Origin of the sequence: Pantoea sp. paga (assembly GCF_007558755.1) — a bacterium.
Taxonomy (GTDB): domain Bacteria; phylum Pseudomonadota; class Gammaproteobacteria; order Enterobacterales; family Enterobacteriaceae; genus Pantoea; species Pantoea agglomerans.
In genome coordinates, this window is sequence record NZ_VLTF01000002.1 from 55,722 (window position 1) to 280,152 (window position 224,431).

General features: G+C 55.8%; 222 protein-coding genes, 1 tRNA gene, 1 other RNA gene, 4 pseudogenes and 1 other annotated feature (2 of these 229 only partly in view). Of the genes and pseudogenes, 121 read left to right on the forward strand and 107 right to left on the reverse strand.

Annotation, left to right across the window (positions count from 1 at the left end):
- The 3 genes from FOV68_RS05820 to FOV68_RS05825 form a co-directional block, all read right to left on the reverse strand.
- Positions 1–513: the 5' end (the start) of a methyl-accepting chemotaxis protein gene (locus tag FOV68_RS05820; RefSeq protein ID WP_031590364.1), read on the reverse strand. Its footprint begins 1,065 nt before the window's first position; 513 of the gene's 1,578 nt are visible here — the first part of the coding sequence; the start codon lies at positions 511–513; the stop codon falls past the left edge of the window.
- Positions 514–811: 298 nt separating this feature from the next.
- Positions 812–961, reverse strand: coding sequence for a hypothetical protein (locus tag FOV68_RS23990; protein ID WP_167861870.1), 150 nt, complete (start codon positions 959–961; stop codon positions 812–814).
- An 81-nt stretch (positions 962–1,042) separates the two neighbouring features.
- Positions 1,043–2,005, reverse strand: a complete 963-nt coding sequence (locus FOV68_RS05825) for a chemotaxis protein (protein WP_010255217.1) — start codon at positions 2,003–2,005, stop codon at positions 1,043–1,045.
- 167 nt (positions 2,006–2,172) lie between these two features.
- On the opposite strand from FOV68_RS05825, the gene FOV68_RS05830 reads away from it, so the two are divergent.
- Positions 2,173–2,565 (forward strand): YgiW/YdeI family stress tolerance OB fold protein, encoded by a 393-nt coding sequence (locus tag FOV68_RS05830; protein ID WP_031590363.1) that lies wholly within the window; start codon positions 2,173–2,175, stop codon positions 2,563–2,565.
- A gap of 35 nt (positions 2,566–2,600) precedes the next feature.
- Here FOV68_RS05830 and dbpA read toward each other — a convergent pair whose 3' ends face one another.
- The 3 genes from dbpA to FOV68_RS05850 all read right to left on the reverse strand — a co-directional run bounded on the left by dbpA (position 2,601) and on the right by FOV68_RS05850 (position 7,334).
- Positions 2,601–3,983: an ATP-dependent RNA helicase DbpA gene (gene dbpA / locus FOV68_RS05835; RefSeq protein WP_010255222.1), complete on the reverse strand. Its 1,383-nt coding sequence runs from the start codon at positions 3,981–3,983 to the stop codon at positions 2,601–2,603.
- 1,011 nt (positions 3,984–4,994) lie between these two features.
- Positions 4,995–6,383 carry an amidohydrolase gene (locus FOV68_RS05845; protein ID WP_143990485.1) on the reverse strand — a complete coding sequence of 463 codons (1,389 nt, stop codon included), beginning with the start codon at positions 6,381–6,383 and terminating at the stop codon, positions 4,995–4,997.
- A 90-nt stretch (positions 6,384–6,473) separates the two neighbouring features.
- Positions 6,474–7,334, reverse strand: a complete 861-nt coding sequence (locus FOV68_RS05850; RefSeq protein WP_031590361.1) for a LysR family transcriptional regulator — start codon at positions 7,332–7,334, stop codon at positions 6,474–6,476.
- 87 nt (positions 7,335–7,421) lie between these two features.
- On the opposite strand from FOV68_RS05850, the gene FOV68_RS05855 reads away from it, so the two are divergent.
- The 6 genes from FOV68_RS05855 to yniD all read left to right on the forward strand — a co-directional run bounded on the left by FOV68_RS05855 (position 7,422) and on the right by yniD (position 13,125).
- A complete protein-coding gene (locus FOV68_RS05855; RefSeq protein ID WP_143990486.1) occupies positions 7,422–8,591 on the forward strand; it encodes a cyanate transporter in 1,170 nt (389 codons plus the stop codon).
- Positions 8,592–8,796: 205 nt separating this feature from the next.
- Complete coding sequence (lldP, locus tag FOV68_RS05860) at positions 8,797–10,452, forward strand: L-lactate permease (protein ID WP_143990487.1); 1,656 nt, start codon at positions 8,797–8,799, stop codon at positions 10,450–10,452.
- A complete protein-coding gene (gene lldR, locus FOV68_RS05865) occupies positions 10,449–11,222 on the forward strand; it encodes a transcriptional regulator LldR (protein ID WP_031590358.1) in 774 nt (257 codons plus the stop codon). Before lldP ends, lldR begins: the two co-directional genes overlap by 4 nt.
- Positions 11,222–12,409, forward strand: coding sequence for an FMN-dependent L-lactate dehydrogenase LldD (gene lldD / locus FOV68_RS05870; RefSeq protein ID WP_022625165.1), 1,188 nt, complete (start codon positions 11,222–11,224; stop codon positions 12,407–12,409). Before lldR ends, lldD begins: the two co-directional genes overlap by 1 nt.
- A 58-nt stretch (positions 12,410–12,467) precedes the next feature.
- The gene (locus tag FOV68_RS05875; protein WP_010255233.1) at positions 12,468–12,896 is read left to right on the forward strand and encodes an OsmC family protein; all 429 of its coding nucleotides are present in this window, start codon (positions 12,468–12,470) and stop codon (positions 12,894–12,896) included.
- A gap of 121 nt (positions 12,897–13,017) precedes the next feature.
- A complete protein-coding gene (gene yniD, locus FOV68_RS24305; protein ID WP_022625163.1) occupies positions 13,018–13,125 on the forward strand; it encodes a small membrane protein YniD in 108 nt (35 codons plus the stop codon).
- A 115-nt stretch (positions 13,126–13,240) separates the two neighbouring features.
- On the opposite strand, the gene FOV68_RS05880 is transcribed toward yniD, so the two are convergent.
- The 3 genes from FOV68_RS05880 to FOV68_RS05885 form a co-directional block, all read right to left on the reverse strand.
- Positions 13,241–13,471 carry a hypothetical protein gene (locus FOV68_RS05880; RefSeq protein ID WP_029519422.1) on the reverse strand — a complete coding sequence of 77 codons (231 nt, stop codon included), beginning with the start codon at positions 13,469–13,471 and terminating at the stop codon, positions 13,241–13,243.
- 99 nt (positions 13,472–13,570) lie between these two features.
- On the reverse strand, positions 13,571–13,741 hold the full coding sequence (locus FOV68_RS23995) for a hypothetical protein (protein WP_003850083.1): 171 nt from the start codon (positions 13,739–13,741) through the stop codon (positions 13,571–13,573).
- A 172-nt stretch (positions 13,742–13,913) separates the two neighbouring features.
- Complete coding sequence (locus FOV68_RS05885; RefSeq protein WP_010255238.1) at positions 13,914–14,564, reverse strand: CPBP family intramembrane glutamic endopeptidase; 651 nt, start codon at positions 14,562–14,564, stop codon at positions 13,914–13,916.
- A gap of 213 nt (positions 14,565–14,777) precedes the next feature.
- Here FOV68_RS05885 and FOV68_RS05890 point away from each other — a divergent pair, with 213 nt between their 5' ends.
- The 3 genes from FOV68_RS05890 to FOV68_RS05900 all read left to right on the forward strand — a co-directional run bounded on the left by FOV68_RS05890 (position 14,778) and on the right by FOV68_RS05900 (position 18,426).
- Complete coding sequence (locus FOV68_RS05890; protein ID WP_143990488.1) at positions 14,778–17,381, forward strand: EAL domain-containing protein; 2,604 nt, start codon at positions 14,778–14,780, stop codon at positions 17,379–17,381.
- A gap of 272 nt (positions 17,382–17,653) precedes the next feature.
- Positions 17,654–17,950, forward strand: a complete 297-nt coding sequence (locus FOV68_RS05895) for an I78 family peptidase inhibitor (RefSeq protein WP_031590356.1) — start codon at positions 17,654–17,656, stop codon at positions 17,948–17,950.
- A gap of 155 nt (positions 17,951–18,105) precedes the next feature.
- Positions 18,106–18,426 carry a hypothetical protein gene (locus FOV68_RS05900; RefSeq protein WP_143990489.1) on the forward strand — a complete coding sequence of 107 codons (321 nt, stop codon included), beginning with the start codon at positions 18,106–18,108 and terminating at the stop codon, positions 18,424–18,426.
- Between the two features lie 9 nt (positions 18,427–18,435).
- Here FOV68_RS05900 and FOV68_RS05905 read toward each other — a convergent pair whose 3' ends face one another.
- On the reverse strand, positions 18,436–18,687 hold the full coding sequence (locus FOV68_RS05905) for a biofilm development regulator YmgB/AriR family protein (RefSeq protein ID WP_031590354.1): 252 nt from the start codon (positions 18,685–18,687) through the stop codon (positions 18,436–18,438).
- A gap of 434 nt (positions 18,688–19,121) precedes the next feature.
- On the opposite strand from FOV68_RS05905, the gene FOV68_RS05910 reads away from it, so the two are divergent.
- Positions 19,122–20,396 carry a multidrug efflux MFS transporter gene (locus tag FOV68_RS05910; RefSeq protein ID WP_072006690.1) on the forward strand — a complete coding sequence of 425 codons (1,275 nt, stop codon included), beginning with the start codon at positions 19,122–19,124 and terminating at the stop codon, positions 20,394–20,396.
- Here FOV68_RS05910 and FOV68_RS05915 read toward each other — a convergent pair.
- Positions 20,278–23,415 carry a beta-galactosidase gene (locus FOV68_RS05915; protein ID WP_143990490.1) on the reverse strand — a complete coding sequence of 1,046 codons (3,138 nt, stop codon included), beginning with the start codon at positions 23,413–23,415 and terminating at the stop codon, positions 20,278–20,280. The genes FOV68_RS05910 and FOV68_RS05915 overlap by 119 nt on opposite strands.
- Positions 23,416–24,017: 602 nt before the next feature.
- Between FOV68_RS05915 and iraP the strand changes: the two genes are divergently transcribed.
- From iraP to FOV68_RS05930, 3 genes are all read left to right on the forward strand, one after another.
- The gene (iraP, locus tag FOV68_RS05920; RefSeq protein ID WP_031590350.1) at positions 24,018–24,269 is read left to right on the forward strand and encodes an anti-adapter protein IraP; all 252 of its coding nucleotides are present in this window, start codon (positions 24,018–24,020) and stop codon (positions 24,267–24,269) included.
- A gap of 115 nt (positions 24,270–24,384) precedes the next feature.
- A complete protein-coding gene (locus FOV68_RS05925) occupies positions 24,385–24,687 on the forward strand; it encodes a PsiF family protein (RefSeq protein WP_039391578.1) in 303 nt (100 codons plus the stop codon).
- 205 nt (positions 24,688–24,892) lie between these two features.
- A complete protein-coding gene (locus tag FOV68_RS05930) occupies positions 24,893–26,419 on the forward strand; it encodes an FAD-dependent oxidoreductase (RefSeq protein WP_143990491.1) in 1,527 nt (508 codons plus the stop codon).
- 67 nt (positions 26,420–26,486) lie between these two features.
- Here FOV68_RS05930 and proC read toward each other — a convergent pair whose 3' ends face one another.
- Positions 26,487–27,299, reverse strand: coding sequence for a pyrroline-5-carboxylate reductase (gene proC, locus FOV68_RS05935; RefSeq protein WP_031590347.1), 813 nt, complete (start codon positions 27,297–27,299; stop codon positions 26,487–26,489).
- 168 nt (positions 27,300–27,467) lie between these two features.
- On the opposite strand from proC, the gene FOV68_RS05940 reads away from it, so the two are divergent.
- Positions 27,468–27,917 (forward strand): YaiI/YqxD family protein, encoded by a 450-nt coding sequence (locus tag FOV68_RS05940; protein WP_010255266.1) that lies wholly within the window; start codon positions 27,468–27,470, stop codon positions 27,915–27,917.
- 2 nt (positions 27,918–27,919) lie between these two features.
- Here FOV68_RS05940 and FOV68_RS05945 read toward each other — a convergent pair whose 3' ends face one another.
- Positions 27,920–28,642: a DUF2076 domain-containing protein gene (locus FOV68_RS05945; protein ID WP_069025874.1), complete on the reverse strand. Its 723-nt coding sequence runs from the start codon at positions 28,640–28,642 to the stop codon at positions 27,920–27,922.
- A gap of 315 nt (positions 28,643–28,957) precedes the next feature.
- Here FOV68_RS05945 and aroL point away from each other — a divergent pair, with 315 nt between their 5' ends.
- The 7 genes from aroL (at position 28,958) to ppnP (ending at position 34,744) form a co-directional block, all read left to right on the forward strand.
- The gene (gene aroL / locus FOV68_RS05950) at positions 28,958–29,482 is read left to right on the forward strand and encodes a shikimate kinase AroL (protein WP_039391580.1); all 525 of its coding nucleotides are present in this window, start codon (positions 28,958–28,960) and stop codon (positions 29,480–29,482) included.
- A gap of 111 nt (positions 29,483–29,593) precedes the next feature.
- Positions 29,594–29,785, forward strand: coding sequence for a YaiA family protein (locus FOV68_RS05955; RefSeq protein WP_010255272.1), 192 nt, complete (start codon positions 29,594–29,596; stop codon positions 29,783–29,785).
- Positions 29,786–30,134: 349 nt separating this feature from the next.
- Positions 30,135–30,887, forward strand: a complete 753-nt coding sequence (locus FOV68_RS05960) for an IclR family transcriptional regulator (protein WP_022625155.1) — start codon at positions 30,135–30,137, stop codon at positions 30,885–30,887.
- A gap of 288 nt (positions 30,888–31,175) precedes the next feature.
- On the forward strand, positions 31,176–32,735 hold the full coding sequence (locus tag FOV68_RS05965) for an OPT/YSL family transporter (protein WP_010671176.1): 1,560 nt from the start codon (positions 31,176–31,178) through the stop codon (positions 32,733–32,735).
- 11 nt (positions 32,736–32,746) lie between these two features.
- Positions 32,747–33,679: a DUF1177 domain-containing protein gene (locus tag FOV68_RS05970; RefSeq protein ID WP_010671177.1), complete on the forward strand. Its 933-nt coding sequence runs from the start codon at positions 32,747–32,749 to the stop codon at positions 33,677–33,679.
- Between the two features lies 1 nt (position 33,680).
- Positions 33,681–34,358, forward strand: a complete 678-nt coding sequence (locus tag FOV68_RS05975; protein WP_039391582.1) for an AroM family protein — start codon at positions 33,681–33,683, stop codon at positions 34,356–34,358.
- A 95-nt stretch (positions 34,359–34,453) separates the two neighbouring features.
- Positions 34,454–34,744, forward strand: a complete 291-nt coding sequence (ppnP, locus tag FOV68_RS05980) for a pyrimidine/purine nucleoside phosphorylase (protein ID WP_009091800.1) — start codon at positions 34,454–34,456, stop codon at positions 34,742–34,744.
- Positions 34,745–35,389: 645 nt separating this feature from the next.
- On the opposite strand, the gene rdgC is transcribed toward ppnP, so the two are convergent.
- Positions 35,390–36,301: a recombination-associated protein RdgC gene (gene rdgC / locus FOV68_RS05990; protein ID WP_060679557.1), complete on the reverse strand. Its 912-nt coding sequence runs from the start codon at positions 36,299–36,301 to the stop codon at positions 35,390–35,392.
- 146 nt (positions 36,302–36,447) lie between these two features.
- Here rdgC and mak point away from each other — a divergent pair, with 146 nt between their 5' ends.
- Entirely contained in the window at positions 36,448–37,359 is a 912-nt protein-coding gene (gene mak / locus FOV68_RS05995) for a fructokinase (protein WP_031593982.1), read from the forward strand.
- 86 nt (positions 37,360–37,445) lie between these two features.
- Here mak and eat read toward each other — a convergent pair whose 3' ends face one another.
- Positions 37,446–38,810 carry an ethanolamine permease gene (gene eat / locus FOV68_RS06000; RefSeq protein ID WP_064704584.1) on the reverse strand — a complete coding sequence of 455 codons (1,365 nt, stop codon included), beginning with the start codon at positions 38,808–38,810 and terminating at the stop codon, positions 37,446–37,448.
- Positions 38,811–39,059: 249 nt separating this feature from the next.
- Between eat and FOV68_RS06005 the strand changes: the two genes are divergently transcribed.
- The gene (locus tag FOV68_RS06005; protein ID WP_143990492.1) at positions 39,060–40,064 is read left to right on the forward strand and encodes a phosphotransferase enzyme family protein; all 1,005 of its coding nucleotides are present in this window, start codon (positions 39,060–39,062) and stop codon (positions 40,062–40,064) included.
- 162 nt (positions 40,065–40,226) lie between these two features.
- Positions 40,227–41,294, forward strand: coding sequence for an AraC family transcriptional regulator (locus FOV68_RS06010; protein ID WP_039388260.1), 1,068 nt, complete (start codon positions 40,227–40,229; stop codon positions 41,292–41,294).
- Here FOV68_RS06010 and FOV68_RS06015 read toward each other — a convergent pair.
- Positions 41,291–41,683, reverse strand: a complete 393-nt coding sequence (locus tag FOV68_RS06015; RefSeq protein WP_143990493.1) for a cell envelope integrity TolA C-terminal domain-containing protein — start codon at positions 41,681–41,683, stop codon at positions 41,291–41,293. The genes FOV68_RS06010 and FOV68_RS06015 overlap by 4 nt on opposite strands.
- A 153-nt stretch (positions 41,684–41,836) precedes the next feature.
- Between FOV68_RS06015 and FOV68_RS06020 the strand changes: the two genes are divergently transcribed.
- Genes FOV68_RS06020 through FOV68_RS06030 form a run of 3 tightly spaced genes read left to right on the forward strand, consistent with a single transcriptional unit; the run spans position 41,837 to position 43,535 of the window.
- Complete coding sequence (locus FOV68_RS06020; RefSeq protein ID WP_031593977.1) at positions 41,837–42,514, forward strand: CsgG/HfaB family protein; 678 nt, start codon at positions 41,837–41,839, stop codon at positions 42,512–42,514.
- 11 nt (positions 42,515–42,525) lie between these two features.
- Positions 42,526–42,885, forward strand: coding sequence for a DUF4810 domain-containing protein (locus FOV68_RS06025; RefSeq protein WP_031593976.1), 360 nt, complete (start codon positions 42,526–42,528; stop codon positions 42,883–42,885).
- A complete protein-coding gene (locus FOV68_RS06030) occupies positions 42,882–43,535 on the forward strand; it encodes a DUF799 domain-containing protein (RefSeq protein ID WP_031593975.1) in 654 nt (217 codons plus the stop codon). Before FOV68_RS06025 ends, FOV68_RS06030 begins: the two co-directional genes overlap by 4 nt.
- A 29-nt stretch (positions 43,536–43,564) precedes the next feature.
- Here FOV68_RS06030 and FOV68_RS06035 read toward each other — a convergent pair whose 3' ends face one another.
- Both FOV68_RS06035 and sbcD read right to left on the reverse strand, forming a co-directional pair.
- Positions 43,565–47,239, reverse strand: coding sequence for an AAA family ATPase (locus FOV68_RS06035; RefSeq protein ID WP_143990494.1), 3,675 nt, complete (start codon positions 47,237–47,239; stop codon positions 43,565–43,567).
- Complete coding sequence (gene sbcD / locus FOV68_RS06040) at positions 47,236–48,435, reverse strand: exonuclease subunit SbcD (RefSeq protein ID WP_033779671.1); 1,200 nt, start codon at positions 48,433–48,435, stop codon at positions 47,236–47,238. Before sbcD ends, FOV68_RS06035 begins: the two co-directional genes overlap by 4 nt.
- 197 nt (positions 48,436–48,632) lie before the next feature.
- Between sbcD and phoB the strand changes: the two genes are divergently transcribed.
- The 6 genes from phoB (at position 48,633) to proY (ending at position 55,996) form a co-directional block, all read left to right on the forward strand.
- Entirely contained in the window at positions 48,633–49,322 is a 690-nt protein-coding gene (gene phoB, locus FOV68_RS06045; RefSeq protein ID WP_003852491.1) for a phosphate response regulator transcription factor PhoB, read from the forward strand.
- Between the two features lie 14 nt (positions 49,323–49,336).
- Positions 49,337–50,650, forward strand: coding sequence for a phosphate regulon sensor histidine kinase PhoR (gene phoR / locus FOV68_RS06050; protein ID WP_010255313.1), 1,314 nt, complete (start codon positions 49,337–49,339; stop codon positions 50,648–50,650).
- 19 nt (positions 50,651–50,669) lie between these two features.
- Positions 50,670–51,590, forward strand: a complete 921-nt coding sequence (locus tag FOV68_RS06055) for a PstS family phosphate ABC transporter substrate-binding protein (RefSeq protein ID WP_064704588.1) — start codon at positions 50,670–50,672, stop codon at positions 51,588–51,590.
- A gap of 165 nt (positions 51,591–51,755) precedes the next feature.
- Positions 51,756–52,862 carry a cobalamin-independent methionine synthase II family protein gene (locus FOV68_RS06060; protein WP_031593971.1) on the forward strand — a complete coding sequence of 369 codons (1,107 nt, stop codon included), beginning with the start codon at positions 51,756–51,758 and terminating at the stop codon, positions 52,860–52,862.
- A 391-nt stretch (positions 52,863–53,253) separates the two neighbouring features.
- Positions 53,254–54,573 carry a branched-chain amino acid transporter carrier protein BrnQ gene (gene brnQ, locus FOV68_RS06065; protein WP_033771063.1) on the forward strand — a complete coding sequence of 440 codons (1,320 nt, stop codon included), beginning with the start codon at positions 53,254–53,256 and terminating at the stop codon, positions 54,571–54,573.
- A gap of 70 nt (positions 54,574–54,643) precedes the next feature.
- Positions 54,644–55,996, forward strand: coding sequence for a proline-specific permease ProY (gene proY, locus FOV68_RS06070; protein ID WP_031593969.1), 1,353 nt, complete (start codon positions 54,644–54,646; stop codon positions 55,994–55,996).
- Positions 55,997–56,509: 513 nt separating this feature from the next.
- On the opposite strand, the gene FOV68_RS06075 is transcribed toward proY, so the two are convergent.
- The 3 genes from FOV68_RS06075 to FOV68_RS06085 all read right to left on the reverse strand — a co-directional run bounded on the left by FOV68_RS06075 (position 56,510) and on the right by FOV68_RS06085 (position 59,367).
- Positions 56,510–57,766: a histidine-type phosphatase gene (locus FOV68_RS06075; RefSeq protein WP_115764438.1), complete on the reverse strand. Its 1,257-nt coding sequence runs from the start codon at positions 57,764–57,766 to the stop codon at positions 56,510–56,512.
- Positions 57,767–58,579 (reverse strand): inositol monophosphatase, encoded by an 813-nt coding sequence (locus tag FOV68_RS06080; protein WP_022626128.1) that lies wholly within the window; start codon positions 58,577–58,579, stop codon positions 57,767–57,769.
- Between the two features lie 206 nt (positions 58,580–58,785).
- Positions 58,786–59,367 carry an ACP phosphodiesterase gene (locus tag FOV68_RS06085; protein ID WP_022626127.1) on the reverse strand — a complete coding sequence of 194 codons (582 nt, stop codon included), beginning with the start codon at positions 59,365–59,367 and terminating at the stop codon, positions 58,786–58,788.
- A gap of 103 nt (positions 59,368–59,470) precedes the next feature.
- On the opposite strand from FOV68_RS06085, the gene queA reads away from it, so the two are divergent.
- The 5 genes from queA to secF all read left to right on the forward strand — a co-directional run bounded on the left by queA (position 59,471) and on the right by secF (position 64,952).
- The gene (queA, locus tag FOV68_RS06090; protein ID WP_143990495.1) at positions 59,471–60,541 is read left to right on the forward strand and encodes a tRNA preQ1(34) S-adenosylmethionine ribosyltransferase-isomerase QueA; all 1,071 of its coding nucleotides are present in this window, start codon (positions 59,471–59,473) and stop codon (positions 60,539–60,541) included.
- A 78-nt stretch (positions 60,542–60,619) separates the two neighbouring features.
- Complete coding sequence (gene tgt / locus FOV68_RS06095; RefSeq protein ID WP_010255351.1) at positions 60,620–61,768, forward strand: tRNA guanosine(34) transglycosylase Tgt; 1,149 nt, start codon at positions 60,620–60,622, stop codon at positions 61,766–61,768.
- Entirely contained in the window at positions 61,768–62,100 is a 333-nt protein-coding gene (gene yajC, locus FOV68_RS06100; RefSeq protein WP_010255353.1) for a preprotein translocase subunit YajC, read from the forward strand. Before tgt ends, yajC begins: the two co-directional genes overlap by 1 nt.
- A gap of 25 nt (positions 62,101–62,125) precedes the next feature.
- Positions 62,126–63,973 (forward strand): protein translocase subunit SecD, encoded by a 1,848-nt coding sequence (gene secD, locus FOV68_RS06105; protein ID WP_010671195.1) that lies wholly within the window; start codon positions 62,126–62,128, stop codon positions 63,971–63,973.
- Between the two features lie 10 nt (positions 63,974–63,983).
- Positions 63,984–64,952 carry a protein translocase subunit SecF gene (gene secF / locus FOV68_RS06110; RefSeq protein ID WP_010255357.1) on the forward strand — a complete coding sequence of 323 codons (969 nt, stop codon included), beginning with the start codon at positions 63,984–63,986 and terminating at the stop codon, positions 64,950–64,952.
- 60 nt (positions 64,953–65,012) lie between these two features.
- Here the strand turns inward: secF and FOV68_RS06115 are convergent, their stop codons facing one another.
- Both FOV68_RS06115 and lysM read right to left on the reverse strand, forming a co-directional pair.
- On the reverse strand, positions 65,013–65,582 hold the full coding sequence (locus tag FOV68_RS06115; protein WP_115387849.1) for a DUF3251 domain-containing protein: 570 nt from the start codon (positions 65,580–65,582) through the stop codon (positions 65,013–65,015).
- 16 nt (positions 65,583–65,598) lie between these two features.
- A complete protein-coding gene (lysM, locus tag FOV68_RS06120; RefSeq protein WP_010671197.1) occupies positions 65,599–66,036 on the reverse strand; it encodes a peptidoglycan-binding protein LysM in 438 nt (145 codons plus the stop codon).
- 188 nt (positions 66,037–66,224) lie between these two features.
- Here lysM and nrdR point away from each other — a divergent pair, with 188 nt between their 5' ends.
- The 6 genes from nrdR to pgpA all read left to right on the forward strand — a co-directional run bounded on the left by nrdR (position 66,225) and on the right by pgpA (position 70,295).
- Positions 66,225–66,674, forward strand: coding sequence for a transcriptional regulator NrdR (gene nrdR / locus FOV68_RS06125; RefSeq protein ID WP_009091750.1), 450 nt, complete (start codon positions 66,225–66,227; stop codon positions 66,672–66,674).
- 3 nt (positions 66,675–66,677) lie between these two features.
- Positions 66,678–67,778, forward strand: coding sequence for a bifunctional diaminohydroxyphosphoribosylaminopyrimidine deaminase/5-amino-6-(5-phosphoribosylamino)uracil reductase RibD (gene ribD / locus FOV68_RS06130; RefSeq protein WP_031592195.1), 1,101 nt, complete (start codon positions 66,678–66,680; stop codon positions 67,776–67,778).
- A 90-nt stretch (positions 67,779–67,868) separates the two neighbouring features.
- Positions 67,869–68,339 carry a 6,7-dimethyl-8-ribityllumazine synthase gene (gene ribE, locus FOV68_RS06135; RefSeq protein WP_010255369.1) on the forward strand — a complete coding sequence of 157 codons (471 nt, stop codon included), beginning with the start codon at positions 67,869–67,871 and terminating at the stop codon, positions 68,337–68,339.
- Positions 68,340–68,358: 19 nt separating this feature from the next.
- A complete protein-coding gene (nusB, locus tag FOV68_RS06140; protein ID WP_010255372.1) occupies positions 68,359–68,778 on the forward strand; it encodes a transcription antitermination factor NusB in 420 nt (139 codons plus the stop codon).
- Positions 68,779–68,833: 55 nt separating this feature from the next.
- Complete coding sequence (gene thiL, locus FOV68_RS06145; protein ID WP_010255374.1) at positions 68,834–69,811, forward strand: thiamine-phosphate kinase; 978 nt, start codon at positions 68,834–68,836, stop codon at positions 69,809–69,811.
- On the forward strand, positions 69,801–70,295 hold the full coding sequence (gene pgpA / locus FOV68_RS06150; protein WP_031293112.1) for a phosphatidylglycerophosphatase A: 495 nt from the start codon (positions 69,801–69,803) through the stop codon (positions 70,293–70,295). Before thiL ends, pgpA begins: the two co-directional genes overlap by 11 nt.
- A 65-nt stretch (positions 70,296–70,360) precedes the next feature.
- On the opposite strand, the gene FOV68_RS06155 is transcribed toward pgpA, so the two are convergent.
- The 4 genes from FOV68_RS06155 to xseB all read right to left on the reverse strand — a co-directional run bounded on the left by FOV68_RS06155 (position 70,361) and on the right by xseB (position 74,444).
- Positions 70,361–71,335 carry an aldo/keto reductase gene (locus FOV68_RS06155; protein ID WP_031592194.1) on the reverse strand — a complete coding sequence of 325 codons (975 nt, stop codon included), beginning with the start codon at positions 71,333–71,335 and terminating at the stop codon, positions 70,361–70,363.
- A gap of 82 nt (positions 71,336–71,417) precedes the next feature.
- A complete protein-coding gene (gene dxs / locus FOV68_RS06160) occupies positions 71,418–73,283 on the reverse strand; it encodes a 1-deoxy-D-xylulose-5-phosphate synthase (RefSeq protein WP_010671199.1) in 1,866 nt (621 codons plus the stop codon).
- 19 nt (positions 73,284–73,302) lie between these two features.
- The gene (ispA, locus tag FOV68_RS06165) at positions 73,303–74,202 is read right to left on the reverse strand and encodes a (2E,6E)-farnesyl diphosphate synthase (RefSeq protein WP_031592192.1); all 900 of its coding nucleotides are present in this window, start codon (positions 74,200–74,202) and stop codon (positions 73,303–73,305) included.
- Positions 74,202–74,444, reverse strand: coding sequence for an exodeoxyribonuclease VII small subunit (gene xseB / locus FOV68_RS06170; protein ID WP_010255382.1), 243 nt, complete (start codon positions 74,442–74,444; stop codon positions 74,202–74,204). Before xseB ends, ispA begins: the two co-directional genes overlap by 1 nt.
- Positions 74,445–74,679: 235 nt before the next feature.
- Here xseB and thiI point away from each other — a divergent pair, with 235 nt between their 5' ends.
- A complete protein-coding gene (thiI, locus tag FOV68_RS06175; RefSeq protein WP_143990496.1) occupies positions 74,680–76,128 on the forward strand; it encodes a tRNA uracil 4-sulfurtransferase ThiI in 1,449 nt (482 codons plus the stop codon).
- An 80-nt stretch (positions 76,129–76,208) separates the two neighbouring features.
- Here thiI and yajL read toward each other — a convergent pair whose 3' ends face one another.
- Positions 76,209–76,805, reverse strand: a complete 597-nt coding sequence (gene yajL / locus FOV68_RS06180; protein ID WP_031592188.1) for a protein deglycase YajL — start codon at positions 76,803–76,805, stop codon at positions 76,209–76,211.
- Complete coding sequence (gene panE, locus FOV68_RS06185; protein WP_033756769.1) at positions 76,759–77,679, reverse strand: 2-dehydropantoate 2-reductase; 921 nt, start codon at positions 77,677–77,679, stop codon at positions 76,759–76,761. The genes yajL and panE overlap by 47 nt, the downstream gene beginning before the upstream one ends.
- A 135-nt stretch (positions 77,680–77,814) precedes the next feature.
- Between panE and FOV68_RS06190 the strand changes: the two genes are divergently transcribed.
- Entirely contained in the window at positions 77,815–78,306 is a 492-nt protein-coding gene (locus FOV68_RS06190; RefSeq protein ID WP_003852530.1) for a YajQ family cyclic di-GMP-binding protein, read from the forward strand.
- 690 nt (positions 78,307–78,996) lie between these two features.
- Here the strand turns inward: FOV68_RS06190 and FOV68_RS06200 are convergent.
- The 8 genes and pseudogenes from FOV68_RS06200 to FOV68_RS06235 all read right to left on the reverse strand — a co-directional run bounded on the left by FOV68_RS06200 (position 78,997) and on the right by FOV68_RS06235 (position 87,824).
- The gene (locus FOV68_RS06200) at positions 78,997–80,361 is read right to left on the reverse strand and encodes an MFS transporter (protein WP_010255391.1); all 1,365 of its coding nucleotides are present in this window, start codon (positions 80,359–80,361) and stop codon (positions 78,997–78,999) included.
- 132 nt (positions 80,362–80,493) lie between these two features.
- Complete coding sequence (cyoE, locus tag FOV68_RS06205) at positions 80,494–81,381, reverse strand: heme o synthase (RefSeq protein ID WP_010255394.1); 888 nt, start codon at positions 81,379–81,381, stop codon at positions 80,494–80,496.
- Positions 81,382–81,394: 13 nt separating this feature from the next.
- Positions 81,395–81,724: a cytochrome o ubiquinol oxidase subunit IV gene (locus tag FOV68_RS06210; RefSeq protein ID WP_008924889.1), complete on the reverse strand. Its 330-nt coding sequence runs from the start codon at positions 81,722–81,724 to the stop codon at positions 81,395–81,397.
- Complete coding sequence (locus FOV68_RS06215) at positions 81,724–82,341, reverse strand: cytochrome o ubiquinol oxidase subunit III (protein ID WP_009091720.1); 618 nt, start codon at positions 82,339–82,341, stop codon at positions 81,724–81,726. Before FOV68_RS06215 ends, FOV68_RS06210 begins: the two co-directional genes overlap by 1 nt.
- A pseudogene (gene cyoB, locus FOV68_RS06220) lies at positions 82,341–84,322 on the reverse strand (cytochrome o ubiquinol oxidase subunit I). Before cyoB ends, FOV68_RS06215 begins: the two are co-directional and overlap by 1 nt.
- 4 nt (positions 84,323–84,326) lie before the next feature.
- Positions 84,327–85,253, reverse strand: a complete 927-nt coding sequence (gene cyoA / locus FOV68_RS06225; RefSeq protein WP_010255402.1) for a cytochrome o ubiquinol oxidase subunit II — start codon at positions 85,251–85,253, stop codon at positions 84,327–84,329.
- A 444-nt stretch (positions 85,254–85,697) separates the two neighbouring features.
- Entirely contained in the window at positions 85,698–87,188 is a 1,491-nt protein-coding gene (ampG, locus tag FOV68_RS06230; RefSeq protein ID WP_143990498.1) for a muropeptide MFS transporter AmpG, read from the reverse strand.
- Positions 87,189–87,245: 57 nt separating this feature from the next.
- Positions 87,246–87,824, reverse strand: a complete 579-nt coding sequence (locus FOV68_RS06235; RefSeq protein WP_143990499.1) for a lipoprotein — start codon at positions 87,822–87,824, stop codon at positions 87,246–87,248.
- Positions 87,825–88,110: 286 nt separating this feature from the next.
- Here FOV68_RS06235 and bolA point away from each other — a divergent pair, with 286 nt between their 5' ends.
- The 9 genes from bolA (at position 88,111) to FOV68_RS06280 (ending at position 98,525) form a co-directional block, all read left to right on the forward strand.
- Positions 88,111–88,425: a transcriptional regulator BolA gene (gene bolA / locus FOV68_RS06240; protein WP_008924895.1), complete on the forward strand. Its 315-nt coding sequence runs from the start codon at positions 88,111–88,113 to the stop codon at positions 88,423–88,425.
- Between the two features lie 292 nt (positions 88,426–88,717).
- Positions 88,718–90,022, forward strand: a complete 1,305-nt coding sequence (gene tig / locus FOV68_RS06245) for a trigger factor (protein WP_143990500.1) — start codon at positions 88,718–88,720, stop codon at positions 90,020–90,022.
- 336 nt (positions 90,023–90,358) lie between these two features.
- Positions 90,359–90,982 (forward strand): ATP-dependent Clp endopeptidase proteolytic subunit ClpP, encoded by a 624-nt coding sequence (clpP, locus tag FOV68_RS06250; protein WP_010255410.1) that lies wholly within the window; start codon positions 90,359–90,361, stop codon positions 90,980–90,982.
- A 134-nt stretch (positions 90,983–91,116) separates the two neighbouring features.
- Complete coding sequence (gene clpX / locus FOV68_RS06255) at positions 91,117–92,388, forward strand: ATP-dependent protease ATP-binding subunit ClpX (protein ID WP_010671205.1); 1,272 nt, start codon at positions 91,117–91,119, stop codon at positions 92,386–92,388.
- A 186-nt stretch (positions 92,389–92,574) separates the two neighbouring features.
- The gene (gene lon, locus FOV68_RS06260; protein ID WP_010255415.1) at positions 92,575–94,929 is read left to right on the forward strand and encodes an endopeptidase La; all 2,355 of its coding nucleotides are present in this window, start codon (positions 92,575–92,577) and stop codon (positions 94,927–94,929) included.
- 214 nt (positions 94,930–95,143) lie between these two features.
- Positions 95,144–95,416, forward strand: a complete 273-nt coding sequence (gene hupB, locus FOV68_RS06265; protein ID WP_009091701.1) for a nucleoid-associated protein HU-beta — start codon at positions 95,144–95,146, stop codon at positions 95,414–95,416.
- A gap of 247 nt (positions 95,417–95,663) precedes the next feature.
- Complete coding sequence (gene ppiD, locus FOV68_RS06270; protein WP_143990501.1) at positions 95,664–97,532, forward strand: peptidylprolyl isomerase; 1,869 nt, start codon at positions 95,664–95,666, stop codon at positions 97,530–97,532.
- 140 nt (positions 97,533–97,672) lie between these two features.
- Positions 97,673–98,026 (forward strand): helix-hairpin-helix domain-containing protein, encoded by a 354-nt coding sequence (locus tag FOV68_RS06275; RefSeq protein WP_064704598.1) that lies wholly within the window; start codon positions 97,673–97,675, stop codon positions 98,024–98,026.
- Between the two features lie 100 nt (positions 98,027–98,126).
- The gene (locus tag FOV68_RS06280; protein ID WP_010671209.1) at positions 98,127–98,525 is read left to right on the forward strand and encodes a YbgC/FadM family acyl-CoA thioesterase; all 399 of its coding nucleotides are present in this window, start codon (positions 98,127–98,129) and stop codon (positions 98,523–98,525) included.
- A gap of 50 nt (positions 98,526–98,575) precedes the next feature.
- Here the strand turns inward: FOV68_RS06280 and queC are convergent, their stop codons facing one another.
- The gene (gene queC / locus FOV68_RS06285) at positions 98,576–99,271 is read right to left on the reverse strand and encodes a 7-cyano-7-deazaguanine synthase QueC (protein WP_143990502.1); all 696 of its coding nucleotides are present in this window, start codon (positions 99,269–99,271) and stop codon (positions 98,576–98,578) included.
- 41 nt (positions 99,272–99,312) lie between these two features.
- Positions 99,313–101,031, reverse strand: a complete 1,719-nt coding sequence (locus FOV68_RS06290) for an SgrR family transcriptional regulator (protein ID WP_143990503.1) — start codon at positions 101,029–101,031, stop codon at positions 99,313–99,315.
- A gap of 92 nt (positions 101,032–101,123) precedes the next feature.
- Between FOV68_RS06290 and cof the strand changes: the two genes are divergently transcribed.
- Complete coding sequence (gene cof, locus FOV68_RS06295) at positions 101,124–101,945, forward strand: HMP-PP phosphatase (RefSeq protein ID WP_143990504.1); 822 nt, start codon at positions 101,124–101,126, stop codon at positions 101,943–101,945.
- A 34-nt stretch (positions 101,946–101,979) separates the two neighbouring features.
- Here cof and FOV68_RS06300 read toward each other — a convergent pair whose 3' ends face one another.
- Positions 101,980–103,014 carry a PLP-dependent cysteine synthase family protein gene (locus FOV68_RS06300; RefSeq protein WP_031592179.1) on the reverse strand — a complete coding sequence of 345 codons (1,035 nt, stop codon included), beginning with the start codon at positions 103,012–103,014 and terminating at the stop codon, positions 101,980–101,982.
- Between the two features lie 117 nt (positions 103,015–103,131).
- Between FOV68_RS06300 and FOV68_RS06305 the strand changes: the two genes are divergently transcribed.
- From FOV68_RS06305 to amtB, 5 genes are all read left to right on the forward strand, one after another.
- Positions 103,132–103,593 carry an Lrp/AsnC family transcriptional regulator gene (locus FOV68_RS06305; protein WP_031592177.1) on the forward strand — a complete coding sequence of 154 codons (462 nt, stop codon included), beginning with the start codon at positions 103,132–103,134 and terminating at the stop codon, positions 103,591–103,593.
- Positions 103,594–103,617: 24 nt separating this feature from the next.
- Entirely contained in the window at positions 103,618–105,387 is a 1,770-nt protein-coding gene (locus FOV68_RS06310) for a SmdA family multidrug ABC transporter permease/ATP-binding protein (RefSeq protein WP_031592176.1), read from the forward strand.
- On the forward strand, positions 105,380–107,155 hold the full coding sequence (locus FOV68_RS06315; protein ID WP_143990505.1) for a SmdB family multidrug efflux ABC transporter permease/ATP-binding protein: 1,776 nt from the start codon (positions 105,380–105,382) through the stop codon (positions 107,153–107,155). The genes FOV68_RS06310 and FOV68_RS06315 overlap by 8 nt, the downstream gene beginning before the upstream one ends.
- A 257-nt stretch (positions 107,156–107,412) precedes the next feature.
- On the forward strand, positions 107,413–107,751 hold the full coding sequence (gene glnK, locus FOV68_RS06320; RefSeq protein ID WP_003850469.1) for a P-II family nitrogen regulator: 339 nt from the start codon (positions 107,413–107,415) through the stop codon (positions 107,749–107,751).
- A gap of 34 nt (positions 107,752–107,785) precedes the next feature.
- On the forward strand, positions 107,786–109,072 hold the full coding sequence (amtB, locus tag FOV68_RS06325; RefSeq protein ID WP_010255877.1) for an ammonium transporter AmtB: 1,287 nt from the start codon (positions 107,786–107,788) through the stop codon (positions 109,070–109,072).
- A gap of 50 nt (positions 109,073–109,122) precedes the next feature.
- On the opposite strand, the gene tesB is transcribed toward amtB, so the two are convergent.
- A complete protein-coding gene (gene tesB / locus FOV68_RS06330) occupies positions 109,123–109,986 on the reverse strand; it encodes an acyl-CoA thioesterase II (protein ID WP_010255880.1) in 864 nt (287 codons plus the stop codon).
- 190 nt (positions 109,987–110,176) lie between these two features.
- Between tesB and FOV68_RS06335 the strand changes: the two genes are divergently transcribed.
- Positions 110,177–110,734: a YbaY family lipoprotein gene (locus FOV68_RS06335; protein ID WP_010255881.1), complete on the forward strand. Its 558-nt coding sequence runs from the start codon at positions 110,177–110,179 to the stop codon at positions 110,732–110,734.
- Positions 110,735–110,773: 39 nt separating this feature from the next.
- Here FOV68_RS06335 and FOV68_RS06340 read toward each other — a convergent pair whose 3' ends face one another.
- Complete coding sequence (locus FOV68_RS06340; RefSeq protein WP_031592174.1) at positions 110,774–111,085, reverse strand: MGMT family protein; 312 nt, start codon at positions 111,083–111,085, stop codon at positions 110,774–110,776.
- Positions 111,086–111,260: 175 nt separating this feature from the next.
- On the opposite strand from FOV68_RS06340, the gene ffs reads away from it, so the two are divergent.
- Positions 111,261–111,357, forward strand: an RNA gene (ffs, locus tag FOV68_RS06345) — signal recognition particle sRNA small type.
- Positions 111,358–111,491: 134 nt separating this feature from the next.
- Here ffs and FOV68_RS06350 read toward each other — a convergent pair.
- From FOV68_RS06350 to FOV68_RS06360, 3 genes are all read right to left on the reverse strand, one after another.
- The gene (locus tag FOV68_RS06350; RefSeq protein ID WP_003850458.1) at positions 111,492–111,707 is read right to left on the reverse strand and encodes an HHA domain-containing protein; all 216 of its coding nucleotides are present in this window, start codon (positions 111,705–111,707) and stop codon (positions 111,492–111,494) included.
- A gap of 24 nt (positions 111,708–111,731) precedes the next feature.
- The gene (tomB, locus tag FOV68_RS06355; protein WP_003850455.1) at positions 111,732–112,109 is read right to left on the reverse strand and encodes an Hha toxicity modulator TomB; all 378 of its coding nucleotides are present in this window, start codon (positions 112,107–112,109) and stop codon (positions 111,732–111,734) included.
- Positions 112,110–112,256: 147 nt separating this feature from the next.
- Positions 112,257–112,610: a hypothetical protein gene (locus tag FOV68_RS06360; protein WP_031592173.1), complete on the reverse strand. Its 354-nt coding sequence runs from the start codon at positions 112,608–112,610 to the stop codon at positions 112,257–112,259.
- 341 nt (positions 112,611–112,951) lie between these two features.
- On the opposite strand from FOV68_RS06360, the gene FOV68_RS06365 reads away from it, so the two are divergent.
- The 3 genes from FOV68_RS06365 to FOV68_RS06375 are packed head-to-tail and all read left to right on the forward strand — an operon-like array spanning position 112,952 to position 115,350.
- Positions 112,952–113,620 carry a metal ABC transporter ATP-binding protein gene (locus tag FOV68_RS06365; RefSeq protein WP_064704851.1) on the forward strand — a complete coding sequence of 223 codons (669 nt, stop codon included), beginning with the start codon at positions 112,952–112,954 and terminating at the stop codon, positions 113,618–113,620.
- Positions 113,617–114,456 carry a metal ABC transporter permease gene (locus FOV68_RS06370; protein ID WP_010255890.1) on the forward strand — a complete coding sequence of 280 codons (840 nt, stop codon included), beginning with the start codon at positions 113,617–113,619 and terminating at the stop codon, positions 114,454–114,456. Before FOV68_RS06365 ends, FOV68_RS06370 begins: the two co-directional genes overlap by 4 nt.
- A gap of 15 nt (positions 114,457–114,471) precedes the next feature.
- Positions 114,472–115,350, forward strand: coding sequence for a metal ABC transporter substrate-binding protein (locus FOV68_RS06375; protein ID WP_031592168.1), 879 nt, complete (start codon positions 114,472–114,474; stop codon positions 115,348–115,350).
- 45 nt (positions 115,351–115,395) lie between these two features.
- Here the strand turns inward: FOV68_RS06375 and ykgO are convergent, their stop codons facing one another.
- The 4 genes from ykgO to FOV68_RS06395 all read right to left on the reverse strand — a co-directional run bounded on the left by ykgO (position 115,396) and on the right by FOV68_RS06395 (position 120,330).
- Positions 115,396–115,536: a type B 50S ribosomal protein L36 gene (gene ykgO / locus FOV68_RS06380; RefSeq protein ID WP_010255896.1), complete on the reverse strand. Its 141-nt coding sequence runs from the start codon at positions 115,534–115,536 to the stop codon at positions 115,396–115,398.
- Between the two features lie 11 nt (positions 115,537–115,547).
- On the reverse strand, positions 115,548–115,802 hold the full coding sequence (locus FOV68_RS06385) for a type B 50S ribosomal protein L31 (RefSeq protein ID WP_010671219.1): 255 nt from the start codon (positions 115,800–115,802) through the stop codon (positions 115,548–115,550).
- A gap of 162 nt (positions 115,803–115,964) precedes the next feature.
- Complete coding sequence (locus FOV68_RS06390; RefSeq protein WP_031592166.1) at positions 115,965–119,120, reverse strand: multidrug efflux RND transporter permease subunit AcrB; 3,156 nt, start codon at positions 119,118–119,120, stop codon at positions 115,965–115,967.
- Positions 119,121–119,136: 16 nt separating this feature from the next.
- Positions 119,137–120,330 (reverse strand): efflux RND transporter periplasmic adaptor subunit, encoded by a 1,194-nt coding sequence (locus tag FOV68_RS06395; RefSeq protein WP_010255904.1) that lies wholly within the window; start codon positions 120,328–120,330, stop codon positions 119,137–119,139.
- Between the two features lie 142 nt (positions 120,331–120,472).
- On the opposite strand from FOV68_RS06395, the gene acrR reads away from it, so the two are divergent.
- Positions 120,473–121,111: a multidrug efflux transporter transcriptional repressor AcrR gene (gene acrR / locus FOV68_RS06400; protein ID WP_010255906.1), complete on the forward strand. Its 639-nt coding sequence runs from the start codon at positions 120,473–120,475 to the stop codon at positions 121,109–121,111.
- Here the strand turns inward: acrR and rsmS are convergent.
- The 3 genes from rsmS to priC are packed head-to-tail and all read right to left on the reverse strand — an operon-like array spanning position 121,108 to position 122,093.
- Complete coding sequence (gene rsmS / locus FOV68_RS06405; protein ID WP_010255907.1) at positions 121,108–121,260, reverse strand: pleiotropic regulatory protein RsmS; 153 nt, start codon at positions 121,258–121,260, stop codon at positions 121,108–121,110. The genes acrR and rsmS overlap by 4 nt on opposite strands.
- An 8-nt stretch (positions 121,261–121,268) precedes the next feature.
- The gene (locus tag FOV68_RS06410) at positions 121,269–121,514 is read right to left on the reverse strand and encodes a membrane protein (protein WP_039388332.1); all 246 of its coding nucleotides are present in this window, start codon (positions 121,512–121,514) and stop codon (positions 121,269–121,271) included.
- A 57-nt stretch (positions 121,515–121,571) separates the two neighbouring features.
- Positions 121,572–122,093 (reverse strand): primosomal replication protein PriC, encoded by a 522-nt coding sequence (priC, locus tag FOV68_RS06415; RefSeq protein WP_143990506.1) that lies wholly within the window; start codon positions 122,091–122,093, stop codon positions 121,572–121,574.
- 57 nt (positions 122,094–122,150) lie between these two features.
- Between priC and FOV68_RS06420 the strand changes: the two genes are divergently transcribed.
- The 6 genes from FOV68_RS06420 (at position 122,151) to htpG (ending at position 128,444) form a co-directional block, all read left to right on the forward strand.
- Positions 122,151–122,540 (forward strand): DUF454 family protein, encoded by a 390-nt coding sequence (locus FOV68_RS06420; RefSeq protein ID WP_137228510.1) that lies wholly within the window; start codon positions 122,151–122,153, stop codon positions 122,538–122,540.
- 144 nt (positions 122,541–122,684) lie between these two features.
- Positions 122,685–123,236, forward strand: a complete 552-nt coding sequence (gene apt, locus FOV68_RS06425) for an adenine phosphoribosyltransferase (RefSeq protein ID WP_010671221.1) — start codon at positions 122,685–122,687, stop codon at positions 123,234–123,236.
- Positions 123,237–123,394: 158 nt separating this feature from the next.
- Complete coding sequence (dnaX, locus tag FOV68_RS06430) at positions 123,395–125,479, forward strand: DNA polymerase III subunit gamma/tau (RefSeq protein ID WP_143990507.1); 2,085 nt, start codon at positions 123,395–123,397, stop codon at positions 125,477–125,479.
- Positions 124,821–124,882: a sequence feature (DnaX frameshifting element), on the forward strand. It overlaps the preceding gene by 62 nt.
- Positions 125,480–125,534: 55 nt before the next feature.
- The gene (locus tag FOV68_RS06435) at positions 125,535–125,867 is read left to right on the forward strand and encodes a YbaB/EbfC family nucleoid-associated protein (protein WP_031592161.1); all 333 of its coding nucleotides are present in this window, start codon (positions 125,535–125,537) and stop codon (positions 125,865–125,867) included.
- Positions 125,867–126,472: a recombination mediator RecR gene (gene recR / locus FOV68_RS06440; protein ID WP_003850420.1), complete on the forward strand. Its 606-nt coding sequence runs from the start codon at positions 125,867–125,869 to the stop codon at positions 126,470–126,472. Before FOV68_RS06435 ends, recR begins: the two co-directional genes overlap by 1 nt.
- A gap of 97 nt (positions 126,473–126,569) precedes the next feature.
- Positions 126,570–128,444, forward strand: a complete 1,875-nt coding sequence (htpG, locus tag FOV68_RS06445) for a molecular chaperone HtpG (RefSeq protein WP_143990508.1) — start codon at positions 126,570–126,572, stop codon at positions 128,442–128,444.
- A gap of 271 nt (positions 128,445–128,715) precedes the next feature.
- Here htpG and FOV68_RS06450 read toward each other — a convergent pair whose 3' ends face one another.
- On the reverse strand, positions 128,716–129,585 hold the full coding sequence (locus tag FOV68_RS06450) for a LysR substrate-binding domain-containing protein (protein WP_064704605.1): 870 nt from the start codon (positions 129,583–129,585) through the stop codon (positions 128,716–128,718).
- Positions 129,586–129,771: 186 nt separating this feature from the next.
- Here FOV68_RS06450 and FOV68_RS06455 point away from each other — a divergent pair, with 186 nt between their 5' ends.
- The 4 genes from FOV68_RS06455 (at position 129,772) to FOV68_RS06470 (ending at position 133,839) form a co-directional block, all read left to right on the forward strand.
- Positions 129,772–130,632: a DUF6024 family protein gene (locus tag FOV68_RS06455; protein WP_064704606.1), complete on the forward strand. Its 861-nt coding sequence runs from the start codon at positions 129,772–129,774 to the stop codon at positions 130,630–130,632.
- 129 nt (positions 130,633–130,761) lie between these two features.
- On the forward strand, positions 130,762–131,406 hold the full coding sequence (gene adk, locus FOV68_RS06460; protein ID WP_010671225.1) for an adenylate kinase: 645 nt from the start codon (positions 130,762–130,764) through the stop codon (positions 131,404–131,406).
- Positions 131,407–131,519: 113 nt separating this feature from the next.
- Positions 131,520–132,479 (forward strand): ferrochelatase, encoded by a 960-nt coding sequence (hemH, locus tag FOV68_RS06465; protein ID WP_031592157.1) that lies wholly within the window; start codon positions 131,520–131,522, stop codon positions 132,477–132,479.
- Positions 132,480–132,537: 58 nt separating this feature from the next.
- Positions 132,538–133,839 carry an inosine/guanosine kinase gene (locus FOV68_RS06470; protein WP_010255936.1) on the forward strand — a complete coding sequence of 434 codons (1,302 nt, stop codon included), beginning with the start codon at positions 132,538–132,540 and terminating at the stop codon, positions 133,837–133,839.
- A 590-nt stretch (positions 133,840–134,429) separates the two neighbouring features.
- Here the strand turns inward: FOV68_RS06470 and ybaL are convergent.
- Complete coding sequence (gene ybaL / locus FOV68_RS06475) at positions 134,430–136,124, reverse strand: YbaL family putative K(+) efflux transporter (protein WP_031592155.1); 1,695 nt, start codon at positions 136,122–136,124, stop codon at positions 134,430–134,432.
- A 582-nt stretch (positions 136,125–136,706) separates the two neighbouring features.
- Here ybaL and ushA point away from each other — a divergent pair.
- On the forward strand, positions 136,707–138,431 hold the full coding sequence (gene ushA / locus FOV68_RS06480) for a bifunctional UDP-sugar hydrolase/5'-nucleotidase UshA (protein ID WP_222104192.1): 1,725 nt from the start codon (positions 136,707–136,709) through the stop codon (positions 138,429–138,431).
- A 34-nt stretch (positions 138,432–138,465) separates the two neighbouring features.
- On the opposite strand, the gene FOV68_RS06485 is transcribed toward ushA, so the two are convergent.
- Positions 138,466–138,897 (reverse strand): multidrug/biocide efflux PACE transporter, encoded by a 432-nt coding sequence (locus FOV68_RS06485; RefSeq protein ID WP_022626100.1) that lies wholly within the window; start codon positions 138,895–138,897, stop codon positions 138,466–138,468.
- An 89-nt stretch (positions 138,898–138,986) separates the two neighbouring features.
- Here FOV68_RS06485 and FOV68_RS06490 point away from each other — a divergent pair, with 89 nt between their 5' ends.
- Complete coding sequence (locus FOV68_RS06490; RefSeq protein ID WP_010671230.1) at positions 138,987–139,856, forward strand: LysR family transcriptional regulator; 870 nt, start codon at positions 138,987–138,989, stop codon at positions 139,854–139,856.
- On the opposite strand, the gene ybaK is transcribed toward FOV68_RS06490, so the two are convergent.
- From ybaK to copA, 3 genes are all read right to left on the reverse strand, one after another.
- Positions 139,853–140,332, reverse strand: coding sequence for a Cys-tRNA(Pro)/Cys-tRNA(Cys) deacylase YbaK (gene ybaK, locus FOV68_RS06495; protein WP_022626098.1), 480 nt, complete (start codon positions 140,330–140,332; stop codon positions 139,853–139,855). The two genes, FOV68_RS06490 and ybaK, sit on opposite strands and share 4 nt — an antisense overlap.
- Positions 140,333–140,506: 174 nt before the next feature.
- Positions 140,507–141,310, reverse strand: coding sequence for a TraB/GumN family protein (locus FOV68_RS06500; protein WP_143990510.1), 804 nt, complete (start codon positions 141,308–141,310; stop codon positions 140,507–140,509).
- A gap of 71 nt (positions 141,311–141,381) precedes the next feature.
- Positions 141,382–143,895: a copper-exporting P-type ATPase CopA gene (gene copA / locus FOV68_RS06505; protein ID WP_143990511.1), complete on the reverse strand. Its 2,514-nt coding sequence runs from the start codon at positions 143,893–143,895 to the stop codon at positions 141,382–141,384.
- Positions 143,896–143,992: 97 nt separating this feature from the next.
- Here copA and cueR point away from each other — a divergent pair, with 97 nt between their 5' ends.
- The gene (gene cueR / locus FOV68_RS06510; protein ID WP_039388344.1) at positions 143,993–144,397 is read left to right on the forward strand and encodes a Cu(I)-responsive transcriptional regulator; all 405 of its coding nucleotides are present in this window, start codon (positions 143,993–143,995) and stop codon (positions 144,395–144,397) included.
- Here cueR and FOV68_RS06515 read toward each other — a convergent pair.
- The 7 genes from FOV68_RS06515 to tesA all read right to left on the reverse strand — a co-directional run bounded on the left by FOV68_RS06515 (position 144,385) and on the right by tesA (position 149,961).
- Positions 144,385–144,831 (reverse strand): NfeD family protein, encoded by a 447-nt coding sequence (locus tag FOV68_RS06515; protein ID WP_010671234.1) that lies wholly within the window; start codon positions 144,829–144,831, stop codon positions 144,385–144,387. The two genes, cueR and FOV68_RS06515, sit on opposite strands and share 13 nt — an antisense overlap.
- Positions 144,831–145,745, reverse strand: a complete 915-nt coding sequence (locus tag FOV68_RS06520; protein WP_010259065.1) for an SPFH domain-containing protein — start codon at positions 145,743–145,745, stop codon at positions 144,831–144,833. Before FOV68_RS06520 ends, FOV68_RS06515 begins: the two co-directional genes overlap by 1 nt.
- 58 nt (positions 145,746–145,803) lie before the next feature.
- Positions 145,804–146,661 carry a co-chaperone YbbN gene (locus FOV68_RS06525; RefSeq protein WP_022626096.1) on the reverse strand — a complete coding sequence of 286 codons (858 nt, stop codon included), beginning with the start codon at positions 146,659–146,661 and terminating at the stop codon, positions 145,804–145,806.
- Between the two features lie 79 nt (positions 146,662–146,740).
- On the reverse strand, positions 146,741–147,514 hold the full coding sequence (locus FOV68_RS06530; RefSeq protein WP_031592147.1) for an SDR family oxidoreductase: 774 nt from the start codon (positions 147,512–147,514) through the stop codon (positions 146,741–146,743).
- A 305-nt stretch (positions 147,515–147,819) separates the two neighbouring features.
- The gene (locus FOV68_RS06535; protein ID WP_255473639.1) at positions 147,820–148,149 is read right to left on the reverse strand and encodes a hypothetical protein; all 330 of its coding nucleotides are present in this window, start codon (positions 148,147–148,149) and stop codon (positions 147,820–147,822) included.
- A gap of 87 nt (positions 148,150–148,236) precedes the next feature.
- The gene (locus FOV68_RS06540; protein WP_143990512.1) at positions 148,237–149,067 is read right to left on the reverse strand and encodes a peptidoglycan-binding protein; all 831 of its coding nucleotides are present in this window, start codon (positions 149,065–149,067) and stop codon (positions 148,237–148,239) included.
- Positions 149,068–149,334: 267 nt separating this feature from the next.
- Positions 149,335–149,961 (reverse strand): multifunctional acyl-CoA thioesterase I/protease I/lysophospholipase L1, encoded by a 627-nt coding sequence (gene tesA, locus FOV68_RS06545; protein WP_181882718.1) that lies wholly within the window; start codon positions 149,959–149,961, stop codon positions 149,335–149,337.
- On the opposite strand from tesA, the gene ybbA reads away from it, so the two are divergent.
- Positions 149,929–150,615 (forward strand): putative ABC transporter ATP-binding protein YbbA, encoded by a 687-nt coding sequence (gene ybbA, locus FOV68_RS06550; protein ID WP_143990513.1) that lies wholly within the window; start codon positions 149,929–149,931, stop codon positions 150,613–150,615. The genes tesA and ybbA overlap by 33 nt on opposite strands.
- On the forward strand, positions 150,612–153,029 hold the full coding sequence (ybbP, locus tag FOV68_RS06555) for a putative ABC transporter permease subunit YbbP (protein ID WP_143990514.1): 2,418 nt from the start codon (positions 150,612–150,614) through the stop codon (positions 153,027–153,029). The genes ybbA and ybbP overlap by 4 nt, the downstream gene beginning before the upstream one ends.
- A gap of 171 nt (positions 153,030–153,200) precedes the next feature.
- Here ybbP and purK read toward each other — a convergent pair whose 3' ends face one another.
- The 4 genes from purK to ppiB form a co-directional block, all read right to left on the reverse strand.
- On the reverse strand, positions 153,201–154,265 hold the full coding sequence (gene purK / locus FOV68_RS06560) for a 5-(carboxyamino)imidazole ribonucleotide synthase (RefSeq protein WP_143990515.1): 1,065 nt from the start codon (positions 154,263–154,265) through the stop codon (positions 153,201–153,203).
- On the reverse strand, positions 154,262–154,768 hold the full coding sequence (gene purE, locus FOV68_RS06565) for a 5-(carboxyamino)imidazole ribonucleotide mutase (protein WP_010259054.1): 507 nt from the start codon (positions 154,766–154,768) through the stop codon (positions 154,262–154,264). Before purE ends, purK begins: the two co-directional genes overlap by 4 nt.
- Positions 154,769–154,899: 131 nt before the next feature.
- Positions 154,900–155,616 carry a UDP-2,3-diacylglucosamine diphosphatase gene (gene lpxH / locus FOV68_RS06570; RefSeq protein WP_031592136.1) on the reverse strand — a complete coding sequence of 239 codons (717 nt, stop codon included), beginning with the start codon at positions 155,614–155,616 and terminating at the stop codon, positions 154,900–154,902.
- On the reverse strand, positions 155,616–156,110 hold the full coding sequence (gene ppiB / locus FOV68_RS06575) for a peptidylprolyl isomerase B (RefSeq protein WP_010259052.1): 495 nt from the start codon (positions 156,108–156,110) through the stop codon (positions 155,616–155,618). The genes lpxH and ppiB overlap by 1 nt, the downstream gene beginning before the upstream one ends.
- A 212-nt stretch (positions 156,111–156,322) precedes the next feature.
- Here ppiB and cysS point away from each other — a divergent pair, with 212 nt between their 5' ends.
- Both cysS and FOV68_RS06585 read left to right on the forward strand, forming a co-directional pair.
- Positions 156,323–157,708 carry a cysteine--tRNA ligase gene (cysS, locus tag FOV68_RS06580; protein ID WP_010259051.1) on the forward strand — a complete coding sequence of 462 codons (1,386 nt, stop codon included), beginning with the start codon at positions 156,323–156,325 and terminating at the stop codon, positions 157,706–157,708.
- Between the two features lie 33 nt (positions 157,709–157,741).
- Positions 157,742–158,848, forward strand: coding sequence for an AAA family ATPase (locus FOV68_RS06585; protein ID WP_143990516.1), 1,107 nt, complete (start codon positions 157,742–157,744; stop codon positions 158,846–158,848).
- A 27-nt stretch (positions 158,849–158,875) separates the two neighbouring features.
- On the opposite strand, the gene ybcJ is transcribed toward FOV68_RS06585, so the two are convergent.
- On the reverse strand, positions 158,876–159,088 hold the full coding sequence (ybcJ, locus tag FOV68_RS06590; protein ID WP_143990517.1) for a ribosome-associated protein YbcJ: 213 nt from the start codon (positions 159,086–159,088) through the stop codon (positions 158,876–158,878).
- Positions 159,089–159,955: a bifunctional methylenetetrahydrofolate dehydrogenase/methenyltetrahydrofolate cyclohydrolase FolD gene (gene folD / locus FOV68_RS06595; protein WP_010671240.1), complete on the reverse strand. Its 867-nt coding sequence runs from the start codon at positions 159,953–159,955 to the stop codon at positions 159,089–159,091.
- Positions 159,956–160,128: 173 nt separating this feature from the next.
- On the opposite strand from folD, the gene FOV68_RS06600 reads away from it, so the two are divergent.
- The 3 genes and pseudogenes from FOV68_RS06600 to FOV68_RS06610 all read left to right on the forward strand — a co-directional run.
- Positions 160,129–160,632, forward strand: a complete 504-nt coding sequence (locus FOV68_RS06600; protein WP_115765147.1) for a DUF1198 family protein — start codon at positions 160,129–160,131, stop codon at positions 160,630–160,632.
- Positions 160,633–160,726: 94 nt separating this feature from the next.
- Positions 160,727–160,803, forward strand: a tRNA-Arg gene (locus FOV68_RS06605).
- 164 nt (positions 160,804–160,967) lie between these two features.
- Positions 160,968–161,120 (forward strand): annotated as a pseudogene (locus tag FOV68_RS06610) (Arm DNA-binding domain-containing protein); the annotation flags it as partial.
- A gap of 11 nt (positions 161,121–161,131) precedes the next feature.
- Here FOV68_RS06610 and FOV68_RS24310 read toward each other — a convergent pair.
- The 7 genes and pseudogenes from FOV68_RS24310 to FOV68_RS06640 form a co-directional block, all read right to left on the reverse strand.
- A pseudogene (locus FOV68_RS24310) lies at positions 161,132–161,308 on the reverse strand (integrase); the annotation flags it as partial.
- 585 nt (positions 161,309–161,893) lie between these two features.
- On the reverse strand, positions 161,894–162,340 hold the full coding sequence (locus FOV68_RS06620; protein WP_143990519.1) for a DUF943 family protein: 447 nt from the start codon (positions 162,338–162,340) through the stop codon (positions 161,894–161,896).
- Entirely contained in the window at positions 162,333–163,136 is an 804-nt protein-coding gene (locus tag FOV68_RS06625) for a DUF3289 family protein (RefSeq protein WP_143990520.1), read from the reverse strand. Before FOV68_RS06625 ends, FOV68_RS06620 begins: the two co-directional genes overlap by 8 nt.
- A gap of 360 nt (positions 163,137–163,496) precedes the next feature.
- Positions 163,497–163,643 (reverse strand): annotated as a pseudogene (locus FOV68_RS24315) (LexA family protein); the annotation flags it as partial.
- Positions 163,621–163,833, reverse strand: coding sequence for a hypothetical protein (locus FOV68_RS06630; RefSeq protein ID WP_115387821.1), 213 nt, complete (start codon positions 163,831–163,833; stop codon positions 163,621–163,623). The pseudogene FOV68_RS24315 and the gene FOV68_RS06630, both read right to left, overlap by 23 nt.
- 129 nt (positions 163,834–163,962) lie before the next feature.
- Positions 163,963–164,190, reverse strand: coding sequence for a DUF333 domain-containing protein (locus tag FOV68_RS06635; protein WP_064704620.1), 228 nt, complete (start codon positions 164,188–164,190; stop codon positions 163,963–163,965).
- 425 nt (positions 164,191–164,615) lie between these two features.
- The gene (locus FOV68_RS06640) at positions 164,616–164,942 is read right to left on the reverse strand and encodes a four-helix bundle copper-binding protein (protein WP_072036911.1); all 327 of its coding nucleotides are present in this window, start codon (positions 164,940–164,942) and stop codon (positions 164,616–164,618) included.
- 418 nt (positions 164,943–165,360) lie between these two features.
- Between FOV68_RS06640 and FOV68_RS06645 the strand changes: the two genes are divergently transcribed.
- Positions 165,361–165,684 (forward strand): hypothetical protein, encoded by a 324-nt coding sequence (locus FOV68_RS06645; RefSeq protein WP_143990521.1) that lies wholly within the window; start codon positions 165,361–165,363, stop codon positions 165,682–165,684.
- Positions 165,685–165,992: 308 nt separating this feature from the next.
- Here the strand turns inward: FOV68_RS06645 and FOV68_RS06650 are convergent, their stop codons facing one another.
- Entirely contained in the window at positions 165,993–166,325 is a 333-nt protein-coding gene (locus FOV68_RS06650) for a SymE family type I addiction module toxin (RefSeq protein WP_143990522.1), read from the reverse strand.
- Positions 166,326–166,627: 302 nt separating this feature from the next.
- A complete protein-coding gene (locus FOV68_RS06655) occupies positions 166,628–167,527 on the reverse strand; it encodes a LysR family transcriptional regulator (RefSeq protein WP_143990523.1) in 900 nt (299 codons plus the stop codon).
- A 142-nt stretch (positions 167,528–167,669) separates the two neighbouring features.
- Between FOV68_RS06655 and FOV68_RS06660 the strand changes: the two genes are divergently transcribed.
- From FOV68_RS06660 to FOV68_RS06675, 4 genes are all read left to right on the forward strand, one after another.
- A complete protein-coding gene (locus tag FOV68_RS06660) occupies positions 167,670–167,993 on the forward strand; it encodes a superoxide dismutase (protein WP_143990524.1) in 324 nt (107 codons plus the stop codon).
- Positions 167,994–168,212: 219 nt separating this feature from the next.
- On the forward strand, positions 168,213–168,776 hold the full coding sequence (locus FOV68_RS06665) for an NAD(P)H-dependent oxidoreductase (RefSeq protein ID WP_143990525.1): 564 nt from the start codon (positions 168,213–168,215) through the stop codon (positions 168,774–168,776).
- Between the two features lie 80 nt (positions 168,777–168,856).
- Positions 168,857–169,585: a putative quinol monooxygenase gene (locus tag FOV68_RS06670; protein WP_143990526.1), complete on the forward strand. Its 729-nt coding sequence runs from the start codon at positions 168,857–168,859 to the stop codon at positions 169,583–169,585.
- 25 nt (positions 169,586–169,610) lie between these two features.
- A complete protein-coding gene (locus FOV68_RS06675) occupies positions 169,611–170,414 on the forward strand; it encodes a carboxymuconolactone decarboxylase family protein (protein WP_122889115.1) in 804 nt (267 codons plus the stop codon).
- Positions 170,415–170,760: 346 nt separating this feature from the next.
- On the opposite strand, the gene FOV68_RS06680 is transcribed toward FOV68_RS06675, so the two are convergent.
- Positions 170,761–170,997: a DUF2171 domain-containing protein gene (locus FOV68_RS06680; RefSeq protein WP_003854080.1), complete on the reverse strand. Its 237-nt coding sequence runs from the start codon at positions 170,995–170,997 to the stop codon at positions 170,761–170,763.
- A gap of 355 nt (positions 170,998–171,352) precedes the next feature.
- On the opposite strand from FOV68_RS06680, the gene FOV68_RS06685 reads away from it, so the two are divergent.
- From FOV68_RS06685 to FOV68_RS06720, 8 genes are all read left to right on the forward strand, one after another.
- A complete protein-coding gene (locus FOV68_RS06685) occupies positions 171,353–171,949 on the forward strand; it encodes a DUF1349 domain-containing protein (protein ID WP_050498552.1) in 597 nt (198 codons plus the stop codon).
- Between the two features lie 104 nt (positions 171,950–172,053).
- A complete protein-coding gene (locus tag FOV68_RS06690; protein WP_031593247.1) occupies positions 172,054–173,073 on the forward strand; it encodes a DUF481 domain-containing protein in 1,020 nt (339 codons plus the stop codon).
- 103 nt (positions 173,074–173,176) lie between these two features.
- A complete protein-coding gene (locus tag FOV68_RS06695) occupies positions 173,177–174,142 on the forward strand; it encodes a magnesium and cobalt transport protein CorA (protein ID WP_010259025.1) in 966 nt (321 codons plus the stop codon).
- Between the two features lie 376 nt (positions 174,143–174,518).
- The gene (locus tag FOV68_RS06700) at positions 174,519–175,883 is read left to right on the forward strand and encodes a cytochrome ubiquinol oxidase subunit I (protein WP_143990527.1); all 1,365 of its coding nucleotides are present in this window, start codon (positions 174,519–174,521) and stop codon (positions 175,881–175,883) included.
- Positions 175,884–175,891: 8 nt separating this feature from the next.
- Positions 175,892–176,827 (forward strand): cytochrome d ubiquinol oxidase subunit II, encoded by a 936-nt coding sequence (locus FOV68_RS06705; RefSeq protein ID WP_050491356.1) that lies wholly within the window; start codon positions 175,892–175,894, stop codon positions 176,825–176,827.
- Between the two features lie 67 nt (positions 176,828–176,894).
- On the forward strand, positions 176,895–177,404 hold the full coding sequence (locus FOV68_RS06710; protein ID WP_039391242.1) for a hypothetical protein: 510 nt from the start codon (positions 176,895–176,897) through the stop codon (positions 177,402–177,404).
- A 12-nt stretch (positions 177,405–177,416) separates the two neighbouring features.
- A complete protein-coding gene (locus tag FOV68_RS06715) occupies positions 177,417–177,872 on the forward strand; it encodes a DUF421 domain-containing protein (RefSeq protein ID WP_031593243.1) in 456 nt (151 codons plus the stop codon).
- Positions 177,873–178,091: 219 nt separating this feature from the next.
- Positions 178,092–178,325, forward strand: coding sequence for a hypothetical protein (locus FOV68_RS06720; protein ID WP_031593242.1), 234 nt, complete (start codon positions 178,092–178,094; stop codon positions 178,323–178,325).
- Between the two features lie 4 nt (positions 178,326–178,329).
- Here FOV68_RS06720 and FOV68_RS06725 read toward each other — a convergent pair whose 3' ends face one another.
- Positions 178,330–179,259 (reverse strand): lipid kinase, encoded by a 930-nt coding sequence (locus FOV68_RS06725; protein ID WP_143990528.1) that lies wholly within the window; start codon positions 179,257–179,259, stop codon positions 178,330–178,332.
- A 171-nt stretch (positions 179,260–179,430) separates the two neighbouring features.
- Between FOV68_RS06725 and FOV68_RS06730 the strand changes: the two genes are divergently transcribed.
- The 3 genes from FOV68_RS06730 (at position 179,431) to FOV68_RS06740 (ending at position 180,597) form a co-directional block, all read left to right on the forward strand.
- A complete protein-coding gene (locus FOV68_RS06730) occupies positions 179,431–179,703 on the forward strand; it encodes a cupin domain-containing protein (protein WP_031593239.1) in 273 nt (90 codons plus the stop codon).
- Between the two features lie 12 nt (positions 179,704–179,715).
- A complete protein-coding gene (locus FOV68_RS06735) occupies positions 179,716–180,141 on the forward strand; it encodes a DUF4186 domain-containing protein (protein WP_115387812.1) in 426 nt (141 codons plus the stop codon).
- A gap of 138 nt (positions 180,142–180,279) precedes the next feature.
- Positions 180,280–180,597 (forward strand): hypothetical protein, encoded by a 318-nt coding sequence (locus tag FOV68_RS06740; protein ID WP_010259015.1) that lies wholly within the window; start codon positions 180,280–180,282, stop codon positions 180,595–180,597.
- A gap of 343 nt (positions 180,598–180,940) precedes the next feature.
- Here FOV68_RS06740 and FOV68_RS06745 read toward each other — a convergent pair whose 3' ends face one another.
- Positions 180,941–182,164 carry an AI-2E family transporter gene (locus FOV68_RS06745; protein ID WP_031593237.1) on the reverse strand — a complete coding sequence of 408 codons (1,224 nt, stop codon included), beginning with the start codon at positions 182,162–182,164 and terminating at the stop codon, positions 180,941–180,943.
- Positions 182,165–182,517: 353 nt separating this feature from the next.
- Between FOV68_RS06745 and FOV68_RS06750 the strand changes: the two genes are divergently transcribed.
- On the forward strand, positions 182,518–182,847 hold the full coding sequence (locus FOV68_RS06750; protein WP_010259013.1) for a hypothetical protein: 330 nt from the start codon (positions 182,518–182,520) through the stop codon (positions 182,845–182,847).
- 13 nt (positions 182,848–182,860) lie between these two features.
- Here FOV68_RS06750 and FOV68_RS06755 read toward each other — a convergent pair whose 3' ends face one another.
- Positions 182,861–186,622 carry an NAD(P)-binding protein gene (locus tag FOV68_RS06755; RefSeq protein WP_143990529.1) on the reverse strand — a complete coding sequence of 1,254 codons (3,762 nt, stop codon included), beginning with the start codon at positions 186,620–186,622 and terminating at the stop codon, positions 182,861–182,863.
- Between the two features lie 601 nt (positions 186,623–187,223).
- Between FOV68_RS06755 and FOV68_RS06765 the strand changes: the two genes are divergently transcribed.
- Complete coding sequence (locus FOV68_RS06765; RefSeq protein WP_039391253.1) at positions 187,224–187,916, forward strand: DUF421 domain-containing protein; 693 nt, start codon at positions 187,224–187,226, stop codon at positions 187,914–187,916.
- Here FOV68_RS06765 and FOV68_RS06770 read toward each other — a convergent pair.
- Positions 187,913–188,665, reverse strand: coding sequence for a GNAT family N-acetyltransferase (locus FOV68_RS06770; RefSeq protein ID WP_143990530.1), 753 nt, complete (start codon positions 188,663–188,665; stop codon positions 187,913–187,915). The genes FOV68_RS06765 and FOV68_RS06770 overlap by 4 nt on opposite strands.
- A 188-nt stretch (positions 188,666–188,853) precedes the next feature.
- Here FOV68_RS06770 and FOV68_RS06775 point away from each other — a divergent pair, with 188 nt between their 5' ends.
- The gene (locus FOV68_RS06775; protein ID WP_031593233.1) at positions 188,854–189,060 is read left to right on the forward strand and encodes a hypothetical protein; all 207 of its coding nucleotides are present in this window, start codon (positions 188,854–188,856) and stop codon (positions 189,058–189,060) included.
- 64 nt (positions 189,061–189,124) lie between these two features.
- Here FOV68_RS06775 and FOV68_RS06780 read toward each other — a convergent pair whose 3' ends face one another.
- Positions 189,125–190,318 (reverse strand): zinc-dependent alcohol dehydrogenase, encoded by a 1,194-nt coding sequence (locus FOV68_RS06780; RefSeq protein ID WP_010259005.1) that lies wholly within the window; start codon positions 190,316–190,318, stop codon positions 189,125–189,127.
- Positions 190,319–190,468: 150 nt separating this feature from the next.
- Positions 190,469–191,059 (reverse strand): hypothetical protein, encoded by a 591-nt coding sequence (locus FOV68_RS06785; RefSeq protein WP_109653454.1) that lies wholly within the window; start codon positions 191,057–191,059, stop codon positions 190,469–190,471.
- A 364-nt stretch (positions 191,060–191,423) separates the two neighbouring features.
- Here FOV68_RS06785 and FOV68_RS06790 point away from each other — a divergent pair, with 364 nt between their 5' ends.
- The 4 genes from FOV68_RS06790 to FOV68_RS06805 all read left to right on the forward strand — a co-directional run bounded on the left by FOV68_RS06790 (position 191,424) and on the right by FOV68_RS06805 (position 195,719).
- Positions 191,424–192,710: an HAAAP family serine/threonine permease gene (locus FOV68_RS06790; RefSeq protein ID WP_031593231.1), complete on the forward strand. Its 1,287-nt coding sequence runs from the start codon at positions 191,424–191,426 to the stop codon at positions 192,708–192,710.
- Between the two features lie 229 nt (positions 192,711–192,939).
- The gene (locus FOV68_RS06795) at positions 192,940–194,037 is read left to right on the forward strand and encodes an ABC transporter substrate-binding protein (protein WP_143990531.1); all 1,098 of its coding nucleotides are present in this window, start codon (positions 192,940–192,942) and stop codon (positions 194,035–194,037) included.
- A 278-nt stretch (positions 194,038–194,315) separates the two neighbouring features.
- Positions 194,316–194,780 (forward strand): RcnB family protein, encoded by a 465-nt coding sequence (locus FOV68_RS06800; protein ID WP_143990532.1) that lies wholly within the window; start codon positions 194,316–194,318, stop codon positions 194,778–194,780.
- Between the two features lie 102 nt (positions 194,781–194,882).
- On the forward strand, positions 194,883–195,719 hold the full coding sequence (locus tag FOV68_RS06805; RefSeq protein WP_143990533.1) for a Cof-type HAD-IIB family hydrolase: 837 nt from the start codon (positions 194,883–194,885) through the stop codon (positions 195,717–195,719).
- Between the two features lie 165 nt (positions 195,720–195,884).
- Here the strand turns inward: FOV68_RS06805 and FOV68_RS06810 are convergent, their stop codons facing one another.
- Positions 195,885–197,033 carry an iron-containing alcohol dehydrogenase gene (locus FOV68_RS06810; RefSeq protein ID WP_143990534.1) on the reverse strand — a complete coding sequence of 383 codons (1,149 nt, stop codon included), beginning with the start codon at positions 197,031–197,033 and terminating at the stop codon, positions 195,885–195,887.
- Positions 197,034–197,324: 291 nt separating this feature from the next.
- Between FOV68_RS06810 and gntT the strand changes: the two genes are divergently transcribed.
- Positions 197,325–198,641, forward strand: coding sequence for a gluconate transporter (gene gntT / locus FOV68_RS06815; RefSeq protein WP_010258995.1), 1,317 nt, complete (start codon positions 197,325–197,327; stop codon positions 198,639–198,641).
- 199 nt (positions 198,642–198,840) lie between these two features.
- Here gntT and FOV68_RS06820 read toward each other — a convergent pair whose 3' ends face one another.
- On the reverse strand, positions 198,841–199,086 hold the full coding sequence (locus FOV68_RS06820) for a hypothetical protein (protein ID WP_010258994.1): 246 nt from the start codon (positions 199,084–199,086) through the stop codon (positions 198,841–198,843).
- Between the two features lie 1,297 nt (positions 199,087–200,383).
- On the opposite strand from FOV68_RS06820, the gene cspE reads away from it, so the two are divergent.
- Complete coding sequence (gene cspE / locus FOV68_RS06830; protein WP_006118399.1) at positions 200,384–200,593, forward strand: transcription antiterminator/RNA stability regulator CspE; 210 nt, start codon at positions 200,384–200,386, stop codon at positions 200,591–200,593.
- A gap of 226 nt (positions 200,594–200,819) precedes the next feature.
- Positions 200,820–201,251: a GNAT family N-acetyltransferase gene (locus FOV68_RS06835; protein WP_143990535.1), complete on the forward strand. Its 432-nt coding sequence runs from the start codon at positions 200,820–200,822 to the stop codon at positions 201,249–201,251.
- Here the strand turns inward: FOV68_RS06835 and FOV68_RS06840 are convergent.
- On the reverse strand, positions 201,229–202,584 hold the full coding sequence (locus FOV68_RS06840) for a PLP-dependent aminotransferase family protein (protein ID WP_115387805.1): 1,356 nt from the start codon (positions 202,582–202,584) through the stop codon (positions 201,229–201,231). The two genes, FOV68_RS06835 and FOV68_RS06840, sit on opposite strands and share 23 nt — an antisense overlap.
- Before the next feature lie 120 nt (positions 202,585–202,704).
- Between FOV68_RS06840 and FOV68_RS06845 the strand changes: the two genes are divergently transcribed.
- The 6 genes from FOV68_RS06845 (at position 202,705) to tatE (ending at position 207,375) form a co-directional block, all read left to right on the forward strand.
- Entirely contained in the window at positions 202,705–203,673 is a 969-nt protein-coding gene (locus tag FOV68_RS06845; RefSeq protein ID WP_143990536.1) for a nitrate ABC transporter substrate-binding protein, read from the forward strand.
- Positions 203,673–204,461, forward strand: a complete 789-nt coding sequence (locus FOV68_RS06850; RefSeq protein WP_143990716.1) for a deaminated glutathione amidase — start codon at positions 203,673–203,675, stop codon at positions 204,459–204,461. The genes FOV68_RS06845 and FOV68_RS06850 overlap by 1 nt, the downstream gene beginning before the upstream one ends.
- A gap of 22 nt (positions 204,462–204,483) precedes the next feature.
- A complete protein-coding gene (locus FOV68_RS06855) occupies positions 204,484–205,371 on the forward strand; it encodes an ABC transporter substrate-binding protein (protein WP_064704640.1) in 888 nt (295 codons plus the stop codon).
- A complete protein-coding gene (locus tag FOV68_RS06860; RefSeq protein ID WP_143789274.1) occupies positions 205,368–206,312 on the forward strand; it encodes an amino acid ABC transporter permease in 945 nt (314 codons plus the stop codon). The genes FOV68_RS06855 and FOV68_RS06860 overlap by 4 nt, the downstream gene beginning before the upstream one ends.
- On the forward strand, positions 206,309–207,079 hold the full coding sequence (locus FOV68_RS06865; protein WP_064704642.1) for an amino acid ABC transporter ATP-binding protein: 771 nt from the start codon (positions 206,309–206,311) through the stop codon (positions 207,077–207,079). Before FOV68_RS06860 ends, FOV68_RS06865 begins: the two co-directional genes overlap by 4 nt.
- Before the next feature lie 92 nt (positions 207,080–207,171).
- Positions 207,172–207,375 (forward strand): twin-arginine translocase subunit TatE, encoded by a 204-nt coding sequence (gene tatE / locus FOV68_RS06870; RefSeq protein ID WP_143990537.1) that lies wholly within the window; start codon positions 207,172–207,174, stop codon positions 207,373–207,375.
- A 113-nt stretch (positions 207,376–207,488) separates the two neighbouring features.
- Here the strand turns inward: tatE and lipA are convergent, their stop codons facing one another.
- The 13 genes from lipA to leuS form a co-directional block, all read right to left on the reverse strand.
- Positions 207,489–208,454 (reverse strand): lipoyl synthase, encoded by a 966-nt coding sequence (gene lipA / locus FOV68_RS06875; RefSeq protein ID WP_010258979.1) that lies wholly within the window; start codon positions 208,452–208,454, stop codon positions 207,489–207,491.
- A 169-nt stretch (positions 208,455–208,623) separates the two neighbouring features.
- Positions 208,624–209,283 carry a lipoyl(octanoyl) transferase LipB gene (gene lipB / locus FOV68_RS06880; RefSeq protein ID WP_029519432.1) on the reverse strand — a complete coding sequence of 220 codons (660 nt, stop codon included), beginning with the start codon at positions 209,281–209,283 and terminating at the stop codon, positions 208,624–208,626.
- A gap of 80 nt (positions 209,284–209,363) precedes the next feature.
- Positions 209,364–209,627: a DUF493 family protein YbeD gene (gene ybeD, locus FOV68_RS06885; protein ID WP_003854030.1), complete on the reverse strand. Its 264-nt coding sequence runs from the start codon at positions 209,625–209,627 to the stop codon at positions 209,364–209,366.
- A 100-nt stretch (positions 209,628–209,727) separates the two neighbouring features.
- Positions 209,728–210,939 carry a D-alanyl-D-alanine carboxypeptidase DacA gene (gene dacA / locus FOV68_RS06890; protein WP_010258977.1) on the reverse strand — a complete coding sequence of 404 codons (1,212 nt, stop codon included), beginning with the start codon at positions 210,937–210,939 and terminating at the stop codon, positions 209,728–209,730.
- Between the two features lie 137 nt (positions 210,940–211,076).
- Positions 211,077–212,174, reverse strand: a complete 1,098-nt coding sequence (gene rlpA, locus FOV68_RS06895) for an endolytic peptidoglycan transglycosylase RlpA (RefSeq protein ID WP_069025939.1) — start codon at positions 212,172–212,174, stop codon at positions 211,077–211,079.
- 10 nt (positions 212,175–212,184) lie between these two features.
- Entirely contained in the window at positions 212,185–213,297 is a 1,113-nt protein-coding gene (gene mrdB, locus FOV68_RS06900) for a peptidoglycan glycosyltransferase MrdB (protein WP_031592234.1), read from the reverse strand.
- 8 nt (positions 213,298–213,305) lie between these two features.
- On the reverse strand, positions 213,306–215,210 hold the full coding sequence (gene mrdA / locus FOV68_RS06905; RefSeq protein ID WP_031592233.1) for a peptidoglycan DD-transpeptidase MrdA: 1,905 nt from the start codon (positions 215,208–215,210) through the stop codon (positions 213,306–213,308).
- A gap of 34 nt (positions 215,211–215,244) precedes the next feature.
- On the reverse strand, positions 215,245–215,715 hold the full coding sequence (gene rlmH, locus FOV68_RS06910; protein ID WP_064704644.1) for a 23S rRNA (pseudouridine(1915)-N(3))-methyltransferase RlmH: 471 nt from the start codon (positions 215,713–215,715) through the stop codon (positions 215,245–215,247).
- 3 nt (positions 215,716–215,718) lie between these two features.
- A complete protein-coding gene (gene rsfS / locus FOV68_RS06915) occupies positions 215,719–216,036 on the reverse strand; it encodes a ribosome silencing factor (protein WP_010258968.1) in 318 nt (105 codons plus the stop codon).
- 92 nt (positions 216,037–216,128) lie between these two features.
- Positions 216,129–216,773 (reverse strand): nicotinate-nucleotide adenylyltransferase, encoded by a 645-nt coding sequence (nadD, locus tag FOV68_RS06920; RefSeq protein WP_022626055.1) that lies wholly within the window; start codon positions 216,771–216,773, stop codon positions 216,129–216,131.
- Entirely contained in the window at positions 216,766–217,797 is a 1,032-nt protein-coding gene (gene holA / locus FOV68_RS06925) for a DNA polymerase III subunit delta (protein ID WP_010258966.1), read from the reverse strand. Before holA ends, nadD begins: the two co-directional genes overlap by 8 nt.
- A complete protein-coding gene (gene lptE / locus FOV68_RS06930) occupies positions 217,794–218,393 on the reverse strand; it encodes an LPS assembly lipoprotein LptE (RefSeq protein WP_031592230.1) in 600 nt (199 codons plus the stop codon). The genes holA and lptE overlap by 4 nt, the downstream gene beginning before the upstream one ends.
- Before the next feature lie 14 nt (positions 218,394–218,407).
- Positions 218,408–220,990 (reverse strand): leucine--tRNA ligase, encoded by a 2,583-nt coding sequence (leuS, locus tag FOV68_RS06935; protein ID WP_064704645.1) that lies wholly within the window; start codon positions 220,988–220,990, stop codon positions 218,408–218,410.
- Between the two features lie 222 nt (positions 220,991–221,212).
- Here leuS and FOV68_RS06940 point away from each other — a divergent pair, with 222 nt between their 5' ends.
- A complete protein-coding gene (locus FOV68_RS06940; protein WP_010258963.1) occupies positions 221,213–221,695 on the forward strand; it encodes a zinc ribbon-containing protein in 483 nt (160 codons plus the stop codon).
- 58 nt (positions 221,696–221,753) lie between these two features.
- On the opposite strand, the gene FOV68_RS06945 is transcribed toward FOV68_RS06940, so the two are convergent.
- From FOV68_RS06945 to FOV68_RS06960, 4 genes are all read right to left on the reverse strand, one after another.
- Positions 221,754–222,479: an amino acid ABC transporter ATP-binding protein gene (locus FOV68_RS06945; RefSeq protein WP_010258962.1), complete on the reverse strand. Its 726-nt coding sequence runs from the start codon at positions 222,477–222,479 to the stop codon at positions 221,754–221,756.
- Entirely contained in the window at positions 222,480–223,157 is a 678-nt protein-coding gene (gene gltK / locus FOV68_RS06950; protein WP_010258961.1) for a glutamate/aspartate ABC transporter permease GltK, read from the reverse strand.
- On the reverse strand, positions 223,157–223,897 hold the full coding sequence (locus tag FOV68_RS06955) for an amino acid ABC transporter permease (protein ID WP_010258960.1): 741 nt from the start codon (positions 223,895–223,897) through the stop codon (positions 223,157–223,159). Before FOV68_RS06955 ends, gltK begins: the two co-directional genes overlap by 1 nt.
- Positions 223,898–224,177: 280 nt before the next feature.
- On the reverse strand, positions 224,178–224,431 hold the end of the coding sequence (locus tag FOV68_RS06960) for an amino acid ABC transporter substrate-binding protein (RefSeq protein ID WP_010258958.1). 643 nt of this gene lie beyond the right edge of the window; the window shows 254 of its 897 coding nt (coding positions 644–897); its start codon lies off the right edge, out of view; the stop codon is at positions 224,178–224,180.

The window sequence follows — 224,431 nt, forward strand, 5'->3', positions numbered from 1 at the left end:
AGAGTTGGCAAAATCCACGGCATCCTGAAGGAATTTGTTCTGGGTGGCGGTCATCGATTTCAGGACATAGGTGCTGGCAGCCTCAAAATCACCCGCTTTCACCAGGGTGATCAGCTCTGCTTTAACCTTCTCAAAAGCCTGGGAAGAGGCCAGCAGACCGGCGATCTTTTTCTTGCCGACCGGCGTGACCTGAATATCTTCGATCTTTTTCATCGCACTGTTGGTGCGCTGCGTGGCTTCATCCAGCTGACCATAACGCTTCACATTCATTTCCGGACGTGTCGTGTCGATCACCATGCCGCGCAGGTATTTGATCTGATCGTTGACGCCATCGCGCACATCAAATGCCAGTCGTACTTTCACATAACGATCGTCAACGATCGAGGCGATCGCCGTATTAATGCTGTTAATCCTGGTTATGGATGTCACGCCAATCACTATCAGTAACGTCACAATAATACCGAAGGCTGCTGCGAGCCGCATTCCCACCTTCATATTCTTGATACTGAACATGTTCTCTTCCCCGTTTTATTATTAATCAATTTATTAGCAACACTCAGGTTTCCTGCTGTTGTGCGCAGTGCCTTGCTGATGTCTGTGGTCACAGCCGCAGGCAAAAAGGTGAGCTCGCGCATACTGTTATCGGAGCGCGATGTTGTAGCTTTAATAATTTTTAAGTAATAACGCCGGGTGAATAAATAGTCAGTAAAAAACATCAGAAAGGGTTAAGTAATAACCAGAGGAAATTCAGACAAAAAAAGGGCTGTCAGCAGTGATGCTGACAGCCCGATCCAGACAAGGATGAATGGATTCAGAAAACTAAGAAGTAGAGGCCTGTCCAGAACGCGACGCTTAACGTGACGGCGCTAATCCAGGCCAGCTGGCGTAAACGGCCACGCAGCAACTTTTGATGGGAAGGCGAAGCAGGTGCAGGCGTAACGGGTACAGTTTCAATGTGCATAGTCGGTTCCTGGTCAGGTCAGCCATTCCGCTGGCTAAAATGTAAAAGCGTGCCGGGGCATTCCTGGCGGCCCGCATTCGCTTAGCGGGCAGTATCCAGAACGTTGAAAATCACGTCTGACAGCTCATTCAACTCAAACTTCGCTACATAGCCGTCGGCACCCACTTTGCGCACGTGATCTTCGTTGGCGCTGCCAGAGAGTGAAGAGTGAATAACGACCGGCAGAGCCTTGAGGATCGGGTCACGCTTGATGTTGCGGGTCAGCGTAAAACCATCCATCTCTGGCATTTCCAGATCGGTCAGCACCAGGGCGATTTTGTCGTGAATCGATTCGCCGGCAGCCTGCGCTTCCTGGCTCATCAATTTAATTTTTTCCCATGCATCGAGACCGGTGTTAAACATCAGCGCCGGAATGCCCATACTCTTCAGGCCCTGCTCCAGCAGCTGACGCGCGACTTTGGAATCTTCTGCCACAATCGCCACTGCACCTGGGCGGTAGTTGAAGGCACGCGGTCTGGCCGCTTCCGGTTCGACGCCGCGCACTGATGGGATGATGTCATACAGGATTTGCTCAACGTCCAGCACCATCGCCAGCTCGTTGCTCTGCTTGTCACTGTCCAGGCAGGCGATGCTGGTAATGTTGCGGCCGCCGATACCGGCTTCGGCGGTATGCACCTGGCTCCAGTCGAGACGCACAATGTTCTCAACTGACTCCACGGCAAACGCCTGAGTGTTACGGGCATACTCGGTGACCAGCAGCAGGTTAAGACCGGTTTCCGGCACACAACCCGCCACGGCAGGCAGGTCGATGACCGGAATGAACTGGCCACGAATACTTGCCATACCCAGCAGCGGCGAACGCATGCCTGCGGCTTTGGTGATAGTGGGCATCGGCACAATTTCACGCAGCTTGAAGACGTTAATGCCAAACAGTTCAGACTTGCCTTTCAGCTGATCGGAACCTAAGCGAAACAGCAGCAGCTCAAACTTGTTCGATAACGCGAGGTTCGCTCTTTCATCGATCTCTTTCTGAAAATTATCCATGGTTGCCTCTGCATTAACGCAGCTGGTGAAATAGGGTGTGAACAGGTTATCGGCAGCAATCGAAAAAAGGTGAGAAGAGAAGGGTGAAATAAAACGGACGCCAATTAATGTGCCAGGATTAACCCTGAAGGTTCAACATGGACACCTTTCCAATAAAGGAGTGTGAAATGAAAAAAGTAATTTTGGCGTCGTTGCTGGTGATGATGAGTGCGGGTGTTTCGGCCGAAGAGGGTGGATACAAAGCAGGCGATACGCCGCCGCCGCAACACAAGCAGGATGCCGGCTATAAAGGTTCAGAAGATACCGGTCAGACGCACATTGATCAGATCCGCGATTTCCGTCAGGGCGGATATGTGACGCTGGAAGGTTACATCGTGAAGAAAGAGCAGGGCGAACGGTATCAGTTCCGTGACAACACCGGTACCTTACCGATTATCGCGCCGAAGAAGACCTTTGGTGGTAAAACCTACACCGCAGAAGACAAAGTACGCGTCAGTGGCAAGGTACAGGGTAAAGGGGATAAAACCACGCTGCATGTGACCCAAATCGAAGAGCCGTAACAAACCGGGCGAGGTAATTTCCTCGCCCGTTTTATTTAGTCCTTCAGCAGAATCGCCCGGCAGGTTTTGCCTTTGATTTTGCCCTGCTTGAGTTTCACCAGCGCATTTTTGGCCTGATTCGCTTCAATCGCCACGTAGGCGTGGGTCGGCGTCAGGACAATTTTGCCGATCTGCTCCGCGCGATAACCCGCTTCACCCGTCAGCGCGCCCAGAATATCTCCCGGACGTATCTTAGCTTTACGGCCACCATCAATGCACAAGGTCATCATAGCTGCAGGCAGCGGCTTGCTGCTGCCCTTTTTCAGCGTGCTGGCAGAGACCCACGGCAGCTTCTGCTGCAGGAAATCTTCCAGCGCATGCGCGCGAGCCATCTCATCGGCAGCAACCAGGCTGACCGCGACGCCATGTTCGCCCGCACGTGCCGTACGACCAATGCGGTGCAGGTGAATTTCAGGGTCCCAGGCGAGCTGATAGTTAACCACCATCGCCAGCGATTTGATGTCGAGTCCGCGTGCAGCGACATCGGTGGCGACCAGCACGCGACCACTACCGTTAGCGAAGCGGATCAGCACGCGTTCGCGATCGCGCTGCTCCAGATCGCCATGCAAGGGCAGGGCGCTGATATCACGCGCGTTAAGCGCCGCGGCGACATCATCACATTCACGTTTGGTGTTGCAGAAGACCACACAGGATGAGGGCTGGCGATCGCTGAGCAGGGCTATCAGCAGACCCAGTTTTTCATTGTGGCTGGCTTCGAAAAACTGCTGATCGATTGAAGGCAGTTCGCTGACATCTTCTGTCACCACGCTCAGCGCATCACGCTGAAAGCGGGTGCTGATAGCCGTAATGCCGTCTGGCCAGGTGGCGGAAAAGAGCAGCGTCTGGCGCGAGGCGGGTGTCGCCTCAATGATCGTTTCCATATCATTCAGGAAACCCATCTCCAGCATCCGATCGGCTTCATCCAGTACCAGCGTACTGAGCTGGTCCAGCTTGAGGTTTTCGCGGTTGATGTGGTCGAGGATACGACCCGGCGTGCCGACCACGATATGGGGTGGATGCACCAGCGAATCACGCTGTGCGCTCATCGGCTGTCCGCCACACAGAGTGAGAACTTTGATGTTGCGGGTGAAGCGCGCCAGCTGGCGCAGCACATTGCCTACCTGATCCGCCAGTTCACGGGTCGGACAGAGAATCAGTGCCTGGGTCTGAAAGCGGGCGCTGTCGATATGGTGCAGTAAACCAATACCAAAGGCAGCCGTTTTACCGCTGCCGGTTTTCGCCTGCGCGCGCACGTCGCGTCCCTGCAGAATGGCGGGCAGCGTGGCGGCCTGCACGGGCGTCATGCTGGTGTAGCCCATCTCGCGCAGGTTTTCGAGCTGGCTGTCGGGAAGCGAATTGAGGGTAGAAAAAGCGGTCACGGGCGCGGCCTCTGAGGCTGAAAGTGTAGGGCATTATTGCGGGGCAAGTCTGGCAGAAAGCACGCCTGACAGCAACGGGAACCTCGATGGTTAGCAGTATGAAACTATATCTGTCAGAGGGCTTAGGAATAGACTGAAGTTTACGGGAAAAAGGTGGTTTATTTTTATAGATTAACTCCGACTCCATGTGATTGTTCCAGGGTGACGATCTTTTGAGGCCAGTGATTATTTGATAAGTAGCCGTTTTTTAATATTTATTTCATTGTTAATCAGATAAATCCTTAACTACTACTCCAGTAATAGAATTAATCATTAAAAAATATCACCACTGGTGCCGATAAAAATCCTGAGCTAATTGCTTTATATTTAGCGCGCCATATTCCTGGTACAACGACCGGTAGAGGGTATTTGCATTGAGTAATCGCATCCAGGGACCACATGAAAATGTGCTTAAAATAGTAGGCCGCGCCGTACTGACACTGCATGTTCATGGAGAGAGCTTATCGGCTGATAAGATCGCTTCGATGATTGCGTGTTATGCGGAAGATGAGCCCTGTGATCAGGAAGATCGTCGCTTATACGCGCTGGCAATGGAACTAATGTCGAATGATAAATGGGCCAAAAGCGCGTAACCCGCACTCCGCTCAGGTAAATGCAGAGCCTCCCTTGTGGAGGCTCTGTTGTTTTTGGGGGGCGTATCAGGGGACAGGTTTGGGCAGTAAGGTCGCTTCTGGCAAATCCTGAGCAGGTATGCGTTAGCCGCAGAGCAGGCTTGAGGGAGCATACGCCCTCCGCAAAGACGCAAAACCGCCATCCCTGGCAGGCTCAGCGCGGGCGATTACGCACCTCGTCCCTGAGGTGCGCCCGTAGCCGGGCCAACGCTTTGCGTTGTTCAAAAACGCTCCCGGCGTTTTTAGTACGCACCTCATCCCTGAGGTGCGCCCGTAGCCGGGCCAACGCGTTGCGTTGTTCAAAAACGCTCCCGGCGTTTTTGTCCGCAGTCCTGCTGTTTCAGGCCGGGGCCAGCGCAAACACCGGTTTACCGCGCGAGAACGTCGCGACGACCGGCGAAATCCGTGCCACGGCTTCGGCGGAACAGCTCGCCGCTACCAGCATCATGCTCGCTTCATCGCCCGGTGCAGGCCACTGGCGTTCACCCTGGGCTGTCAGCGGCAGCCGATCGTCTGTGGCGATCGCCAGCGCCCGCGACAGCGAGAACTCATCCGATCCCCGATAGAGCTGCGCATAGAGGTTCGCTTTTTCCAGCATGCTGCCGGTGCCAAACGGTGACCAGTGATCGATAACGCTGTCGGTACCGGTCATCACCTTCACGCCCGCTGCCTGTAATTGCGGAATCGGCATGGTCAGCTTGCCGATCGGCAGCGTAGAGGCGACGCTGAACTGCTGCTCCGCCAGCCCTGCGATCATCTTATCCAGCGTACTGCCGGACAGGGTCGCCAGTGCAAAACCGTGGCTCAGCGTCACTTTGCCCTTCAGCGCCGGATTCTTTGCCACGGTGTCAATCATGTACTGAATCGCCGCCACGCCAGCAGGTGAGGTTTCATGCAGATGTATATCCACGCCGCGCTGGTAGTCGAGCGCAATCTGGAACATCGCATCCAGTGACTTCTCCATGGCACCATCGACATTGGTGGGGTCCAGGCTGCCGACATACTCAACGCCGTGCTGCATCGCCTCGCGCATCAGCCCATCGACCTGCGAGTGCAGCAGGCCATGCTGTGGAAAGGCAACAATCTCGCAGGGAAAGGCGGGGTGACGGGCTAATGCCGCCTGCAGATGCTCCAGACTTTGCAGGCCGCTGACCGGATCGATATTGCAATGGCTGCGGGCGCGGGTGGTGCCTTTGGCGTGCAGCAGGGCGATTAACCCTTCGGCGCGCGCCTGAGAGTGCGGCAGCAGTTGCGGAATCAGCACCTGTTCACGCGCAATCATGTCCATGATGGTTTTGCCCTGACGGGGACGCGGAGCCTGCCACGGGCCGCCGTAGAAGGTTTTATCAAGGTGGATATGCATATCCTGGGTGGCGGGCAGCAGCAGGGCATCCTGTGCATCCCACGACGGCAGGGTGCTGTCACCCTGGCCGGCGGGTGTCAGCTGGTCAATTTTACCGTCGCGCACGCTGATGTCGTAACGCCCGGTCCGGGTCGCAACGATCTCATCATCCTCACGGATAAAGCCCTCCTCCAGCCGCACATTGCGCAGCAGATAGTGATCCTGCCGGGGCAGGGCGGCGGGCTGGTCGGGATTGGTGGAGGACAAAGGTGATGGCGTGGCGGCACTCGGCTGGCCGAGACCGGCGGCCAGCAAGCCGCCTGCGGCGGTCCAGCGGACGATCTGGCCAAGGAAATCACGGCGGCTCGGCGAAGAGGAAATAGGCATCAGAGGCTCCTGCAAAGTGAACAAGGTCTTAATCTGACAAACGACGCTCCACCCTGCTGCGTTATTTTCCACTGACGACTATTCGATATCTCACTGCCAGCGCAGCTGGCTGAAGGTGGCCAGAGATTGCGCCAGCTCGCGCTGCAGCGGATCCTGCGGATCACGACAGAACAGCGCCAGTTCGAAGGTATCAATCACCGGCAGACCCTGTTCCGGGCCCAGTACCCGATGTTGCGGCAGGCGACAGCTGGCAGGCAGTAACGTCAGCCCCAGACCCTGCGCACTGGCGGCGGCCAGCGCGACAAGGCTGGCGCTGCTGTAACTAATGCGCCAGCTACGGCCCAGTGCATCGAGCGTCTGACATACCTCATCGCGATAGAGCCCCTGCTGGGGAAACAGCACCAGCGGTACCGGCGTCTGCTCAAAGCAGGGCCACTCTGCGCTATCGAGCCACAGCAGGGGTTCAGGACGCGATGCCAGCGGACGCTCGCCGTAGGGCTGCTTAATCAGCATGATGTCGAGCTCTTCACGCTGCCAGGCGCGCCGCAGCTCCACCTGCATGCCGCTCATCACGTCCAGCCGAAGTTGCGGATGGTCGCGACTGAAGTGTGCCAGCAGACCGGCCGTGGGCGCGGCGAAATCTTCCGGCACGCCAAGACGCAGCACGCCGTCGCGCCACTGGTCACTCAGCACATCGTGCGCTTCCCCATTCAGGGCGATAATCCGCCGGGCGTAGCCTAAGAGTTTCTCGCCCTCTTCGGTGATCTGCACCTGATGCGAGGAGCGGTTCAGCAGCTCTTTGCCGACCATCTCCTCCAGCCGCCGCACCTGCTGGCTGACGGTGGACTGCGACAGGTGCACCCGGTCGGCGGCGCGGGTAAAGCTGGCGGTTTCGCACACCGCGACAAAGCTGAGCAGCTGCTGCGGAGTAAACATCGGCTGACGATTCATATTTCCACTACCAGGCAGAGTAATATTTCATTTCCAGATAGTAACGACTGCTGCCAGGCTGGCAACTTTTAACTGTGTGGATCTCAGATGAAGAGAGAGAACAACCTGCTGCTGGCGGCGCTGGTGCTGGCCGGGCTCAATATGCGACCGCTGATGACCTCGGTCAGTCCGTTACTCGGCGAGCTGCGGCAGAGCATCGGTCTGTCGCCGCTGGCGGCCTCGCTGTTGCCTGCGGTGCCGATGATGATGATGGGTGCCATCGCGTTAGTCAGCGCCCCGCTGATGCAGCGCTTTGCGGTACGTAAACTGCTGCTGGGTGGCCTGTTACTGCTGTTGCTGGCGCTGGTGAGTCGGCTGTTTGTGGCTGATGGAGGCTGGCTGGTGCTGAGTACTGTGCCGGGAGGGGCGGGCATTGGCATTGTGCAGATGGCGATGCCGGGATTGATCCGTCAGCGCTTTGGCAGCCGCAGTGCCGGCGTGACCGGACTGTGGGCAGCGGCGCTGATGGGCGGCGGTGGGATTGGCGCGGCGATCTCGCCGTGGCTGAATGGGCAGCTTGGCTGGCAGGGCGCACTGAGCAGCTGGGCGCTGCCGGCGGTGCTGGCCATCCTGCTCTGGCTGTTTATCACCACCCCACGTGCAGCCCGGACGGAGGCCGCCGCTCTGCCTTCGCTGTGGCGGAAAACCCGCGCCTGGACGCTGGCGTTGAGCTTTGGTCTGGTGAACGGCGGATATGCCATCTGTGTCGCCTGGCTGCCCGATTTTTATCATCAACTCGGCTGGAGCGCGCAGGCGGGCGGTTCACTGCTTGGCATGATGATCGGCTGTCAGGTCACGGGTGCGCTGCTGCTGCCCTTGCTGGCGCGGGGCCGCGATCGCCGTCCGCTGCTGCTGCTGACACTGGCGATGCAGTTCAGCGGCATGCTCGGTTTCCTGTTTGCGCCACAACTGGCGCCGTGGCTCTGGGCGGGGATTGCGGGCTTCGGGCTGGGCGGGGCATTTCCGCTGGCGCTGGTGCTGGCGCTGGATCATCTGGAGCAGCCGCAGGCTGGCGCGCGGCTGGTGGCTTTTATGCAGGGCGTCGGCTTTATTATCGCGGGCAGCATGCCGTTTATCGCCGGGCAGTTGCATGCGCTCACCGGTCACTTCACCAGCGTCTGGTTATTGCAGGCGGCGGTCACGCTGCTGTTAATCGTGCTAAATCTGCGTTTCCATCCGCGCAGCTATCAGCACGCCTTTCCGGAGGTGAATCGCTGATTTTGGTCCGACCAATCCCGGCAATATTTTTCTCTGGTTCACACTCCGGGAAAATTCGCGCATCTTCTGTTGCCATAGGTTAACAATGCGTTAACTATCTGTTGCCATAAGCCCCGACATAACGGTTTGGTCTGACCAATCCGGGGCAGATGGCACCAGCGTTGCGGCTGCGTGCCACGTCACCTTTTCCTCTGGAGATACTGGCATGCAGATCTGGCAACAAAACTACGATCCGCTGGGTAATATCTGGCTTTCAAGCCTGATCGCACTGATCCCGATTCTCTTTTTCTTCTTTGCGCTGATTAAGCTGAAGATGAAAGGCTACCTGGCGGCCACCACCACCGTGGTGCTGGCACTGCTGGTGGCGCTGTTTCTCTATCAGATGCCGGTTGCACAGGCGCTGGCCGCTGTGGTGTATGGCTTTCTCTATGGCTTGTGGCCGATTGCCTGGATTATTGTCGCCGCGGTGTTCGTCTACAAGATCTCAGTCAAAACCGGCCAGTTCGACATTATCCGCGCCTCTATCCTGTCGATTACTCCCGATCAGCGTCTGCAGATGCTGATTGTTGGCTTCTCGTTCGGGGCGTTTCTGGAGGGGGCTGCGGGCTTTGGTGCGCCGGTGGCGATTACCGCCGCGCTGCTGGTGGGACTCGGCTTTAATCCGCTCTACGCCGCCGGGCTCTGCCTGATTGTGAACACCGCGCCAGTGGCCTTTGGCGCGATGGGCATCCCGATTATTGTGGCGGGGCAGGTGACCGGGCTGGACAGTTTTGCCATCGGCCAGATGGCCGGACGTCAGCTGCCGCTGCTCACCCTGATTGTGCTGTTCTGGATTATGGCGATCATGGATGGCTGGCGCGGAGTGAAAGAGACCTGGCCGGCGGTGGTGGTGGCAGGTGGATCGTTTGCCATTGCCCAGTTCCTCAGCTCCAACTTCCTGGGTCCGGAGCTGCCCGATATTATCTCGTCGCTCGCCTCGCTGATTTCGCTGACGCTGTTCCTGCGGGTCTGGAAACCGGTGCGCATCTTCCGCTTTGCCGATGCAGAGGCGAAACAGGGCGATCCGCTGCTGCCACCGCAGAAGTATCGGCTGGGGCAGGTGATCCGCGCCTGGATGCCGTTCCTGTTTCTCACCGCCACCGTCACGCTCTGGAGTATCCCGCCGTTTAAAGCGCTGTTCGCCAAAGGCGGTGCGCTCTATGAGTGGGTGCTGGCTATGCCGGTGCCGATGCTGAATGAGCTGGTGGCGCGGATGCCGCCCGTGGTCGGCACTGCAACTCCTTATCCGGCCATCTTTAAGCTGGATCTGGTTTCCGCCACCGGCACCGCTATTTTAATTGCGGCGATCATGGCGATGATTTTCCTGCGCATGAAGCCAAAGGCAGCATTGCAGACTTTTGGTGAAACGCTGAAAGAGCTGGCGCTACCGATCTACTCCATCAGGATGGTGCTGGCCTTTGCCTTTATCTCGAATTACTCCGGGCTGTCTGCGACGCTGGCACTGGCGCTGGCGCACACCGGCCACGCTTTTACCTTCTTCTCACCGTTCCTGGGCTGGCTGGGCGTCTTCCTGACCGGATCAGACACCTCATCGAATGCGCTGTTTGCCGCTTTACAGGCCACGACCGCGCAGCAGATTGGCGTCTCCGATATTCTGCTTGTGGCGGCCAACACCACCGGTGGCGTGACCGGTAAGATGATCTCGCCGCAGTCGATCGCCATCGCCTGTGCGGCGGTCGGGCTGGTGGGCAAAGAGTCTGATCTGTTCCGGTTTACCGTTAAACACAGCCTGATTTTCACCTGTATGGTCGGTGTGATAACCACGCTTCAGGCCTACGTCTTCCCCTGGATGATCCCATGAGCAGTAATGCCGATCCGCTGGTGATGCGCCTGCGGGCCTATATCACCGAACATCAGCTCGAGTCGGGCATGCGCCTGCCCGCCGAGCGGCAGCTCTCTGCGGAGCTTGGCGTCTCCCGCTCCTCGCTGCGTGAAGCGATACAGCAGTTGATCAGCAACGGCATGCTGATTAGCCGACGCGGCGGCGGCACCTGGATCCGGCAGCAGCTGGCGCCCTGGTCGGAACAGCGCATCGTCGAGCCAATTCGCCAGCTGCTGCGCGACGATCCCGACTACCGCTACGACATTCTGGAAGCGCGCCATGCCATCGAGGCCAGCACCGCCTGGCACGCTGCACTGCGCGCCACCGACGCCGACAAAGAGAAGCTGCAGTACGCTTTCGACGCCACCCTGAAGCTGAAAGAGAGTGACGATCCCGATCTCGCCGCCCAGGCGGATGTACGCTTCCATCTGGCGATTGCCGAGGCGTCGCACAACGTGGTGCTGCTGCAGACCATGCGTGGGTTTTTTGAGCTGCTGCAATCGTCGGTGATGCAGAGCCGTCAGCGCATGTATACCCAGCCCGCGATTTTCGCCCGCCTGACTGAACAGCATCAGGCGCTGCTTGATGCGATCCTCACGGGCGATGCCGAAGCTGCGCGCCAGGCGGCGATGCAGCATCTGGGATTCGTGCACACCACCATGAAAAGCCTGCATGAAGATGAAGCGCGTCAGGCGCGCATCACCCGCTTACCGGATAACGACACACGCAACCCAAAGGAATCTGACTGATGATTATCTCCGCTGCCAGTGACTATCGCGCGGCCGCGCAACGTATCCTGCCGCCGTTCCTGTTTCACTATCTTGATGGCGGTGCCTATGCCGAGCACACCCTGCGTCGTAACGTCGAGGATCTCTCGGATGTGGCGCTGCGCCAGCGCATTCTGAAAAACATGTCGGAACTGAGTCTTGAAACCAAACTGTTCAATGAAACCCTGTCGATGCCGGTTGCGCTGGCACCGGTCGGCCTGTGCGGCATGTATGCCCGCCGGGGTGAAGTGCAGGCGGCGCGCGCGGCAGACCTGAAAGGCATTCCGTTTACCCTGTCGACGGTCTCGGTCTGCCCGATTGAAGAGGTGGCCCCGCAGATTAAGCGTCCCATGTGGTTCCAGCTCTATGTGCTGCGTGACCGCGGCTTTATGCGCAATGCGCTGGAGCGCGCCAAAGCCGCCGGTTGCTCTACGCTGGTGTTTACCGTGGATATGCCCACGCCGGGCGCGCGCTATCGCGATGCGCACTCCGGGATGAGCGGCAATCACGCGGCGCTGCGTCGTTACTGGCAGGCGGTCACCCATCCACAGTGGGCGCTGGATGTGGGTCTGCAGGGGCGTCCCCACGATCTGGGGAATATCTCCACTTATCTGGGCAAGCCTACCGGGCTGGAAGATTACATCGGCTGGCTGGCGAACAACTTCGATCCCTCTATCTCGTGGCGCGATCTGGAGTGGATCCGCGAGTTCTGGGATGGACCGATGGTGATCAAGGGCATTCTCGATCCGGAAGATGCGCGTGATGCGGTGCGCTTTGGCGCCGATGGCATCGTGGTCTCTAATCACGGCGGACGCCAGCTGGATGGTGTGCTCTCCTCGGCGCGTGCGTTGCCAGCCATTGCCGATGCGGTAAAAGGTGACATCGCGATTCTGGCGGACAGTGGCATTCGCAACGGGCTGGATGTGGTGCGGATGATTGCGCTGGGCGCAGACAGCGTGCTGCTGGGACGGGCATTTATCTATGCGCTGGCAACCCACGGTCAGCGCGGCGTAGAAAACCTGCTGACGCTGATTGAAAAAGAGATGCGCGTTGCCATGACCCTGACCGGCGCGAAGTCGATCGGTGAAATCACCCGCGATTCGCTGGTGCAGGCGGAAGCGTTACTGGCACCGCAGAGCACACCGCCACGTCCCCGCGCGGTGAGTTGAGCCTGCGAAAATGAATGTATTGTCTATACTTAGCTTCTTTACCAACAGGAGGAACGACATGACCATTCATAAGAAAGGTTCAGCGCATTGGGAAGGCGATATCAAAGGCAAAGGCACCGTCAGCACCGAGAGCGGCGTGCTGAGCCAGCAGCCTTATGGCTTTAACACCCGTTTTGAAGGCGCCAAAGGCACCAACCCGGAAGAACTGATTGGTGCGGCGCATGCAGCCTGTTTCTCTATGGCGCTGTCGCTGATGCTGGGCAACGCGGGTCATCCGCCGGAAAGCATTGATACCACGGCCGACGTGTCGCTGGATAAAAAAGGCGATGGCTTTGCCATCACCAAAGTGGCACTGACCAGCACCATCTCGCTGCCAGGCATTGATGAGTCGACCTTCGACGAGATCATCAATAAAGCCAAAGCGGGCTGCCCGGTTTCTCAGGTACTGAATGCGGAAATTACGCTGGATTACACCCTGAACAACTGATGCCGGTAACGGGTCGCCTTTTGGCGGCCCGGGCGTTATGCTATGCCTCACCGGTCCTGTTGCTGACCGGAACAGATGCGCCTTCTGGCGCATCTTCGCTTTCTGAACAGAGGAAACTGAGGTGACAAGATACCGGGCAGCCAAAAAGTACTGGAAGATGGTGCTGGTTCTGTTGTGCATCTGTGGCGCGCTGCTGCTGATCCGCTGGGCTGCCATGATCTGGGCCTGAACAGATGAAGGGGATTGGCCGCCACACGCTGGGCATATTATTAATGGTGATTATTGTGCTGGAAGCGGTTCACTATCTGCTTACTGCCTCATGGCTGCCGTGGCGATAAACGCACTCAGACAAAGGCATCCTCGCGCCTTTTAGCCCGCACATCGCTGCGCGCAATGCGATAAGCCTTGCGGGGATCGCCCACCACAAACTCAAAGGTTGGCGTGTAGTAAAATGGCAACCAGCCGCCATAGCTGCTCTCCCACTCCCATCGGACGGGGCAGGGCCACAGAATGCCATCATACAAAAGATAGTAAACCCAGCGTCCACCAGGACGACGGGGGCGTGATGTTTTCATGGGATTCACAACGATAATGGTTAACAACAGCTTATATTTTGTACGCTAAAGCGTCAGCTTGCAACGTTACAGCCCTGCTTTATTGAACCTGGCCCTGAATTAGCGATGTACTTCGCCGCACAGCAGTACCACATTCGGTCTGACTTTATGAATGCGGTTCGCCATCGTTTCACAGTCGACCTTCGTCGGATAGATGCGCTCTGATACCGGCAGCGCCTCGCAGGCATCGTAGCCGCATGCGCTCACTAACAACACAAATCCTATCAACATAGATCCTCTCCTTTACACGGTCTGGTGGTCCGGACTGTGGTGCTTTTTATCCCTTTTTAACATCCAGTATAGACAAACGTGCCGGGGCAGCATTGTCAGCGTGAGCTATGGTCCGCCAGCCAGGGGGTGATGCGGCGGTCTGTAAGGTGTGTCAGAAAGGGCGGGCCTGGCGCTAGCCTGCGAAATACCAGGCGGGCAGCAGCGCAATCAGGTTATTCAGCGTGTGCAGGAAGATGGGCAGCGCCAGACTGTTACTCCGCAGCCGGGCATAACAGAGCAGTAGCGAAAACAGCGTCAGGGCGATAAGGGTCTGCCAGTGCACATACTGCGTATGCATCACCGCAAACAGCAGTGAGGTCAGCAGCATACAGGCGAAGCGACTTCGCGGCGCCCACAGCAAAAAGCCCTGCAACAGAAAACCGCGGAACAGCACCTCTTCAAACACCGGCGCCAGCAGCACGGCGGTGAGCAGCAGGATCAGCAGCGAATTACGTCCCTGCTGGGCCTGCATCACCAGCCATCCTTCCGGCTGCATGAACTGCATCTGTGCGGCCATCAGAACAAACAGCGCGCCAGTAAACAGCAGAGTCTGCAGCGTGCAGAGTTCACCCAGCGGCAGGTCGGTGCGGCGCTGGCAGTAAAAGCGGTATAGCGGATAGATAACAGCAAATTCGAACAGGCAGAGCACCGGCACCAGCAGGCCGTCATTACGCAGCACGCTGTAATTAGGGAACAGCGTAATCAGCATGGTAACCAGGTAATAGACCACAAAGCTGCCGACGTAGAACAGCGTCAGTGTCACTCTGTCGGAATTGGTATTCATAGGCGACTCTGCCAGCGAAGGTTAGCGCATAGTAGCAATGCACCAGATCGCTGTCGAGTCAGCCTGTAACACAATATTTAAGCGCAAAATGTTAACCGCAGACTAAACACCCGCGCGCGCGCGCCGATAACTGAGGAAACTAATCTGGTCAGCACTGCATGTTGTATTGCAGGCCCGTCATCTCAAACTCTGACTGTGTAGTGAGCACTCTTAATGACTTCTAACCCTCCGGCGCCACCCTTGCCTCCATTCAGACATGCCGCTGAAGATCGCACTGTCCGCTTTACGCGGCGCAGCCTGCGCACACTTTCGCTGCTGCTGTTTGGCGTGCTGGTGCTCTCGATGCTGATGGTACTGACGATTGCGCAGCGGCAAAACAGCTTATCGATTGAGCATGACCAGATGCTGATGCAGCAGGCGTGGAAAAATCGTCAGGAGTCGATGGTCACGGATATCCGGGACTATGCGTTCTGGGGCGAAGCCTGGCGTAATCTCCATGTCAGGGTCAACAAAGTCTGGGCTTATGACGAAGAGAACTTTGGTCCGGGCCTCTACGAAGAGTATCACTATGAGGGCGTGTTCGTGGTCGACGGCAACGGTCGCACCACGTACAGCGTCATTAATGGGCAACTGGTGGATACGCCGCTGGAAGCCTGGCTGGGAAAAGAGACTCCAGCGCTGATTGCGGCGGCACGTCAGCGCAACGACGCGGCGATAACCCGTGATGCGCTGATTAATCATCTGCCCGCCATTGTGGTTGCCGCCCCCATCGGCAGCGGCAAACTGACGAATATGCCGCCAATGGCGGGGCCAGCGTCAGTCATGGTGTTTGTGAATCTGTTCACGCCTGCCAAATTACAGGCGCTGGGCGCCACGCTGGATGTGCGCGAACTGCGCCTGCCCGTCAGTGCAGGGGATGCCCTGCGAGAACCGCGGATGGTGCAACCGTTACCCGGTGGCGATCTGATTGTGCTGCGCTGGACGCCAAAGATGCCTGGCATGGGCCTGGTCTGGTTTCTGTTACCACTGCTGATGCTCATGGCGATCATTATTGGCATTATCACCCATCGCGTAAGCCGCCATGCGCTCTCCAATGCGATTCTCTCTGACCGGCGCTTTGCCCTGCTGGCGATCAGTCAGCAGGAGCTGGCCAACAGTGAAGCGCGGTTTCGCGATCTCGCTGAGGCGGCGTCAGACTGGATCTGGGAAACGGATGGAGAGGGCCGCCTGATTTACCTGTCAGCGCGCTTTCAAACCGTGACCGGCCACGATATTACACACTGGCTGGGCCGTCACATCGATCACCTGCTGACGCATCCCAGCCATTCGCTGGTCGCCTGGCTGCAGCGTCAGGAGGAGGAGGGGCAACAGATGCCACTGCGCTGTCAGTTTATGTCGGCGCACGGCAACCGCCGTATCGGCCAGCTGGTCGCGAAAACAATCTGGCATGACACGCGACGTATCGGGTTTCGCGGCACGGTATCGGACATCACTCAGAGCATGGAAGCCGAGGCGCGCATTCATTTTTTGTCGCGTCATGACGTCTTAACCGGCCTGTCGAACCGCGTACAGCTGCAGGAGTTTCTGACGCTACACCTTGAACTGCCCGATGGCGCTGCGCCGCTGACGCTGATTACCCTCGATCTCGATCAGTTCAGGCCGATTAATGAAACCTGGGGCCATGCGGCGGGCGATGAGGTGCTGAGCCAGATAGCGCAGCGTCTGAAGCGCTGTATCGGCCCGCAGGAGCTGGTGGCGCGGCTGAGTGGCGATGAGTTTGTGCTGGTGTTGCGTGAAACGAACCGTGAGCGGGTCGATCAGCGTTGTGCTCAGCTGGTGCATGAGGTTCAGCAGCCCATCAGCACCGGCCAGCATGTCCACTATCTCACCGTCAGCATGGGGATTGCCTGTGTACCGCAGGATGCCAGCCATCCGGAAGCGCTGCTGCAAATGGCGGATATCGCCCTGAATGAAGCACGTGAAGCGGGACGCAATCAATGGGTCTGGTATGCCAATGAGATGGCCAGTCAGCGTGAGGATAAGCGTGAAATGGCGCGGCGGATTGAGAAAGCGCTGAAGAACAATGAATTTCGCCTGCACTATCAGCCCCGTTATCAACTGCTGACGGGTCAGCTGGCGGGTGCCGAGGCGCTGATTCGCTGGCAGATTGCGCCGGATGAGTGGATTACCCCCGATCACTTTATTCCGCTGGCGGAAGAGAGCGGTCTCATCGCCACCATCAGCGACTGGGTGTTGATGCGGGCGTGTGAGGATGCGCTGGGGTGGGGGGGCGATCGCTATGTTTCGGTTAATATTTCGCCAATGGAGTTCCGCACCAGCGATTTAGTACAGCGGGTTGCAGATGTGCTGGCGAAAAGCGGCCTGCCGGCTACCCGGCTGGAGCTGGAGATCACGGAGAACGTGACCTTTGAACATCCGCAGCATGCGCTTGAGGTGATGCAGGGTTTACGGTCACTCGGGGTAAGGTTAACCGTTGATGACTTCGGCACCGGCTATGCTGCCCTGGGCTACCTGAAAACCTTCCCGTTTAATGGGCTGAAGATCGATCGCTCCTGGATGAAAGATTTCCCGGAGTCGCAGCAGGCGCAATCAGTGGTCGCGGGGATTATTGCGCTGGCACGCGCCTTTGCCCTGACAATTACGGCTGAGGGAATTGAGACAGAAGCGCAGCTGAACCAGCTAAAACAGCTCTCGTGCGAAGAGGGGCAAGGCTACTTCCTCGGTCGACCGATGCCGCTGGCTGCATTCAGTACGCTTCTGGAAAGAACCGCGCAGAACCAGTCTGAACCCGTTTAACGGACTTTGACCGCCACGGCGGTCATCAGCATTGCGCAGACGACAAAAATAATCAGTTCCATCATGACCTCCACAGGACTAAGACTATTCTTAATATTGTAGTTTCCTGGTGTGCTTTTTTTAGGCAATGAGTGCGATTAATCTTAAAAAATGATCTGTGCCGCGATCCGTTTAATGCTGCTGTAACAACTTTACTTTTTAGGGGTTCAGGTCAGCAGGTGCGCTTTGCTACTCTTGGGGCAGGGTTTTACACGTCCAACAGGAGAATCAACGTGAAATTTTATGGAAAAGGGCTGCTGGTAGTGGGGCTGTTTGCATTAACCGCCTGTCAATCTGCCTCTAAGCCCGATACCGCCAGTGTGGCGCACGATCCCGAAGCTGACCGCTGTGGTGCCTCTCAGTTTCAGAATTATGTCGGCAAACCGTTAACCGCGCTGCAGGGTCAGCACTTCGAACAGAAGGTCCGCGCCATTCCCTATAATTCTGCCGTCACCATGGACTTCAACCTTAACCGGCTGAACTTTCTGGCTGACAAAAATGGCAATATCAGCTCAGTTTATTGTGGTTAACCGCAAAGATGTCATAGGTTTGTCATAACGGCAGGCGAGGATAGCAGCGCGTTTAAGAAACTTCCTCGTCACACAATAGATAGTGCTCGTCTTGTTTATTCCCGCCCCGGCGGGAATTTTTTTAGCGGCTTCAGGCTGTAACAGGAGCAGAGAAGATGAAACGCATAATCGGGGCACTTCTGCCCGTATTGTTACTCAGCAGCACACTGGCGCAGGCTTCCAGTGAAGAGGCCTGGCAAAAGAGCCGTCAGGTGATGGTGCAGGCCTGCATTAACGCCAGTCATCTGAGCAAAGTAAAGGTGCTGGGCGAGGCGATCGAGTATGACGACAACACCGGCTACAGCGCACTGTTGCTGGAAGGACGCTATCCCCAGCCGCAGATGAAAAATAAGCGTGGACGGGAGCTGTGCCTGTTTCAGCGCAGCAGCGGACGGGCCAGCATCAGTGAAGCGGATAAATTGCGCTGGGTGAAGTAGGTGGTGGGTTTACGCCTCCGGCTGCGTGTCGATCAACTGCGCCAGCAGGGTGCGATAACGCTGCAACTGTGTCTCGTCGCCTTCCACTTCCAGTTTATCGATAACCCGCGCAATAAGGACTTTATTGGTGGCGGGTTCTCCCGCTTCCATTATTTCACGCAGAATTACGGCCAGCAGATCGGACTCAGGCGGTATTCGCCAGTCCGGGCTGTTAAAATAGTCGCTGATAGCACGGCTGGCGCTGTTAGGTTGTACTCTCATTACCCACCTCCGCTAAAACAAGACCCCCTCCCTTACACCTGAGCATAAGAGCGTATAACCATGAAATAAGCTGGTTCGCCTCAGCGTAGCCGGACGGTCTGCACCGTTTTTTGCGGAGGATGTCGCGCCGATTAAAAAGATTGCCACACCGCCGCGGCTGGCGGTTTTTTAAACATAGAAGCGGGGTGAAGAGTTGTCAGTAACAGAATGACATATTTTTCTATATTGACGAGCCGGGTCAGGGAAGATCGCGTCGGGGCAGACTACCGGCCGCGTGCTTCGCGCTAAAAACCCGGCGGGCTGGAAAATTTGCGCCGGTGATTGCGCTGAATCAAAGAGGAATCCGGTCTTTTGCCATTTGTGCCATGTTTTGTCGGTCACGCTGAGAATAGCCGCGTTAGACTGAGCATTCCCTCTCTTTAAAATATCTGCTCATGCCACGCACTATAGAACCCTGGAAGATAAACCTGATCTCGGTCTGGTTTGGCTGTTTTTTTACCGGCCTGGCCATCAGCCAGATCATCCCGTTTCTGCCGCTCTACCTTGAGCAGCTTGGCATAACCGGTGGCGAATCACTGAGCCTCTGGTCGGGTCTAACCTTCAGTATCACCTTTGTGGTCTCGGCGGCCGTAGCGCCGCTGTGGGGCAGTCTTGCCGATCGCAAAGGCCGTAAGCTGATGCTGCTGCGCGCCGCTTTTGGCATGGGCGTGGTGATTCTGCTACAGGCTTTTGTCACCGAAGCCTGGCAGTTGCTGCTGCTGCGGGCCCTGATGGGGCTGACCTCCGGATATATTCCTAACGCCATGGCGCTGGTGGCCGCTCAGGTACCGCGTGAACGCAGCGGCTGGGCGCTGAGCTGTGTCTCAACCGGCCAGATTGGTGGGGTGATTCTGGGGCCGATGCTGGGCGGGCTGCTGGCAGACTGGGTCGGTTTACGTACGGTGTTTATTGTCACCGCAGCGCTGCTGATGGTCAGCTTTCTGGTGACGCTGTTCCTGATCAAGGAGACCGGTTATACCCCGGTGAGTAAAAAGGAGAAGCTCAGCGGACGCGAGGTTTTCCGCTCGCTGGATAATCCAAAACTGATGCTCTGCCTCTTTTTCACCACCATGGTGATCCAGATGTGCAACGGATCGGTGAACCCGATCCTGACGCTCTTTGTGCGGGAACTGGCACCCACCGCTGAGAATATCGCTTTTCTTAGCGGGGTCATCGCCGCGCTGCCTGGCGTCTCTGCGCTGCTGGCCGCACCTCGTCTGGGACGGCTCGGCGATCGCATCGGCACGCAGCGTATCCTGCTGGCAACGATGGTCATCTCGCTGCTGCTGTTTATCGCCATGTCGTTTGTCACCAGCACGACACAGCTGGGGGTATTACGTTTTCTGCTGGGCTTTGCCGATGGCGCGATGATGCCCGCGGTGCAGACGCTGCTGGTGCGTCACTCGCGTGACAACATTACCGGCCGGATCTTCGGCTACAACCAGTCCTTTATGTATCTCGGCAATGTCGCGGGTCCGCTGCTGGGCGCCGCGGTGTCGGCGGTGGCCGGTTTCCGCTGGGTCTTTTTTGCCACCGCCGTGGTCGTGCTAATTAATGTGCTGTTTCTGAAGCGCTTTTACCGGCGTCCGAAGACAGTGCTGCCCGCGTCGGCTGGCAAATCGTCAGTTCAGCCTGCCAGCGCTGCTGAGTCAGCAAAAACTCAGGACTGACGCTGGGGCTCCAGGAGTCATCGCCGCCGACACCCATGTGAAAGGCATCCAGATGCAGCCAGCAGCCCGCTTCCGGACGCAGATGGTGGCGGTGTGATGCCTCCCGCAACTGCTCCAGGCTGAAACGGCTCAGTGAGAAAGCGAAATCGCCGCTGACCTGCCAGCTGCCGCTGTCGAGCTGACGGGTGCCGCAGCGCAGACCGTTCTCACCCGGGAAAACATAAGGCGTTGAGAGCTGATCCAGCGCCAGCTCCCAGCGGGAAAACTGCGCGGCCAGCTGGCGATCGGGATAGTTTTCATGCGGACCCAGGCCGAGCCAGCTCACCTGTTGTGGTATCTGCGTCAGCTCACAGCGTAATCCGATGCGCGCGGGCGGCGGCAATCCGCGCGACTGCTCAACGGAAAGCTGCAACTGCAATTCACCCTGCGCGTTGATCAGATAACGTTTACGGCTGATAAAGGCGATCTGGCCATTGGCGAGCCAGCTGTGCAGCGTTTCAATCTGCACCGCCTGCGGCAACGCATTCGCCGTCATCGACACCAGCTGGCTGCTCATCTGGTCATAACCCGCCGCTTTCCAGCGCTCGACCCAGGCATTGGGATCAACCCGTTCCGCTTCGCTGGTGCCGATGTCATTGTCGAGCGGCGCGCGAATAAAGCAGTCCTGAAGCGGTGAAAGCAGCGTGGGCTGTTCATCCACAAACCACTGCGTCAGTTCGCCGCTGTGGCGTGAAAAATGCCAGCGTTGCTGCTGATGGGTAATGACAATCTCACGGGTATCATCATGCAGGTCCGGTGCTTCGCCGCTTTCCGGCTTTGATGGCAGCGCCAGCGATGAGGGCAGCGCCCATTGGTGCCAGGCGACACGCCAGCCAGCTTCGCTCCATTGGGTCGCGTCAATCTGATGAACCGCGATATTCAGCCAGCATTCGCCCTGTAATGCTGGCGGTGACGGCAGCGTGATCCGCTGCTGGCCCTGTGGAGCGATATCCAGCGGCACTTCTCCTTCCGTTACTACACGACCCGCCTGCTCGATGCGCCAGCGCAGCACTTCGTTGTCACTGTGGCGGAACAGATAGTCGCTGCTGACCGTAAAGCTCAGCGGATCGCCGGGATCGACGGCAAACTGCCAGAACTGCTGGGCGCACTGCGCCTCATAAAGCGCCGGATGCGGCGTGCGATCGGCAAACACCAGCCCGTTCATACAGAACTGACGATCGTTGGGTTTATCGCCAAAATCGCCGCCATAGGCCTGCCAGGGTTCGCCCTGATCGTTATAGCGGGTCAGGCTCTGATCAACCCAGTCCCAGACGAAGCCGCCCTGCAGACGCGGAAACTGGCGGAAAGCCTGCCAGTACTTAGCGAAACCGCCGAAGCTGTTGCCCATGGCATGCGCGTACTCACACAGGATCAGCGGACGCGTCTCACCCGGCAGACCGATCCACTTTTTCAGCGACCATTTCGGCACCGCCGGGAAGGGCTGATCTTCATCAACCCTGGCATACATCGGGCAGATGATATCGGTAGCGGCGGTATCCGCACCGCCGCCTTCATACTGAACCGGACGCGTTGGGTCGCTGCTTTTTACCCAGCGGTAGAGCGCATCGTGCGTGGCACCATGTCCTGACTCATTGCCCAGCGACCAGATAATAATGCTGCAGTGATTACGATCGCGCTGCACCATGCGCGTCACGCGTTCGCTATAGGCGGCGAACCAGCGGGGATCATCGGAGAGCCGGTTCATCGGCTGCATACCGTGGGTTTCGATATTGGCCTCATCCACCACATAAAGCCCATACTGATCGCACAACCGGTACCAGAGCGGATGATTAGGGTAGTGCGAACAGCGCACCGCATTAAAATTGTGCTGCTTCATCAGCTCAATGTCGCGGCGCATCGTCGCCTCATCCACCACCTGACCGCGCTCCGGATGATGCTCATGACGGTTGGTGCCGCGGATCAGCAGAGGTTTGCCGTTCAGGCAGAGCAGGCCGTTGTCGATGGTGACCTGACGGAAGCCGACATCATAGGCTTCCACCTCGATCAGCTGCTGATTCTCATCCAGCAGCGCCAGCGTGGCGCGATAGAGATGGGGCGTTTCGGCACTCCACAGCGAAGGCTGTTCCACCGGCAGGCTGAGCAGGGCGCGTTCGGGATAGTGACCCCGCTCGTCAATAATGGCACTGCCCAGCGGCTGCTGACACTGAGCAATCTTCTGGTCACCCTGCCACAGCGTCAGGCGCAGCTGATAGCGTGAACTGACGTCAGCTGGCAGAGCAACACGAACCCGGGCACGCAATTCGGCACGGTAAAACTCCGGGCTGAGCCGGGTTTCCAGCTGAACGTCGGCCAGATGCACCTGCGGTTTATGCATTAACGTGACGTCGCGGAAAATGCCGCTCATCCGCCACATATCCTGATCTTCCAGATAACTGCCGTCGCTCCAGCGTAGCACCATCACTGCCAGCCGGTTTTTGCCCGGCCGCAGATAAGGCGTCAGGTCGAATTCGGCGGGCAGACGACTGTCCTGAGAGTAGCCAATCCAGTGGCCGTTGCACCACAGGTGAAAGGCTGAGTTTACGCCGTCAAAAATGATGCGTGTTTGTCCATTATCCAGCCAGGCTGCGTCAGCGCTGAATGTGAGCGAGTAACATCCGGTTGGATTCTCTGCGGGGACCAGTGGAGGATTGACCGCAATCGGATACTGCACGTTGGTATAAATGGGTGCATCGAAGCCGTGCATCTGCCAGTTGGCCGGAACCGGAAGGGTCGTGGTGTCCGGCAGATCCTGCAGTAACCAGCTGGCCGGGACCGCTTCAGGCTGCGTAAAATAACGGAAACCCCACTCTCCGTTGAGGCTCTGCAGTGACGCCGAGGGGCTGTCATCCCGCGCGGCTGCTTCATCTCGCCAGCTGGCAAATGGCGGGTGCGCATCCAGCCGATGCAGCGAGGTCACGACCGGATTTTCCCAGTCGCGCCGGGAGAGGATGTCACTGAAAGCAGCCTGAGAGAGAGTCATGTTTATATCCTGTAAATGTAATGCGCTCACAATGCGCAAAATTAAGCCGCCTGTAAAGTGTTCCCCCTCCCGATTTTCACAAATAATTTTGCGCCGTAAGCCGGCCGGGATGTTGAGATTGTGCCGCCTTAATGGCGGTAAAACGTTAAGCCTGGTCAGCAAAGATGAATAGTCGCCTGATGCGGAAGAATCTCACTTGTCGCCATGCAAGTGGCTCCATACACTCAGCCCGATTTCATCACCCTGAGGTAGATATGGTACGAATCGTAAAGCTGGCTGCCGTTGTGGCATTGGTTACTGCATTAAGCGGATGTATTTTCCCGCCTCCAGGCGGCGGCGGAGGTGGCTGGGGCGGACACGGCGGCGGACCAGGCCGCGGATTTGTCGATCCTCGCTAAGCGAATGACCGATATCGGGCGGGCGAAACGTTTAACCACGGCGTTGATTGCAGGGAAAACGTTTCGCTCGCAAGGTTAGCCGGAATCGTCTGAGCATACGGTGAAGAATGTGGGCTAACTCACTGAAAAAAGTAGCGGTTACCCTCTGTTTTTTTAGGTAGCGTGGTGATAATTTCAGCTTTTCTCCACCGCTGAGATAACAGCATGAAAAACCTGATTGCTGAGTTGCTGGTAAAGCTGGCTGAAAAAGAGGCGACAGCCAAAGAGCAGATGGCGCAAATCGAAGCGCTGGAGATTGTTGTTACCGCTCTGGTTCGCAAGCTGGAGCCGCAACAACATCTGGCTATAACCACCAGTATTGAAACCGCAATGGACAATGTGGCTGATGCCGATGATAACGATGCGCGTCTGCTGCGCAATTACATCGAAAAGTTACTCAGACATCCTCGTCAGTAACGATCCCGGTGCCAGACTGGAATGGGATCTTCACATCACTTTGACCTGAAACATTTTCCGCTTTGCTTATTCGCTGCCAGAATAACAAAGGACAATCCATTATGGAGATAACAAGATGAAAGTCGGTTTAATGGCGATGATGATGGCGGGCCTGCTGGCGAGCGGACTGGCCGGTGCGGCGGAAAAGACCCCGCAGCAGGAAAAGATGACGATGTGTAACCAGCATGCTAAATCACAGGATCTTAAAGGGGATGCGCGCAAAACCTTTATGAGTGAATGCCTGAAAAAGGACAGTAAGCTGTCGCAGATGTCACCGCAGCAGATGAAAATGAAAAGCTGTAACGGCGAAGCTGGTGATAAAAAACTGGCGGGCGATGCGCGTAAAACCTTTATGAGCCAGTGCCTGAAAAAAAGCTGATTATCCCCCCGGCCACGCAGGTGGCCGCTTCTCTTCCCCGCGCAATGCTGATTAAATTTCCTGCGATAACAGCAGGTTAACCTTCTGATAAACATTCATCGCCAGGCTTCCCGGTTCTTTTGCCACACTTACTGTTTGTGGGGATTTGCGCAGAACCCTGTTTTGCCGCGCAGCACAAGATAAGAACCGCTAAAGGAGCCATGCCGTGAACTATCAATTTACCGTCGACCTGAACGATCTGCCCCAGCGCCAGCCGGTTAAAAAAACGCTCGGCGAGGTGGAGGTGTTACTGATCCGCGAAGGTGACAATGTACGTGCTTACCAGGCGAAATGCCCGCATGCAGGCGCGCCGCTGGAGCAGGGCGCGATTTGCGGCGATCGGCTGGTCTGTCCGTGGCACAAAGCCGCGTTTAATCTGGCCAGTGGAAAAATGTGTGAACCGCTGGCGTTAGCCGATCTCAAACAGTATCCGCTGCGCATTGAAGAGGGCCGGGTGCTGGTGAATCCGAAAGCGATGTCGCCCGCGGCGCCGATTGGCAGTGGAGCAGCCGCACCGGTCTATGTGGTGCTGGGTGGTGGAGCGGCGGGCAGCGCAGCGCTGTGGCGTCTGCGCCATGAAGGCTTCAAAGGCCGCGTGATTCTGGTTGAGCGGGAAGCGGACGCGCCTTACGACCGCACCGCGCTGACCAAATTTGTGCCGTCGGGCAAAATGGATATCAGCGAGGTGCCGCAACTGCTGAAAGCAGATGTGATGGATCACGTTGAACGACTTCAGGCCAGGGTGAGCCGCCTGGATGCTCAGCAGCAACGGCTGATCTTTGAGGATGGCGAGACGCTCCCTTTCGACAAACTGCTGATCGCCAGCGGCGCGTCGCCAGTCCGCCCCGATTTGCCGGGCAGCGATCTCGATGGGGTCCATCTGCTGCGCAGCAAAGCGCAGACCGATGAGCTGCTTCAGGCGGTGGATGCCAGTCATAAGATCGTGATTATCGGCAACAGTTTTATCGGCACCGAACTGGCGTCGGCGCTGCGTAATCGTGACATTGACGTGACGGTAATCGCCCGCCAGGCGTTGCCCTTTGCTAAACAGTTTGGCGATCAGATTGGCCGCTATTTCTATCAGCTGCATGAGCAGAACGGCGTGAAGTGGGTGCAGGGCGAGATCGAAGCCTTACAGGGCGACCAGCAGGTGAGCGGCGTGCAGCTCAAGGGTGGACGGTTGCTGGACGCGACGGTGGTGCTGTTTGCTACCGGGGTTAAACCGGCTACCGACTTTATCCACGATCTCCCGCTGGCAGAGGATGGCAGCCTGCAGGCGGATGAGCAGTTGCGGGTCGCTGACAATATCTGGGTGGCGGGAGATATCGCCACGTACCCGTCGGCACAGGGGCCGCTGCGTATTGAGCACTATCGCGTCGCGCATCAGCAGGGACAAACCGCCGCATGGAATATGCTGGGCCAGACCGTCGCCTTTGAGCGCGTACCGTTCTTCTGGACCACGCAGTACGCCACCCGCTATGAGTATCTGGGCCACGCGACAGAATGGGATGACTTTCAGCTGATTGGCTCGCTGGAGGATAAAAAGTTTATGGCGTTTTATGGCCAGCAGGGGAAGCTGGCGGCAATCTGCTCATGCGGCATGTATACGCTGACCGCTGAGCTGGTGGAGCGGATGCAGCAACCGATGACGCTTGCCGAGGCAGTGGCGCTCGGTCAGGAACACATCCGTTAATATCTGTTAAGGCGGAGGCAAGGCGGGCCAGCGTACGGGGCCGCCTTGCACATCCTTTGATGATCGGTTAGCTGCGGCTCAGTTTTTCTGACTTCGCCATGCACTGCAGCATCGCTTCCATCACCGCCGAGCGCATGCCTTTCTCTTCCAGCACTTTCACCGCTTCAATGGTGGTGCCGCCTGGGGAGCAGACCATATCTTTGAGTTCAGCCGGATGTTTCCCGGTAGTCAGCACCATCTGCGCTGCCCCTTTCACCGCCTGTGCAGCAAACTGATAGGCCTGAGCGCGTGGCATGCCGCCCAGTACGGCCGCATCGGCCATCGCTTCGATAAACATAAACACGTAGGCCGGCGCAGAACCGCTGACGCCGACCACGGAGTGAATCAGATATTCATCCACCACCGCCGCTTTGCCGAAGCTCTCAAAAATCGCTACCACCTCGTCGATTTCCGCCTGCTCAACCAGCACGTTGGGCGTGACCGAGGTCATGCCTTCGCTGACCAGCGAGGGAGTATTCGGCATCGCACGGACAATTTTACGATCGTAACCCAGCACCGATGAGAGCGAATCGAGTGTCACCCCAGCCGCAATCGACACCACCAGCGCCTCTTTTTTCAGGCTGCCTGTCAGCTCTTTTAAGACTTTCAGAATGACATTGGGTTTGACCGCGCCGAACAGGATGTCCACTTCACGCGCCAGCGCTTCAGCGCTCTCGGCTGCGTTGATGCCATACTGCTCTGCCATCGCCTGGTTGGTCTCTGCTTTGCGATCGTAAACGAAGATATCAGACGGGGCGATTTTGCCGCTGTTGACCAGTCCGCCGATAATGGCTTTCGCCATATTTCCCCCGCCGATAAACCCGATTTTCTTTGCCAGCATCGCCATCTCCTTAGGACATTATTCGTTTTTCTCAGTGAGCTAGCCTACTTCAGCCAGCCTGAATAACAAGTCAGCCGGGCGCAGGCTGGAAAGCACACCGCAAATAAAATTTGCCATTTAAGGGGAACCCGGCAAGATCTTACTCTTCTCTGACTGTAAGGAATCATGATGTTTATCTGGGTCGATGCCGATGCCTGTCCGAATGTAATCAAAGAGGTGCTCTACCGCGCAGCCGACCGCACCGCAACTACCATCACTTTTGTGGCGAACCAGTTTCTGCGGGTGCCGCCCTCACCGTATCTGCGCACCCTGCAGGTGCCTGCCGGATTTGATGTGGCGGACAATGAGATCGTCAGACGTTGTCAGCCCGGCGATCTGGTGATCACCGCCGATATCCCGCTGGCAGCAGAGGTGATTGAGAAGGGGGCGGCGGCGTTGAATCCGCGCGGCGAGCGTTACTCACCGGCGACGATACGTGAACGCCTGACGATGCGGGATTTTATGGATACTCTGCGGTCAAGCGGCGTGCAGACCGGCGGCCCCGCGGCGATGAGTCCGCGTGACCGCCAGCAGTTTGCAAATGAGCTGGATAGCTGGCTCACCCAGCAGAAACGCTGAAGTTAAACGAAGCTGTCGTCGTCGTAATCGTTGCCGCCAAAATCATTGAGATCGCTGTTGTCGGCATAATTACTGTCCCAGCCCGTATTCTGGTCGAGGAAGGCGTTGTCGTTACCGCCGTTAAAGGTATCGGCATTGTCATCGCCACCGTTGAAGGTGTTGAGATTGTCATTCACATCGGGCAGGGGTGGCTCATTGATGATATTCACAATCTCCTCCGGCTGTGAATGGTGGAACATGCTGGTCAGCATATCGGCCATCACCACACCGCCCGCCACACCCACAGCAGTCTGCAGTGCGCCGCCGAGGAAACCGGTGCCGCGTGGTGCAGGCGCTTGTGCAGGCGCATATTGCGGCTGAGCCGGTTGCTGTGGCGCACTGTTCCACGGTGACGATTGCTGTTGCTGCTGCACAGGCGGCTGCTGACGCGAACCGCTGCCAAACAGCCCGGACAGAAAGCCGCCGCTGCTCTGTGCAGGTTGCTGCTGCTGTTGCTGTTGCTGGGCCATCTGGCTTTCCAGCGCCGATACTTTCTCATTGAGTTTTTTCAGCGCCGCTTCCTGAATCAGGATCGCCTGCGCCATGTAGTAAGGCGCGCCCGGCTGCGCCTGCAGATGCTGGTTAATCAGTTGTTCGGCAGCGGCATCGCGTGCCACGGTCTGGCTTTCAGCCTGTTTCAGACGGCTGAACAGCCCTTCAATCAGTTGTTGTTCTTCGCGTTGCATGATGACTCTCCTGTGGCGATTGTTACCAGTATATGTGGGCGCCAGCGTGAAAAGTAAAATCGGGGCAGTAAGCAAATATTGCCGACGCATTTTAGCCGCTTTTTTGCGGGGTTTTTATCGCTCTGTTACGGCCCTGATGCACAAAACGTGCATGCATTTCCCCTTGAAAACACAAAGATTGTCGCTGCTCAGGGGACGAAAATGCGTAAATCGTGCCTGACAGGTAGAGGCCATAATAATTTCCAGTTATTATGCGTCGCATTAATAAGCTCACCATGCAGCCGCATCGCGCGGTCAGGCGGAGGAACGGCCCTGATGTCACTACCCATCTTTTTGATTGGCGCTCGCGGTTGCGGCAAAACCACGGTCGGCGAGGCGCTGTCGCAGGCGCTGGGCTACGCCTTTACGGATACCGATCACCATCTGCAACTCAGCACGCAGCGCAGTGTGACGGAGATTGTGGCGGCGGAAGGCTGGGAAGGTTTCCGCGCTCGTGAAACGGAATCGCTTAAAGCGGTAACGGCGCCCAGAACCGTCATTGCCACCGGCGGCGGCATGATTCTGGCTGAAGAGAACTGTCGTTTTATGCAGGAGCAGGGCCAGGTAATCTGGCTTAGCGCGTCACCCGAGGTACTGGCGGAGCGGCTGGAAAGTGAACCTGAAGCGGCCCAGCGTCCGACCTTAACCGGCCGTCCGATTGCTGATGAGATGAGTGATGTGCTGCGTGAACGTGCGCATCTCTATCAGGCTGCGGCCCATCATCAGGTGAATGCGATGCAATCGCCTGAGTGCGTGGTAGAGGAAATTCTGCTGTCACTCTCCCTGGCGCGCGCCAGCTAACCCTCAGATTTTTCCCGCTTTGATCCCGCTTCAGACGGCATTGTCTATACTTATCCTATGACAGGCAGCGGCCTGTCCTGTGGAATGTTATTCAGACAAGAGGGACATAGTATGCCGACCAGACCACCGTATCCACGTGAAGCTAAAGTTGTGCCAGTTGAAAAGGGCACTGAAGGTAATAAAGTAACCTCTTACGAATTGCGTGCTGATCATCCCAAACCGAATTCATTAATCAGTGAGCACGAAACGGAAGAAGAAGCGCGTGACGCCAAAGCGCGCTACGAAGACGTTGAAAAAGAGTAAAGCTTTACTGCTGGCAGGGACGCCAGCCTGTCACACCGGATAACTGCTTATTACTGACCCGCCTGACGCTGTGCCTGCATGACGCCTGTTTTTACTCCCACCTGAAGTCGATCGGGTTATTTAAGAAGCGAAATTGACGCAGATTTACTGTTGAATGCTCTCTGCGTATGCTTCTGTTCTGCACTCTCCTTGTCTCGCCAGATAAAGCCCCGCTAATCATTTTTATCCCCTTATTTTCTCTGCTGCCGATCTCTGTGTGAATAAAATTGTCGCTTGACCGATTCAGCGCCACGATTTATTTTCGTCAAACCAACAGAGGAACTTAGTTCCATATAGTGGAACACGTAACATGACCACACTTGAAAATGCTGCCGCCGTACTTCGATTGTTTCAGCACAAAGGTGTGACGCAGGGGCATGTTGGTCTCTCATTTAGTGAGGTGGTTGAGGCGTTAAACCTGCCAAAAAGCACCGTTTCACGTCTGCTGGCCACCATGGAAAGTCAGGGGCTGCTGGAGCGGAATGCGGATACGCGCGGTTATCACATTGGTCGCGTATTGCTGGCTGCTGCCGGACATTACCTTTCGGCACCGCTGGTTGACAGCGTTTCAGCGGCGATGGTCAGGCTGGCTGCGAAAACCGGCTGCATGGGTTACGTGTCGAAGCTCGACGGGCGGGAAGTATTAGTGATGCGTATGTTTCATGGGCGTCACTTTACGCAGATGGTCACGCCGCCGGGCAGTCGGATGCCGGCTGCCGCGACCTCAACCGGCCGGGCGCTGTTAGCGCAGTTAAGTGATGAAGAGGTGCTGGCGCGCTTCCATGATCAATGGCAGGTCGCATCAGCGAACTCGCCGCAAAGTCCTGAGGCACTCTGTGCCAGACTGGCTGAAATCCGCCAGCAGGGCTGGTCACTGGCCCGAAATGAATCGCTGCCAGGCATCAGTTCGCTGTCAGTTATTGTTCATAACAAACATCATGGCGAAACGGTGGCACTCTGCCTGTCGTTTCCGTCTATGGAGACTGAACCGGGTTTCCCGTCAGAGCTCCTTGAAGCATTACGCGCAACGGCCACAGAGATGACCGAAAAATATGGCGCGTAACTTCACACCGTTTTTATCGGCGTAGTACTTTCGCCACACCAGGGAAAACAAAGGCCTTCGGGCCTTTTTCTTTCAATCTGATCGCCACGCTTTACGCAGCACCCCGGTTGCCTGTGTCCGTCTCTCATTGCCTCCTGTATCGGTTCAGCATGCGGAGAGACGACCATCAGCAGTGGCTGTTGCAATCTCTGTGCGCATCAGAGCAGTGAAACTGATAACCGGCGTAAACCGGCCAGCGGGCGGGTAGACGTTATTTCATTTCTTCTGGACAAGGACTGGCGGGGACATATGGAACGGGTAAATCCGATTAAGCACGTTGGCGTGGCACTGGTTTTAATTCTTCTCTCCATCGCGGGTGCCATTATTGGCATTCAGCTGATTACCACCATTGGCGTAACGCCTAACACCTCTATTATCGGCGCGCTGTTTGCCATGCTGCTGGCGCGTATTCCGCTGCAGGCATTCCGCCGTTATCGTTCGATTGAAATCCAGAACCTGGCGCAGACCGCTATCTCTTCAGCCACCTTTGGGGCGGCGAACAGTCTGTTAATGCCGATTGCCGTGCCCTGGGCGCTGGGTGAACCGCAACTGGTCCTGCCGCTGTTCTGTGGCGTCAGCGCCGCGATGCTGCTGGATGCCTGGCTGCTCTATCGGCTGTTTGATACCCGCGTCTTTCCGGCCAGTAATGCCTGGCCACCGGGCGTTGCGGCAGCAGAAGCGATCAAAGCGGGTGATAAAGGCGGGCGCCAGGCGTGGCTGCTGGTGCTGGGCATTGTGGGTGGCGTCGTCGGTGCCATGCTGAAGATCCCGATGTCCGCCTTCGGCACCGCGTTTATTGGCAATATCTGGGCGCTGTCGATGCTCGGCATCGGTTTTCTGCTGCGTGCCTATGCGCAGCCGGTGGCCGGTATTGATATTAATGCGCTCTATATTCCGCATGGCGTGATGGTCGGTGCCGGTCTGGTAGCGCTGATTCAGGTCGTGATGGTGATCCGCAGCCGCAAAAATGATGCGCTGGTGGTAAGCCGTAATGGCAATGAGGTGCAGCGGGCGCTGGGTTTCGGCAGCGTGGGTTATATCGTGATTTCGGCGCTGCTCGCGCTGGCGGGCGGCCTGTGGAGTGAGATGGGCATCGCGATGCTGCTGCTGTTTGTTCTCTATGCCGCGTTTGCTGCTTTCGCCCATGAACTGATTGTCGGCATTGCCGCTATGCACTCCGGCTGGTTCCCGGCCTTTGCCGTGGCGCTGATTACGCTGATTATCGGTATTCTGATCGGCTTCCCACCGCTGGCGCTCTGCCTGCTCTGCGGCTTTACCGCCGCCACCGGTCCGGCGTTCGCCGACATGGGGTATGACCTGAAGGCGGGCTTTATCCTGCGCGGCAACGGTGCCGATCTGCAGCAGGAGCTATGGGGACGTCGCATTCAGCTCATCGCAGCTATGATCGCCTTTGTTGTGTCGATTCCGCTGGTCTGGTACGCCCATACCTTCTTCTTTGCTGACAACCTGCTGCCGCCTGTAGCGCGGGTGTATGCCAAAACCATTCAGGCGGGTGCTGAGCCAGGTATCGCCGGTAATCTGCTGATGTGGGCAATTCCGGGTGCGATTATCCAGTTGATCGGCGGACCAAAACGCCAGCTGGGCGTGCTGCTCGCCACCGGTTTATTAATTAATAACGCCATGGCGGGCTGGGCAGTAGTGGTAGGGATCGCCTTACGTATTGTAATCATCCGGATCTGGGGCGAGCGGGGCCGATCGCCTATGGAGGTGATGGCGGCAGGCTTTATTGCTGGTGATGCCCTCTACAGCTTCTTTCATTCGCTGTTTGCCAGCAGCAGCAAGAAATAAAAGGATAAAGCATGAGTTTGCAGCAGACCCTGGCGGTTTTTGAGTTACTGGATAGCGCCCACATTGACGGTCAGCAGGTGGTAGATCTCTTCGCGGCGTATCCTGATGTTGATGCACGCTTTACTCGTGTCTCCGGTCCCAAAGGCCGCACCGATTTTGTGCGCATTGATATCCCGGGGACGCAGGGCAAATCAGGCGGTGGCAGTGCACCGACGCTGGGGATTATTGGTCGCCTTGGTGGCATCGGCGCTCGTCCTGGCCGTATCGGCATGGTGTCAGATGCGGATGGCGCGATCGCGGCCGTGGCCAGCGCGCTTAAACTGGCGCAGATGCAGAGCAAAGGCGACAGGCTCGATGGCGACGTCATCATTACCACCCATATCTGCCCGGATGCACCAACACGGCCGCATCTGCCGGTCGATTTCATGGACTCGCCGATTGACGATGTCACCATGAATGATAATGAAGTGGTGGCGGGTGTGGATGCGATTCTGTCAATCGACACCACCAAAGGTAACCGCATTATCAACCACAAAGGCTTTGCCCTGTCGCCGACGGTGAAAGAGGGCTACATCCTGCGGGTTTCGGAGGATCTGCTGCGCATCATGGAGATGACCAGCGGCCGTCCGGCGGTGACCTTTCCCATCACCACTCAGGATATTACGCCTTACGGCAATGGGGTTTATCACCTCAACAGCATTCTGCAACCTTCTACCGCCACGGATGTGCCGGTAGTGGGTGTGGCGATCACTGCCGAGTCGGTGGTGCCGGGCTGCGGAACCGGCGCCAGCCATGAAGTGGACATTGCGGCAGCGGCGAAGTTTGCCATTGAGGTGGCCAAGGAGTTTGGTCGTGGAACCTGTCACTTCTACGACGCCGAAGAGTATGCGCGGCTGATTTCGCTCTATGGCAGCCTGGCGCATCTTCGTCACCGGAATCACTAAGATGACGAAACCACTGGTAACGCTGACTATCGGCCAGTCTCCGCGCAGCGATATTCTGCCGCTGCTGCGGCAGCATCTGCCGGATGCGCTGACCGATCACGCCGGTTTACTGGATGGACTCAGCGTCGCAGAGATTGCCACACACTTTGCGCCAGCAGCGGGCGACCGGGTTCTGGTGTCGCGGCTGCAGAGTGGCGAACAGGTGCGGCTGGCGGCGTCGAAAGTGGAGCAGGGATTGCAGCGCAAAATCAGTGCGCTGGAGCAGGCGGGCTATGCGACCATTCTGCTGCTCTGCACCGGTGAATTCAGCAGGCTCCGCACCCAGCGTGCGCTACTGCTGGAGCCGGATCGCCTCATTCCACCGCTCATCTGCGCCATGGTGCAGCTGCAGCGAGTCGGCATTGTCGTGCCGGTTGAGGAGCAGATTGTTGAGCAGGCTGGTAAGTGGCAGCAACTGCCTGCGCAGCCCTGCTTTGCGGTCGCCAGTCCCTATCAGGGCGATCAGGCAACCTTCGCCGATGCTGCAAACAGTCTGAAAGCGCAGGGCGCAGCGCTGGTGGTGCTCGACTGCATGGGGTATCACCAGCAGCATCGGATATGGTTGCAGCAGCGGCTGGGCGTACCGGTTCTGCTCTCTAATCAGCTGGTGGCACGCCTGGCGGCGGAGTTGCTTCCCTGAGGGAAGAGATCACAAACGGCCATCATTTCGCGTGACAGATCAGCGGGTTCCCTTCTACACTGCCAGACACACAACATGTGCTCTGGAGAACTATTATGCTCAACGTAAGTGAGTATTTTGACGGAAAAGTTAAATCTATCGGTTTTGACAGTGCGAGCACCGGCCGCGCCAGCGTGGGCGTAATGGCTGAAGGTGAATACACATTCGGTACCGGCCAGCCGGAGGAGATGACCGTGGTCAGCGGCTCGCTTAAGGTATTACTGCCAGGTGAAACCGAGTGGAAATGGTTTGAAGCGGGTTCGGTGTTTAATGTGCCGGGTCACAGCGAATTTCATCTGCAGGTTGGCGAGCCAAGTTCCTATCTCTGCCGTTACCTGAAAGATTAAAAACATGGCCGCTTAGCGGTAATGCCAGTCAGTTAAGCGACAGGTGATAACGCAGTCTGGTGCCGGGCAGGGGCTGGCGGTCCTCGCGCCGCTGCGCGGTTCCTTCACTTCATTCGCCTGCCTGACGGACCGCCGGGGATGGCACATCCTGTGCCGCCCCGCCTTTCGCCCGCGTCCTGCGGGCTCTCCTGGCAGACTCATTCTGTTCAGCGCTGTGGATTGCCTGCCCCTGCCCGGCACCGGCCTGCTCTGAAACTTCAGTGTGTATTGTTAAAAAGGGCACGAGAGTGGACGCCAGCGCGCCTCTGCTGCTGAAAGGGCTATCCACAGCGCTGAGGCGTGACGACGGGCCAGAAGTCCACGCCGGGAAGCGTGGACAGTTCGGGGCCGGCCAGAGAGGGCCGATCCCCGAACGGTTCGTCGGCACGACGTCAAAGCCGAAGGTACCGCGTGAGCGGCGCGAGGACGGCCCGGCAGCAGCAGAGGTGCGCTGGCCCGCACTGCGGCTCGCTCGCCCGGAAAAAAAGCTGCCACGTTTGACCGTGACAGCCTTTTACAAATCTAATCTCAACTGACCAGCATTACCGCTAAGCGGCCATTTTTTTGGCGAATATCGTTTGTCAGGATGATTCTGCCGGTGACTGATTAACGCTGGGCTTCGCCGCCCAACGCTTCTACCAGATTGCTGGTCAGTGCGGCCAGTTCGCTGGTCATCAGAATAAAGTCCGCATCAAAGCGCTGTGCAAAATCTTCGCGGTCGATATCGTCGTTCTGGTCGCGCAGTGTGTCGCTGAACTTCAGGCGTTTGATTGAACCGTCATCGGCCAGCATAAACTGAATGCGCTCCTGCCAGTCAAGCGCCAGTTTGGTTACCAGCTTGCCCGCTTCGATGTGGTTGGCGATCTCATCGCACACCAGATCCTGTTTCTTGCAGCGGATAACGCCGCCATCTTCCAGCAGCGCTTTCAGCTCCGCTTCATCCATCAGGGCGAAACCGGCTGGAACGTCACCCGAACGCACCCATTCGGTCAGGGTCAGTTCAATCGGGCTTTCCAGCGTCAGCGGCACCACCGGCAGTGAGCCCAGGCTTTTGCGCAGTAGCGCCAGGGTATCTTCCGCTTTTTTTGCGCTGGCACAGTCAACCATAATCAGGTTGTTGACCGTGTCGATCCAGAGGTAGGTCTGGCTGAAACGGCTGAAGGCGCGCGGCAGCAGGCTGTGCAGCACTTCATCTTTCAGCGAATCTTTTTCGGTCTTCTTGAGCTTGCGGCTCTGCTCAGATTCCAGCTTGTCGATTTTCGCTTCCAGCGCCTGTTTCACCACCGGCGAAGGCAGGATTTTCTCCTCTTTGCGGGCGCAAATCACAATCTGGCCTTTGTTTTCATGGGTCAGCGCATCGCTGCGGTTGCCCATCGGCGAGACCCAGCCGGTCTTGCTCATATCCTGACTGCCACACGGTGAAAACGTGAAGGCGTCGAGCTGCTTTTCCATCTCATCTGCGGACAGCGGAATGTCACGATTCAGACGATAAACCATCATATTTTTAAACCACAACATCGGGATTCCTTACCGTGGCGCGATCGGGCGCACAAGTCTGCGAGAGTCAGCGCGCATGATAGCGAAACATCGGAGTGGTTTCATTGCCTTTCCGGCAGACGCCTTTTACTGTATCTCTCACCTGAACGAATAACGAGGACGTAATCTTGCGCATAGGCATAGATCTGGGTGGCACCAAGACAGAAGTGATCGCATTGTCGGATAAGGGAGAGGAGCTGTTCCGCCACCGGGTGAATACCCCGCGTGATGACTATCAGGCAACGGTGCAGGCGATTGTCGATCTGGTCACGCTGGCGGAGCAGAAAACCGGCGAAACCGGCACGGTGGGTCTCGGTATTCCCGGCACGCTTTCGCCCTACAGTAAGCGGGTAAAAAATGCCAACTCCACCTGGCTCAACGGCCAGCCGCTGGATAAAGATCTGGCGCAGGCGCTGAACCGGGAAGTGCGTATCGCCAACGACGCCAACTGCCTGGCGGTGTCGGAAGCGATCGACGGTGCCGGTGCCGGAAAGTCGCTGGTGTTTGCCGTGATCATCGGCACCGGATCGGGCGCCGGTGTGGCGATCAACGGTGAGTCGCGTATCGGCGGCAACGGCAATGCCGGTGAGTGGGGCCACAATCCGCTGCCGTGGATGGATGAGGATGAGCTGCGCTACCGTCAGGAAGTGCCCTGTTATTGCGGTCAGCAGGGCTGCATAGAGACCTTTGTTTCAGGCACCGGTTTTGGTATCGACTATCAGCGGCTGAGCGGCGTGCATCGCAAAGGTGCGGAGATCGTCTCGCTGCTGGCGCAGCAGGATCCGATCGCCGAACTGGCGATGAGCCGCTATGAGCTGCGGCTGGCAAAATCGCTGGCGCAGGTGGTGAACCTGATCGATCCCGATGTCATTGTACTGGGTGGTGGGATGAGCAATGTGGATCGTCTCTATCAGACCGTGCCGGTGCTGATGAAGAAGTGGGTATTTGGCGGGGAGTGTGAAACGCCGGTGCTGAAAGCGCAGCATGGCGACTCCAGCGGCGTTCGCGGTGCAGCGTGGCTCTGGCCGCTTAACGGCTGATGCCGCAGGCACGCTCCCGCTGACGATTCAGCGCCGGGTATCGCTGGCGCTGAATCGTTAACCCACGGCACTCACCCGCGCCGGTGTTATTCGCCGACCAGCATACTGTCCTGCGGCGCCCGATCGCGCTGGGCTTTGGTGGCGAGGAAGTAGAGATAGCCTGCCAGCATGATGGCGAAAAACAGTGCGCCAATCACCGGATTAAACCACAGCATCGCCAGCAGACAGACCACCGACAGCAGCAGGGCGATGCCCGGAACAATCGGGTAGCCCGGCGCGCGGAAACTGCGGACCATCTCCGGCGCGCTACGGCGCAGTTTAAACAGGCTCAGCATACTCATGATGTACATCACAATCGCGCCAAACACCGCCATGGTGATCATCGCCGCCGTCAGCGTCATCCCCTGCAGATTAATCACGCCATCGCTGTAAATCGCCGCGATACCCAGCACGCCGCCGAGAATAATCGCCCGATGCGGGGTCTGGAAACGCGACAGCTTCGCCAGGGCAGGTGGCAGATAGCCCGCGCGTGCCAGGGCAAAAAACTGCCGTGAATAGCCGAGAATGATGCCGTGGAAACTGGCAATCAGGCCAAACAGTCCGATCCACACCAGCATATGCATCCAGTTAGAGTGTTCGCCGACAATCATTTTCATCGCCTGCGGCAGCGGATCGTTAATATCGGCGAGTTTGCGCCAGTCGCCCGCGCCGCCCGCCATCAGCATCACGCCAATCGCCAGCACCACCAGCGTCAGAATCCCGCTGATGTAGGCGCGGGGAATAGTCCGGGTCGGATCTTTCGCCTCTTCGGCCGCCATCGCCGCGCCTTCAATGGCAAGGAAAAACCAGATGGCAAAAGGAATGGCGGCGAAAATGCCGGAGAAGGCGGGCAGTCCGAAGCTGTCACTGCCTGCCCAGCCATGCGCGGCGAAGTTCGCCAGGCTGAAGCCGGGTGAAACCACACCCATAAACACCAGCAGTTCAATCACCGCCAGCACCGTCACAACCAGTTCAAACATCGCCGCCAGTTTTACGCCGAGAATATTCAGCGTCATAAACAGCAGGTAGGCACCAACCGCTGCAGTTTTCGGGTTCAGTTCGGGATACTGCACGTTGAGATAAGCCCCTATCGCCATGGCAATCGCCGGTGGCGCAAAGACAAACTCAATCAGCGTCGCCAGACCGGCAATCAGTCCGCCGGTTTCGCCAAAGGCGCGGCGACTATAGGCAAATGGCCCACCTGCATGGGGGATCGCGGTGGTAAGTTCGGTGAAGCTAAAGATAAAACAGGTATAGAGTGTGGCGATCAACGCGGTGGTAACCAGAAATCCCAGCGTGCCCGCCACGGCCCAGCCGTAACTCCAGCCAAAATATTCGCCTGAAATAACCAGGCCAACCGCAATCCCCCACAGATGCAGGGTGCCCAGAGTGGGCTTGAGTCTGTTTGTCATTCTGTTATCCCCGTCGTTGTTGGTCTCACGCGGCGTTACACCGCCATTACGCTACAGTAAGGGGATAATGCCGTTGCATTACTCGCCACGACTTGACGCGGGCGCAGTGACTTCTGTCCTCCACGGTCAACTCACGGGCAACAACCGGGCCAGCTGCACGCTGCGGTCAACTTTGTCTCTTCCGGAGTCAAGCAGCTCACCTTCTGGCAACGCATGCTGAGATAACGCAAGTGACAAGGAGCCGGACTGATGAGCGCTAAACAATATGACAACCTGACTGATTCCCAACTCACCCTGATGGCGCAGCAGGCGCTGGCCTGTTATCCCGCCGCGCTGCAGGGCCAGCTCAGCCTGCTGTGCCGCTCAGAGAACGCCACGTTTCTGCTGCAGGCGGCAGGCCGGCGTTATGCGCTGCGGCTGCATCGCGGCGATTACCATCAAAAAGCCGACATCGTCAGCGAACTGCTGTGGCTTGATGCACTGCGCGAAACCGGCATCATGGTGCCGGAAGCGGTGCCGGACAAAGAGGGCGAAACCGTACTGACGCTGCGGCTGCCGGAGGGCGGTGAACGCTACGTGGTGCTGTTTCACTGGATCGACGGAGAGATGCCGACCACCGACGTCGATCCCCGCGCCTTTCAGCAGCTCGGCCAGATCACCGCGCGGCTGCATCAGCACAGTAAACAGTGGCAGCCGCCTGCGGGTTTCCAGCGCATCATCTGGGATCATCACACCATGACCAGCAGTGAGAGTCACTGGGGACGCTGGCAGGATGCGCCGAATCTGAATCCTGCCGATCATGGCGTGGTAGAGCAGGCGATAAGCCAGGTCGGCGCGGCGATGGCGCAGTTTGGTAAAGGATCGGATCGCTATGGCTTGATCCATGCCGATCTGCGGCTGACCAATTTGCTGCTGCACAAGGGCGAAACACGGGTGATCGACTTCGATGACTGCGGGCTCGGCTGGTATCTGCACGATCTGGCGGCGGCGATCAGTTTTGTTGAACATCATCCGCGCGCGCCAGAGTGGATCGATCACTGGATCCGTGGCTATGAGCAGGTGGCGCATATCAGCGATGCGGAGATGGACATGCTGCCCGCGCTGTTGATCCAGCGTCGTATCCAGCTCACCGCGTGGGTGGGATCGCATGCCGAAACCGAAATGGCGCACAGCCTGGGATCGGCGTGGGCCAGCCACTCGGTTCGCCTCTGCCGCCGCTATCTGGAAGGTGAGCAGCTGCCGGTCGGCGTCTGATGCACCAGCGGCGGGCGTCGCTGCGCCGCCGCAGTGCCCAGCGCGCAACCTGCACGCCGGCCGGACTGCCCGCAGGCGGCCCGTCGGGCATCAGGGACCTGGTATGGAAATTGCTCGGATAGAAGTGACGGGTGATCCACCTGAATTCTGACTGAGGCGACCATGAATCCGACACTGATAAAGCCCGATGCGTTTGCGGCCTGCTCGGCAGCGGCGGGGGCAGGCAATCACGGCGTGCTGGCAGCGGCGGCGACTGGCTTAAGCGACTTTATTCATACCCAGGGCGGTGATGTTGATCGCATCTTCGGCATCAGCGGCATCGATCCGGAGGGCCTGGCCAGCCCGACGCTCAGTCTGGGGCTGGTTAACTACTGTCGGGTGCTGGAAGAGGCGGCGCGTCACTCCGGTTTTGATAACTTCGGTTTGCACTACGGCAGGCAGTTTAAACCGCAGTCATTAGGCCTGATCGGCTACATCGGTCTGTGCTCCGCCACGCTGGAACAGGCGCTGCATAATGTGGTCAACGCGTTTCCCTGGCATCAGCATGACACCTTAACCCGGCTGGTGGATAAGGGAGAGTGCTGGCGACTCGACTATCAGGTGCGACATGGCGCGATCCTGTCGCGCCGTCAGGATGCGGAGCTGACGCTGGGGATGTTTATGAATCTGATCCGCCACGTGGCGGGCAGACACTGGGCACCGCGCGAAGTCCACTTTGAACATCCGCGTCCCGGCCAGTGGCACGATCACTGCAAAGTGTTTGATGCCCCGGTCTGGTTCGATCAGCCGTTTAATTCACTGGTGATCCCAAAACGCGATCTGCTGCGCGCCATGCCGGAGAGCGATCCGATCCTGTTAATGGTGATGCAGGATGCGATCCGACGGCTTAACCGTGTGACGTCACAGCAGAGCATGATTGAGCAGGCGCGTTCGCAGGTTAATTTATCGCTGATGCAGGGTGAGCCGGTATTGGAAGAGGTGGCGGATAAGCTCGGACTGTCGAGCTGGTCACTGCAGCGGCGGCTGCGTGAAGAGGGCAGCAGCTTTACCGCGCTGGTGGATCAGGTGCGCTGCGAAATGGCGACATACTATCTGCAGCAGAAGCAACTGCCGATCTCAGAGATGGCGCTGCTGCTGGGCTACTCGGAAGTCAGTGCGTTTTCACGCGCCTTTCGTCGCTGGTTTGGCATCAGTCCGCGCCAGTGGCGTCAGGAAGGTCTGGCCAGCTAACCGCGCGGCGCAAAGCCGAACCACGCCGGTTGTCCAGGCTCCGGCGGCGGCGGCAGATCACGGGTCTGCGCCACCAGCTGCCAGGCGCGCAGGCAGAGCGCTTCATTCCCCTGCGTCTGGGTCACCGCATAACGTCTGCTGTATTCCTGCCATTCCATCCGTACCAGACATTGCTGCCCGGCGTAACGCGCCGCATCGCTGAACTGCCGGTTCAGTACTGGCTGCATTTGATAAGTCCAGTGACAGGATTGGCTGTCAGGATCTTTCGACGGCTGACAGAGGTTTGCCACGCTATCCCGTTGCTTTGTCACAGGTTGCTGACAGGCGCTGAGCGACATTGCAATAATCACCCCCGGCAACATTCTCATCGTTATATTAATTAAATTCATTTAACTGGCCAACTTTCCTTAAAGATCTTCCGGTCTGCTGCCGACAGTCTACAGACCGGCATCATGAATGCTATGGCATTACTCCGACTGTCGACAGAACCAGAATTTACCGCCCTGGCGCGGGTTACATCTCTTTCACTTCATGGATTAGAAATGCATAAAAAATATGCCTTTGCGGCACTCTCCCTGTTAACGGCCTCGCTCATCAGCGGCTGCGCCACCGAATCTTCCCGCGCTATTCAGGCCCCGCAGGTTCGCGCGGCCAGCCAGCCGGTTTATCAGGGCGTGCGCAGCCCGATTGCGGTGGGTCAGTTTGATAACCGCTCCTCCTATATGAACGGCATTTTCTCTGATGGTGTCGATCGGCTGGGCAATCAGTCAAAAACCATTCTGATTACCCATCTGCAGCAGACCAACCGGTTCAGCGTGCTGGATCGCAGCAACCTGAAAGAGCTGCAGCAGGAGTCGGACTTCAAACGCAGCCAGCAGAATATCAAAGGCGCGAACTTCATCATCACCGGTGATATCACCGAGTTTGGCCGCAAAGAAGTGGGCGATCAGCAGCTGTGGGGCATTCTGGGCCGCGGCAAAACGCAGATCGCCTATGCCAAAGTGAATCTGAACGTAGTGGATGTCACTACCTCAGAGGTGGTCTACAGCACCCAGGGCGCGGGCGAGTATCAGCTCTCCGCACGTGAGGTCATCGGCTTTGGTGGCACCAGCAGCTATGACTCTACGCTGAACGGCAAAGTGATGGATCTGGCGATTCGCGAAGCGGTCGATCATTTAGTGGATGGAATCAACAACGGCGCATGGCGTCCGGCTAAATAAGGAAGCAGTAAATGAAGATGATGACACTGAGCAGCCTGCTGATTGCAGCGGCGTTGCTGGCAGGCTGTGCGTCAAAAGCGCCGAAAACGATCTACTACTGGGGCGATTATCAGCAGCAGGTCTATAGCTACTATCAGCCGGGCAGCGATCCGCTGAAGCAGATTGATGCGCTGAATCTGGACATTGAAAAAGCCCGTGCCGTTAACCAGCCGGTTGCGCCTGGCCTGCATGCCCAGCTTGGCCTGCTCTATGCCAAAACCGGCGATACCAATAAAGCCTTTGGTCAGTTTGCTACCGAGAAGCAGCTGTTTCCCGAATCGGCACCTTACATGGATTTTCTGATGAGTAAAAAACAAGGAGTGGTACGGTGAAAAAACTGATTGCCCTCGGCGGCGTGCTGATGATGCTGCTGCTGACCGGTTGTGCGACGAAAAAACCGTATGACTACAGTGCGTTCCGTGCCAGCAAGCCCGCCTCGATTCTGGTGCTGCCGGCCGATAACACCTCGCCGGATATCAATGCCGCTCACAGTCTGACCTCACTGGTGACACGCCCGCTGGCCGAAGCCGGTTACTACGTCTTTCCGGTGGCAGTGGTTGAAGAGACCTTTCAGCAGAATGGCCTGACCAGCGCCAGTGACGCCCAGGCCGTCAGCGCGAAGCGTCTGAATGAGATTTTCCACGCCGACAGCGCGCTCTATATCTCGATCAGCGAATATGGCAGCAGCTATCGGGTCATTGACAGCGTGACGATCGTGACCGCCAAAGCACGGCTGGTGGATCTGCGCAGCGGCAAAGAGATCTGGCAGGGTAAGGCCAGTGCCAGCGACAGTGAAGATGGCAACAACAACAACGGTGGACTGGTCGGCATGCTGGTCAGTGCGGCGATCAAACAGATTGCCAGCAACGTGACTGATAAAGCGCACACCGTGGCCGGACTGACCAGCAATCGTCTGCTGGCACAGAACGAGCAGGGCGGGTTACTCACCGGCCCTCGCTACAAGCTCGTCAGCGCCCGCTGATCAGACTCAGACGGGCGCTCTGGCGCCCGTTATCCCTGCGGCAGTTCCAGCTGGCTGTAACCCAGCCCATTCATCTTGCGCACTTTAATCTGAACCGGAATGCGCTCCTTCATCGCTTCAACATGGCTGATGACCCCAATGGTTTTGCCGCTGGCATTAAGCGCGTCCAGGGCATCCAGCGCGGTGTCGAGCGTCTGCGCATCCAGCGTGCCAAATCCCTCATCCAGAAACAGCGATTCGATGCGCGTTTTGTGGCTGACCAGATCCGATAACGCCAGTGCCAGCGCCAGACTCACCAGGAAGCTCTCACCACCGGAGAGCGTGCGGGTATCGCGCGCCGCATCGGCCTGCCAGGTATCGACCACATCCAGCTCCAGCAGATCCTGCGCCCGTCGCTGCAGCAGATAGCGGCCATGCAGCCGATCGAGCTGACGGTTAGCCAGGGCCACCAGGTGATCCAGCGTTAAGCCCTGGGCGAAGCGCCGGAATTTATCGCCGCTGGCGGAGCCAATCAGATCGTTGAGCAGGCTCCACTGCGCCAGCGTCACACTATCCTGTTCAATCTGTGTCATCAGGCTTTGCTGGCGCACACGAAGGCTGGCATCGCTCTGCAGCAGCTGCTGAATCTGACCCTGCTGGCTGGCGTTGTCGCGCAGTGCCAGCCGTAACTGCTCCAGCTGCTGCGCCAGCGCTTCGGCGGATTCCGGCATCGCAGCGGGTTTCGCCTGCTGATGGGCGCTGAGCCGCTGACGCAGATCTGCCAGTCGCGCCTGCTGCTGCTGGCATTGCTGATCGAGTTGCTGCAGCTGCTGACGCAGTTGCAGAGCTGTTTGCTCATTCAGCAGCGCCGCGCGCAGGCTGGCTTCATCCGCGAATCCGGCACTCTCCAGTGCCTGCTGCAGCGCGCTTTCCGCCTCTGCCAGTCTGCTGTTGAGAGTCTGTCGCTGATTTTCCAGCCCAGAAAGCTCACCCTGCAGGCGACTGACCTCGGCCTGCGCCTGTTGCAGGGCCGTGAGCTGCTGTGCCAGTTGTTCATCAGCCTGCTGAACGCGGGCCTGCATCTGCTGACGGGCGAGGGTGACCTCGCGATCGCCAAACAGCGCCAGACGGGCACGGCGCATCTCGCTGAGCTGCGTCTGGCTCTGGTTTTGCTGCTGCTGACGGGTAGTGAGCTGCTGCTGCTCCAGTTCTGCCTGCTGTTGCAGGGCAGTGAGCTGGGTTTCCCCCTTTAACAGCTGCGGTTGCAGGTTAGCGAGCAACCGCTCACTTTCCTGCCAGCGCTCCCAGCGCCGCTGCTGCTCTGTCAGCCACGCATCGCGATGGGCAGCGTCGGGCAGGGCAAGGTTGTGCGCACTGAACTGCTGCTCCAGACGACTCTGCAATTGCGCCATGGCCTGCTGTTCCTGCTGCTGACGCTGTTGCAGCGCATCCAGCGCCTGCTGCAGGCTGGACAGCGACTGCTGCGCCAGCTGCTCAGCCTGCAAATGCTGCTGCCAGGCCTGCGACTGCTGAAGATGGTAATCCTTTGCGGCCTGACGCGCCTGTTCGGCGGCTTCCTGCGCCTGTCGCTGCTGCTCAAGCTGGCTTTCACGTTCGCTTTGCTGCTGCTCCCACGCGGCTAAGGCATCCCGATCGGCGAGCGGGAAGGTAAGTGCCAGCTCACTGCTCAGCGCCTGCCATTGCTGCTCAAGCCGATCGAGCTGTTGCTGCATCTCCGCGATTTCATCGCGCAGGGTCTGCTGCTGCACGGCTGACTGTTTCAGCTGTTCGCTTTTTGCCGTGCCCGCTTCGCGCAATGCCTCGGTTTGTTGCTGCAGTGCAGCCCGGCGCTGCTGGTTAGCACTTACTTCCAGCGTGCTGTAGGCCTCAACGGCGGGATGCGTGCAGGAGCCGCACAGCGGACAGGGCTGATCGGCGGCGAGCCGGGCGCGGTAATCACTGAGATCGACAATCTGCTGCTCCAGCGCGCAGATTTTTTCGACATCATCCAGCTGCTGTTTTTCGCGTTTCCACGTCTCGCGCAGCGCCTGGAGTTCCGCTTCACTCTGCTGATGCGCTTTTGCAAGCGTAGCCAGCCGCTGCTGGCGCTGGCCCAGCTGCTGATGCAGCGGCTGCCACTGGGTTGAAAGCAGCAGCAGTTGCTGACGAGCCGGACGGCTGTTCTGCAACTGGCTTAATGCCTGACGCAGTGCGGCAGGCGGATGCTGTTCCTGTAGCGAAGTTAGTACTTGCTCCGCCTGCGACAGCGCCTGGCGGGCCTGTTGCTCCGCCTGCTGGCGCGGCAGCGCCTGTTCTGCCTGCTGCTGCTGTTCCGCCTGCTGGGTGGCGATCTGTCTCTGCTGCTGCTCGCGCTGTTGCGCCAGTCCGGCCAGGGTCGCTTCACGCTGCGCCAGCAGGGCAAAATTCTCCTGCCACACCGGCAGCGAAGCGCCCCATTGGGCGAGATCGGCAAGCTGCTGGCGTAACTGATGCTGTTCAGCAATCGCCTGCTGCCATGTATCAACCTGGCGCTTCTGCTCTGCCAGGCTGGCCTGTGTCTGGTCGGCATGCTGCTGCTGCCGGGCATTTTCCTGCTGCTGCTCCGCAAGCTGCTGCTGCAGTGTGCTGATCCGCTGATCCAGCGGCAGCACCTGTTCTGTCAGCAGGCTCTCCTGCTGCTGCTGTTCCTGCAGCGCCTGCTGGCGGGCACGCTGGGTGGCCGCGTAGTGCTGCTGATGCTGCTGCTGTTGGCTCTGCGCCTGCTGCTGTGCCGCCGTGAGTTGCTGACAGCGGCTCACGACCTGCTGCTGTTCGGTACGTAACGCGTCGCGCTGCTGCAGTTTTACCCGCAGCTTTTCAGCCGGTTCGCTGCGTGCCAGCCGCTGACGATCGGCTTCTGCCGCCTGGGATGCGGCATGGGCCTGCTGCAGCGCGATGCCAGCCTGCGCATTTTCCTGCTGTAACTGCTGCGCCTGCTGTTGCCACTGCTGCTGTTGCTGCGCCTGCTGATAGTGCACGCTGAGCCGCTGTTCCGCATCGGTCAGCTCGGTGAGCTGCTGTTGCAGCGCGTCGCGTGCGTCGCTATCCAGCAGCGCCATCGCTCCTGCCTGGCTGCGCAGCAGATCCAGCTGGGTTTTTGCCTCTTTGTGGCGCTCGTAGATGGCGGCGGAAATCAGACCGTAAATTTCGGTGCCGGTCAGCTCCTCAAGCAGTTCCGCGCGCTCACTGGCTTTGGCGTTGAGAAAGGCGGCGAACTGGCCCTGTGACAGCATCATCGAGCGGGTAAACCTTTCGAAATCGAGCCCGGAGAGGGTTTCGATCAGCTTCAGCTTGTCACCGACTTTGTCGGCAACAATGATGTTGTCGGCGCAGCGTGCCAGCTCAACGCGCGGTGCCTGTAGCTTGCCGTCGGCAGTGCCGCGCGCGCGGTTCTGGCTCCAGAAGGCGCGCCAGGCTTCTCCTTTGATCTCAAACTCCACCTCGGCCAGACATTCGGCGCAGTCGCGAGTCATCAGCGCATTCTGGCTCTGGGAAATCGCGCCCAGGCGCGGCGTCTGGTGATAGAGCGCCAGGCAGATGGCATCCAGCAGGGTGGTTTTACCGGCGCCGGTGGCACCGGTAATGGCGAACAGGCCGTTGCTGGCAAAAGGTTCGGCGCGGAAGTCGATGAACCATTCACCGCGCAGGGCATTGAGGTTTTTGAACCGTAGCGTGAGGATCTTCATTGGGTCTCTTCCATGGCGGCCAGCGTCTGGCGGAACAGGGTGGTCATCTCGGCGATTTGCGCCGGTTGCAGCTCCTCATCCAGCGCCAGCCGGCGGGCAAAGACCTCCTCCACCTTCAGCTCACTCAGGGTTTCGTTGTCGAGCCGCGCCAGGCTCTGTTGCCGCTGTTCACGGCTGCGGCGGAGCAACAGGACTTCGACCGGCAGCGTGGCGGTCAGGGTTTCTACCTGACGCTGCAGATCGCTGAGGTACTCCTGGGTGGTGACTTCGATGTCGAGCCAGGTCGGCTTCTCCTGCTCTGCCGTGCTGAAGGCGTTTAACTGCTCTGCAATCTGCGCCAGCGATCCTTTCAGCACCTGCATCGGCTGCGCCTGTGGCACCACCAGCGGCGTGACCGATTGCAGGCCGCTGGTAGTGAGTTCCAGCAGGAAGACGCTTTTTTCTGTGCCCAGCTCATCAAAACTCAGCGGAATTGGCGAGCCGCTGTAGCGGATATGCTCGCTGCCCGCGACGCGCTGAGCGCGATGAATATGCCCCAGTGCGATATAGTCAGCCGCTGGAAACGCGCTGGCCGGGAAGGCATCCAGCGTGCCGATATAGATGTCGCGCACCGAATCGCTCTGGCTGACGCCGACGGTGGTGAGATGGCCGGTGGCGATAATCGGCAGTGCATGGCCCAGCGCCTGGGCGGCAGTGAAACGCTGCTGATAGTGGTGGGCGATCGCTTCCAGCAGCGAGGTCTGCTTGTCGCGTCCCGACTGACCCGCCCGGCTGCGCAGAATATCGCGCGGCCGCAGATAGGGAATCGCACACAGCAGCGCGCCCGGCTCGCCCTGGCGGGTGTTGAGCAGCAGCACATCATCCTTCTCCTGCGGGGTGGCGATCACCCGGGTATTGAGGCAGGCGAGCAGCTCACGCGACTCATTCAGCGTAGCAACGGAATCGTGGTTGCCCGCCAGCACGATCAGCTGACAGCCGCTGGGCTGCAGCGCCACCACAAAGCGGTTGAACATCTCGCGGGCGTAGCTGGGCGGTGTACCGGTATCAAACAGATCGCCTGCGATGATCAACGCATCCACCTGATGCTGTTCAATCTGGATCAACAGCCAGTCGAGAAACGCCTGATGTTCGGCTGCCCGACTTTTGTTGTAGAAGAACTGCCCCAGATGCCAGTCCGCAGTATGAATGATGCGCATGATGAGTCCCTGCCGTTGTGATTCGCCCGGCGATTATACTGGCTCTGCGCCCAAAGCAAAAAATTGTCGCTGTGCTGTCATAAATGATTACCAGTGAGGTTACAGGCAGGTTATGTTTTTCATAAAAGTGTCACAAATCTGACGCATAATGGCGCCGCGAATCTCAGTGACATCCGTCATAATCAGCAGGAGTAATAATGGCTAAGCGCATTTTGGTTGTGGAGGATGAAGCCCCCATCCGTGAAATGTTGTGTTTTGTTCTGGAGCAGAACGACTATCAGCCAATCGAGGCGGAAGATTATGACAGCGCCGTTGGCAAGCTGATTGAACCCTGGCCCGATCTGATTTTGCTGGACTGGATGTTACCCGGTGGCAGCGGTATTCAGTTTATCAAGCACCTGAAACGCGAGGCGATGACCCGCGATATCCCGGTGATGATGCTCACCGCGCGCGGCGAAGAGGAGGATCGGGTGCGCGGCCTGGAAGTGGGTGCCGATGATTACATTACCAAGCCCTTTTCACCTAAAGAGCTGATGGCGAGAATCAAAGCGGTGATGCGCCGTATTTCGCCGATGGCCGTGGAAGAGGTGATTGAGATGCAGGGGCTGAGTCTGGATCCCTCCTCACATCGCGTGATGTCCGAAACCACGCCGCTGGAGATGGGTCCCACCGAATATAAGCTGCTGCACTTCTTTATGACCCACCCGGAACGCGTTTACAGCCGCGAACAGTTGCTGAACCACGTCTGGGGCACCAATGTGTATGTGGAAGATCGTACTGTCGATGTTCACATCCGCCGTTTACGTAAAGCGCTGGAAGTGTCCGGCCACGATCGCATGGTACAAACCGTTCGCGGAACAGGGTATCGTTTCTCTGCCCGCTACTAAACGGAGCCTTAACCGTGCTGGAACGCCTCTCCTGGAAGAGATTACTGACAGAACTGCTGCTGGTCTGTCTGCCCGCAGTGCTGCTGGGCCTGCTGTTCGGCGGTCTGCCCTGGTGGCTGCTACTGAGCGTGCTGACGGTGCTGTTGTGGCATTTTCACAATCTGATGCGGCTGTCGCACTGGCTGTGGCTCGACCGCACCATGACGCCACCAGCCGGGCGTGCCAGCTGGGAACCGCTGTTTTATGGTCTTTACCAGATGCAGCTCCGCAACCGGCGGCGACGGCGTGAACTGGGCAATCTGATTAAGCGTTTCCGCAGCGGTGCCGAGTCGCTGCCGGATGCGGTGATCCTGACCACCGAAGAGGGCACCATTTTCTGGTGTAACGGCCTGGCGCAGCAGCACCTGGGTCTGCGCTGGCCGGAAGATAATGGTCAGAACATCCTCAATCTGCTCCGTTATCCGGAGTTCTCCCGCTATCTTCGCCAGCGCGATTTCGACAAGCCGCTGACGCTGGTGCTGAACAACAAACTTCACATGGAGTTCCGCGTCATGCCCTACAGCGAAGGGCAGTGGCTGCTGGTGGCGCGTGATGTCACGCAGATGCATCAGCTGGAAGGGGCGCGCCGCAACTTCTTTGCCAACGTCAGCCATGAATTGCGCACACCGCTCACGGTGCTGCAGGGCTACCTGGAGATGATGAACGACTCGGTGATGAGCGAGCCTTCGCGCAGCAAAGCGCTGCACACCATGTCGGAGCAGACGCGCCGCATGGACAGCCTGGTCAAACAGCTGCTGACGCTGTCGCGCATTGAAGCCGCGCCCGCAATCGATCTGAAAGAGAAGGTCGATGTGCCGGTGATGCTGAAACTGCTGCAGCATGAGGCGGCGACGCTGAGTGGCGGCCGTCACGACATCCATTTCCATACCGATCCCCATCTGAAAGTGTTCGGCAACGATGAACAGCTGCGCAGCGCCATCTCCAATCTGGTTTACAACGCGGTAAACCACACACCGGATGGCACGCGAATTGATATCAGCTGGCTGCGCGGCAAACAGGGGGCCATTTTTCGGGTGTGCGATAACGGGCCGGGCATCGCCTCAGAACATATTCCGCGTCTTACCGAGCGTTTCTACCGGGTCGATAAAGCCCGTTCGCGTGCGACCGGCGGCAGCGGGCTGGGGCTGGCGATAGTGAAACATGCTCTGAGCCACCATAACGCCCGGCTCGATATCACCAGCGTGCCGCACAAGGAGACCTGTTTTACCTTTACACTGCCAGCGAGGTTGATTGTCAGCAGCGTGATGCAGGAGAATGCCGTTCATTAATCGCTGCCGGATCTCCCTGATGCGCATCCTTCTTTTGTTGATCATTACTCTGCTGCCGGGCCTGGCACTGGCCCAGCCCGGCGCGCTCTCCGGCAATCTCAGCAGCGTCGGATCGGATACGCTGGGCTATCTGATGACGCTGTGGGGCGAAGATTTCAGTCGCCAGGCGCCGGGCGTCAATGTCCAGGTTCAGGCCTCCGGCTCTTCTACTGCGCCGACCGCGCTGGCGGCAGGGGCAGCACAACTCGGTCCGATGAGCCGCCCGATGCAGGCAGACGAACGCCAGGCCTTTGAGGCGCGCTACGGCTATCCGCCGCTGGCGGTTCCGGTGGCTATGGATGCGCTGGTGGTGGTGGTGAATCAGCGCAATCCGCTGCAGCAGATTGAACCGCGTCAGCTCGACGCCATCTTCTCGATTACCCGTCTGTGTGGCGCACACAGCGTGCCGCTGCGCTGGGGCGATCTCGGCTTAACCGGCGCGCAGTGGAGCAAACGGCCGATTCAGCGCTATGGACGTAACTCCGCCTCCGGCACCTGGGGTTTCTTCAAGCAGCAGGCGCTGTGCAAAGGTGATTTTCGCAGCGACGTGGCGGAGTTTCCCGGTTCGGCCGCAGTAGTGCAGGCGGTGGCCGGTAATTCACGCAGCATCGGCTACGCCAGTTTTGGCTTTCATCTCAGCGGCGTAAAAATGCTGGCGGTGATGAATGATCAGGGGCAGGCGATTACCCCGGATGCCGATGCCATCCGCAGTGGCCGCTATCCCTGGGCGCGCCCGCTCTATCTCTATGTGAATAAAGCGCCCGGCAAACCTTTGCCGCCGCTGGTGGCCGCGTTTCTGCAGCAGGTGCTTTCAGCACAGGGACAGCGGCGTGTCAGCGAAGCGGGCTATCTGCCGCTCTCTGACAGTCAGATGATGCAGGCGCGCGCCGCGCTGCGTTAATCTCCCGAACGTGAATTTTTTTCAACATCACTGAATTTTCTTCAGTTGCAGAAGAAAGCCGCTCATGCCACTCTGTATTCAGACATGTAGCCATCCAGATGGCTATTTATATCAGGATGCAACTATTTCCTGCCGTCATTACCGGCAGGGGAGACAGGAGTGATCATGCAAAGAGAAACCGCCCCGTTCCGTGCCGATACCGTTGGCAGCTTTCTGCGTCCCGCCGCCATTAAGCAGGCGCGCGAACAGTTTGCAGCCGGAGAGATTGATGCGGCTGCCCTGCGCCAGATTGAAGATGAGGCGATTCGCGATGTGGTGGCGAAACAGCGGGAAAACGGCCTGAAAGTGGTCACTGATGGCGAGTTTCGTCGCGGCTGGTGGCACTTCGACTTCTTCTATGGCCTGAATGGCGTAGAGCGCTATGAAGCGGAGCAGGGCATTCAGTTTAATGGCGTGCAGACCAAAGCGCATGGCGTGAAAGTGGTAAGTAAACTCGGTTTCCCGGCGGATCATCCGATGCTGGCGCATTTCCGCTTCCTGCAAAGTATTGCCGGTGATGCGGTCCCGAAGATGACCATTCCCAGCCCCAGCGTGCTGCACTTCCGTGGTGGCCGCAAGGTGATCGACGCGGAAGTCTATCCCGATCTGGCAGACTACTTCGACGATCTGGCGCAGACCTACAAAGCAGCTATTCAGGCGTTTTATGACGCGGGCTGCCGCTATCTGCAACTGGATGATACCGTCTGGGCTTACCTCTGTTCTGAAGATCAGAAGCGCGATATCCGGGCGCGTGGAGACGATCCTGACCAGCTGGCACAGACTTATGCTCAGGTGTTGAATAAAGCGCTGGAAGGTAAACCTGCCGATCTTACCGTGGGTCTGCATGTCTGTCGCGGCAACTTCCGTTCAACCTGGATCTCTGAAGGCGGCTATGGGCCGGTCGCAGAAATCCTGTTCGGCAGCGTCAACGTGGATGCCTTCTTCCTGGAGTATGACAATGCCCGTTCCGGCGGCTTTGAGCCACTGCGTTATATCAGACCGGGCCATCAGCAGGTAGTGCTGGGTCTGATTACGACCAAAGTGGGAGAACTGGAGGATCCGGCGCAGGTAAAAACCCGGCTGGAAGAGGCGGCGCAGTATGTCAGCCTGGATCAGATCTGCCTCAGTCCGCAGTGTGGTTTTGCCTCAACCGAAGAGGGCAACAGCCTGACCGAGGCGCAGCAGTGGCAGAAGATTCGCTTAGTGGTCGATATCGCGAATCAGGTCTGGTAGTGCTGTAACGTTGTGCAGACAGGTGCGTAAAACGCGCCTTTTGTGTATCTTCAGGCCCGTTTATGCGGGGATTTCTCACGCTCTGTCTATTATTTAGGCACATCATCTTGTGTGCCTGCTGCAAAAATTAACGCTATCCACTGCCTTTTGAAAAAATGGCGGTATAACCTTCTGGTTTTCCGATCCCGTATTGCCTTTCACCGCTATAAACGTTTTACTTAGCGCCGTTGTCGATCCATCCCTCTGTGAACAGAATAAAAGCAGCTCAAATCACCTGTGCTTTACCCTGCGACGAGCATAATGCGCTGACATTGTCAGCCTGGTCGCGGTTTACACGCAGCGAGGGGACAACACTAACCCAACTTCCACCGCAACATCAGTGACAGGCCGTATGACACATCGTTTAACTTCGAAGGACATTCTCGCGCTGGGCTTTATGACATTCGCCCTGTTTGTTGGCGCGGGCAACATCATTTTCCCGCCCATGGTCGGTATTCAGTCTGGCGAACACGTCTGGACTGCCGCGATTGGTTTTCTGATTACCGCAGTCGGTCTGCCCGTGATGACCGTGATCGCGCTGGCCCGCGTCGGCGGCGGCGTGGATGCACTCAGCACCCCGATTGGCAAGGTCGCTGGCATCGTGCTGGCCACCGTTTGCTATCTGGCTGTCGGGCCGCTGTTTGCCACACCGCGTACGGCCACGGTCTCGTTTGAGATGGGTATTGCCCCGCTGACCGGTGATGGCGCGCTGCCGCTGTTTATCTATAGCCTGATTTACTTCACGCTGGTGATTGGCGTATCGCTCTATCCCGGCAAGCTACTCGACACGGTAGGGCACTTCCTTGCGCCATTAAAAATTATTGCGCTGACCGTGCTGGGCGTTGCTGCCCTGGTGTGGCCCGCCGGCGGCACGGTTCCGGCTACCGCTGATTATCAGCGTGCGGCCTTCTCCAGCGGTTTCGTCAATGGCTATCTGACCATGGATACGCTGGGCGCGCTGGTATTTGGCATCGTAATTGTCAACGCCGCCCGTTCGCGTGGCGTCGATAATGCCGCGCTGCTGACCCGTTATACCGTGCTGGCAGGGTTAATCGCCGGTCTGGGCCTGACGCTGGTCTACCTCTGCCTGTTTAAGCTGGGCGCGGGCAGCGGTGCGCTGGTGGATCAAAACGCTAACGGCGCAGCGATTCTGCACGCGTATGTTCAGCATACCTTTGGCAACATGGGCAGCTTCTTCCTTGCCGCGCTGATCTTCGTCGCCTGTATGGTGACCGCCGTTGGCCTGACCTGTGCCTGTGCGGAATTTTTTGCGCAATACCTGCCGTTATCGTATAAAACGCTGGTGTTTATTTTGGGTCTGTTCTCCATGGTGGTGTCGAATCTCGGCCTGAGCCACCTGATTCAGATCTCCATCCCGGTACTGACGGCGATTTATCCGCCCTGTATCGTGCTGGTGGTGCTGAGTTTCACCCTCAACTGGTGGAATAAGAGCAGCCGGATTATCGCGCCTGCCATGCTGATTAGCCTGCTGTTTGGTATTGTTGATGCGATTAAAACCACCGGGTTTAAAGATTTGCTGCCCGCTTTCAGTCAGCATCTGCCGCTGGCCGACCAGGGTCTCGCCTGGTTGCCGCCGTCGCTGGTGATGCTGCTGATTGCCGCTGTTGTTGATCGGGTGAAAGGGCCGGAACAGGTGACCGTTCACTCGTAGCAGAGAGCACTGATTTTTCTTTAACCACGGGCCTGCCCGTGGTTTTTTCATTTCACAGGTACAGGTTGTTATGCAAGAAACCAACAAGCTCAAACGCGGACTGAGCACGCGCCACATCCGCTTTATGGCGCTGGGATCGGCGATTGGCACCGGGCTGTTCTACGGTTCCGCTGACGCGATAAAAATGGCCGGACCGAGCGTGCTGCTCGCCTATATCATCGGCGGGGCAGTGGCTTACATCATCATGCGCGCGCTGGGTGAGATGTCCGTTAATAATCCTCAGGCCAGCTCCTTCTCACGTTACGCGCAGGACTATCTTGGGCCGATGGCAGGCTACATCACCGGCTGGACGTACTGTTTTGAAATCCTGATCGTGGCGATTGCGGATGTCACCGCGTTCGGCATCTATATGGGCGTCTGGTTCCCTGAGGTGCCGCACTGGATTTGGGTGCTGAGCGTGGTGCTGATCATCGGTGCCGTCAATCTGATGAGCGTGAAGGTGTTCGGCGAAGTGGAGTTCTGGTTCTCCTTCTTCAAAGTCGCCACCATTATCGTGATGATTCTGGCCGGTTTCGGCATGATCATCTGGGGCCTCGGCAACGGCGGCCAGCCGACCGGGATCCACAATCTGTGGACTAACGGCGGCTTCTTTGCGCACGGCGTGGTCGGTATGCTGCTGTCGCTGCAGATGGTGATGTTTGCCTATGGCGGTATCGAAATCATCGGTATCACCGCCGGTGAAGCGAAAGATCCGGAGAAGTCGATTCCGCGCGCCATCAACTCGGTGCCGTGGCGCATTCTGGTGTTCTACGTCGGCACGCTGTTTGTGATTATGTCGATCTACCCGTGGAATCAGGTGGGCACCTCGGGCAGCCCGTTTGTGCTGACCTTCCAGCATCTGGGCATTGCGGCGGCCGCCTCTATCCTCAATTTCGTAGTGCTGACCGCGTCACTCTCGGCGATTAACAGCGATGTGTTTGGCGTGGGCCGCATGCTGCACGGGATGGCGCAGCAGGGACATGCGCCGAAGGTCTTTATGAAGGTCTCTTCGCGCGGGATCCCGTGGGTGACGGTAGTCGTGATGATGTTCGCCATGCTGATTGCGGTTTATCTCAACTACCTGATGCCGGAAAAAGTCTTCCTGGTCATCGCCTCGCTGGCGACCTTTGCGACGGTGTGGGTCTGGATTATGATTCTGCTGTCGCAGATCGCGTTCCGTCGCAAAATTGGCAAAGAGGCTGCCAGTAAGCTGCAGTTTGCGCTGCCAGGCGGCAGCTGGACTGCTGGCGTCGGCGTAGCCTTCCTCTGCTTTATTATCGGTCTGATTGGTTATTTCCCCGATACCCGCATTTCCCTCTATGTCGGTATGGTGTGGATAGTGGTGCTGCTGCTGGGCTATAAGCTGGTTCGTAAACCCCGCTAATCTCCTGTTCTGCTCTCTCATTCGTGGGGGAGCAGAACACGCTATTTCCCGCGCTTATATATTCCTGCTCATCTGATTATTTATGTGACCCAATCCACAATATGGAATCCTGTTATCAGGAGCAAAACGCCTGCCTGAGAAATAAGATTATGCCCCGGTTTATTTGCACGAATGCATATTTTAATTGGCAGTGAATGTGGCCGATAGTGATAACCGGACAGGGGCGATAAGGGAGCTTCAGAGGAGTGAGCGTGCAGTCACACAGGCGCTGGCGGGCAGCAGTAGCGGGGCGTGTAAGAAATAAAAAACGGCGAAACCAGTCGCCGAAATATTCAAGAATTACAGGAAAATAGTTAATAAAGGGATGATTGACGGGTCTATCGTAAAACAAAATGAGTGGCGCTGATAGTCAGGGGATTTAAATAAGAAAAGGTCGGAATGGCGTTAATTAACAGCGGTTAACATTATTCAGGCCGCATGGCTGCTGCGGCCTGAATTTCATTAGCCAGGGACTCAGGGCAATATAACCGAAACCGGCAGCACAGCGCTGTTATCCAGCTTTTTCCGTAGCTGAGTCAGCGTGGATTGATAAGGGCAGAGCACGCCGACATCGGTGATTCTGCAGTCAGGCTGATGCCACTCCTGACGTAATAACGGATGTTTATCATCAATCGGTTGCAGCTGACGAATCCCATCCAGACTCTGCGCCTGGAAATAGAGCCGCAAAAAACGTTCGCCGCTGCGGGTGTCGCGCCAGCGCTCCAGCACCAGACTACTGCCCGGTGGAATGTTGCCGCGTGAATAGCCTGGCAACTGCCAGCTAAAGCCCATCAGGGTGCGCACCATCGCAATATTGGTGTCATGTGCCACCAGAATCAGCCAGCGGCCCGGCGCGCTATCGGAAGCGATCGCCTCCAGCAGGACGTTGAGCAATATCGAGCCACGGCGCTGTGCCTGATAGAGCACGTCGTTGCTGAGATCGTAGTTTGCGGTCAGCAGCGGCAGCAGCGTGGTAATCTGCGCGGCCGACGTGATGTGCCCCCAGGCGAGCTGTTCCCACGGCAGGTTTTCACTGTAGCCCAGCCGCAGCGTCTCCACCATGCTCGCCATCACACTCAGCCCGTAAACGTATGTGTTGCCGTTGCGGGTTTGCCGGAACGACCAGGGCGCATCGAATAAGGGGCACTTTGTTGCTGCCGGGCAGACGGCGGCTTTCAGTTGCCGAATGGCAGGTTGCATCTGCTGTTGCAGCCGCGCCAGATCGCCCGCTTTCTGCTGTTTCGCGGCCAGCTCCTGAGCGGGATCGCTCTGGGTGACCGTCAGCTTTTCACTCTGGAACAGCGGATCGACATCGCCCGCTACGTGATGCACCGGCACGCCGCAGCCGGGAAAGGCCCCGTCAGTCAGCGCCGCAGCCGTCGCGCGGGTGCGCTGCAGCGGACTGGCGCGCACGTAGACCTGAGCCGCATCAGGACAGCCCGCGCCCAGCAGGCCGAGCTGGCGATAGTGCTCGCCTTCCCAGCGTCCTTTATTGACCACCGCGCTGTAGCCATGACCGGTCAGCTCGCCATCGGCGGTGGTCCACTGCGTCCAGGGTTGCTGGCTGGCGGCTTCAATCTCTTTACGATTGCCGGGAGTGGGTGGACGCACACCGTGACGGCTCAGTTCGACCACCTTCTCCAGCTGGTAATCCGCCGCCTGTGACGCCGGACTTAACAGCCAGAGAAAACTGAGGATCAGCGCGCAGCGGTACAGGCCTGGCAGCGTCATTTACTCCTCCAGTGCGCGATTACCGGTCAGCGCTTTAATTTTTGGATAAAGGGTCGCATTGGCCAGCAACACCGGGTTGCCGTTTTTGAGTCCTTCGTTGCGCAGATAATCATTAGTAACGCCGCCCGCTTCGCGCATCAGGACGATGCCCGGCAGACTATCCCAGGGGTGCATATGCGCTTCATAGTAGCCAATCAGTCGCCCGGCGGCGGCCCAGGCGCTGGTCAGCGCGCCAGAACCGATACGAATAAACATGCCGCCCTGTTCAGTTAAACCGCTGATCAGGCGCGAGACGCTTTCGGCAGGGGTGCGACTGGAGTTGCTGATGCCGAGCAAACCTTCGTTGAGATGCGTCGCGCCATGAACCTGGAGACGGCTCTCATTAACCCACGCACCCTGACCTGCTCGTGCGTGAAACAGCTCCTGATGATTGGGATCGCAGACCACGCCGATCACCGGTTCGCCGTCACAGACCACCGCCAGCGAGACGCACCAGTTAGGCAGGCCGTTGACGAAGCAGGCGGTGCCATCGATGGGATCGACCACCCAGATAAAGGGCGCGCCCTGAACTTCACCGCCGCTCTCTTCGCCATAGACAGCATCGTCAGGAAAGCGCTCAGCGATTAATGTCTTAATCAATGCCTCAACGTTACGATCAGCCTCGCTGACCACGTCCTGCAAATCCCTTTTGTGTTCCACCACCAGTGTCTGACGCTGCTGATACCACGAATAAGCCCGGCTGGCCGCCGCACGGGCGATGTCGCAGGCGTAACGGTAACGCGCGTCAATTTCAGAATGCGAAGCGGATGACATCTTTTCCTCTTATGTCTTTTGGTCAAAACGAACGGAAGGCACGCCTGAACAGGCGGTCTGGCTGTGATATTTACTTAACTATTGTTAAGAAAGGCTTCATTAAGCCGCAGATAGGCAGCAATGGCAAGATGGTGCGGAGCCGGGTGAGGCGCTTTCCCGGCGGGCGAAAGCTGGCGTCCGCCAGCCCGGCAGCAGAGGATCGGGTTTTACAGGGTTCTGCTGGTCGCCAGCGCCATTAAACGCGGATAAAAAACAAAAAACAGCGCTTCCAGCTGATCATAGTGTTGCGTGAAATCGTGGTAAGAGTCGCGCAGGGCTGCCAGGCGTGGACGGCGGCTGGCCATGCCGTGCAGCACCCGCTCCAGCCGCGCGGGCTGGGCATAATGCTCAAACCAGCGCTCGCGCCACATCACCGCGTTGAGTTCCTGAAACTCGATGGGGGTGTCTGCCAGTTGCGGCATGATCTCGCGCTCGGCGGCGGCAGAAAAGTGCACCAGCGTCTGGCCGGGCGTGAAGTGCTGCCAGTGCCGGGCCAGAAAATGGTCCCAGATGACGTCCAGCGTAATGGGTGCCACGCGATAGGTTTCGGCACGGAACAGCTGACGGGCGCTGCGCACTTCCGGCAGCGCATCGGTCATCACATCGAGACGACGGTGCATCAGAATGCCGTCCGCGACGGGCGCAGACCAGTGCTGGTGCGGGTTGCCACGCACAAAATCGGCCATTAAATTGCCGAGTAAGGAGCTGTCGGCCAGCTTAGCCAGATGGAGATGAGCAAGAAAGTTCATGCCGCATTATAGGCTGAACTGCCTTTGCGCAGCCAGTTGTTCAGAATTGGTCGATTTTCCGCTAAACTGTGCCGCCTGTTTTTGCCTGAGAAAGAACTCTTTCATGCGTGTCGCCGATTTTGCTTTTGAACTGCCCGAATCCCTGATTGCTCACTATCCCCAGGCGCAGCGCAGCGGCTGTCGTCTGCTGTCGCTCGAGGGTCCCAGCGGGACGCTGTCGCACGGTGTGTTCACCGACGTGCTGGATAAGCTGAATCCGGGCGATCTGCTGGTGTTCAACAACACCCGTGTGATTCCGGCGCGCGTCTTTGGCCGCAAAGCCAGTGGCGGCAAAATCGAGATGCTGGTGGAGCGGATGCTTGACGACAAGCGTGTGCTGGCCCATGTGCGCGCCTCGAAAGCGCCGAAGCCGGGAGCAGAACTGCTGCTGGGCGAATATGAGAGCGTGAAAGCGACGATGGTGGCGCGTCACGATGCGCTGTTTGAGATTGTGTTTGATGATGAGCGCGCGGTGCTCGACATCCTCAACAGCGTCGGCCATATGCCTCTGCCGCCTTATATCGACCGTCCGGATGAAGAGGCGGATCGCGAGTTGTATCAGACGGTTTACAGCGCCCGTCCGGGTGCCGTTGCGGCACCGACAGCCGGTCTGCATTTTGATGAACCGCTGCTGCAGGCGCTGAAAGAGAAGGGTATTGAGATGGCGTTTGTGACGCTGCATGTCGGTGCGGGAACCTTCCAGCCGGTGCGCGTCGACACCATCGAAGAGCATCACATGCATGCTGAATATGCCGAAGTGCCGCAGGAGGTTGTTGATGCGGTGCTGGCCTGTAAAGCACGCGGCAATAAAGTAGTCGCTGTCGGCACTACCTCTGTCCGTTCGCTGGAGAGCGCCGCTAAAGCGAGTCAGGATGCCCTGATTGCGCCGTTCTTCGACGATACCCAGATTTTTATCTATCCGGGCTATGAGTATCAGGTGATTGATGCGCTGATCACCAACTTCCATCTGCCCGAATCGACTCTGATTATGCTGGTCTCGGCGTTTGCCGGTTATCAGCACACCATGGCCGCGTACCGCGCAGCCGTGGCTGAGCAATATCGTTTCTTCAGTTATGGTGACGCGATGTTTATCAGCAAAAATCCGCAGGCGCCGCTGGAAAAAGTGGGCGACTGATTTATTAACCGATAGCCGGAATCGACTGAGAGCGACTGAAGGTTATCTGCATCGGACTGTTTCTCCGATGGAGGCTTTGTGAAATTTGAACTTGATACCACAGACGGACGCGCACGCCGTGGCCGTCTGATTTTTGATCGCGGTGTGGTGGAAACCCCTGCATTTATGCCCGTTGGCACCTATGGCACCGTTAAAGGCATGACGCCGGAAGAAGTGCAGGAGACCGGCGCGCAGATCATTCTGGGCAATACCTTCCATCTCTGGCTGCGTCCGGGCCAGGAGATCATGAAACTGCATGGCGATCTGCATGACTTTATGCAGTGGAAGGGGCCGATCCTGACCGACTCCGGCGGCTTCCAGGTCTTCAGCCTGGGCGACATCCGTAAAATCACCGAAGCGGGCGTGCATTTCCGTAACCCGATCAACGGCGACCCGATCTTCCTCGATCCGGAAAAATCGATGGAGATTCAGTACGACCTCGGTTCCGACATCGTAATGATTTTCGATGAATGTACGCCCTATCCGGCGGACTGGGACTACGCCAAACGCTCGATGGAGATGTCGCTGCGCTGGGCGCAACGCAGTCGTGACCGTTTTGACAGCCTGGGCAATAAAAATGCGCTATTTGGCATTATTCAGGGCTCGGTTTACGAAGATTTACGAGATGTCTCGGTGAAAGGTCTGGTAGAGATTGGCTTTGATGGGTACGCTGTGGGCGGCCTGGCGGTGGGTGAGCCTAAGCAGGACATGCACCGTATTCTTGAGCACGTCTGTCCGCAGCTTCCGCAGGATAAACCGCGTTATCTGATGGGTGTCGGCAAGCCAGAAGATCTGGTTGAGGGCGTCCGTCGCGGCGTCGATATGTTTGACTGCGTGATGCCGACCCGTAATGCCCGAAATGGTCATCTGTTTGTGACTGAGGGTGTGGTGAAAATCCGCAACGCCAGATACAAAGATGACACTGCGCCACTGGATGCGGAGTGTGATTGTTACACCTGTCGCAATTATAGCCGCGCCTACTTGTATCATCTCGACCGTTGTAACGAAATACTGGGCGCGCGTCTGAACACTATCCACAATTTGCGCTATTACCAGCGCCTGATGGCAGGTTTACGCCAGGCCATCGAAGAGGGTAAATTAGAGCGCTTTGTAAACGAGTTCTACCAACGGACGGGCAAAGAAGTTCCGCCTTTAACGTCTGATAATTCATCAATGAGGGAAATTTAATGAGCTTTTTCATTTCTGACGCCGTGGCCGCAGCAGGCGCACCGTCTCAGGGAAGTCCGTATTCTCTGGTGATCATGCTGGTGGTGTTTGGTCTGATTTTCTATTTCATGATCCTGCGTCCGCAGCAGAAACGTGCGAAAGAGCACAAGAAGCTGATGGATTCTATCTCTAAGGGTGATGAAGTGCTGACCAGCGGTGGCCTTGTAGGCCGCGTAACAAAAGTCTCTGACACGGGCTACGTAGCTATCGCGCTGAATGACACCAATGAAGTCGTCATTAAACGTGATTTCGTCGCCGCCGTGCTGCCTAAAGGCACTATCAAGGCGCTGTAATTCTTTCTTCCCTAAGGGAACTGCCGTGTTAAATCGTTATCCTTTGTGGAAGTACGTGATGCTGGTCGTCGTGATTCTCGTCGGCCTGCTCTATGCGCTTCCCAACCTGTATGGTGAGGATCCGGCCGTTCAAATCACTGGTGCGCGCGGAAGCGCCGCCAGTGAGCAGACGTTGGATCAAATTCAGTCCGCATTAAAACAAGACAATATCCAGAGCAAATCTGTTGCGCTGGAAAATGGTGCGATTACCGCGCGCTTCAATAATACGGATGTGCAGTTACGCGCCCGTGAAGCGATCATGAAGGCGCTGGGTGAAAACTACGTTGTTGCGCTGAACCTCGCGCCAGCCACGCCTCGCTGGCTGTCGATGCTGTCAGCAGAACCGATGAAACTCGGTCTCGATCTGCGTGGTGGTGTGCACTTCCTGATGGAAGTGGACATGGACACCGCACTCGGCAAACTGCAGGAGCAGAATGCTGACTCGCTGCGTAGCGACCTGCGCACCAAAAGTATCCCTTACACCACCGTCAACAAAATCGCGAACTACGGCGTGGAAATTCGTTTCCGTGACGCAGCCAGCCGCGATGCGGCGATCTCCTGGCTGACCTCGCGTCATCAGGATCTGGTGATCAACAGCAGCGGCAGCGATGCCCTGCGTGCCACCATGAGCGATGCTCGTCTCAGCGAAGCGCGTGAATATGCGGTTCAGCAGAACATTACTATTCTGCGTAACCGTGTGAACCAGCTGGGCGTGGCCGAACCGCTGGTACAGCGTCAGGGTTCCGATCGCATCGTAGTTGAGTTGCCGGGTATTCAGGATACGGCACGCGCTAAAGAGATTCTGGGTGCAACGGCGACGCTGGAATTCCGTCTGGTAAACACCAGCGTGGATCCAACCGCAGCGGCCAGTGGTCGTGTACCGGGTGACTCTGAAGTTAAAGACATGCGTGATGGCCAGCCGGTGGTGCTCTACAAGCGGGTGATCCTGACCGGTGACCATATCACCGACTCGACTTCCAGCATGGATGAGTACAACCAGCCACAGGTGAACATTTCACTGGATGGCGCAGGCGGTAACATCATGTCGAACTTCACCAAGGACAACATCGGCAAACCGATGGCGACCCTGTTTGTGGAGTACAAAGACAGTGGTAAGAAAGATGCCAACGGCCGTTCAATTCTGGTGAAACAGGAAGAGGTGATTAACGTCGCTAATATCCAGTCTCGTCTGGGGAACAGCTTCCGTATCACCGGTATCAATAACCCGAACGAAGCGCGTCAGCTCTCGCTGCTGCTACGTGCCGGTGCGTTGATTGCGCCTATCCAGATTGTGGAAGAGCGTACTATCGGGCCGACCATGGGTCAGCAGAACATTACTCAGGGTCTGGAAGCCTGCCTGTGGGGTCTGCTTGCGTCGATCCTGTTTATGGTGGTGTTCTACAAGAAGTTTGGTCTGATTGCGACCAGCGCGCTGCTGGTTAACCTGGTGCTGATTGTCGGCATTATGTCGCTGTTGCCGGGTGCGACCCTGACCATGCCGGGTATTGCCGGTATCGTGTTAACGCTGGCGGTGGCGGTGGATGCCAACGTGCTGATTAACGAACGTATTAAAGAAGAGCTGCGTAACGGGCGCTCGGTTCAGCAGGCAATTCATGAGGGCTATAAAGGCGCCTTCTCCAGTATTGTCGATGCGAACGTGACCACCCTGATCAAAGTTATCATTCTTTATGCAGTCGGCACCGGTTCGATCAAAGGCTTTGCTATTACCACCGCAATTGGTATCGCAACCTCAATGTTCACCGCGATTGTCGGTACCCGTGCCATTGTTAACCTGGTTTACGGTGGCAAACGCATCAACAAGCTGTCTATCTGAGGAGTGCGTTGTGGCACAGGAATATAACATTGAGCAGTTGAACCACGGGCGTAAAGTCGTCGACTTTATGCGCTGGGATAAGCTGGCCTTCATCATTTCGGGACTGCTGATTCTCGCCGCGATTGCTATCGTGGGTGTGCGTGGTTTTAACTGGGGACTCGATTTCACCGGTGGTACGGTGATTGAGATCGCGCTGGAAAAACCGGCTGATCTTGAAGTCCTGCGTGGCGATCTGGTGAAAGCGGGCTTTGACGAGCCGCTGGTGCAGAACTTTGGCAGCAGCCGTGACGTCATGGTGCGTATGGCACCGGTTACCGGCCCGGCGGGTACCGAGTTAGGCAATAAAGTGGTGTCGGTGATTAACCAGACCACCCAGCAGAATGCTACCGTTAAGCGTATTGAGTTCGTGGGGCCGAGCGTGGGCAGCGACCTGGCGCAGGCGGGTGCGATGGCGCTGTTGTCCGCGCTGATTGCGATTCTGATCTACATCGGTTTTCGCTTTGAGTGGCGTCTGGCACTGGGTACCGTGCTGGCGCTGGCGCATGACGTGATCATCACCTGCGGCCTGCTGGCGCTGTTCCGCATTGAAATCGACCTGACGATTGTTGCCTCACTGATGTCGGTGATTGGCTACTCGCTTAACGATAAAATCGTGGTATCGGACCGTATTCGTGAAAACTTCCGCAAGATCCGTCGCGGCAGCTCTTACGATATTACTAACGTGTCACTGACCCAGACGTTAAGCCGTACGCTGATTACCTCGCTGACCACGCTGGCGATGATCCTCATCCTCTTCGTGTTTGGTGGTGCGCTGCTGAAAGGCTTCTCACTGACCATGCTGATTGGTGTGACGATTGGTACGATTTCATCGATTTATGTCTCTTCGGCGCTGGCGCTGAAGCTGGGCATGAAGCGTGAACATATGCTGGTGCAGAAAGTCGAGAAAGAGGGCGCCGATCAGCCTTCTATCCTGCCTTAATCGCCGCAGAGAAATAAAAACGGGCAGCCATGTGGCTGCCCGTTTTTTTTGCACCTGTGATCAGGGTGCAGCAGGGGAGGTCTGGGCAGGTGCGTCGCCGGTGACGTTATGCACGCGGACATAACCTGATTGATCCGGTGCAAGGCCGCTGAGTCGCAGCGGTATGCTCACCGAATGCTGGGGCAACAGCGAGGCAGGCACCGCTATCGTCTGACTCAGACTGCCGTTACTCAGTGGTTTACCGGTTGCCGGATCGAGTTCGCCCCAGTTCACCGTAGCGTGCAGGGCGGGCAAGGGGCGATCGTCCATTGACCGTACCGTCAGGGTTGTCCGCGAGCCGCTGGCTTCAGCGGTGACAGGTGAGAGCGTCAGTCGCAGCGTGCCGAGCTGGGTTTGCAGCGCCACCGGCGTGTTCGCCTGCGGGATCAGCCAGGCGCCTTGCTGCGAATGGCTGTTTAGCTGCCCCTGAATCTCCAGCGCGCTCGCCTGCGTGGTCAGGTGCTGCATCTGCTGATTAAGCTGACTCACTTCCTGATGCAACTCTCTGACCTGCGGGTTGCTGACGCTACTGCTGCAACCGCTCAGCGTCACCAGAGAGAGCGCCATCGGAACCCAAACCATCCTGCTCATAAGTTATCCTTGTCCGTTATTTTGGAATACGTAAAACCTGGCCAGGATAGATCTTATCAGGATGAGAGAGCATTGGCTTATTCGCTTCGAAAATCTTGTTGTATTCGTTGGCATTTCCATAAACCTGTTTGGAAATTGCGCTCAGCGTGTCGCCTTTTTTCACGGTGTAAAGTTCTGACTCGGCCGCGCTGTCTGTCACGGTCACCTTATCTTCCACTTTGGTGATGCCTGCAACGTTACCGGCTGCGATCAGAATCTTCTCTTTCAGCTCCTGGGAAAGGCCATCGCCCGTCACGGTCACGGTATCGCCATTGACCTTCACATCCACTTTGTCGCTGTCGGGTAAACCGAGTTTGTTGATGTGATCCTGCAGCTTTTTATTCTGGTCATCGCCGCCATTCACGGCATCCCATAATTTTTCACCAGCTTCTTTCACAAAATTAAACAGACCCATACAACCTCCAGTGTGTTAGTGGAACTACGCCGTCTTTCGGCTCTATAAGCGTAGACCCTTTTGCCGTCGCTGATATTTAACATCATTTATGCTGTGCGTGGTGGCACAGGAAAGGCACGGAAGAGATTTTGTTGATTCGCAGTTCGCGCTACACTGTCTGGCCCATCTCTCTCGCGTCAGGAAACGTCATGCATTGCCCATTCTGCTCCGCCGTGGACACCAAAGTGATTGATTCTCGTCTGGTTAGTGAAGGCTCTTCGGTGCGCCGCCGCCGCCAGTGTCTGATGTGTCATGAGCGTTTTACCACCTTCGAGGTGGCGGAACTGGTGATGCCACGCGTGGTGAAAAGCAATGACGTGCGCGAACCCTTTAATGAAGACAAAATGGCCAGCGGGATGATGAAAGCGCTTGAGAAGCGTCCGGTCAGTGCCGATGCGGTTGAAAGCGCCGTAAACCATATTAAAACCCAGCTGCGTGCCACCGGTGAACGTGAGATCCCCAGTAAGCTGATTGGCAATCTGGTGATGGATGAGCTGAAGAAGCTCGATAAAGTCGCCTACATCCGCTTTGCCTCGGTTTACCGCAGCTTTGAAGACATTCGTGATTTTGGCGAAGAGATCGCCCGGTTACAGGATTAAACCATGGATGAACTTTACATGGCGCGTGCGCTGGAACTGGCGCGACGCGGCCGCTTTACGACGATGCCGAACCCCAATGTGGGCTGCGTGATTGTGCGCGATGGCGAGGTGGTCGGTGAGGGCTGGCATCAGCGCGCCGGTGAACCGCATGCTGAAGTCCACGCGCTGCGCATGGCGGGCGAGAAAGCGCGTGGCGCAACCGCCTATGTCACGCTGGAGCCCTGCAGCCATCATGGCCGTACGCCACCCTGCTGTGATGCGCTGATCGCCGCTGGCGTTACCCGTGTCGTGGCCGCCATGCAGGATCCGAATCCGCAGGTGGCGGGTCGCGGACTGCACCGTCTGCATCAGGCGGGCATTGAGGTCAGCCACGGTCTGATGATGCCGGAAGCGGAGGCGCTGAATCGCGGTTTCCTCAAACGAATGCGCACTGGCTTCCCCTGGATCCAGCTCAAGCTGGGTGCGTCACTGGATGGCAGAACGGCAATGGCCAGCGGCGAAAGTCAGTGGATAACCTCGCCGGCAGCCCGTCGTGATGTGCAGCGCCTGCGTGCGCAGAGCGCCGCCATTCTCAGCAGCAGCGCCACGGTGCTGGCGGACGATCCTTCCCTGACGGTACGCTGGTCTGAACTCAATGCGGAGAGCCAGGCACTGCTTGATGAACAGCAACTGCGTCAGCCGGTGCGGGTGATTATCGACAGCCAGAATCGCGTGACGCCGCAGCATCGGCTCATTGAGCAGCCAGGCGAAACCTGGCTGATGCGTCATCAGCCCGATCAGCAGAGCTGGCCCGCTGACGTAACGCAAATCGCTGTTCCGCTGCGCGAACAGCAGCTGGACCTGGTGGCGATGATGATGCTGCTGGGACAGCGACAGATTAACAGCGTCTGGGTTGAAGCGGGCGCCACGCTGGCCGGTGCCCTGTTGCAGGCCGGACTGGTCGATGAACTGATTGTTTATCTGGCGCCTAAGCTATTAGGTCATGAAGGACGCGGGCTGTGTCAGCTGCCGGGACTGAGCCAGCTGGCTGACGCACCTGCCTTCCGTTTCAGTGATGTCCGCCAGGTCGGTGACGATTTACGCCTGACCCTGACACCACAATAACACGGTCGGAAAAGCGAGAGCACGCCGCCCAAGAGTATGATAGAATCCGCCCCCCTGCGCGGGGCCAACCAAACCCCTGAAAGGACAAGTATGAAAGTTATCGAAGCTGCTGTTGCAACGCCTGAGGCCAATGTTGCCATCGTTATCGCGCGTTTTAACAACTTCATTAATGACAGCCTGCTGGATGGCGCAGTTGATGCCCTGAAACGTATCGGCCAGGTCAAAGATGACAATATCACCGTAGTCTGGGTGCCTGGTGCATACGAACTGCCTCTGGCAGCACGTGCGCTGGCCAACACCGGCAAATATGATGCGATTATCGCACTCGGTACGGTTATTCGGGGTGGCACTGCGCACTTCGAATATGTGGCGGGTGAAGCCAGCTCCGGTATCGCCAGCGTTGCCATGAACAGCGAGATTCCTGTCGCGTTTGGCGTGCTGACCACTGAAAGCATCGAGCAGGCCATTGAGCGTGCCGGCACCAAAGCGGGTAACAAAGGTGCTGAAGCGGCTCTGACTGCGCTCGAAATGATCAACGTATTGAAAGCCATTAAAGCCTGATTTTTGTAAGGGGAATTTTGTGAAACCTGCTGCTCGTCGTCGCGCCCGTGAGTGCGCTGTTCAGGCGCTTTACTCCTGGCAGTTGTCGAATAACGACATTGCCGATGTGGAATACCAGTTTCTGGCGGAACAGGACGTCAAAGACGTCGACATTACCTACTTCCGCGAACTGCTGTCCGGTGTGGCGACCAACAGTGCGTATCTGGATGGACTGATGAAGCCCTATCTGTCGCGTCAGCTCGAAGAGCTGGGCCAGGTGGAAAAAGCTATCCTGCGCATCTCGCTGTATGAGCTGAGCAAACGTAATGATGTGCCTTATAAAGTGGCCATCAACGAAGGGATTGAGCTGGCGAAAGTCTTCGGTGCCGAAGACAGTCATAAATTTGTTAACGGCGTGCTCGATAAAGCCGGTCCACAAATTCGACCCAATCGCAAATAAACAAAAAGGCCGGCTTGCCGGCCTTTTTTCATGAAGGGTTAAGCGGAACGCAATTATGTCTTGTGGTGAATTTGAACTCATCGCACGCTACTTCAACCGCAGAACACGCAGCCGCCGTGATGTCGAACTCGGCATCGGTGACGATTGTGCGTTACTTAGCGTGCCGGAAAAACAGACGCTGGCGATCAGCACCGATACCCTGGTCGCGGGTGTGCACTTCTTACGGGATATCCATCCTGCCGATCTGGGTTACAAAGCCCTGGCTGTGAATCTCAGCGACCTTGCTGCCATGGGCGCCGACCCTGCGTGGCTGACGCTGGCCTTAACGCTGCCGCAGGTCGATGAGAGCTGGCTCTCTGCCTTCAGCGAAAGCCTGTTTGAACTGCTGGAATATTACGACATGCAGCTGGTAGGCGGCGATACCACCCGTGGCCCGCTGAGCCTGACGCTGGCGATTCACGGTCTGGTGCCGCAGGGCCGCGCCCTGAAACGTTCAGGCGCGAAGCCGGGTGACTGGATTTACGTGACCGGTACGCTGGGTGACAGCGCTGCGGGCCTGGCGCTGCTGCAGCATCACTGCCGCATCAGCGATCCGGCGGTACATGAAGCGCTGATTAAACGTCATCTGCGTCCTATGCCGCGTATTCTGCAGGGCCAGGCGCTGCGTTCGCTGGCCTCCTCAGCGGTGGATCTTTCCGACGGCCTGATTTCCGATCTCGGCCACGTGCTGAAAGCCAGCGGCTGTGGCGCACGGCTTAATCTGGATGCGTTGCCCCTTTCGGCTGCGCTGCGCGATCATTTCGACCCTGAGCAGGTATTGCGCTGGGCGCTGAGTGGCGGAGAAGATTACGAACTCTGCTTCACGGTGCCCGAGGTCAATCGCGGTGCGCTGGATGTGGCGCTGGGTCACCTGGGCGTGCCCTATACCTGCATCGGACAGATGGCACCGGAGTCGGAAGGCTTAACGCTACTGGATAATGGCAAGCCCGCCACATTCCGTCATAAAGGGTTTGATCACTTTGATGCTAAATAACGACGTGGCGAAGAGTCGCCTGCGGATGAGCAATCCCTGGCATCTGCTGGCGACCGGTTTCGGTAGCGGATTAAGCCCGGTCGTGCCTGGCACCATGGGATCGCTGGCGGCGATTCCGTTCTGGTGGCTGATGACCTATCTGCCGCAGGATCTCTATTCGCTGGTGGTGCTGGTCGGTATCTGCGTTGGCGTCTATCTCTGCCATCGCACTGCCAAAGATATGGGCGTACACGATCACGGCAGCATTGTCTGGGATGAGTTTATCGGCATGTGGATTACGCTGATGGCGATTCCGGTTAACAGCTGGCAGTGGGTTCTGGGTGGCTTTGTGCTGTTCCGTATTCTTGATATGTGGAAGCCGTGGCCGATTCGCTGGTTTGATCGCAATGTGCATGGCGGCATGGGCATTATGGTGGATGACATTATTGCTGGCGTGATTTCCGCTGCCATGCTGTATGGCTTTGGGGTCTGGCTGGCGGGTTAACTGCCGGGACTCCTCACACAGCGACAGAAGGAGACGCCCGGGCAGGGCGTCTCCTTTCTCTGATTTTATTCGAATCCTACCGGCTGATGCGGCTGATAGACCTCTTCCAGCAGCGCAACTTCCTCGTCACTCAGCGTGACATCCACTGCCTTCACCAGATCCTCAAACTGCTCAGCACGCGACGCACCAATAATCGGTGCTGTGACGGCAGGCTTGCTCAGCAGCCAGGCCAGAGCCACCTGCGCCCGCGTTACACCTTTATCTTCCGCCACCTGCGCCAGCCGCTCTGCAATCACCGCATCATTCTCTTCAGTATTATCATAGAGCGACGCCATGACTTTGTCAGAGGTGGAACGCGCGGTATTTTCACCCCACGGGCGGGTCAGCTTACCGCGTGCCAGCGGACTCCACGGCAGCACGGCAATCTGCTCTTTCAGGCAGAGCGGATGCATTTCACGCTCCTCTTCGCGCTGAATCAGGTTGTACTGATCCTGCATGCTGACAAAGCGATGCCAGCCCTGTTCCGACTGCATCTGCAACGCCTGGGCAAACTGACTGGCGTGCATCGACGAGGCACCGATATAACGTGCTTTACCAGACTGCACGACTTCATGCAGCGCTTCCAGCGTCTCTTCCAGCGGCGTCTCATAATCCCAGCGGTGAATCTGCAGCAGGTCGACATACTCCATGCCGAGGCGCTGCAGGCTGTCATCAATGGATTGCAGAATATTCTTGCGCGACAATCCCTGTGACAGATTGGTCAGCGGGAAATAGACTTTGGTGGCAACCACGATCTCTTCACGGCGGGCAAAGTCTTTCAGCGCCCGGCCCAGGATCTCTTCGCTGCTGCCATCTGAATAGCTGTTGGCGGTATCGAAAAAGTTGATCCCCGCGTTCAGCGCCTGCTGGATCAGCGGACGGCTGCTCGCTTCCGGCAGCGTCCAGGCATGGTTGCCGCGCGTCGGCTCGCCATAAGTCATGCAGCCAAGACAGAGACGCGACACCTGCAGATCGGTGGTACCCAGTTGAATCGTTTTCATGGTGGAGGCTCCTGCGAAAGTGCAAAGGTCTTAGCATAGCAGGATGTTGCGCTCCCCGAGGGGGGAGCGCAGCGAGGAGAGGTTACTGCGCCAGCCAGCGGGCGATCTGCTGCTGAATGCCCTCCGCGTCCAGCAGATAGTCATGACGTACTTCATCCTGCGTACCCTGCGGGATGAACTCATCAGGCAGACCGATGTTCAGCACCGGAACAGCCAGACGTTTCGCCATAACAAATTCATTAACGCCACTGCCGGCACCGCCTTTGATGGCACCTTCTTCCAGCGTAATCAGCGAGTCGTGCGTGGCGGCGAGCTCAGCGATCAGCGCCTCATCCAGCGGCTTCACAAAGCGCATATCGACCAGGGTCGCATTCAGCGCTTCCGCCGTGGCTGCCGCTTCCGGCAACAAAGTGCCGAAGTTCAGAATCGCCAGCTTTTCACCCTGACGTTTCACCACGGCTTTACCCAGCGGCAGGCTCTGCAGCGGTGCCAGTGGCGTACCCACACCGGTACCGCGCGGATAGCGCACTGCACTTGGACCATCCTGATAGTGATAGCCGGTGTAGAGCATCTGCCGACACTCATTTTCATCGCTGGGGGTCATGATCACCATATCCGGCACGCAGCGCAGATAGGCGAGATCAAACGCGCCCTGGTGAGTCTGACCATCCGCGCCAACAATACCACCGCGATCGATAGCAAACAGGACCGGCAGTTTCTGGATGGCGACGTCATGGATCAGCTGATCGTAGGCGCGCTGCAGGAAGGTGGAGTAGATAGCAACAATCGGTTTATAGCCGCCAATCGCCATACCGGCAGCGAAGGTCACGGCGTGCTGCTCGGCAATCGCCACATCGAAATATTGTTTCGGGAATTCGCGTGAGAAGGCCACCATGCCTGAGCCTTCGCGCATTGCTGGCGTAATCGCCATCAGTTTCGGATCGTCGGCGGCCATTTCGCACAGCCAGTTACCGAAGATTTTAGAGTAGCTCGGCAGGCCTTCTGCGCTTTTTGGCAGTTCGCCAATCGCCGGATCGAATTTAGGCACGGCATGCCAGGCAATCGGATCTTCCTCTGCCGGGGCGTAGCCTTTGCCTTTCTTCGTCATGATATGCAGGAACTGCGGCCCTTTCAGGCTGCGCATGTTGCTCAGCGTATTGACCAGCGTCAGCACATCATGACCATCTACCGGGCCGATATAATTAAAGCCCAGCTCTTCAAACAGCGTGCCCGGCACGACCATGCCTTTGAGATGCTCTTCGGTGCGTCTTACCAGCTCTTTGATCGGTGGCAGGCTGGTCAGCACTCGCTTGCTGCCTTCGCGCAGTCGCGCATAGGTTTTACCCGACAGGATTTGCGCCAGACGGTTATTCAGCGCACCGACGTTTTCGGAGATCGACATCTCGTTGTCGTTGAGGATCACCAGCATGTCCGGTTTAATATCACCGGCATGGTTCATCGCCTCAAACGCCATGCCAGCGGTAATTGCGCCATCGCCAATAATACAGGCGGTGCGACGACCCTGACCTTCACGTTCTGCCGCCGCGGCCATGCCGAGACCGGCACTGATGGAGGTTGACGAGTGACCGACGCTCAATACGTCATATTCACTTTCGCCGCGCCATGGAAACGGGTGTACGCCATTTTTCTGACGAATCGTACCGATGCGATCGCGGCGACCAGTCAGAATTTTATGCGGATAAGCCTGATGACCCACATCCCATACCAGATGGTCAAAGGGGGTGTTATAGACATAATGCAGCGCGACCGTCAGTTCGACCACGCCCAGACCCGACGCAAAATGGCCGCTGGAGCGGCTTACACTGTCTAACAGATACTGACGCAGTTCATCACAGAGCGCAGGCAGCTTCTCTTTCGGCAGGGCGCGCAGCTCCTGAACCGTATTTGCCAGCGCCAGTGTCGGGTATTTAGCAATATCAAAACTCATCAGAGACTCATTATGGAAGTTATTTGTCGCGTTCAATTATGAAGCTCGCCAGCGCCTGCAGTGCTGTAGTGTTATAAGAGTGCGCAGCGAGCAATTCTAACGTATCAAGTGCTTCCTGATACAAATCCCGCGCTTTAGCTTGGGCATTTTCAAGGCCTAACAGTGAAGGATAGGTGCTTTTTCCCAGATGCTGATCGGCACCCTGGCGTTTTCCAATCACCGCTGTGTCACCGATCACATCCAGAATGTCGTCCTGCACCTGAAACGCGAGACCAATGGCCTCTGCATAACGGTCGAGCAGCGGCAGGGCTTCACGGCCAGCATCGCCCGCCGTTAAGGCGCCTAACCGCACCGCTGAACGGATCAGCGCGCCGGTTTTATGACGATGGATCTGCTCCAGCTGGTCGAGATCCACAGATTGACCTTCCGCCGCTAAATCAAGCGCCTGTCCGCCACACATGCCGGCCACGCCGCTGGCTTTCGCCAGTTCAGAGAGCATCATCAGACGATATTCAGCGCTGACACCGGGCATCGCTTCGTCGGCCAGAATTGAAAAGGCCAGCGTCTGCAGGGCGTCGCCCGCCAGAATCGCGGTATCTTCGCCATATTTAATGTGACAGGTTGGCTGCCCGCGACGCAGTGCATCATCGTCCATTGCGGGGAGATCGTCATGAATCAGAGAGTACGCATGAATGCATTCAACCGCGGCGGCGGGGGCATCCAGACTCGCCGGGTCGGCGTGGAGCATTTCGCCGGTAGCGTAGACCAGAAAAGGACGCAGGCGTTTACCGCCTAATAATGCCCCATAATGCATGGCATTCACCAGAGGAGAACTCTGAAAAGGAAGTGGCTCTATAAAACGCGTCAGCGCGCCATTAACCTGCTGCTGATACGCGTCGAGTAATCGGGCGAAATCCATTAGCTGTTTTCCGGCGTGAAAGCAGTGAGGTCGGCATCTTTATCATCGTTCAGCAGAATACGGACCCGCTGTTCAGCCTGCTGAAGCGTCTGCTGGCCAGTCCGCGCCAGCTGCACGCCGCGCTCAAATTCGTTCAGGGCTTCTTCCAGCGGCAGTTCACCACTTTCCAGACGGCTGACAATCTGCTCCAGCTGCTGCAATGACGTTTCAAAGCTGGCTGGCTGTTCGGCTTTTTTCGGCATATTTCGTGTCGACTCACGGTTGGGACATTATCTCGCAATCGGTCATGGTAGCTGAGACCCTATGATTAGCAAAATAATCAATGCGGCGGCTGATGAAGAAGCAGTCACCTGACAAAGGTGATATACTTCCGCGCCTCGGATGCGGTTGCGCCTTGCAGCCCGCAATTTTGTGATTTTACCAGCTAAGTGCTGCCTGTTTTAGCACTTATTTGCCCAACGAAGCTGTGTCGCCGCCATGAAGTTTATCATCAAGTTATTTCCTGAAATCACCATCAAGAGTCCGTCGGTGCGTTTGCGCTTTATCAAGATTCTTGCCAGCAATATCCGCAACGTCCTGAAAACCGTTAGCGATGAAATCGCCGTTGTGCGTCACTGGGATCACATTGAAGTGCGTTCGAAAAATCCGGCGCTGCGGGACATTATTCCCGATGAGCTGACGCGCATTCCGGGAATTCATCACGTTTTAGCGGTTGAAGATCGTGAGTACACCGATATTCATCACATCTTTGAACAGACTTTAGCGCAGTATCGCGACAGCCTTGAAGGGAAGAGCTTCTGCGTGCGTGTTAAACGTCGTGGTAAGCATAGCTTCAGTTCACAGGATGTGGAGCGCTATGTTGGCGGTGGTCTGAATCAGCATATTGAAAGCGCCCGCGTGCAGCTTAAAAACCCTGACGTTACAGTGAATCTTGAAGTAGAAGAGAATCGTCTGACGCTGGTGACTGCGCGCTACGAAGGTCTGGGCGGTTTCCCGATCGGCACGCAGGAAGATGTGCTGTCGCTGATTTCCGGTGGCTTTGACTCCGGCGTCTCCAGCTATATGCTGCTGCGACGCGGCAGCCGCGTACATTACTGCTTCTTTAATCTTGGCGGTGCCGCCCATGAGATTGGCGTCCGTCAGGTTGCGCACTATCTGTGGAATCGTTTTGGTCGTTCACACCGCGTGCGGTTCGTGGCGATCAATTTTGAGCCGGTAGTGGGTGAGATCCTCGAAAAAGTGGATGACGGTCAGATGGGCGTGGTGCTGAAGCGCATGATGGTGCGTGCCGCCTCGACGATTGCTGAGCGCTACGGCGTGCAGGCGCTGGTTACCGGTGAAGCGGTGGGTCAGGTGTCGAGCCAGACGCTGACCAACCTGCGCCTGATTGATAACGCCTCTGATACGCTAATTCTGCGTCCGCTGATCTCTCATGACAAAGAGCACATCATCAGGATTGCCCGTGAGATTGGCACCGAAGATTTCGCCAGCACCATGCCGGAATATTGCGGTGTCATCTCAAAAAGCCCGACCGTGAAAGCGGTGAAAGAGAAGATCGAGGCTGAAGAGCAGAATTTCGACTTCACGATTCTGGATCGGGTCATTGAAGAGGCGACCAACGTCGATATCCGTACCATCGCTGAGCAGACAGAAGAAGAGGTGGTTGAAGTTGAGACCGTCGCCCTGCTGAGCGAGAACGACGTGGTGCTGGATATCCGCTCTATTGATGAGCAGGAAGAGAAGCCTCTGGCACTGAAAGCCACGGAAGTGAAATCGCTGCCGTTCTACAAACTCAGTACGCAGTTTGGCGATCTCGATCAGAACCGGACCTGGTTGCTCTACTGCGATCGTGGTGTGATGAGCCGTCTGCAGGCACTCTATCTGCATGAGCAGGGCTTTAAAAACGTGAAAGTCTACCGCCCGTAGTGACGCCTCAGAGCCAGTCAGCGCCTGTTCAGGTCTGATTGGCTGCATTGCTTAACACAGATCGTTTTAACTCAGCGTGTTTACGCCTGATAGTCATAAATGCCGGGAGCCAGCACCAGCTGTGCGGCAACCTCGCGCGCCATCTCTTTTCCTGCCAGCAGATCGATCAGCTTCAGCGCAAAATCCATTGCCGTGCCAGGCCCCTGGCTGGTCAGCAGATTGACGCGTGGATCCCAGACCACACGCCGCTCCATCCACTTGTCTGACGGAATGGTCTCTTTTAAGCCGGGAAAGCCGGTCATATTGCCGACCGGGAAGAGATCGTGGGGGATCAATACTGTGCCTGCCGCGGCGCAGATAGCGGCGACGATCCTTTCATTGAGGTGAAACTGGCGTACCGTTTCGACTAACAGCGGACTGTCACGGAAGGTTTCGGCGCCTTTCAGGCCGCCGGGCAGGACGATGGCGGCGAAATCATTGTCGGCGACTTCGACCAGCGTCACGTCAGCCAGCAGACGAACTCCGCGTGAGCAGACGATCTCCCGGTTGCCGTCGCTTTCGACGCTGGCGGTGACAACGTTCAGCCCGGCCCGAACCAGCAGGTCGATGGTAGTGACAGCTTCGGTTTCTTCACTGCCATGTGCCAGGCAAACCAGCACTGATGCGTTCGCGGTCATAATGGGACTCCTTGCGTTTTACAATGTCATACAGACGGGTATTCTCCGTCAGCACCAGGCCGTGCGTCCGGGCGCGGCGCAGCAGAAAGCCGCTGATATAGTCGATTTCGGTGAGGCGCTGGGCGCGTATGTCCTGCAGCATTGAAGAGGTGTTGGCTGCGGTGCTTTCAATCACGTCGAAGATGATGTCCTGCAGGCTTTCGCTGGCAACGTTCTGACCTTCGCGCTCCATGACCCAGCTGATCTCTTCGCACAGTTGCGCGATCTGCTCCGGATACGCGCGCAGGGCACCGTTCTGGCACTCATACTCCACGCTAAGCGGATTGATGATGCAGTTCACTGCCAGCTTGCGCCAGCAGGCCGCCCGGATGTTGTCATGCCAGGCTACGTCAGGCAGGGCATGATGCAGGATATCGGCGAGATCGCTGTAAGCGGCGCTTTTGCGGTTACCGGGGCCGATGTGGGTGATGCCACTGGCTATGTGTTTGATAACGGTGCCGTCGCGCATCGCCGCATGGGTTGTTACCCCACGCAGCAGCGGCTGAGTCAGCCCTTTCAGCTCTTCCAGCGTCCCCATGCCGTTGTGCAGCAGCAGCACCGGGCAGTTTTCTGGCAGCACGCTTTCCAGGTTTTTCACCGCGGGCGAGACCTGCGGGGCTTTGAGCGTGACCAGCAGCAGCTGGCTTTCTGCCAGAAACAGCGGATCGTTGGCGATAAACGTGCGGTTCGAAATGTTACCCTGTGGATCAATCACATTAGCTGAACAGTAGGGCTGCGGCACCCGCAACCATCCCTGCACCTCATGTCCCTGGCGGGCAAGGGTTGTCATCCAGATCTGACCCAGAGCACCGCAACCTAACACGGTAATTTTCATGCTGCCTCCCGCTGGCGGGCTATCCATCTATTATTTACTGTCACACTTTCATTATAGCGTTGTGTGCAGCCTGATTTTATTTAGCACCTTAAGACGCGTATTATGCATGTCACTTTAGCGTCAGGAGAAGAAGAGATGCCATCTTTCGATATCGTTTCAGAAGTCGATCTGCAGGAAATTCGCAATGCGGTGGAAAATGCCAACCGTGAAGTGTCTACCCGCTTCGATTTCCGCAACGTGAGCGCCGAGTTTGAGCTCAACGAAAAGAATGAAACCATCAAAATTACCAGCGAGTCCGATTTTCAGGTTAAGCAGCTGGTGGATATTTTGCGTGAGAAGTTACTGAAGCGCGGGATTGAAGGCGGTGCTTTAGAGGTGCCGGAAGAGATTGAGCACAGCGGCAAAAGTTGGGCGGTCGATGCCAAACTGAAAAAAGGCATTGAAAGCGACGTGGCGAAGAAGCTGGTGAAGCTGATCAAAGACAGCAAGCTGAAAGTGCAGACCCAGATTCAGGGTGAAGCATTGCGTGTAACCGGCAAAGCGCGTGATGATTTGCAGGGTGCGATGGCAATCGTGCGCGGCAGCAATCTGGGGCAGCCATTCCAGTTTAAAAACTTCCGCGATTAAGCGGGGGCCGGCTGAATTTCAGCATGAATGCAGTGATAAAAACCCGGCTAAGGCCGGGTTTTTTGTTATCTGGCAGGAGCAGCCCTGCTTCGATTCAAATTTGTGAGCCGTCTGAATTAAGGCGTGGTTTGGGACTTCTGTGGGAACGTGCACTGGCTTGCATCTCTTTGAACAAGTCAAACGTCTGGAGCGGGTTGTGAGCTGTGAGCTGTAGGGCGTCTGTAAGATCGCGGCCTGGCTCAGGGAGTCTGTGCCTTTCGCAAAGACGCAAAAGCGCCATCCATGGCGGCTCAGCGCGGGCGATTACGCACCTCATCCCTGAGGTGCGCCCGTAGCCGGGCCAACGCGTTGCGTTGTTCAAAAACGCTCCCGGCGTTTTTGTCCCTGTCCCGCGATGCTTTGCTACAGGCACAGGCTCCCATCGCTTTGAATTTATGAGTTGTCTGTAAGAAGACTTGTGCCGGGTTTAAGATTAAGCACAAAATCAAATTCGGGGGGAACTTAGCAGCAACTCAAAAGCTCAGGGGCGCAGGGGGCACGGTCAGAGGAGGAAAGCGTCCCGCGCCAGGGACGGCGCGGGCCGAGCGTGCCATGGATGGCGGCTTTTGCGACTTTCCGATCTGACCGTGCTCCCTGAGCCAACTCGATCCTGAAGCGAAACGAGCTGACGTTATCACTGAACTTTTTAAGCTAACAACTACCCAGCAGAGCTTCCAGCTCAGGGCGGCTGGTAACCTTGCTATCAATTTTGATGTAGGCGCTTTTCTCTTCGGGCACGATAAACACGGAGTTAACGCCCGGCTGCGCTTTCAGGCGCTGCTCCAGATTCGGCACGGCCAGTGCGGCATCACTCAGCACGATGCGCAGGCTGCTGACATAAGGCGGTTCCTGCATTGTCATGCTGACAAACAGCCAGGCTGCGGCCACCATCGCGCCAACCAGGAATACGGTCTGCGCATCAAAATGACCAAATACCCAGCCACCCATGCTGCCGCCAACGGCCACGCCCAGGAACTGGCTGGTGGAGTAGATCCCCATCGCCGTGCCTTTGTAGCCTGCGGGCGACTCTTTACTGATCAGCGAAGGCAGAATCGCTTCCATCAGGTTAAAGGCGAAGAAGAAGAGCTGAACACCCACTACCAGCGTCCAGAAATGTCCTTCCGCGCCCCACAATACGATCTCGGCAATGACAATCATCCCGACGCAGCCGACAAAGACACGCTTCATGCGGCGCTTCACTTCGGCATAAATGATGAAGGGTACTACGCCAGCAAAAGCGATCAGCATGGTGGAGAGATAGACTTTCCAGTGTTCGGGAGCCGGGAAGCCTGCCTGTTCAAACTGCCCCGGCAACGCGACAAAGCTCGACATCAGCAGGACGTGCAGGCAGAAAATACCGATATTGAGCTTCACCAGACGTGGGTTAGCCAGCACTTTGCGGAAGCTGCCTTTAACCATCCCTGATTCACGGTTCAGGACATGATGGGAGGCCGATGGCACCACCAGCAGGGTGATCACGATACCCAGCGACGCCAGAATCGCAATCATCCAGAACAGCGCATGCAGGCCCAGAGCGTGAGTAACAATCGGGCCGACCACCATGGCGATCGCGAAGGTAACGCCAAAACTGATGCCGATAAACGCCATCGCTTTGGTGCGGTTCTGCTCACGGGTTAAATCGGATAACAGCGCCATCACGGCAGCGGCAATCGCGCCTGAGCCCTGAAGGGCACGGCCCAGAATAATGCCCCAGATGGAGTCGGTGCAGGCAGCAATAATACTGCCCAGGACAAACAGCAACAGTCCGCCAACGATCAGCGGCTTACGCCCGATGCGATCGGAGAGCAGACCAAAAGGAATCTGAAATATCGCCTGGGCAAGGCCATAAATGCCGATTGCCAGGCCAATTAAGGTTTCACTCGCGCCCTGTAATGCCATGCCATAAGTGGTCAGTACCGGCAGGACCATAAACATTCCCAGCATGCGCAGGGAAAAGACCGTACCGAGGCCCCATGTGGCGCGCAGCTCCACCGGAGTCATTTTATTATCGTTCATTCCAACCTCTGTTAATGTGCTGCATTCATTCTAGGGGGCGGGGCAGGGCGGGTAAAACAATAGTTTTTAAGCAGTGGTAACAAAAAGAAAGGGCGCGAAAATCGCGCCCTTTTCATGCTGTATCGGTGCCGGTTACCAGACGTAAGTCAGCAGGTCCTTCGAGGCCGGAGCCATCGAATCCACCGACATCATCACGCTCAGTGCGGTGATGGTCACGATAGAGAAGACAAACAGTTTACGTGCCCAGACACGGTCATCAGCGGTTTTATAACCCGATAACGCCATGCCCAGCCACCAGACGCTGACCGCAGCAGCCACCACCAGATATTTGTAGCCCGCGTAGCCTCCCAGCGTCAGCATCAGCGTGGCAATCATAAACGCCAGGATATAGAGCGTAATATGATTTTTAGCCACGGAAATGCCTTTCACCACCGGCAGAACCGGGATGTTCGCTGCCTGGTAATCTTTAAAGCGGAAGATGGCAATCGCGTACGAGTGCGGCATCTGCCACAGGCTAAAGATCGCCAGCAGGATTAGTGCGCCAGCATCAAACTGGTTAGAGACCGCGCAGTAGCCGATAACCGGCGGCGCAGCACCCGACAGACTGCCAATCAGCGTACCGTAAACGGAATTACGCTTCATGTAGAGACTGTAGATGCCCACGTACACCACGAAGCCCATCACCGCCAGCCACATGGCCAGCGGATTAGCACCGAAGTAGAGCAACGCAAAGCCAGCAATACCCAGCACAGTGGCATAAACCAGGCTTACTTTCGCGGAGATGAGGCCTTTTACCAGCACCCGATTCCTGGTTCTCTCCATCTTGATGTCAATGTCGCGGTCGATCACGTTGTTAAACACACAACCGGATGCAACCACCAGTGACACGCCCACCAGGGTGATGAGAAACAGGGCGTAATCCGTGTTGCCTTTGGAAGCCAACAGAAATCCGCCGATCACAGAAATTAAATTCCCGAAAATAATTCCTGGTTTTGTAACTTGCAGGTATTGCTTAAACATTACGCGTGACTCTTTAGTGAGGCATCATGTTGTAGTTGAGGTTCCACATGATCCACAGTGAGCCTACTACGACAATCAGGATGATGATGGCCGAGAAGACAATGGCTACCATGTTCCAGCCACCCTCAGATTTGCTGTCTAAGTGCAGGAAGTAGACCAGGTGAACCAGCACCTGAATTACCGCACATACCAGAACAACACCAAGGATAGTACCGTGAGATGCACTGCCATCCATTACCATCCAGAACGGGATCGCCGTCAGGATGATAGAGAGGATGAAGCCGATCATGTAGGACTTCACGCTACCGTGTGAAGCGCCATGTTCGTTAACAGAATGACTCATTACATGGCTCCCATCAGGTAAACAACGGTGAAGACGCAAATCCAGACCACGTCCAGGAAGTGCCAGAACAGGCTCAGACACATGATACGGGTGCGGTTAGTCGCGTTCAGGCCACGTTTGGAAATCTGGAACATCAGAACCAGCATCCAGATCAGACCTGAGGTCACGTGCAGACCGTGGGTACCGACCAGCGTAAAGAAGCCAGACAGGAAGCCACTGCGATCCGGACCAAAGCCTTCAGCAATCAGATGATGGAATTCATAGATTTCCATTCCGATGAAGCCCAGACCGAACAGGAAGGTCAGCGCCAGCCAGCCGATAACGGCACCTTTTTGCTCCTTGTTCATGGAGATAACAGCCATGCCGTAAGTGATCGAACTCAACAGCAGCAGGGCGGTTTCTACCAGAACAAACGGCAGCTCAAAGATATCTTTACCTGCCGGGCCACCGGCAGTGTTGTTGACCATGACAGCATAGGTCGCAAACAGGGTTGCGAAGATAATGCAGTCACTCATCAGGTAGATCCAGAAGCCAAAGACTTTATTGGCTCCTGCATCGTGATGCCCATGCTCCGCATGGGCGTCGTGGTGATGTTTAATCAGAGTTTCAGTTGACATTATTTCAGACCTGCTTTGCTGATTTCGTCAAAGTGCTGTTCTCAATCTTCTGAACTTCGGCAACCGGAACGTAGTAATCCACGTCTTCGTCGAAGCTCTTCACGATCCAGGAAACGATCATGCCGAGGAATGAAACACCCGCCAGCCACCAGATATGCCAGATCAGCGCGAAACCCATTACCGTTGCAAATGCGCAGATGATAATTGCGGCACCGCTGTTTTTCGGCATATGAATCTCTTCATAAGATTCCGGCTGTTTGTACGCTTCGCCTTTCTCTTTCATTTCCCAGAAAGCGTCACGCTCATGCACATGCGGGATGACAGCAAAGTTATAGAACGGTGGTGGTGAAGAGGTTGCCCACTCCAGCGTACGACCGCCCCATGGGTCCCCCGTCACATCACGGTTCTGATCGCGGTCACGTACCGAGACGTAGAACATGGTCAGCTGACACAGAATACCCAGCGCAATCAGACCAGCACCGCCCGCAGCTACCACCAGTAAGGTGTGGAACTGTGGATCGATATCCTGGCTCAGACGACGTGTCATACCCATGAAGCCCAGTGCGTACAGCGGCATAAAGGCAACGAAGAAGCCAATGATCCAGAACCAGAATGCGCGCTTGCCCCAGGTTTCGTTCAGGGTGAAGCCAAATGCTTTCGGGAACCAGTAGGTCACGCCCGCCATACAACCGAACACCACACCACCGATGATAACGTTATGGAAGTGTGCAATCAGGAACAGGCTGTTGTGCAGAATAAAGTCAGCACCCGGAACGGCCAGCAGTACGCCGGTCATACCCCCTACAGAGAAGGTTACCAGGAAGCCAACGGTCCACAGCATGGCAGAGTGCATCTGAATGCGGCCCTGATACATGGTGAACAGCCAGTTAAAGATTTTAACCCCGGTCGGAATCGCGATGATCATCGTCATGATACCGAAGAAGGCGTTAACGTTGGCACCTGCACCCATAGTGAAGAAGTGGTGCAACCAGACGATAAACGACAGCACGGTAATGGCGATGGTCGCCCATACCAGTGAGGTATAACCAAACAGACGTTTTTTGGAGAAGGTCGCGGTAATTTCTGCGAACACACCAAACACCGGCAGTACCAGGATATACACTTCCGGATGGCCCCAGACCCAGATCAGGTTGACGTACATCATCATGTTCCCGCCCATTTCATTGGTGAAGAAATGGAAGCCGAGATAACGATCAAGGGTCAACAGCGCCAGGGTCACGGTCAGAACCGGGAACGCAGCGATGATCAGGACGTTGGTGCACAGCGCGGTCCAGGTAAATACCGGCATTTTGAACAGGCTCATGCCCGGTGCACGCATCTTCAGGATGGTCACGAAGAAGTTAATACCGGTTAAGGTCGTACCAATACCTGAAAGCTGAAGGCTCCAGATCCAGTAATCGACCCCGACCCCGGGACTGTACTCCGCGCCGGAAAGCGGCGGATAAGCCAGCCAGCCGGTCTGTGCGAACTCGCCCACACCCAGAGACAGGTTAACCAGGATCACACCGACCGCAGTAAACCAGAAGCTCAGGTTGTTCAGGAACGGGAACGCAACGTCACGTGCACCAATCTGCAACGGAACCGCGATGTTCATCAGGCCAACCACGAACGGCATCGCCACGAAGAAGATCATAATCACGCCATGCGCGGTAAAGATCTGGTCGTAGTGGTGCGGTGGCAGAATGCCCGCTTCACCGGCCGAAGCCATAACCTGCTGGGTACGCATCATAATGGCATCAGCGAAACCACGAATCAGCATGACGAACGCCATGATGATGTACATGATACCCAGGCGTTTGTGGTCGACTGACGTCAGCCATTCAGACCACAGATATTTCCACTTACCAAAATAGGTGAGCGCAGCAACCAGCGCTGCACCACCTATCAGGATAGCGGCAACCGTAACCATGATAATCGGCTCATGGTACGGCACTGCATCAAGTGTTAATTTTCCGAACATCGTATTATTCCTCGGCTCCCGCGGAAGCGGCGTGACTCATGTCCATACCTTCATGTTTTGGCATGTCCATTTTCCCGTGGCTCATCTTGAACTTGTCGATGACTTGCATGAACAGTTTCGGATCAGCTGAAGAGAAATATTCCACCGGGTGATTTTCGCTTGGCACAGCCACTTTCTCGAAATCATCCATAGTGTTCAGCGTGTTAGGGGCTGCTTTGACTTTAGCCACCCACTGCTGGAATTCCGCATCGTCTTTGGTTGCAATGGCTTTAAACTTCATGCCAGAGAAACCACGACCACTGAAGTTCGCAGAGATACCGTCGAAAATTCCCGGCTCATTTGCAATCAGATGCAGCTTGGTCTGCATACCAGCCATCGCATAAATCTGGCTGCCGAGCGTTGGGATGAAGAAAGAGTTCATGACGGAGTTAGACGTGATTTTGAAGTTCACCGGAGTATTTGCCGGGAAGGCAATCTGGTTCACGGTCGCAATACCCTGTTCCGGGTAAATGAACAACCATTTCCAGTCCAGTGCAACCACATCGATCTCAACCGGTTTCACATCAGATTGCAGCGGTTTGCTGGGCTCCAGTGCGTGGGTTGATTTCCAGGTCAGCACGCTGAGGAAGAGAATGATCAGGATCGGAATGGTCCAGACCACGGCTTCCACTTTGTTAGAGTGTGACCAGTTAGGGCTGTACTTCGCATTCGTGTTGGACGCCCGATATTTCCAGGCAAACACCACGGCCATCAGGACTGCGGGGATGACGACGATCAACATCAGGCCAAAGGCAGTCAGTATCAGCGAACGTTGCTCCAGTGCAATCTGTCCTTTGGGATTTAACAATGCACTATCGCAGCCACTCATTAATAAAGTGCCTGCAATTAATGACAAAATCCCCAAACTTTTATTGTATTTACTGAGTCTCATTTAACGACCTCAATGACAAAGGGCTCTATTGTCGTTTAAGTGTGCGCGCATTTTACGGGAAGGTTTATGCAGTGTAAACCAGCTTAAGGATGTGTCAGATACGTGTTGACACCTTTTGCTAAGGGTGTCACAGATGTTGCGCCAGGTGACAAATAATTAACGCAGACAAGCAGTTGGCATCAATATAACAAAAACCAATGGAAGTAACCGTAAAAAAATCAGGGAAAGGAATAACCCTTACTTTTAACTCCCAAATATTTAACAAGTCTGCATCATTTGCGCGATGAAATTTAACTAAAGTAATTGCTCACCGGTTTTTAGTATTTCCGTTACGCCTCCTCAGGTCATATTGTTATTTTTAAAAAATAACACGCGATGATAAATGGCGGCGACTTATCGGGGTGTCATAAAATAAGCCGCAGCCCGTAAACCTATCGATTTCCCTTAAGCATCTGATGCAGGCAACGCAGGGGTTCTCTTCAGCGCCCGATAGTCCAGCAACACCCCCGAAAGCACCGCCAGCAGGGAGAGTGTCATACCCAGCTCAAACAGGCGGGTAAGCAGCGGCGTCAGCGCCGTCACGCCCAACGCATTCAGTGCCAGAGCCACCAGCCAGAGTGTCAGCACGCCGCATCCGGCTGCAAACAGACGATTAGTCCAGCGATAGCCTTGAGGATAGTAGCTACGTGTCAGAAAATTGCCACTTTGCTCGACCTGATTCAATGTTTGTCGGCAGAAAGCCAGCAGCACCAGGCCTGGCAGACCCGCCATCACCGTGAAAGCATAAAAGGTCGGCCAGCCCCAGAGTTCCACCAGCCAGCCAGCCGCCGGGCCGACATAGACCCGACCAACCGCTGAGAGCGCCGACAACAGGGCGAACTGGGTAGCGGAAAACGACTTATTGCACAGCGTCATTAACAGCGCCACAAAGGCCGCGGTGCCCATGCCGCCACAGAGATTTTCAACAAAGACCGCGCTGGCCATGCTCCACAACTGTTTGTCGGTCACCGCCAGCAGCCAGTAACCAAAGTTTGAGACAGCCTGCAGCAGACCGAAAATCATTAGCGCCCGGAACAGGCTCAGACGCTGCATCAGTACGCCGCCATAGAGCGCGCCGATAATGGTCGCCAGCAGACCCAGCGTCTTGTTGACCAGACCAACGTCACCGGCGTTGAAGCCCACGCCGCGAATCAAAAAGGTGGTGGTCAGCGAGGCGGCGAATGCATCGCCCAGCTTGTAAAGAATAATCAGGGTAATCAGCAGCCAGGCGTTGTTGCGCTGAAAGAAATCTTTTAGCGGATCGACCACCGCCTGACGCAGTGAATGGGGTGTGGAGATACGGGTATCTGGCTCGCTCGCCACCAGCGTGGCGATAATGCCCGGCACCATCATCAGCGCCATCAGCCAGTAGGTTGCCTGCCAGCCGAGATAGCGGTCAGCCAGCCACAACGCCAGCCCGCCGGAAATCAGCATCGCCAGTCGATAACCCAGCACGGTAATCGCCGCGCCGCTGCCACGCTCTTCAGGCGGCAGGATGTCCGTTTTCCATGCGTCAAAAACGATGTCCTGTGAGGCGGAGCAGAAGGCAATCAGCACGGCCAGCGCGGCCATCAGGGTAAGATCGCGTCCCGGTTGCAGAAATCCCATCGCGATTATCCCGCCAACCAGCGCCAGCTGACTGACCAGTAACCAGCCGCGACGCCGGCCCAGAAACGGCGGCGTATAGCGGTCCATCATCGGTGACCAGAGAAACTTAAAGACATAGGCCTGGCCGACCAGCGAAAAGAAGCCGATGGTTTTCAGGTCGACATTTTCCACCGTCATCCACGCCTGCAACGTGCCCGATGTCAGGGCCAGCGGCAGCCCGGAAGCAAAACCTAGAAGCAGCAATACGGCGGCGTTTTTCTGGCTGAAGAGGCGAAGATAGTGGTTCATGCGGATCCTGCAGATAACAAAAAGCCCTGCGCAAGGCAGGGCAGAGGAGAGACTGAATTAATGGGCGTTCTGCTTGATGAAGTCGTTGACGCTGGTGTCCTGAGCCATATCTGCGATCACATCGCTCATAGTGGCGTTCACCGCGTTGGTAATCTTCTGGTTATTGGCGTTGAACGCGCCTTCTACGCTGTAAGTCTGGCGGTAGTTTTTAACCTGTTTGTTGCCGTTTTTCGCTGTTGCGATAATAGAGATGTCCGCTTTGGTGGTGATGCTGTAGCGCACATTGCCCTGAGTGACGTCGGCATAGAGGTTGTTCACCACAATCTGCAGATCGACCGCGCCATTAGGACCAATCATATAGCCGCGTGCTGTCATCTGCTTCTCCAGCACTTCCTGCAGCAGGAAACGCAGGTCGCGCGATGACGTTAAGGTCACTAACTGACCATCGCGGTTTACTTTTGCCAGCGCCTGATCTTTACGCTGATCGGCACCGTTGATGCTGACAGTCACGCCCATCAGGCCTGGGTCCTGCTGCGGTAACTGAATTTTAGGCTGGATAGTCAGGGTATTATCGCTGGTTGCACAGCCGGCTAAAATGAACGCAGCCAACAGTGGGAATAACAGTTTTTTCAACATACTTTTTCTCGTTGGTGTCAGGGGGTTGGTTTGCAAAAACTGCGGTCATCATAGCATTGCCCGGCAGTGAAAAAAGCCCTGTTGCCGGGGAAATTGTGTCTGAAACCGTTTTAAGCCCCTTCTCTGACAGGTCGGTTTGCTGTTCGTTTCAGCTGCGTTATTATGCGTGCCGGAAGCGGTCTGACATAAAATGCAATATTTAGCGTCGGCTGACGGGTAAGCGCACTAAAAGCGACTAAGATTGAATGAGATGGGGCACTGCGCTCGCCATTGAGGAGTAATAGCCATGATCCGGGAACAAATAGAAGAAAAGCTGCGTGTGGCGTTTCAGCCAGCTCATCTGGAAGTGCACGACGAAAGTTACCGGCACAACGTTCCTGCCGGATCGGAAAGTCACTTCAAAGTGGTTATTGTCAGCGACTGCTTTGCAGGTCAGCGCTTTCTGGCGCGTCATCGCCTGATTTATGGCGAACTGGCCGCTGAGTTAGCGGGCAGCGTACATGCCCTTGCCCTGCATACTTATACCCTGAAAGAGTGGGAAGGATTGCAGGATACCGTACTGGCTTCGCCTAACTGTCGTGGTGCCGGAACACTCGCCTGATCTCCTTTCTCTGAAACGGCCTGCGGGCCGTTTTTCTGTTATTTAGCGAAAAACGCGATCCCTGGCTCAAAAAAGCAGCAAACCTGCTGAAAAGTGGTGAGTTAGCATCCTCGACTCATTCCAGCGATGCCGCTATAATGCTGCGTCTATTTTTCCGGAATGTCTTCGGGACGCTTCTGGTAACAGGGATCAGGTTCTCTTCACGGAAGCCGTCCCGGTTGTTGGATACGGCGCATTTCACTATGTGTGGTGTCTGAAGTTGACCGAGCACGTGATTTTTTGAGGTAACAAGATGCAAGTTTCTGTAGAAACCACTCAGGGCCTGGGCCGTCGCATTACGATTACTGTCGCTGCTGACAGCATCGAAAGCGCTGTAAAAAAAGAACTGGTTGACGTTGCCAGGAAAGTTCGCATCGATGGTTTCCGTAAAGGCAAAGTGCCGATGAACATCGTGGCACAGCGTTACGGCGCTTCTGTCCGTCAGGACGTGCTGGGCGAGCTGATGACGCGCAACTTTGTTGACGCCATCATCAAAGAAAAAATTAATCCGGCTGGCGCACCTAATTACGTGCCAGGCGAATACAAAGAAGGTCAGGATTTCACCTACGCGGTTGAATTCGAAGTCTATCCGGAAGTTGAGCTGAAAGGCCTGGAAAACATCGAAGTCGAAAAACCTGTCGTTGAAGTAACTGATGCTGACGTTGATACCATGCTGGACACCCTGCGCAAGCAGCAGGCCAACTGGATCGAAAGCGACGCTGCTGCAGGTCCGGAAGATCGTGCCACTATCGATTTCAACGGTTCTGTGGACGGTGAAGAGTTCGAAGGCGGCAAAGCCTCTGATTTCGTTCTGGCCATGGGCCAGGGCCGCATGATCCCAGGCTTTGAAGAAGGCGTTGTGGGTCACAAAGCGGGCGAAACTTTCACTATCGACGTGAAATTCCCGGACGATTACCACGCAGAAAACCTGAAAGGGAAAGAAGCGAAGTTCGAGATCGTGCTGAAGAAAGTTGAAACGCGCGAACTGCCAGAGCTGACTGAAGAGTTCATCAAACGTTTCGGCGTTGAAGATGGTTCAGTTGCCGGTCTGCGTACTGAAGTGCGTAAGAACATGGATCGCGAGCTGAAAGGCGCGATCCGTAATCGCATCAAAACTCAGGCAATCGACGGTCTGGTTGAAGCGAACGAAATCGACGTGCCAGCTGCGCTGGTTGACAGCGAAATCGACGTTCTGCGTCGTCAGGCTGCACAGCGTTTCGGTGGCAACGAACAGCAGGCGCTGGAACTGCCACGCGAACTGTTTGAAGAGCAGGCTAAACGCCGTGTTGTTGTCGGTCTGCTGCTGGGCGAAGTGATTCGTACCCACGAGCTGAAAGCTGACGAAGCACGCGTAAGCACCATGATCGAAGAGATGGCTTCTGCGTATGAAGATCCGCAGGAAGTCATCGAGTTCTACAGCAAGAATAATGAGCTGATGAACAATATGCGCAACGTTGCGCTGGAAGAGCAAGCGGTTGAAGCGGTCCTGGCGAAAGCTAAAGTGACCGAGAAAGAGACCAACTTCCAGGATCTGATGAATCAGACCGCTCAGGCCTGATCACGCATTTAACCGTCTGTGCTAAGCCCGTGACTGAAAAGTCGCGGGCTTTTTTGTGTTTTGCGTCCGGATAGCCACACTTCGCCGCTATTTGTTTAATAAACAGGCGAATTATTCACGCATCGCTTTTTCCGGGTTAGCGAACAGGGAAAAGATTGTTATGCTTGAAACATGCGTGCAGCATCCCCAGATACAGGGAGTATGCAGAAATGAGAGTGAGGCTGGCTGATTAACCGTCCTGAAGGTGTCGGAAAAAGGCGCGGCGTGGAGTTTCCCGCGCGTCTTACGTAGAATCGGTACAGAATGTTGCCAATGAAATTTATCCAGGAGACGGTAATGTCATACAGTGGCGATCGTGAATATACAGCACCGCACAATGCGCTGGTGCCAATGGTGGTTGAACAAACTTCGCGTGGTGAGCGTTCTTACGACATTTACTCCCGTCTGCTTAAAGAGCGCGTCATTTTCCTGACCGGCCAGGTCGAAGACCACATGGCTAATCTGATTGTGGCGCAGATGCTGTTTCTGGAAGCTGAAAACCCGGAAAAAGATATCTATCTCTACATTAACTCGCCAGGCGGTGTGATCACGGCCGGTATGTCGATCTACGACACCATGAAATTTATCAAACCGGATGTCAGCACTATCTGTATGGGTCAGGCCTGTTCTATGGGCGCTTTCCTGCTGACGGCGGGCACCAAAGGCAAACGTTTCTGTCTGCCAAACTCACGTGTGATGATCCACCAGCCGCTGGGCGGTTATCAGGGTCAGGCGTCAGACATTGAGATCCATGCGCGCGAAATCCTGAAAGTTAAGCAGCGTATGAATGAGCTGATGGCTGAGCACACCGGTAAAACGCTGGAAGAAATTGAGCGTGACACCGAGCGTGACCGTTTCCTCTCTGCAAATGAAGCGGTAGAGTATGGATTAGTCGATTCAATTCTGACGCATCGCCAATAAGACCCGACTTACCGTTGTCCCTGGTCTATAGTTAACAGGACAACGGTACTATTATGGGTTGAATGAATTTCGGCCGTCTCTGCACGGCCTGAGCCGTACGCGGGTATGGCCTGAGAACAAGAAGAGGTTAACTGATGACAGATAAGCGCAAAGACGGTTCAGGAAAGTTGCTGTACTGCTCTTTTTGCGGCAAAAGCCAGCATGAAGTGCGAAAGCTGATTGCCGGGCCGTCAGTGTATATCTGCGATGAGTGTGTTGACCTGTGCAACGACATCATTCGCGAAGAGATTAAAGAAGTTGCCCCGCATCGTGAACGTAGTGCGTTGCCAACCCCACATGAAATTCGCCATCACCTCGATGATTATGTCATCGGTCAGGAAAGAGCGAAGAAAGTGCTGGCGGTTGCGGTTTACAACCACTACAAGCGTCTGCGCAACGGCGATACCAGCAATGGTATCGAGCTGGGCAAAAGCAACATTCTGCTGATTGGCCCGACCGGTAGTGGTAAAACGCTGCTGGCAGAAACGCTGGCACGCCTGCTGGATGTGCCGTTCACCATGGCTGATGCCACCACGCTGACTGAAGCCGGTTACGTGGGTGAAGATGTTGAAAACATCATCCAGAAACTGCTGCAGAAATGCGACTACGACGTACAGAAAGCACAGCGCGGCATCGTTTACATCGATGAAATCGACAAGATCTCACGTAAGTCTGATAACCCGTCGATTACCCGTGACGTGTCAGGCGAAGGCGTACAGCAGGCACTGCTTAAACTGATTGAAGGCACCGTGGCTGCCGTTCCTCCGCAGGGTGGACGTAAGCATCCGCAGCAGGAATTTTTGCAGGTTGATACCTCTAAAATTCTGTTTATCTGCGGCGGCGCATTTGCCGGTCTGGATAAAGTGATCGCCCAGCGTGTGGAAACCGGATCCGGTATCGGCTTCGGCGCGACCGTAAAAGGGAAATCGCAGAAAGCCAGCGAAGGCGAACTGCTTGCGCAGTGTGAACCAGAAGATTTGATCAAATTTGGTCTGATCCCTGAGTTTATCGGTCGTCTGCCTGTTGTTGCGACACTGAGCGAGCTGAGCGAAGAAGCGCTGATTCAGATTCTGCGTGAGCCGAAGAACGCCCTGACCAAACAGTACCAGGCGCTGTTTAACCTGGAAGGCGTTGAGCTGGAGTTCCGTGACGAGGCGTTAACCGCCATTGCTAAGAAAGCGATGTCACGTAAAACCGGTGCACGTGGTCTGCGTTCAATTGTAGAAGGCGCGTTGCTGGAAACGATGTATGACCTGCCTTCCATGGATGACGTGGAAAAAGTAGTGATTGATGAATCAGTTATTGAAGGTCAGTCTGAGCCCATGTTGATCTACGGCAAGCATGAAGCCCAGGCATCTGGCGAATAATTAAACAGATCGTCCATCCTGTAGTAATAAAAAAGGGGAAAATGTTTCCCCTTTTGCTTTTCTCGCCTCTGTGACGTTGAATGTCGGACAATCATCCCCATATACTCAGATACCTGTGGGTTTAACTGCATACCTGCCTGATGCGGTTCCCATCACCTGGCGGACATTAAACAAAGAGAGAGCTCTATGAATCCTGAGCGTTCTGAACGCATTGAAATCCCCGTGTTGCCGCTGCGCGACGTGGTGGTTTATCCGCACATGGTAATTCCGTTGTTTGTTGGCCGGGAAAAATCAATTCGGTGCCTTGAAGCCGCAATGGATCATGATAAAAAAATCATGCTGGTCGCACAGAAAGAGGCTTCAACGGATGAACCTGGCATTAACGATCTCTTCTCAGTAGGGACCGTTGCATCAGTATTACAAATGCTGAAACTGCCGGATGGCACCGTCAAAGTCCTGGTCGAAGGTTTACAGCGCGCCCACATTACGACGCTGGCCGATAACGGTGACCATTTTGTGGCACAAGCTGAATATCTGGTTTCGCCAGAGATCGAAGAGCGCGAGCAGGAAGTGCTGGTGCGTACGGCGATCAATCAGTTTGAAGGCTACATCAAACTCAACAAAAAGATCCCACCCGAGGTTTTAACCTCGCTGAACAACATTGACGATGCGGCCCGCCTTGCCGACACCGTCGCAGCACATATGCCACTGAAGCTGGCAGACAAACAGTCTGTGCTGGAGATGTCCGACGTCAACGAACGTCTGGAATATCTGATGGCGATGATGGAATCTGAAATCGATCTGCTGCAGGTTGAGAAGCGTATTCGCAACCGTGTTAAGAAGCAGATGGAGAAGAGCCAGCGCGAGTACTATCTGAATGAGCAGATGAAGGCGATTCAGAAAGAGCTGGGCGAGATGGACGACGCGCCCGACGAGTACGAAGCGTTAAAACGCAAAATCGATGCGGCAAAAATGCCGGAAGAAGCGCGCGAGAAAGCGGAAGCTGAGCTGCAGAAACTGAAGATGATGTCCCCGATGTCCGCTGAAGCGACTGTGGTTCGCGGCTATATCGACTGGATGGTTCAGGTTCCGTGGAACGCGCGCAGCAAAGTGAAGAAAGATCTGCGTAAAGCGCAGGAGACGCTGGATACCGACCATTACGGGCTGGAGCGCGTGAAGGATCGTATTCTTGAGTATCTTGCGGTTCAGAGTCGCGTCAGCAAAATCAAAGGGCCGATTCTGTGCCTGGTCGGACCGCCAGGGGTAGGTAAAACCTCTCTTGGTCAGTCGATCGCCAAAGCGACCGGACGTAAATATGTGCGTATGGCGCTGGGTGGCGTGCGTGATGAAGCTGAAATCCGCGGTCACCGTCGTACTTACATCGGCTCTATGCCGGGTAAATTAATCCAGAAAATGGCGAAAGTCGGGGTTAAAAACCCACTGTTCCTGCTGGATGAAATCGACAAAATGTCATCTGACATGCGCGGCGATCCGGCTTCAGCGCTGCTGGAAGTGCTTGATCCTGAGCAGAATATTGCGTTCAACGACCACTATCTGGAAGTCGACTATGACCTTTCCGATGTGATGTTCGTTGCTACATCGAACTCAATGAACATCCCGGCACCGCTGCTGGACCGTATGGAAGTGATTCGTCTGTCGGGTTACACCGAAGATGAAAAACTGAACATCGCTAAGCAGCATCTGCTGACCAAGCAGATTGAGCGCAACGCCCTGAAAGCCAATGAAATTACGGTTGAAGACAGCGCGATTGTGGGCATTATCCGTTACTACACCCGTGAAGCCGGTGTGCGTAGCCTTGAGCGTGAGCTGTCGAAATTGTGCCGTAAAGCGGTGAAATCGCTGCTGATGGACAAGACGAAAAAGCACATCACGATCAATGGCGAAAACCTCAAGGATTTCCTGGGCGTTCAGCGCTTCGACTACGGTCGTGCGGACAGCGAAAACCGTGTGGGTCAGGTAACGGGTCTGGCGTGGACGGAAGTGGGTGGCGATCTGCTGACCATCGAAACCGCCTGCGTACCGGGTAAAGGCAAGCTGACTTACACCGGTTCTCTGGGTGAAGTGATGCAGGAGTCGATTCAGGCTGCGCTGACCGTGGTGCGTGCCCGTGCCGAGAAGCTGGGCATCAATGGTGACTTCTACGAAAAACGTGATATTCACGTTCACGTCCCTGAAGGCGCTACGCCGAAAGATGGTCCAAGTGCCGGTATCGCCATGTGTACTGCGCTGGTCTCCTGTCTGACCGGTAACCCGGTGCGGGCGGATGTGGCGATGACCGGTGAGATCACCCTGCGTGGTCAGGTGCTGCCGATTGGCGGGCTGAAAGAGAAACTGCTGGCAGCGCACCGTGGTGGCATTAAAACCGTGCTGATCCCTGACGACAACAAGCGCGACCTGGAAGAGATTCCACAGAACGTGATTGCCGATCTGGAGATCCATCCGGTGAAACGCATTGAAGAGGTGCTGAATCTGGCACTGGAAAATGCGCCATACGGTATGCAGGTCGTAACAGCAAAATAGTGATTAACGGCAAAAACCGTTAAAAAGCGGAGCTGGCAAGGCAATTGGCGCTTGCCAGCTTTTTTTTGTGCCGTTAATTTAGGTGGCTGCCGACGCGACGTTCTCAGAGAAATTCCGTTGTTTCGGCTCCACAGGCTTGATATAACTTGCTGCGCGTTCGCACCCTGCCGGATGCAGGGTACGATGTGAAATAATAAAAGAGGGGATGAAGAGAGTGAATAAGTCACAATTGATCGACAAAATTGCTGCCGATGCTGATATTTCTAAAGCTGCAGCGGGACGTGTTTTAGATGCATTTATGGGCTCAGTTTCAGATGCGCTGAAAGACGGTGATGAAGTGGCTCTGGTAGGTTTCGGCACATTCTCTGTGCGTGACCGCGCTGCACGTACCGGCCGCAACCCGCAAACCGGTAAAGAGATCACCATCCCGGCCGGTAAAGTGCCAGGCTTCCGTGCTGGTAAAGCATTGAAAGACGCTGTCAATTAATAACAACGAATAGATTCATTGACGCATTTTCTTCAGTGGATTAGAGGACGATTAACCCGTTCTCATGTAACATACGGGCACATCAATCAGATGTGCCTTTTTTGTTTTAACCGGTGAGAATCGGGCCGTAAGATGGACCTGGACCGGATTGAGACTGCCAGCTAAGCCAGCAGTTGCGTGAGTCGCCAGCCAATGGCGAATTGCGACCGAGCTTTACATTCACACTACAGCGGAGTGTTGCCATACCATGATGGACAATTTACGCGCGGCGTCGAACCATGTCGTGCTCAAGATTATTTTGGGGCTGATTATCCTCTCCTTTGTGCTGACGGGCGTTGGCAACTATCTGATTGGCGGCAATAACGACTATGCGGCCAAAGTTAACGGCCAGGAGATTAGCCGGGGACAGCTGGAGCAGGCGTTTAACAGCGAGCGCAGTCGTCAGCAGCAGATGCTGGGCGATCAGTTCTCTCAGCTGGCCAGCAACGATGGCTACATGCAGCAGATTCGCCAGCAGGCGCTGTCACAGTTAATCGATCAGGCGCTGCTTGATAGCTACATCAAAGATCTCCACCTCAGCATCAGCGACGATCAGGTGAAGCAGGCTATCTTCAATCAGCCGGCTTTTCAGACCAACGGTAAATTCGACAATGCCAAATATCTGAGTCTGATCAGCAATATGGGCTTCAGTGCCGACCAGTATGCCGAAGCGCTGCGTAAGCAGCTCTCTAATCAACAGCTGATCAATGCCGTGGCTAACACCGACTTCACGCTGAAAGGCGAGGCCAGCAAACTGGTGGACCTGGTTTCACAGCAGCGTGAGATTCGTCAGGCGACGCTGGACGTCAAGGCACTGGCGGCGAAACAGGCCGTTACTGACGACGAAATCAGCCAGTATTATCAGCAACATAAAACCAGTTTTATGGCACCAGAGCAGTTCCGTGTCAGCTACCTCCTGATGGATGCGGCCAGCATGCAGCAGGATGCCAGCGAGGCCGATATTCAGGCCTGGTACGACCAGCATAAAGCGGACTATTCACAGCCGCAGCGTACGCGCTACAGCGTCATTCAGACCAAAACTGAAGCCGATGCCAATGCGGTTCTGGCGCAGCTGAAAGCAGGTGCCAGCTTCGCTGACGTGGCAAAAGCCAAATCCATTGACCCGATCTCTGCGCGTAAGGGCGGCGATATGGGCTGGCTTGAGCCCTCTACGACTCCGGATGAACTGAAAAATGCCGGTCTGACTGAGAAAGGCCAGATGTCAGGCGTCATCAAATCTTCAGTGGGCTTCCTGGTGGTTCGTCTTGACGATATTCAGCCAGAGCAGGTTAAGCCACTGGATGAAGTGCGCAGCGCCATTGCAGCGAAAGTGAAGCAGGAGAAGGGCGTTGATGCCTTCTACAAAGTGCAACAGAAAGTCAGCGAAGCGGCCAGCAATGACAATGAGTCACTGGCGGGTGCAGAGCAGGCTTCTGGTCTGAAAGCGAAAGAGACTGGCTGGTTCAGTCAGGATACGCTGCCAGATGAGCTTAACTTTGATGCGGTGAAGCAGGCGATCTTTAATGGCGGTCTGGTCGGGCAAAATGGCGCGCCGGGCAACAACTCCGATATCATCACTGTCGATGGCGACCGTGCCTTTGTGCTGCGTATCAGTGAGCATAAACCGGAAGCGGTAAAACCGCTTGAGCAGGTTAAGGCGCAGATCACTGACACGCTTAAGCATGATAAAGCGACGCAGCAGGCGAAAGCTCAGGCCGATAAGCTGCTGGCCGATCTCAAAGCCGGTAAGCAGGATGCGCTGACTGCAGCAGGTCTGACGCTGAGCGCCAGCAAGACCGTTGATCGCAATGCGCAGGATCCGGTGGCACAGACTGCCTTTAACCTGCCTCAGCCTGCGGAAAATAAACCTTCCTGGGGTGTCAGCGAAGATATGCAGGGCAATGTGGTACTGGTGGCGGTAGATAAAGTTAAAACCGGCAGCATGCCGCAGGCGCAGATTGACGAAATGGTCAAAGGCGTCACGCAGAATAATGCGCAACTGGCGTTTGAAGCGTTACTGCAAAACCTGCGTAAAGAGGCCAAAATTAAGTACGGCGCTGCCGCACAAATGCAGTAAGCCTCGCAGAAACTGCGCAACGACTGTAACAATCAAAGGCCGCATTCGCGGCCTTTTCCATTTCTGAAATCCCGCTTTTGAGCCTTGCATGCAGTAGTGCCACTCTGTCGCTGCTGTTTACACACAAGGAGAAACACAGCATGGCTAAACCTAAACTCGTTGCCTTCTATCTTTCACTTGCGCTGGGCGGCGCACTCTGTCACAGCAGCGTCTCTGCGGCACCTGAACCTGTCAGCGCAACCGTCACGCAGAGCTCACACCCTGCGTCGAAGCCGGAAGCCGCCGCGCAGCCACAGCAGGAGCAGGTCAGCATCAATGAAGCGACAGCCGAACAGCTCTCTGCCGTTATGAATGGGGTGGGGCTGAAAAAGGCGCAGGCGATTGTGAGCTATCGCGAACAGTACGGACCGTTTAGCGCGATTCAGCAACTCAGTGAAGTGCCGGGAATCGGCAATGCGCTGATAGAGCGAAATGCGGCCCGGCTGAAATTGTGAAGCAGTACACATCTGTGATGCTTAACCCACGATAGACAGGCGACTCTGCTAAAGTGAACAGGTCCAACCAGTTAATTCACAGCAGCAGGAGAGCATGACCATGCAGACCACCATAAAAGTGCGCGGCTATCATCTGGATGTCTATCAGCACGTCAATAATGCGCGCTATCTTGAGTTTCTGGAGGAGGCGCGCTGGGAGTGGCTGGAAGAGGTGGAAGCATTCCACTGGTTGCAGGAACAGAAACTGGCTTTTGTGGTGGTAAACATCAACATCAACTACCGTCGCCCGGCCGTGCTGGGCGACGTACTGACTATCGACAGTGAGATCACGCAGTTGAATGGCAAAAGCGGCATTATTGCGCAGCGGGTTTTACTGGCAGGTCAGGAGACCGTGGTGGCGGATGCCGCACTCACTTTTGTCTGTATTGATTTGCGGACTCAGAAGGCGGTTGCGCTGGAAGGGGAGTTACGCGAGCGACTGATGCGTCTGATGGCATGAGCCGATAAAAAGGCGGCAAACCAGATTCTCTGCCGCCACGTCAGACAGTCTTAGTTAAGACCGCTTTTTGCTTTCATTGCTGCCATTACGCCAGCACGATCGTTGAGATAACCCTGCAGGCCATTGGCCCGTAAATGACAGGCTGCACACTCACCACATCCGTCACCTTTTACGCCGTTATAGCAGGTCAGCGTCTGCTCGCGTACCAGCGCAAGCTGCTGCCAGTAATCCGCCAGCGCCCAGGTTTCCGCTTTATTGAGCCACATCAGCGGCGTCTCAAAACGAACATCGCGCGCCATGCCAAGCGACACCGCATGGTTCAGCGCTTTGACAAACTCATCGCGACAATCGGGATAGCCGGAGAAATCGGTCTCACAGACGCCAGTGATCACCGCTTCCGCTTCGACCTGATAAGCGTAAACCGAGGCCAGCGTCAGAAAGAGAATATTGCGTCCCGGCACAAACGTACTGGGTAATCCACTGGCCTCGGGATTATAAGCCGGCACCGGAATGTTATCCCGCGTCAGGCTGCTGACGGCGAGTTCGTTCAGCATGGTGACATCCAGCACTTTGTGCGCACGTGCGCCCAGTTTAATCGCCAGGTCGCGGGCCACATCGATCTCTTCCCGATGGCGTTGTCCATAGTCGAAAGTGATGCAATGAACATCATCATATTGCTCTAAGGCCTGAATCAGGCAGGTAGTGGAGTCTTGTCCACCGCTGAAAACTACAACAGCGCGTTTCATGGTGTTTTCCTGATAATTAATTTTGCACTTATGGTAATGCCTCAGTCCGCCGCTGAACAGCTGCATGGCGGATCAATGGGCGGCGGAATCCATGCGCGGCTGAAATCGAACCAGCCCAGCGTATTCAGTTCAATCCCTTCAACGCCCGGCGGCGCGTAGATTTGATAGCGATAATTGAACAGTGGCAGCAGGATGCCGCCCGTCATCAGCTGATGATAAAGCTGATGCAGCGAGCGGGCACGGGTTTCGTCGTCAGCAATTTGCTGGATAGCCAGCAGTTGCGCCAGAATCTCTTCGCCCTGCAGTGTGGGCCACAGCGGCCGCCATAGCGGGTCAGTCTGCAACCAGCTGGCCAGCGTAAAGACCGGCGCATCACCAATCAGTCTGTCGCCCATCACGATATCCGCCTCATCAAGCGGGTCGATGCCGTGCCAGTTTTTTACCGGATGAAAAACCACCTTCAGGGTGCAGCCGTGCTGTTTTAACAGTGCAACCAGCGCCTGTGACATCTGATGCAGCTCAACCGGCAACTGATAATGCAGCGTCAGGGTTGCCGGTAAGGGAACCGTGACAGCATCAATCAGCGGCACACTCCAGCCAGGTAACAGCTCTTTACTGGGAGTGATGAGTCCCTCATCCAGAGGCAACCGGCTGACAATGCCGCTTTGCTGGATTAGCTGGAAAAGCGTGCGCGCCTGATCAGGGGTAAATCCGGCTCGTGGTCGGCAGACCAGATAACAGAAGCCGAGGCTGATACTGCTACTGACCGGTTGCAGCGTCCTGAGCTCTGTGGCATCCCCTATCGCAATCTGCACCGGATGACGACAGCTGCTGCCGAGAGCGGGATCAAACAGCTGAGGAGTAATCCAGTACTCCACCGCCTGCAGCAGAGGACGCTGCAGATGCCAGCGCGCGTGACTTTCAATCCTGACCAGCTCGGCGCTGAAGTGCCTGAGTTTCCATGGCCCGCTGCCCGTGGCGGGATCGATGGGATGGGGCAGCAGGCACAACAGGTGGGCGAGCCGATGGGGCAGCCAGAAATCAGGGCGTCGCAGTACGAAACGCACCGCAAGCGGATGGGGCGCATCCACGCTGAGCACATCGGCCAGTAACATACTGACGCGCGTATCCCGCAACAGCTGGCGGAACTGCGCCACCAGTTGTGCCGCCTGCAGAGGCTCGTCGTTGTGCCACATCAGCTGAGGCCGTAACCAGAATAACCAGCCAGATGACGCCTCGTCGTGTTGCCAGTGATGCGCCAGATCGCCGACCGGCTCATCCTGCTCAAAACGGGTCAGACCGGAATAGATCTGGCGGGCCAGGTGCTGTTCGGCCCGACCGGTAATCTGGCGCGGCTCGGTGCTCTCCATCGGGCGATAGTAGGGGATGCGCAGAACTGGCGTATCGTTCTGCCACTGTCCACCCATTAATGGCCGCAGCATATTGATCAATCTTTCCGGCGGCAGATCCAGCAGCTGCAAGGCCTCAGCTGCGTCTCCGGCGTCGAGCTGTTGTTGCAGCAACTGCTGCCGTAATTGTTCAGGTGAGCGCAGAAACACTATCTGTCCCTGTTTGCCACGGCCTGGCTCGCCGCGCCAGCTGAGCCAGCCTGCATGCTGCCACTGTGACAGCAACGTGCGCAGATGACGCTCGCTGCAGATACAGTGGCGGGCCATCTCCGCCACGCAGGTTTGCTGTGGGGCGCCCTGGCTCTGCTGCCACAGACGCTGAAACTGATTAAGGCGGTTAAGCTGGCGCATTTTAAACCCGGAACAGTTTTTTAAAAGTATTCACTATTAGTTCCGCAATTAACAGGCAATAGTGGAGTTCATCTTTCAGCAGGAGGTAAATCATGGTGCGTTTAGCCGCGTTCGATATGGATGGCACATTATTACTGCCGGATCATCAGCTGGGTCAACAGACGCTGGATAGCCTGCAGGCGTTGCATCTGCGTGGCATTAATCTGGCGCTGGCGACGGGCCGCCATCTGCTGGAGATGCAGATCTTACGGGAAAAAATGACACTGCCCGCGTGGCTGATTACCGGTAATGGCACTCGTGTACACGACAGGCAGGGCAATCTGCTCTTTGCGCGTGATCTGCCCTCTGCGGTCGCCGAAGAGGTGATCCACCGCCGCTGGGATACGCCCGCCACCATGCATGTTTTCAACGATCAGGGGTGGTTTACCGATCACCCACAGCCTGAACTGCTGGTGGCCCATCAGATCAGCGGATTTGGCTATCAGCTGTGCGATCTTAAAAGGTTGCCCGCGCATCAGGTGACAAAAATCTGCTTTATCGATCAGCATCAGCGCCTCTGTCAGCTAAAAACAGAGCTGGATGCCGCACTGGGCGAGCAGGCTAATATCTGCTTCTCTGCCGTGGATTGTCTGGAGGTATTGCCCGCCAGCTGCAATAAAGGCAGCGCGCTGGCACTGTTATGTGACCATCTGTCGCTGACCATGGCGGAGTGTATGGCGTTTGGTGATTCGATGAACGATCGCGAGATGCTGGCGCAGGCCGGACAGGGTTTCATTATGGGCAATGCGATGGCGCAGCTGAAAGCCGCACTACCGCATCTGCCGGTATTAGGGCATTGCGAGACACAGGCGGTGTCTCACTATTTAAATCACTGGCTGGCAACACCCGACCTCGCGTATTCCCCCGAATGCTGAGGATTGCCGTGAACCGGACAGGATGTCCGGTTTTTTATTCCAGCTCGCGTTGCCACGGCGTGATATCGCCAATATGCTTTGCCACCCATTCAGGCTGATAGTAGCTATCAGGATAACGTTCGCCGCTGTCGCACAGCAGTGTCACCAGTGCTCCCTGGTGATTCGCTGCCCGTAAGCGTTTTGCCACCTGCATCATGCCCCAGAAATTGGTGCCGGTAGAGGCGCCAGGCTTGCGTCCCAGAATCTTTTCCAGTTTCAGCATGGCTGCCAGCGTTGCACCATCCGGCACTTTGATCATTTCGTCGATCACGTCAGGCATAAACGACGGCTCCACTCGCGGACGGCCAATTCCTTCGATCATGCTGCCGCGCGCGCTGGTCAGGGTGGCATTACGCTGCTGCCAGTAATCAAAAAACACCGAATGCTGCGGATCAACCACCAGCAGTTTCGTTTCCAGTCCCTGATAACGGATATAGCGGCCCAGCGTGGCTGAGGTGCCGCCCGTGCCCGCACTCATGATTATCGTATGGGGAATCGGATAAGGCTCATGCTCCATCTGACGGAAAATGCTCTCTGCAATATTGTTATTGCCGCGCCAGTCGGTGGCACGTTCAGCATAGGTAAACTGATCCATAAAATGGCCATTGAGCTCCCGCGCCAGCCGTTCAGATTCAGCATAGAGCTGGCAGGGATCTTCAACAAAATGGCACTGTCCGCCATAAAAAGTGATCTGCTCAATTTTACGCTTCGCTGTGCTCGCTGGCATCACCGCAATAAAGGGCAGACCCAGCAGCCTTGCGAAGTACGCCTCAGAAACGGCAGTGCTGCCTGACGAGGCTTCGATAATCGGCGTATCCTGTTTAATCCAGCCGTTGGAGAGGCCGTAGAGGAACAGGGAGCGTGCCAGCCGGTGTTTGAGACTGCCACTGGGATGGGTACTTTCATCTTTCAGATAGAACCAGATACCGGGAAAGTCCGCCAGATCGAAACGGATCAAATGGGTCTCAGCCGATCGTTGAAAATCAGCGTTAATTTCGTTGATAGCGTGGCGAATCCAGCAGGTGTGCATCTCAGGTGTCCGGTAAAAAAGTGATGCGGCTATTTTATGGCACGTGCAGGAAAAAGAGATTGCACAATTACCGCTAAAATGGCGGTAATGGAGAAAATGATTCTCCCGGAGCCGCGAATGTTAGATAAAACTGACCTTAAATTGCTCTCACTGCTGCAGCATGACTGCACGCTGTCGCTGCAGGCGCTGGCGGATGCCGTCAACCTCACCACCACACCCTGCTGGAAGCGCCTGAAAAAGCTTGAAGATGATGGCATTATTCGCGCACGGGTGGCGCTGCTGGATGGAGATAAAATCGGACTGTCACTGACGGCGTTTATGTTTGTTAAAACGCAGCAGCACAGCCGCGACTGGTATCAGGCATTTGTCTCGGTGGTGAGCAGCATGCCGGAGGTAATGGCCTTTTACCGTATGGCAGGCGAGTATGATTACCTGCTGCGCATTCAGGTGGCCGACATGAAAAGCTATGATGCTTTCTACAAGCGAGTAGTGAATGGGGTTCCCGGCCTGATTGATGTGACATCCAGCTTCGCCATGGAAGAGATTAAATACACCACGGCTTTACCTGTCGCCCCCTGAGGGCCTGAGATTGAGAGCAGCGTTGTGCGATTATTCAGTCAATTAAGTTGGTATTTTCTGCGGGAGTGGCGGCGCTATCTGGGCGCGGTCCTCCTGCTGATTGTTATTGCTATTCTGCAGCTGCTGCCACCGCATGTGGTCGGGGTGATTGTCGATGGCGTGACGCGTGACAACATGAGCACCAGCCGCATCATGATGTGGATTGGGATCATGCTGGCAACGGCGGTGGTGGTCTATCTGCTGCGCTATGTCTGGCGCGTGCTGCTGTTTGGTGCCTCCTACCAGCTGGCGGTTGAGTTGCGCGAAGATTTCTATCGCCAGCTGAGTCGTCAGCAACCGGCATTTTATCTGCGTCACCGCACCGGCGACCTGATTGCGCGCGCCACCAACGACGTGGATCGGGTAGTGTTTGCTGCCGGGGAAGGGGTTCTGACGCTGGTCGACTCGCTGGTCATGGGCTGCGTGGTGCTGCTGGTAATGAGCACGCAGATCAGCTGGCAGCTGACGCTGCTTGCGCTGGTGCCGATGCCCATTATGGCCATCGTGATCCATCGCTACGGTAATCAACTGCACCATCGCTTTAAGCTGGCACAGGCCGCCTTCTCCAGCCTCAACGATCAGACGCAGGAGAGCCTGACCAGCATCCGGATGATTAAATCTTTTGGCCTTGAACAGCATCAGTCGCAGCAATTTTCCGATATTGCCCGCGACACCGGTGAAAAAAACCTGCGCGTGGCGCGGGTCGATGCCCGTTTCGATCCCACTATCTATATCGCTATCGGCTTCTCAAACCTGCTGGCGATTGGTGGCGGCAGCTGGCTGGTCTGGCATGGAGAGATGACGCTGGGGCAGCTCACCAGCTTTGTGATGTATCTCGGCCTGATGATCTGGCCGATGCTGGCGCTGGCATGGATGTTTAATATTGTTGAACGCGGCAGCGCCGCCTGGAGCCGCATCGGCGCGCTGCTGGCGGAAGCACCAGCGGTGGAAGATGGCGATAAGTCACTGCCATCTGAACCGGGCACGCTGCAGGTCGCGATTCGCGCCTTCCACTATCCGGCCAGCGTGGGTCCAGTCTTAAGCGATGTCAGCTTCCAGCTGAAACCCGGTGAGATGCTGGGGCTGTGCGGGCCAACCGGCAGTGGCAAAAGTACGCTGCTTAGCCTGATTCAGCGCCACTTTGATATTCAGCAGGGCGACATCCGTTATCACCAGATCCCGCTGCCGCAGTTGCGGCTGGACAGCTGGCGCAGCCGTCTGGCCGTGGTCAGCCAGACACCGTTTCTGTTCTCAGACAGCGTGGCGAACAATATTGCGCTGGGGAAACCGGGCGCAACTCAGCAGGAGATTGAGCATGCCGCCACGCTGGCCTGCGTTCATGACGATATCCTGCGTCTGCCGCAGGGCTATGAAACGGAAGTCGGGGAGCGTGGTGTGATGCTGTCGGGTGGACAGAAGCAGCGTCTTTCGATTGCCCGGGCGCTGCTGCTGAATGCGGAAATCCTGATTCTGGACGACGCGCTTTCTGCGGTGGATGGTCGTACCGAACACGAAATCCTGCATAACCTGCGCATCTGGGGGCAGGGACGCACGCTGATTATCAGCGCGCACCGCTTATCGGCACTGACGGAAGCCAGTGAAATCCTGGTCCTGCAGCAGGGCAGAGTAGCGCAGCGGGGTGACCACGACGCGCTGACCGGCAGGGCTGGCTGGTATCGGGACATGTACCGTTACCAGCAACTGGAAGCGGCGCTGGATGATGATGAAAATGAGAAAGGAGTGCCGCATGGCTAAGTCTGCACGCTTGTGGCCTACCCTGAAGCGTCTGCTGAGCTACGGTAAGCCGTGGCGTAAATCCCTGTCACTGGCGGTAGGGATGCTGTGGATCGCTGCCGCGGCGGAAGTGACCGGACCGGTTCTGGTCAGCTATTTTATCGACAACCTGGTGGCGAAACATCATATGCCCTGGGGAGTGGTCGCCGGACTGGTGGTCAGTTTTATCCTGCTTCAGCTGCTGGCCGCCGGGCTGCACTACTGGCAGGCGCTGTTGTTTAACCGAGCCGCTATCGGCGTGGTACAGCGGTTACGCAGTGACGTGATGAATGCCGCACTCTGTCAGCCGCTGAGTGCCTTTGATACCCAGCCGGTCGGGCAGATTATTTCACGCGTGACTAACGACACCGAAGTGATCCGCGATCTCTACGTCACGGTGGTTTCAACCGTGTTGCGCAGTGCCGCACTGGTCGGCGCCATGATGGTGGCGATGTTCAGCCTTGACTGGCGCATGGCGCTGGTGGCGATGATGATCTTCCCGCTGGTACTGGTGGTGATGTTCATCTATCAGCGTTACAGCACGCCCATTGCCCGTCGGGTTCGCAGCTATCTGGCAGACATCAATAATGGCTTTAACGAAGTCATCAGCGGCATGAGCGTGATCCAGCAATTTCGTCAGCAGGCGCGATTTGGTGAGCGAATGGGCGAAGCGAGTCGCTCTCACTATCTGGCGCGAATGGAAACGCTGCGTCTGGATGGCTTTCTGCTGCGTCCGCTGTTGAGCCTGTTTTCAGCGATGGTGTTGTGCGGGCTGCTAATCCTGTTTAGTTTCTCGATGCCTGGCGTGTTTGAAGTGGGGGTACTCTATGCCTTTATTACCTATCTGGGGCGTCTGAATGAGCCGCTGATTGAGCTGACCACTCAGCAATCGATGCTGCAGCAGGCAGTGGTTTCAGGTGAACGTATTTTCGAACTGATGGATGCTGCACAGCAGCAGTATGGGGCCGATCAACAACCGCTGGCTTCAGGTCGTATCACCCTGAACAATCTGAGCTTTGCCTACCGTGAAAACCGCGATGTGCTCAGTGATATCAACCTTGAGGTTGCCCCACGCGAGTTTGTGGCGCTGGTGGGACATACCGGCAGCGGTAAAAGCACGCTGGCGAACCTGTTAATGGGTTACTACCCGGTGACGCGCGGCGAGATCCGCATTGATGATCGACCCATCAGCGACCTGAGCCATGCCGTGCTACGGCGCGGTATTGCGATGGTGCAACAGGATCCGGTGGTGCTGGCTGATACGCTGCTGGCGAATGTGCGGCTGGGACGCGACATCAGCGAAGAGGCCGTCTGGACGGTGCTGGAACAGGTGCAGCTGGCTCCGCTGGCACATGCGTTGCCGGAGGGGATTCATACCCGGCTGGGCGAACAGGGCAACAATCTGTCGGTCGGGCAGAAGCAGCTGCTGGCACTGGCTCGGGTGCTGGTTGATCTGCCGCAGATACTGATCCTCGACGAAGCGACGGCCAATATCGACTCCGGCACCGAGCAGGCTATTCAGCAGACGCTAGAGACGCTGCGCCAGCACAGCACGCTGGTGGTGATTGCTCACCGCCTCTCAACGATTATTGAAGCAGACAAGATTCTGGTGCTGCATCGTGGTCGTGTGGTTGAGCAGGGTACGCATCAGCAACTGCTGGCGATGCAGGGACGTTACTGGCAGATGTATCAGCTGCAGCAGGCAGGTGAAGATCTGGTATCGGGCGTCGCTGTAACAACTGAAGGCTGACTTGCACCTTTTTTGCGCACCTTTATCAGATTAATCTGTATAAATGCACTCCTTTGACGCCTGAAGCACCAAAGGAGTGCAGTCCTCCGCTGCAATTTCCCCTGTACGGCCTCTCTGTTTCCCATCCTCTTTAAAGCATCCCTTGCCGCGTCTCGCCTGAACAATGGATTACCGTCATTTTCACACTCTGGCACAGGCTTTGCTTATATCCCTGCGTGTCCGTAAACGTTACCTATTTACTCGCTGGAGGGGATCCAATGAAGCTGGTTACCGTCGTAATTAAGCCATTCAAGCTGGAGGATGTACGTGAAGCTTTATCCTCTATCGGCATTCAGGGACTGACCGTCTCCGAAGTGAAAGGTTTTGGCCGTCAGAAGGGCCATGCAGAGCTTTATCGTGGCGCAGAGTACAGCGTGAACTTCCTGCCTAAGGTCAAAATTGATATCGCTATTGCCGACGATCAGTTAGACGAAGTGGTGGATGTCATCAGTAAAGCGGCTTACACCGGCAAAATTGGCGACGGTAAAATTTTCGTAGCTGAACTGCAGCGCGTCATCCGTATTCGTACCGGCGAGACCGACGAAGCCGCTCTGTAATAAAGACTCAGTACTGTGATGGGATGGAATAAAAATGAATAAAATTTTCGCTAAGTTGGGCCTCACCAGCCTGGCACTGTTACCCTCACTCGCGATGGCTGCGCCTGCCGTTGCGGACAAGGCTGATAACGCATTTATGATGATTTGCACCGCGCTGGTGCTGTTTATGTCAATTCCAGGTATCGCGCTGTTTTACGGTGGTTTGATTCGCGGTAAAAACGTGCTGTCGATGCTGACCCAGGTTGCCGTCACCTTCTCACTGGTCTGCGTATTGTGGATGGTTTACGGCTATTCACTGGCGTTCAGTGAAGGCAACGCATTCTTTGGCAGCTTTAACTGGGTGATGCTGAAAAACATTCAGCTGACCGCCGTCATGGGCAGCTTTTATCAATATATTCACGTCGCGTTCCAGGCCTCGTTTGCCTGTATCACGGTGGGCCTGATTGTCGGTGCTATCGCAGAACGCATCCGTTTCTCTGCCGTACTGATTTTTGTCGGCGTCTGGCTGACCCTGGCTTACCTGCCTATCGCGCACATGGTGTGGGCTGGCGGTTTCCTGGCACAGGATGGCGCGCTGGACTTTGCTGGCGGCACCGTGGTGCATATTAACGCCGCTGTTGCCGGTCTGGTGGGCGCTTATCTGGTGGGCAAACGTGCCGGCTTTGGTAAAGAGGCCTTCAAACCACACAACCTGCCCATGGTATTCACCGGTACCGCCATTCTGTATGTCGGCTGGTTCGGCTTCAACGCCGGTTCTGCTTCTGCAGCAAACGAAATCGCGGCGCTGGCCTTCCTCAACACCGTTGTCGCCACAGCGGGCGCCGTGTTGTCATGGACCTTTGGCGAGTGGGCGGTACGTGGTAAGCCTTCGCTGCTGGGTGCCTGTTCAGGCTTTATTGCTGGATTGGTAGCGATTACGCCTGCCTGTGGTTATGTCGGCGTTGGCGGTGCATTAATCATCGGCCTGGTTGGCGGACTGGCGGGACTGTGGGGCGTGACCACCCTGAAAAAATGGCTGCGCGTGGATGATCCCTGCGATGTGTTCGGCGTGCATGGCGTGTGCGGCATTGTCGGCTGTATCCTGACTGGCGTGTTTGCCTCCTCTTCACTGGGCGGCGTAGGCTACGCAGAAGGTGTCACCATGGGCCATCAGGTCTGGGTACAGCTCTTCAGCGTGGGCCTGACTATCGTCTGGTCGGGCGTTGTCGCCTTCATCGGCTTCAAGCTGGCTGATTTGATTGTCGGTCTGCGCGTTCCGGAAGAGCATGAGCGTGAAGGTCTGGATGTAAACAGCCACGGCGAGAATGCTTACAACCAGTAATGGATGGGCAGTGAAAAGATCAACCGGGGGCGAGCAATCGCCCCCTTTTTTTATTCGCTGCGCTGACGCATCACTCCTTCCTGAACCGTTGAGGCCACCAGCACGCCCTGCTGATTGTAGAACTCGCCCCGGACAAAACCCCGTGCGCCTGACGCCGAAGTACTGACCACGCTGTAGAGCAGCCATTCACTGAAGTCGAACGGGCGGTGGAACCACATTGAGTGGTCGATAGTGGCGACCTGCATGTCCGGCTCTAAAAAGCCTTTACCGTGCGGCTGGAGCGCGACCGGCAGGAAATTGAGATCGGAAGCATAGCCGAGCAGATATTGATGGATACGTAAATCGTCGGGCAGTGGGCCGGTGGCACGGATCCAGACCTGGCGTTCCGGCTTATCCACATGGCCCCGGAGAGGATTGTGAATCTGTACCGGGCGGATCTCCAGCGGACGTTCAGCAATAAATTTTTCACGTAGCTTTTCTGGCAGCAGATGCGCCATTTTCTGCGCCATCGCCTGTTCAGTTAACAGATTCTCTGGCCCCGCCACCTGCGGCATCGGATTCTGATGTTCAAAGCCGCTTTCCGGTGACTGGAACGAGGCGGTCATATAAAAAATCGGCTGCCCATTCTGAATGGCACTGACCCTACGTGCGCTGAAACTTTTGCCATCACGCAGCGTTTCAACATCATAAATAATCGCTTTCTGACTATCGCCGGGCCGCAAAAAATAGCTGTGAAAAGAGTGAATAATGCGATCTTCCGCCACGGTTTGCTTTGCGGCGTACAGCGCCTGACCCACCACCTGACCGCCAAACACCTGACGAAGGCCAATATCTTCGCTCTGGCCGCGATATAAACCCTCTTCCAGTTTTTCCAGATTTAATAAATTCAGCAGATTTTGCAGTGCCTGACTCATGGCGCGTTCCTCAATATAGTGACCTGCTCAGTGTGAAAGATCGGACCAGTTGACGTCAATCAGACTTTCTGGATTGTCGGTGCCAGGCAAAATTTCATTTTTGTGCCAACATTAAGGACATACGGCGAGTGAAGCGCTGTAAGCAGGATTCGCTGCCGACAATCATTTTGATCAAATGGAGACGACATCAATGAAACTCAGGCATGTGTTCAGTGGAGTAGTTATGGCGGTTGCTGTTGTAGGATGCGCCGACAAGAGTAAACCCGTGCCAACGCCAACTCTGGGGTCTGCGGTTGCAGGACAGACTGCGGCGATTGCGCAGCCTAACGTAAGTGGTTCAGTCTTTATCCGCCAGCGCATTGCGCTGCCGCCGGATGCGGTATTAACCGTGACGCTCTCTGATGCGTCCGTCGCCGATGCACCCTCAAAAGTGCTGTCGCAGCGTGTAGTGCGTACCGAAGGCAAACAGGCACCGTTCCAGTTCGTGCTGCCGTTTAACCCAGCCGACATCAAGCCTGATGCACGCATTCTGTTAAGCGCAGCTATCTCAATCGACGGTAAGCTGGCCTTTATCACTGAAGGCGTGAAGCCGGTGATTAACCAGGGTGGCACCAAAGCAGAGCTGCTGCTGGTACCGGTTCCGTCTATGGCGATGCCAACCCAGCCGGGCGCAGCGACCACCGTTCCTTCGACCTCACCGACGCAGGTGACGCCGTCTGCTGCGGTTCCTGCTCCAACCCGTCTGTAATCTCTTTTCGGGGCGACATTGTCGCCCTTTTTTCCCTGTCTAAAATCGCCAGCGATAAGCCTCGAGATCGAGCTGTCCGTCATCACTCACCTCTATACCTTCCGCTTCCAGTGCATCCCGCTGCCGCAACAGACGGTCACCCTGAAGAGAAATTGTGCCGTGTCGGTTTACGACGCGATGCCAGGGAAGGGTAGTGCCCTCGGGTAAGCGACTCAGCACGCCACCAACCTGACGCGCCGCGCGCGGAGAACCGGCCAGTAGCGCCACATCGCCATAGGTGGTGACGCGGCCAGCCGGAATAGCGGCAACAATTTGCCAGATGCGTTGCTGGAAAGTGTCTGGCTGATTCATGTACTTATTTCATCAGGAAAAAGGGTTTTAACTTTAGCACGGGGAAAAGGCGGAGAAAGCGTAAAAGCGGCGGTTGTTCAAGAAAACAACGGTTGTCCCGACTACGCTTGCAATTGCCACCTCCTTCCCAGATAATGCCCCCGCTCTCGTAAAGAGGGCTTGTCAATGGGGGCCCTGTTGGTTCTCCCGCAATGCTAGCTTGTGAACTCGGTCAGATCCGGAAGGAAGCAGCCGTAGCAGGTGACGCGTGTGCCGGGATGTAGCTGGCAGGGCCCCCACCACTTTCTCCCTTCGATATTCTCCCCCTAAGCTGCAGACAGGCAAAACCCGCCTGGGCCGATCCTTTGCCGGCAGGCAGGATTATCCGGTACTTTATTGGGGTAAAACTGAGCAGTAAGCGATCAGATTAACGGACAAATTTCCATACTGAACCCGGGACTTTATCGTAGAGCTTGTTCATCGTCAGTTCCGCCAGGCGATGGTCAGCCGCTGAGTAAAATACCGCTAATTCATCTTCCGGTAATTCATACTTATTTTTTTCAATCACCCTTTCCAGGGTATCAAGAGAGCGGCAGCGCCGCAGTCGCATCAAATAATCGGTTTTAGTCAGGGTTTTGTTCATAAATAAACCGTTCTCATGTCTTTACTATAATGAATGGCTCGGTTGCTGGAGAAAAGCGCACTCTTCAGTGAACAGATTAAATAAGCGTTTTGCTGAACGTTGCCACCGCTGAAGATCCGGACTATTGACACCATAATTGCTGAATAGCATAAAAGTATCATCAAGATATTCATCGATTTGCGAAATCAGCGCTTCATCTTCAACGTGCTTAATTTTGTAATTCATGGTGAAAGAGGCGATATGCTCAATCAAATCGTTAAGCTGTAGATTGCTTTCAGAAGTGGGATCATTAACCCAGCCATGATGGCTGTCGGTTAATGTTGCCATGCTGTCGTCAAACAGACTCTCACAAAGGTATTTAAGCTGGGCAATATCATGCCGTTTCGGTGAGTATTCGTCCATCTTTTTCCCCTCCATAGCTAGCACAGTTGCCGCAGGGCGGCGAGAGAAGATCACGCGGCCAGGAAGCGATTATTCGGGCAGTTATTAAACGGGATGTCTTAAAGATAGTGTAAAACCATTAGTTCTGCTCACCTCCATTACTAAATATTACAATTCATCGCCAGGGGAGGGTTGCTCATTGTCGATCACATCAAACTCAAGTGCACCGGGCTTAATGTGAAAGTTTACCTGTTCTGACTGCGTCACGGTTTCATTTAGATCCAGGCAGGGACTAAATAAATTCCAGTCAAAATCGTAAAGTAATTTAAAACTATTCAGATCCTGGTATTCAACCGAAATAATTTTTAAACTGCCTGGAACTAATCGGGCATTGTGTGAGTACCAGCGTAAATCCCCTACCAGCAAATCGGTTATTTTGAGAATATTCCGCTGAACAATCTCTGCTATTTTTGCGCAGTCCGATTCACCCGCGGCAATATCACATTCAATGCGTGACAGCATATCTGATCCACTTATAACCGTTAATAAACCTATCATTGGTTTTCTGCAACTGGTTTGCAAGCCAGTTGAGCACAAAACTCTCAGTTTCTGAGTTTAGCCAGACGCGGTCGCGGCCCTTACCGCCAGCGCGGGTCTGCCAGTGCGTACAGGTGTTATTTATCTTTTGATACACAATCCCACATTCAACGGAGAGCAACATCAGGTATCTTCACTGTTATGTTATAACATTATGGTGAAGTGATGCGGCAGAGTGGACTACTTATGTCACTGGGCGGGCGGCTGGGAGTAGCACTGCTATTTATCACGCTGCTTGCCGTGGCAATAAAATGGGGGATTAGCGCATGATCCTGTTTAACGCGCTTCGCGCGGGCTACCAGGGACAGGTTGTGACCCCGGCCATTACCGGCCAGCTCGCAGCAGGCTCAATGACCGCGCTGGTCGGCGCGAACGGTAGCGGCAAATCAACCCTGTTGAAAACCATTGCTGGCTTACTGCCACCGATAGCCGGGCGCTATGAGCTGCAGGTTGCACGTCGGGATATCGGCTGGTTGCCGCAGCGCACCGAACTTGAGACCCGCTTTCCCCTGACGGTATTTGAACTGGTCTCTATTGGCTGCTGGCCACGCTGCGGCTGGTTCGGCGGCATTAACCGGATACTGCGTCGGGAGATCTGGCAGGCGCTGGAAGCGGTTCAGATGAGTGATTATGCGGATGCGCAGCCCGCAACGTTATCCGGCGGACAACTGCAGCGGGTATTGTTTGCGCGGCTGATGCTGCAGCGCAGCCAGCTCTGGCTTCTGGATGAGCCTTTTAACGGTATTGACAGCCAGACGGTGACGTTACTGATGTCGATCCTTGAGCAGCAACAGCAGGCCGGAACAACCCTGCTGGTGGTGCTGCACGATCGTCCGCTGGTGGCGCGCTACTTCAGTAACGTGATGTCGATGGATGAACGTGAGGTTAACTGCACCTGCCTGCCTGCTTCCTCTCTGCGGAGTCGTGCGCCGTGACTCTTATTCAACCCTTTATTGAGTTTGGTTTTATGCGACGCGCGCTGGTGGCCTGCCTGGCGCTGGCTGTCAGCGCCACGCCGCTCGGGGTCTTTCTCTCCCTGCGACGTATGAGCCTGATTGGCGATGCCTTATCACACGCGGTGCTGCCCGGTGCCGCCATTGGCTATCTGATCTCCGGATTGTCACTGGTCGCGATGGGTGTCGGCGGCCTGATCGCCGGTTTAGCCGTGGCGCTGCTCTCTGGCGCGGTCAGTCGCTACACGCCGCTGAAAGAGGATGCCAGTTTCGCCGGGTTCTATCTGGGTTCACTGGCGCTGGGCGTCACGCTGGTTTCATTACGCGGCTCAAGCGTGGATCTGCTGCACGTTCTGTTTGGCTCGTTGCTGGCGGTAGACAACGCAGCGCTGTTGCTGGTAGGCGGCATCGCTGCCTTTACGCTGATTCTGCTCGCGGTGATCTATCGTCCGCTGGTCATTGATGCATTTGACGGCGACTTTCTGCGTGCGCAGGGAAAATGGAGCGCACCACTGGTGCATGGTCTGTTTTTAATGCTGGTGGTGCTGAATCTGGTGGCGGGTTTTCAGGTGCTGGGCACCCTGATGTCGGTGGGTTTAATGATGTTGCCCGCCGCCAGCGCCCGCTTCTGGAGTCGCCATCTCGCCGCGATGCTGGTTATCGCCATTTTCATGGCAATGATTTCGGCGCTGGCCGGGCTGATGCTCTCCTGGCACTTCTCATTGCCTGCAGGTCCCGCTGTGGTGCTGAGCGCCGCCATGCTGTTTTTTTTCTCCATTCTTACAGGGCCGTGCGGCGGAATTTTACGCCGCCATTAATCTTAAGGGGTATCTATGAAAAAATTACCGGTTAGCGTGGCACTCGCTGCGCTGTTTGCCACGCCTCTGGCGATGGCCAAAACGGTGGATGTCGTGGCCAGCTTTACCGTGCTGGCTGACATCGTTAAACAGGTCGGCGGCGATCATGTAAAGGTTAAAAGCCTGGTGGGGCCGAATGGCGATCCTCATACATTTGAACCGACACCGCAGGACAGTCAGGCGCTGGCGAAGGCCGATCTGGTGTTTGTCAGCGGACTGGGACTGGAAGGGTGGATGGATCGGCTGGTCAGCGCCTCAGGGTATCGCGGTCAGCCGATTGTCGCCTCAACTGGTGTCACCACCCGCAGCATGGAGGAAGAGGGTAAAACCGTTACCGATCCTCACGCCTGGAACAGCATGCAGAACGGCGTTATCTACGCGACCAACGTGATGAATGCGCTGGTCAAAGCCGATCCTGAAGACGCTCCGGCTATCCGCCAGCGTGGACAGAATTACATTCAGCAGCTGCAGGCGCTGGATCGCTGGGCAAAAACTGCCTTTGACGCTGTGCCAGCCGATAAGCGTAAAGTGCTGACCAGTCACGATGCCTTTGGTTACTTTGGACAGCGATATGGCGTGACTTTCCTGGCGCCGGTAGGGTTCTCTACTGAGGCGGAAGCGAGTGCCAGCAACGTGGGTAACTTAATCACCCAGCTGAAGCAGCAGCACATCAACCGCTATTTCATCGAGAACCAGACCGACCCGCGGCTGGTAAAACAGATTGCCAGCGCCACCGGGGCTGAGCCGGGTGGTGAGCTCTATCCGGAAGCGTTATCCACGGCCTCTGGCCCGGCAGCCAGCTATCAGGCGGCTTTTAAACACAACGTGAATGCGATGCTGAAGAGCATGCACTAAGCATAAAAAAGGCCGGGCAAGCCCGGCCAGTCATCACGACACAAACTAGCGTTTTTTCTTTCTTCCCTGTACTGCTTTAAACCGCGGGTTCGATTTACAGATAACGTAAATACGGCCTTTGCGGCGGACCACTTTACAATCCCGATGGCGATTTTTTGCTGAACGCAGCGAGCTTAATACCTGCATGATCCTCTCCTCTATTTCTTTCCAAGAAAACGCCCGAAACGCTGGTTAAAGCGTGCTGTGCTGCCCTCTTTGGCAAAATCTTTCTGTTTGCCGGTGTAGAACACATGTGAGGCAGACGACACATCCAGGGTGACGTAGGGCAGCGTTTCGCCTTCGAACTCCACGGTGCGATCGGTTTTGATGGTTGATCCGATTTTGAACCAGACGTCAGCCGATGTGTCATGGAAGACCACGTGACGATAGTGAGGATGAATATTCGCTTTCATAATGCACACCCATATAATGTTATACTATAACAATATTATGCGATGCACAGGCCAGGATTGCAACTGTCCGTGAGACAGGAAAAGCAAGGGAACAGGAAATGAGAAGGGCAGAATCGCAGGCATAAAAAAAGGCCGCTTGCGCGGCCTCAGATGATTTACAGCTTAGTGAGTCTGGTTATGCTCAACCGGATGACTGTTCGCTGATTCTTCTTTTTTCTTGCCAAAGCGGCGGCGTACCACCACAAAGAACACAGGAACGAAGAAGATCGCCAGTATGGTCGCGGTGACCATACCACCGATAACACCGGTACCTACGGCGTTTTGCGAACCGGAACCGGCCCCGGTACTGATCGCCAGCGGCAGTACCCCGAGAATAAACGCTAGTGACGTCATCAGGATAGGACGCAGACGCATACGGCACGCTTCCAGCGCAGCTTCAATCAGCCCTTTACCTTCTTTATCCATCAAATCTTTAGCAAATTCGACGATAAGGATGGCGTTCTTGGTGGAGAGGCCGATGGTTGTCAGTAACCCCACTACGAAGTAGACGTCATTACTCAGGCCACGCAGGGTGGTAAAGATCAGTGCACCAATGACCCCGAGTGGGACAACCAGCATAACCGAGAATGGAATCGACCAGCTCTCGTACAGTGCGGCGAGACACAGGAAGACCACAATCAGTGAGATGGCATAGAGCGCAGGGGCTTGGTTGCCTGACAGGCGTTCCTGATAGGACATGCCGGTCCAGTCATAGCCGATACCGGCAGGCAGTTTCGCCGCCAGCTCTTCCATCAGGTCCATTGCCGCACCCGAGCTTTTGCCTGGCGCAGCCTGTCCCAGGATTTCCATCGCAGGCAGACCGTTGTAACGCTCAAGACGCGGTGAACCATATTGCCATTTCGCTGATGAGAAGGCAGAGAAGGGCACCATGGTTCCGCTGCTGTTGCGCACGTACCATTTACCAATGTCGTCCGGCAGCATGCGGGCGTCCGCTTTACCCATGACGTAAACTTTCTTCACGCGACCGCGGTCAATGAAGTCATTGACGTAGGAACCGCCCCAGGAAGCCGCCAGCGTGGTGTTGATATCACTCAGTGATACGCCCAGCGCCTGTGCTTTCTCCTGATCGATCGTCAGCTTGTACTGCGGCGTATCTTCCATTCCGTTGGGACGGACGCCAACCAGCGTATCAGGATGTTGCGCAATCATGCCGAACAGCTGATTACGCGCTTCCGTCAGCTTATCGTGGCCAAGGTTATTCTGGTCGATCAGCTCAAAGTCGAAGCCGGTCGCGTTACCCAGTTCAATAATGGCTGGCAGGTTGAAAGGAATGACCATTGCATCTTTGATCGCGCCCAGCGCCTGCATGGCACGGCCAGCAATCGCCGGTACTTTCATGTCGCTGCCGGTACGCTCATCCCACGGCTTGAGACTGACGAAGGCGATACCGGTGTTCTGTCCACGACCGGCAAAGCCGAAGCCGTTAACGGTAAACACCGATTTAACCGTGTCTTTCTCCTGGGTCAGGAAGTAATCCGTCACCTGATCCAGCACTTTCTGCGTACGCTCCTGGGTTGCACCAGCAGGCAGCTGCGCCTGAGCCAGCAGCAGACCCTGATCCTCTTCCGGTAAGAATGAAGAGGGCAGGCGCACAAACAGAAACGCCATACCGACCACGATCACCAGATAGATCAACATATAGCGACCCGTACTGCGAACCATGTGACCCACACCATCCACATAGTGGTTGGTGCTTTTGTCGAACATGCGGTTGAACCAGCCGAAGAAACCGGTGGTTTTACCGTGCTCGCCTTTTTTAATCGGTTTCAGCATGGTGGCACAGAGTGCCGGCGTCAGAATAAAGGCGACCAGCACCGACAGCGCCATTGCCGAAACGATAGTGATGGAGAACTGACGGTAGATAACACCGGTCGAACCACCAAAGAACGCCATTGGAATAAATACGGCAGCCAGCACCAGTGCGATACCGACCAGTGCGCCCTGAATCTGCTCCATTGAACGCTTAGTCGCTTCTTTTGGCGGTAATCCCTCTTCCGCCATCACGCGCTCAACGTTCTCGACCACCACGATGGCGTCATCCACCAGCAAGCCGATGGCCAGCACCATCCCGAACATCGTCAGGGTGTTTATCGAATAGCCAAAAGCGCTGATAACGGCAAACGTACCCAGCAATACCACAGGTACCGCGATGGTAGGAATGAGCGTGGCGCGGAAGTTCTGCAGAAACAGATACATAACCAGGAACACCAGCACGATCGCTTCAATCAGCGTTTTCACCACTTCGAAAATCGAGATCTTAACGAAAGGCGTGGTGTCATACGGATAGACCACTTTCAAACCGGCCGGGAACGTCGGCTGCAATTTGGCCAGTTCTTCTTTCACCGCATTGGCGGTATCCAGCGCATTCGCACCGGTGGCCAGCTTGATACCGATACCGGACGCAGGCTTGCCGTTATAACGGGCAACGATCTCGTAGTTTTCCGCGCCAAGTTCAATCCTTGCCACATCACGCAGACGAACCTGAGAACCATCTTCATTCACTTTCAGCAGGATTTTGCCGAATTCATCGGTAGAGGTGAGACGGGTTTGCGCAATGATAGAGGCGTTAAGCTGCTGTCCCGGAACCGGAGGCGTACCGCCCAACTGACCGGCAGCAACCTGGGTGTTCTGCGTATTCAGCGCGCTGATAACATCAACCGGCGTCAGGTTGTAGTTGTTCAGCTTGTGCGGATCCATCCAGATACGCATCGCGTACTGCGCACCAAATACCTGGGTATCACCCACACCTTTGGTACGGCTGATCGGATCTTTGATGGACGATGAAATAAAGTCAGAAATATCATTCTGCGTCATATTGTCATCGTCGCTGATGAAGCCCGCTACCATCAGGAAGCTACTGGAAGATTTCTTAACCTGAATCCCCTGTTGCTGTACTTCCTGCGGTAACAGCGGCGTCGCCAGCTGCAGTTTGTTCTGCACCTGAACCTGCGCGATATCGGCATCTGTCCCTGACTCAAAGGAGATCGTCAGGGTCAGCGTACCGGATGAGTCGCTGCTTGAGGACATATACATCAGTCCATCAATGCCGTTCATATTTTGTTCGATGACCTGGGTCACCGAGTCCTGCAGCGTTTTAGCATCTGCACCAGGGTAGGTGGCCTGAATCTCAATCGCCGGCGGTGCAACATTGGGATATTGCTCAATCGGAAGTTTGAGAATCGATAGCGCACCGACCAGCATAATGATGATGGCGAGCACCCACGCAAAGATGGGCCGATCGATAAAGAACTTAGCCATGAATCAACGGCTCCTGTTATGACGATGACTTGTCAGACTGCGGCTTTGAATCGGGTGCCGCTTTCGCATCGTCTGAGACTTCTTGTGGGGTAACCTGTGCGCCCGGCTTGGCTCGCTGCAGACCCGTGCTGATCACACGTTCACCCGCTTTAACACCGTCGGTGACTAACCATTTGTCGCCAATCGCCTGAGAGGTGGTGACCTGACGAGCTTCCACTTTGTTATCTGCACCCACCACCATGACCGTTGCCTGACCCGTTGGGGTACGGGCTACCGCCTGTTGCGGAACCAGCAACGCATTAGGATTGGTACCTTCATCCAGACGTGCGCGAACAAACATGCCCGGTAACAGCGCATGGTTCGGGTTCGGGACAATGGCGCGCAGAGTGATAGAGCCGGTGGTTTCATCAACGGTAACGTCAGAGAACTCCAGCGTACCGGTCTGCGGATAGCTGTTGCCGTTCTGCATCAGCAGGGTCACGTTGGCTTTACCATCGTTCTGCTTCAGCTGACCCGACTCCAGTTCTGAACGTAAGCGCATGAAATCTTCGCTCGACTGGGTGACATCGACATACATCGGATCAAGTTGCTGCACAGTGGCCAGGGCGGTGGTTTGTGCGTTTTGTACCAGCGCACCTTCCGTTACCGACGATTTGCCGATGCGGCCACTGATAGGCGAGGTGACTTTGGTATAAGCCAGGTTAATGCGGGCCGTTTCTACGTTGGCTTTTGCTACCTGAACCGCAGCATCGTTTTGCGCGGCCGTGGCAACGGCGGTGTCGTAATCCTGCTGACTGATATATTTGGTGCCGAGTAAAGGCTTGTAACGTTTGACGGTCAGCTGAGCGATGCGAGCATTGGCCTGCGCCTGAGTCAAATCACCTTTAGCGCTGTCATAGGCGGCCTGATAAGTAGCAGGATCTATCTGATAAAGAGACTGACCCGCTTTGACATCGCTGCCTTCAACAAAGTTACGCTTCAGAATGATACCGGAAACCTGCGGACGGACTTCGGCGACACGATATGCCGAGGTGCGGCCAGGTAATTCAGTCGAGATTTTCAGGGGTTCAGTTTTCAGTGTTACAACCCCCACTGCTGGCGGTTGCTGGGCGGCTTGTTCGGATTTATTGTTGTCACATCCTGTTAACAAAAAGCTGCCTGATAGCATCAGGACGGCCGCCAGAGGCGATAATCCTCTGATTTTATTCATAAATAAACCTCTAGTGTCCGATATCAATTGGTCAATGGATCACAAACTGAAAAACCCATTGCTGTGTCAAGTCGCAGGTCATGCTATGGTACATACATTCGCAAATGTATGTAAACTTACCTGTTTGTAAAAAAAGCCCCTTATGGCACGAAAAACCAAAGCGCAAGCACTTGAAACGCGACATCAAATTCTTGATGCCGCCATTGTTCTGTTTTCGCAGCAGGGCGTTTCAGCCACTTCTCTGGCGGATATTGCAACCGCTGCCAGCGTCACGCGAGGGGCCATCTACTGGCACTTCAAAAATAAAGCCGATGTATTACATGAAATATGGCTTCGTTGTGATGCTGGTCTGGACGATGTGGAACTTGAGTATCAGACAAAATACCCTGGCGATCCACTCTCTGTGTTGCGAGCGATGCTGGTCTATATCTTTGACGCGACAGCAAAGGATCCGCAGCGCCGCGCCTTGATGGAGATCATTTTCCACAAATGTGAATTTGTGGGCGAAATGTCGGCGCTGAAGAATATGCAGCAGAGCTTACTGCTGGAATGCTACGACAAAATTGAAGATGTCCTGCGCCAGTGTATCGAAGCCGGACAGCTTCCGGGCAGTCTCAGCACGCGTCAGGCCGCTCTTATCCTGCGCGGTTACGTCAACGGTATGATGGAAAGCTGGCTATTTGCGCCGGACAGTTTTGATTTAGCCGGAGACGCGCCGACGCTGGTCAATGCCTTTATCGATATGCTGCGCCTCAGTCCGACGCTGACTGCCCACCACTAAGCCGATGGGCGATCGCGCTTGTTTTCGAAATCGCGCTGCACCATGGCCAGCGCTGAAAGCACGGTTTCCACCGGCAGTTGATGCTCTTCCAGAAGCTGAATCAAATCAACTGCCAGTTTGACGTCGTCAGGGGCATTTTCCAGTGACATCTGTTCTCCTAAATACGTAGTCGGGCTGCGACCAGCAGCATCACTAATGCACCGATAATCGCCACGCCCAGTGCGCCGATATGCAGCGTTGCCAGGGTGCCCAGCTCAAAATAGGTGGCGATATAGCCGCCAATCAGAGCCCCGATCATCGACAGAGTCAGGGTAGCAACCAGGCCGCCCGGTGGTCCCGGCATCAGCAGGCGCTTCAGCAACCCCAGCAGTAAACCGCTTAACAGCCACACAAGTAAAGCCATGGTTCTTCTCCGCGCCGAATCACACCCAGTATAGGAGCGCTTTTGTCACGCTGCGCTTTATTCGCTGCCGCGCAACGACGAGGCCCATTCAACCGAGTGAATCGCCTGCCGACAGCGTGCCAGTCGCTGCTCTAACGTTTCCAGATCCTGTTTCAGCTGATGCTGTACCGCCAGCGTTTCGGCCAGCGCCAGGCGCTGCTCACGCTGATCGATCATTGCCAGCAAACGCCGTTCAAATTCACGGTACTCCTGATATTTTGCGGCGCGTGGATTTCTGACGGGCTGTTCGCGTCGGGTACGCAGCTGTTGCGTACTCGCCTCACGTTGCAGGGCGGCAATCTGATCGACCAGGCGTTCAGCCAGCCAGGCACTGCGGGCCAGATCGTGGCTGCTGTCGCACAGCCGGGCAAAATTCTGTTCCACTTCCAGCAGGTAATCAGCCAGCCGCGTGCCTTTGGTGCGAAACAGCTGAGTATCAAAACGTGGCAGACGGCAAACCCCATCTGAATGGCAGGCAAGCTCCTGCCGCAGGGCGATAAGGAGCTGTTGCAGGCGCTGTTGTATGGCGATCGCACTCATCGCGTGACGCTCAATTGTGCTAACGTACGCTGATGAGGAAAGAGTTGGGCGGCATTCATGCAACGCATTCTGTTATTAACCCTCGGCTGGCTGGCGATTGTGCTGGGGACGCTGGGCATTGTATTACCTTTATTACCTACCACGCCATTCATGCTGCTGGCTGCCTGGTGTTTTGCCCGTTCATCGCCGCGTTTTCATCACTGGCTGCTGTGGAAATCGCCATTTGGTCGCTATCTGCGCCACTGGCAGCAGCATCGCGCGATGCCGCCAGGGGCTAAAGTACGCGCTATCTGTCTGATAGTCGCAACCTTTAGTCTCTCACTCTTCCTGGTGCATCAGATCTGGGTACGCATCATGCTGCTGATCATGCTGGCGGCGCTGCTGCTGTTTATGTGGCGTATTCCGGTGGTGGCAGAAGCAGCGGACGCGCCGCCGCCACCGCGATAAAGTTGCATTTAGCCGGTCATTTGCTTAGATTTGGGCGTCTTCGTGCGTGGCTTCCCTTTGTGAATTGACTTCCGCTGAGCCTTTTATCAGGTATAAGCGCTTTTGAAGCTGCGCGAAACAGAATTTTTTACCAGGCGTATCATTATGACCGACACTGCGCAGCAGCTTGAATTCATTAAAAACAGCATTAAAAGCATTCCCGATTATCCTAAGCCAGGCATCCTGTTCCGCGATGTCACCAGTCTGCTGGAAGATCCCAAAGCCTATGCCGCGTCGATTGCGCTGCTGGTTGAGCGTTACCGTAATAAAGGCATCACTAAAGTGGTGGGAACGGAAGCGCGCGGTTTCCTGTTTGGTGCACCGGTGGCGTTAGGTCTCGGCGTCGGTTTTGTTCCGGTGCGTAAGCCCGGCAAACTGCCCCGTGAGGTCTACAGCGAATCCTATGAGCTGGAGTACGGCACCGATAAGCTGGAATTGCACAAAGATGCCATCCAGCCAGGCGATCTGGTGCTGGTGGTTGACGATCTGCTGGCGACCGGCGGGACGATTGAAGCGACCGTTAAACTGATTCGTCGTGCAGGCGGTGAAGTCAAAGACGCGGCTTTCATTATTAACCTGTTCGATCTGACCGGAGAAACGCGTCTTAATGCCATGGGCGTTGAGAGCTACAGCCTGGTTAAATTCCCCGGCCACTAAGCCACTCTTTCGGCCTTGCCATCCGGCGAGGCCGTCACGCCTTCGGCGTCAAGATAACGAGTGCCAGCCAAAAGCGTAGCTGATAGACTACTGCAATCTTATACAGGGGTTGCAGAGCGTCTGCGCTCATCTTTCCATCCAACTTCGTCGAACTCCACATGAGCTATCAGGTACTTGCGCGAAAATGGCGTCCCCAGGCTTTTGCTGATGTTGTCGGTCAGGAACATGTTCTGACGGCGCTGGCGAATGGATTGTCTCTGGGACGCATCCATCATGCTTATCTCTTCTCCGGCACCCGCGGAGTAGGGAAAACCACTATTGCGCGTCTGCTGGCAAAAGGCCTTAACTGCGAAACCGGTATCACTGCCACCCCCTGTGGTCAGTGTGATAACTGCCGTGAAATTGAGCAGGGCCGCTTTGTCGATCTGATTGAGATCGACGCCGCTTCGCGTACCAAAGTTGAAGATACCCGCGATCTGCTCGACAACGTGCAGTACGCCCCGGCGCGTGGCCGCTTCAAAGTCTATCTGATCGATGAAGTGCATATGCTGTCGCGTCACAGCTTCAATGCGCTGTTAAAGACACTGGAAGAGCCCCCTTCACACGTTAAATTCCTGCTGGCGACCACCGATCCGCAGAAACTGCCGGTGACCATTCTCTCGCGCTGCCTGCAGTTCCACCTCAAAGCGCTGGATGTGGATCAAATCCGTCAGCAGCTTGAGCATGTTCTTAAGCAGGAACAGATTGAGAGTGAAACCCGGGCGCTGCAGCTGCTGGCGCGGGCTGCCGATGGCAGTATGCGCGATGCGCTGAGCCTTACCGACCAGGCCATCGCCATGGGGCAGGGCGCGGTGACCAGCAGTACGGTCAGCGTCATGCTCGGCACGCTGGATGATGAACAGCCGCTGGGGCTGCTGGAAGCGCTGGTCGACGGTGACGGTCAGCAGGTGATGAACCTGTTGAGCCAGGCCGCGTCACGGGGTGTGGAATGGGAAGCGCTGCTGGTAGAAATGCTGCGCCTGCTGCACCAGATTGCGATGGTGCAACTGCTGCCGACCTCGCTCAACGACGATGATGAGAGTAACGCCCTTCGCTTGCGTGAACTGGCGCGCGTGGTGCCGCCCGCCGATCTGCAACTCTATTATCAGACCCTGTTGATGGGCCGCAAGGATCTGCCGATTGCGCCCGATCGTCGCATGGGTGTGGAGATGACGCTGCTGCGTGCACTGGCGTTTCATCCTAAAGCTGCCGTGGCTGAACCCATTGCGCGTCCCGCATTAACTCAGCAGACGGCACCTGTCGCCCCTGCGCAGACGTCCCCGGCAGCATCCGGGCCATCGCCGTTAGCACGGCAACCGGCAGCACAGCCAGCCTCACCGTCACCTGCCGCTGCGCCGCCGTCGCACACCGCGTCGCCCGTAGCGCAGCAGATGCCGGAGCAGACGCAGCAGCAGGTTGCTGCTCAGCCGCAGATGGCCGCGCCCGATGCTGCACCGCAGCATTCGCCGTCGCCAGATGCCGCACCTGACACTGCACTCTCTAGTTCCACCAGTCAGCTCCTGCAGGCGCGCACTCAGTTGTTGCGTCAGGGAGCGAACAAGCCAAAAAAGCGTGAGCCGGCAGCGCCAGGTGCGCGGCCGGCCAACTCCGCGCTGGAGCGGCTGGCCTCGGTCACCGAGCGCAGTCAGCAGCGTATCCGCGATCGCGAGCCTGCCGCCCCGGTAAAAGAGGAAGCGTACCGCTGGAAAGCGGTTAATCAGCCGGTAGAAGTGGCGGAGCCGGTGGCGACGCCAAAGGCCTTGCGTTCTGCGCTGGAGCATGAGAAAACCCCTGAGCTGGCGGCGCGTCTGGCCGAAGAAGCGCAGCAGCGCGATCCCTGGGCCGCAGAGATTGCGATCCTGCCACTGCCGAAACTGGTGCAGCAGCTGGCGTTAAATGCCTGGAAAGAGACCACCGAAAGTGGGGTCTGCCTGCATTTGCGTAGCAGCCAGCGTCACCTTAATTCACCGTCGGCGCAGCAGGTATTAAGCGATGCGCTGAGTCAGCATGCCGGGCAGAGAGTTGAACTCTCGGTAGTTGAAGACGATAATTCATCGGTGTTGACGCCACTTGAATGGCGTCAGGCCATTTACGAAGAGAAACTGGCGCAGGCGCGTCAGTCGATCACCTGTGATACCCACATCCAGACGCTGCAGCGCTTTTTTGATGCCGATCTGGATGAGGAGAGTATCCGACCTGTTTGAACACGCTGCTGCTATCTTAACGATAGCGTTGTAGCCTCAGCTGAGAGAGAAAACTATGTTTGGTGGTAAAGGCGGATTGGGCAACCTGATGAAACAGGCCCAGCAGATGCAGGACAAAATGGCCAGGGTTCAGGAAGAGATTGCCGCGATTGAAGTGACCGGTGAGTCTGGTGCTGGCCTGGTAAAAGTCACCATTAACGGCGCGCACAACTGCCGTCGCGTGGAAGTCGATCCCAGCCTGCTGGAAGATGACAAAGATATGCTGGAAGATCTGATTGCAGCCGCGTTTAACGATGCGGCACGTCGCATTGATGAAACCCAGAAAGAGAAGATGGCTTCTGTCTCTTCAGGCATGCAGCTGCCACCAGGCTTTAAGATGCCGTTCTGATGCAAACCAGTCCACTGCTTGAATCTTTGATGGAGTCGCTGCGCTGTCTGCCCGGCGTTGGGCCGAAGTCGGCACAGCGCATGGCGTTCCAGCTGCTGCAGCGCGATCGCAGCGGTGGCATGCGGCTGGCGCAGGCGCTGACCCGGGCGATGTCGGAGATTGGACACTGCGCCGATTGCCGGACATTCACCGAGCAGGAAATTTGCACTATCTGCGCCAATCCACGGCGTCAGCAGAATGGTCAAATCTGCGTGGTGGAAAGCCCGGCGGATATTCACGCCATTGAGCAAACCGGCCAGTTTGGTGGTCGCTACTTTGTGCTGATGGGACATCTCTCGCCGCTCGACGGCATCGGTCCGGCTGATATTGGCCTGGATCGTCTGGAGCAGCGACTGGAGAGTGAAACCCTGCAGGAAGTGATCCTCGCCACCAACCCGACAGTGGAAGGCGAGGCGACCGCGAACTACATCGCGGAACTCTGTGGTCAGTATGGCGTCGACGCCAGCCGTATCGCGCACGGCGTGCCGGTGGGCGGTGAGCTGGAGATGGTTGATGGCACCACGCTGTCCCATTCACTGGCGGGCCGCCAGAAGTTTAAATTTTAATCACTCGCCGGTGTTGTGACAGACACCGGCTTGAAAATCTCCCTGTCACCCCCACATCAACCTCAACGTTTGTTCAACCTGTTTTGTTGAGGTAGCAATGACCATGAAAGGACAAGAGACCCGTGGCTTTCAGTCGGAAGTAAAACAACTTCTGCACCTGATGATCCATTCTCTCTATTCAAACAAAGAAATTTTCCTGCGTGAGCTGATCTCCAACGCCTCGGATGCGGCAGACAAACTGCGCTTCCGTGCCCTGTCAGATTCCAGCCTGTATGAAGGTGATGGCGAGCTGCACGTTCGTCTCTCTGTTGATAAGGACAACCGTACCATTACGCTCAGCGACAACGGTATCGGTATGCGTCGCGATGAGGTCATTGAGAACCTCGGGACTATCGCCAAATCAGGCACCAAATCCTTCCTTGAATCGCTGGGCTCCGATCAGGCGAAAGATAGCCAGCTGATTGGTCAGTTCGGTGTCGGTTTCTATTCTGCATTCATCGTGGCGGATAAAGTCACGGTGCGTACCCGTGCCGCGGGCGCGTCAGCCGAAGAAGGCGTGTTCTGGGAATCCGCAGGCGAGGGCGAATATACCCTGGCTGAGATTGAGAAAGCCGATCGCGGTACCGAGATCACCCTGCATCTGCGCGAAGGCGAGGATGAGTTCCTGGATGCATGGCGCGTGCGCAACATCATCAGCAAATATTCCGATCACATTGCGCTGCCGGTTGAGATCGAAAGCAAAGATGAAGAAGGCGAAGGGACCCACTGGGAGAAGATTAACAAAGCCCAGGCACTGTGGACCCGCAACAAATCTGAGATCAGCGACGAAGAGTACAACGAGTTCTACAAACATATCGCCCACGATTACAGCGATCCGGTCGCCTGGAGCCACAATCGGGTAGAAGGTAAGCAGGAATATACCAGCCTGCTCTACATTCCGGCGCGTGCGCCATTCGATATGTGGAACCGCGATCAGAAACATGGCCTGAAACTCTACGTGCAGCGCGTCTTTATCATGGATGACGCTGAGCAGTTTATGCCGAACTATCTGCGCTTTGTGCGTGGCCTGATTGACTCCAACGATCTGCCGCTGAACGTCTCCCGTGAGATCCTGCAGGATAGCCGCGTGACCCAGAGCCTGCGCGCCGCGCTGACGAAGCGTACCCTGCAGATGCTGGAAAAACTGGCAAAAGATGACAACGAGAAATATCAGACTTTCTGGAATGAGTTTGGTCTGGTGCTGAAAGAGGGCCCGGCGGAAGATCACGCTAACCAGGAGACGATCGCTAAGCTGCTGCGTTTCGCTACCACCCAGAGCGAAGGTTCGGCACAGACCATTTCGCTGGAAGATTACGTCAGCCGCATGGTGGAAGGTCAGGAGAAGATTTACTACATCACCGCTGACAGCTATGCCGCCGCGAAGAGCAGCCCGCATCTGGAACTGTTCCGCAAAAAAGGCATTGAGGTGCTGCTGCTCTCCGATCGCATCGACGAATGGATGATGAGCTACCTCACTGAGTTCGATGGTAAAACCTTCCAGTCAGTCAGCAAAGCGGATGAGTCGCTGAGCAAGCTGGCGGATGAAGAGACCGAAGAGCAGAAAGAGGCGGAAAAAGCGCTGGAGCCTTTTGTTGAGCAGGTGAAAACTCTGCTGGGCGAACGCGTGAAAGAGGTGCGTCTGACGCATCGCCTGACCGATACCCCGGCGATTGTCACCACCGACGCCAACGAGATGACCACGCAGATGGCGAAGCTGTTTGCCGCGGCCGGACAGGAAGTGCCGGAAGTGAAGTATCTATTCGAAATCAACCCGGATCATCCGCTGGTGAAACGTGTTGCGGATACGCAGGATGAAGCACGCTTCGGTGAGTGGATTGAGCTGCTGCTGGATCAGGCCTTGCTGGCCGAGCGCGGCACGCTGGACGATCCTAACCAGTTTATCCGCCGCATGAACCAGCTGCTGACCGCATAACGGCAACAGGCCGGTGGTTTTCACCGGCCTCAGACGGCTGATAAAGCCACAGCAGGGTGATTCTGACCGCTACGAATTAATCCGGTGCGCAGGGAACACGGTCAGAAGAGGAAAGCGTCCCGCGCCATGGATGGCGTGGGCCGAGCGTGTCACGGATGACGGCTTTTGCGTCTTTCCGATCTGACCGTGTTTTCTGCGCTGGCTCGGTCTCACCGCTGAGAAGGGCAGATATTATCAGCAGCATCAAGCCGGTGACCCTCACCGGCTTTTTTTATGGTTTTGCGGCATCCTGCAGCCAGTCGCGAAACAGGCTGATCTCCGTATCATGCCGCCGGCTCTGCTTTGTCATCATCCATGTGGCACGCTCGACGCGTACAAAGCCAAGCGGTGCTAGCAGCGTGCCATCCTCCAGCTCTTTGCGTACCAGTAAACGCGGTGCCATCAGGACGCCAAGACCACTTCGTGCGGCCTGAATCCCCAGTGTCAGACTCTCAAAATGCTTTCCGCCGTTAAAGCGGCCGCTGACCCCAGCTTTGTCCGCCCACTCTGACCAGGCGTGCAGCCGGGTATCCGCATGCAGCAGGGGCATCGCTGACAGATCCTCGCCGACCCGCAGCTGCGAAGCAAAGTGAGGTGCGCAGAGCGGCCCAATCTCATCCTCGCTGACCAGCGTGGCGTCTATGTCAGATTCAGGTGGCTCGCCATGACTGAGGATCAGTACATCCACATGTTCACTGCGCAGTTGCGAGATTTGCGTCAGCGGCTGGAAGTGAACCTCAATCTCCGGATAGCGTTGATAAAAGCTGGCGATACGGGGAATCAGCCATTGCGACAAAAAGCTGGGGGCGCAGGAGACCCGAATCTGCTGAAGCAGCCCGGTACGAATGCTTTCGCAGCTGCTGCGCAACTCACTGAACGCCTGCTGACAGCTCAGCAGCAGACGTTCACCGTGTGAGGTCAGTTTCACGCGGCCATGGCTGCGGACAAAAAGTGGTTTGCCCATCCAGCTCTCCAGCTGGCGAATCTGATGGCTGATGGCGCTGTGCGTAACATGCAGATGTTCAGCCGCCACGCTAAAACTGCTGTGTAAGGCTGCCTGGTGAAAATAGTGCAGCGCTCTTAGTGGCGGCAGTCCGTTCATCCTCTTCCCCTGTGCAAAAATCTAACAGGGATTGTCAATTTATATCATTTTAAAGTCCAGACGCATTGACCTACTCTGTAGGGCAAATTCTGGCGGGTTGACTCAGCCTTATATCTGTGATTTTTCAGGGTATTCCGCCTCGCTTAACCAGCGTTCACGCCGCACACTCCCCGAAGCGAGACAACCATGGCACACCGCTCTTTATCCTCTGAAACTTCAGCAGAGGCGCGCCATCGGTTACGCCTGGCGCTCTCACGTTTTTACCGGCTGGAGCAGTTCGATCTCTTCTTCGCGCCCTCGCTGCATGTGGCTCAGGTCCTTCTTTCTCAGCTCTTTCTGCGGCAGGAGCAGGCGCGCAATCAGCACCGTTACGCCTCGCACTTTCCGGTAACCGAACTCAACATCCTGCCAGCAGTTCCGCTGATCGCGGGCAGCATCATGCTGGTACCGCATGTCGAATTGCCCAATGGCCGCGTGCGTCCGCTGCGGGATTGCCAGAACCAGGGGGTGACGGAGGCGAGCGAGAGTTTTGCCAGCGTGCTGCATCAGAAACTGATCGACGAAGCCCATCTGTTTGTCACCCGACTGGATCGCCACGCTGAGATCTGCAGCGATCTGGTGCTGGTGGCGTTGCGGACCCATGACTTCAGTACGCTGGTGCGCAGCGAACTGCGGCTTTTCGAGCAGGGGCTGACGCTGACCGCCACGCATGAGGCACTGCGCCGCTTCAACGATCCGCACTGGCGGCCTTACAATGCCGCCACCGTCGATGCGCTCTCCCTGTCAGACCCGCTGCCGCTGAACTCCTGCCATCAGCCCGGTTTGCCGTTTGCCAGTTTTAATGTCCCGGCCTCCGTGATCACATCGCTGTCAGATGCGGAAGATGTGGTGAAATGGCCGCAGCAGGCGCGGCTGCTGCTGAATGCTAACGTGCGCGGCAGCGGCAAAAAAAGCGTGAATATGACCCATCATCTGAGCCGACGACTGCAATTCCTGCTCGGCTCAGGCGGTAAGTCTGAAAAAGCGTCAGGCAGACCAGGCGGGTAGGGGCCGGGGCCAAAAAGCGACTCAGGTCGCCCTGCGCGATCCGCGCCCTTCCTTGTGATGAGCGGGTCATAATGGTATGTTCTTTCGCTTCTAAGATAGATCAATGCGATTCGCAAGGGGATTTACGCAATGCGTATTATTCTGCTCGGAGCTCCGGGCGCAGGTAAGGGGACTCAGGCCCAATTCATCATGGAGAAGTATGGCATTCCGCAAATCTCCACTGGCGACATGTTGCGTGCAGCAGTAAAAGCAGGCAGCGAGCTGGGCAACCAGGCGAAAGCCATTATGGATGCTGGCAAACTGGTGACCGATGAGCTGGTGATTGCGCTGGTCAAAGAGCGTATCACCCAGGAAGACTGCAAAAACGGTTTCCTGCTGGACGGTTTCCCGCGCACTATTCCTCAGGCAGATGCAATGAAAGAGGCCGGGATCACCGTTGATCACGTGCTGGAGTTCGCCGTACCGGATGAACTGATCGTTGAGCGTATCGTGGGCCGTCGCGTTCACACGCCATCAGGCCGCGTTTATCACGTCACTTTTAATCCACCGAAAGTGGAAGGCAAAGATGATGTGACCGGCGAAGAGCTGACCATGCGTAAAGACGATCAGGAAGAGACCGTGCGTAAGCGCCTGGTTGAATATCATCAGATGACCGCGCCGCTGATTGCTTACTACAGCAAAGAAGCGGAAGCGGGCAACACCGCCTATCACAAAATCGACGGCACCCGTAAGGTGACCGAAGTGAGTGCCGAGCTGGCTAAGATCCTGGGCTAAGCTCACAGGGGCCGGTATTACTGGCCCCTTTTGCAGTAATCGCTTTTACCTCCCACTTATTCCGCTACAATTTCCCCGTTTTCACGCATCCCCGTTGTTATCAAGGAACTCAAATGAGGCAAGATAAGCCCGGCGTGTTATTGGTTAATTTAGGTACGCCAGACGCGCCCACCACACCTGCAGTTAAACGCTATCTGAAACAGTTTTTAAGCGATCCGCGCGTGGTCGATGCGCCGCGCTGGCTCTGGTGGCCGGTTCTCAATGCCGTTATTCTGCCGTTTCGCTCGCCGCGCGTCTCTAAGCTCTACGCATCGGTCTGGATGGAAGGCGGTTCACCGCTGCTGGTTTACAGCATGCGTCAGCGCGATGCGCTGGCGGCACGGGTCGATATGCCCGTCGAGCTGGGCATGAGCTACGGTAATCCGAGCCTGAAAAGCGCGGTAGATAAGCTGATGGCGCAGGGCGTGACCCGCCTGATTGTGCTGCCGCTCTATCCGCAATTCTCCTGCTCCACCGTGGCGGCAGTGTGGGATGGCCTGACCGCGGTATTCAAAGATTACCGCTCGCTGCCTGATGTGCAGTTTATCCGCGACTACGCCGAACATCCGGCCTATATCGCCGCGCTGAAAGCGACGGTAGAGCGATCCTTTGAGCGGCACGGTCAGCCCGATCTGCTGGTCTTATCCTTCCACGGCATTCCGCAGCGTTTTGCTAACGAAGGCGATGACTACCCGCAGCGCTGTGCGGATACCACGGCGGCCCTGGTCAAAGCGCTGGGCCTGCGTGACGATCAGTACATGATGACCTTCCAGTCGCGTTTCGGTCGTGAGCCCTGGCTGATGCCCTACACCGATAAAACCATGGAAAGCCTGCCCGCTAAAGGGATCAAACATGTTCAGGTGATGAGCCCGGGCTTCTCGTCAGACTGCCTGGAGACGCTGGAAGAGATCAGTGGTGAAAACTGCGAAATCTTTATGCATGCCGGGGGTGAGAAGTTTGAGTATATCCCTGCGCTGAACGCCGATGAGGCGCATATCGACATGATGGTGCAACTGGTCGACGCTCGCCGTTAAAGCGCAGGCGGAGAGTGTGATATCATTCTCCGCCTGTTTTTCCAGACGGCACCTCCCGATGAAATTTCCCGGCAAACGCAAATCCAAACACTACTTTCCTGTCAGCGCACGCGATCCCCTGTTACAGCCTGCCCAGCACGATGTTGATGCAGGCAGCTGGGTGGTGGGTATCGACCAGACGCTGGTGGATATCGAAGCCAAAGTCGATGACGCTTTTCTCGCACGTTATGGCCTGAGTGCCGGGCACTCGCTGGTTATCGATAATGCCGTCGCGGAAGCGTTGTACAACGAGCTGATGCAGGAAGCGCTGATCACCCATCAGTTTGCTGGTGGCACCATCGGTAACACACTGCATAACTTCTCGGTGCTGGCCGATGACCGCTCCGTACTGCTGGGCGTCATGTGCAACAATATCCAGATTGGCGGCTACGCCTATCGCTATCTCTGCAATACCTCAAGCCGGGTCGATCTTAACTATCTGCAGGGCGTGGATGGCGCCATTGGCCGCTGCTTTACGCTGATTGGCGAACATGGCGAGCGAACCTTTGCTATCAGCCCCGGCCAGATGAACCAGCTCCATCCGGATAACGTACCGGAAGAGGTGATCGCCGGAGCCTCTGCGCTGGTACTGACCTCCTATCTGGTGCGCTGTGCCGAAGGTGAACCGATGCCGCAGGCAACGTTACGGGCGATTGAGTATGCCAAACGCCACAACGTGCCGGTGGTGCTGACGCTGGGCACCAAACATGTGATTGGCGACAATCCTCAGTTCTGGCGCGATTTCCTGCGCGAGCATGTCAGCATCGTGGCGATGAATGAAGAGGAAGCGCTGGCGCTGACCGGCGAAAGCGATCCACTGCTCGCCGCCAATATGGCGCTGGACTGGGTCGATCTGGTGCTGTGTACCGCTGGCCCGATTGGGCTCTATATGGCGGGTTACACCGAAGAAGAGTTCAAACGCAAAACCAACCATCCGCTGCTGCCTGGCGCGATTGCTGAATTCAATCAGTATGAGTTCAGCCGGGTGATGCGCCAGCAGGATTGCCAGCAGCCGCTGCGCATTTTCTCGCACATCGCGCCTTATATGGGCGGACCGGAAAAGATCATGAACACCAACGGCGCCGGAGATGGTGCGCTGGCGGCGTTACTGCATGACATCACCGCCAACAACTATCACAGCCTGAATGTGCCGAACTCCAGCAAACATGCGCGTCCTTACCTGACCTACTCGTCGCTGGCGCAGGTATGTAAATATGCCAACCGCGTCAGCTACCAGGTGCTGAATCAGCATTCGCCGCGTCTGACCCGCGGCCTGCCGGAGCGGGAAGACAGTCTGGAAGAGTCTTACTGGGATCGGTAAAGCTGGCAGCTGCCGCGCATAAAAAAGCCCTTCTGAAGAGAAGGGCCTTAGATGACTGGCAACGTCTGGCTCGGTTAGCGATAAGATTGAGCCTGCTCAGGGAACGCGGTCAGATCGGAAAGTCGCTTAAGCCATCCCTGACCGCTCGGCCCGAACGATTACGCACCTCATCCCTGAGGTGCGCCCGTAGCCGGGCCAACGCTTCGCGTTGTTCAAAACGCTCCCGGCGTTTTTAGTACGCACCTCATCCCTGAGGTGCGCCCGTAGCCGGGCCAACGCTTCGCGTTGTTCAAAACGCTCCCGGCGTTTTTAGTACGCACCTCATCCCTGAGGTGCGCCCGTAGCCGGGCCAACGCACTGCGTTGTTCAAAAACGCTCCCGGCGTTTTTAGTACGCACCTCATCCCTGAGGTGCGCCCGTAGCCGGGCCAACGCATTGCGTTGTTCAAAAACGCTCCCGGCGTTTTTGTCCGGGCGGCGGGACGCTTTCCAACTCTGCCCGCGTTCCCTGGGTGTTGAGTTTATTCGTTGCGGTAAAATTCACCCTGATTTTGATATATCAGTAGCCTGCCAGGCTTTGCTAAGCAGGAATCAGCGCACGACATCGCAGGGCTTTAAATCTTCGCCCTGCGTCATCTCATCCTGCAGGATTTGCAGCATACTGCTGGCGATCTCACGTTCGCCCATCACCACTCGGGTGGCACCCCGTTCCATGATGTACTCGACTTCATCGTCGTAGTGGGCGCGGGCGATAATCTCGATATTCTGATGTTTTTCACGCGCGGCTGTGACCACTTCACCTGCTTCATAGCCATTCGGAATAGTCAGTAACAGCCAGCGCGCGCAGTCGAGTCTGGCCAGTTCCATGGTGTCAGCGCGGGCTGCATTACCCAGCACCGCCTTAATACCGCGCTCGCGCAGCGCTTCAACACGGGCGCGGGAGTTTTCAACTACCACCAGCGGAACATTGGCCTCAAGCAGCTTCTGACCAATCAGACTGCCCACCCGGCCGTAACCTACAATTACCGCGTGATTGCAGAAATCTACCGGGATCTGCTTCTCGTCTTCAATCGCCTCTTCCAGCGTCTGCTCTTCCATCGTCTCCGTTTTCGCCAGGAAACGCTCCAGCAGGCTAAACAGGATTGGATTAAGCATAATCGACAGGATGGCCGCGGCCAGCACCAGGTTGCGGCCCTCGTCAGTCAGCAGGCCCAGCGAGATACCCAGACCGGCCAGAATAAAGGCGAATTCACCAATCTGCGCCAGACTGACCGAAATGGTCAATGCCGTACGACGTGAATGGCCGAGCAGCGACACCAGCAGCCAGGCGGCGACCGATTTACCCACCACAATAATTACCAGCGCGCCCAGCACTGCCAGCGGCTGCGTCACCAGAATCGACGGGTCAAACAGCATGCCGACCGACACAAAGAACAGCACGGCAAAGGCATCACGCAGCGGCAGGGTATCGCGCGCGGCGCGATGGCTCAGTTCCGACTCATTCAGCACCATACCGGCGAAGAAAGCGCCCAGTGCAAACGACACATCAAAGAACTCAACGGCACCAAAGGCAATGCCCAGCGCCAGCGCTAACACGGCCAGAGTAAACAGTTCACGCGAGCCGGTGGCGGCGCTGCGGGCGAGGATCCAGGGCACGGCACGCCGTCCCACCACCATCATCAGCACCATAAAGGCGGCGACTTTGCCGATAGTCCACAGCAGGTCCCAGGCCAGTAGTCCGGCGCTGGCGTTACCCTGTTCCATCATGCCGGCAATCGCAGGCAGCAGCACCAGCGTCAGCACCATCACCAGATCTTCAACAATCAGCCAGCCAATCGCAATCTGCCCGCGCTGGCTATCGATCAGTTGCCGCTCTTCAAGCGCGCGCAGTAACACCACGGTACTGGCGGTAGAGAGGCAGAGACCAAACACCAGGCCGGTCATCCACGACCATCCCAGCGTCCATGACAAGCCCATTCCCAGTAACGTCGCAACCGCGATCTGTGCGATGGCACCGGGAATGGCGATCGACTTTACCGACATAAGATCTTTCATTGAGAAGTGCAGGCCGACACCGAACATCAGCAGTATCACGCCGAGTTCTGCCAGTTCAGGGGCCAGATTAGTGTCTGCAACAAAGCCGGGGGTAAAAGGGCCAGCCATAACGCCTGCCATCAGGTAGCCCACCAGGGGAGAAATACGCAGGCGGTTCGCCAGCATCCCAAGGAGAAATGCCAGAACCAGTGCCCCGACAATGGTAGTGATCAACGGTGTGGTGTGATGCATGCCTGTCTCCTTGTATACAAATGTATCCGCTTGTAACAAATGAGTTTAATTCAAAATCTATTCTTCCGCTGAGCAATTTGCGGGAATACCCTAAAAAAATAGGAAAATAAGATGAAAACGCAACCGGAAGGCTGTTTTTATTCATTATCCATAATGCTGGCTGATTTGGCGGTTTAAACCGCGGCGGGTAAATAAAAATTAATACAACTAAATGACCTGAGCGTGACGCAGATAACTATCAAATCTGCAGACAGACACACTAAAGCCGTTCAGCGGCGTTTTTGCAGGAGTAAGCAGCGGGTTAACAAAAAACATTGCAGCCTGTCGCGGTGTAATCGGCATAAACAGCCGTGGCTCTGACGTGATCGCCTGCGCTCATGCTGGCGCAGCCACGCTAAGCAAAAGCGGTCCGGAGATAAAAAGAGCGGCATACAGAGACAGGCGAATGTGCGTTGGCCTTGAGTTCGCCGGGGGAATGTGCGACACAGTGGGGCAAACCGGCAGAAAATCGGGCCAGACGGCAAATTAAGGAGAATCACAGTGTTGTTATCTAAATGGACAGGGGCGGGCGTGGCACTACTGATGGCCCTGATGCCGCTGTTTTCACAGGCCGCCCAGGCCGATCGCACCTATCGTTTCAGCCTGCTGCACACCAACGATGAGCATGGTCATTTCTGGTTTACTGAGCAGGGTGAATATGGTCTGGCGGCGCAGAAAACCTTAATGGATACGATGCGCTACGATGTGCAGTCCAGAGGCGGCGGCGCATTGATTCTCTCTGCCGGTGATGTGAACACGGGCGTACCGGAGTCCGATGAACTGGACGCTGAACCCGATTTTCGCGCGATGAACCTGATTGGCTATGATGCCATGGCGCTGGGCAACCATGAGTTCGACAAGCCCATCGCGGTCCTGCGCAAACAGGAGAAGTGGGCGCGATTCCCACTGCTTGCCGCCAACGTTTATCAGAAAAGTACCGGTCAGCGCCTGTTTAAGCCCTGGGCGGTATTCAACCGTCTCGGGCTGAAAATCGCGGTGGTCGGGCTGATCACCCCTGACACGGCGAAACTGGCTAACCCGGCGGGCCTGACGGATACCGAATTCCGCGATCCGATTGCGGAGGCGGAGAAGGCGGTGGCCGAACTGCGCGCCACAGAGAAGCCGGACGTGATTGTCGCGCTGACCCACCTTGGTCACTATGACGACGGTAAGCATGGCAGCAATGGCATTGATGACGTCACCCTGGCGCGCAGCCTGCCTGCCGGCACCATCGATCTGATTGTGGGTGGTCATTCGCATGATGCGGTCTGCATGGAAAAAGAGAACGTCAGCGTCAAAAATTATCAGCCGGGCCAGCCCTGCAAACCCGATCAGCAGAACGGGATCTGGATTATGCAGGCGGATAAATGGGGCAAATATGTCGGACGTGGTGACTTCACCTTCCGTAACGGGCAGGTGACGCTGGAGGCTTATCAGCTGGTGCCGGTCAACCTTAAACATAAGATAAAGAACGCGGATGGCAGCGAAACCTGGCTGACCTGGCAGGAAGAGATCCCGAAAAACACCGCCATGATGAAACTGCTGATGCCATTCCAGAAACGGGCTGAGGCGAAGTTAACCGTGAATGTCGGCAGCGCCGACGGCAGCTTCAGCGGTGAAAAAGAGCAGGTTCGCTTTGAGCAGACAAATCTCGGCCAGCTGATTCTGCGCGCTCAGATGGCACACACCAAAGCCGATTTTGCGGTAATGAGCGGTGGCGGTATTCGCACCTCGCTGAAATCGGGCAAGCTGAGCTGGCGTGACCTGCTGCAGGTCCAGCCGTTTGGCAATCAGGTGGTCTCGGTCAGCCTGACCGGGGCGGAGATCAAAAAATATCTGGATGTGGTCGCTAATATTCAGCCTGACTCAGGCGGCTACGCCCAGTTTGCTGGTATCAGCCTGACCGCAGACGGTAAACAGGTCAGCGACGTCAGCATTAACGGTAAACCGCTGCAGGATGCGCAGCATTATCGCATGGCAACCAACAGCTTCAATGCGGCTGGCGGCGACGGTTATCCGCGTCTGGATAATCATGCGGGTTATCTCAACAGCGGAGCAGTTGATGCGCAGGTGTTGCGTGACTGGATCAAGACGCACTCGCCGGTCAAAGCCAGCGACTATCAGCCGAAAGGGCAGATTGTGCATCTGAGCGATGAGCAGATCCGGGCGCGGGATGAGGCTGCGGAAAAAGCGCGCAAGCGTAACTATCCCAAAATGATCCTGGCGTGGATCTGGCCGTGGGGAAACGAAACAGCCGCCACGCATTGAACTGACCGGGAGGCGCTTGCGCCTCCCGTTTTTCTTACGCCCGGCAGGGGTGACGTCTGATCCAGCGCTCGCGCAGTTTGTCCCACACCCAGTTGTAGGCCATGGTGTAGGGCAGGAAGAAGAGGAAAAAGGCCACTTCTACCAGGAAAGCCTGACCCAGAGAGATATCCAGCATCCAGGCGGCAATGGGCAGACCAATCAGGATAAATCCACCTTCAAATCCCAGCGCATGTAATACACGCACGCCCGGGCCGCGTTTCTGGCCTGGCGCATAGAGGCGATCGAATCCGCTGTTGTAAATCATGTTCCATAGCATCGCGACCGTAGAGAGCATAATCGCCAGCGATCCCATCTGAAACAGCGGTTTATTCATTGCCCATGCCGCCAGCGGCGAAACGGTCAGAATCGCCAGCGTTTCAAAGCAGACAGCATGAAGAATACGTTCTTTAAGTGAGCGGGTACGCATTGTGAGTTCTCCTTCAATAATGCGGCGCATTTTCACACGTCGGAATGCTAAGATAAAATGAACACCTATCGAAAAAAGCGATGGTTCAGATGCGTTACTCCCCGGAATCCCTTGAGGCTTTTATGCAGACTGTGGCGAGTGGTTCTTTCTCTGCCGCTGCGCGCGCGCTGGGTAAAAGTCAGTCCACCATCAGCGCGGCGGTAGCCAGTCTTGAAGACGATCTCGGCTTTGCGCTGTTTGAAAGGGCAGGGCGTCAGCCGGTTCTCACCGAGCAGGGACGCCGCGTTATTCCTCAGGTTCAGCAGATCCTGGCAGCCAGCGAGCGGCTGGATGCGCTGGCGATACGGCTGTCGCAGGGCGTTGAACCCCGGCTCAGTTTTGCCATGTCAGACTTCTGGCAAACCGATCATCACGAGCATCTGCTCAGGCAATTTGATGCCCGTTATCCGGAGATTGAACTGGAGGTCATGATTGCCGAGGATGGTGATGTACTGGATCTGCTGCAGGCCGGACGGGTACATCTGGGCGTGGTGCGGGCACAGCCCAATCTGCCGGTGGATATCGCAGTGGCGCGACTGCAGGTTGAAGCGCAGATGGCGGTCTTTTTACATCGAGATCATCCGCTGGCCCAGCTTAAGACCCTGAGCGAGAGCGAGCTGGAAGGGGTTCGTCACCTGCGACTAAATACCTGGGTTGAGGCATCTGAACCCGCGCCAATGGGGCGCATCTGGTCGGCACCGACCTATCTGTTACTGCTGGAGATGGCGGAGCAGGGATTTGGCTGGACGATTCTGCCGCGCTGGCTGGTGAAACAGTTTGGTCATGGCGTTCTGAAAGAGTTGTCGATGCCGGGCTGGCCGCAGCATATCGCCATTGAGGTGGTATGGTCACGCCGTACGCCACCCGGTCCGGCGGGTCGCTGGATGATCGATCAGCTCTGCGCCCAGCCACGGGTTTAGTCGTGGCGGGCGATATCCGCAAACGGGGCGTCCAGCAGTCGTGAAAGATCCTGGGGAGCCAGTTCGATATCCAGCCCACGCTTACCGCCTGAGATAAACATGGCGTCAAACGCGCTGGCAGAGTGGTCGATCACCGTAGGCAGCCGTTTTTTCTGGCCCAGCGGACTGATGCCGCCCACCAGATAGCCGGTGACTCGCTGCGCCAGCTGTGGGTCGGCCATATCCGCTTTCTTCGCGCCCAGCGCTTTTGCCACCTTCTTCAGATCCAGTTGCGTCGATACCGGCGTAATCGCCACTGCCAGCTGTTTTGCCTCGCCATTCAGCGCCACCAGCAGCGTCTTATAGACCTGGCGCGCATCCAGATTGAGTTTACGTACCGCTTCGTCACCAAAATGGGTTTCGCTGCTGTCATGCTCATAGGGATGCAGGGTGAAGCTGACTTTTTGTTTTTCCAGCAATTTTACGGCGGGCGTCATACAGGTTCCTTACTAAGAAAAATCTTATTACGCAGAATCGTGGAAAAAGGTGGCGAAACTTTGTTCTTTGAGTGAAAATTAGCCGCGCGCCAGCAATCCGATTGCTGAGCGATAACCAAAATCATAAACAAATTCCTCTTTGACGGGCCGATAATATTATCGGCTCTCTTTTTTTCAGGGCTTCTTCAGCATCTCAGGCAGGTTATCTTCGCCGTAGAGATGCAGAGCACCGACCGCCACCACATAGTTTCCCGCTGATAATCCCTGAAGCCGGTCACGCCACTGCGCATTTCGCTGACCGATCAACGTATCATTCAGCGCCTGGCTGAAGGTGGCGGGCAGGGTGATTTCCGGCTGGCGTGGCGGCGTATCGAGCCACCAGCTCACCATCATCTGCAGCAGACGCGCATTGGTGTGCCAGTGCAGCAGCGTATCCTGCAACAACGCCATGCCGTCATCCGGCAGCGCAGTCAGCAGGGCGATCTGCGCCTCTGCGCCTTCCAGTTCAATCACCGGTTTGTTCAGACCTTTCGCGGCCTGCAACAGCTGATAATCAATCCCGTAGTCAGGTCGCAATCCCAGCCTTTGTGCCTGCTGCGCCTGTAACATCAGCGCCACCTGCCAGGCGGGCAGATTATCAAACAGGCTCAGATTGAGGCTCATCTCCTGACAGAGTGCGGTGAGCGTTTGCATCGCGTGGCTATCCAGCCGGGTGGAAAGCGCGGGACGATCGCCGTGGTGATCAAAGGGTGAACCACCCTGAGTAATATCCGCTTCCACAATCAGTGCATCCGCCTGCTGCAACTGACGCAGCAGACGGCCGGGCAACGGCTGCATGTCGCGCGTCCCCATGTGGATGCTGCCGACCAGATGCAGCTGACGATCGCCAAGCCGGACATCCATCGCAGGCCAGCGGTAACTGGCGGGAAAAAGTTGGCTGATAAAGCCGCGCAGTGAGCGCCAGATGTTGCCTGTCATTCCCGGTCCTTTGCGATTCAAAACCCCATGCTAGCGACTTCAGCGCGTGAAAAACAGCGCTGAAACGGCGATCACTCGCGCGGTGGCCGGTAACGCAGCAGGCGGTTAGCATTGCTGACCACGGTAATGGATGAGAGCGCCATCGCTGCACCCGCCACAATCGGGCTGAGCAGGGTACCGGTCAGCGGATAGAGCACACCCGCTGCCACCGGAATGCCGATGCTGTTATAGATAAATGCCCCAAACAGATTCTGCCGGATATTGCGCAGGGTCGCGGAAGAGAGCGCTAACGCGTCTGCCACGCTGTTCAGGTCGGCACGCATCAACGTGATGCCTGCGGTTTCCACCGCCACATCGCTGCCGCCACCCATGGCAATGCCCACATCGGCCTGAGCCAGTGCGGGCGCGTCATTGATGCCATCACCCACCATCGCGACGCGACGGCCCTGCTGCTGTAATTGTTCAATTGCAGCCGCTTTGCCTTCCGGCATCACGCCGGCAATCACTTCATCAATACCGACCTCGGCCGCAATGGCGCGCGCGGTATTTTCATGGTCGCCGGTCAGCATAATCAGGCGAAAACCCTGCTGATGCAGTCGCTTCAGGGCTGCGCCGCTTTCCGGTCGAAGCTGATCGCGCAGCGCGATCAGCCCGGTTAGCTGGCCCTGCTCAGCCAGTAACACCGGTGTTGCACCCTGTTGCGTCAGCCGCGCAATCTCTGCCTCCGCCGCCTGGTAATCGACGCCGTTATCCTGCATCAGCGCGGCATTACCCAGCAGCAGCGTTCTGCCATCCAGACTACCGCTGACCCCTTTGCCACGTATTGTACGAAATTGCGCTAACAGAGGCGGCTGGGTCAGTTTCGCTTCGGCGACAATCGCTTTCGCCAGTGGATGACCCGAGGCGAACTCCAGCGCAGCCGCGGTCGCTAATACTGATTCACGGGTGGCATCACCCCAGACCTGCACGTCACTGACCTGCGGCTTGCCGGCAGTGAGTGTGCCGGTTTTATCAAACACCAGGGTGTCGATTTGGCTGGCGCGCTGCAAAGCATCGGCGTCGCGCACCAGCACGCCCAGCTCGGCGGCGCGGCCAACACCGGCAATAATCGACATCGGCGTCGCCAGGCCCAGCGCACAAGGACAGGCGATAATCAGCACGGTTGTCGCGATTACCAGCATGTAGGCAATTTGTGGCTGCGGTCCGAACAGATACCATACTGCGCCGCTGAGCAGTGCAATCAACACCACTACCGGGACAAAAATGGCGGAGATGCGATCCGCCAGACGACCCACATCCGGTTTACTGCTCTGCGCCTGACGCACCAGCCGGATAATGCGCGACAGGGTGGTGTGATTACCCGTCGCCCGGGCGATAAATTCTACCGAGCCATCCTGCACCAGGGTGCCGGCAAAGATGGCTGCGCCTGGGGTCTTGCTTTGCGGCACCGCTTCGCCGGTCAGCATCGCTTCATCAAACCAGGCTTCACCCGTGGCGATTTCGCCATCGACCGGCACCCGATCGCCGGTGACCAGCCGCAGCGTCATGCCGGGCTGCACTTCGCTGACCGGAATCAGTCTGTCACCCTGTTGATCAACCTGCCGCGCCTGGGCTGGCGTCAGATCCAGCAATCTTTCCAGCGCCTTAGAGGATCGCTGACGCGCCCGTTGCTCCAGGGCATGCCCCAGATTGATCAGGCCCAGGATCATGACGCTGGCTTCGAAATAGAGATGGCGCGCCTGTGGCGGGAAAAAGTCGGGCCACAGCACCACGCTAAAGGAGTAAATCCAGGCGGCGCCTGTACCGAGTGCCACCAGCGTATCCATGGTGGCGCTGCCATTGCGTAAACTGCGCCAGGCACTGCGATAAAAATGGCTGCCGGTGACGATCATGATAAGCAGAGTCACGATGCCCAGCGTCAGCCAGACGCCGTGGTTGTGGTCGGTGAGCATCATGTTGTCGCCCACCATGCCCCAGATCATCAGCGGCACGCCAAACGCTAAGGCGACTGCAGCCTGCCAGCTGAAACGCCGCATCGCGCTGCGGGCGCTGAGCTGCTGCTTCTCCCGCCGCTCCTGCTCGTCATCCACCACCTGCGCGCCATAACCTGCGGCATCGACGGCCGCTACCAGCTGCTGCGGGTCAGCGTCGCCCAGCACCAGCGCACTACGTTCGCCGAGATTGACGCGCGCCTGGCTGACGCCTGCGACCTGCTGCAGCGCTTTTTCCACCCGACTCACGCAGCTGGCGCAGGTCATGCCCTCAATCAGCAGCATATGGGTGGGGAGTGTTGTTTCTGCCGGGCGGGAAGCGGACTCCGTTGTCAGCGCCTCCGGCGGCGGCTCTGATGCTGTCAACGGTTCAGACTTTGGGGAATCGTCCGCCGCTTTCAGCGTCGCGTGATAGCCCGCCTGCTCCACAGTAGCGATCAGCGCCGCCGCATCCGCGTGACCGGAAACCTGCGCTTCCTGTTGGGTCACGTCGGCCTGGTCAACATCATCGCGTTGTTCCAGTGCCTCTTTGACACGTTTGACACAGTGGCCGCAGGACAAGCCGTCCAGTGCCAGAGAAATAGTGTGTGACATAATCAACTCCTTCTGTAATCCCATTTGACCGATTGGTCATTTTCGATTCATGCTTAAGCATAAACCTTCCATCAAGGGGAAGGTCAAGGGGACGAAAATGAACATCAGCGATGTGGCAAAAAAGACCGGACTGACCAGCAAGGCGATACGTTTTTACGAAGAGAAGGGTGTGGTGACGCCGCCGTTGCGCAGTGAAAATGGCTACCGCAGCTACAACGGACACCATCTTGAGGAGCTGAACCTGTTACGCCAGGCGCGACAGGTTGGCTTCACGCTGGATGAGTGTCGTGAGCTGGTGGCGCTATTTAACAATCCGTCGCGCCACAGTGCCGATGTAAAAGCCCGCACTCTGCAGAAAGCGGACGAAATTGCGGCGCATATTGAAGAGCTGCACGTCATGCGCGCTCGCCTGCTGGCGCTGGCAGAGGCCTGTCCCGGCGATGACAGCGCCGAATGTCCGATTATCAACAATCTGGCCGGGTGCGGCGGTCAGCGTGGCTGAATACGCAGCGTAATCCCCTCAATGCCGGTTACGACCACTGCTGTGCCTGCAGGCAGATCCTGCTCCGCCTCAACTCGCCAGCTGCTGTCCCCGATCCGCACATGGCCGGTGCGGTTATGCAGCGCGGTATCCAGCGTCAGCTGCAACCCGATCATCTGACTGCCGCGCTGGTTGAGAGCATTGGGTTTCTGACGCGCTTCACGGTGGCGCATCCAGCGATACCACAAAAAGACGCAGATCAGCGTCAGCACGGCAAACAGAGACCCCTGCGCCGTCCAGCTTACCGGCACAAACCACTCAATGAGGCCGACGATGACCGCCGCCAGCCCGCTCCAGAGCAGGTAACCGCTGGTGCCCAGCATCTCAGCCGCCAGCAGTAACCCACCCAGCGTCAGCCAGAACCAGTGCGGATGCGCGATAATATCGACCAGCATCAGCGTTTCGACTCAGTGCGTGATTCCTTCAGCAGTTCACCGATGCCCGCAATCGAACCCAGCAGACTGCTCGCCTCCAGCGGCATCATCACCACTTTGCTGTTGTTGGCTTCACCGATTTTTTGCAGCGCATCGGTATATTTCTGTGCCACAAAGTAGTTAATGGCCTGAATATCACCTGAAGCGATCGCTTCCGAGACCATCTTAGTGGCGTTAGCTTCCGCTTCAGCCTGACGTTCGCGCGCTTCTGCCTGCAGGAACGCCGAGGTCCGTTCACCTTCTGCTTTGAGGATTTGCGACTGCTTATCCCCTTCAGCGCGCAGGATCGCCGCCTGTCGCACCCCTTCGGCGGTCAGAATATCGGCGCGTTTAGTTCGCTCCGCTTTCATCTGCGCATTCATCGCACCAATCAGCTCCTGCGGCGGACGCACATCGCGGATCTCGATGCGGGTGATCTTGACGCCCCACGGATTAGTCGCTTCATCCACGATATGGAGCAGGCGGGTGTTGATGCTGTCGCGCTGCGACAGCATTTCGTCCAGCTCCATGCTGCCAAGCACGGTACGCATATTGGTCATGGTCAGGTTCAGAATCGCCTGCTCAAGATTGCTGACTTCATACGCAGCACGCGCCGGGTCAACGACCTGAATAAAGCAGACCGCATCGATGGTGACGTTGGCATTGTCTTTAGAGATGATCTCCTGCGAGGGAATATCGAGTACCTGTTCCATCATGTTGATCTTACGACCCACACGATCCATGAACGGCACCACCAGGCTTAATCCTGGCTGCAGGGTGCGGGTATAACGGCCAAAGCGCTCAACCGTCCATTGAAAACCTTGTGGCACGATCTTGACGGTGGCCCAGACCGCCACCAGCGCCAGAATAATCAGGGCAGGAATTACAGTTATCATACAACCTCCGCGTTGTCAGATTAACGGGCCGAGTCGCTTCGGCCCGGGGTGCTGCCGCTTAGTAGAGCAGGGAATAGAGCTGACGGCGATAACGCGCGGCAAGTGCATCGCCGGTACCCAGCGCCGCCAGAATTTCCTGCAGCATTTTACGCGCCTGGCCATCAGCGGCATTAAGATCGGATTTCAGGAAGCTGAACAGCAGTTCCAGCGCTTCTTCATTACGACCCACCTGATGCAGCTGTAACGAAAGTTTAGCAGCCAGCCCGGCGTTAGTCGGGTCAGCCTCCAGCTGGGATTGCAGCTGCTGAATCTCCGGCGTATCCGCTGCCTGTTTCAGCAGATCGATCTGCGCCATCAGGCTCTGATAGCGGGTATCCTGATCCTGCAATGGCACCACTTTCAGCACCGCTTCCGCTTCATCGCTGCGGTTAAGGGTAATCAATACGTCAGCCAGCAGGAAACCGATCTCGCTGGACTGGTTGCTCAGCTGCCATGCATCCTTTAACAGCGGCAGCGCCTCCAGCGGTTTACCTTCCTGCATCAGCGCCATCGCCTGCTGCGCTTTCAGCTCTTCTTCGCGCGGCAGGACTTTTTCCAGCAGGGCGCGGATCGCTTCTTCCGGCTGCGGTCCCTGGAAGCCATCAACCGGCTGACCATCCTGGAACAGATAGACGGTCGGGATTGAACGCAGACCAAACTGCGACGCCACCCTTTGCTCTTTGTCGCAATCCAGTTTTGCGAGAATAAACTGACCCGCGTACTCCTGCGCCAGGCGCTCCAGCACAGGCGTCAGCTCCTGACAGTGCTGGCTGCGCTCAGACCAGAAGTAGAACAGCACCGGCAGCTGCATCGACTGCTCAAGGGTCTGCTGCAGGTTAGATTCGTTGATGTCGATGATAGAAGCTTGTGGTGACATGGATAAGTCTCTTTGCAAAAAGTGTTCTAAGAATATGGGGCCAACTGGCCCGGCTTCAAGCGCTATTGCGCATGGCTGATTAATGGCTGCGCAAAATGCGATCCAGCATCCAGCCGGGCAGTAACCGTTTTAGCAGGCTCATTATGTGTGCGACCAGTGTCACCGGATAGCGTAAACGCGGATGTTTACTCTCGAGTGCATGACGAAGTTTAGGCAGAATGGCTTCCGGCGGCAGGGTAAAACGTGCCGCGATGCCAGGGTTGCGCACCGGGTTATGCTGTTCGCCCTGCGTCACATTGTCGGTAAAACGGGTCTGAATCGGACCCGGTTCAATCAGGCTGACCCGGATTCCGCGGCTGCGCACTTCAAGCCGCAGCGCATCGCTCCAGGCTTCCAGCGCATATTTACTGGCGGCATAGGCACCCCGGCCTGGCGTGGAGATCAGCCCCAGCACCGAGCTGGTATTAATAATTCGGCCATCGCCGCTGGCCTGCAACGCGGGCAACAGACGCAGTGTCAGCTGATGGACGCCGAAAAAGTTGCTGGAAAACTGCTGTTCCAGCTGCTGGCGGGAGAGGGTGTGCAGCGGGCCATAGAGTCCAAATCCGGCGTTGTTAAATAGCGCCGTCAGACGGTTATCGCAGAGCGCGAGCACAGTATCGGCGGCCCGATCCACACTTTGCGGATCGTCGAGATCCAGCTGCAGCCCGGTAAAGCCCACTGTTTCCATGCGGGCGACATCCTCTGCTTTACGGCAGGCTGCGATCACCCGGTAGCCCCGCGCCAGTAAATCGTGAGCGGCAACCAGGCCAATACCGCTCGAACAACCTGTAATCAGAATGGTTTTTTGCACAAATTTACACCCTTTTAATTAGCTTTAATAATCAATAAGTTAAGTTATACCCGTTAATGCTTTTATGTTGTGAATTAACAGTTTGTCGCCCGCATCGGCTGGCAGAACGGGCGGTAAACGGGGCTATACAGCCCCGCAAAAATGCCCGGTTTCAGATTTTACGTCTGAGCAGAAAGACCAGAGTGCTTAATTGACGGGTGGCAGTCCCATTTGTGTGATTTCAGCAGAATGATTTTTGTTCAGGTTAATTTGGCACTGGTCGATATATGACTGGTAGTCGTATGCGTCCTCGTTAAGCTCTGTAGCTACAGACAGGCAAAGTTGAGTCCGGTAATCCTTCCATTTTTTTGCGCATCCAGAAAGCGCCGAGAGTAAACGTCTCCGGACGTTTCTTTGCTGGACTCTTTTCCATTAAACGGGCCGACATTATTGGCTTTGATTCTCTTAACTGCATCCGCTATTAGCGCATCCAGCGCTTTATTGCTGTTGTCTTTTTTGGCAGACAGACAGTTATATGCGGTTGGTATGTCTTCATTCTGTTTGAAGCAGGCGTCACGTTCTGGCCCTGATGATAATTCAGCCTGCGCCATAGCAGGTGCAATAAGAGCGACCATTAGAATTAAGAATTTTTTCACTGTAGATACCTTATTCTGTTTCTGTGGTTTTCGTAGGTCATGTATGTAGGACTACTTTTAATATGGGCTATTAATGCGGGCTTAACTTCAATTGCGGCACTGAAACAGTGCTCTGGCATTGTGAACACCCTGATAGAAAATATCGGTTACGACATCTCGAATTTTGGGGTCTAACTGTTCCCATGCCGGGGCGGAAGGCATGGATTGTGCTATTCGCCGATAAAGGTTAAGAGCTTCGTTCCGTTTAACCCTGTACGCAATTTCAAAAAGTCGGATTTGTTGAGTATGGGTTATCTCGCCGACCAACGGACCATAAACCTTAACAAACTGTTCTGCGTGCCGCCCTTTCAGGCCAGCTGCTTTAGAGCACAGAACGGCTTTATATTCTTCAATCCCAGCTTGCCTTAGTGTGGAGTAGACTTCACCAGCAGATCTACTGCCCATATCATAGCCTCGACCAAGTGTAACCCCCGAAAAACTCGTGGGCGGCCATTGAAGAATGCGTGAAAAATTGGGATAGCGGCGCTGTTTGAAGGGCTCCACGGCGGTTATATAGTCGGTGCCTTCGGCGTCAAAAGTAATTTGTCCCTGGCTGACTCGTAAGGGGCCAGAGGTATTAGAAGGCCGCCAGCCAGGTGTGGTTGCTTCACTTATTGCCCTGATAAACCATGTGTCGGCTGGCTGAACCAATCCACTCGGCGAGAGGTTCAGCAACCGCTGATACCAGCGTATAGCCTCAGTGGTGGCAGTATCGCATTGTCCATTTGTTGGGAGCGTGCGACCCGTTGCGAACTGATAGCCAGCATCATTTATCATGCGTTGGATTGATTTAACTTCATCGGGATTATTGGTCCCACAAGCGCCGACAGATGAAGTCAGGCGAAATATGCGAGGGACGTGATAGCGGTGATAGGGCATATACATTCCTTTGCAGCTAAAATTCCGTGCAGAAATGTTAACCAGTTGCAGAGGGTAAGGCCAACTTATATGCGACTGTTAAAATGCTAATTTAAGATGCATTAAAGTGAATTTTAAGGAACGGCAGAATTATCTTTTCGCATTGATATTGTTTAGAGAGGAAGCCTGGACACTTAGAGATGGCAAAGCGGTCGAAAATCTCCGTCGCCACCTTGCCGTTATTTAATGCTTTTGCATTTCTTTACCCTTTTGGCGCATCCCGGCGCGCTACGGCTGCTTAACTAAGGGGGCAAGATCTTTTGCCATCAACTGGGCGATAAAAGGCTGGGCATCAGGATTAGGATGAATGCCATCCTGCTGCATCCATTCGGGTTTCAGATAAACCTGCTCCATGAAAAAGGGCACCAGAGGAATGTTATGCTGCTGCGCTAATCCGGGATAGATGCCGCTGAACGCTTCGGTGTAGCGGCGGCCATAGTTGGCAGGCAGACGAATCTGCATCAGTAGCGGCTTCGCATTGGCGGCTTTAACATCGTCGATAACTTTACTCAGATTCTGCGCGATATCGTCGGGCGGGAAACCGCGCAGACCATCGTTACCGCCCAATTCGATTAACACCCATTGCGGCTGATGCTGTTTTAATAGTGCGGGCAGGCGCGCCAGCCCCTGTGCAGCCGTATCACCGCTGATACTGGCGTTGATCACTTTAGGTTTTTGCTGCCACTGCTTATCGAGCAGGCTGGGCCATGCCGCAGTGGCAGACATGCGATAGCCCGCACTCAGGCTGTCGCCCAGCACCATCAGCGTATCTGCAGCAGCAAGACGCGACACCAGCAGAAGAATCAATAACAGGAAGGGATAATGCCAGCGGAAAACATTGTTGAAGTTCATCATCTTACTAAGTCCGTCGGTCAGGGAGAGCATCAGTTAACCATCCTTACCGGAGTTGAGTTGGTTGTCAAACCAGCTGAGACCATTGCGCTGATTGGCGAGTCCGGTTCCGGCAAGTCAACCCTGCTCGGAATTCTGGCCGGGCTGGACGATGGCAGCAGCGGCGAAGTCCACCTGCTGGGGCAGCCCCTGCACCAGATGAATGAAGAGCAGCGTGCGGCCCTGCGTGCCCGGCAGGTCGGCTTTGTGTTTCAGTCATTTATGCTGGTGCCGACCCTGAATGCCCAGGAGAACGTGCAGTTGCCGTCGCTGCTGCGCGGCGACAGCGACCGTCAGAGCCGTGAACAGGCGAAAGAGCTTCTGACGCTGCTCGGACTGGGTGAACGTCTGCATCATCTGCCCGCCCAGCTTTCAGGCGGCGAGCAGCAGCGGGTGGCGCTGGCCCGCGCCTTCAGTGGCCGTCCTGGTCTGCTGTTTGCCGATGAGCCGACCGGCAATCTCGATCGTAAAACCGGTGACCGCATCGCCGATCTGCTGTTTTCCCTTAACCGCGATTTTGCCACCACGCTGATTCTGGTGACGCATGACGAGCAACTGGCGGCGCGCTGCGATCGTCGCCTGCGGCTGCGCGACGGTATATTGTGGGAGGAGCAATGATCTGGCGCTGGTTCTGGCGCGAGTGGCGTTCGCCCTCGCTGCTGATTGTCTGGCTGGCCCTGACGCTGGCGGTGGCCTGCGTGCTGGCGCTGGGGTCGATCAGCGATCGCATGGAAAAAGGGCTGAATCAGCAGAGCCGTGATTTTATGGCCGGAGACCGTACGCTGCGCAGCAGTGATGCAGCGCCAGAAGCCTGGCTGGCAAAAGCAGCTGAAACCGGTCTGACGGTCAGCCGTCAGCTGACCTTTATGACCATGACCTTTGACGATCAGTCACCGCAGCTTGCCTCAGTAAAAGCGGTGGACGATCGCTACCCGATGTTTGGCACGCTGCAGACGCAGCCGCCAGGGCTGAGGCCGCAGGCGGGTACCGCGCTGGCGGCACCGCGCCTGATGGCGCTGCTGAACCTGAAAGTGGGCGACACGCTGGAAGTGGGTGATACCCAGCTGCGCATTAGCGGCGAGGTGATCCAGGAGCCGGATGGCGGCTTTAATCCGTTTGAGATGGCGCCGCGTCTGCTGATCAATCTGGCGGATGCCGCCAAAACCGGTGCGATTCAGCCAGGCAGCCGCATCACCTGGCGCTATAAGTTCTCCGGTAATCCCGATCAGCTGGCCAGCTATGACCGCTGGATTGAACCGCAGCTGAAGGCGGACCAGCGCTGGATCAGCGTGGAGAACTCGGAAGATGCATTAGGCCGTTCGATGCAGCGGGCACAGCAGTTCCTGCTGCTCTCGGCCTTGCTGACGCTGATGCTGGCAATTGCGGCCGTGGCGGTCGCCATGAGCCACTATTGTCGCAGCCGCTACGATCTGGTGGCGGTGCTGAAAACCCTGGGTGCGACGCACGGCGCGTTGCAGCGGCTGATCATCGGTCAGTGGCTGGCGGTGCTGCTGCTGGCGGCGATTGCCGGTGGCCTGGTAGGGCAGGGCGTGGAAGCGATCCTGATGGCGATGCTGAAACCCGTGCTGCCTGCCAGCTTACCGGCGGCGAGCGTCTGGCCGTGGATCTGGGCGGTGGGATCGCTGTTTGTGATTTCGCTGCTGGTGGGTCTGCGCCCTTATCGTCTGCTGCTGGCGACGCAGCCGCTGCGGGTGTTGCGACGCGATGCGGTAGCCAATCTCTGGCCGCTGAAGATCTATATTCCGGTGATGATTGCTGTCGTGGTGACGCTGTTAGCGCTGCTGGTTGGCGGCAGTAAAATGCTCTGGGCGCTGCTGGCGGGTGTGGTGGTGCTGTCGGGATTGCTGGCCCTGCTCGGCTGGGGAACCCTGCTGCTGCTGCGTCGGCTGGTAGTGCGCAATCTGGCGTTACGACTGGCGATCAACCGGCTGCTGCGCCAGCCCGGCATGACGCTGAGCCAGCTTGCGGCCTTTTCGCTGTCGTTCATGTTGCTGGCGCTGCTGCTGGTAATGCGTGGCGATCTGCTGGATCGCTGGCAGCAGCAGTTACCGGCGGATAGCCCGAACTTCTTTCTGCTGAACATGACGGCAGATCAGGTGCCGCAGGTGCGTGATTTCCTGCAGTCGCATCAGATCACGCCCGGGACCTTTTACCCGATTGCGCGGGTACGGCTCAGTGAACTCAACGGTAAACCGGCCGATCCGAAGCTGGATAATGCCCTGAACCGTGAACTCAACCTGACGGAATTGGCCGATCGCCCGGATCACAATCCGCTGGTGGCAGGCAACTGGCCACCCAAAGCGGGTGAAGTGTCGATGGAAGTGGAGCTGGCGGATCGGCTGGGGCTGAAGCTCGGCGATACTCTGACGTTCGACGGCGATACGCAGACCTTCAGCGCGCGCATCACCAGCTTGCGTAAAGTGGACTGGGAAAGCCTGAAGCCGAACTTCTTCTTTATCTTCCCGCCGGGCGCGCTCGACAGCCAGCCGCAGACCTGGCTCACCAGCTTCCGCATGGAGGCGAATCCTGTTCTGCTGGCGCAGCTGAATCGTGCTTTTCCGGCGCTGAGTCTGCTGGATATCGGCAGTATTATGCGGCAGATCGGTCAGGTGCTGGCGCAGGTCAGCCAGGCGCTGGAGATCATGGTGGTGCTGGTAACCGCCTGCGGCGTGTTGCTGTTGCTGGCGCAGATTCAGGTCGGTATGCGTCAGCGGCGTCAGGAGCTGGTGGTCTATCGCACGCTGGGTGCCGGTAAACGGCTGCTGCGTACGACGCTGTGGTGTGAGTTTGCATTGCTCGGCGTGGTCTCCGGCGTGGCAGCGGCGATGGGGGCAGAAGCGGCACTGTGGGGATTACAGACTAAGATTTTCGACTTCCCGTGGCAGCCTGACTGGACCCTGTGGCTGGCGCTGCCGTTGTGTGGCGCGCTGCTGTTGTCGCTGTGCGGTGGCTGGCTGGGGATCCGATTACTGAAAGGGAAGGCGCTGTTCAGGAAGTTTGATGCGGCGTAAGGGAGTGCTGGAATAAGGCGGCACAGGCCGCCTTTGACCTTGAACCCGATCGCACCGTTACCGGCGACTGAATCTGTCTGACCGGTGTCGACCCTGGCTCACCGGCGTATGCGTCCATCACATTAATCTTCTGAGCCGCCTGATAAAGGCATTATCAGGCGGTGCGGAGGATTACAGTTTTTCAACCGCCCAGGCGATGCCGCTGGCGTACGCTTCCGGTAGCTGCGGCACCAGCGCGTTAAGGGCAGCACTGAGCCGTTCTGTATCGCTGTCGGTCAGATTCAGATGGCCCACTTTACGACCCGGACGCACCTCTTTGTCATACCAGTGCAGATGCACCAGCGGTTGTTGCAGCCAGCTCAGATTCACGTCAGTGCCAATCAGATTAACCATCGCCGACGGCGCAAACACCACCGGCTGCGGCAATGCCAGGCCAAGAATGGCGCGCAGATGCAGCTCAAACTGGCTGATCGACGCACCGTTCTGCGTCCAGTGCCCGCTGTTATGGACGCGCGGCGCCAGCTCATTGATCAGCAATCCGTCTGGCGTAACGAAACACTCCATCGCCATTACGCCGACGTAGTTCAGTTCCTGCATGATCGCGCTCAGCATCGCTTCAGCCTGCTGCTGCTGTGCCTGATCCGCCTGCGGCAGCGCGACGCTGGTGCGCAGAATGCCATCCTGATGCAGGTTATGCGTCAGCGGATAGAACACTACCTGGCCATCGTGACCGCGCGCCCCCACCAGTGAGACTTCACCGGAAAAGTTGATGCCCTGCTCAACGATGCATTCGCCGTAGCACGCCTCCGGCAGGGTGTGAGTCTCATCGGCACGCAGACGCCACTGACCCCGGCCGTCGTAACCGCCGGTGCGGCTTTTCACAATCGCTAACTTGCCCAGCGAGTCAAACACCGCTGGCCATTCGCTTTTGTCCGCCAGCAACTGCCACGGCGCGGTGGCCAGTCCCAGCTGATCCAGCAGCTGTTTCTGCGTCAGACGATCCGCCAGACGCGGAAAGATATCGCGGTTAACAAAGGCCGGATGGCTGGCCAGCTCACGCGTCAGCGCCGTCTCCGGCCAGCGTTCGATTTCGGCGGTGATCACGCTGTCGGCGATAGGGAGCGCGGTGGGATCGGCGTCCAGGCCTACCGGATACACCGCGATGCCCAGCGGCTCACCCGCCTGACGCAGCATACGACCTAACTGGCCGTTGCCCAGTACGCAAACCGGCTTCATGCATCCACCCGCGGATCGGGATGGTTCAGCACCTCATCGGTCTGGCTCTGACGCCAGGTGGTCAGGCGTAACGCCAGCGCACTGTCATGCAGCGCCAGAATCTGCGCCGCCAGCAGCGCGGCATTGGCTGCGCCCGCCTTGCCAATCGCTAGCGTACCGACCGGAATACCGCGCGGCATCTGCACAATTGAATAGAGGCTATCGACGCCGCTCAGTGCTGCGCTCTGAACCGGCACACCCAGCACCGGCACCAGCGTTTTTGCCGCCAGCATACCCGGCAGATGTGCCGCGCCACCTGCGCCAGCAATAATCACCTGAAGACCCTTGTCGGCTGCCGTTTCGGCGAAGCTGAACAGTTTATCCGGGGTGCGGTGCGCAGAGACCACTTCAACATCAAAAGGGACGTCCAGGCTGGAGAGGATTTCAGCGGCGAACTGCATGGTGGCCCAGTCACTTCTGGAACCCATAACAATGGCGATGCGGGCCGGGGCGTTGGATGACATGCGGTCAACTCCTGTGAATAAACAAACAGACCTGGCCGGGCGGACAGGTTTTGAAGGGCACCGAGAATAGCATGAGAAGCACGCAAGGAAAACGGTTGCGTCGGGCTTAAAGTCGTGGATTTAACCGCAGATTAAAAGTCGAAATGGATAAGCTGAATGCCACTGGCGTCGAGCTGGATCATGGAACCCCGGCTGTGCCAGGCACCCAGCACCGCGCGTTGCGCCGGTTCACCCTGCAGGCTCAGCGTATGAATCGCCGGGCGATGAGTGTGACCGTGAATCAACAGCGGCACCTGCTGGCGCAGCATAGTGGCGACGACTGCTTCCTGATTCACATCCATGATGGTCTGGGATTTATGCTGGTTGGCCTGTTTACTGTCGGCGCGCATCCGGGCGGCAATGCGTTTACGGATCCACAACGGCAACGCGAGAAACAGCCGCTGGATCCAGGGATTATGTACTTTGGCACGAAAACGCAGGTAACCCGCATCGTCGGTACAGAGCGTATCGCCGTGCATGATCAGCAACCGATGGCCGTAGAGCGTCAGCACCTGCTCTTCCGGCAGCAGCGTCATGCCGCAGGCCTGCGCGAAGCGTCGGCCAATCAGGAAGTCGCGATTGCCATGGATAAAGTAGACCGGAACCGGCAGGGCGCGCAGGGCGCGGGCAACCTGCTGATGCAGTGGATTGGGATCGTCGTCGCCAATCCAGGCTTCAAACAGATCGCCGAGAATATAGAGCGCGTCGCAGTGGGGCGCTTCGCGCTGTAAAAAATGCAGAAAACCGGCGGTAATCGCCGGTTCTTCCTGACACAGATGGAGATCTGCGATAAACAGCGTGCGCGACATTACTCGCTGACGGTCACTTTCTGGATAACGACGTCGTCTTTTGGCACATCCTGGTGCATACCGCTGCGGCCGGTAGAGACCGCTTTGATCTTCTCGACCACATCCATACCTTCAACCACTTCAGCGAACACGCAGTAGCCCCAGCCCTGAACGCTTTCGTCACGGAAGTTCAGGAAGTCGTTGTCAGCTACGTTGATGAAAAACTGTGCGGTCGCAGAGTGCGGCGCAGAGGTACGTGCCATGGCCAGCGTACCTTTGGTGTTTTTCAGGCCATTGCTGGCTTCGTTCTGAATTTCGGCTTTAGTTTCTTTCTGCTTCATGCCTGGCTCGAAGCCGCCGCCCTGAATCATAAAGCCGTTGATTACGCGGTGGAAAATGGTGTTGTCGTAAAAACCTTCACGGCAGTAATCCAGGAAGTTCTGTACGGTTGCCGGCGCTTTATCATCGAAAGTTTTGATTACGATATCGCCATGGTTCGTCTGGAAAGTTACCATTTTTGTCGTCCTGTAAAGGTTGTCATCAGTTGCTGAGGTCGCTCTGTTGATGGGCGTCCCCCTTTTTGTCGACCGTTCTTATATCATAATTTCCAATGACGCGTCAGCAGCGCGGCGCAGTTGGCTTGCTTTGCGTCGCGCGAGCGATAAAAATACGGCACAATGTCTGGATACTTAAAAGTGCCAACCACACGCGAAAACGGAACCGTTCAATGCTTAAGATTTATAACACCCTGAGTCGACAGAAAGAGGAATTCAAACCCATTCATGCCGGTAAAATCGGGATGTATGTTTGCGGCATCACGGTGTATGACCTCTGTCACATTGGTCATGGGCGGACGTTCGTGGCGTTTGACGTGGTGGCGCGCTACCTGCGTTACCTCGGTTATCAGCTTAATTATGTACGTAACATCACCGACATTGATGACAAAATCATCAGGCGCGCCAACGAAAACGGCGAGAGCATCGAAACCCTGACCAACCGCATGATTGGCGAGATGCACAACGACTTCGCCGCGCTGGGGATTCTGCCGCCCGATGAGGAGCCGCGCGCTACCCGTCACATCGCTGAGATTATCGAGCTGGTGGAAACACTGATCGCTCGCGGTCACGCTTATGTGGCGGACAATGGCGACGTGATGTTCGATGTGCTGAGCGACACCGATTACGGCGCGCTGTCGCGTCAGGATCTGGAGCAGTTGCAGGCGGGTGCGCGCGTTGAAGTCGCCGACGTGAAGCGCAACCCGATGGATTTCGTGCTGTGGAAAATGTCCAAAGCGGATGAGCCAGCCTGGTCATCGCCGTGGGGTAACGGTCGTCCCGGCTGGCACATCGAGTGCTCGGCAATGAACTGCAAACAGCTGGGCACCCATTTCGATATCCACGGCGGCGGCTCCGATCTGATGTTCCCGCACCATGAAAACGAAATCGCCCAGTCGAGCTGCGCCCATGACGGCCCTTACGTCAACTACTGGATGCACTCCGGCATGGTGATGGTTGACCGCGAGAAGATGTCCAAATCGCTCGGTAACTTCTTTACCGTGCGTGACGTGCTGCAACATTATGATGCGGAGACGGTGCGTTACTTCCTGATGTCCGGTCACTATCGCAGCCAGCTTAACTACGGCGAAGATAATCTGAATCAGGCGCGTGCGGCGCTGGAGCGTCTCTATACGGCACTGCGTCACACCGACAGCAGCGTGCCTGCCCACGGCGGCGAAGCCTTTGAAGCGCGGTTCCGCAGCGCAATGGATGATGATTTCAACACCCCGGAAGCCTATTCGGTACTGTTCGACATGGCGCGTGAAGTGAACCGCCTGAAAAGTGAAGATGGCGCTTCAGCACATGGGCTGGCGTCGAAGCTGCGCGAGATGGCCAACGTGCTGGGCATCCTGCAGCAGGATCCTGAGCTGTTCCTGCAAAGCGGCGCGCAGGTCAATGACGAAGAGGTTGCCGAGATTGAGCACTGGGTGAAAGCCCGTGCCGATGCGCGCGCCGCCAAAGCCTGGGCGGAAGCGGACATCGCGCGCGACAAGCTTAACGCGCTGGGTGTCATCGTCGAGGATGGGCCGCAGGGCTCCAGCTGGCGTCGAAAATAAACCGGAGAGGGCGAGCAATCGCCCTTTTTTATTATGGCGATTGAACAGATTCAGATCCGTGGCTTCCGCTCGATACGTAACCTGACGCTGTCGCTGCAGCAACTGAATGTGGTGAGCGGTCCTAACGGCTGCGGTAAATCCAACCTCTACAAAGCGGTGCGGCTGCTGCATGAGGCGGCCAGCGGTCGCCTGGCACTGGCGCTGGCTGAAGAAGGTGGCATTCAGAAAGCGATGTGGGCGGGCGGCTTACGCCGGGGCGATCGCCGACACGATCCAAAGCGCCTGGAGCTGGCCGTGGTAATGAATGACATGGATTACCAGCTGGAGATTGGCTTTCCCGAGCCGCTGGTGACCAGTCTGTTCAATCTTGATCCGCTGGTGAAGCAGGAGCGACTCTGGCTGAGCGGTCAGCAGCGTCGCCCTTCCGCCTGTATTATGCAGCGCGAAAATCAGACCGCCTTTCTGCACAACGTTGAGGGCGAGCGCGTCGCCTATCCGGCGGTGCTGCATCCCGAAGAGTCGCTGTTTGGTCAGCTTGGCGAACCGCATCGCTATCCGGAGCTTTCGCAGCTGCGCGAACGTCTGCAGCAGTGGCGCTTCTACCATGAGTTTGCGGTCTGGCCTGGCTCACCGATACGTGCGCCGCAGATTGGTGTGCGTGCGCCGGTGCTGAGCCATGATGGCAGCAATCTGGCGGCGGCCTGGGCGACCATTGTTGAGCGCGGTCATTCCGAACTCCTGTCTGAGGTGATGGAACAGGCGTTTCCCGACAGCCAGTTTGATGTCGATGTGCAGAATGGCCGTTTCCAGATGCTGATGTCGCGCCAGGGCATTCTGCGTCCGCTGGAGAGCGCCGAGTTTTCTGATGGCACGCTGCGGTTTCTCTGTCTGGTTGTCGCACTGCTCAGCCCACGTCCGCCAGCCTTTATGGCACTGAATGAGCCGGAAAACAGCCTGCATGAAGATCTGTTGCCTGCGCTGGCGCGCTTAATCGCCGAAGCCAGCGAGTTCAGTCAGCTCTGGATCACCAGCCATTCACCCCGGCTCGCGACGTTGATAGCGCAGCATACGGCGGTGAATCATATTGTACTGGAACAGCGGGAAGGGGAGACGTGCGTGAAGGGAGATGAGCGGGTGTAACAGCGTCCCCGCAGGGACGCCCGGAAATTACTCGACCACAGTAATGCGGAAACCCGCGAACTCTACGGTCTGACCGGCTACGATTTTGCAGCGCTTGCGGGTTTCTACCGCACCGTTGACCTTCACTTCACCCTCGGCAATCACGACTTTCGCCTGTGCGCCGCTCTGAACCCATCCTTCCAGTTTCAGCAGGTCACACAGATCGACGTGCGGGAATTTACTCAGTGAAAAACTTGTCATTTAAACCACCTCTTTATCATGAAACTCTTCGCACGCCTGCAGCGTGTTTTGAATCAGTGTAGCTACTGTCATCGGACCAACACCGCCCGGCACCGGGGTAATGTAGGAGGCGCGCTCGGATGCACTGTCAAAATCAACATCGCCCACGACTTTGCCGCTCTCCAGCCGGTTAATGCCCACGTCGATGACGATGGCGCCCGGTTTGATCCAGTCACCCGGAATAAACCCTGGCTTACCCACTGCAACGACCAGCAGATCGGCATGCTCAACGTGATGACGCAAATCTTTGGTAAAGCGATGAGTGACGGTCGTGGTGCAGCCCGCCAGCAGCAGTTCCATACTCATCGGACGACCAACAATGTTGGATGCGCCAACCACTACGGCATTCAGGCCGTAGGTGTCAATGTTGTAGCGCTCCAGCAGCGTCACGATACCGCGTGGCGTGCAGGGACGCAGGGTTGGCGCACGCTGACACAAACGACCGACGTTATAGGGGTGGAATCCATCGACATCTTTATCAGGCGTGATGCGCTCCAGCACTTTGACATTATCAATGCCGGCTGGCAGTGGCAGCTGCACCAGAATGCCATCGATTTCGTCGTCCTGATTGAGCGCATCAATCAGCTCCAGCAGCTCAGCTTCGCGGGTCGTAGCAGGCAGATCGTAAGAGCGGGAGTGGAAACCGACCTCTTCACAGGCGCGGCGTTTGCTGGCCACGTAGATCTGCGATGCCGGGTTTTCACCCACCAGAACCACTGCCAGACCCGGCGCGCGTTTTCCGGCGGCCAGACGCTGCTTCACTTTTTCCGCAACCTCAACGCGCACCTGCTGCGCAATCGTTTTACCGTCAATAATTTTTGCTGCCATCAGAGAGGAAATCCACTGTGTTGTGTTGAATCGGGGAAGGGGGGTATTTTGTCAGAAGCGCGGCGCGCTGTCAGTTACAGTTTCAGACGCGTATGTGCTTTCCGGCTTTTTCGTCGCGACGAGTGCCAGCCTGCATGCGTATGATATCTGCAGGACAATCCGGGGACGATGTAATGATTTGGATAATGCTTGCTACTCTGGCGGTGGTGTTTGTCGCTGGATTTCAGCTGCTCACTGCTGGCTCACGCCACGCCGCTCAGCGGCTCAGCAAACGGCTGCAGCTGCCACCTGTACAGGTGGAATCAATGATCTCTATGATGGGGAAAGAGGCGGCGAAAGAATTTACCGACTATCTCAGTAAGGATAATGAAACGCACCTGCATAATGGCGCAGCGGTACTGCTGATCTGGCAGGTGTTCATTGTTGACGGCAGCGAGGAGAACAGCCAGCGCTGGCATGCGATTCTCAGTCGAGCCGGTTTTCCACCGCTTATTAGCCGCCAGCAGCTGCTGCTCGCGCTGGGCTTTCTGCGCCAGCTGGAGCCGGACATCCAGGAGCTGCATGCACTTCGTGAGCAATACAATGCGCGTTTCACAACACAAGGGATTGAGCTGGAAGGAGAATTTACCGACAACGGTAAACTCGTGTCGCTCAGCGAATGGCGCAGGCGCCACTGACGTCAATTGGTCATTACCGCAGCACTTCGCTGCGGAGAAACGGCAAAAACGTTGACGTACCCGCTTCCCGACGTATAATCCGTGCCATCTCCATGCGCCCTTAGCTCAGTTGGATAGAGCACCGGCCTTCTAAGCCGTAGGTCACAGGTTCGAATCCTGTAGGGCGTACCATATTTTCTTCTGTTAACATCCTTTCCAGTCTGCTTTTTCCTTTAAAATCAGAATATAACAATTCTCTGTGGTCCAGTTTGGTCCAGGGTCACCTATTGCGTTCTTGTTTCGATTGGGGGCAGGATAGGGGGCATTGCCGGGTTCAATCAACTGGATGCCCCCAAATGAAGTTGACAGCCCGACAAATTGACTCTGCTAAGCCAAAAGAAAAGTCATACAAACCTGCCGATGGTGGTGGTATGTATCTTGAAATATTTCCAAACGGAGCCAAAAGCTGGAGACTCAAATACCGTATAGCTGGTAAAGAGAAGCGGGTATAGTGGCATAGTAAGCTCCGGTTCGTTCTTAGCAGATCATGAACGGTAAAATATTCAATATCACCCATAACATTGGGCGGTTGCTTCTTCCTGCCAGGCTCAATACCGCAAAGCTTAGCTATGGCCCTGTTAAGAGTGTCTTTTCCCATGTGCTGTGACTTGCTTACACGGCGATTAGTGAAGACATAATTCACTCTGACAATTAGTTCTTCCAAAAATCTCCATTAGGTTTTATGTGAATTATATTGACAAAAATAAATGTGTGTTAAAGGAATTATAAATGAAAATGGAGGGTTTTATGAGTAAAGATAAAATGAAAGATGAACAAATATCATTTGCTGAGGCAAAAGAGTTCTTAACAAAGTGCATGATGATTTAGTAGATTTATTAGAACAAAATAAAATTACTGAAAGCTATAGAATGTATCCTGCTGAAGATTTTTTATATTATATTTAGAGAGTATTACGCCTCTCAGGATTGCTTAAAAATCGTGAGCATAGGTGAATGTTTTGAATTAACCGAACTTGTTGAATACAATAGTGTTGACTAATGGTTTTTTTCAGTCTTCGTATTCTGATGTTGATGCTAATAAGATTATAAATATAACTCAAACAAAAATGATTGAAGAAGAGAAAAGCAAAATAAATTCTGTTCTTCTTAAAAAAGATGATGTGGTTGTTAAAAAATAATTTAGTCAAAAACATTTTGAAATAGCCTGACTTACCTGATTAGACTATTTAAACCTCGAAGCAATTTGGTAATAAATATCTTTTTTATTTTAATGTTACTCTACCATCAGAACTCTGTATATATGTTTTATCGCCTATGTTTATAAATGCTTTTCTGCCAACACTTCCTCTTATAACTAATGCTATGCTGTTATATACACATTTCTTATGCTCGCCATTAGTATCATCAAAGCAGGTATAGTCATCAATTGAACCATCTCTGGTTCCTGTTGGTAACTTTTCATAACCATCGAAGTTCATGATGATAACAGTGAAGTTATCTGGGGTGTTGATAATATGATATTTATTCTGAAGCGAATCTTTGTTTTCTAACCACCATTTTAGTTTTCCTTCTGTAGTCATCGGTAAATGTTCTACAAAAACTGCACCATTATCAACTCTGACTATTTTTGCTGGTCTTACAGCAATCCATATGCAATATACTGATATTAATAAAATCAGAACTGCTCCAATCCTTTTGTATTTAAACATTGTTTTCTCCTGTCAATGTTATAGTTGCTTCGAAATTTGTGAAAAATGGCTTTTGAGCTAAATGCTTAGCCCTCTGTAGAACGAACCATATTCTAAAGAAAGTAATTGAGTTGAATTTAGCTTTTAAGATATCTTCTTTATCTAAGCCAAAATGGTCTTGTGCTCTGTATTTGATAGTCGCAGTATATTTATTGCCCTGGAAGGTCAGGCTTTCTATAGAAATTTCCGTGCTGTTTATGTCATGGACGGTAATGCCCATTCCATTGACGAAATCTTTCCATCTTGTGTATTTTGGTAAACGACTTTTAGATAACACATTTGAAAAATGTTCTTTCGTCAATTGTGACTTATTAAAATCAAATTGCTCGATAGTGTTTTTAATTATGGATAATGTGCTATCGATAGAGTTGTCACTCAAAATGAGATTTCTGTAGGCATTATCCATAAACGGATGATGAAAATCATTTCCATTACTACGTTGCATATGATTGAAAAGATTTATGATCAAGCCCTGGTATGTTCCTCGGAAAGAAAAGGCATAGGACTGAGATCTTAGCTCATCATATAACATCGCAATGGCTTTTTCTCTACTAACTGGCTGTATAGAATTAGTAGCAGGATGCTGATAGGAGGGACCAAAAGTAGTCCAGTCGATGAAAGTTGATACTTGCCCGAGATGACAATGCTTTTTCAGTATATCAGCATCCATGTCGCCACTTTGCATGTCATCAGCATTTCTGTCATTGAATCTTTTTTTTGTAGTGAAGATGATAAGTTTTTTGTCGATTCCTTTCATTCAAAATCAATCCCTTTCAGTCAAATGATTAAGTATTATACATTTTCTGTTTGTGAGGTAAATTAAGAATTTTTTTAACATTTACTATGTTCAGAGTCATTTACGCCCACATAATCATGCAGTGATGAACCTCAGCCGTGAGAGTGGTCGTTTTCTAAGGGGGCATTTTTGGGAGCAGATCACAAATTGAAATAAAAAAATCACATATAGAGCAGTAGACTGGTCAGAAGGTTTGAATCCTGTAGGGGTACCAAATTCTCCCTTCTGAAGCTTCTTAAAGTCTACTAACTCCGCGAATATCAAGGCGTTTAGCCAGGTTAATTTATTCGGATGTCTATTAGCATCTATTGAAAGTCACACTCATCTGGTGTGCAATCCCGTTCTGATCTGCTCCCCTCTAACCGGCATCATAGGCCACCGCGGGTTCAGCCCCTTGAGGTACTTGTGGATACCGTCGATGAACAGCTTCTTGAATGTCGCTTCGTTATCGTTGGTTAGCTTTGCGATATAGCCAGGCACCGATAAAGGCCAGCAGAACCGAAAGCACCGCCTTAAGTGCAATCACTGTGAATTCGAAACTATCTATAGCGCCTTCACCATCACCGCTAATGTGGCCTTCTATAAGGGATCTGATGATGCCATCAGGTATGAGAAACCAGGTTGCGGAGAATAATATAATAAATATCAGTATTTTCATCGCACTTCACATTTTGTGAAATCAGGAACATCAATGCGGCCGTATGCTGGTAATCCTCCTTTCATAAAGCCACATCCCATTCTTACGGCTCCTTGATAGCTGCCCTGATATCCCTTCCGACCAGCGAGCCTACTGGTTATCCCTTCTGTACAGTGCCCACTCCTCGATGCGCTCCCCGCCTGGCAGAGTACAGTAACCTGATTCACCATCCGGGCCCTTAACTATGTCCAGCTTGCCGCCCATCTTTTCACAATACACAGAGGCTGGGTTAGCCATGCCCACAGCGTGTTGTCTGTCATTATGGGATACACAGGCTGTGAGTAATAAAATGGTCGCTGCAATTGTAATTATTTTCATTTTTAACCTTATCTGAAGAGATTGACGAGGGTTAATCGTTATATCCACGCTGCTTCATCTCGCGCTGGTTTGTCTGTTTAATTAACCGGCTGTTGTGACCCCGGGTAGCCATTGAAATCAGATCATAACCTGGGCTTAATCCCGCCAGTTAGTGTGGATTTATACATGCATCATGACTATCCGGGATGATGGCAGAAGCCGGACCAGCCAACCGGTATACATCATTTATCACTCAGTCAGACCCGATGAAGTAACTACTGTCGCGGTCAACGCCACCGATAACCGTGAACGCACATATCGAATGTCTCTTCCGTGTCCCCGAGATAATTTTAGCGTTGCAATTTGTCACCTCGCCGTTACGAGGTTTTTATATTTCCGCTTGCCAATAAAAAACCCGCCGAAGCGGGTTTTTATGTTGATAAAGTTTATGCTGCCATCTTTCGGCATTGCTCTGCACAGAGATGGCAGGCTTTTGAGCATTCCTGACAATGGTCATGTTCGTGCTTACCACACTCATCTCCGCATTTCTGACAGACATCAGCGCAAACGCGGCAAAGTTCTTTGGCAAACTCACTTTTTAAGGTCATAAACTGAGCTGCCAGGCGGCATATGTTGGCGCATTGCATGTCCATCCTGATGCATTCACGCATCATTTCAAGCTCTTCTTCAGCCAGGCATGATGCGGCACAGTTATCACAAGCTGCTGCGCAGAGATAGCAGGCTTCGATGCACTTTTTGAATTCGTCAGTCATGTTTCCTCCTTAGCTAAGGTTGACTCTTAAGTCTGAGAAAGATGCCTGATTTTGCAAGAGAGTAATAAGTTAATAACTTTTTCAGCACTTCGCTTACCTTGTGATGTGCATCACATTTTTCTCTTACCTCTGGATCGCATCTCATCAGGGTACAGCCAGAGCTGCGTTGGCCACACCAACCGGCTTTCAGCAGCTGTATTGCTGGCCGCTTATTAGTCAGTTGTAACAGGCGCATTGATAGAGCACTTAAGGAGGGCAGCCAACGCGGGATTAACGGGTTACACCACAGCAATGACAGCAGCGCAGACAATATCATCGGGCGGTACCGTTGCCGCCCATGTAAACAGGTGGGTTAGCATGGGCCGGGTTCACTGTGCTATATTTCGCACGTATCACAATGTCATTCAGGATGAATCAGATGAGCGAATTTGAGCAAGAACTCTATAATAACGGCTTCTCCGCTAAAGAGATCGGTAAACTCAAAAGTATTATAAAAAAAGACGAGTCAAAAAAAGATACACTTCAGAGCCTCGTAATTGATCTAAGTAAACGCTTCTGGGGCGGAGTTATTGCTCTTATTATTTTGATGCTTATTGGAATGGATGGCATTTTCAATGCAGAGCCTTCAGATTCCATTCCATATATTGTTGTTCTGACGTTTGCATTCCTTGTGGTCTATTTTGTTACGCCTCTGAACTTAGCATGGAAATCATATAAATTCACCAGAGGATGTAAGCGCTGATTTTTGTAGATTGTTAATTGCTGGATTTTTTGCACTCATTTTATAGTAGTACGATTCTTACAAAAACATAGTGAGTAAATAGATAATCTTTATTTTCCGATAGCAACCAGCTTATAACTATTTACTAATGCTCCTGAAATCATTCCAATCTATAGATTATCTGTCCTCTCATTATAAAAGGCGATTAAAACAGGGGAGCGCTACGCTGGCGGGGAAAAAGATCCTTTAAATATAGAAACGCGGATAATCATTGCCAGCAATACTAATCTGCCGCTCCCCAACCAGAAGCGGCATCTCTTCAGCAGAAATTAAATCTGACCCGCAATCACACCCGACAAAGCCAGAACCTGCTTCTGTTTCCTGGCGGGCAGCTTATTCAGCTGCGCTAACGCGTTAACCAGTTGCTCATCGACCGGCTCTGGTGGTTTCACGGTCAGCACGATACGGCCCGCCGTGACTTTTACTTCTACTTCGGTGCCAGTGGTAAATCCGGCGGTAGCCAGCCACTGGCCTTTCATGATAATCGACGGAATACGCGCGTAACTGGGATACCGGCTGGCATAACTCACCGTTAATTTGCGCTGGGTAACGGAAGGGGCTTCTGAATTTAAACCAACTGCATTACACTCTGAATCAGTCATGATCTCTATTCTCACTCAATAGTGGTTGTGATTAGCGATACAGGGGTGCTCCAACACCTCTGTATCGCGCTAAATACCTGTACATATAATCAACTATTGCAGGAAAAGTCCAGCTGAAAATCGATGTAAATCAGTGACTTTAATCATCTGATAAACAGCGAATTTTACGATAACGATCTCAAAAAAATGCAATTAATTGAAAGCAATCGCCGTTCGGAATATACGAAATAAAACAGGCGAAATCTCGTCATAAATATCTGCCATTAGCCGTATTCAGTAAGCCCGCTATCAGTAACAGGTGCTTAACCCGCAGTGTGCTTAAGCAGAAAGTCGATTAACGTTTTTACTCTTTTCGTTTTACCCGCGCTTTTAGGATAATAGAGATAAACCGGCGGATAAGTTTTCCAGTAACGCTCCATCACCGGAATAAATTCCTCTTTATCCGGTTGTAAATTATGAACCGGTTCAAACAGTCGCCCGATACCCAGCCCGTTGCGAATGCCATCAGCCATCACCTCAATATCATTACTCATCAACTGACCCGGCATCTCAACGGTCAGCTGTTCGCCATGATGATCCAGAATCAGCGGCAGAATACGATTATTGGTGATAAACCGGTAACCGATAAGCCGGTGCTGATGCAGGTCAGACGGAGACTCTGGAATACCGAACGCTGCCAGGTAGGTAGAAGAGGCATACAAACCTTCGCGAAACGGCTTCATCAGCGGGCGCGCCACCACGCCACCTTCCAGAATGTCACCAAACCGGATCCCCAGATCAAAACGTTCATCAATGATGTTCACGGTGCCATCGTATACCGAAATTTCCAGCTGAATACCGGGATATTGCTGGCAGAAAGCGGCCATCGCAGGTTTCAGCACCAGCAGATAAGCAAAGCGCGAAAGGGTGATTCTGACCAGTCCCGACGGTTCCTGATTCTGGTCACGGATGCTTTCCAGCGATTTTTCCAGCGAGGCTACCGCTGCTGAGGTTTGTTCCAGCAGCTGCTGTCCGGCATCGGTCAGCTCAATACGGCGCGTGGTTCGCACAAATAGCGGATGACCGATGTGCGCTTCAAGTAGCTTCAGCGCCTTACTGACAGAGGGGGGAGTAATCTCCAGTTTGCGCGCAGCCGATGAAATATTCCCTTCGCGGGCAATGCTCTGGAAGATGCGTATCTGGTTATAGATGGCGTTGTTCACGGGATAATCCTGACACAATCGGGCTGCTTATTATTAGCCACAGGCTAAATATCTTTGAGTCAATAGTGGCCTAATCTTCACTAAATCGCGAGCATATACTCCTTATCAGTTCCCCCCTGGCCGTGAATCTCAGGAGATTGCTATGCGAATTTTGTGTCTGGATAAACCCGCCCCCGATGCCACGCTGGAAAAGTATCACCCTCATCTGGCTGCCGAAGCTTTCCATGCCTGGAGTCTGTATAAATCCGGTGCGCTACGCGATATTTACTACCGACAGGATCGACCCGGCGTTGCGATCTTCCTTGAATGCGACTCGGTGGAACAGGCCCAAAGCCTGCTGGCTGACTTTCCGCTGGCAAAAGCCGGTCTGCTGAGTTTTGACTGCATCCCGTTGGGAGCATTCACCAACTGGGAAAGCCTGTTCGCTGCGGAGTATAAGCTTCAGCAAGAGGGCGCGACCCAATGATCAGTCGCAAACCGCTACCGTGTGTTGTCACCAGTCATCCGACAGGTGTCAGGCAGGCGGCGCAGTAAAAACGCCGCGTGAAGCGCTAACGGCATAAAAGGCGGATGCAGTAGCGATTGGATTTGATTAAACGGTGCCGGACGGCAAAAAGTACCCAGCGCGTGATGGCATCGCCAACGCCTGGCTATCTGTTAAAAAATAGATGATTAAAAACTGAAAATGAAAAATATATTAATTATTTCCGGTCATCCTGACCTGAGCCATTCGGTCGGTAACGCTACCATTCTTAATGAAGTCGCTTCTGCGCTGCCTGATGCTGAAATCCGTCGTCTGGATGCACTTTATCCGGACAACAACATCAATATCAGCGCCGAACAGGATGCACTGCTGAAGGCAGATATTATCGTCTGGCAATTTCCCTTCTCCTGGTATTCGCTGCCAGGGCTCATGAAGTTATGGCTGGATGACGTATTTGTTCATGGGTTTGCGCACGGATCAACGGCCAGACTCGGCGGTAAAAAACTGATCCTCTCCTTCACCACTGGCGCACCGCAGGCGTTATACGCGGCAGATGGCGTCTTTGGTCATCAGCTGGAGGATTATCTGATTCAGTTTGAAACCACCGCCCGACTCTGCAAGCTGGAGATGCAGAAACCGGTTTATACCTGCGGGATAAGCTATGCCAGTCGTAATGAAACTATTATCACGCAGCAAATTGCTGCAGCAAAGCAACACGCGTCGCGACTCATTGCTCAGCTCAATGCGGAACTCACAACGGCTTAATAGCCAGATGAAACAGAAATCACGCCCGTTAATACACCGAATGAATCGCAAATCACCTCATCCGATAATTAAGGCAGACCGTGAACAATATTACCGCTCTGACTCTGACTCTGACTCTGCTGATGGCCGGGCCGGCATCGGCAGCCGCTTTAACAGACCCCACAAACCGTGTCATTAATCTGCATGAAATGGAAATTAAGGCCGGGAAAAACGGACAGTACGATGAAGCTGCCAGAGATAATATTACCCGTTCGCTGGCAGAGCAACCAGGTACGCTGGCGATGTATTCACTGAAACATAAAGAAAATGCTCATCAGGCTTATATGATTGAAATTTATGCGAGTGAAGATGCATACCAGCAACATCTCAGTTCAGAGCCGTACCGGTCTTTTATTACACGCGCACCTGATCTTATCGGCCAGAAAAAGAGCGCCGTGCTGGAGCCGCAGTTTCTGGGTGATAAACCCTTCGTACAGAATAAAGAAACCATTAATAACCTGGTGATTGTTGACGTGAAACCGGCCGATCAGCAGGCATTCCGCGATATTGTGCTGCCTGAAATGGCGGAATCACTGAAGGTGGAACCGGGCGTACTGGCGATGTATGCCGCGACCGATACGAAAAACAGATATCGCTGGTTCTTCTATGAAATCTACGCCAGTGACGCCGCCTATCAGCAGCACCGCGAAACGCCCCATTTTCGCGACTATATCCGGCTGACAGCTGAGATGACCGACCGCAAAGAGGCGATCCCCGTGGTGCCTGCTCTGCTGAAAAACCGCGGCGCTCTCAATTCTTTTGTTAACTGACCTTTACCAGGGAGCTGATCAGAGGATGAAAAAAGTGATTGCCGCCGCCGCGATCTCCATGATGCTGGCCGACCTGGCCGCTGCTGAACCCAAAAGAGGTGAAACTATGTTGAACGTCAATCCATCCAGCCTTTCGGTTGCCGACATTGAGTCCGTCTCTCCCGCACTGGCTCGTTTCGGACGTGAAGCGATAACTGATGATCTCTGGAAACGCGATGCACTTTCGATCCGTGACCGCAGTATCGTCACGCTTGCCATTCTCATCGCCCGCAACCAGCCTGCTGAGTTACAACATTACGCCGGTGTGGCGCTCGATAGTGGAGTGACGCCTGCTGAAGTCTCCGAAATTATCACTCACCTGGCGTTCTATTCCGGCTGGCCCAATGCGATGTCCGCAATTGCGGTGACCAAAAATGTGTTTCAGGCGCGAGGCATTGGTGCCGATCAACTGGCCGAAGCCTCTCCGGCACTGCTGCCACTGAATCAGACAGCAGAACAGCAGCGTTCTGCAACGGTGGAGAAAAATGTGGGGCCGATCTCGCCCGGGCTGGTCAGATTCACCGCCGATCCGCTGTTTCTCAATCTGTGGCAGCGGCCAGCGCTACAGCCTCGTGACAGAAGTCTGGTGACGGTCAGCGCGCTGATTGCTTCGGGACAAAGTGCGCAAATTAGCTACCATCTCAACCGGGCGATGGACAACGGATTGACGGCTGAAGAAGCGGGCGAGATTATCACTCAGGCCGCGTTCTATGCTGGCTGGCCAAATGCCTTTTCAGCGGTTCCGGTGGTGGGTGAAGTGCTGCGGGATCGCGCAGCAAAACAGGAATAACCCGCAGCGGGTGAGGATCTCAGGTTTTACTTCACCCGCCGTTTCTTATGCCCGCCGGATACCGACAGAGATCCGGCAAAGTGCTGTGCCATTCTGGTGGTTTTTCCCCTCCCGTCGCAATGCCATGATGATCCACTCAAACCCTCCGCTTACGACAACCCGCCATTGGGCATAAAAACAGGGAGCACCGCGTCATGGAAAGTAAAAATCTGACAGATATTGCTGAAGACGTTTCATACGGTGTGAAATATAAAGCAGTAATAAATTAAAGATGGGCAGGGCAGGAGGCGGAAATTACATTGCGGAATAAATAAAATAAGCCGTGGCGGGCGCCACGGCTAATGTTTTATGCAGACTGCCACTCACTTTCAACATCCGCTTTGGCTTTAGACAGGATGACTTTATTATCATCAACCTCTTTCACCCAGCTGAATGGAATAATGTGGTGTTTGCCGCCCGCTTCAGGATCGCTTTTCGCCAGCTTAATTTTGTCGTCGCCTTCGAAGTGGTCGACAATCCCGACATGTTCGCCATTCACATCAACAACCTGCGCGTGATCTAAAATCTCTGATTTATCTACCATGGTGGCTTAATCCTTATATTTAATGAGTTCAGTTGCCCTCAGACAAAACAAGCCTGGTTGTTAAATGCTGTTTTCGCCAGGGGATTAACAAAATGAAATAGTTCAGTGAGCTGGACCTGGTCGTTGTTATTTATTGCCGGCAGGAGAATAAAGGGCATATAAGCGAAACCGCAAACAGAGCCGGAGTGTCTGCAGCCACGGGTCTGCTGACCTCACTGCCTGCCACATCGACACCATCAGATTTGCCGCAATCGTCTGCCGCCCGTTCACCAATCAACGCTATGATAATCAGGTCAATCGCCACACCGCAGATCGGCCAGCACGCGGGCGGTTTAACTTACCCAAAGGAGTGCCTATGACAGCAGTCAGTTCCATTACCACTGAAGGTGGCGTCTGGATTAATCAGCCGCCGGTACACAGTCTGGATGGCGATACGCTGAGGTTCGAAACCGCGCTGAACAGCGATTTCTGGCAGCGTACCTGGTACGGCTTCGAACGGCACAGCGGCCACGCTTTCGGCTTCTGGGTGGAAAATGACTTTACCGTTCAGGTGCAGGTAAGGGCGGATTTCAGTCAGCTCTACGATCAGGCCGGGCTGTTTATTCAGGATAACGAAACGCACTGGGTTAAGGCGGGCATTGAGTTTAACGATGACCAGCCCGCCATTGGCAGCGTGGTGACGCGCGAGTTTTCCGACTGGTCTACCGGCGTGTTTCCTGGCGATGCGCGACAGTTCTGGCTGCGTGCCACGCTGGAAAATGCGGCCTTAAGAATTCAGTACTCTACCGACGGCGTGAGCTGGCCGCTGTTACGGCTCTGCCCGTGGCCCGGTCAGGCGCGGCGGTTTGTCGGAGTGATGGGCTGCTCGCCTGAACGTGAAGGGCTGGCGATGAGTTTTACGGACTTCGCTATTACTCCACCGCTCGGCAAAGCACTGCACGATCTCTCCTGACCCAGGCGGCGCATTGCATATCGTCGCAGAATCGGCTTAATTGTCAGGTCAGAATTTGCGGTGACGCGTCGCCCGTGCAAGACGACGCCTTTACAGGGAAAGCTATGCGTTGCGCCACCTCGTTTATCCCGCTGCTGGTCATCAGTTGCTGCGCCGGATGGGCACAGCAGGCCACTGCCGATACCGTCTGGCTGAATAATGGCGATCGGCTGACCGGTACGATTCGTTATCTCAGCGACGGCAAGCTGGCGATAGAGACACACTACGCCGGTACCGTCACGCTGGACTGGAGTGCGGTCAGTACGCTCGCCAGCGAGAATCCGGTAAATGTCGAAAACAAAAAGACCGGCGAACATTATCAGGTGCGGCTCTCCTCATCCGATCCCGGCTATGTCTGGGTGGAACGCAACGAGCAGGAGCAGCAGGTCTCGCTGCGGCGCATTGATGAGTTTATGAAAGCCAAAGTCCGCAGCGATCAGCTTGCCTGGACCGGCAACATCGATGCGGGCGTGAAGGTCAAAAAAGCCTCGACCAAAACTGACGACTACAGCTTCGCGCTTAACACGAAACTGAACCAGGGAAAATGGCGTCACGATATCGGCGCGACCTACAATCGCGAGCAGGAAAACAAGGACATCAATACCGATAACTACAGCCTGCGCTACGCCTTTGACTATCTGGTCAGAGAGCAGTTCTTCTGGCAGACCCGTGCCACCTACAAGCGCGACTGGGTGGAGAATCTGTCACGTCAGGCGCTGATCGGCACCGGGCCTGGTTATCAGTTGTGGGACACCGAACTCAGCGCGTTCTCACTCTCGGTGCTGGGCGGTGCCTTTGAGTATGGCTACAGCGATGACCGGGAAGAGCGGCACTTTGGCGGCTCGCTGCGCTGGAACTATCAGCGCTATCTGCTGGGCAAGTCGGTCACGCTTTACAGCAATGGCGATGTCGGCCATTCGCTGGATGATGACGGCGTATTTATGCTGGATGCCGAAGTCGGCCTGCGCTACAGCCTGACTTCGTGGTCAACGCTGCATGTTGGCTATCACCGTAATCTGGTCAGCGGCATACCGGATACCCTGAACGAAGGCATTTTCTCTACCGGATTGGGGCTGAAGTGGTAAGCCGCTGATCGAACAGCGTCGCAGCAAATCCTTACGGTTTTTATCCGGTTACAGGTGCGGGATTGGCTAAGCTGCATGTACTGTCACAACGGGAAAGCAGAAGATGATCGTAAGCAGCAGGGTGTATCGTCCGGGATGTGCGGGCGAAGAGGTCGAAGTCGATGATATCAGTGAAGTGATCAAAGAGCCGGAAGCATTTATCTGGCTCGGGCTGTGGCAGCCAGACGCTGAGTTTATGGCGAAGATTAAAGAGGAGTTCGGCCTTCATGAACTGGCGGTTGAGGATGCGCTCAATGCCCATCAGCGACCTAAAATCGAACACTATGGCGAATCGCTGTTTATCGTAGTGAAAACGGTGTGCGCTAAGGATGACAGCTGCGAACTGGGCGAAACGCATCTTTTTGTCGGAAAAAACTTCCTGATCAGCATCCGTCACGGCGCCTCTGAAAGCTACACCCCGGTGCGGCAGCGGGCGGCTGAAAACCCGGCGCTACTGAAGTTTGGCCCCGCTTATCCGCTCTACTGCCTGCTCGATTTTATTGTTGATCGCTATGCTGAGCTCTCTACCTCGCTGAATGAACGGGTCGGACAGATGGAGAACGATCTCTTCACCAGTGAATTTGATCGCAAGTCGGTGCAGTCGGTCTACACCGTGCGGCGTCATCTGCTGAAACTGCGCAATGCGGCGCTGCCCGTGGAGGAGATCTGCAATCAGCTGATCCATCTGCATGAAGATCTGATCCCGCGTCCGCTGCGCGCCTACATCCGTGACGTGCAGGATCACGCCCGCCATGTCGTCACCGACGCGGAAGATATGCGCGAAATGCTGACCAGCGCCATGCAGGTCAATCTGGCGCTGGTGACGGTGCAGCAGAATGAAGTGGTGAAAAAGCTGGCAGGCTGGGGTGCGATCCTGGTGATCCCGACCGTAGTCTTCAGTATGTATGGCATGAACTTCGAGCATATGCCGGAGCTGAAGTCGCTGTATGGCTATCCGCTGGCGGTGGGGCTGACCCTGCTGGCCTGCGGTGGGCTGTGGGCCAAACTGCGTCGCTCCGGCTGGCTGTAAACTAACGGAATCGCACGCTGCGGCTTATTCTGTCGCTACGCTTAGGCTTATTTAAGCGTAGCGATGAATAAGATGCGTTAATAATCCTGTCTCTCAGTAAAATAAGATAATTATGATGTAAAATAAGCCTGTTATCGCTCCGCTTATTTATTGCATGCTGCTGTTGATCTGGCCGGTTTTTTATTTTTTCGCTACGCTGATAATACAATCTTATAACCCGACCATCCCGGCGAAATAAATTTTGCAGCGCTGATCTGTGGCAACGCATCTTTATCCGGAGAAAGACTGATGACCGAACGAACTCGCCGTCCGCGCTTATTAACATCAGGACATTGCCCGTCGCTGCCTGCGCGTGGCGCGGAGGGAAAGCCCGATTGTGAATGATCACGACTGGGTGTTAATGATTGCCCGGACGCAGTTTGCGCTAACCATGGGCATGCACATTACGCTCGCAGCACTGACGCTGGGGCTGGCCCCTTTTCTGGTGTGGTTTGAAGCGCGCTGGCTGTGGGGAAAACAGCAGGCCGCCCGTGATGCGCTGCATTTCTGGCTGGCGATTTTTTCCCTGACGGTAGCGATCGGCGCGGTCTCTGGTGTGGTGATGGAATTTCAGTTCGGAACCCACTGGGCACGCTTCTCTCATCAGGTGGGTGGCGTTATCGGGCCGCTGATGTTTTATGAGGTGCTGGTCGCCTTTTTCCTTGAGTCGGCCCTGACCGGCGTGATGCTGTTTGGCTTCAATAAAATCCGGCCAGGCGTGCATTTTGCTGTGACCTGTCTGGTGGCGGTCGGGGCGCTGCTTAGCGCGTTCTGGATTCTGGCTGCAAATTCATGGATGCATACGCCGGTCGGTTTCACACGCGATCAGAACGGTGTTTTTCTTGCCGAAAGCTGGCAGTCGATATTGCTGGCCCCTTCGTTTCCGTGGCGCTTCAGCCATATGGTGGTGGCGTCGCTGATTGCAGTAGCAGTGATGATCATGGGCGTGGCGGCGTGGCGGCTGCGTCATTTCAGCGGGGAGGCTGCTTCGCGACTGATGCTCAACAGCGCGCTGACCTTTCTGTTGTTTGCCGTTCCACTGCAGATCGTACTGGGCGATCTGCACGGTGAAAACACCCGCGACTATCAGCCCGCCAAACTGGCCGCGATTGAAGGTGGCTGGCATCCTCCTGCGCCGGGCGAGGGCGAACCCCTGCGACTGTTTGCGCTGCCGGATCAGCAGGCGCAGCGCAACTATCTGGAGATTAGCCTGCCCAATCTCGGATCGCTCTATCTGCGGCACAACCTCTCCGGTCATATTAAAAGCCTGAGCGAATTTCCTGCGGATGCGATTCCACCGGTGTTACCGGTCTTTTTCGCTTTTCGCCTGATGGTGGGGCTGGGGCTGCTCATATTGCTGACCACCCTGGCTGCGAATTTTCAGCGCTGGCGTGGACGCATGGCGGTATCAGGGCGCTTGCTGTGCTGGATGACCTGGCTTTCACCGGCAGGCTTTATTGCACTGCTGTCAGGCTGGGTGGTGACTGAAGTCGGGCGTCAGCCGTGGACGGTTTATGGCATGGTGCGAACAGCACAGAGCGTCTCACCACTGGCCCTGAGTACCACGCTGAGTATTTTCCTGGCGGTACTGATGATCTACGGCCTGGTGTTCGCCCTCGGCTTACGCTATCTGCTGCGTCGGGTTAAAGGTGAACTCCCCTCGGGTGAGCCGGTGGTCATTGAGCTGAAAACGCCCCATTAGGAGTCGCTATGGCCGATTTGTCTGCGATGATCATCTGTCTCTCTTTGCTGCTCTACCTGTTACTGGATGGCACCGATCTGGGCGTGGGTATGCTGTTTTTCTGGTTTCACGACGATCAACAGCGTGAACTGATGACGCACAGCATTCTGCCGGTCTGGGATGCGAATGAAACCTGGCTGGTGCTGGCCGCGGGCGGTTTACTGGCACTGTTTCCACCGGTCTACAGTCTGCTGCTCAGTGAGTTGAGCGCGCCGCTGTTCACCATGCTACTGGCACTGGTGATGCGGGCGATGGCGCTTGAATATCGCGCCCAGAGCAGTACCCGGTTACGCCGCTGGCTCGACCGCATCATGGCCAGTTGTTCGGCACTGGCGACGTTTATTCAGGGCTGGTGCGCCGGCATGATCATCAGCGCTCAGCCTCAGACCGGGCTGCCCGATGGGCTGAGCCTGGTTCCGCTGATGAGCGGAGCGGGATTAATGGCAATCAATTCGCTGCTGGCCTGTTGCTGGATCGGCTGGCGAATCGGCGACAGAGTGCAACCCCTGGCGGAAGCGCAAAGCTGGTTATGGTGGCTGCTGGCGCTGATAATTTTTCTGTTCGAACTCTATTTTAACGCCGATATCTGGCAGCAGAGCTGGCAGCGACCGCTGGGAAAAGTAGCTGGCGTGGCAATCGTCACGCTATGGATCGTTTTGCCGTTGGCGCTCTGGCGAGCCAGGCCGCTGCTACAGCTTATTGTTGCACTGATGCTGATCGGGGCCGTGTTTATCGGGTTGCTGTGCGGCCTTTATCCGTGGCTGGTGCCGCACCAGTTCGCCATCAGTGAAAGCGCTTCATCGCCGGTCACACAGGGATTCGTGCTGGTGGGCGCAGCGATTGCCATGCCGCTGACGCTGCTCTATCACAGCTGGTCGTTCTGGATTGAACGGCGCGCTAAATGACCCAGGTCAGCTATGCTTCAGGCAGCGAGCCGTTGAGGCTGGCGTGCTTACAGGAGGTCGTCGCAGGGTGAAAAAAGATTACACAGGCAGTCGGGATTACCCGATAAAAGAAGATATCCGCTGGATACGTCGCGAATGGCTGATTCAGCGCATCGGCGAATACGTCCTGATTGCGCTGGTGATTCTGGGGGCCTGCGGATTGTTTTCTAAAGGGGTGCTGAGTAACGGCAGCGCCGCATCGCCAGATGGCGCGATTCAGGTCGAATATGAACGTTTTGGCCGGGTTGAGAGCAATATGGACATGCGTATCCGGCTTAAATCACCGCCGGCTGAGCGGTTCAGCATCATCATTGGTAACGGCGCGCTGGATAATTTGCAGATTCAGACCCTGCAACCGCAGCCACTGGAGGCGATCACCCTTGGCAGCGATCTGCGGCTGACCTTTTCGTCGCGTGATACCGGTCCGGATCACGCGATCTGGCTGGGTCTGCAGCCCCGCAATCCCGGTCACATTGCTGTCAGCGTCAGCAGCGGCGATCATCCTCCGGCCCGTTTCAATCAATGGATCTATCCCTGACAGAGGCGCTTTATGGAAACGGTATTACGTGCGGCGGGTATCTATCTGGTGCTGATGGTGGTGATCAAAATCGCCGGCAGACGCACCCTGCTGCAGATGACCTCTTTTGATCTGATACTGCTGTTGATCATCAGTGAAGCAACCCAGCAGGCGCTGCTGGGCGACGATTTTTCGGTGACCGGCGCGGCGCTAACCATTATTACGCTGGTGACGATTGATATCGTGCTGGGCAAACTGAAAAACCGTTTTCCGGTGGTGGAGCAGGTAATCGATGGCGGCCCGGTGATCCTGGTGGAGAATGGCAATCTGCTGACCGAGCGCATGAAGATGACCGGCATCAGTCCTGATGATGTGCTGGAGGCGGCGCGATCCGGGCAGGGGCTTGAGCGGTTTGATCAGATTAAATATGCCGTGCTGGAGGTTAACGGCCATATCTCGATTATTCCCCGAACTGATAACCAGGCCTGACAGGCGATCGCCGGTGCCGGGCAGGTTACGCATGCGTGATTTGTTATGCTGCACCAGGCCATTGACGCAGCACGCATTATTACCGCGTCACGCTGCGCCTGTTCTGCCGCTTCCCTTGTAATCCTGTCGATTTCGTTCAGACTGAGTATTCCACTCATGCTTTATCATCAGAGCTGGCCTGACTATCAATCAGCGTTATGCTTTTACAGTCAGGATTCAATGAATGAATTTACGCGATTTACCTTCTACCCGGTTACCGGCTGGCATATTGGTCCCCTGAACACCCATCAGGCACTGGTAGTGAAATTCGGTTATATCGATCCCGACGCCCCGCGTGAACAGGGCCCGCAGGAGACCCTGTTTCTGGGTCTGACCCTCGACATGGCGAAAAAGCTGGTCGCCAATCTTTCCGAACACATCGATTACGCAGAAAAAAAGAGCACCCAGCACTAGTTTCTCACCGCGATTGGTTACGACGCCCACGGTCGGTCTGTTTTGCTGCGCTGTCGCCCGGTACATAAACCTGCAGAGCACTGGCGATCAAACGAAAATGCGCGGGTGTCTGACCGATAATCTCACCATCTGCATTGATGTAATGGGGACGGCGCGTCTCAATCGTCAGCTCCGTGGCGCTGAATGCCCGCACGTTACGCCAGCGACCGTGAGTGCCGCGCCGCAGAAAGGGCAGCAGCGCAATGAGCTGCCAGCTATGCTGTAGCTCCAGACTGTAGACATCCAGCAACCCATCATCCGGAGCGGCACGCTGTTCCACTGTCATGCCGCCCCCATAAAAGCGTCCATTGCCCACCGACACCTGAACCGTTTTGATCGGCGTCCGATGGCCCTGATGCACCAGCGTAGCGCTGAAGGGACGGCTCTGCCGCAGCACCCGCAAAGCCGCCAGTGCATAACCGCCCACTCCCCAGCGTTTTTTCGATTCTGCCGTGAGGTTGCGCGCCAGTTCCACCGAAAAGCCGATGCTGGAGACGTTCAGAAACAGATGCTGATTCACTTCACCCAGGTCCACTGCGCGCAGCTGCCCGTCAGCGATAATCTTTATCGCGGACTCCAGGCTGGCAGGAATGCCCAGCGTACGGGCAAAATCGTTGGCGGTGCCCAGCGGTAAAATACCCAGCGGCAGGCCGGTCTGCATCAGCCCCGGCGCGGCCGCATTAAGCGTGCCGTCGCCACCGCCGACGATCACCGCATCAACGCGATGGGCATACGCCGCGATTAATTCGCTGTAGCTGCGGGTATCATCTCTGGCCGGTTGCAGCAGGGTGAATCCGGCCTGAGCCAGCAGCGTCTGTGCGCGGCTGGCCTCGGCGCGTCCTTTGCGTGAGCGCTGATTAATCAGCAGCAGGGCAGTTTTCTCCTGTTGAGACATACTTTTGCGTTATCCCGATGTCAAAATGGCTGTAACGAGACGGCAAGTACAGCACTGGCCTGACCGGTGAACAACCCTGCTTGCGCTACTTTACGTAACCTGTTGAGTGCCATAAGCAGCGATAAAGATCGTCTACACTGCTAAGGGTCAGATCCACACTGAGGAGTTGCGATGACAGAACACGAATTCAGAAAATTGTTAGCCGAACAGGGTTTTGACGAGCCTCTGTTGATTGAGCGTGCAGCCGACGCCCAGTTTGATAATCACGTACATCCCTTTGAAGCACTGGCACTGATTCTCAGTGGTGACATCACCATCAGTACCGAACAAGGCGATACCACCTACCATCCCGGTGAGACATTTCATCTGCAGCCCAATGAACTCCATCGTGAGGCGTTCGGGTCGCAGGGCGTACGCTATCTGGCGGGACGTAAATATGAGTGACTGGCAATCAGCATGAAGGTTTCTGACGATCTGTTTACCCGGCTGGCACGCTCGCCATTCCGCCAGCGTTTTCGTCTGGGACGCGCGGAATATGATTATGCGAGCAGCAAAGGCGAGCCGGTATTGCGCCAGCACGCCGCTGAGTTTGTGGCACAGCGGCTGGCGCCTGCGCAGCCTGACAATGATGGCAAGCAGACGCCGATGCGCGGCCATCCGGTGTTTATCGCCCAGCACGCCACCGCAACCTGCTGTCGTGGCTGTCTGAGCAAGTGGCATAATATCGGACAGCACCAGCCGCTGAGCGCGGAACAGCAGGCCTATATAGTGACGGTGTTACTGCAGTGGATCACCCACCAGATGCAGCAGCCTGCACCGCCTGCTCGCATCACCCGAAGCCAGCCGAAACCGGACGACGATCCGCAACTCGCACTTTGGTAATGGACGAAAAAGCTACAACAGGCGGCTTTTTCTGGTGAAAACTGGCCCTTTTTCATTCCTGGTTTATTCTTAAATCTTTCCTGGGAACACTATGCCAGGATTAAAACCTACACGGCAACGATTCATACAGAGGGAATTATGAAGAAATCAATTATTGCACTGTCTGCTATTTTGCTGGCCTCGCCGGTATTTGCTGCTACCACCACAGACAACACCGTTGCGGAAGCGCATAAAGGCGCCGATACCGCGAAGGAAAAACTGCATCAGACCCAGAACGAAGGCAAAGAGCTGAAGCTGAAGTCTGAGCACGCCGCTGAAGGCAAAAGCGATACCACCGGCAGTAAAATCACCGAAGGTACGCAGAAAGGCTGGCACAAAACCAAAGAAGGCACTGAGAAAGGCTGGGATAAAACCAAGCAGGGTGCTGAAGATCTGAAAAACAAAGCGACTAACTAATTCGCGGTTGTTCTCAGGTTAAAAAAAAACCCACCGAAAGGTGGGTTTTTTTATGGGTGATAAAGCCGACTCGTAATGCCCCTGGCAGCAACGCATAAGCTCAACGCGCAGGGAACACGGTCAGAAGAGGAAAGCGTCCCGCGCCTGGGACAAAAACGCCGGGAGCGTTTTTGAACAACGCAAAGCGTTAGCCCGTTTACGGGCGCACCTCAGGGATGAGGTGCGTAATCGCGCGGGCCGAGCATGCCATGGATGGCGGGTTTTGCGCCTTTCCGATCTGACCGTGTTTCCTGAGCAGGCCTCGCTCTCACTGCGATACTAACCTGAGTTTGCCTGGCACGGATTAGGCTTTCTTTTCCGCTGTTTCTTTCTCCGAGGCGGCTAACGCCGCGACTTTCCTTTCCGTCTCTGCAGCCGCATCGGCGGAGGCCGCCGCCGCTTCAGCCGCAGCCTCTGCCGCGGTATCGGACTGCTTCTTACCTTCTTCGATAAACTCTTCGTCGATGGCTTCGATGTTTTCGCGGTTATCGCGTCCGGAGAGCAGGTTCCAGCAGGCGATAAACAGGGCGGCAATCACCGGACCGATAACAAAACCGTTGATGCCGTAAATCTCCATGCCGCCCAGCGTGGCGATCAGAATCAGATAGTCAGGCATTTTAGTGTCTTTGCCGACCAGCAGCGGACGCAGGATGTTATCCACCAGTCCGACAATCACTACAAAGAAGCCCACCAGGAACAGCCCTTTCCACAGTGCACCGGTGGCGAAGAAGAATATCGCCGCAGGCACCCAGATAATGGCGGAACCGACTGCCGGAATAAGAGAGAGGAAGGCCATCAGTGCGCCCCACAGCAGGCTGCCGTCGATACCGGTAAACCAGAATGCCAGCCCGCCGAGAATACCCTGAACAATACCGACCACCACCGTGCCTTTCACCGTCGCGCGCGCCACGGCCGCAAACTTCACCATCAGGTGATGCTTCACGTAGGTTGAGAGCGGCAGCGCTTCCAGGATCAGATGCACCAGATAGGAGCCATCTTTCAGCAGGAAGAACAGCAGATAAAGCATCACGCCAAAGCCGACGGTGAAGCTGAATGTCCCTTTACCGATGATAAAGGCGCTGCCTGCCACATACTGACCGCCCTTGAGGGCAAACGAGGAGAGCTTCTGCTGAATCTGTTCGGCGTTATCCAGGTTATTTTCAGCCAGATAATGTTTTGCCCAGCGCGGCAGATGCTGCAAAAGATCGGCGAAGACCGCCGGGAACTGCGCCGAATTGGTCTGCAGTTTGTGATAGACCGCATTGGTTTCAACGACCAGCGATGAGGCGATAATGGCCAGCGGTGTGAACACAATCAGACAGATACAGAACAGGGTAATCAACGCGGCCAGGCCATTTCGTTCGCCCAGTCGGACCCGCAGATACGTTTTAAGCGGATGGAAAATCACCGCCAGAATCGCCGCCCATAAAATCGGCGAGAAATAGGGCGAAAGCACCTCAAAAAAAGCGAGGGTGGCGATAGCCAGAATCAAAATGAAAAATCCGATGTTCAATCCTTTAAAACGCATGGAAAAACCTCATCTGGAACAAACTCTGATAAACCCGACGCACGAATTTTCTGTGTCTGGCTTTGCTTATGCGGCGGCCTCGTCACTGATTATCGGTCAGGCTTTGCTTTTTAAACGCTGCTGATGACAGCATCATGCTGGCTAACTGTTTGAAAGGTCTGGCAGAAGTGATGAACGGGCAATGTGCGTTCGCTGCGTGACTTCTTATAGGTAACACGCTGCAACTGACAGCAGCGCGCTGGATCCTACATTAGCGTAGCGGTTTCGACCATTATTGGTAGGTCAGAGACTCATGATCCCGGAGGATGCTGCCGATAACAGTGTTAACTGGATAAAAAAACAGGCAATGAAAAATGAGTAAACAGAGCGTTTTAATTGTGCTGCTGACGCTGGTATTAAGCGGCTGCGCCACCAAGCAGTATCCGCAGGCGTCCGCGGTCACCCCGGAAGAGACGGCGATGCTGAATTGCAGCGCGCTGGATCAGGAGCTGGTGAAAGCGCACAGCGTGCAGAGTGATATTGAGCAGACCGGCCAGTTCGATGCACTGACCGTACTGGGCTTTGTCGGGGATTTCGGGCTGGGCAATGGCATTGCGAAATACAATGCCAGCCAGAAGGCGGAGCGGCGACTGACGCAGTTACAGTCGCTGAAAGCCGCGAAGTGCAGCCAGCGGCTTTCGTAGCGACTGCGCCGGGTCAGCCGAGCGTCCGTTCGCTGACATGCTGCAGCCGGACATTTTCGGCGGCGCGTTTACCGGCAAGGAAGGCGTGATCCGAGTTGTAATATTCCCACTCGCTGTAGCGGCCTGACAGATGAATGTCCTGGGTCAGCAGCCACTGGCGGATCAGCGCCACGTTAGCGCTGCGCGCATGGTCATAGACCACGTAGGCGTAAGGCATATCCACCTCTGAGGCGCAGAGCAGCGGATCGTCCGCGGTGATCATGCCAACTCTGATGCAATCCTGACGGCAGCGCTCAATCAGCGCATCCCCCGCCAGCGGCAGCGGATTGGCCGCGTTATAGGTGATTTCGCAGGTTAAGCCGAAACCGCCCGGCGGGTTGCAGTGCGGACTCGCATTGCCCTGCACAAAGATGCGGTGAAACAGCGTATCGCCAGGATAGTAAATCCAGTGCTTTTCGGTCAGGTCGGCGCGGCCAATTCCCAGATTCACGCAGCGCACCGAGACAAACTGCAGCTGCTGCGCCGCCCGTTGCACACTCTCCGGCACTTCATCGCCCATCAGTTTAATCAGCTCCGGCAGCGGCATGGTGCTGATTAATTGCTCATAACGGTAGTGGCGACCATCCGCCAGCAGCGCGACGTGCGCCTGCGGGTAGAGGCGGGTCAGGGTGGCGTCCGTTTCCAGCGTACATTTCAGGTGCGGCAAAAAGCCGGACATCAGCGCCTGGAAGCCACCGCGCAGCGGATAGCCGAAACGGGCGTTGGGGCCAACCGGCTTCGCCAGCGGTTGCAGTGCGCCATCAATGATCTGCGCCAGGTCGGGCAGCGGTACGCGTCCGCCCAGCCATGAAGTTTCCATGTCGGTCAGCGGCACCTTCCACAGTTTCTGGTTGTAGGGCAGGGCAAAGTGACGCGCGATGCCTTTGCCCCAGGTGCGCATAATGAAGTGCTGGAAATCCTCTTCGCCTTCCACCATGCCTGTGCTGCTGCCCTCATCGGGGATCGCGCCATCTGCGCAGCAGTCCCGCCGTGCCCGCGCCCGATCCAGTGGCACCGCGGCGGCGGCCGTTTCGCCATAACGCGCCTCGATAGCGCCCAGCACGCACTCTTTTACCACCTCGACCGGCAAGCCGTGCAGCGCGGACTGGAAAGGATAGCGGGTATAAACGCCGTCGCTGTAGACCCAGGCTTCACGCGCCTGCCAGTGCAGGTTGTCACCCAGCAACATCTCATACAGCTGTAACACGTACGGGTCCTGCGAGAACATAATGTGACCGGCATAGTCGAAGGTAAAACCCTGATCGTCAATTGAGCGGCACCAGCCGCCAGGGGTGCTATTTTTCTCCAGCAGCACCGCGCCTTCGCCGTAATGATAACCGGCGCTCAGCCCGGTTGGCCCGGCTCCGATAATCAGGCAGGGCACGGCTTCACTCTCCAGCATCAATGGGGTTAACGGCGTGATATTCGCCTGTGCGCTGCCCTGGCTGGCTGGCCTTAGTGCGGGCTGACGTTGCGTCAGCGCCTGCTGGATCAGTCCATGAATCTGTTCAGCGGTGCGATCCCATGAGGTGGCGTCGACCTTTGCCTGCATCCGTCCCGCCAGCGCCAGCCGTTCTGCGGCACCGATCGCCATCGCCTGTTCACAGGCGGTAATAAATTCAGCGTGGCTCTCTGCCACCGCCACTTCCTCTGCGTAATGCCGCGCTACGTCAATAATCGCGGTACTGACAATCGGCAGCTGCGCCGCCATATACTCCAGCACCTTGGTCGGTGAGATGTAGCGCGTCGAGGCATTGATGGCAAACGGCATCAGACAGACATCCCAGCCCGCCAGAAACTGCGGCAGCGCCTGATAGGGCTGCTGTCCGAGCCAGTGAATATTGTCGCGCTGCGGCAGGCTGGCGGGATCAATTTTTACCACCGGCCCGACCATAATGATTTGCCACTCGGGGTGGCTGTCCGCCAGCGCCGCAATCAGCGGCAGGTCTATGCGCTCATCCAGCACGCCGTAATAGCCAAGACGCTGTGCCGGAATCGCATCCTGCAACGGATGACGATTGCTGCGATCGCGCGCCTGCTCAAAATGAATAGCATCGACGCTGCTGGGAAAGCAGTAAACCTGAGGATGTTTGTCACGCTTCGCTTCATAGAGGCTGGTGCCGCCGGTAAAGACCAGATCGGCGCGGGTCATCAGCGCGGATTCGCGCTGCTGCAGCTGGCGCGGCGCATTCTGAAAAGCGGAAAGCTCATCCATGCAGTCATAAATCACCAGTGACGGATTAAACGGGGTCAGCAACGGCAGCGCCATCGGCGTATAGAACCAGATCAGTGGCTGTTCATCTTCCTCCAGCAGCGGCGTCAGCAACAGCAGCAGCGGGGCGATCTGGCTGTCGTGGAAACCAGGTGCGTCGCTGTCGGTATGCGGCTGGATCACCGTGATGTTGGCGGCAGGCGCGCTCTGATGCAGGCCCTGTGGCCCCGCCTGCCAGACCGGCTCTTCGACAAACAGCACGCGATAGTGCTGTGCCAGTCGTGTCAGTAGCTGCTGCGGACGCTGAAAAACAAATCCCCAGCGTAAATGGCTGAAAACGATGAGAACAGGTGGTTTCATAGTGTGCTCCTGACAGGGGTGTTTTGAGGGCTGGATGTACTGCAAAAAGCGCTGCGCCTGACGTAATGCGTCGGCATAAGGCTGCTGTAGCTGGCGGGCATAGGGATCGGCCCCCAGCAGATCGAGATCCCACAAACCGCTGCGGGTCCAGAAAGTCGTCTCCTCCCATAAGGGACGATCGAGGATCGGATAGAGGCAGATGCCGTGCAGCTCAACGCCTGCCAGTTGCGCCTGCGCAACCTGCGCGGCGATCTCAAGGATCCAGCGACCGCGTCCGCTGCCGACGTGGCTGGTTTCCGCCAGCAGCAGTGGACGCTGATAACGCTGCCAGACCTGCTGCAGCATCCGATGCAGCGGCAGGCGTCGGCTGTCGCCCAGATGCCAGTAAAGCCGCTGGTTTGATCCCTGCTCCCACTGGTTGTCGTGGTAGTAATTCACGCCAATCAGATCGAGATAGCGTGGGGCGCCGCCCAGTTCCGGGTTACGTCTGCCGCTCAGCATGTCCCACGCCTGATACTGGGTGTCACACATTTCACGTGCCAGCACGTCGCTGGCCGGATCGGCGGGATCGGGCACGATATGGATCAGTGGATCACAGTGCAGCAGGCGGGCTCGCGGATCGGCTAGCCAGATGGCATCACAGGCTGCCAGCGTAGCGCGCACCAGCTGCTGCTTGGCGGCATCCGCCCGATCCGCCTCAGGCATCGCCTCACAGGCGAACAGCCCTACCGAGATACCCCAGCTGACAAAGGAGATCTCATTCATCGGAGAGTAGACCGGCGCCTGCTGATACCAGGGGGCCAGGAAGCGGGCGAGTGCGCCACAGAAGGCGGCGAAACGGCTGACAAAGTCGTGATCGAACAGGCTGACGCCAGCGGGCCAGCCGTAATGGCAGATTGTCCAGCTCAGCTGAATGCCCTGCTGCTCTGCGGCCTGCATCCGGGCCGCAACCGTGGAGAAGTCATAGCGGCCATCGCGCTCACATAACCGCCAGCCGACGCTTTCGCGCACTGTGCGAATGGAAAAGGGGGCCAGCGCGGCATAATCTTCTGCTGCACGCGCCTGATGCTGGTTAAGATCGTTCATCGACAGCACAAGGCCGGCAGGATTGATATGATCGGCACCTTCGTAGCCGGCCTGCCAGAAACTGGAAAAGGGCGTCATGGCATCTCCCGAAAAAAAGCAACACGCTTCCCGCTGACGAGCCGTTGTGAAACGGGTCAGGGTGTCAGGGTTTGCATTGCAGACTGATCGATCTGACCACTCTGAACGGACGGGCGATCCATGCCATAAGCCACAGACACTGAATTGCAGGCATCAGGGCCTGTCGCGGTGTGGACGAGTGAGATAGCAGGTACAGACCAGTGACGCTATCGGCAGAAAAAGGCTGGCTTCTCTGGATGTTAACGGGTTTTACGGAAGCCTTACTGGAAAGTATAGGCAGTAAGGTTTTCTTCGCAATTTATTGAAGTAAAAAGAAAAAAGCGCAGCGGTAAAAATTATCCAGCCATAAACAGGAAGTTTTAACATGCGGTTTTGCAAATGACTCGCTAAGCGCAGCGTGAACAGAGTCAGCGCCATTTTCAGCTTTGTTAACCTTTTCCTCAACATGCAGAGAGGTCAGACTCGCCTGCTTTCGCGTTACAGCTTCGCTTGCCTTTTGGCGGGCTGGCGACAAGATTTACTTATAACTGGCCTGAATCTGCGGGTCATCAACGGGTGATGCGACGATGCGCGCCCCCTAAAACAGGATGTTTTACAGACTATGTTCTCATTCGACTGGCACCGTTTCTTACTTAACGATCAACCGGCCACCTTTTTGTTTGAGGTGGTGGTACGGGTCATGATCGCCTATCTGGTGGTGTTCACCTTTCTGAAAATCTCAGGACGACGCGGTGTGCGCCAGCTGTCGCTGTTCGAGCTGGTGGTGATCCTGACGCTGGGTTCCGCGTCTGGTGATGTGACATTTTACGATGATGTGCCGGTGCTGCCGGTCATTATGGTGTTTGTAGTCCTGCTGGCGCTCTACCGCTTCACGACCTGGCTGACGGCGCACAGCCCGCGTTTTTCACGGTTTATTCAGGGCGACGTGATTACCCTGATTAAAGAGGGATTGTATGTGCTGGAGAGTCTGGATCGACTGAATATTTCCGAAGATGAGTTTTATATGGAGTTGCGCCAGAGTGGTGTGGAGCATCTGGGGCAGATCCGGCTGGCGCTGGTGGAGGTCGATGGTCAGCTCAGCCTCTACTTCTACGATGACGATGAGATGCGCGCCGGGTTAAGCGTACTGCCGCCCGAGCATCGGCAGGATTACAGCACTGTACCGGTCAGCGCGCTCTATGCCTGCACCCATTGCGGCCAGACGCAGATCATTGAGGCTGAGCAGCAGGCAGTCTGCCCGCGCTGTCAGCGACAGCGCTGGTCCGCGGCACTGACCGTGCGTCGGCTGCATTAGTCGCCAGCATCCGCTCCGTGTTCAGGACTTGTCGCGTTTGCATCAGCCGGGTTAACGTCGGCGAAGCAGGCGCTGAGCGGGCGTTTTTGCTGCCCACCGGCAGCGAAATTATCCGCACTCAGCCAGGCACTCAGGGCGCGCTGAACATCCGGCCATTCACGGTCAATAATTGATAGCCAGTCGGTATCGCGATTACGTTGTTTACGCGTCATTACCTGACGAAAACGGCCCTCAAAGCGGAACCCCAGCCGTTCTGCCGCGCGTCGTGATGCGATATTGGTTGAATCACAGCGCCACGCCACCCGCCGATAGCCGAGCGAAAAAGCTTGTTGCAGCAGCAGATAAATCGCCTCGCTGCCGATGACACTGCGCTGCATCAGCGGCGACCAGGTGACGTGGCCGATTTCAAGCGTGCCGTGTCCGGGCTCAATGCTGGCGAAGCAGACCACACCGCAGGGCTGCTGATTTGGCGAGCAGACCGTGAAGGACACCAGGGCTGCATCTGCCACTTTATCCGCAACCCAGCGCTGCATCTGCGGCAGAGAGGCGGGCCGCTCCGCGCTCAGCCAGGTCCAGTCGCGATCATCCGGTGCGAGCATAAATGCCTGCAATAGCGGTTCTGCATGATCGATGCTCAGCGGCAGGAGAAGGCAGTGCTGACCCGTGAGTGGCATACAGGATGGCCTGTTGACCGGTTGCCAGTCGGGCAGAGCCTCACCGACCGGCTGTTCAAACTGGTTGATGTTCAATAGCTTTCTCCTGAAAGAAAACGGACGGTTAGCCGGGAAACTTATGATGCCGGGCTGACTGGCTATCCTGAACTGCGGTTAAACCCGTCGCAGTTTGTTCCCGCTTACCACATAACTTTGCCTGTTACTGACAGAAAATGAAAACCCTTCGGGCAGCATAGCGGCACCATTACCAAAGAGGTGTGCGTATGAAAGTGAGGCTGGCCAGTGCATTACTGTTTTTGCTGCTATCGTTTGGTGCGTTTTCACAACAGGTGATCAGCGAAAGTCATCCCCATTCACGCAGTGCGCGAGTGCTGGAGCAGGGCAGTCAGGTGGATACGGCGGATTCGCCGGATGAACATCTGCTGGAGAGGCGGGAGTGGCGAAGCAGCCTGCAGCGCAAGCCGTTCTGAGATGAGATCCCCGGCGGAGAACGGCCGGGGAGCCAGGGTTAAGTGTTTCAGACCCGTTGTGAAATTATATTGTGGCCTGGGTCGCTGCCATGCCCGGCACCAGAATCACCTTGCGGCACTCCTCTTCGCGTTTGGCGAAAATATCGTAGCCACGCGCAGCATCTTCCAGCGGCAGATGGTGGGTCACAATCTCTTCCGGCGTCAGATGGCCCTGTTCGATCAGCTTCAGCAGATCGGGCAAATAGGCGTGTACGTGGGTCTGTCCCATCTTAAAGGTCAGTCCTTTGTCAAAGGCGTCACCAAACAGGAAGCCATGAATGAATCCGGCGTAGACGCCCGGCACGCTCACGATACCGCCACGCCGCACTGCGGCAATACACTGACGCAACGCTTTACCGCTGCTGCCCTCCAGTTTGAGATTGGTGAGCACGGTTTCGGTCATGCTGCCTTTTGCCTCGAATCCTACTGCATCAATCACCGCATCCACACCGCGATTGCCGGTGCTGTGTTCGATAATCCAGCCGGCCGGGTCATCGATCTCATCGAAGTTAATCGGGATAACACCGTAGCGCTCGCGGGCAAAGTTTAAGCGGTAGTTGTTGTGGTCAATCATATAGATCTGTTCGGCACCCTGCTGTCGGGCGCAGGCGGCACTGAGCAGGCCAACTGGTCCGGCACCGAAAATCGCCAGGCTGGAGCCGGGTTTCACCTCGGCGTTTTTCACCGCCTGCCACGCGGTGGGCAGAATGTCTGACAGGAACAGCACTTTCTCATCCGACAGCACCGACGGCACTTTAAACGGGCCGGTATTGGCTTTCGGCACCCGGACATATTCCGCCTGTCCACCGGGCACACCGCCATAGAGTTTGCTGAAACCAAACAGGGCCGCGGGCGGCGTGATGTTCTTCCGGTTCAGGATGGCACCCCGTCCGCTGTTGGTATTTTCACAGGCAGCATACTGGCTCATCAGGCAGAAAAAACAGTCGCCACAGGCGATAACAAACGGGATCACCACCCGATCGCCTTTGGCCACGGCGGTCACTGCGCTGCCTGCCTCAACCACTTCACCCATAAACTCGTGACCAAAGATATCTCCGTGCCCGGTACCGGGGATTTTGCCGCGGTAAAGGTGCAGGTCTGAACCGCAAATGGCGGTGGCGGTCACGCGCAGAATAATGTCATCTGCGGCTTCCAGACCGGGATCGGGCACGTTATCGACGCTGACTTTATGGGGGCCGTGATAAGTTAATGCTTTCATCTGTTTATCTCCTGATGATTAGGGGACGGCGGCCAGACCAGAAGGCATGGCCACGCACGGGAAAGACTCAGGAAACCTGAAATCGAAACCTGTCAGAAGTGTAGTAATCCTTTGAGAAGTAAGCAGAGCGGTGGGGCAGGCTGGCCATTTTCAGCCGGGCTGACAGGGCGGCTGCACCTGCGCTGTGGCGACCGTCACGGCTCGGGGATCGGGTTGCCAGAGAGCGAGGTCGGCAAACGCACGACGATAAACCGTGTCGATTTGTGCCGGAACCTGTTTGATGTAGTGCCAGGCATGCTCACGCGTTTCACCGGTGAGCTGCTGCAGATAGTGCCGCGCGTCGTCCAGCGTCGGGATCTGGCCTTCGACACCCGCCATGCGGGCAGGCAAAGCGGTCCAGATCAGACCTTCTATGCCTTTGGTCTTAGCCCACTCTGCCAGTGGCCCTGCGGAGGTCGCTGTCACCGTCATCATCCCGATGCCATCGATGCGACTGTCCGGAATGGCCTCACGCAGGCGCAATGCGCGGCAGGCGCTCTCAAGTGAGGCGGTATTCAGCCAGGCCCAGTACACCGGCACCGGGCTGGCATTAAGGCAGATCGCGGTCGACAGCTCACCGCCGTCAGCGATGCGCACAAACTCAATCGGTAGCTCAGGACCATCATGATGCCACTGACTGGCCACTGGCAGCGCGTCAGCTTTCCAGATTAACGATCCCCATCCGAGACAGGCAATTTTCATTCTCTTCTCCTGTGCATCTGTCGGCATGATCGCGACAGAGTCTGTTTAAGCGTAGCCCGTTGCGCTGAACCGTTACAGGGATCACCTTTTTAGGGGCGGTAAAACCGCCACAAAGATGGCATGATCGCCGCGCAGTCACTTTGCACAACCTGACGGTTTTTTCAGCAATTCATGCGTGTTTATCTGCACGGCTTGAACTTTTATCGTCAGGTAGTGTAAAAAGTGGCGCACGCAATCGATTACCTATGCACGGGCGGATCAGCGTCACGTTGACTGATCCGGTTGCAGCTGAGGCGGAGAGTGGGGCGGACATTTGCCTGCCTGACGGCTCAGGTTACTGGCGGCTTTTAAAACGGAAAATCTGATGAAAACCACGCAAACTGGCACGCTGGGCGCGCTTGAGAGTGACGTCGATACGGGATGGCGCAAAACCGACACCATGTGGATGCTGGGTTTATACGGCACGGCGATTGGGGCGGGTGTGCTGTTCCTGCCTATCAATGCCGGCGTCGGCGGGCTGATCCCGCTGATTATCATGGCGATACTGGCGTTTCCGCTGACCTTTTTTGCACACCGTGCCCTGACCCGATTCGTTCTCTCCGGTAAAAATCCGGCCGGGGATATCACCGAGGTAGTCGAGGAGCATTTTGGCGTTGGCGCGGGCAAGCTGATTACGCTGCTCTATTTCTTCGCTATCTACCCGATTCTGTTGATGTACAGCGTAGCGATCACCAACACGGTTGAGAGCCTGATGGTGAATCAGCTCGGCCTGGTGCCGCCACCGCGTGTGCTGTTGTCGCTGCTGCTGATTGTCGGACTGATGACCATTGTGCGTTTCGGCGAGAAGATGATTGTCAAAGCGATGAGCGTGCTGGTTTATCCCTTTGTGGCGGTGCTGATGCTGATGGCCTGCTATCTGATCCCGCACTGGCACGGCGCTGTGCTTTCGACTCTGAACGTTCAGCCCGCGGGCAGCAGCCTGTGGATGACGCTGTGGCTGGCGATTCCGGTGATGGTCTTCTCGTTTAATCACTCGCCGATCATCTCCTCATTCGCGCTGGCAAAGCGGGAAGAGTATGGCGATGCCGCAGAGAAAAAGTGTTCGCGCATTCTGGCCTGCTCGCACCTGATGATGGTGGTGACGGTGATGTTCTTTGTCTTCAGCTGTGTGCTGAGCCTGTCGCCTGAAGATTTACACGCCGCCAAGGCGCAGAACATCACCATTCTTTCCTATCTGGCGAACCATTTTAAGGTGCCGATGATCGCCTGGCTGGGACCGCTGATTGCCATTGTGGCGATCACGAAATCGTTTCTCGGTCACTACCTTGGCGCGCGCGAAGGATTTAACGGCATGGTTAATAAGGCGCTGCGCAGTCGCGGCAAAACCATCGCGCCCGCCAGACTGAATCGCCTGACCGCACTCTTTATGCTGCTGACGACCTGGCTGGTGGCGACGCTGGACCCCAATATTCTCGGCATGATTGAGACGCTTGGCGGGCCGGTCATTGCGATGATTCTGTTCCTGATGCCGATGTACGCTATCCAGAAGGTACCCGCGATGCGCAAGTACAGCGGTCACATCAGCAACCTGTTTGTGGTACTGATTGGACTGATAGCCATCTCCGCAATCTTCTATTCGCTGGTGAAGTAACACTTAGCACAACAGGCGCATCTCAATTCCCCTGGGATGCGCCCGCCATACGCCATTCTCTCCATGCACCTCCACGCATTCAGCAATATCGCCCCGTGATTTAAGCCCGCAGTCATGTCGTTAACGCCTTCTCTCAGACGCATCTGGTTAGCAATAGTTACATTTGGTACTTATCAGCATGGTAGAGTTAACGCGAATAATTATTATTCCCTAAAAGGACAGGAGAAAAATGAAAATCGGGATAATTGCTGCCACCACACTTTTACTGTCAACCGCCTGTGCGGCTACCACCTATCCGGTCACGGTGACCGATATGGATGGTCAGAAAATTACGCTGCAAAAAGAGCCGCAGCATGTGATTTTACAGGATGGGCGTGACGTGATGGCGCTGGCATTACTGGATCGCCAGAACCCGTTTCAGCGTGTCGTTGCCTGGAACAACCTGCCGAAAAAGCAGGATATCCAGACCTGGGAGCTGCTGAAGCAGCGCTGGCCGCAGGCGGCATCAATTGTTGATATGGGCTTTAATGATCAGGGGCAGGTCAATCTGGAGAGCGTGCTGGCGAAGCAGCCCGATCTGATGATTGCGCAGCTGCGTGCCAAACCGGCCCTGACGCAGTCAGGCGTGCTCGCCACCCTGAAAAATCTCCATATCCCGGTGCTTTTCCTCGATGATGAACTCCATCCGAAAGAGAACACCCTGAAGAGCGTGAAAGTGCTGGGCACCGTTCTGAATCGCGAAGCCGAGGCGAAAGCCTACGCCGATTTTTACCAGCAGCGCTGGCAGATGCTTCAGCAGAAGATTGCGCAGGTGCAGCACAAGCCAACCGTGTTTATTGAACCGATTGCCGGTAACAGCGACAACTGCTGCTTTACCCACGGTCATAACGGCTGGGGCGCGCTGGTGGAAGCGGTCGGTGGCAAGAATATCGGTTCTGCACTGCTGCCCGGCAGCTCTGGATTTGTGTCGCTGGAGAAGATTATCGCCATGAAGCCGGACGTCTATATCATGACCGGCTCCAAACGCCCGAACAGTAACGTGCTGCCGTTTGGTTACGGTGCCAGTCAGACCGACGTAACCGCCACCTTTAACCGCCTGCAGAGCCGCACTGGTCTGGAGCAGATCGAACCGGTGAAACAGAAACGGGTGTATGGCGTTTATCACCATTTTTATAATCACCCTTACAACATTATCGGCATGGAAATTCTGGCAAAAGATCTCTATCCGGAAGTGTTCCGCGATCTGGACCCGACGGCTGATTACCACCACATCGTGACGCACTTTACCGGGTTACCGGATGCGCCAGTGATCCTCAGTACGCCATAACCGCAAAACTGTCAGGGTGCGTTTCAGCATCCTGACTTTTCACCGGACATCATGCGTCAACCAGAGCATGATTTTCAGTCAGCGCAAGCTGCCCGCTGAATATCTGGATTGCGTCAGCAACGTTGTCATCGCATGTCCTGTGTTAAGAAATCGCTAAGCAAGCGTAATAGTGTGTAAGTTACCGGATTTTAAGACTTTTACAGATGTCTCCCGCCACGATTATTGCCATGATGCCGATCAACGGTGCCTGAACAGCCGTTATTTTCGGAGGCAGTATCATGAAAAAAACAACATTAATGCTTATCGCTTCACTTTTGACATGCAGCACACTCTTTTCTCAGGCTTCACGGGCAGACGATCGTGATGACGCGCACCGCATGCCTGTGCCGCATCAGAACGGTGACCATCGTGCTGACAGTCGCGGTTCTGACCAGAATCAGGAGCGCGGCAACAACCGTCATGACAGCGTCAATCATCGCCCGGATCAGGACAATAATGGTCGGGGCAGAGAGGCACGTAATGACCGCGACCATTTCGCCTGGCAGGGGCACGACTTCCGTCGCGGGCATCCTGTCCCGCAGGCGTACCGCGGCGACCATTACCGCGTAGCCGACTGGCATGAACGCGGTCTGCGTGAACCGCCGCGCGGTTATCACTGGGCAAACATCGACGGCAACTATGTGCTGATTGCTGCCGCAACCGGGGTAATTACCGCGCTGGTGCTGAACAGCGCGCTGAACTGATCCCCAGGGGATGGCTGCGGCCATCCCTCTTTCTTTCCGTTTTGCTGCGCCAGCGGCTATCCTGACACTCCACGCTGAAAATTCCCTGTGTAAGGAGTCATGATGACGACGGTTAAGATGGTTGCAGTAGATATGGATGGCACCTTTCTGGACGATAACAAGCAGTACAATCGATCCCGCTTTCTCGCCTGCTATCAGCAACTCACCGCCCGTGACATCAAATTTGTGGTGGCCAGCGGCAATCAGTATTACCAGCTCAAATCCTTCTTCCCGGAGATCGCCAGCGATATCGCCTTTGTAGCCGAAAACGGCGCATGGATTATCGATCGTGATGAGGAACTGTTTTGCGGTGCCTTTGAACGCCGCGATGTTGACGCGGTGATCGACACCCTGCAAAACGGCGACTATCCGGGTCTGCGTTACCTGTTGTGTGGCCGGGAGAGCGCCTGGTACTTCGACGGCATGGAAGAGAACTGGCTGAAGAAGATGCGCCACTACTGTCACCGGCTGAAGCCGATTCATCATCTGGATGAGGTGCAGGATGACCGGCTGTTTAAGTTCGCGCTGAATCTCTCTGATGACTATATCGAGCCACTGATGGCGGATATTGAACGTCTGCATCAGGGGCGTGTGGCAGCGACCTCAAGCGGTCATGGCTCGGTGGATTTGATCGTGCCGGGAAATCATAAAGCGCACGGTCTGGATCTGCTGGCACAACGCTGGGGGATCGCGCATGACCAGGTGCTGGCCTTTGGTGATGGCGGTAACGATCTGGAGATGCTCAGGCAGTCTGGCTTCAGTTTTGCCATGGACAACGCGCCACAGCGGGTGAAACAGGCGGCACGCTTCGCCGCGCCCTCTAACAACGAGCAGGGCGTGCTGCAGGTGATTGAGCAGATGCTGGCAGGTGAGGGGCCTTTTAGCGCCACGCAGACTTAGCCGTCTGGCGCTGCGATTAAGCCAGACCGGTTAGCGCTGTGATTCAGCCAGCCGCCTGGCTCAGAGAGCGGGCACAACAGGTTAGCGCTGAGGAGCAGCAAAGCCGGGCCAGGCTGGCAGGCCCGGTTGTGCCTGGTCAGTGAAGGCGGACAGCGCGGCTCCTGATCACGTCGTGATTTGCCAGGCCTGCGCGATCATCATCTGCATCTGCTCGCGGCTGTAATTCACCAGCGAATTTTTGCTGTTGGCACGCGCCAGAATCCACTCCACCTCGGCGCGGCTCAGTGAAGGGCCATCCTGCCAGAATGGGGTGATCGCCTGCTGCTGCAGCCACTGTTTCAGAAACTGCGCCGGTGAGTCCGTGGTTTCGCTGAAGAGCTGCGGGTGCAGTTCCGCCATCAGCTTACGCTGCAGTGGCTGTTCGCTGTCGGACAACAGATCCAGGAACGGAAACAGCAGACGTCCGCACACTTCACCGTGATGGAACGGCTTTATCGCGCCCAGTTCCCCCGCAATACCGTGGATCACCCCCAGACCCGCACTGCTGAGACTGACACCCCCCAGCCACGACGCCATCATCATCGCTTCCCGTGCCGCGTCGCCAGCAGCATCCTCGCGATTAAGTGCAGGCCATGCCTGAACAAACTGACGCAGGCCGGTCAGCGCCATCTGGCGGGTAAAGAGGTTGCCTTTGCCGGAGAGATACGCTTCGAACAGGTGGGTAAACGCATCAATACCGCAGGTCGCCAGCACCCGGTCAGGCGCACCTTTCAGCAGATCGGCATCGAGAATTGCCACTTCCGGCACAAAGACCGGGTGGCGCAGTGACGCTTTTATCTGAATGTCACGCTGGTCAGTCACTACCGCATTTTGCGTCACTTCACTGCCGGTACCGGCGGTGGTCGGGATAGCGATCAGCGGCAACGTGATGGGCTGAACCGCGGTGTCACCCACTTTTTCCAGATAGCGGGCGGTTGGCAACGGGTGTTGTACCATCGCGCTAAATGCTTTCGCCGCATCCAGTACGCTCCCGCCGCCAATCGCTACGACCCGATCGACATGACCGCGCCAGCGCGCAACCCAGCCATCAATCTCGGCGGGTGAGGCTTCATGGCTGACAATTTCATAGCCGATAATGTGATCGTTGAGTCCGGCTTTTAAACGGGCATAGGCCGCGCCCTGCAGAAAAGATTGTCCACAAAACAGCAGGGTAGGCTGTGGCCGGACGGCCAGCAGCGGCACCAGTTTATCCAGGCTGCCCCGGCCAAAGAGGGTTCGTTGATTACTGTACAGCTCACTCAGGTTCTCACTCACCAGCGCATCCTTTTTACATTTCGCTAAAATCTGAGTGTAACGAAAAGCAGGACGCCGGGACCGGCAAACTTTCTGATAACGCATTGGCAAAAAGTTGATCACCTTCGCAAAACAGAAATTCACCCCCGGCGGGGTGGTGCTTTCCTGCTGATGTTACCCTTAACATGTTATCGGTAACAGCGTTTGTCGGGATGTGTAAACATCTTACAGCGCACTGTTTTGTAGCCCTCATGGGATCATGATAATAAACCGACACTGAATGATGTTCAGTGCACAAGGTGGAGAAAAGCTATGCCATTACTCTATGTGGCGATTGGCGTCGCGTTACTGCTGCTGCTGATGATTCGCTTTAAGCTTAATGGATTTATCGCGCTGATCCTGGTGGCGCTGGCGGTCGGTGTGATGCAGGGCATGCCGGTTAATAAAGTGATTACCTCAATCAAGGCGGGCGTGGGCGGCACGCTGGGCAGTCTGGCGCTGATCATGGGCTTTGGTGCCATGCTCGGTAAATTGCTGGCCGACTGCGGCGGTGCGCAGCGTATTGCCACCACCCTGATTGAAAAATTCGGTACTAAGCATATTCAGTGGGCGCTGGTGCTGACCGGTTTTATCGTCGGATTTGCGCTGTTCTATGAAGTCGGCTTTGTACTGATGCTGCCGCTGGTGTTCAGCGTGGCGGCATCGGCACGTGTGCCGCTGCTCTATGTCGGGGTGCCGATGGCGGCTGCCCTGTCAGTGACGCACGGCTTTCTTCCGCCGCATCCTGGCCCGACCGCAATCGCGACGCTGTTTAACGCTGACATGGGTAAAACGCTGCTGTTTGGTACGCTGCTGGGTATTCCTACGGTGATTCTGGCGGGTCCGGTCTATGCCCGCTTCCTGAAAGGCATCGACAAACCGATTCCTGAGGGACTCTATAACCCGAAAACCTTTACCGAGGCGGAAATGCCTGGGTTTGGCGTCAGCGTCTGGACGGCACTGGTACCTGTGGTGCTGATGGCGCTGCGTGCGGTAGCGGAGATGTTGCTGCCTAAAGGCCATGTGCTGCTGCCCTATGCGGAGTTCTTTGGCGACCCGGTGATGGCGACACTGATTGCGGTGCTGATTGCAATCTTCACCTTCGGACTGAATCGCGGCCGCACGATGGAACAGGTCATGGATACCCTGACCGACTCGATCAAAATCATTGCCATGATGTTGTTGATCATCGGTGGTGGCGGTGCCTTTAAACAGGTGCTGGTGGACAGCGGCGTGGATAAATATATTGCCAGCATGATGCATTCTACTCAGCTGTCGCCAATCTTTATGGCCTGGTCGATTGCCGCGGTGCTGCGTATTGCTCTGGGGTCTGCCACGGTAGCGGCCATTACCGCCGGGGGAATTGTGGCACCGCTGATTGTCACCAGCGGCGCCAGCCCGGAACTGATGGTCATCGCCGTAGGGTCCGGCAGCGTGATCTTCTCGCACGTTAACGACCCGGGCTTCTGGCTGTTCAAAGAGTATTTCAACCTGACGATTGGCGAAACCATCCGCTCCTGGTCGGCGCTGGAAACCATTATTTCGGTCTGTGGTCTGGTGGGTTGCCTGCTGCTCTCCTGGGCGATTTAACCTCTGGCCGCTGGCAAGCCAGCCAGCGGCTCTCTGCTTTCGCGTCTCTCCCGCTGCTTTTTTGGACTTTGAACATCCCGTCGTGCTTGCTGCCCTTGTTGCCGGTTAAGCCGGAAAGGCGGGATGTGCGGGACATACAGCATAAAAAAAGGCCGCAAAATGCGGCCTGACAGAGAAGATTCAGTCTGAATCTGCCACGTTAATGAGGCGGTTCAAAACCGGCTTTCACCATCTGTTCCCGCAGCGCGTGTGCAATGTCACGGTTGCCACCGGTAACCGGGTAGATAACGTTATTCACCACATCATCAAGGTAGTGCTCGTCAAACTCCTGCAGAGAGAGCTGCGTGCCGCCTTCATCGTTGATGGCGAAAGTCCCTTTGATGTGGTTACCGCTGTTTTTTGCCTTGAGGCTGTAGCGGCCCATGCTGGTATTAATCGTGCTCATAAGATCTCCTCGCGACTCATTTTCAATCTCATCACTATTGAGGCCTGCCTTGCCGCATAAATTTTAGCCAGGAGTGTTCTGTAAAACGAAGAAAGAGAGCCGTTAAAAAGCGGTGTTGCGATCGTTATCTCAGAATTTAAATAAAGCTCAGGGTTGATGAACTTATGACCAGTTGAGCCGTAAGTGAAGCGGCAGGGCGCTTTTTCCTGTCTATACTGCTTACAGGAAAAGTGTTTAATTGGTGAGGGGAAAGGAAATGAAAATTATTCTGTGGATTATCGCGATCATTTTTATCGTGGGCTTACTGACCCTGACAGGGGTGTTCAAACTGATTTTCTGATATCTGTTAACGCTTCAGCAACAGCGGGCACCTAATCAGGTGCCCGAAATGTTTTCTTGCTGGTCAACAGAGTGTGTGTAATGGGATCCATCGGCGTATTGGGCAGCAGATCCTGTGAGCCCAGAGGTTTCTTACAGTATGCGCAGCAGGCACCATGAAAATTTCGCTGATCCTCGCGGTAATCAGTAAAAACGAATCGGGCGCTTCCACATTGACCGCAACGTATCTTCATCACCATCCTGTGTCTCACCCTCCTTTTACTCAACATTTACAGATGCCCGTGCCGGACCGGTTAAGCGGACCTTATCTATTACGAGGCAATATTATTTCAGACTGCGATAAGAAAAGTAGTTTCTTATGCTTGTGATTGTTTGTTGCCAAATGCGAACTTAACTACTAAAAAGCACTTCATTGATCATGATCAGTGTTTCTTTACTGTTGGCTAAATTATCCGCGAATAGCCTGCTATGACTGATGATAATGGCATTGCCAGCTCATTTTTTTTGGAGAAGGAGCGAGATCTGCGCCAGTGAATTAAAGATTTTCCGTACAAAAAATAGCCGCTGCCAGGGCGATGGCCTGAAAAAGCAGAAAAACATGTTTAAGGTGATGGGACTTACCGTCCGGATGATTGAAAAAAAATGTTCTTTTAGCGGCGTAAACGTCATTAAGAACAGGAATATATCTTAATCAGATTTTTCTTTTTAACGTCAGTAACGTAACCGCTTAAAATTAAAAAGGGTTTCGTTTCCAGCAGGTTAGCGACCGATACCCGATCTGCGGCTGATACGCGTTGAGCGATGTTTCGCAAGTCGAAAAGCAGGAAAGTGTGATGGATGTACAGAATGTCGATATTTATCACTTTTTCATCAAATCATGCTGGACAAATCCCTCAGCAATTGCTGTACTAGACCCCGACACAGTTTAGTGTCCATTTTTCATGTAAAGGTAATATAGATGTCTAAGATCAAAGGTAACGTTAAGTGGTTTAATGAATCTAAAGGATTCGGTTTCATTACTCCTGAAGATGGCAGCAAAGATGTATTCGTACATTTCTCTGCAATCCAGAGCAACGGCTTCAAAACTCTGGCTGAAGGTCAGCGCGTAGAGTTTGAAATCACCGACGGCGCTAAAGGCCCATCTGCTGCTAACGTTATCAGTCTGTAAGTTAACAGTCAGAATTCTAAAAACCCGCCTTATGGCGGGTTTTTTTATGGCTGTAATCTGCGCTTCATCCCCTCTGTCGTACCCTCACTATCGGCGGCTTGCCGCACAAACTGCGCGGCGGTTCACACTAAATAACCGTAACATATTTATAACAACCTGAGATGCAGCTTTTTGGCTTGCGACGCTATATAACTGTGCGACAGAACCCGGTGAGTGAGGAGGCAGGATGAACATACGTCAGGCAGAATTGAAAGACAGTTTTGCGTTGAGTGCATTACTGAGCGAGTTAGGCTACGGCGGCACTGAGAGCTTTATTGAACAGCGCCTGGCGCAGTTATGCAGCGATCCCAGTGAAGCGCTGTTGGTGGCTGAACATGGCAGTCAGGTGCTGGGTTTTCTTTCCCTGCACTTTATTCCTCAGCTGGCGCTGGCCGGTGATTTCGCCCGCATCAGCTATTTCTGCATTGCAGAAGGTGAGCGCAGTAAAGGCGTCGGCCAGCAGCTGATTCAGCATGCCAAAACGCTGGCGACTCGTCGTGGCTGCGATCGTATGGAAGTCCATTGCCATCAGTCACGTCTCAAGGCGAATCAGTTCTACGCCCGTGAAGGCTATGTTGAATCCCCCTGTTATCTCATCAAAGATCTGCAAGCGAGTTAAATTCCCGTCCGCTGGCGATGACCAGCGCCCCGGCAATCATCTCCCGCTGTTCATCCCTGAGGCTGGCGATACTGACGCGAATAAATTGGGTAGGGCCAAGCCGACAGCGCTCGCCTGGCACGACCGCAATACCGCGGGCAGCCAGCGTAATCATGGCAAACTGCTCTGAAGTCACCGGAATATAGAGGCTTAATCCGTCGCGAAGCGGCAGATCAAGCCCACGCTGTGCCAGCGCCGCGAGCAATGCTTCACGCCGTTGCCGGTAGGTCGCGCGTGCGGTGGCAATCTGCTGTTGCGTATCTTCATCCTCCAGCAGCCACGCTACCGCATCCTGCAGAATGCGGCTGGTCCAGCTGACGCCAAAATTTCGCCATGACTGAATGCGCCTGACCATCTCCGAGGTGGCAGAGAGCACTGCCAGCCGCAGATCAGGTCCATAGGCTTTGGAAAACGAACGGACGTGCAGCGTGCGTTCAGGAAAGATTGAACCCAGGCTCCAGCTCGCCTCCGCAGAGAGATCGCCAATACCATCATCCTCAACGATCAGTGTGTTGCTCTGTTGCAGAACCTGCGCCATTGCCTGACGTCGCGCCGGGCTGATGCTGTTCCCGGTGGCTGAGTGGGTGCGGGGCTGATAGATCAACATTACCGGTGCCTGCTCCAGCAGAAGAGACAGAACCTCAGGCAGCGGCCCTTGATCATCACACGCCAGCGGCAGAATCTCTGCGCCGACGTTATCCAGTATATCGAGCAGCCGGGTCGCGGTCGGATCTTCAATAATCACGCGGTCACCCGGCGAGACCAGGGTTTGCACCAGCAGATTCATTGCGTCAAAACCGCCATCTGTCGCCAGAAACGCCTCTGCTGCATAGGGCCAGCGCGGCGCGATCGCCCTATGCAGCGGCGCGGAAATCGCCTCACGGGTGTAGCTGTTGAGCTGCGGTGAGTGCAGGGCCGCCTGCAGCGCACGTTGCAGGTCAGGCAGCAGGGCGGGGTCGGGTGCGGCGAGGGTCAGATCGGCGCGGATGTTATCGCCGTAGTTGCCAATCTTCTCAAAGCGAATCGGACGCGGCATTACCGTATTACTACTGACCCAGACACCACTGCGCCCCTTGCCCGCCAGCACTTTCTGCTTTCTGAGTTGCGCCCAGGCAGCAGAAACGGTTGCCGGGCTGACACCCAGCTGCTCCGCTATCTCCCGCACCGCAGGCATCTGCATGCCTGTCGCGATCTGTCCGTCACGAATCAGCGCGGAGGCTGCCTGGGCAATGCCTTTCACCGAAGGCGATTTTATCTGGCTGCAAAACCAGTTGAGGTCGACGCTCTCTGTCATAAGAAAATACTTTGTTCAGTAACAAATTAATGATTGTTCAGGTAAGTATTCCGGATCTAGTATCAAATTCAAGCACTATTTTATGCCCCGTCCCGACGGTGCAGCGTAAACGGAGAGATCATGGCAAGGCTACTCATCAGACTGGCGGTACGCGACTGGGACTACTTCACCCCGCTGGCGCTGGGCGATATCAGACCAGAAGGTTTTGAACTGCAGATCGACCGCGTCGGCACGCTGGTGAATGATCTAGCGACCAGCCCCGACTATGACGCGGGCGAAGTCTCTTTCAGCCGCTATGCTCAGGGCCGTGCCAGAGGAGACGAAACACTGCTTGGCCTGCCGCACTTCCTGATGCGCGGCTTCCGCCAGCGCTGCATTATCACCACCAGCAACAGCTCCATCACCACGCCTGCGCAGCTGAAAGATAAGAGAATCGGCGTCACCGGCTGGCAGGATTCGGGCAATACCTGGACACGCACGGTGCTGCGCGAAGCGGGCGTCGAAATCGATGATGTGTTCTGGTATGCCGGTCGTCTTACGGCCGATCATCCGATTGTCGATCGGCTGGCGGGATTTGGCCGTCCGGGCCGCATTGAACCGGCGCCCGACGAGCGACCGCTGATAGAGATGCTGCAGGCGGGTGAGCTGGATGCCATCTTCACGCCATTTATGCCGGAGGGCTTTTTCCTGCCTGGTTCGGGATTACGGCAGTTGCAGACCGATTTTTATCAGGCGGAACGGGACTACTTTAATCGTGTCGGCTATGTGCCGGGCATCCACATTCTGGCGTTGAAACCGGCACTGGCGGCGGAGCATCCGTGGCTGCCAGCGGCGTTAAGTGAGGTCATCGATCGCTCTTACCGGCTGTGGATGCAGAAAAGAGAGAAATATGCCGACACCACGCCGTGGCTGCTGGACGATTTGCGACGCACTGCGCAGGAATTGCCCGCTGAGTGGAATCAGAATGGTTTTAGCGTTAACAGAAAGATGATTGCGGACTTTGGCCGTGAGCTCTATGAGCAAGGGCTGACTCACCAGGTACTGACGCCGGAAGCAATGTTTCCGGCCGCTGCGGGAGAAGAGAAATGATGAAAGTGGCACTGGGACAATTTGCGGTGAACCGCGAATGGCAGGAGAACGCCAGTATCTGTCTGGACTTAATGCAGCGGGCGGCAGAAGGTGGCGCCGATCTGCTGGTACTGCCGGAAGGGGTGCTGGCACGTGATATAGCCGACCCCGATTTAGTGCTGAAGGCGGCGCAACCGCTGGATGGCCCTTTTCTGAGCCAGCTGCTGGCCGCCAGCAAGCACACTGCGCTGACCACCATGATGAGCATTCACGTTCCCACCGGCGAGCAAAAAGCGCTCAATGTGCTGGTAGCGATCCGCAACGGTGAGATCATCGCCGCCTATGAAAAGCTGCATCTGTACGATGCCTTTGCGATGCAGGAGTCGCAGCGGGTCAATCCCGGCCACGTCATTCCGCCGCTGATTGAGGTCGCGGGTATGAAAGTCGGATTAATGACCTGCTATGACGTGCGCTTCCCGGAGCTGGCGCGTCGGCTGGTGCTGGATGGTGCAGAGGTGCTGGTGCTGCCTGCCGCCTGGGTTAAAGGTCCGCTGAAAGAGATGCACTGGGAACTGCTGACCCGCGCCCGTGCGCTGGAGAACACTTGCTATATGGTGGCGGTGGGGGAGTGTGGCCCGCGCAATATCGGCAACAGTCTGGTGGTCGATCCGATGGGCGTAGCGGTGGCGAATGCGGCGGAATCGCCGGCGCTGCTGTTTGCCGATCTCGATCCTGAGCGCGTCGCCTATGCCCGCCGGGTGCTGCCGGTGCTGGAAAACCGGCGCTTTGCCCGTCCCGAACTCAACTGATCCGCTGAACCAGGAATCCATTATGACGAAGAGAGCAACCGCCTTAATCGTGGCGCTGGGGCTGACTGCAGCGCTGGCGCAGGCTGCCGACGCTATTCCGGTGCAAAAAGTTGACCAGGCCCTGCATGACAGGCTGCCGGATGAGATCAAAAAATCGGGCAAAATGATTTCAGTGAATAACGGCTCATTTCCGCCCTATGAAATTGTGAATGGCCCGCACTCAATGGAGGGCGCGTCGGCCGAATTAACGACTGCGCTGGCGCAACTGCTGGGTGTGAAGATCGAGCATGCAACGGTGAGTGGTTTATCGGGCGTACTCACCGGCATCAATGCGGGTCGTTATCAGCTGGCGATTGGGCCGATTGGTGATTATCCGGACCGTCAGCAGAAAGTGGATTTCATCGATTTTGTACAGGAGTTTGTGGTGTTTGGCGTACAAAAGGGCAATCCGGCCAGAATCAATCAGCTGGACGACACCTGCGGCAAGCGCATCGCCGTCATGGCCGCAGGCTCTGCGGAACAGGTTATCCGTAAGCAGTCAGCCCGGTGTGTGGCGGACGGGAAACCGGCCGTGACAGTGCAGGCCTTTACCGATCAGCCTTCTTCAATTCTGGCGGTACGTTCTAAACGCTCCGATGCGTTCTTCTCATCACAGGCGCCGCTGACTTACTTTGTTAATCAGGCGAAGGGGCAACTTGAGCTGGCGGGCAAAGGCCAGAAAAACGGCTTTGGCGATATTTTCCAGGGCACGGTGGTGCCGAAAGGCTCGCCGCTGGGTCAGGTGGTGCTGGATGCCTACAAAGAGCTGTATCAGAACGGGACGTATGCGGCCATCATGAAAAAGTGGCAGCTTGAGGGCAACATGACCACCGCACCCGGACTGAATCTGGCGAAAGAGGCCAGCAAATGAGCCCGCCGCGCCATCTGCACAGCGGTGACAGAGGCGAGGCACAGCTGCGCGACGTGGCGTTCGCTCGCAGCGCGCCCACTTACGGACGCTGGATCAGCTGGATTGTCGTGCTGGTGATCGGCACCAATCTGTTGTGGCTGGTGGCGACCAACCCTAACTTTGAATGGCAGGTGGTGCTCAGGTGGTTTACTGAAGGATCCGTGCTCAAAGGGTTGCAGGTCACCCTGGGGCTGACAGTGGTGTCGATGGTGCTCGGCACGCTGCTCGGTCTGCTGCTTGGCGTCTGGCGGCTCTCTGAGAACCGGTTGCTGCGCGGCGTTGCCGGACTCTATATCTGGTTCTTTCGTGGCACGCCGCTGCTGGTACAGCTGATCTTCTGGTACAACCTTTCTACACTTTTTCCGGCGCTGTCGCTGACGCTGCCGTGGACCGATATCACGCTGGCCAGCTGGAATACCAACGATCTGATTACGCCGCTGACAGCCGCTATTGCCGGGCTGGCGCTGAATGAAGCGGCCTATATGGCGGAAATTATTCGCGCCGGTCTGCTGTCGGTGGATAACGGTCAGGTAGAGACCACGCAGGCCTTTGGTATGAGTCGTTCACGGGCGCTGCGACGCATTATTATTCCGCAGGCGATGCGATCGATTATTCCGCCTACCGGCAACCAGCTGATCAGTATGATCAAGGCGACGTCGCTGGTCAGCGTGATCGCAATGGGCGATCTGCTCTATTCGGTGCAGGCGATCTACAACCGCACCTTCGAGATCATCCCGATGCTGATGGTGGCGGTGATCTGGTATCTGCTGATCACCTCGATCCTCAATCTGGGCCAGTCCGCCATCGAGCGTTACTACGCGCGTGGCACTCGCCGGGTGGCCAGCGCCCCCAGACGCGCCGCCGTCGCGGCTAACGCGCAACCCCAGCAGGAGGAACAATGAGTCAGCATGAACCCTTGGTCTGCGCCCGCAATGTGCAGAAGAATTACGGCGACAATCAGGTTTTGAAAGGGATCGATCTGGATGTCTGGCCTGGTGAGGTAGTGGTGATCCTCGGGCCATCCGGTTCCGGTAAATCCACGTTTCTGCGCTGCATCAATCACCTTGAAGAGATGAACGCCGGATCGATTCGGGTCGGTGATGAGCAGATCGGTTACGTACTTAAAGGGCATGTGCTGCACCGGTTGTCGCCACGCCAGATCGCCCGTCAGCGCCAGAAAATTGGTATGGTGTTTCAGCAGTTCAATCTCTACCCCCATATGACTGTGCTGCAGAACATCATTGAAGCGCCCATCGGCGTGCATAAATTCCCGCGTCAGGAGGCGATGGCTCATGCCCGATCGCTGCTGGCGACGGTGGGGTTAAGCGATAAAGCGGACGCCTGGCCACGTCACCTGTCGGGCGGACAGCAACAGCGTGTGGCGATTGCGCGGGCGCTGGCGATTAAACCGCAGCTGATGCTGTTTGATGAGCCGACCTCCGCGCTCGATCCGGAACTGGTGGGCGAAGTGCTGGCGACCATGCGTACCCTGGCCGACCAGGGATTAACGATGATCGTGGTGACTCATGAGATTAGCTTTGCGCGGGAAGCCGCCGATCGCGTGGTCTTTATGGATGGAGGTGTGGTGGTGGAGCAGGGCACGCCTGAAGAGGTGATCGCGAATCCACAGCATCCGCGCACCCAGGCGTTCCTGAGCCGTTTCATCTGAGATCTTACTCTGTTACAGATTCCAGTTGTCGCCACAGGCAAACTGCGCGTAAATATCAGTCACCGTGATTCGATAAAGTTGAAAGGTTAAATATGGAAGGTATCAGTATTGCCAAGCTGCTGATTATCGGTGCGCTTATCGTACTGCTTTTTGGTACCAACAAGTTGCGCTCACTGGGTGGCGATCTGGGCTCCGCAATCAAGGGCTTTAAAAAAGCCATGAAAGATGAAGATACCAGTGCAACCCGAACTGCGGCTGAAGACGTGCCGGCAGAACGCGTCATTCATAAAGATTAATCGGTTATTTGCTGCAAATAACTGTTACTTTTTATTTCAGGCACAGATAAAAAAACCAGACTGTCTCCAGTCTGGTTTTTTGTTTTTTCCGGCGTCCGACCGCAGAGGCGTGATTATTTCACTTCTTCGCCTTTGGCCTGCATATCCGCGTGATAGGAAGAGCGGACAAACGGACCGCACGCGGCATGGGTAAAGCCCATCGCCATCGCTTCTTCTTTCATCTCATCGAACTCAGCCGGGCTGACGTAACGCTGAACCGGCAGGTGGTGGCGGCTCGGCTGCAGATACTGGCCCAGCGTCAGCATGGTGACACCATGGCGACGCAGATCGCGCATCACTTCAACGATTTCGGCATTGGTTTCGCCCAGGCCCACCATCAGACCCGATTTTGTCGGGATGTGAGGATGCGCCTCTTTGAAACGTTCAAGCAGCTTAAGTGACCACTCATAGTTCGCGCCCGGACGCACCTGGCGGTAGACGCGCGGTACGTTTTCCAGATTGTGGTTAAACACATCCGGTGGCGTCGCGGTGAGAATCTCCAGCGCGCGATCCATACGGCCACGGAAGTCCGGCACCAGCGTTTCGATTTTGATCGTCGGATTTTTTTCGCGAATCGCGCTGATGCAGTCGGCAAAGTGCTGTGCGCCACCATCACGCAAATCATCGCGGTCAACCGAGGTGATCACCACGTAGCGCAGGCCCATATCGGCAATCGTCTGCGCCAGTTTAGCGGGTTCGTTAGCGTCAGGGGCATTGGGGCGTCCATGTGCCACATCGCAGAACGGACAACGACGGGTACAGATTGCGCCAAGGATCATAAAGGTGGCGGTGCCGTGGTTGAAGCATTCGGCGAGGTTAGGGCAGGATGCCTCTTCACAGACTGAGTGCAGCCCGTTTTTGCGCATCGCGGCTTTAATGCCCTGAATACGACTGGAGTCAGCTGGCAGCTTGATTTTCATCCATTCCGGCTTACGCAACATCTCCTGCCGTTCAACAGCCACGGTTTTCACCGGGATCAGCGCCATTTTGTCTGCGTCACGATATTTGACGCCGCGTTCCATCTGAATTGGTTTACTCATAAATCAGCAGGTTCCGGTCGGATTGCGATTTGAAAGCGTTCCCACTCAAACCGGGAAGGCTGCTTTCAACTTTATTTGAAAAAAGTGCAAAAATTATATCATCACATCGCCTGCGAAGCAGCCACAGTCAGCGCGGATAAGTTACATATTTGTAAATTCGCATTCTGCGTTAAGGTTTAACAGGGAGATCCCCTGAAATCCATTCAACATTTTCATAACCTGACAGCCGCGCAAACGCGCTGACCAGCGGAGAGTGTACCTGCTCCGTCGTCACCTCTGGCTGGAAATTTTTCAACTGGGTCATGCTCATGCCGGCGTAACCACAGGGATTGATGCGCAGGAAGGGCGACAAATCCATGGCAACATTCAGCGCCAGACCGTGAAACGAGCAGCCTTTACGGATGCGTAATCCCAGTGAGCAGATTTTCTCTTCCCCGACGTAGACGCCGGGTGCATCAGCGCGGGCGCGGGCGCTGACGCCAAATTCTGCCAGGGTGGCGATAACCGTCTCTTCAAGAATGGTCACCAGCTGGCGTACGCCGAGCTTACGGCGTTTCACATCGATCAGGACGTACATCACCTGCTGTCCCGGCCCGTGATAGGTGACCTGACCCCCACGGTCACTCTGCACCACCGGGATCTCGCCTGGCATCAGCAGATGCTCTGCTTTGCCCGCCTGACCCTGAGTAAAGACCGGAGGATGTTCAACCAGCCAGATTTCATCACGACTCTGGTCGTTGCGCTGGTCGGTATAGTGATGCATGGCGTCGGAGACAGATTGCCAGTCGCGCAGACCTGACTGGCGGACAAGAAGAGTTTCAACTGACAAAACGATAGCCCGCTAAAGGAAATAACGCTGAGGATAACGTCGGCAAACCGTCAGGCAGAGGCGCCTTGCCGACCCGTAAATTACAGTACCATCCGCACAATTTCGATGTTGCCCAGCTCTTCGTACAGGCGTTCTACCTGCTCGATGTGGGTGGCGGTGATAGTGATGTTTACGGAGTGATAGTTGCCTTTGCTGCTCGGCTTAACTTCTGGGCTGTAGTCGCCTGGCGCATGGCGTTGCACCACTTCAACCACTTGATCAACCAGCTCCGGTTGTGCCAGACCCATTACCTTGTAGGTAAACGGGGTAGGAAATTCGAGCAGCTCATTCAGTTTGGTTTTCATATTAACTCCGGTGCATAAAAAACAGGCTCCCGCCTGAGCGGGAGCAACATAATATCGTGTAATGGGGGCGAAGGGGTGATTTTTCAATCACCCGTCACGCTTAACCGAACCAGTGATGGAACATCAGCTTGATGTAATCAACGATACGGCCAAAGAAACCTCCTTCAGAGATCTCGTTCAGCACTACCAGCGGACGCTGTTCGATAGTCTTGCCATCCAGCTGGAAGTTGATGCTGCCGACTACCTGATTTTTCTTCAGTGGTGCATGCAGTTCTGTGTTGGTCAGCACATAGCTGGCTTTCAGATCTTTCATACGGCCACGTGGGATGGTCAGGTAAGCATCTTTTTCCACGCCCAGCTGCACACGGTCGTTATCGCCGAACCAGACTGGCTCAGAGGCGAACTCTTTGCCCGCTTTCAGTGGTGCAACGGTTTCAAAGAAACGGAAACCCCAGGTGAGCAGTTTCTTACTCTCAGTTTCACGGCCTTTGTAGGTATGACCGCCCATGACAGCAGAAATCAGGCGCATCTGGCCTTCAGTCGCAGACGCCACCAGGTTGTAACCGGCAGAGTTGGTGTGACCGGTTTTGATGCCGTCCACATTCAGGTTGGTATCCCACAGCAGACCGTTACGGTTCATCTGACGGATATTATTGAAGGTAAACTCTTTCTCTTTATAGACAGCATACTCTTCCGGCACGTCACGGATCAGCGCCTGACCGATCAATGCCATATCGCGCGCGGAGCTGTACTGACCTTCCGCGTCCAGACCATGAACAGTCTGGAAGTGGGTATTCTGCAGACCAATCGCTTTAACATAGTTGTTCATCAGGTTAACGAACGCATCCTGGCTGCCAGCGACATAGTCAGCCATCGCAACACAGGCGTCGTTACCGGACTGCAGCACAATCCCACGGGTCAGCTGAGAAACCGGCACGCGGTCGCCTGGCTTAAGGAACATCAGCGAGGAACCTTTGAACACCGGGTTGCCGGTCGCCCAGGCATCCGGGCCGACGGTGACCATATCGTCCTGATGAATTTTACCCGCTTTAACGGCCTGACCAATGACATAGCTGGTCATCATCTTGGTCAGACTGGCAGGATCGCGACGTGCATCGGCATTTTTCTCTGCCAGCACTTTGCCTGAGTTGTAGTCGATAAGGACGTACGCTTCGGCATCAATGTCCGGTACGCCCGGAATCATGGTCTTGAGATTGACGTCATCAGCAATAGCAGCATGGCTGAGAGAGAAAGCGATCAGTGATCCCACTGTCAGGCGTTTCAGCAAACGAGATGATTTCAGCGTGTTCATGTGTAGGACTACAACATCCGTGAGTTTGAGGTTGAAAATGTCACTCATCATACCCAATGCCAGATTAACTGACACCGGGCGTGATGATTGGGTTGTTAGCAGACATAACGTGCAGCTGTCTGTGTCTGACAAACGGTTCAGCGACGCGTGTTAGTAATAAATGAGGCGGCCTGGCCTTCACTGCTCAGGCGCTGTTGCAGCGCAGCCGCTTCGGCGCGGGAGGTGTAGCCGCCGAGCTGAACGCGATACACATTGTTGCCCGCGTCTTCTACCTTACCGGGCACGCCATAACGCTGGCTCAGGCTTTTCATCATCTGCTGGGCACGCGCCGGGTCATTCAGCGCACCGACCTGCACCACATATCCATCGGCACCACCACTGCTGGCTGCAGGTGCGGCGCTGGCTGCTGCGGGAGCAGCATTGCTGACTGCCGGTGCGGAACTGGCGGGTGCTGCGGCTGGCGGTTCGTTACCTTCCAGTACGCCGGTCGCTAATGGCTGGGGTGCACCAAGAAAGCCGCTGCTCTGCACTGGCGCACCCATGTTGTCACCGCTTTGCAGCGTGCTGTTGCTGATGGCCTCAACATTTTGCGCAGGCGGCTCTGAGGGTGCTGAGCTGCCGCCGTTCATCACCGCGCCGCCACTCAGGTCCGGCCGGGCTGGCAGAGAGTAACTCTGTTTTGCCACGACGGTCCCGATGGTGCCGGGGCCAGAGAGCGTGCCGTCTGGGGCGACCTTGATGTAATCAACCCGCACGCGCGAATTATTGGAGATATTCAGGCGGTCACCGGCAGCCCGCGACAGGTCGATAATGCGTCCTGGCGTGTAAGGGCCGCGATCGTTAACGCGCACCACAATCTGACGGCCATTCGCGATATTGGTCACGCGCACATAGCTCGGCAGCGGCAGAGTAGGGTGGGCCGCGGTCAGCGCATCAGGATCGTAGGCTTCGCCGGTGGCGGTGCGGTTGCCCTGTGCCTCTTCGCCGTACCAGGTGGCGAGGCCGACTTCACTGTAGTTCGACGGATCTTTGATGACGCGATAATTTTTGCCGTTCACGCTGTAATCCTGGCTGGTGCCCGGATTGATCGGCTCATAACGTGGCTCAACGCCTGGAATCTCAACCACCGGTCCATTGTAAGCCGGTTGCGGCGGCGCCGTATTTTGGGGTTCCGGCGTGGTACAGGCCGCCAGAACCAGTGATGCCAGTGCAACGCCAAGCCATTCCTTACGCATCTGCAGCCTCTTAGACACTTTTAGATAACATTTTTCGGTGAGTGTGGATCGACATCACAATGCCAAATCCCGCCATAAGCACGATAAGCGCGGAGCCGCCATAACTGACCAGCGGCAGCGGCACGCCAACTACCGGTAAGATACCACTAACCATGCCAATGTTAACGAAAACATAAACGAATAAAATCAGCATTAAACCGCCCGCCATTACCCGGCCAAAGGTGGTCTGCGCCCGGGCTGCCACCACCAATCCCCGCATGATTAGCAGCAGATAAAGGGTCAGCAGCAGCAGCACGCCAACCAGGCCTAACTCTTCGGCCAGAACCGCAAAGATAAAGTCGGTATGACGTTCCGGCAAAAACTCCAGCTGAGACTGGGTGCCCTGCAGCCAGCCTTTACCGCGCAGGCCTCCCGAGCCAATAGCAATTTTCGACTGGATAATGTGATAGCCCGCACCCAGCGGGTCCGTTTCCGGGTCGAGCAGCATCATCACGCGGTCACGCTGATAATCGTGCATCAGGAAAAACCACAAAATCGGGATAAAGGCGGCGACCAGCAACACGGCTACGCCAATCAGTTTCCAGCTCATACCCGAGAGGAACAGCACAAACAAGCCGGAGGCAGCAATCAGAATCGAGGTGCCGAGATCGGGCTGTGCCGCCACCAGCAGGGTGGGCAGGAAGATCAGAATCAGCGCAATGCCGGTATTTTTCAGCGTTGGCGGACAGACATCGCGGTTGATAAAGCGCGCCACCATCAAAGGCACCGCTATCTTGGCAATCTCAGAGGGCTGAAAACGCACAAAGCCGAGATCGAGCCAGCGTTGAGCGCCTTTACTGATCTGCCCGAAGGCATCCACCGCCACCAGCAGAATGACGCAGACAATATAGAGATAGGGTGCCCAGCCTTCATAGACGCGCGGCGGTACCTGCGCCAGCACAATCATGATGACCAGCCCCATCGCGATCTGACCGAGTTTACGCTCCATCATGCCGGGATCCTGACCACTGGCGCTCCAGATCACCACAGCGCTATAGGTCAGCAGGCCGAGAATGATCAGCATAAACAGCGGATCGATGTGGATGCGCATCCAGATCGAACGTTTCTGCGGACTATCTTGCATCGACATGTTTATTCACCTTCATAACCGGGCGGCACAGGAGCGGCGTCCGGCAGGACAGTATTGTTATCACCCAACATAATGTGATCCAGAATCTGGCGCATGACGGTGCCGACAGCCGGACCGGCGCCACCGTTTTCCAGGATAATGGTCACGGCGACCCGAGGTTTGTCATAAGGGGCAAACGCGGTCATTAATTTATGGTCGCGTAATCGTTCAGCAATTTTATGGGCGTTATAGGTTTCATTCTCTTTCAGGCCAAAGACCTGGGCCGTACCGGACTTGGCGGCGATTTTATAGGGCGCATCGGCGAAGCTCTTGTGCGCGGTGCCGTTGGGCCGGTTCGCCACGCCATACATGCCATCTTTGGCAATTTCCCAGTAGCCGGAATGGATATCACCAATCGGGGCTTCAGGCGGCTGGCGATACGGCACCAGAGTACGGCCTTCGCGGGTGGCGCGCAGCATATGCGGCACTTTGACGACGCCGTCGTTGATCAGAATCATCATCGCTTTGTTCATCTGCAACGGCGTGGCGGTCCAGTAACCCTGTCCGATCCCCACCGGAATGGTATCGCCCTGATACCACGGCTTTTTAAAGCGTCTCTGTTTCCAGTCGCGGGTCGGCATGTTACCGGCGCTCTCCTGCGGTAAATCGATGCCGGTACGGCTGCCGTAACCAAATTTATTCATCCACTCCGACAGACGGTCGATGCCCATGTCATAGGCAACCTGATAGAAGAAGGTATCGGCAGACTCTTCCAGCGCTTTGGTAACGTTCAGACGTCCGTGGCCCCATTTTTTCCAGTCGCGGAAGCGTTTTTCTGAACCGGGAAGCTGCCACCAGCCGGGATCAAACAGGCTGGTATTACGATTAATTACGCCAGCACTCAGGGCAGAGACCGCCACATAAGGTTTAACCGTCGAAGCTGGTGGATAGGCGGCCTGAATCGCACGGTTATAGAGCGGGCGGTTTTCATCTTCCAGCAGGCCGCGGTAATCCTTACTGGAAATACCGTCGACAAACAGGTTGGCGTCATAGCTGGGCGTTGAGACCATAGCGAGAATTTCGCCGGTGCGCGGGTCGCTGACCACGACGGCCGCGCGACTGCCCGCCAGCAGGGTCTCGACATATTGCTGCAGTTTGAGATCGATAGTCAGATAGATATCACGGCCTGCCTGAGGAGACTCCTCATGCAGCTGGCGAATGACCCGGCCACGGTTGTTGACCTCAACCTCTTCAAAGCCGGTTTTGCCGTGCAGCAAATCTTCGTAATAGGCTTCAATGCCCAGCTTGCCGATGTCGTGCGTCGCGGCGTAGTTAGGCCATATGCCCTCTTTGTCGAGGCGTGCAACGTCACGATCGTTGATTTTTGAGACGTAGCCGACCACATGCGTCAGTGTGGCACCGTAAGGGTAGTAGCGTCGCTGGTAACCTTTAACTTCCACGCCGGGGAAGCGGTACTGATTGACCGCAAAGCGCGCCACCTGCACGTCATTCAGACCGGTTTTAACCGGGATAGAGGTGAACCGACGCGAGCGTTTACGCTCTTTCTGGAAGTTTTCGAGGTCTTCGTCAGTCAGCTCAAGAATGGGGCGTAAGTTTTCCAGGGTCTGTTGCAGATTATCAACTTTTTCCGGGACCAGTTCTGCCTGATAGATGGTGCGGTTCAGGGCCAGCGGCGTGCCGGTACGATCGTAAATTATGCCGCGGCTGGGGGCCACAGGCACCAGTTTGATACGGTTCTGGTTGGAGCGGGTGCTGTAATCATCAAAGCGAAGGATCTGCAGGTGGTAAAGGTTAACCACCAGTACTGAAGAGAGCAGTAAGATACCGACGAAGGCGATAAAGGCCCGACGGACAAAGAGTTTCTGTTCGGCGCTGTAATCGCGAAAGGCGTTGCTTTGTAATTTCATCCGCTACTTGTCATGTCTGATGTGGGCTGATCGGTCATTCACGATGATAAGGATGATTTGTCGTTATGCTCCAGGCCCGATACAGACTTTCGGCTACCAGCACGCGCACCAGCGGATGGGGCAACGTCAATGCTGACAGTGACCAGCTCTGCTCTGCCGCCGCTTTGCAGGCGGGGGCCAGGCCTTCAGGCCCGCCAATCAGCAGGCTGACATCGCGACCATCCAGCTTCCAGCGTTCAAGCTGCTGCGCCAGCTGCGGGGTTTCCCACGGATGACCAGGAATATCCAGCGTGACGATGCGATTGCCTTTGCCGACCGCCGCTAACATCGCGTCACCCTCTTTTTCAAGGATGCGTTTGATATCAGCATTTTTACCGCGTTTACCTGCGGTTACTTCGGTCAGCTCAAGCGGCATATCTTTCGGGAAGCGGCGCAGATATTCCATAAAACCGGTCTGCACCCAGTCAGGCATTTTCGTGCCGACGGCAACAAGTTGCAGTTTCACCGATTAGCCCCAGAGTTTTTCCAGCTCATACAGCTGGCGACTCTCTTCCTGCATCACATGCACGATGACATCACCCAGATCGACCACGACCCAGTCTGCCGCGCTTTTACCTTCAATGCCCAGTGGCATCAGGCCTGCTAAACGCGACTCCTGCTCTACGTGTTCTGCGATCGAAGTCACATGACGCGTGGAGGTGCCGGTGCAGATGATCATGAAATCGGTGATGCTGGATTTGCCCTGAACGTCGATGGTAACAATGTCCTGGCCTTTGAGATCATCAATCTTATCAATAACGAACTCTTGGAGTGCTTTACCTTGCAAAAGGTTCCCCTTGGAATCTGGTGGTAACGAGCCGGCTGTAAGCCCGGAGAGTGCAGCCAAAAAATTAAGCGGCGTAGTATAGCATGCCCGGATCAGTCGCGATATAAGCCTTCGCGGTCGATATAATCGATAACCGCAGCGGGCAACAGATCGTCGCAGGGCTGATTCTGGTGGCGACGGCGGCGAATTTCCGTGGCCGAAATGTCATAGAGAGGAGTGTCCGCCAGCCAGATATGGCCTGCGGGCTGCTGATGCAACTGCCGGATATCCTGAGCGAGGTGTTGCTCAAGCCAGCGCTGCATGTCAGGCGAGTCGAACCGGGTCGGATAGCCGGGTCGCTGGCATACCAGCAGATGGCAGAGTGACAGCAGATCCTGCCAGCGATGCCATTTTGATAAGCTCAGCAATGAATCCTGACCAATAATAAATCCCAGCGGCTGCTCTGCACCGCGCTCGGTTCGCCAGGCTTCCAGGGTGGTCACGGTCCAGGACGGCGTGTCGCGTTCCAGTTCGCGCGTATCAATCTCAAACAGCGGCAGGTCGCGGATAGCGCAGCGCAGCATAGCAACCCGCTGGGCAGCGCTGGCTTCCGGTTGCGGACGATGCGGCGGCACATTGTTGGGCAGCAGCGTTACACGCTGCAGGCCGGTCTGTTGCGCCAGCGCTTCGACCGGGCGCAGATGGCCAAAATGAATCGGATCAAAGGTGCCGCCAAACAGCGCGTGTAACTCAGACATGGGCAAAGCTCGTCGGAAAAGCACGACTGCTGAGCAGCAGCGTCAGGGTCTGCAACTGCGGCCACACCGGCTGTCCATAATCCTGCTTCAGGGTGATCTCAATCTGGCTCAGCAGATGAATGGCGCGTTGCAGACGCGTGGCATCCAGCCGTTGCAGCGCGTCGGTAAACAGCGCACGGCGGTTCTGCCAGATACGCTGCTGATCCATCAGCGTACGCAGCGGCTGCGCTGTCTGGTGGCGTTGCAGATGCAGCAGCGTCAGCAGATCGCGCTGCAGCGTACGCAGCAGTATCACCACTTCGCTCTCTTCTTTCTCCAGCTGATGCAGAATATGCAGGGCGCGGCGGCTTTTTCCCGCCAGCAGGGCATCCACCCAGTGGAAGGGAGTAAAGTGCGCGGCATCACTGACCGCCTCTTCAACCCGGGGCAGTGTCAGCTTGCCGTCGGGCCACTGCAGCGAGAGCCGCTCCAGCGCCTGCGCCAGCGCCAGCAGATTGCCTTCATAGCAGTAACACAACAGCTGCACGGCCGCGTCATCTACCGATAATTTCAGCGCCTTAGCGCGATTAACGACCCAGCGTGGCAGTTGCGCCTGTTCGGGCGTCTGACAGGGCACCAATACCGCAGAGGCGGACAACGCTTTAAACCAGGCGCTGTTTTCCTGCGCTTTGGTCAGCTTCGCCATTCGGCAGATCAGCAGAATATCGGCGTGCAGCAACTGCGACAGCTTAACCAGCTGTTCTGCCATCGCGGCGTTAGGGCCATTATCGGGGAATTGCAGCGTCATGGTCTGACGCTGAGCAAACAGGCTCAGTGACTGGCAACTGACGAACAGGCTCTCCCAGTCAGTCTGTGCATCCAGCGTAAAACTAAAATGTTCTTCGAATCCCTGCGCGGTTGCGGCGACGCGAATCGCATCTGAACTTTCCTGCAGCAGCAGCGGTTCGTTACCGGCTAACAAATAACAGGCGCGCAGCCCCTCACGGAGCTGCGCGCTGAGTTGCTCAGGATAAATCCTGATCATTGCAGGCTGGTAGCAGAGGAAGTGGGCGCTTCCTGTGAACCCTGACCCGGCACCGGAATCACTGACGCCGGTAAGGTCTCTTTGCTGTTGATCTGCGCGGCGTGTACCGTCAGCAGTTTACGTACCAGCTGTTCAGCGGCACGCTGACGCATCTCCTGCGTGATCAGATCCTGCTCGGCATCTTTTGCCAGCGCAGCGTTCGGGTTATCGAAGAACGACCGATAAACCGTGGTGCTGATAGGATAGATACCTTTGCCTGGCAACAGCACCTGCGCAGTGAGGGTCATCACCAGCTGATACTCGGCAGTAGTGCCGCTGATAAAGACCGACGCGGTATTACGACCCGAGGCTTCCGGACCCAGACGCAGCGTCGGAATATCGGTGCGATTCTGTTTGCTGTCTTCAACAATTTTGACATCGTTGATACGCAGCTGCTGACGCACAGTACGCGCCAGCGGCCCATAAGGATCGCCGGTTGAAACAATCAGGGTTTTCAGTTCGCTGGGCACCTGAGTGGTGCCGCGCGGATGAAAACCACAGCCAGCGGTGATCACCACCGCCAGCATGACAAACAGCCTGATAATCGGATGTCGCACAGTTCCTCCTGAACTTAACCTACGACCAGGTTAAGCAGTTTGCCCGGTACATAAATGACTTTACGGATAGTCACGCCGTCCAGATACTTCGCTACCAGATGCTCCTGCGCAGCGCGTGCCTGAACCTGTTCCTGTGTTGCATCGGCTGGCACGGTGATTTTACCACGCACTTTACCGTTAACCTGAACCACTACCAGTAGCGAATCTTCAACCATAGCGGCTTCATCAGCAACCGGCCAGCTCGCTTCATCGATAGTGCCTTCGCCACCCAGCGTCTGCCACAGAACATAGCAGGCGTGCGGGGTAAACGGATAGAGCAGACGGACGATGGCCAGCAGTGCTTCCTGCATCAGGGCGCGATCCTGCTCGCTTTCCTGCGGGGCGCGTGCCAGTTTGTTCATCAGCTCCATGATCGCCGCAATGGCGGTGTTGAAAGTCTGACGACGGCCAATATCATCCGCCACTTTGGCGATGGTTTTGTGCAGATCGCGACGCAGCGATTTCTGCTCGTCATTCAGGCTCTCCACATTGAGTGCTACGGTCGCACCTTTCTGTGTGTGCTCGAAGACCAGCTTCCAGACGCGTTTCAGGAAGCGGTTCGCCCCTTCAACGCCCGACTCCTGCCACTCCAGCGTCATCTCCGCCGGTGAAGCAAACATCATAAACAGACGCACGGTATCCGCGCCGTAACGCTCAACCATCAGCTGTGGGTCGATGCCGTTGTTTTTCGACTTCGACATTTTGCTCATGCCCGCGTAGATCACTTCACGGCCCTGCGTGTCTGTGGCTTTAACAATGCGGCCTTTCTCATCCCGCTCAACCTCAACGTCAACCGGTGAAACCCAGTTGCGCTCGCCGTTGGCACCGAGGGAGTAGAAAGCGTCAGCCAGCACCATGCCCTGGCACAGCAGACGTTTGGCTGGCTCATTAGAGTTCACCAGGCCCGCGTCACGCAGCAGCTTGTGGAAGAAGCGGAAATACATCAGGTGCATGATGGCGTGTTCAATACCGCCTACATACTGATCGACCGGCAGCCAGTAGTTTGCCGCTGCCGGATCCAGCATGCCTTCCTTGTAGCTGGCGCAGGTATAACGCGCGTAGTACCAGGAAGACTCCATAAAGGTGTCAAAGGTGTCGGTTTCACGCAGAGCAGGCTGGCCGTTTACCGTGGTTTTAGCCCACTCCGGATCTGCTTTGATTGGGCTGGTAATGCCATCCATCACCACATCTTCCGGCAGGATCACCGGCAGCTGGTCTTCTGGTGCAGGCATGACGGTGCCGTCTTCCAGCGTCACCATCGGGATAGGGGCACCCCAGTAGCGCTGACGGGAGACACCCCAGTCGCGCAGGCGGTAGTTCACTTTACGCACGCCCACGCCTTTTGCCGCCAGCAAATCTGCAATGGCGTTAAAACCGGTGGCGTGATCCATGCCGTTAAACTCACCTGAGTTGAACAGCGCACCTTTGTCAGTCATCGCCGCGGCGCTGACGTCAGGAATGGAACCATCCAGATTCAGGATGACCGGTTTAATCGGCAGATCGTATTTAGTGGCAAACTCCCAGTCGCGCTGATCGTGCGCCGGAACCGCCATCACGGCGCCGGTGCCATATTCCATCAGTACAAAGTTGGCAACCCAGACCGGGATAAGCTCGCCGGTCAGCGGATGAACAACAGACAGGCCGGTCGCCATGCCTTTCTTCTCCATGGTCGCCATATCGGCTTCGGCCACTTTGGTATTGCGGCATTCAGCGATAAAGTCAGCCAGCGCCGGATTATTGACCGACGCCTGGGTAGCCAGCGGATGGCCTGCGGCAACAGCAACATAGGTTGCGCCGATAAAGGTATCCGGGCGGGTAGTGTAGACGGTGACCTTCTCTTCGCTGTCAGCCACATCGAAGGTGATTTCGACACCTTCAGAGCGGCCAATCCAGTTACGCTGCATGGTTTTAACCTGCTCAGGCCACTCTTCCAGCGTATCCAGGTCGTTCAGCAGCTCTTCCGCATAATCGGTGATTTTGATAAACCACTGCGGGATCTCTTTACGCTCAACTTTGGTGTCGCAGCGCCAGCAGCAGCCGTCGATCACCTGCTCGTTCGCCAGCACCGTCTGATCGTTCGGGCACCAGTTCACGGCAGAGGTCTTTTTATAGACCAGGCCTTTTTCATACAGTTTGGTAAAGAACCACTGTTCCCAGCGATAGTATTCTGGCTGGCAGGTTGCCAGTTCACGACTCCAGTCATAGCCAAAGCCCAGCAGTTTGAGCTGGTTTTTCATGTAGGCGATGTTGTCGTAAGTCCACGGGGCCGGAGCGGTGTTGTTTTTCACCGCAGCGCCTTCCGCAGGCAGGCCGAAAGCATCCCAGCCAATCGGCTGTAGTACGTTTTTGCCGAGCATACGCTGATAACGCGCGATTACGTCGCCGATGGTGTAGTTACGAACGTGGCCCATGTGCAGGCGGCCAGAAGGATAGGGCAACATGGAGAGGCAATAGTATTTCTCTTTACCTTCCTGCTCAGTCACTTTAAACGTTTCGTTTTCATCCCAGTGCTGCTGCACACGGGATTCAATTTCTTCCGGGCGGTATTGCTCTTGCATGGCTGCCTGTGGTCCTTTATGAAAAACATTTTTCTGGCTCTAAGATCCGCATAGCATACCCATAAGGCCGCGTATCAACAACACTTCCCACTTTTGCCGGCACGATTTCTGCCGAAAGCGTCAGAGCCTTCACCCTTTTGTAATTCACTGTACAGACGACACGGCAAAAGCAACATTACGACTAAACTTAGTTCAGCGAGGGTCTGCATAAAGGAGAACAAAATGAATAAAGTGGCTCAGGAATATCGCGAGTCGTTAGCCGTATTGACCGAACGTCTCCGTCAGGGCGATCGTAACCTTGATGAGCTGATTGCCGGGCGACGAAGCCAGTTGCTGGTGCGCGATGACATGACGGAACAGGAGATTGACCAGGCGCTCAGCTCAGTGCGCCGTGATCTGGGCGAGTTTGCACGCAGCTACACCGATGTGGAAGAACCGCTGGCGGACTCACTGTTTATGCGCATCATCCGTGAGAGCGTCTGGAAAGAGCTGGCGGATATCACCGATAAAAGTCAGCTGGAGTGGCGAGAGGTCTTCCAGGATCTGCATCATCACGGGGTTTATCAGAGCGGGGAAGTGGTGGGGCTGGGCAATCTGGTCTGTGAGAAATGCCAGTTCACCCGGGCAATCTACACGCCTGAAACGCTGTCACGTTGTCCGGAATGCGGCAACGACCAGTTCCAGCGTCAGCCTTTCGAACCCTGATAGTGCGGCGTAGCTAAATGAAGCGGGCCACCCTGGGTGACCCGCCTGTTCGTCAGGTTTAGTGCAGAATTTTTGCGAGGAAATCTTTAGCGCGCTCAGACTGTGGGTTATTAAAGAAGTCATCTTTGTTGGTGTCTTCGATAATTTTCCCTTCATCCATAAAGATCACGCGATTGGCGACCTTACGGGCGAAGCCCATCTCATGGGTCACCACCATCATCGTCATCCCTTCCTGTGCCAGTTCGACCATCACATCCAGCACTTCGTTGATCATTTCCGGATCCAGCGCGGAGGTGGGTTCATCAAACAGCATCGCGATGGGGTCCATACAGAGCGCTCGCGCAATCGCCACACGCTGCTGCTGACCACCCGAGAGCTGGCCGGGAAACTTCTCAGCATGGGCGGAAAGACCCACACGCTTCAGCAGCTTCAGCCCTTTATCGCGGGCTGCCGCTTTGTCACGTTTCAGCACTTTCACCTGCGCCAGAACCAGGTTGTTGATAATGCTCAGATGCGGAAACAGCTCGAAGTGCTGGAACACCATCCCGACCTGGCTGCGAAGCTGCGCAAGATTAGTTTTTTTGTTATTCACCTCGGTGCCGTTCACCGCAATCACGCCCTGCTGAATCGGCTCAAGGCCGTTCACCGTTTTGATCAGCGTCGATTTACCGGAGCCGGACGGGCCGCACACCACCACCACTTCACCGGTTTTGACGTCGGTTGAGCAGTCGGTCAGCACCTGAAAGTGACCATACCACTTAGAAACATTTTTCAGGCTAATCATTTAAACCGTCCTTTTTCTTTTTAGATAGCTGACCAACAGCGATGCGCTCAGGCTGATAACGAAGTAGACCAGACCTGCAAACAGAACCATTTCAACCTGGGTGCCATCACGCTCACCAATGGTGGACGCGGTACGGAAGAAGTCCGCCAGGCTTAAGACATAAACCAGCGAGGTATCCTGGAACAGCACGATACCTTGCGTCAGTAACAGCGGAACCATGGCGCGGAACGCCTGCGGCAGAATGATCAGTCGCATTGCCTGCCACTGCGTCATGCCCAGCGCCAGAGCCGCACTGCCTTGTCCACGCGAGATACTGATGATGCCGGCGCGAATAATTTCAGAGTAGTACGCCGCTTCGAACAGCGAAAAGGCGACCATGGCCGAAATCAGTCGGATATCCGTTTTGGGCGACAGGCCCAGCACCTGCTGCAGAAAACTCGGCACCACCAGATAGAACCACAGCAGCACCATGACCAGCGGCACCGAGCGGAACAGGTTGACGTAAATTTTAGCGAACCAGCTGATGGGCTTAAACGTCGACAGACGCATCACCGCCAGCAGAGTGCCCCACAGGATGCCGAAGACCACGGCGGTAATCGTGATTTTAAAGGTGATCACTAAGCCATTAAGCAGATAGGGCAGGCTGGGTGTAATCGAACTCCAGTCAAACTCGTACATTACTTGCCTCCCGCATTGCCTGGCAGCCGGACTTTGCGCTCGACAAGACTCATCAACAACATAATCACCAGGTTAATCGCAACGTAGGCCAGCGTAATAGCGGTAAAGGATTCATAGGCGTGGGCAGAATAGTCGAGCAGTTTGCCCGCCTGCGCCGCCATATCGACCAGACCTATGGTGGAGGCGATAGCGGAGTTCTTCACCAGGTTGAGCATTTCCGAGGTCATCGGCGGCACAATCACGCGATACGCATTCGGCAGCAGCACATAGCGATAGGTCTGCGGCAGGGTTAAACCCATCGCCAGACCGGCATTCTTCTGTCCACTCGGCAGTGACTGAATCGCTGCGCGCACCTGCTCGCAGACGCGGGCGGCGGTAAACAGGCCAAGACAGATCATCGAGGAGAGGAAGAACTGAATGTTGGGATCCAGCTCAGACTTAAACCACATGCCGAGCTTTTCACCCACCAGCTCGGGCGCCACCAGATACCAGAAGAAGAACTGGACGATCAGTGGGATGTTGCGAAACAGTTCGACATAGCAGGTGCCAATGGTCGACAGCAGGCGATTAGGCACGGTGCGCAGAATGCCGAAAAATGAACCCACGCAGAAAGCGATAATCCAGGCGCAGCAGGAGACGGCAATCGTCACCTGAAAACCGGACCACAGCCAGCCGAGGTAGGTCGTGTTACCGAACGGGGCCTGTTCGAGGAATATGCCCCAGTTCCAATCGATACCCATAACGAGCTCCGGAAAAAAAGGGTAGCTAAGCTACCCTGAAGATTGATGAACGGCGTTTTATTTCCTGACTCAGGGGAACGACCCGTGTCAGTCTGTCTGTCCATGCCGCGGTTTCAGCAATCGAGAGGGCAGCCAGGCCGCCCTTGTTATACCCGTCGTCTTTCAGGCTGCATTTTTGTTGGCTACGTTCACTCACCTGAATCACTTACCGGAGTAAGCTCATGGGGAGTCATGCTCCTGCCGCCTCAATACAAGCTGAAATCCATTGGGTATTTTGTTGTTAATTCAGTGCTTTATCATTTGGCGTTTTGAACAGCGCTTTCATGTCATCAGACAGCTCAAAGTTCATGTTCAGGTTCTTTGGTGGAATCGGCTGTTTGAACCAGGTGTCGAACCATTTTTCTGCCTGGCCAGAGGTCTGGGCTTTGGCAATGGTTTCATCCACCAGCGCTTTGAACTGCGGATCATCTTTACGCAGCATGCAGCCATAGGCTTCTTTTGACTGTGGCGTGCCCAGGATTTCCCAGTTGTCCG

What these genes read in the sequence shown, in the direction of transcription:
- FOV68_RS06640 (WP_072036911.1), bottom strand. Translation starts at nt 164,942, where the DNA reads ATGACTGACGAATTCAAAAAGTGCATCGAAGCCTGCTATCTCTGCGCA.
- adk (WP_010671225.1), top strand. Translation starts at nt 130,762, where the DNA reads ATGCGTATTATTCTGCTCGGAGCTCCGGGCGCAGGTAAGGGGACTCAG.
- ybbP (WP_143990514.1), top strand. Translation starts at nt 150,612, where the DNA reads ATGATCTGGCGCTGGTTCTGGCGCGAGTGGCGTTCGCCCTCGCTGCTG.
- FOV68_RS06755 (WP_143990529.1), bottom strand. Translation starts at nt 186,622, where the DNA reads ATGACGCCCTTTTCCAGTTTCTGGCAGGCCGGCTACGAAGGTGCCGAT.
- FOV68_RS06585 (WP_143990516.1), top strand. Translation starts at nt 157,742, where the DNA reads ATGGCGATTGAACAGATTCAGATCCGTGGCTTCCGCTCGATACGTAAC.
- FOV68_RS05970 (WP_010671177.1), top strand. Translation starts at nt 32,747, where the DNA reads ATGAGTTTGCAGCAGACCCTGGCGGTTTTTGAGTTACTGGATAGCGCC.
- purK (WP_143990515.1), bottom strand. Translation starts at nt 154,265, where the DNA reads ATGAAGCCGGTTTGCGTACTGGGCAACGGCCAGTTAGGTCGTATGCTG.
- ppiD (WP_143990501.1), top strand. Translation starts at nt 95,664, where the DNA reads ATGATGGACAATTTACGCGCGGCGTCGAACCATGTCGTGCTCAAGATT.
- FOV68_RS06215 (WP_009091720.1), bottom strand. Translation starts at nt 82,341, where the DNA reads ATGTCAACTGAAACTCTGATTAAACATCACCACGACGCCCATGCGGAG.
- FOV68_RS06715 (WP_031593243.1), top strand. Translation starts at nt 177,417, where the DNA reads ATGGAAACGGTATTACGTGCGGCGGGTATCTATCTGGTGCTGATGGTG.
- FOV68_RS05925 (WP_039391578.1), top strand. Translation starts at nt 24,385, where the DNA reads ATGAAAGTCGGTTTAATGGCGATGATGATGGCGGGCCTGCTGGCGAGC.
- FOV68_RS06080 (WP_022626128.1), bottom strand. Translation starts at nt 58,579, where the DNA reads ATGTCATCCGCTTCGCATTCTGAAATTGACGCGCGTTACCGTTACGCC.
- FOV68_RS06620 (WP_143990519.1), bottom strand. Translation starts at nt 162,340, where the DNA reads ATGTTTAAATACAAAAGGATTGGAGCAGTTCTGATTTTATTAATATCA.
- htpG (WP_143990508.1), top strand. Translation starts at nt 126,570, where the DNA reads ATGACCATGAAAGGACAAGAGACCCGTGGCTTTCAGTCGGAAGTAAAA.
- FOV68_RS06800 (WP_143990532.1), top strand. Translation starts at nt 194,316, where the DNA reads ATGAAAAAAACAACATTAATGCTTATCGCTTCACTTTTGACATGCAGC.
- FOV68_RS05945 (WP_069025874.1), bottom strand. Translation starts at nt 28,642, where the DNA reads ATGCAACGCGAAGAACAACAACTGATTGAAGGGCTGTTCAGCCGTCTG.
- yajL (WP_031592188.1), bottom strand. Translation starts at nt 76,805, where the DNA reads ATGACCGCGAACGCATCAGTGCTGGTTTGCCTGGCACATGGCAGTGAA.
- FOV68_RS05875 (WP_010255233.1), top strand. Translation starts at nt 12,468, where the DNA reads ATGACCATTCATAAGAAAGGTTCAGCGCATTGGGAAGGCGATATCAAA.
- eat (WP_064704584.1), bottom strand. Translation starts at nt 38,810, where the DNA reads ATGACAAACAGACTCAAGCCCACTCTGGGCACCCTGCATCTGTGGGGG.
- tatE (WP_143990537.1), top strand. Translation starts at nt 207,172, where the DNA reads ATGGAAGGTATCAGTATTGCCAAGCTGCTGATTATCGGTGCGCTTATC.
- FOV68_RS23995 (WP_003850083.1), bottom strand. Translation starts at nt 13,741, where the DNA reads ATGTTGATAGGATTTGTGTTGTTAGTGAGCGCATGCGGCTACGATGCC.
- FOV68_RS06675 (WP_122889115.1), top strand. Translation starts at nt 169,611, where the DNA reads ATGAAAAAAGTGATTGCCGCCGCCGCGATCTCCATGATGCTGGCCGAC.
- lldP (WP_143990487.1), top strand. Translation starts at nt 8,797, where the DNA reads ATGCAGATCTGGCAACAAAACTACGATCCGCTGGGTAATATCTGGCTT.
- tig (WP_143990500.1), top strand. Translation starts at nt 88,718, where the DNA reads ATGCAAGTTTCTGTAGAAACCACTCAGGGCCTGGGCCGTCGCATTACG.
- aroL (WP_039391580.1), top strand. Translation starts at nt 28,958, where the DNA reads ATGTCACTACCCATCTTTTTGATTGGCGCTCGCGGTTGCGGCAAAACC.
- FOV68_RS06820 (WP_010258994.1), bottom strand. Translation starts at nt 199,086, where the DNA reads ATGAGCACGATTAATACCAGCATGGGCCGCTACAGCCTCAAGGCAAAA.
- FOV68_RS06795 (WP_143990531.1), top strand. Translation starts at nt 192,940, where the DNA reads ATGAAAATCGGGATAATTGCTGCCACCACACTTTTACTGTCAACCGCC.
- FOV68_RS06010 (WP_039388260.1), top strand. Translation starts at nt 40,227, where the DNA reads ATGAATCCGACACTGATAAAGCCCGATGCGTTTGCGGCCTGCTCGGCA.
- mrdB (WP_031592234.1), bottom strand. Translation starts at nt 213,297, where the DNA reads ATGCAAGATAGTCCGCAGAAACGTTCGATCTGGATGCGCATCCACATC.
- ybcJ (WP_143990517.1), bottom strand. Translation starts at nt 159,088, where the DNA reads ATGACAAGTTTTTCACTGAGTAAATTCCCGCACGTCGATCTGTGTGAC.
- FOV68_RS06085 (WP_022626127.1), bottom strand. Translation starts at nt 59,367, where the DNA reads ATGAACTTTCTTGCTCATCTCCATCTGGCTAAGCTGGCCGACAGCTCC.
- FOV68_RS06385 (WP_010671219.1), bottom strand. Translation starts at nt 115,802, where the DNA reads ATGAAAGCGAATATTCATCCTCACTATCGTCACGTGGTCTTCCATGAC.
- FOV68_RS06395 (WP_010255904.1), bottom strand. Translation starts at nt 120,330, where the DNA reads ATGAATAAAATCAGAGGATTATCGCCTCTGGCGGCCGTCCTGATGCTA.
- apt (WP_010671221.1), top strand. Translation starts at nt 122,685, where the DNA reads ATGACCGACACTGCGCAGCAGCTTGAATTCATTAAAAACAGCATTAAA.
- FOV68_RS06450 (WP_064704605.1), bottom strand. Translation starts at nt 129,585, where the DNA reads ATGAACGGACTGCCGCCACTAAGAGCGCTGCACTATTTTCACCAGGCA.
- dacA (WP_010258977.1), bottom strand. Translation starts at nt 210,939, where the DNA reads ATGAACACGCTGAAATCATCTCGTTTGCTGAAACGCCTGACAGTGGGA.
- FOV68_RS06745 (WP_031593237.1), bottom strand. Translation starts at nt 182,164, where the DNA reads ATGCGTTTTAAAGGATTGAACATCGGATTTTTCATTTTGATTCTGGCT.
- FOV68_RS06835 (WP_143990535.1), top strand. Translation starts at nt 200,820, where the DNA reads ATGAACATACGTCAGGCAGAATTGAAAGACAGTTTTGCGTTGAGTGCA.
- FOV68_RS06490 (WP_010671230.1), top strand. Translation starts at nt 138,987, where the DNA reads ATGCGTTACTCCCCGGAATCCCTTGAGGCTTTTATGCAGACTGTGGCG.
- FOV68_RS06790 (WP_031593231.1), top strand. Translation starts at nt 191,424, where the DNA reads ATGAAAACCACGCAAACTGGCACGCTGGGCGCGCTTGAGAGTGACGTC.
- glnK (WP_003850469.1), top strand. Translation starts at nt 107,413, where the DNA reads ATGAAGCTGGTTACCGTCGTAATTAAGCCATTCAAGCTGGAGGATGTA.
- FOV68_RS05855 (WP_143990486.1), top strand. Translation starts at nt 7,422, where the DNA reads ATGAAGAGAGAGAACAACCTGCTGCTGGCGGCGCTGGTGCTGGCCGGG.
- FOV68_RS06735 (WP_115387812.1), top strand. Translation starts at nt 179,716, where the DNA reads ATGAAGGTTTCTGACGATCTGTTTACCCGGCTGGCACGCTCGCCATTC.
- cof (WP_143990504.1), top strand. Translation starts at nt 101,124, where the DNA reads ATGGTGCGTTTAGCCGCGTTCGATATGGATGGCACATTATTACTGCCG.
- bolA (WP_008924895.1), top strand. Translation starts at nt 88,111, where the DNA reads ATGATCCGGGAACAAATAGAAGAAAAGCTGCGTGTGGCGTTTCAGCCA.
- FOV68_RS06335 (WP_010255881.1), top strand. Translation starts at nt 110,177, where the DNA reads ATGAAACTCAGGCATGTGTTCAGTGGAGTAGTTATGGCGGTTGCTGTT.
- clpP (WP_010255410.1), top strand. Translation starts at nt 90,359, where the DNA reads ATGTCATACAGTGGCGATCGTGAATATACAGCACCGCACAATGCGCTG.
- FOV68_RS06520 (WP_010259065.1), bottom strand. Translation starts at nt 145,745, where the DNA reads ATGATAACTGTAATTCCTGCCCTGATTATTCTGGCGCTGGTGGCGGTC.
- FOV68_RS06705 (WP_050491356.1), top strand. Translation starts at nt 175,892, where the DNA reads ATGGCCGATTTGTCTGCGATGATCATCTGTCTCTCTTTGCTGCTCTAC.
- ybeD (WP_003854030.1), bottom strand. Translation starts at nt 209,627, where the DNA reads ATGAAAACCAAACTGAATGAGCTGCTCGAATTTCCTACCCCGTTTACC.
- FOV68_RS06515 (WP_010671234.1), bottom strand. Translation starts at nt 144,831, where the DNA reads ATGCTGGTCGATATTATCGCGCATCCGCACTGGTTCTGGCTGACGCTG.
- acrR (WP_010255906.1), top strand. Translation starts at nt 120,473, where the DNA reads ATGGCACGAAAAACCAAAGCGCAAGCACTTGAAACGCGACATCAAATT.
- ispA (WP_031592192.1), bottom strand. Translation starts at nt 74,202, where the DNA reads ATGGATTTCGCCCGATTACTCGACGCGTATCAGCAGCAGGTTAATGGC.
- lysM (WP_010671197.1), bottom strand. Translation starts at nt 66,036, where the DNA reads ATGGGTCTGTTTAATTTTGTGAAAGAAGCTGGTGAAAAATTATGGGAT.
- iraP (WP_031590350.1), top strand. Translation starts at nt 24,018, where the DNA reads ATGAAAAACCTGATTGCTGAGTTGCTGGTAAAGCTGGCTGAAAAAGAG.
- clpX (WP_010671205.1), top strand. Translation starts at nt 91,117, where the DNA reads ATGACAGATAAGCGCAAAGACGGTTCAGGAAAGTTGCTGTACTGCTCT.
- lldR (WP_031590358.1), top strand. Translation starts at nt 10,449, where the DNA reads ATGAGCAGTAATGCCGATCCGCTGGTGATGCGCCTGCGGGCCTATATC.
- ybaL (WP_031592155.1), bottom strand. Translation starts at nt 136,124, where the DNA reads ATGCATCACACCACACCGTTGATCACTACCATTGTCGGGGCACTGGTT.
- rdgC (WP_060679557.1), bottom strand. Translation starts at nt 36,301, where the DNA reads ATGTTGTGGTTTAAAAATATGATGGTTTATCGTCTGAATCGTGACATT.
- amtB (WP_010255877.1), top strand. Translation starts at nt 107,786, where the DNA reads ATGAATAAAATTTTCGCTAAGTTGGGCCTCACCAGCCTGGCACTGTTA.
- FOV68_RS05900 (WP_143990489.1), top strand. Translation starts at nt 18,106, where the DNA reads ATGAAACGCATAATCGGGGCACTTCTGCCCGTATTGTTACTCAGCAGC.
- cyoE (WP_010255394.1), bottom strand. Translation starts at nt 81,381, where the DNA reads ATGTTTAAGCAATACCTGCAAGTTACAAAACCAGGAATTATTTTCGGG.
- FOV68_RS06855 (WP_064704640.1), top strand. Translation starts at nt 204,484, where the DNA reads ATGACGAAGAGAGCAACCGCCTTAATCGTGGCGCTGGGGCTGACTGCA.
- FOV68_RS06290 (WP_143990503.1), bottom strand. Translation starts at nt 101,031, where the DNA reads ATGCGCCAGCTTAACCGCCTTAATCAGTTTCAGCGTCTGTGGCAGCAG.
- rsmS (WP_010255907.1), bottom strand. Translation starts at nt 121,260, where the DNA reads ATGTCACTGGAAAATGCCCCTGACGACGTCAAACTGGCAGTTGATTTG.
- FOV68_RS06850 (WP_143990716.1), top strand. Translation starts at nt 203,673, where the DNA reads ATGAAAGTGGCACTGGGACAATTTGCGGTGAACCGCGAATGGCAGGAG.
- FOV68_RS06645 (WP_143990521.1), top strand. Translation starts at nt 165,361, where the DNA reads ATGAGCGAATTTGAGCAAGAACTCTATAATAACGGCTTCTCCGCTAAA.
- hemH (WP_031592157.1), top strand. Translation starts at nt 131,520, where the DNA reads ATGAGGCAAGATAAGCCCGGCGTGTTATTGGTTAATTTAGGTACGCCA.
- FOV68_RS06690 (WP_031593247.1), top strand. Translation starts at nt 172,054, where the DNA reads ATGCGTTGCGCCACCTCGTTTATCCCGCTGCTGGTCATCAGTTGCTGC.
- ribD (WP_031592195.1), top strand. Translation starts at nt 66,678, where the DNA reads ATGGATGAACTTTACATGGCGCGTGCGCTGGAACTGGCGCGACGCGGC.
- copA (WP_143990511.1), bottom strand. Translation starts at nt 143,895, where the DNA reads ATGTCACACACTATTTCTCTGGCACTGGACGGCTTGTCCTGCGGCCAC.
- FOV68_RS06075 (WP_115764438.1), bottom strand. Translation starts at nt 57,766, where the DNA reads ATGACGCTGCCAGGCCTGTACCGCTGCGCGCTGATCCTCAGTTTTCTC.
- pgpA (WP_031293112.1), top strand. Translation starts at nt 69,801, where the DNA reads ATGCTAAATAACGACGTGGCGAAGAGTCGCCTGCGGATGAGCAATCCC.
- FOV68_RS05940 (WP_010255266.1), top strand. Translation starts at nt 27,468, where the DNA reads ATGTTTATCTGGGTCGATGCCGATGCCTGTCCGAATGTAATCAAAGAG.
- FOV68_RS06660 (WP_143990524.1), top strand. Translation starts at nt 167,670, where the DNA reads ATGCGAATTTTGTGTCTGGATAAACCCGCCCCCGATGCCACGCTGGAA.
- FOV68_RS06315 (WP_143990505.1), top strand. Translation starts at nt 105,380, where the DNA reads ATGGCTAAGTCTGCACGCTTGTGGCCTACCCTGAAGCGTCTGCTGAGC.
- FOV68_RS06940 (WP_010258963.1), top strand. Translation starts at nt 221,213, where the DNA reads ATGAATAAAGTGGCTCAGGAATATCGCGAGTCGTTAGCCGTATTGACC.
- FOV68_RS06020 (WP_031593977.1), top strand. Translation starts at nt 41,837, where the DNA reads ATGCATAAAAAATATGCCTTTGCGGCACTCTCCCTGTTAACGGCCTCG.
- brnQ (WP_033771063.1), top strand. Translation starts at nt 53,254, where the DNA reads ATGACACATCGTTTAACTTCGAAGGACATTCTCGCGCTGGGCTTTATG.
- FOV68_RS05825 (WP_010255217.1), bottom strand. Translation starts at nt 2,005, where the DNA reads ATGGATAATTTTCAGAAAGAGATCGATGAAAGAGCGAACCTCGCGTTA.
- FOV68_RS06210 (WP_008924889.1), bottom strand. Translation starts at nt 81,724, where the DNA reads ATGAGTCATTCTGTTAACGAACATGGCGCTTCACACGGTAGCGTGAAG.
- FOV68_RS06630 (WP_115387821.1), bottom strand. Translation starts at nt 163,833, where the DNA reads ATGAAAATACTGATATTTATTATATTATTCTCCGCAACCTGGTTTCTC.
- FOV68_RS06650 (WP_143990522.1), bottom strand. Translation starts at nt 166,325, where the DNA reads ATGACTGATTCAGAGTGTAATGCAGTTGGTTTAAATTCAGAAGCCCCT.
- tesA (WP_181882718.1), bottom strand. Translation starts at nt 149,961, where the DNA reads ATGATGAACTTCAACAATGTTTTCCGCTGGCATTATCCCTTCCTGTTA.
- FOV68_RS05890 (WP_143990488.1), top strand. Translation starts at nt 14,778, where the DNA reads ATGACTTCTAACCCTCCGGCGCCACCCTTGCCTCCATTCAGACATGCC.
- queC (WP_143990502.1), bottom strand. Translation starts at nt 99,271, where the DNA reads ATGAAACGCGCTGTTGTAGTTTTCAGCGGTGGACAAGACTCCACTACC.
- FOV68_RS06625 (WP_143990520.1), bottom strand. Translation starts at nt 163,136, where the DNA reads ATGAAAGGAATCGACAAAAAACTTATCATCTTCACTACAAAAAAAAGA.
- ushA (WP_222104192.1), top strand. Translation starts at nt 136,707, where the DNA reads ATGGCCCTGATGCCGCTGTTTTCACAGGCCGCCCAGGCCGATCGCACC.
- queA (WP_143990495.1), top strand. Translation starts at nt 59,471, where the DNA reads ATGCGTGTCGCCGATTTTGCTTTTGAACTGCCCGAATCCCTGATTGCT.
- FOV68_RS06470 (WP_010255936.1), top strand. Translation starts at nt 132,538, where the DNA reads ATGAAATTTCCCGGCAAACGCAAATCCAAACACTACTTTCCTGTCAGC.
- FOV68_RS06780 (WP_010259005.1), bottom strand. Translation starts at nt 190,318, where the DNA reads ATGAAAGCATTAACTTATCACGGCCCCCATAAAGTCAGCGTCGATAAC.
- FOV68_RS06720 (WP_031593242.1), top strand. Translation starts at nt 178,092, where the DNA reads ATGAATGAATTTACGCGATTTACCTTCTACCCGGTTACCGGCTGGCAT.
- nrdR (WP_009091750.1), top strand. Translation starts at nt 66,225, where the DNA reads ATGCATTGCCCATTCTGCTCCGCCGTGGACACCAAAGTGATTGATTCT.
- FOV68_RS05910 (WP_072006690.1), top strand. Translation starts at nt 19,122, where the DNA reads ATGCCACGCACTATAGAACCCTGGAAGATAAACCTGATCTCGGTCTGG.
- FOV68_RS05845 (WP_143990485.1), bottom strand. Translation starts at nt 6,383, where the DNA reads ATGCCTATTTCCTCTTCGCCGAGCCGCCGTGATTTCCTTGGCCAGATC.
- FOV68_RS06200 (WP_010255391.1), bottom strand. Translation starts at nt 80,361, where the DNA reads ATGAACGATAATAAAATGACTCCGGTGGAGCTGCGCGCCACATGGGGC.
- purE (WP_010259054.1), bottom strand. Translation starts at nt 154,768, where the DNA reads ATGTCATCCAACGCCCCGGCCCGCATCGCCATTGTTATGGGTTCCAGA.
- FOV68_RS06860 (WP_143789274.1), top strand. Translation starts at nt 205,368, where the DNA reads ATGAGCCCGCCGCGCCATCTGCACAGCGGTGACAGAGGCGAGGCACAG.
- FOV68_RS06845 (WP_143990536.1), top strand. Translation starts at nt 202,705, where the DNA reads ATGGCAAGGCTACTCATCAGACTGGCGGTACGCGACTGGGACTACTTC.
- ppiB (WP_010259052.1), bottom strand. Translation starts at nt 156,110, where the DNA reads ATGGTAACTTTCCAGACGAACCATGGCGATATCGTAATCAAAACTTTC.
- FOV68_RS06455 (WP_064704606.1), top strand. Translation starts at nt 129,772, where the DNA reads ATGGCACACCGCTCTTTATCCTCTGAAACTTCAGCAGAGGCGCGCCAT.
- FOV68_RS06680 (WP_003854080.1), bottom strand. Translation starts at nt 170,997, where the DNA reads ATGGTAGATAAATCAGAGATTTTAGATCACGCGCAGGTTGTTGATGTG.
- FOV68_RS06600 (WP_115765147.1), top strand. Translation starts at nt 160,129, where the DNA reads ATGATTTGGATAATGCTTGCTACTCTGGCGGTGGTGTTTGTCGCTGGA.
- FOV68_RS06300 (WP_031592179.1), bottom strand. Translation starts at nt 103,014, where the DNA reads ATGCACACCTGCTGGATTCGCCACGCTATCAACGAAATTAACGCTGAT.
- holA (WP_010258966.1), bottom strand. Translation starts at nt 217,797, where the DNA reads ATGATCAGGATTTATCCTGAGCAACTCAGCGCGCAGCTCCGTGAGGGG.
- phoB (WP_003852491.1), top strand. Translation starts at nt 48,633, where the DNA reads ATGGCTAAGCGCATTTTGGTTGTGGAGGATGAAGCCCCCATCCGTGAA.
- FOV68_RS06155 (WP_031592194.1), bottom strand. Translation starts at nt 71,335, where the DNA reads ATGAAAACGATTCAACTGGGTACCACCGATCTGCAGGTGTCGCGTCTC.
- FOV68_RS05885 (WP_010255238.1), bottom strand. Translation starts at nt 14,564, where the DNA reads ATGAATACCAATTCCGACAGAGTGACACTGACGCTGTTCTACGTCGGC.
- cspE (WP_006118399.1), top strand. Translation starts at nt 200,384, where the DNA reads ATGTCTAAGATCAAAGGTAACGTTAAGTGGTTTAATGAATCTAAAGGA.
- recR (WP_003850420.1), top strand. Translation starts at nt 125,867, where the DNA reads ATGCAAACCAGTCCACTGCTTGAATCTTTGATGGAGTCGCTGCGCTGT.
- thiI (WP_143990496.1), top strand. Translation starts at nt 74,680, where the DNA reads ATGAAGTTTATCATCAAGTTATTTCCTGAAATCACCATCAAGAGTCCG.
- FOV68_RS06060 (WP_031593971.1), top strand. Translation starts at nt 51,756, where the DNA reads ATGCAAAGAGAAACCGCCCCGTTCCGTGCCGATACCGTTGGCAGCTTT.
- panE (WP_033756769.1), bottom strand. Translation starts at nt 77,679, where the DNA reads ATGAAAATTACCGTGTTAGGTTGCGGTGCTCTGGGTCAGATCTGGATG.
- cueR (WP_039388344.1), top strand. Translation starts at nt 143,993, where the DNA reads ATGAACATCAGCGATGTGGCAAAAAAGACCGGACTGACCAGCAAGGCG.
- folD (WP_010671240.1), bottom strand. Translation starts at nt 159,955, where the DNA reads ATGGCAGCAAAAATTATTGACGGTAAAACGATTGCGCAGCAGGTGCGC.
- nadD (WP_022626055.1), bottom strand. Translation starts at nt 216,773, where the DNA reads ATGTCTGAGTTACACGCGCTGTTTGGCGGCACCTTTGATCCGATTCAT.
- FOV68_RS06305 (WP_031592177.1), top strand. Translation starts at nt 103,132, where the DNA reads ATGTTAGATAAAACTGACCTTAAATTGCTCTCACTGCTGCAGCATGAC.
- ribE (WP_010255369.1), top strand. Translation starts at nt 67,869, where the DNA reads ATGAAAGTTATCGAAGCTGCTGTTGCAACGCCTGAGGCCAATGTTGCC.
- FOV68_RS06360 (WP_031592173.1), bottom strand. Translation starts at nt 112,610, where the DNA reads ATGCTGTCACGCATTGAATGTGATATTGCCGCGGGTGAATCGGACTGC.
- lon (WP_010255415.1), top strand. Translation starts at nt 92,575, where the DNA reads ATGAATCCTGAGCGTTCTGAACGCATTGAAATCCCCGTGTTGCCGCTG.
- ppnP (WP_009091800.1), top strand. Translation starts at nt 34,454, where the DNA reads ATGCTCAACGTAAGTGAGTATTTTGACGGAAAAGTTAAATCTATCGGT.
- FOV68_RS05915 (WP_143990490.1), bottom strand. Translation starts at nt 23,415, where the DNA reads ATGACTCTCTCTCAGGCTGCTTTCAGTGACATCCTCTCCCGGCGCGAC.
- FOV68_RS06375 (WP_031592168.1), top strand. Translation starts at nt 114,472, where the DNA reads ATGAAAAAATTACCGGTTAGCGTGGCACTCGCTGCGCTGTTTGCCACG.
- FOV68_RS06350 (WP_003850458.1), bottom strand. Translation starts at nt 111,707, where the DNA reads ATGAACAAAACCCTGACTAAAACCGATTATTTGATGCGACTGCGGCGC.
- FOV68_RS06750 (WP_010259013.1), top strand. Translation starts at nt 182,518, where the DNA reads ATGAGTAAACAGAGCGTTTTAATTGTGCTGCTGACGCTGGTATTAAGC.
- thiL (WP_010255374.1), top strand. Translation starts at nt 68,834, where the DNA reads ATGTCTTGTGGTGAATTTGAACTCATCGCACGCTACTTCAACCGCAGA.
- FOV68_RS06955 (WP_010258960.1), bottom strand. Translation starts at nt 223,897, where the DNA reads ATGGGTATCGATTGGAACTGGGGCATATTCCTCGAACAGGCCCCGTTC.
- FOV68_RS06805 (WP_143990533.1), top strand. Translation starts at nt 194,883, where the DNA reads ATGACGACGGTTAAGATGGTTGCAGTAGATATGGATGGCACCTTTCTG.
- FOV68_RS06840 (WP_115387805.1), bottom strand. Translation starts at nt 202,584, where the DNA reads ATGACAGAGAGCGTCGACCTCAACTGGTTTTGCAGCCAGATAAAATCG.
- FOV68_RS06500 (WP_143990510.1), bottom strand. Translation starts at nt 141,310, where the DNA reads ATGACAGGCAACATCTGGCGCTCACTGCGCGGCTTTATCAGCCAACTT.
- tomB (WP_003850455.1), bottom strand. Translation starts at nt 112,109, where the DNA reads ATGGACGAATACTCACCGAAACGGCATGATATTGCCCAGCTTAAATAC.
- FOV68_RS06945 (WP_010258962.1), bottom strand. Translation starts at nt 222,479, where the DNA reads ATGATTAGCCTGAAAAATGTTTCTAAGTGGTATGGTCACTTTCAGGTG.
- ykgO (WP_010255896.1), bottom strand. Translation starts at nt 115,536, where the DNA reads ATGCAGGTATTAAGCTCGCTGCGTTCAGCAAAAAATCGCCATCGGGAT.
- FOV68_RS06695 (WP_010259025.1), top strand. Translation starts at nt 173,177, where the DNA reads ATGATCGTAAGCAGCAGGGTGTATCGTCCGGGATGTGCGGGCGAAGAG.
- yajC (WP_010255353.1), top strand. Translation starts at nt 61,768, where the DNA reads ATGAGCTTTTTCATTTCTGACGCCGTGGCCGCAGCAGGCGCACCGTCT.
- ampG (WP_143990498.1), bottom strand. Translation starts at nt 87,188, where the DNA reads ATGAACCACTATCTTCGCCTCTTCAGCCAGAAAAACGCCGCCGTATTG.
- FOV68_RS05975 (WP_039391582.1), top strand. Translation starts at nt 33,681, where the DNA reads ATGACGAAACCACTGGTAACGCTGACTATCGGCCAGTCTCCGCGCAGC.
- FOV68_RS06390 (WP_031592166.1), bottom strand. Translation starts at nt 119,120, where the DNA reads ATGGCTAAGTTCTTTATCGATCGGCCCATCTTTGCGTGGGTGCTCGCC.
- FOV68_RS06525 (WP_022626096.1), bottom strand. Translation starts at nt 146,661, where the DNA reads ATGTCACCACAAGCTTCTATCATCGACATCAACGAATCTAACCTGCAG.
- cyoA (WP_010255402.1), bottom strand. Translation starts at nt 85,253, where the DNA reads ATGAGACTCAGTAAATACAATAAAAGTTTGGGGATTTTGTCATTAATT.
- FOV68_RS05880 (WP_029519422.1), bottom strand. Translation starts at nt 13,471, where the DNA reads ATGAAAACATCACGCCCCCGTCGTCCTGGTGGACGCTGGGTTTACTAT.
- FOV68_RS06540 (WP_143990512.1), bottom strand. Translation starts at nt 149,067, where the DNA reads ATGCCCTATCACCGCTATCACGTCCCTCGCATATTTCGCCTGACTTCA.
- ybaK (WP_022626098.1), bottom strand. Translation starts at nt 140,332, where the DNA reads ATGACGCCCGCCGTAAAATTGCTGGAAAAACAAAAAGTCAGCTTCACC.
- FOV68_RS06635 (WP_064704620.1), bottom strand. Translation starts at nt 164,190, where the DNA reads ATGAAAATAATTACAATTGCAGCGACCATTTTATTACTCACAGCCTGT.
- FOV68_RS06765 (WP_039391253.1), top strand. Translation starts at nt 187,224, where the DNA reads ATGTTCTCATTCGACTGGCACCGTTTCTTACTTAACGATCAACCGGCC.
- xseB (WP_010255382.1), bottom strand. Translation starts at nt 74,444, where the DNA reads ATGCCGAAAAAAGCCGAACAGCCAGCCAGCTTTGAAACGTCATTGCAG.
- proC (WP_031590347.1), bottom strand. Translation starts at nt 27,299, where the DNA reads ATGCTGGCAAAGAAAATCGGGTTTATCGGCGGGGGAAATATGGCGAAA.
- FOV68_RS06420 (WP_137228510.1), top strand. Translation starts at nt 122,151, where the DNA reads ATGCAACGCATTCTGTTATTAACCCTCGGCTGGCTGGCGATTGTGCTG.
- FOV68_RS06055 (WP_064704588.1), top strand. Translation starts at nt 50,670, where the DNA reads ATGCGCATCCTTCTTTTGTTGATCATTACTCTGCTGCCGGGCCTGGCA.
- FOV68_RS05965 (WP_010671176.1), top strand. Translation starts at nt 31,176, where the DNA reads ATGGAACGGGTAAATCCGATTAAGCACGTTGGCGTGGCACTGGTTTTA.
- FOV68_RS06275 (WP_064704598.1), top strand. Translation starts at nt 97,673, where the DNA reads ATGGCTAAACCTAAACTCGTTGCCTTCTATCTTTCACTTGCGCTGGGC.
- FOV68_RS23990 (WP_167861870.1), bottom strand. Translation starts at nt 961, where the DNA reads ATGCACATTGAAACTGTACCCGTTACGCCTGCACCTGCTTCGCCTTCC.
- FOV68_RS06015 (WP_143990493.1), bottom strand. Translation starts at nt 41,683, where the DNA reads ATGAATTTAATTAATATAACGATGAGAATGTTGCCGGGGGTGATTATT.
- FOV68_RS06485 (WP_022626100.1), bottom strand. Translation starts at nt 138,897, where the DNA reads ATGCGTACCCGCTCACTTAAAGAACGTATTCTTCATGCTGTCTGCTTT.
- FOV68_RS06280 (WP_010671209.1), top strand. Translation starts at nt 98,127, where the DNA reads ATGCAGACCACCATAAAAGTGCGCGGCTATCATCTGGATGTCTATCAG.
- leuS (WP_064704645.1), bottom strand. Translation starts at nt 220,990, where the DNA reads ATGCAAGAGCAATACCGCCCGGAAGAAATTGAATCCCGTGTGCAGCAG.
- FOV68_RS06035 (WP_143990494.1), bottom strand. Translation starts at nt 47,239, where the DNA reads ATGAAGATCCTCACGCTACGGTTCAAAAACCTCAATGCCCTGCGCGGT.
- cysS (WP_010259051.1), top strand. Translation starts at nt 156,323, where the DNA reads ATGCTTAAGATTTATAACACCCTGAGTCGACAGAAAGAGGAATTCAAA.
- FOV68_RS06435 (WP_031592161.1), top strand. Translation starts at nt 125,535, where the DNA reads ATGTTTGGTGGTAAAGGCGGATTGGGCAACCTGATGAAACAGGCCCAG.
- FOV68_RS06665 (WP_143990525.1), top strand. Translation starts at nt 168,213, where the DNA reads ATGAAAAATATATTAATTATTTCCGGTCATCCTGACCTGAGCCATTCG.
- ybbA (WP_143990513.1), top strand. Translation starts at nt 149,929, where the DNA reads ATGCCAGCGGAAAACATTGTTGAAGTTCATCATCTTACTAAGTCCGTC.
- FOV68_RS05905 (WP_031590354.1), bottom strand. Translation starts at nt 18,687, where the DNA reads ATGAGAGTACAACCTAACAGCGCCAGCCGTGCTATCAGCGACTATTTT.
- tesB (WP_010255880.1), bottom strand. Translation starts at nt 109,986, where the DNA reads ATGAGTCAGGCACTGCAAAATCTGCTGAATTTATTAAATCTGGAAAAA.
- lipA (WP_010258979.1), bottom strand. Translation starts at nt 208,454, where the DNA reads ATGAGTAAACCAATTCAGATGGAACGCGGCGTCAAATATCGTGACGCA.
- FOV68_RS05955 (WP_010255272.1), top strand. Translation starts at nt 29,594, where the DNA reads ATGCCGACCAGACCACCGTATCCACGTGAAGCTAAAGTTGTGCCAGTT.
- FOV68_RS06235 (WP_143990499.1), bottom strand. Translation starts at nt 87,824, where the DNA reads ATGTTGAAAAAACTGTTATTCCCACTGTTGGCTGCGTTCATTTTAGCC.
- FOV68_RS06685 (WP_050498552.1), top strand. Translation starts at nt 171,353, where the DNA reads ATGACAGCAGTCAGTTCCATTACCACTGAAGGTGGCGTCTGGATTAAT.
- dxs (WP_010671199.1), bottom strand. Translation starts at nt 73,283, where the DNA reads ATGAGTTTTGATATTGCTAAATACCCGACACTGGCGCTGGCAAATACG.
- dnaX (WP_143990507.1), top strand. Translation starts at nt 123,395, where the DNA reads ATGAGCTATCAGGTACTTGCGCGAAAATGGCGTCCCCAGGCTTTTGCT.
- FOV68_RS05830 (WP_031590363.1), top strand. Translation starts at nt 2,173, where the DNA reads ATGAAAAAAGTAATTTTGGCGTCGTTGCTGGTGATGATGAGTGCGGGT.
- sbcD (WP_033779671.1), bottom strand. Translation starts at nt 48,435, where the DNA reads ATGCGCATCATTCATACTGCGGACTGGCATCTGGGGCAGTTCTTCTAC.
- FOV68_RS06115 (WP_115387849.1), bottom strand. Translation starts at nt 65,582, where the DNA reads ATGAGCAGGATGGTTTGGGTTCCGATGGCGCTCTCTCTGGTGACGCTG.
- FOV68_RS06775 (WP_031593233.1), top strand. Translation starts at nt 188,854, where the DNA reads ATGAAAGTGAGGCTGGCCAGTGCATTACTGTTTTTGCTGCTATCGTTT.
- FOV68_RS05960 (WP_022625155.1), top strand. Translation starts at nt 30,135, where the DNA reads ATGACCACACTTGAAAATGCTGCCGCCGTACTTCGATTGTTTCAGCAC.
- lldD (WP_022625165.1), top strand. Translation starts at nt 11,222, where the DNA reads ATGATTATCTCCGCTGCCAGTGACTATCGCGCGGCCGCGCAACGTATC.
- FOV68_RS06005 (WP_143990492.1), top strand. Translation starts at nt 39,060, where the DNA reads ATGAGCGCTAAACAATATGACAACCTGACTGATTCCCAACTCACCCTG.
- FOV68_RS06190 (WP_003852530.1), top strand. Translation starts at nt 77,815, where the DNA reads ATGCCATCTTTCGATATCGTTTCAGAAGTCGATCTGCAGGAAATTCGC.
- FOV68_RS06785 (WP_109653454.1), bottom strand. Translation starts at nt 191,059, where the DNA reads ATGAAAATTGCCTGTCTCGGATGGGGATCGTTAATCTGGAAAGCTGAC.
- gltK (WP_010258961.1), bottom strand. Translation starts at nt 223,157, where the DNA reads ATGTACGAGTTTGACTGGAGTTCGATTACACCCAGCCTGCCCTATCTG.
- FOV68_RS06340 (WP_031592174.1), bottom strand. Translation starts at nt 111,085, where the DNA reads ATGAATCAGCCAGACACTTTCCAGCAACGCATCTGGCAAATTGTTGCC.
- gntT (WP_010258995.1), top strand. Translation starts at nt 197,325, where the DNA reads ATGCCATTACTCTATGTGGCGATTGGCGTCGCGTTACTGCTGCTGCTG.
- proY (WP_031593969.1), top strand. Translation starts at nt 54,644, where the DNA reads ATGCAAGAAACCAACAAGCTCAAACGCGGACTGAGCACGCGCCACATC.
- FOV68_RS06730 (WP_031593239.1), top strand. Translation starts at nt 179,431, where the DNA reads ATGACAGAACACGAATTCAGAAAATTGTTAGCCGAACAGGGTTTTGAC.
- FOV68_RS06725 (WP_143990528.1), bottom strand. Translation starts at nt 179,259, where the DNA reads ATGTCTCAACAGGAGAAAACTGCCCTGCTGCTGATTAATCAGCGCTCA.
- lpxH (WP_031592136.1), bottom strand. Translation starts at nt 155,616, where the DNA reads ATGTCGCGCACGCTGTTTATCGCAGATCTCCATCTGTGTCAGGAAGAA.
- FOV68_RS06740 (WP_010259015.1), top strand. Translation starts at nt 180,280, where the DNA reads ATGAAGAAATCAATTATTGCACTGTCTGCTATTTTGCTGGCCTCGCCG.
- FOV68_RS06410 (WP_039388332.1), bottom strand. Translation starts at nt 121,514, where the DNA reads ATGGCTTTACTTGTGTGGCTGTTAAGCGGTTTACTGCTGGGGTTGCTG.
- priC (WP_143990506.1), bottom strand. Translation starts at nt 122,093, where the DNA reads ATGAGTGCGATCGCCATACAACAGCGCCTGCAACAGCTCCTTATCGCC.
- rlpA (WP_069025939.1), bottom strand. Translation starts at nt 212,174, where the DNA reads ATGCGTAAGGAATGGCTTGGCGTTGCACTGGCATCACTGGTTCTGGCG.
- FOV68_RS06865 (WP_064704642.1), top strand. Translation starts at nt 206,309, where the DNA reads ATGAGTCAGCATGAACCCTTGGTCTGCGCCCGCAATGTGCAGAAGAAT.
- mrdA (WP_031592233.1), bottom strand. Translation starts at nt 215,210, where the DNA reads ATGAAATTACAAAGCAACGCCTTTCGCGATTACAGCGCCGAACAGAAA.
- FOV68_RS06025 (WP_031593976.1), top strand. Translation starts at nt 42,526, where the DNA reads ATGAAGATGATGACACTGAGCAGCCTGCTGATTGCAGCGGCGTTGCTG.
- FOV68_RS05850 (WP_031590361.1), bottom strand. Translation starts at nt 7,334, where the DNA reads ATGAATCGTCAGCCGATGTTTACTCCGCAGCAGCTGCTCAGCTTTGTC.
- FOV68_RS06365 (WP_064704851.1), top strand. Translation starts at nt 112,952, where the DNA reads ATGATCCTGTTTAACGCGCTTCGCGCGGGCTACCAGGGACAGGTTGTG.